Genomic DNA, 226,467 nt, shown 5'->3' on the forward strand with positions numbered 1-226,467 from the left:
CCTTGGACCGAGCCAATATCACAGCTGCCATTGATACCAGCCTGAAGCGCCTGCAGACGGACTATGTGGACCTCTACCAATTGCACTGGCCGGATCGCAGCACGGCCACTTTCGGCCGTCTGGGCTATCCGTGGATCGAAGACGAATCGACCGTGCCTATCGAAGAAACGCTCTCCGTCCTGGCCGATCTGGTCAAGGCGGGCAAGGTACGTCATATCGGTGTTTCCAATGAAACCCCGTGGGGCGTGGCGCAATTCCTGCGTGCCTCGGAAAAGCTGGGCCTGCCGCGCATCGTCAGCATCCAGAATCCCTACAGCCTGTTGAACCGCACGTTTGAAACGGGGCTGTCCGAGTTCTCACATTACGAGCAGATCGGCTTGCTGGCTTATTCGCCGCTGGCGTTCGGGGTGCTGACCGGCAAGTATCTGAATGGCGCGCGTCCGGCAGATGGCCGTATCAGCCTGTACGAGCGGTTTGCGCGCTACAGCAACGAGCAGGCCCAGGCTGCAACGCGTGATTATGTCCATGCCGCGCGCCGCCGTGGCTTGTCACCCGCGCAAGTTGCGCTGGCGTTCATCAACAGCCGTCCGTTCGTGACCAGCAATCTGGTGGGGGCGACCAAGCTGGAACAGCTCAAGGAAAATATTGCGTCGGTGGACCTGGAGCTGGATGACGAACTGCTGGCTGAAATCGAACATATCCATCAACGCCAGCCTAATCCCGCGCCTTGACCACGGGCCTAAGCGCAAGCCTCGGCCTTCAGGCCGAGGTCAAGCGAGGCATTATCCATACGGCGCCGCAGGTGCCCCCGTATGGTGGCGGAGAAGCTCCGGCCCTCGGGCCGGAGTTCTTCACCGAATATTGGCCGTAGTCGATACACTGTTAGGGTAGAAATTGCGGTAACGGCAGTGTTACGGACTGCAATAAGAAAAGCCAGGCAACGTTATGTTGCCTGGCTTTTCTTGCTTGTGGCGTTGATATCAGCGCACGCGCAGTACCCGCATGGCACGCTGCTTGCCCGCGCCGTCCAGCACGCGTACCGTCACCTGGCGGGCCTGGAAGCCGGCAGGCAGAGCGGCATTGCTGAGCAGGGTCTGGTAGCGCGTCATATCGACTGCCGGGCCTTCCACGCGCAATACGTCCGTGCGTCCATTGCCGTAGCGGCCTTCCACCAGCAGTTCGACCGTTCCCTTGAAGCTGGCGGCATTATTGCCGGGTTGCAGCAGCACGACCTGGTAATCCAGGCCTTCGTCTTTCTGCGTAAAACGGGCGCCGCTGATGCCTGGAGTGTAGCCGCGCGGGTCGGGCGGCAGCAGGTCGATCAGGGCGTCGATTTCCTGTTGCAGCGGGCCGGACAGCGCTTCGGCGCGGTTCGCGCGCGCCTGCCACTGTTCGGCGTCGGTGCGCACGCTGCTGTGCTCACTGTTTAGTGCATCCAGTTCGTCGCGCAAGCGCTGGGCTTCCAGACGCGCGGCATTGAGTTCCTGGGTCAGCTGCTGCGATTCGGTGACGGTCAGGCGCTTCGGCCCGTAGCTGTTCTGCAGGAAATACCAGCCAGCAGCGCCGATGATTGCACCAAACAGCATTTGCGCCAGCCAGCGCGGCATGCGGTGCCGGCGCTTGCCGGTTTCATAGGGGGAGGGTTTGAAAACGGGACGTTTGGAAGAACTGAACAGTGCCATGCGTTGAAATCCTAGCTGGTGTAAGCGGCCCGCATGTGAGGCCGGCAGTTGCAAGCGGGTTCGACGGGTCTGGTCGTCGAGATGCCGGGATCGCTGCGTCGCCGGCAGGCGACAGTGTATAACTCTTGGTCGCTGCGGGAGAATGCAAGACGTTTCCGGTAGTTAGGGGTTGGTACGGTTTTGTTTCAGATATTCGTCAAGTTCAGACAATCGCTGCGGGGTACCTACGTCTGTCCAGCGCCCTTCATGGTGTTCCCCGGTGATGCTGTGCCGTGCCATCGCCTGTCGCAGCAGCGGCGCCAGCGGCGAGGGCAGGCTGCCCGAGACAGCGTCGAACAGTGCCGGATGAAAAACGCCTATCCCCGCGTACGTCAGCGCGCCGGGGCGGTCTCCGCGTGGGCTGAGCAGGCCGTTTTCGGCCAGGAGAAAGTCGCCATTCGGGTGGTGTTCGGGATTGGACACCAGCAGCAGCCAGGCCTGCCGGGCCGTGCCATCGAGCCCGGCTGCAATGGCGCGGGCAGCTTCGGGCCGCCAGTCGCACCAGACATCGCCATTCATGACCAGGAAAGGCTCGTTGCCCAACAGTGGCAGGGCGCGCGCAATGCCGCCTGCCGTTTCCAGGCCGCGCTCGCCTTCGGCGGAATAATGGATGGTCAGGCCCCAGCGTGAGCCGTTGCCCAGCGCATCCACCAGGTGCTGTCCCAGCCAGGCATGGTTGATGACTACGTCTTTGAAGCCGGCCCGCGCCAGCGCCTGCAGGTGCCAGACGATCAAAGGCAGGCCGCCGGCGGCAAGCATGGGCTTGGGCAGGGTGTCGGTCAGCGGACGCATGCGTTCGCCGCGGCCAGCGGCCAGGATCATCGCACGCATCAGAAGGTGTAGCCCGCGGCCGGTGTGATCTGGTCGACGCGATCCAGGATGCGCAGCAAGGGGGTGAACTGGCGGTAGCGTCCGCAGACCTGGCGCACATAGCCATTGAGACGCGGCAGGTGGGCCAGGTACCAGGCCTTGCCGTCACGATGGTTCAGGCGTGCAAAGACGCCCAGGATGCGCAGGTTGCGCTGCAGCCCCATCCATTCGTAATCCTGGTGCAGCACCGCGAAATCATCGGGGACGGGCAGACCGGCGCGGCGCGCCTGTTCCCAGTAACGGATGGCCCAGTCCAGTTGCCGGGCTTCATCCCAGGTGGTCCGAGCGTCCAGCAGCAGCGAGGCCAGGTCATAGGAAATAGGCCCCAGGCGGGCATCCTGGAAGTCAATGACGCCAGGCTGGTTGCTGTTGCCGGTGGGCACCATCAGGTTGGGCGAGTGGTAGTCGCGGTGCACCAGCACTTGTGCCTGGTCAGCGTTATGCGCTGTCAAGGTTTCAAAAATTTGTGACAGGGAATTGCGTTCGGTGTCGGACAGTGTCACGCCGTGATGGCGGTTCAGGTACCACTCTTCGAAAACCGAAAGCTCGGCCAGCAGCGTGGCCTGATCGAACAGCGGCAGGCCGGCGGCCGGCGCCTGTTGCACGCGGATCAGGGATTCAATGGCACCCTGGTACAGGGTTTCGATTTCTGCTTCGGCGGGTTGTTGCTGCAGGCGCTCGAAGTAGGTCTGGGCGCCCAGATCGCTCAGCAGCAGCAAGCCTTGTTCCGGGTTTTCGGCCAGCAGGGCCGGGACGTGTACGCCACTGCTTTGCAGACGCTTGCAGATGTCGATGAAGGGGCGGCAGTCTTCCTGGGGCGGCGGCGCGTCCATGACGATGAGCGTGCCGTGCACGCCGCTGTCCAGGCGGAAGTAGCGCCGGAAGCTGGCATCGCTGGAAGCAGGGCGCAGGCTGTCGGGGGCCAGCGCCAGGCTGGCGGGCAGGGAGGCGAGCCAGTTGCGCAGCAAAGCGAGCCTGGCATCAGGGTGAATCGTGGCGTTCAAAGCGGGTTCCGAAAGGCGTTCAGCAGGGCGGGAGGGCATGGCAGGGGACAGCCGGAAGGAATTTGGAAAGGAAATCCACAAACATGCCCATAGAACAGATGTTCTATATCTCTATAATACCGGCACGATATTCTATGGCGGTTTCCTTTTCGTGCGTTTGTTCTTATCCGTCGCCCTGCTTGCCGCAGGCTGTCTGCCTGTCGTCCAGGCCCAGGAGGGCGTGGCCGGCGATGCGTCGCGCCCGCAGCAGGCATTGCGCGAATCTTCCCTGTTGATTGACCGCACCCGGCTCAACGAAGACGATATGCCCGTGTTCGCCAACAGTGTGCGGACCGAAGGCCAGCCCGATTCACGCGTCATCCTGGAGGGTGATGCGGTGCTGCGCCGCTACGATTCCGTACTCAAGGGCAACTACATCGACTACAACGGTGCCAGCGGGCAAGTCGAGGCACGTGGCGACGTGCGCCTGATGCGTGACGGCGGCCGTATCGAAGGCCCCGGCCTGCGCTACAACTTCGAGACCGATATCGGCGAGATCGAGCAGCCGTCGTTCCGCATCGGGCCTTCCGGTGGGGCGGGCAAGGCGGCGCACGCCGAAATCTACGGGCGCAACAACATGCGTCTGGAAGACGTTATCTACAGTGGTTGCCCGTGCCCGGACCCTGCATGGTTCATCGAGGCCGAGCGAGTGGATATCGACTACGAGGCCAATGACGGCGAAGCGCGCAATGCGGTGCTGTACTTCAAGGGCGTGCCCCTGCTGGCCTCGCCTTACCTGACTTTCCCGGTACGCAAGGAGCGCAAGAGCGGACTGCTGTTGCCGACCTACGGCACCACGACCAAGGGCGGCATCGACATTTCCGTGCCGTATTACCTGAATCTGGCGCCGAACTACGACCTGACCCTGACCCCGCGCCTGCTGACCAAGCGCGGCATGATGCTGGGTGGGGAGTTCCGCTACCTGGGCGAGTCCTTCGAGGGCGAAATGACCGGGGCCTATCTGCCCAATGACAGGGTGACGCATTCGGACCGCTGGCTGTACGGCTGGAAGCACTATCACGACCTCGGCAACGGCTTCAGCGCGGACTGGGATATCAATCGCGCCTCCGATGACAACTATTTCCGCGACATTTCCGCTGTCGGCCTGAGCGAGGCCAGCCGCACCTATCTGCCGCGCAATGGCCGGGTCGGTTGGGGCGATGGCTACTGGAGCGCTGGCGTGGCGGTGGAGTCCTACCAGACGTTGCAGGATCCGGATGCACCGCTGATCCCGCCCTACGACAAATTGCCGGAACTGACCTTCAAGGGCGTGCGCTACAACTGGCGCGGCCTGGATCTTGCCTGGGATAACACCGCGACCTGGTTCCAGCGCCCGATCTACGATGGCCAGCGCACCGGCCCGCAAGGCCAGCGCTTCGTGTCCTATGCCACGATGGCCTACCCGATCGAGCGCGCAGGCTGGTACATCACGCCCAAGGCAGGGATGCACGTCACGCGTTACGACACCCGCTGGGGCGACCAGAACTGGTACAGCCTGCCCGGCGGCATGTCTTCCTACCGCACCGTGGCCACTCGTGCGCTGCCCATCCTGTCGCTGGACAGCGGCATGGTGTTCGAGCGCAATACCACGCTGTTCGGCAAGCCTGCCCAGCAGACCCTGGAACCGCGCCTGTACTATCTCTACGTACCGTACCGCTACCAGGATGACCTGCCGACCTACGACACCGCGCTGGCCTCCTTCAACATGGCCCAGGCATTTGATGAAAACCTGTATACCGGCGGCTGGGACCGCATTGCCAATGCGAACCAGGTCACGCTGGGCCTGACGTCGCGCTGGATGGATGCCAGTAACGGTTTCGAGCGTGTCAGCCTGTCGGTGGCGCAGCGCCTGTATTTCGAAGACCAGCGCGTGGCCCTGCCGGGCGAGGCGCCGCGCCAGAATCGGCGCTCCGACTTGCTGATGGGCGCAACGACAGCCTGGACCGACACATTCAGCACACAGGCCGTGCTGCAGTATGATCCGCACCAGGAACGCTGGATGCGTTCCACCCTAAGTGCGCGCTGGCGTCCTCAACGCCTGGCTTCCATGACGCTGGCCTATCGCTACCAGCGTGACCCGGCAGTCGATGCCCAGTACCAGCTGCAAGGGCGCGAACAGGTCAGTTTTGCCGGCCAGTGGCCGCTGAGCAAGCGCTGGTATGGTGTTGGCCGTATCGACTACTCCATGCTGGATAGCCGGGTGACGCAATCCATTGCGGGCCTGGAATACAAGGGTGATTGCTGCTGGGCGGCGCGTGCGGTTTTCCAGCGCTATGCCGTGGCCGCCAACGACACCAATACGACTTTCTTCCTGCAACTCGAGCTGACCGGACTCGGCTCGCTGGGAACGGATCCCCTGGGATTGTTGTCCAGAAGCATACCGGGCTATGAGTCCGTGAATCCGAGTGTGCCGCAGGGCACGCGCTTTGATAGGTACGAATAAACACATGCTTAACGTGAGACTCAAGCAGTTGCCGTTGCTGGCCGCGCTGGCTTTGGCCAGCCTGGGCGCGGCACAGGCGCAATCCACCCAGGCCGTTGTCGAGCAGCCCAAGTCGAGCTCGGAGGCGGTGGTCGATGGCATTGCCGCCATCGTCAACAATGACGTGATCACGCTGCGCGAATTGAATCAGCGCACCCTGCAGGCGCAGGGTGAACTTAGCGCGCAGGGTGTGGCGTTGCCCGATGCCGCCGTGTTGCAGCGCCAGGTGCTCGAGCGCATGATCAGCGAGCGCCTGGAAGACCAGGAAGCTCAACGGCTCAACCTCAGCGTGAGCAATGCCGAACTGAATTCGGCGGTGGGGACCATCGCCCAGCGCAATGGCTTCACGGAAGAGCAGATGCGCCAGCAGGTAACGGCGTCCGGGTTGACCTGGCAGGGCTATCTGGAAGTCCTGCGGCGCGACATCCTGATGGATCGCCTGCGTCAGCGGGTCGTTGATTCAAGCATCATGATCCCGGATTCCGAAGTCGATGCCTTTATTCGCGATGAGCGTACCAAGAGCCAGAGCGGCAACGGTTTCGCGGCCGCGAACTCGGGCCCGGTAGCACTGGCGCAGATTCTGATCCGCGTGCCGGAGAACAGCTCCCGCGAAGAAGAGGCTGCGGCGCGTGCGCGTGCCGAAGCCGTGTTGGCGCGGGTACGCGGCGGCGAGGATTTCGCGGCCGTGGCGGCGGCCGAGTCCCAGGGGGCTGAAGCGCTGCAGGGCGGCCTGATGGGCGAACGTCCGATGTCCAGCTGGCCGGATCTGTTCGTGCGCGCTGTGGCATCCGTGCCGCAGGGCCAGGTTAGTGAGTTGGTGCGCAGTGGCCTGGGTTATCACATTCTCAAGGTTGTCTCGCGCAGCGACAGCGCTGCGGCTCAACAGCGTTCGGCTTCCGACCATGGCGTGGACTTCAATTCACAGGCGCCCATGCCGGTCACGCAGACCAAGGCGCGCCATATCCTGATCCGGACCAGCGCTGTCATGAGCGATGAGCGTGCCAAGCAGCAGCTGGACCAGCTGCGCCTGCGCATCCTGCAGGGCGGGGAGTCGTTCGAGGACCTGGCACGGCGCTATTCCAAGGATTCCAGCGCGCCCCAGGGCGGCGATCTTGGCTGGCTGTCGCCGGGCGAGACGGTGCCGCAATTCGAGCAGGCGATGGATGCCTTGTCCGAAGGCAGCGTGAGCCAGCCCATCAAGTCGCCGTTCGGCTGGCACCTGATCAAGGTTGATTCGCGCCGTACGCAGGACATGGCCGAGGCCTATCAGCGCATGCAGGCGCGCCAGATTCTGTTTGAACGCCGCGCCTTGCCTGCCTTCGAGGAGTGGCTGGAGCAGTTGCGTGAACGCGCCTATATCGACAATCGCCTGGAACGCCGTCAGCGGCTGGAACAGGAGTAAGCAGGAATGGCAGCACATCAGGCGCGCAAGCGCTTTGGCCAGCACTTCCTGAGCGACCTGGCAGTCGTCGATGAAATCGTGCGGTCGATCTCGCCCGAGCGCAGTGATCTGATGGTGGAAATCGGGCCGGGCCTGTCGGCCCTGACCCGGCCGCTGCTGGATCGGCTGGACCATCTCCACGCGGTGGAAATCGACCGGGACCTGGCCCAACGCTTGCGGCGCCAATACCCGGCAGAACGGCTGACTGTACACGAAGCCGACGCGCTGACGGTGGATTTTTCCACCTTCGGGACTGGCGTTCGTATCGTGGGCAATTTGCCGTACAACATTTCCAGCCCCTTGCTGTTCCATTTGATGGCGGTGGCCGATCAGGTGCGCGACCAGCATTTCATGCTGCAGCGTGAAGTCATAGACCGCATGGTGGCCAAGCCCGGCAGCGCAGATTATGGCCGCTTGTCGGTCATGCTGCAGTCGCGCTACCGCATGATCAACCTGTTCGACGTTCCGCCCGAAGCATTCGATCCGCCGCCGCGTGTGATGTCGGCGATTGTGCGCATGCGTCCCTTGCCGGCGGACCGCCTGCGCCCGCGCAGCGAAGCCGCGTTTTCCACGGTTGTGGCGCGCGCCTTTTCCCAGCGCCGCAAGATGCTGCGCCGCGTGCTGGCCGATTGGGCTGAAGATATTCCCTGGGAAGCCCTGGGCATTGAACCTACCGATCGCGCCGAGAGCGTGACGGTGGCGCAGTATATCGGCCTGTCCGATGCGCTGCTGGCAGCAGGTCGGGTAGCGGATACCGGCAGCGCCGCTGAAACGGGCAATGACCAGGGCAAGGCCAAGGGTAAAGGCGAACCGCAAGCGGATTGATGCCAGCGGAGCCAATGGCGGCTGTGCAGTTCGCGCGTCGCCGGGCAAGGTAGCCCGCGAGCGCCGGCAGTCTGCCTGATGCAAGCCAGGCCCCTGAACCGGGGCCTGGCTTTTCCTTTCAGCCGAAGAACCAATAGCAGACGGTGATGGCGGCGATCACGCCGGCCAGGTCGGCGACCAGCGCGCATCCCACGGCGTGGCGGGCGCGCTGGATGCCGACTGATCCGAAATAGACGGCCAGCACGTAGAACGTGGTTTCCGTGCTGCCCTGCACCGTGGCTGCCAGTAGCGCCTGGAAACTGTCCACGCCGAAGTGCTGCATGGTTTCCAGCATCATGGCGCGTGCGGCACTGCCTGAAAAAGGTTTGGTCAGTGCCGTCGGCAGCGCGTCCACGAAGCGGGTATCCATGCCGGCTGCGGCAACCAGGTAGCGTATGCCATCGAGCAGATAATCCAGGGCGCCGGAGGCGCGCAGCACGCCGATGGCACACAGCATGGCGACCAGATAGGGCAGGAGGTTGCGGGCGACCTCGAAGCCTTCCTTGGCGCCATCGACGAAGGCATCGTAGACCGGGACCTTGCGCCAGGCGCCTACAGCGACAAACATCACGATCACGCCGAATAGTGTCAGGTTGCCCGCCAGCGAGGACAGGGCCGCAAGCGCGGTTGCCGACAGGGTCAGCGAAAAGGCCATGATGCCGCCCAGAATGATGCCTATGGCGGCGAACCAGAGCAGCACGACCGGGTCATGCAGCTTCAGGCGCTGCATCCATGCCACCGATAGCAGCGCCGCCAGTGTCGAGGCGCTGGTCGCCAGCAAAATGGGCAGGAAAATCAGGGTAGGGTCGGGCGCGCCCTGCTGTGCACGGAACATGAACAGCGTGACGGGCAGCAGCGTCAGCGAGGAAGCATTCAACGTCAGGAACAGGATCTGCGCGTTGGTGGCGGTATCCGGACGCGGGTTGAGCGTCTGCAGCTCGCGCATGGCTTTCAGACCGATGGGAGTGGCGGCATTGTCCAGGCCCAGGCCATTGGCAGCGAAGTTCATCGTGATCAAGCCGATGGCGGGATGGCCGCGTGGCACATCCGGCATCAGCCGGGCGAACAGCGGGCCCAGCAGCACGGCCAGTTTTTCGATCAGCCCGGCGCGCTCGGCAATGCGCAGGAAGCCCATCCATAGCGTCAGCGTGCCGAACAGCACGATCATGATGCTGACCGAGGTTTCCGCCATCGTGAACAGGCTTTTGACCAGTGCGGAAAAAACTTCCGCATCCCCGTAGGCCAGCCAGCGTATCCCGGCGGCCAGGGCGGCGATGAGGAAGAAGGCTAACCAGAGGATGTTCAGCATGGCGGCAAGGGGCGGGGGCGGGCCCGGCTACAGAACCGGGATGTCGCCAGGATGATGGGAGCGCAGCGCGGCGCGGGCTTGCTCATAGTCGGGAATGATGCGGCCGACTTCGTTCCAGAAGTCAGGGCCGTGGTTCATCTCCCGCAAGTGTGCCAGTTCGTGTGCGATGACGTAGTCAATGATGGCAGGCGAAAAATGGATCAGGCGCCAGTTCAGCATGATGCGCCCGTCGCTGGTGCAGGAGCCCCAGCGCGTGCGCGCTGCGGAAAGGCGCAGGCTGCGCACCGTCAGGCCATGCTGCGTGGCCATGTGTTGCAGCCGCTGCTGGAACTGCAGCGCAGCCTGTCGTTGCAGCCAGGCTTCGGTGATTTCACGGATACGCGAGCTTTCGGCATCCATCGGCAGGCTGAGATGCAGGATATCGCCAGCCTCGGGGCAACAGGGGTCGCCCTGGTAGGATTGCTGGCCCTGGGCACCCACGCTGGGCGCGGCCCCCAGTGCCAGGCGTATGCCGACACCAAGAAACGGGAACTCGCCACCATGCTGCCAGCGGGTATGGGCCATGGAAAGCTGTGTGCGCCTGTTCTGCCATGCTTCCAGCTTGGTCACGATCCAGCGGGTCTTCTGACGCACGGCATCGTCTATCTGGGCTTGGCTGGCCCAGGCGGGCGCCGTCACGCGCAAGCCATCGTCGCTGATGAGAAAGCCGATGGTACGCCGGCGTGAACGCATCAGGGTATAGCCCAGGCGTTGCATGCCGGACAGCGTTTCACGCCATTGGGCGCCCGGTGGCAGTTGCGCGGGACGATCCATGACGAGGCGGCCGGGCTGCTGCTGCAGGAAGCCGCCGGTGGCAGCCGGCGGCAAGGCCTGCTGCCCGGCAGGCACGACGGGTGCGGCTGGGGTCGCGCCATGCGTCGGGATGGACTGGGTAGGCGCGAACAAATCGCCTTGGAGAGGTGACGAACGAGGCATGACCAGGAGTGTATTTCACGCGGCCTGGGATGAGCCAGGGTAACGCTGCGGACTGATGCGGCGCATTTCCGCTTCGATCCAGGCCTCGACACGGGCGTTGAGTTCGGCGCTGTCCAGGCCTGTGGATTCAATGACGGGCCCGATGGATACCGTCACCAGTCCGGGAGACTTGAGAAACGAATTGCGCGGCCAGCATTCGCCGGCATTGAGTGCGACCGGAATCACCGGGACGCCGGCTTCCACGGCCAGCCTGGCGCCGCCCATCTTGTAGCGGCGGCGCTGGCCCGGCGGCACGCGCGTACCTTCCGGGAACAGCAGCGGCCAGCGGCCTTCGGCCAGGCGTTCGCGGCCCACGCTCAGCACCTGGCTGAAGGCGTCCTGGCCTTGCTTGCGGTCGATGGGAATCATGCGCAGCAGTGCCAGGCCCCAGCCGAAGAAAGGAACGAAATGCAGTTCTTTCTTGTAGACGTAGCAAACCTGCCGCGGCATCTTGGACGGAAAGAACAGGGTTTCCCAGGCGGACTGATGCTTGGAAAGAATCACTGCCGGGCCGTCAGGCAGGTTTTCCTGGCCCTGGATTTGCCAGCGGATGCCGCAGATGGCACGCGCACCCCAGAGCGCCAGGCTCGCCCAACCGACCGTCAGGCGGTAGCGCAATCCACGCGGGAGCGGCGACCAGAGCAGGCAGGCAAAGGCATAGGGAATAACAGTGACAGTCAGGAAGACTGCATAGATCAAGGAGCGTAGCCAGATCATGGAGTGTCTTGTTCGGCAAGCAAGGTATCGACGATAGCAGCCAGATTATCGCCAATGCGGGTTCCCGGTGGCAGCAGGTTGCTGCCACCGGCGGTGGCAGCGCCGTTGCCGGTGCGTGCCAGCCAGGGCTGGGCGTCCACTGCCGCAGCGGCCTGCAGGTCGCGCAAGGAATCACCGACGACCGGCACGCCTGCCAGCGGGATGTCGAAGCGGCGGCCGATATCCTGCAGCAGGCCCGGTGCGGGCTTGCGGCAGCGGCAGCCGTCTTCGGGACCGTGGGGGCAGACGAAAATGGCATCCACCGAGCCGCCCAGCGCTGCCAGGGCACGCCGCATCTTGGCGTGCATGGCGTTGAGGGTTTCCATGTCGAACAGGCCGCGTGCCAGCCCGGACTGGTTGGTTGCGATGGCGATGCGCCAGCCTGATTGCGACAGGCGCGCCATGGCTTCGAGGCTGCCGGGCAGCGGCAGCCATTCGTCTGGCGATTTGACGAAGGCCTTGCTGTCCTGGTTGATGACGCCGTCGCGGTCGAGGATGATCAGTTTCACTGTGCCAGCCGGGAAAGGTCGGCCACCTGGTTCATGAGATTGTGCAGACGCGCCAGCAGCGCGAGCCGGTTGGCGCGCACGGCAGGATCATCGGCCATGACCATGATGTCGTTGAAGAAAGTATCGACGGCAGCACGGGCCTGGGCCAGCGTGCTCAGCGCAGCGGCGAAGTCACCCGCGGCGAACTGCTTGGCCACCGGATCCGAAAGGGCGTCGATGGTGCTGGCCAGCGCCTGTTCGGCAGGTTCGGTCAGCAGCGCCGGGTTCAGCGGCGTGTCGGCGCGTTCTGCCTTCTTCAGCAGGTTGCCGATGCGCTTGTTGGCGGCAGCCAGGCTGGCGGCTTCCGGCAGTTGCGTGAACTGGGCAACGGCGGCAACCCGGGCGCCGACCTGGTGCAGGGGCGGATGCGTCGCCAGGACGGCATCCACGACACTGCGGTCATGTTCCTGGGTGAGCTGGTTGCGCAGGCGCTCGTAGACGAAGGTTTCGATCTCGGGCAGCACGCTGGCCGGAATACGGTCGGCCGGGAAACTTTCCAGACTCTGGCGCAGCAGGGCGCCCAGGGTCAGCGCGCCGCTTTCGCGCACCGACAGCCAGCCACCGGCAGTCAGTTGTTCGAAGGCGCTGATCAGGCCTTGTGCGGCGCGGCGCAGACCGAAGGGGTCGCGTTCGCCGGTTGGTGCCAGGCCTATGCCCCAGATGCCGACCAGGGTTTCGACCCGATCCGCGATGAACAGGATGGCAGCGGCAACATTGTCTGCCGATACCGGCTGTTCCAGGCGGATGCGGTACTGTTCGCGCAGTGCACGCGCCACGGTGGCCGGTTCGCCGTCGCCTTCGGCATAGTAGGCGCCCATCACGCCTTGCAGTTCCGGGAATTCGCCCACCATGTTGGTGGTGAGGTCGGCCTTGGCGAGCAGGGCGGCGCGGTCGGCGTCTGCCACCGGTGCACCCAGGGTTTCGGCCAGCCAGCGGGACAGCGTCCGCACGCGCTCGACGCGTTCAAGCTGGGTGCCCAGCTTGTTGTGATAGACGATACTTTCCAGTTGCGGAACGCGCGCGGCCAGCGGCGTCTTGCGGTCGGTCTGGAAGAAGAACTCGGCGTCTGCCAGGCGCGGCCGCACTACGCGCTGGTTGCCTTCGACGATGTGGCGCGGGTCCTGCGTCAGCATGTTGCTGACAATCAGGAAGCGGTGCGTCAGCTTGCCGCTTTCGGGGTGGAAGAGCGGGAAGTATTTCTGGTTCAGGCGCATGGTGAGGATCAGGCATTCCTGCGGTACGGCCAGGAAGCGTTCCTCGAATTCACCGACATAAACCACCGGATACTCCACCAGCGCAGTGACTTCCTCTAGCAGCGCGGCCACTTCGGGGTCCTCGTCGCCCAGCGAGGCATTCAGGCGTGCCGCCTGATCCCGCAGCTGGCCGTCGATCAGGGCGCGGCGTTCATCGAAGGACACCAGCACCTTGCCGTTTTCCGCCATCAGCGCAACATAATCGCCCGCAGCAGGCAGATCGAAAGGTTCAGGTGCCAGGAAACGATGGCCGTGCAATTGGCGGCCAGCTTGCAGGCCCAGCGCCTGTACCGGCACGATGTCGCTGCCATGCAGGGCTACCAGGCCATGGGCCGGACGGACGAACTTGACGGAAGTGACTCCATCGGCCAACTGGTAACGCATGACCTTGGGAATCGGCAGGTGCGTCAGCGCGGCATCCAGCGCCTGCTGCAGGCCATGGGCGAGCGCGGCACCGGCTGCCTTGCCATTGGCAACCAGGTATTCCTGCTTGCCGTCGGATTCACGCGCCAGGGCGGCGACGTCCAGGTGTTCCAGGCCCTTGGCCGCCAGCTTTTTCAGCAGCGCCGGGGTCGCGGCGCCATTGGCGTCCAGGCCGATTTTCACCGGCATCAGTTTTTCGGAAAACTCGCGGTCGGGCGCTTGCGCCAGCACGGCGGGCAGGAACGCACCCAGGCGGCGGGGCGTGGCATAGGGCGTGGCGGCCGCGTCGCCGGCGACCAGGCCGGCTTGCCGGAGTTCGGCTTCGAGACGCTCGGCAAAGGCAATGCCCAGTCGGCGCAAGGCCTTGGGTGGTAGTTCCTCGGTGAAGAGTTCGACCAGCAGCGGTGCGGTATTGGCCTGGCTCATGCCTGCACCTCCTTGTTGGCCAGCATCGGGAAGCCGAGCTTTTCGCGGGATTCGTAGTAGGCCTGGGCCACGCTGCGCGACAGGTTGCGGATGCGGCCGATATAGGCGGCGCGTTCGGTCACGCTGATGGCGCCACGGGCGTCGAGCATGTTGAAAGTGTGCGCCGCCTTCAGCACGTTTTCGTAGGCGGGCAGCGCCAGGGGCACGGCGATCATGCGCTTGGCCTCGTTTTCGTAGTCGTTGAAATGCGCGAACAGCATGTCGGTGCTGGCGTGTTCGAAGTTGTAGGTGGATTGCTCCACTTCATTCTGGTGGAAGACGTCACGGTAGAGCACGCGGCCGCCGCCGGCGCCGCCTTCGGTCCAGACCAGGTCATAGACGCTTTCCACGCCTTGCAGGTACATGGCCAGGCGTTCCAGGCCGTAGGTGATTTCACCGGTGGCCGGCGTGCAGTCGATGCCGCCTACTTGCTGGAAGTAGGTGAACTGGGTGACTTCCATGCCGTTGAGCCAGACTTCCCAGCCCAGGCCCCAGGCGCCCAGCGTGGGGTTTTCCCAGTCGTCTTCGACGAAGCGGATGTCATGCACGGTTGGGTCGATGCCCAGCGTCTTGAGAGAACCGATATACAGGTCGAGGATATCGGGTGGCGCGGGCTTGAGCACGACTTGGTACTGGTAGTAATGCTGCAGGCGGTTGGGGTTTTCGCCATAGCGGCCATCCTTGGGCCGGCGCGAAGGCTGCACATAGGCAGCGCGCCAGGGCTCCGGGCCGATGGCGCGCAGGAAGGTCGCGGTGTGCGAGGTGCCTGCGCCGACTTCCATGTCGTACGGCTGCAGCAGCGCGCAGCCTTGTTTGTCCCAGTATTCCTGGAGCCTGAGGATGATTTGCTGGAAAGTGAGCATGTGTAATGAAGGTCGGACAGAGGCGCCGCCAGCCCCGTTGGCGCGGCGCGGTAATCGTTGATTTTAACTGTTGTGGCGGTTTGCTGCGGGCTGGCGCAGGCTCAGGGCTGATATCCCACGCATGCGTCCGCTCATGAGGCCGTATCCGGCTCGTTTGCCGGCGGTGCTGCATCCGTGGCAACACGCTCGATCCGCTGGTCGCCACAGGCATCCCGCCAGGCCTGCAGGGCCGCCAGGGAAACCGCGCCGGGAACGGCGGTAGAGGACGCATCCGCCAGGAACACGTCCAGCAAGGGCGTGAGCGCGAAAGCGCGCTGGTGCATGCGCGGGTGCGGCAGCGTCAGGCGTGGATGGGACAGCGGCTGGTTGTCATACAGCAATATGTCCAGGTCCAGCGTGCGGGGCGCATTGCGATAGGGCCGTTCGCGGCCGTGCTTATTTTCCAGCGCCTGCAGAACATCCAGCAATGCCAGCGGCGCCAGCCGGGTGTGCAGGCGGACGGCGGCATTGACGAAGTCCGGGCCGCCGGCATCGACTGGGGCAGTGCGGTAGAACGGCGAAACTTCCAGTGCGGCGATATCGGGATGGGCTGCCAGCTCCGCCAGCGTCAGGCGCAGGGTTGCCTGGGCATCCCCCAGGTTGGCGCCCAGGCCGACATAGGCACAATGCAAGGTATCCATGCGATCTCGGCCTAGGCGGCGTTATCGGGTGGATTGCTGGAAGGGCGGGCATTGCTGGGACGGCGGCGGCGCCGGCGCGGCTTGCGCGCGGCTGGAGCATCGCCGTCGGTATCGCGCGGCAGTTGCGCGAGGCCGTCTATCATTTCCGCACGCAGGCTGTCATCGGCGTTGGCCAGGTCCATCCACCATTGTGCGTCTACGCTGTCGATCTCGCCGGCCGCAGCGCGCAGTTGCAGGAAGTCGCAGGCAGCGCGGAAGCGGGGTTGTTCGACCAGGCGCCAGACGGCGCGGCCCGGACGGCGTACCAGGCGCGGCTGCATGAACCAGATGTCGCGCATGTCGGCCGTGAAGCGACGCTGGATGGCCAGCTTGCCGGTTTGCTCTTCCAGGACGGAATCCGCGGCCTGGACCAGCGCTGGAATGCGATGTTCGCCGCGCGTTTCCAGTTCATGCCAGCGCGAAGCCACCTGCTGCCACAGCAGGGCGGCAAAGAGGAAACTGGGGCTGACGGTCTTGCCGGTGCGTACCCGAGCGTCGGTGCGTTCCAGCGCCAGGGTCACGAAGCGCTTGCCGTCGGGCTGTTCCAGCACCACGTCCAGCAGCGGCAGCAAACCCTTGTGCAGGCCGGCGCTGCGCAGTTGCTGCAGGCAGTCCATGGCGTGGCCGCAGGTCAGCAGTTTGAGCATTTCGTCGAACAGTCGCGATGCCGGGACGTTCTCGATCAGTGCGGCCAGGCCGGAGATCGGCGCCTGGGTGGCGTCGTCTATCCTGCCGCTGATCTTGGCGGCGAAGCGCACTGCGCGCAGCATGCGCACGGGGTCTTCGCGGTAGCGCGTGGCCGGGTCGCCGATCATGCGGATGACGCGCTGCTTCAGGTCTTCGACACCATTGTGGTAGTCGATGACGGTCTGCGTCAGCGGGTCGTAGTACAGCGCGTTCATGGTGAAGTCGCGCCGCACGGCATCCTGTTCCTGGTTGCCGAACACGTTGTCGCGCAGGATGCGGCCGTGCTCGTCGGTTTCCTGTTCGCCGCTGGACGGCGCGCGGAAGGTCGAGGTTTCGATGATTTCGCGGCCGAAGACGACGTGGACCAGCTGGAACCGGCGGCCGATGATGCGGGCGCGGCGGAACAGCGGGCGGATCTGCTCGGGCGTGGCGTTGGTAGCCACATCGAAATCCTTGGGCTCCAGCCCGAGGATCAGGTCGCGGACGGCACCACCCACGATATAGGCGTCATAGCCTTGATGGCGCAGCGTTTCGCAGACCTTGACGGCGTTGCGCGAGACGTGGCGCGGGTCTATGCCGTGTCGTTCCACCGGGATGCGGGCTGGCCCGGTTGGGCGGCGCAGCCGGCTCACGAAGCGTTTGATGGTTTCTGTGATCATGCGTTTATCAGGATTTCTGGTCCGCCAATTGCGAGAACAGGTCGATGATGCGCCACTTGCGATCGGTGGCGATACGGCGCAGTTCGTCGCTGGGGTTGGCGGCGACAGGATGAGAAACAACTTCCAGCAGCGGCAGGTCGTTCATCGAGTCGCTGTAGAACCAGGTTTCCGGATAGTCTGCCAGGCTTTGGCCGAGCGTGGCCAGCCATTGCTGGACACGGGTGATCTTGCCTTCGCGGAAGCTCGGGGTGCCGAGGATGCGGCCGGTATAGCGTCCGCCGATGTATTCGGCTTCGGTCGCCACCAGGTGCTGCACGCCCAGGGCGCGGGCGATGGGGGCGGTCACGAAGCTGTTGGTGGCGGTGACGATAGCAACCAGGTCGCCGGCTTCCAGGTGGCCGCGCACCAGCGCCAGCGCATTGGGCTGGATCGCGGGCCAGATCATTTCGCGCATGAAGTCTTCATGCCAGCGGGCCAGGTCGGTGGGGTTGTGCGGGGACAGCAGTCCCAGCATGAATTCGGCCGATTGCTCGGCCGTCAGGTTGCCCTCGTTGTAGCGCACCATCAGGTCCTCGTTGCGCTGGCGGGCGATCTCGGGATCGCCGGCGCGCCCGGTGCGTGCCAGGAATTCGGCCCATTGGTAGTCGCTGTCGAGCGGCAGCAGGGTGTGGTCCAGGTCGAACAGGGCAAGGCGTGTCGGTGAGTTGGGCTTCATTGTCGGTTGGTGTTCGGGTCTGCGAGCATGGTCCGCAGCAATGGAATGGTGATGGGCCGGCGTGCAGACAGTGAGTAGCGATCAAGCTCGTCAATCAGGCGGGAGAGTTTCCGCATGTCGCGCTCGAGGTGCGTCAGTATCCAGTTGAGCACTTCCGGTGTCAGGTTGACGCCGCGGCTTTCCGCCTGCAATTGCAGGGCGGCAAGCTTGTCGGCGTCGGAAAGCGGTTCCAGGCGAAAGACCAGATCCCAGCCCAGGCGGGTACGCAAATCTTCGCGTAACGGCATGGACAGCGGCGCACGGTCACCCGCGAGTACCAGCGAGAATGCATGCGGGGACGCGGCGGATTCGCGCCAGCGATTGTACAGGGCGAATACGACAGCCTGCGCAGCCTCGTCGAGTTGCTGCACGTCGTCGATGGCGATCAGGTCTGCGTGCCTGCCGTCGCTGTCGGCAAGCTGGCGCAGGATATCGGTCGAACCGGCGGCAGGAAAATAATGGCGTAGTCCCGGCAGGGACGTCAGGCCGCGCAGCAGGTGGCTGCGCCCCGAACCGTCCGCGCCCCACAGGTACAGGGCACGGCCCGGGGCAAGGTCGTTGGCGGCCTGCAGCGCCTCGATATTTGGCCCGGGAATATAGTTTTCCAGGGACGGAGCAGGCGCCGGCAGCACGTCCAGCAGGAGCTGACGGCTCATGCCAGCGATCCTTTCTTGACGGAATTCAGGGTCATTGCGCGGCGCAAGTGGCGGTTCATCGTAAAATCAACTTCTTATTCAGCGAAACGCTGCGATTTTTACATATTCGACGGTTTTTTCCATGGCCCAGACAAACAAGTCCTCCCTGACCTATCGCGACGCAGGCGTCGATATCGACGCCGGAGATGCGCTGGTTGATCGCATCAAACCCTTGGCAGCGCGCACCATGCGCGCTGGCGTGTTGGGAGGCATAGGGGGCTTCGGCGCCCTGTTCCAGGTTCCCGGCAAGTATCGCGAGCCAGTGCTCGTTTCGGGAACCGATGGCGTAGGCACCAAGCTGCGCCTGGCTTTTGAATGGAACCGCCATGATACGGTAGGCATCGACCTCGTGGCCATGAGCGTCAACGATATCCTGGTGCAAGGCGCCGAACCGTTGTTCTTTCTTGACTATTTCGCCTGCGGCAAGTTGTCCGTGGACACGGCGGCTGCCGTGGTCGGCGGCATCGCCAAGGGCTGCGAGGAGTCCGGCTGCGCGCTGATCGGTGGCGAAACGGCGGAAATGCCGGGCATGTACCCCGACGGCGAATACGATCTGGCCGGCTTTGCCGTCGGCGCTGTCGAGAAATCCAAGATCATCGACGGCAAGTCCATCACCTCGGGCGATGTCGTGCTGGGCCTGGCGTCCAGCGGCGCGCATTCCAACGGCTATTCGCTGGTCCGCAAGATCATCGAACGCGCCGGTGCCCGCCCCGAAGACGATTTCCATGGCAAGCCCTTCGGCGATGCCGTGATGGCGCCGACGCGCCTCTACGTGAAGTCGGTGCTGGCGGCCCTCGAAGCGCATGGCGAGTCCATCAAGGGCCTGGCTCACATTACTGGCGGTGGCCTGCTTGAAAACGTGCCGCGTATCCTGCAGCCGCAATGGCAGGCCCGCCTGCATGCGGACGCCTGGCAGCGTCCGGCGCTGTTCGATTGGCTGCAACGCGAGGGCGGCGTGGATCACCAGGAAATGCACCGTGTTTTCAACTGCGGCATCGGCATGGTGATCGTGGTCGCCGCCGATCAGGCGGAAACGGTGACTGGCACGCTGGCTGCGAATGGCGAACAGGTCTTCCGCATCGGCGAGATCGTTCCGCGTGCCGAGGGTGCGCCGGGTACCGTCGTCCTCTGATCTTTCCTGCCTGGGCAGAAGTGCAGGGCGGCCCGCTGTTCGCGGACGGCCCTGCCTTCTGGTCCGGTTTGGGCTGACGCGCTGCTGGCGCGGGCGCTGCCGGCGGGCCGGATTCACATACAGCTGCTATGTTGCGAATTCGTCGATTCTGGCGCTACGTTACGGATAACATTGTTGCGCCGACCCAGCCAACGGCGGGCCAGCTCATGTCGCTGGCGTCTCCCCTGGGGCTGCCGCTGTCGATACGGAGGCATGCGGCCTCTGTGATTGCGGCGCGCATTCAGTTGCTCTCCGTCCTTTTTTTCGTGCTGGTGCCTTTGTGCGGCGTGATCGACCTGGTGGTCTTTCCCTGGCCGCAGGCGCTGGCGCTGCTGGTGTTGCGTCTGGCTGCCGGTGTCGTCTTCTTCCAGATGGCCAAGCCGCGCCCACTGACAGGCAGCCATCCATACAAGCGCGCCCTGGGCATGCTGGCCTGCATGTTGGTGGTGCCCTGCCTGTTCTACCTGGCGGCCCTGCGCCTGACCGGCGGCCTGGAGCTGACCGATGCGCAGTTTCTGATGATGCAGATCTATGCGTTGATGCCGACTGTGGTGTTGGGCGGCCTGGCGATATTTCCGTTGTCTGCGCTGGAAGTCCTGCTGTTTGCGCTGCCCGCGCTGGTCACGGCGCTCATGGGTATGACCATGGGCGATGCCCAGCAGCTTTCCTGGGCCCAGCATGGTGCGACACTCTGGTTCATGGCGCTGATGACAGGCATTGCCATGTTTTCCAGCATGAGTCAGTTGCATTACATGAAGAGCCTGGTTCACCGGGCCAATACCGATCCGCTGACGGATGCGCTGACGCGCCGCTCAGGGGTGGAAAGCCTGGAACGCCTGTTCATGCAATCGGCCAATTCCGAGACGCCGTTGGCACTGGCTTTCATAGATATCGACCACTTCAAGGCTATCAATGACCGTTTCGGGCACGATGCCGGCGACCGCGCCTTGTGCAGCCTGGTGCGCAGTCTGCGCGGCTATCTGCGCAGTAGCGATGTCTTGGTGCGCTGGGGTGGGGAAGAGTTCGTGATCATCCTGCCGAACATGTCGGTGTCGCAGCTGCCTTACTTCATCGAGCGCCTGCGCCAGGGTGGCCTGGGGCGAACCGAGGACGGTACCGCCATCATGGCCTCCGTCGGCGTGGCCGAGCGCATGCATGACGAAGTCCTGGATTGGCCCACACTGATCGAACTGGCCGATCAGCGCATGTACCGTGCCAAGAACGAAGGCCGGGCGCGTGTCATTTTGCCGGACGATACGACGGTGTCGCTGGCCCGGCCTGTCAGCACGCCAGTGGCCGTTGCGTCCAGCAGGGTCGATGGTGTGCCGGGCGGTGCGGGCGAACACGGCCAGTAGCCTGGCTGAATTCGCCGTTTGCGGCGGGTGCTGCCTGGCGGGGAAGGGCCGGCCTCAGGGGCGGTAAGCGCGGGCCAGGGCATCCAGCCACGGCGCCGCAGCGTCCACCGCCTGGGCCTGGGCATCTCTGGTCAGGCAGTCGACAGCCTGTCGTTCCGGCTGGGCCCGCAGCCAGGTGATTTGCCGCTTGGCCAGCTGGCGGGTGGCGGCAATGGCCTGCTCGCGCGCCAGCGGCAGGGCAATCTCGCCGTCCAGCCAGGACCACATCTGGCGATAGCCGACACAGCGTACCGACGGCAGGCCGGGGTGCAGATCGCCACGTTGGTGCAACTGGCGGACTTCTTCGGCAAAACCCTGTTCCAGCATCTGGTCGAAACGCAGGGCGATTCGCTGGTGCAGGGCCAGGCGGTCGGAAGGTTCCAGGCTGATGGTATGGAAGGTGTAGGGGCGCGCGGCCTGTCCCGCCGATCCGTTGCCATCGTCTTTGCGTCCCAGCAGCGCAGACATGGGCTGTCCGCTCAGCAGGCAGACTTCCAGTGCGCGCTGGATGCGCTGGCTGTCGTTCGGTGCCAGGCGAGCAGCCGTTACCGGGTCCAGGCGCGCCAGTTCGGCGTGCAGCGCAGGCCAGCCGCTGGCGGCTGCGCGTGCTTCCAGTTCCGCGCGCAGGCCGGGGTCGGCTTCGGGTAGATCATCCAGGCCTTCGCGCAAGGCCTTGTAATACATCATGGTGCCGCCGGCCAGCAGGGGCAGGCGGCCGCGCTGCAGAATGGCGTTGATCAGGGCCAGGGCATCATTGCGGAAGGCGGCGGCAGAGTAGCTGTCAGCAGGATCAAGGATATCCAGCATGTGCTGGGGCACTTGTTGGCGCTCTGCGACATTCGGCTTGGCCGTGCCGATATCCATGCCGCGATAGATGGTGGCGGAATCGACATTGATGATTTCCAGCGGCCAGCGCTGTGCCAGGGCCAGCGTGGCGGCGCTTTTCCCGGCGGCGGTGGGGCCGGCCAGGCAAAGAATGGGAAGGGAAGGTGCGTTCATGAAATTGCGTTATTGCCCGCGCAGGAACAGGCGGTCCAGTTCTGGCAGGTTCCACTGCACCCAGGTCGGGCGGCCATGGTTGCATTGGCCGGCGCGTTCCGTGGCTTCCATGTCCCGCAGCAGCGCATTCATTTCCTCGCGGGTCAGCTTGCGGTTGGCGCGCACGGAGCCGTGGCAGGCCATGGTGGAGAGCAGTTCGTTGCGTTTTTCCGTCAGGTGGCGCGACATGCCGACGCTGGCGAGGTCGGCAAGTACGGCACGGGCGAGGGATTCGATATCGCCATCGGCAAGCGGCGCGGGCACGCTGCGCACGGTGACGGCGCTGGGGCCGGCCGGCCGCATCTCGAAGCCGAATTCTGTCAGCAGGGCATCATATTCTTCCAGCAGCGCCACGTCTTTTTCCGGCGCACTGAAGACCACCGGTACCAGGAGATCCTGGCGCGGCAGGCCATTCTGGTCTATGGCATTTTTCAGGTGTTCATAGACGATGCGTTCATGCGCGGCGTGCATGTCCACCAGGATCAGCCCGTGGCGGTTCTCCGCCAGGATATAGATGCCATGCAGTTGCGCCAGTGCCATGCCCAGCGGCAGGTCGTCGCCGGTCGCAGGCAGTGGCTGAGAGGCCGGGTCGGCCTGTGCCGCAGTGGCGGGTGCGAAGGCGGGCAGGCTGGCAGGCGTGGCGCCAGCCATGGCCGGAGCGAAGGGCGTGTGGGCTGATGTTCCAACGCCCGTGGCGGGGGCTGCCGTGGTGTTGCTGGGCGCGTCGGCTTCCAGGGGGCGGTAATGTCGTTGCCAGTCGAATGAGCCGGCCTCATAGCGTCGCTGCGGTTCGGCCAGGTACAGCGGCGATTGCTGGGTATATTGGGCCGGCGCGGGGTGTTGCGTACTGTCGGGAGCTGCCGCGCCAGGGGGGATGTCAGCTTGCCCGGGCATGGCGGGCATCACGGACGGCTGGACGTTCGGCTCGACGCTGTGAGACGGCTCGGTGGCGGTGGTGTTGCCCAGTTGTCCGGCGCCGTGGGCCAGGGCCTGGCTGACCTGCTGCATGACGAAACGGTACACCGCACCGCTGTCGCGAAAACGGATTTCGCTCTTGGCCGGATGCACATTGACGTCCACGCTGGTGGGATCAACAGTCAGGAACAACACGTATGCAGGTTGCCGATCTCCATGCAGAACATCGGCGTACGCACTGCGTATGGCGTGGGAAACGGTGCGATCGCGCACGAAACGGCCGTTTACGTACAAATACTGGCGGTCTGCGCGAGCACGTGAGGCAGTGGGTTCCAGGACAATGCCCGACAGGGCGGCTGCCCCGATGTCCGCATGCAATGCGAGCCCCTGGCGGGCGAATTCCTCACCCAGCACGTCGCGGATGCGTTGCAGGGGATCGGTCTGGGGCCATTGGCGTACGGCGCGGTCATTGTGGAACAACTGGAAGGCAATATGCGGGTGCGCCAGGGCAATGCGTTCGAAGGCATCGACGCAATGGCCGAATTCGGTCTGTTCGCTGCGCAGGAATTTCCGCCTGGCGGGCACGTTGTCGAACAGCTGGCGCACGTCGACAGTCGTGCCGCCAGGGCCGGCTGCGGGTTCGGCCTGGCCTTGCAGGCCCTGGATCTGGTAGGCGTGGCTGGCCTGGGCGGTCCGGGAGGTCAACGTCAGGTAGGCCACGGACGCGATGGATGCGAGAGCTTCCCCGCGAAAGCCCATGGATGCCACGGATTCCAGGTCGGCCAGCGAGCCTATCTTGCTGGTGGCGTGACGCGTGAGGGCCAGCGGCAATTCTTCGGGAGGGATGCCACAGCCGTCGTCGGTCACGGCGATACGGCGTATGCCGCCGCCGTCCAGGCGCACTGTAATGGCGCTGGCGCCCGCATCTATGGCGTTTTCCAGCAGTTCCTTGAGGACGGAGGCGGGTCGTTCAATGACCTCGCCTGCCGCGATCTGGCTGATGAGCAGATCGGGCAGGGCATGGATGATTCTGCGTTCTTGCATGAACGCATTTTTAACTGATTTCGCGATCCAGCGCTGCAATGTGCGGGTTGGCGGCGTAGAAGCCCTGGATACCGGTATGAATGGCGGCCGCGATCTTCTGCTGGTGGGCAGCGGTACGCAGCAGGCGTTCTTCGCCCGGGTTGCTGATGAACGCGGTTTCCACGAGCACGGAAGGAATGTCCGGGGCCTTCAGCACGGCAAAGCCGGCTTGTTCCACGTTCTTCTTGTGCAGCGTGTTGATCTTTTCCAGTTCGCGCAGCAGCGTGCTGCCAAAGCGCAGCGAATCGTTGATCTGCGCGGTCGTGGAGAGTTCAAGCAGAACCTTGGCGACGTTGGCGTCCTGGCTGCCAAGGTTGACCCCGCCAATCAGGTCGGCGGCATTTTCCTTGTTGGCCAGCAGACGCGCCATGGTACTGCTGGCGCCGCGTTCCGACAGGGCAAATACGGACGTTCCGCGTGCGGTTGGCCGGGTCCAGGCATCAGCGTGTATGGAGATGAACAGATCGGCGCGGGCGCGGCGAGCCTTCTGTACGCGTACATGCAGCGGCACGAAGAAATCCGCATCGCGGGTCATGAAGGCGCGCATGCCGGGCGTGGAGTCGATCCGTCGCTTCAGCATGTGGGCAATACTGAGCACGACGTCCTTTTCCCGTGTGCCGCCAGGGCCGGTTGCGCCGGGGTCTTCACCGCCATGCCCAGGGTCGAGCGCGATCGTCAGCGGCCGGCGGCGGTTCGAGGTATGGACCGCCGGGGCGCGCCCGCCTGCCGGTGCGGCGGGTTCGGAGCGCGACGGGGCCGTGGCAATCTGGCCACCGGTCTGAGGAGCGGCAGGTTGCGGTTGCTGCGCCGGCGTGCCGCCAGGGCGGTTCGAGAGGTCTTCGAGAATCCGGGCCAGCGGGTCTTCCTCGGCGGGCAGGTTCTTGCTGTTCATCATGGCCAGCAAGGGGTCCTGCGCGACCTTCGGATACAGATCGAGTACCAGGCGATACTGGTATTCGGCGACCGGCTTGAGCGTGAAGACCTGAGGCGCGATGGCCTGCTTCAGGTCGAAGACGATACGCACGATTTCCGGGCGGTTCTGGGCCACTCGAGCGCTGGCGATGTAGGGATCGTCAGGCTTGATCTTGGAAACCAGTTCGTTGAGCGCCTGGTCTAGGGTCAGCCCTTCGATGTCGACGACGAGTCGGTGGGGATTTTCCAGCGTGAAGTGCTCGGCCTTCAGGGCGCTGTCGAGTTCCAGCGTGATGCGGGTGTAGTCATCCGCGGGCCACGTACGGACGGCCAGAATGCTGGCCGCGCGGGCGGTGCGCGGGATCACGGGAACGAGCAGCAGCGTCATGGCGCTGCCAAGCAAGCGGCGACGCGTCGCGTCTGCCGGTATCAGGGGCCGGGTGAGAGGATTGCGTTCAGCCATTTAAGCCCTCTTTCGGTATGGGCCGACAGATCCGCGCGGCGTCCATCGTCCAGGTATTCCAGCGAAATTTCTAGATCTGGCGGGCTCAGGAGATCGCCGGCACGTTCTGGCCATTCGATCAAAACAAGGGCATCTTCACGCAGGATTTCCCTGAATCCGGCGTCCAGCCATTCCCTGGATTCGCTAAATCTATAAAAATCAAGATGATACAAGTATAAGTTAAAAACTTTATAAGATTCAAGCAACGCGTAGCTTGGGCTCTTGATTCGGCCGCTTATGCCGCATGCGCGCAACAGTGCGCGGGCAAAGCTGGTTTTTCCGGCCCCCAGGTCGCCGCGCAGGTGGATCCGGCCGCCCGCGCCCGGGCCGGGCGCTGCGGATGCATCGGGACGGTCGCATACCAGCGGCGCCAGGCGGCGCGCCAGGGCTTCGGAGGCAGTTTCGTCAGGCAGATACAGCGTGTGCTGGGCAGGCGGGGGCATGTCGGCTCCGGAGGTGATGCGGGCAAGGCGGCCATTATAGGGACGAGAACGAGGCGCGCGCCCGGCTTGCGTGGCGGGAAGGGGCGGGAAAGAGGGGAAAGAGCGCGCAGGCAGGATGGACGGCGGCAGGCGTCGTGCCGGAATCGGTGGTTGGAATGGCGTTCCGGTGATATGGGCTGTCCGGTTCTGCTATCCTAGCGGGCGTTTAGTTCATCAGTCGTTCCATTCTCATTCTCAATGAAATCGGCCCGGAATTGATGCCTGGCCGTATCCAGTGGAGTCAAGCAATCAAATGAGCACCCGCATCGAAAAAGATACCTTCGGTCCCATCGAAGTGCCCGCCGAGCACCTGTGGGGCGCGCAGACCCAGCGTTCGCTGCATTTCTTCTCGATTTCCACCGAAAAGATGCCGGTTGCACTGGTTGAAGCGCTGGCCCGCGTCAAGCGCGCCGCCGCTCACGTCAATGCCGAACTGAAGCAGATCGACGCTGGCCAGGCCGATGCCATCATCAAGGCTGCCGATGAAGTCATCGCCGGCAAGTGGCCCAACGAATTCCCGCTGTCCGTGTGGCAGACCGGTTCGGGCACGCAAAGCAACATGAACATGAACGAAGTGCTGGCCAACCGCGCTTCGGAACTGCTGGGCGGCGAACGCGGCGAAGCCCGCAAGGTGCACCCCAATGACCACGTGAACCGTGGCCAGTCGTCCAACGACGTGTTCCCCACCGCCATGCACGTGGCTGCCGCCGTCGAGGTCGAGCGCCACCTGCTGCCGGCGCTGGCCAAGCTGAAGGCCGTCCTGCAAGCCAAGAGCGAGGCCTTCCGCGATATCGTCAAGATCGGCCGTACCCACCTGCAGGACGCCACGCCGCTGACGCTGGGCCAGGAAATTTCCGGCTGGGTTGCCCAGCTGGAAATCGCCGAAAGCCAGATTCGCGCCACGCTGCCCGTGTTGCACGAGCTGGCCATTGGCGGCACGGCAGTCGGTACCGGTCTGAACGCCCACCCGGAATTCAGCAAGCGCGTCGCCGACGAACTGGCACGCGATACCAAGGTGGCTTTCGTTTCCGCGCCCAACAAGTTCCAGGCGCTGGCGGGTCATGAAGGCATCCTGTTTGCCCACGGCGCGCTCAAGACCCTGGCTGCCGGCCTGATCAAGATTGCCAACGACGTGCGCTGGCTGTCCAGCGGCCCGCGTTCCGGCCTGGGTGAAATCAGCATTCCGGAAAACGAACCGGGTTCCTCGATCATGCCGGGCAAGGTCAACCCGACCCAGTGCGAAGCGCTGACCATGCTGGGCGCGCAGGTGCTGGGCAATGACGTCGCCATCAACATCGGTGGCGCCAGCGGCAACTTCGAGCTGAACGTCTTCAAGCCGCTGGTGATCCACAACTTCCTGCAATCGGTGCGTTTGCTGGCTGACGGCATGGCGAGCTTCGGTGAGCACTGCGCGGTCGGTATCGAACCCAACCGCGACCGCATCACCGAACTGGTCAACCGCTCGCTGATGCTGGTCACTGCCCTGAACCCGCACATCGGTTACGACAAGGCTGCCCAGATCGCCAAGAAGGCCCACAAGGAAAACCTGTCGCTGCGTGAATCGGCACTGGCATTGGGCTTCCTGACGGCCGAGCAGTTCGACGAGTGGGTGGTGCCGTCGCACATGACCAACCAGAAATAATCATCCGCCCCGTGCGGAGATTCATCGCGTTGGACGCCGTTCTCGGCAGAATGGCACGATGATGAAGGCATACGCAGCGTTATCGCTGGGTATGCCTTTTTTGTCGCCGGGCCGCCCCAAGACAAAAACGCCCCCTTGGGGGGGCAGCAAGCCGAAGGCGCAGTGTGGGGGCCCTTTTTGTCGCCGGGCCGCCCCAAGACAAAAACGCCCCCTTGGGGGGCAGCAAGCCGAAGGCGCAGCGTGGGGGCCCTTTTTGTCGCCGGGCCGCCCCAAGACAAAAACGCCCCCTCGGGGGGCAGCAAGCCGAAGGCGCGGCGTGGGGGCCCTTTTTGTCGCCGGGCCGCCCCAAGACAAAAACGCCCCCCTGGGGGGCAGCAAGCCGAAGGCGCAGCGTGGGGGCCCTTATTTATCGCCGGGCCGCCGGTAGGTAACAAGGGGTGCAAGTGCTTGGGAGCAAACATGGATGAAGCAATGCAGGACGATGGCCTGGACAGGGAGGCCTGCCGGCAGGCACAGGTCGAGGCCGGGGCGTTGGTGCGGCTGGGCGAAGCGATCCGCACCGACATCCGGGCAGGCCGGATGTATGGTGCTTCCGTGGCGGTGGCGCGTGGCGGCAGGCTGCTGTACCACGCTGCCATCGGCGAGGCGGCGCCTGGCCGTTCGGCCAGGACGGACGACATTTATTTATTGATGTCGCTGTCGAAGTCTTTTACCGCCGTGCTGGTTCTGCAAGCGATCGAGCGTGGCTGGTTCGGCCTGGACGACAGGGTGGCCGATTGGTGGCCAGCGTTCGGAGCCGCAGGCAAGCAGGACATCAGTGTGCGTCAATTGTTGACGCATTGCGCCGGCATGCCTACCGGGCTGATGCCGCCGGTGGATGTGCCGCCCGCGCAGATAGGTGACCTGGCGTTGTTTGCCGGTGCATTGGCAACCTTGCCGCCGCTGTATCCGCCGGGTTCGCAGGTGTTCTACAGCCCGACGGCGGCCTATGCGGTGCTGGGACAATTGCTGGTGCTGACCGATCCCCAGGGGCGCGCCTTTCGGGATATCGCCAGGCAGCAGTTGTTCGAACCACTGGGAATGAGGGATACCTCCTTCGGCATGCGGCCTGATGCCGCGCGCCGGGTGCCCATGTCCTATACCCCTGCCATGTCGACGCTGGAAGGTCAGGCTGTCGCCGGCTTGCTGAACCATGTGCTCGGTGAACGAGCCGAACTGCCGGCTGGTGGAGCGCTGAGCACGCTGGACGATGTGCTGCGTTTCGCTGAGGCCATGCGTCAGGAGGGCAGGCTGGGAGATGTCCGCGTGTTGTCTGCAGAGGTTCTGCGCGAGGCGTGCCGCAGTCATACCGGATCGGCACGCAATATGGGGTGGGAAGGTTACCGGCAGGAGTACGGCCTGGCGGAAACGCCTGCACACTATTCCTTGCTGGGTGGACAGGTGCGGGGAGAGGGCCAACATTTGAGCGCTGCGGGACGTTTCGCCAGTGCGGGGGCTTTTTATTCGGTAGGACGTGGCAGCACGCTGTGGATGGTGGACCCCGAGCGCGAACTGAGCTTTGTATTTCTCGGTGCCGGTGTCATTGAAGGCCTGGCACATACTGAACGCTTGTCACGGCTGAGTGACCTGGTGACGGCAGCTTGCCAGTAAAAAAAAACCGGAAACGAGAGGTTTCCGGTTTTCTCCTGGCCTGAGTGCTATCAGTAGCTGTAGCTCACCGAGAGCTGAACATTGCGGCCCGCTTCGGTATACATATCCAGGCCGGCGCTGGTGCTGCTGATGTCCTGGACGTTGATGCTGCGCCAGTACTTTTTATCGAAGAGGTTGAACACCCCGGCTTGCAGTCTCAGGCCCTTGGCTTCCGGCGGCGTGACCCAGCCGATCAGGTCCAGGGTGCCGTAGCCGGGAGCCTTGAACGTGGTGTCGTCCTTGACTTTGTCACGCTTGCGGGCCAGCGTGAGGATGCTTTCCGCACCCCAGTTTTCCTGGCTATAGCGCAGCCCCAGTACGGTTTTCAGTGGCGAAATGGAGTTCAGGTACGAGTTGTCTTCGCGATTGCGGCCTTGCGACCAGGCCAGCGAGCCCCAGACGTCCCAGTTGCGGGCGAACTGCCATTGCCCTTGCGCTTCGGCACCATAGATACGCACCCGGTTCACGTTCTGGAACTGGTAGTGGGTGAAGGCGGGATTGGCGTCGTCGGGCCAGCCTTCCATATTGATGAAGTTCTTGTAGCGGGTATCGAAGAAGGTCAGGCTGGCGCTGGCCTGGCTGCTGTTCCAGCGTGCCCCGAGTTCATACCCGGAGCTGGTTTCCGGCTTCAGGTCAGGGTTGGGGTGCAAGGTATAGCCGTAGTACGGGCTGCTCGTATTGCTGAACTGGCCATTGACCTCCACCAGGTTGGGGGCACGGAAGCCCTGGGCGTATTGCACGAACAGGGTGACGTTATCGGTTGCGTACCAGGTGGCCAGCAGCTTGGGCGAGAAGCGGGAATCCCGTTGTTTGACGGCAGTGCCGTTCTGCTGTTCCAGCGTCGTGTCCGACAGCGGATTCTGCTCGTAATGGTCGTAGCGGATTCCCGGCGTCAGTGACACCTGGTCGTGCAGGAAGCCGATTTCATCTTCCATGAACAGGCCGAACTGCGTGATCTTGGTCTTGGGAACGGTGCGCAGGTTGATTGTGCTGCTTTCAGGGTATCCTGCCGCGAACTCCTCGGTACGTGACTGCCACCACTCGCCGCCTGCGCTGATGCGATTGCTGACGGTGCCGGTCAGTTGCTTGGAGGCCAGGGCAGACAGGCCATACAAGGATTGCCGATACTGGCCGTTGCGTTCATACCTGGGAGCATTGCTGCGCACCTGGTGGTCAAATTGATCGCTATCCAGGCGCGAGTAATAGACGCGGGCGGAGGCCAGGTCGATGAGCTTGTCCTGATCCGGAGCCTTGTAGTCATACTCCATCGACAGGCGGTAGCGTTTTTCGCTGTCGTCCGTGTGGCTGGACAGGATTTGGGTCGCCGTGCCCATGACGGAGCCCAGCGCATTCAGGCGATCCGAGTGATAGTTGGTCTTGCGGTATTCGCCGGTCAGCCCCAGCTTGTGGCCGCCGACGAAGTCGTGCTGCAGTTTGCCCAGCACGTTGCTGCGGCTGTTTTTCTGCGGGTTGGGCTTAGTCCTCGATGCGCCAGTGGAGTCGTCCTTGCCCTGGTTCTCGTACTCGTGACCTTTCCGGCCGCCAGCCTGAATCAGCCAGGCCGTGTTGTCATTGTCGAACAGGCCGGCGAGCGCGACATTCAGGCCGCGGCTGCCATCGTCGCTGCGGTAGTCCATCACGCCACGGGCACCGAACGATTCGCCTGGGCGGATGACGTCGGAAGGGTCCAGGGTACGCAGGCCGACGATGCCGGCGAGGGCGGAAGAACCATATAGCGTCGACCCTGGGCCGCGCACGATATCCACCGATTTCAGTGAAGTGAAATCCACCATGTCCTGGCCGATGCTGTCCCGGCCCGTGAACTCGAAAACATCCGGCAGGCGAATGCCGTCCACAAGGGTCAGAACGCGGGCGCCCTGCAGGCCGCGAATATTGATTTGAGTGTTGCCGTTGCGCAGGCTACGGCCTGCTTCGATGCCCGGTTCGGCGCGCTGGCCGAGATCCTGGAAATTGTGGATGAAACGCTCGTCCAGGGTTTCGCGCGAGGTCGTCGTGGCCGAGGGCGGAATGCCTGCTGCGTCTTGCTCGAAGCGGGTCGCGGTGATGACGGTAGGCGTCAGCAGCCTGACGGGGCTTTCCTGAACGGTATTGACCTGGCTGGTGTTTACGTCGTCTGTGGCGGTGTTATCTGCAGCGATGGCGAGATTGGTGCCGGTCAGAGCCGTTGCGATCAAGCTACTCAGTAGCGTTGGACGAAGCGTGCGCATCAGTAAATCCACGGAGCTTGCAAGCGGAACCCGAGGCACGAGGCTGAAAGTGGCTGCATGTTGGGTAACGCTGTGCGGATGATTCGGAAATGGGTGGCGGATAGGCGGCAATGAGTGGTTTTGCCACCAGAGTGAGAGAACTTAAATGATTAGAATTCTTATGTCTATGTTAGAAAGTCTTTATTTTTATGGGTATATATCCCGAGAAATCTCTAAAACCTTAGTTTTCCTGGGCCTTTTCTATTCAAGTCCATAGAAAAATACGTGTTTCATCAGATTGGGTTGTTGTATTTTTCCGTCACGTTTGGCGGTTCGGGGGCAGGCGCGAGGGCGTTGGCATGCGGCCACTCGACAGCGTGGGGGTGCAGGCTCGCATGGCGGCAGATGATGTGGATCAGCCCAAGGCGCGGGCGCGCACGGACGGCAGGGGGTGCGGGATCTATCGCCGACGGAAAAACGATGGCTCGCAGGTGTCTGCCTTTCAGGGAAGGTTAGAGCCCTGGCACCGTCTTGAAGCCGCCGAAGAAAGCGCATTGGCCGGGAAAGCCCGGGCGGCCATCGCAGGCCTTCAGGCAGCCTGGCTTGTCTCCTGCAAAGTGCGCTGCCACTGACATTTCAAACCCGTAAGTGGGCGTGGTGACGTCGAAACGGCTTTCGCAGACGGTGTCGAGGCTATAGGAGAAGGTCATGGCCTCGTTGCGGCCATTGATGGAGAAGGCGACCTGGAAGCTGTCCAGGCTGCGCCATCCGGCGCGAGGCAACACCAGGAAACGGTAGCGTTTCTCGTCCAGGCGTTCGCCGAATACCTTCAGCTTGGCTGTGGAAGAATCCGTTTTTGGCGACGGATATGGCAGCGCCAGCAAGGCGCGTGGATCGCCCAGCACGCCCAGGTCGAAACCGATACCTTTCTGATAGAAAGGAATTTCGATATTGGGATAGCCAGAGATTGCCAGGTGTTTGTTGGGCGCCAGGCCTTGCCTGGACTGCGGCGCGTAGTCTGGCGCGCGGGCAAACGTCACTTCCAGTGTCAATACGGCTTCGGCGGGGTTGGCTTCTTCGCTGCGTATGTCGTCCAGGCGGTTGGGGCCGTGGCTGGCGCAGCCCGCCAGCAGCAGTGCCGGCAACGCCAGCGGTACCAGGCCTGCGCGGCGCGCAAAGCATCTCAAGCTCATGTCACTGCTCCTGCCGGACCGGGAGGACGTTCAGGCCTTGCCCGCGGAACTGCCATCCGTCTTTGGTTTCCTGCCAGCGGAAGTTTCGGTTGATCCACTCGGCTTTCATGTTCTCGTACAGGCGGCGTTGGTCGATCGGCTTGCCGGCTTCGCGCTGTTGCCTGGCGATCACGTAGGTTTCGTCCCATATTGGCTGGAAGGCTTTGTTTTGCAGCGCCTTGGTGAACGGTACACGGGCGTAGACCCCGTCGTTCGTTGCGCTGAGGCGGATTTCGTTGTCCAACAGCAAAGCGGCGCTGCGGTTGTCCGGCGCAACCGATACCAGGCGTGAGAACGGTGTTCCATTCTGCCCGGGAAGGCGGTCTTCGAACCACAGCACCTGCCCTGTGGAAGTGTCCAGCGCGCGCGAACCTGCGATGAACAGCAGTAGATCCTTGCGGCCCGGTTGCGCCAGGCCCAGGTCCGGGTCCCGCGTGTCGATGACCGGGCTGAGCACCCGAGCCAATGGCGTGTCGTTCTGTACTGAAATCAGGATCGTGCCCACTCCCATGAGGTCGTTCGATACTGCCAGCAATACCGGCTGGCCGCCGATCTCGGGCCCCAGGGCCTGGACATGAATGAATTCCACTGCGTTCAGGGGGCGATAAGTCTGGCCGTGATAGCTGATGGTGCGCAGGTAAGACCCGCTGCGCGAGTCCAGCCGGAAGGCGCCAAGCTCTTCGCTGACGCGGCTGTCGGCCCCCGGCTGTGCCGGGGTTGCCGTTTGCGCATTGGCGGCCATGGGCGCCAGCGTTACCGCCAGGGTCAGGCTGATCCTGGTCAGAATGGCAGGCCAAGAAATGAAATTGGTTCGAGAGAACTGCGCCACGGCTTCCCCAGTCATCCCTGCTTAAGTCGGAACTGATGGATTCTATCGTATGCGGTTCGTTGCCGATGCCGCCTGGTGGCTCATCCTGTCCGATCTTGTGCAACAAGGTCATTCAGCACATGCCAGCGATATCCTCCAGGATAGCAAGGGCGGCAAGGCTGTCGGCGCGTGCGCGCGTGCAGCAACCGAGTGCGCAATTCAACGGCGGCCACTGTCGTTCTTGACGGCTCACGGCCATTGATCCAGAATCAAGCGCTTCAATTTTTAGCAGGGCCGGAGGCCTTACGCGCGATGGCTCCAGGCAAGCAGGCAGCAGGCGACACGCCGCTGATAGACCCTTTCATTGACGCTTTGTGGCTGGAAGACGGGCTGGCGGCCAATACGCTGGCGGCTTACCGGCGCGATTTGCGCGGCTGGTCGGCGTGGTTGCAGGAAACCAGGGGCATGGCGCTGGCCGATGCCAGCGCGGCCGACGTGTCGGCGTGGTTTGCGGCCAGCCATGCCGATACCCGCCCGAGCACGGCGAACCGCCGCCTGGCAACCTTGCGGCGTTTCTATGCCTGGGCCTTGCGGCAGGGGCATGTCCGCGCCGACCCCTGCCTGAATATTCCCAGTGCGCGGCAGGCCGAGCGCTTTCCCAAGACCTTGTCCGAAGGACAGGTGGAAGCCCTGCTGGCGGCACCGGATTTGCGCCAGCCAGCGGGCTTGCGCGACCGTGCCATGCTGGAAACCCTTTATGCCACCGGCTTGCGGGTGTCGGAACTGGTGTCCTTGACGGTGCTGGATGTCAGCCTGAACGAAGGCGTGGTGCGGGTGCGCCATGGCAAGGGGGACAAGGCCAGGCTGGTGCCGCTGGGCGGGGTTGCGGCGGATTGGCTGCAGGATTACCTGGATCAGGCCCGCGGCGTGATCCTGGCGGGCAAGGTAACGGATGCCTTGTTCGTGACCCGCCTGGGAGCGGGTATGACGCGTCAGGCGTTCTGGCAGCTGGTGCGCAAGTACGCCATGTTGGCAGATATCCACGCGCCGCTGTCGCCGCACGTACTGCGTCACGCCTTCGCCACACACCTGCTCAACCACGGTGCGGACCTGCGCGTGGTGCAGATGCTGCTGGGGCATGCCGATATTTCCACCACGCAGATTTATACTCACGTTGCCCGCGAGCGCCTGAAAACGCTGCACGCACAACATCATCCCAGAGGTTAGCAAGTGAAGTCCCGCCACGTATCGGAAACGCCCGCGACACAGTTCCTCAAGCGCCATGGCGTTGCCTTCGAGGAGCGTGTCTATGATTATGTCGAGCATGGCGGTACGGCCGAGGCATCGCGGCAGCTGGGCATGGACCCGCATTCTGTCATCAAGACACTGGTCTTCGAGGACGAAAAGGCTCAGCCCCTGATTGTGCTGATGCATGGCGATTGCGAGGTGTCGGCGAAGAATCTGGCGCGTCAGACCGGCGCACGCAAAACGGCGCCATGCGCGCCAGAAGTGGCGCAGCGCCATTCGGGTTATTTTGTCGGAGGGACGTCGCCATTCGGTACCCGAAAACGCATGCCGATCTGGGTGCAGCAGAGCATCCTGGAACTGCCTCGTATCCTGATCAACGGCGGCCGGCGCGGTTATCTACTGGAAATCGACCCCCAGGCGCTGGTGACTGTGCTGGGCGCCAAGCCGGTCGATGCCGCCCTGAACCACGACGAAAGCTAGGGTGGCGCAGGTCGGTTCCGGCAGCCGGGACAGGTGTGCAAGCGCCCGCTTCCGCCACCCGGCGATCTGGCCGCCGGGAGCCCGGACAGTCTGGTAAAGTAGCGTCCTCGCCCTGCGGCTTGCCTGGCGGACCTGGTGCCCGGCTGCATAGACACAGGCTGTCTGGTGAACCAGGGGCAGGCACGGCAAGCAGCGGTCTGCGCCCCTCTCGGGGTACCTGGCGCATCCCCAGCGAATCATAAAGCCTTGCCGGCACAGGCTCCTTCAAAGAGCTTGCCGCCAGGCGTCAGCAACAGGCAAGACGGAAGAATTTATGGCAGTTTCCGGCGATGCCGCACCCAGCGGCCGCTATCAGCGGGTTTCCGGAGAAAAAGCCGGTGGCGCAACCTATACGCCGGGCGTTCTCTCGGATTTCGTCGCCGCACGCATGGTGGAAGTCCTGGCGCAATTGCCACAGGGCAGGCGCCTGCGCGTGCTCGACCCCGGCGTGGGCGAGGGTGAGCTGTTGCTTAGTCTCTTGTCGGAACTGCAGCGGCGCGGCGTCACCGATGTAGACGTTCATGCCTTCGAAACCGATGCGGCAGCCCTGGCCGTGACCCGGCAGCGCCTGGAAGCCGTATTTCCGCAGGCGACACTGCATATGATCCATGGCAGCTTCCTGGATTATGCGCTGGCGCAGCCGGATGATCAGGCCGGGCAGGGCAGCGCCTATTTTGATCTGGTGATCGCCAATCCGCCTTATATCCGTACCCAGGTGCTGGGCGCCGTGCAGGCGCGCTGGCTTGCCAGCCAGTTTGGGCTCAAGGGCCGGGTAGATATGTATCACGCCTTTGTGGCGGGTATTGCGCGAGTGTTGCACGTGGGGGGCATGGCTGGCCTGATTGTCTCCAATCGCTTCATGAGCACGCGCTCGGGCGCGGTGGTGCGGGCCATGTTGCGGCGCCATTTCCGTATTCGTCATGTCTGGGACTTGGGCGATACCCGCTTGTTCGATACTGCGGTGCTGCCCGCCGTACTGCTGCTTGAGCGCGGATCACCAGAGGCTGGCGCTGCGACTGCCGGTTTTGTGTCGGCCTATGAGGCAGTCGGGGAGCCGGGCGAAAAAAGCCGGCGCGTACCCGATGCGATCGCGGCGCTGACGCGACCGGGGCTGGCGGCGCTGCCTGATGGTCGCCAGTTGCGCGTGACCCATGGCAAGTTGGATGCCGGGATTCGTCCACAGGACAACTGGCGCATTGCGACCGGTGCCGGGGATGATTGGCTGCGTACGGTCGCTGCCCACACCTGGAAGCATTTTGGCAACCTGGGCAAGATCCGCGTGGGGGTCAAGACCTGTGCCGACAAGGTATTCATCCGCCAGGATTGGCAACAGGCGGTGCCGGGCGGCTTGCCCGAACTGTTGCGGCCCTTGACCACGCACCATATCGCACGGCGCTTTCGTGCCGAAGCACCGGCGCGGCAGATTCTTTATCCCCATGGTTCGCTGGAAGGACGGCGCATTGCGCTGGACCTGGAGCAATTCCCGCGCAGCGCCGCCTACCTGGAACAGCATCGGGCCACGCTGGCGGCACGCAGCTACGTGACGGAAGGCGGACGCCACTGGTATGAAATCTGGGTGCCGCAGGACCCGGCGCGCTGGGCCTTGCCCAAGCTGGTGTTCCGCGATATTGCCGAAGCGCCAACCTTCTGGGTTGACCTGGAAGGCAGCGTCGTCAATGGCGACTGCTATTGGCTGGCGGCGGAAACCCCCGAAGCGGAAGCCCTGTTGTGGCTGGCGGCCGCAGTGGCCAATTCTTCGTTCATCGAGCGTTTCTACGACGAGAACTTCCAGAACAAGCTGTATGCCGGGCGGCGCCGTTTCATTACTCAGTATGTCGAGCGTTTCCCCTTGCCGGACCCGGATTTGCCGCTGAGCCAGGAAATCGCGGCGGCGGCCCGGCGCATCCATGAACTGGCCGGTACTCCCGAGGCCGAAGTGATGGAACGTGAACTAGATCAGCAGGTCTGGCGCGTGTTCGGCGTCGGCTCGAAAAAAGCCGGCCGGTAAGGGAATCTGCAGTTTCTTGTTCAGGCCTTTGCCCTGGAATTGGGTAAAGCGGGTAAAAAAGTCTTCCCCCGTGCTGACGATAAGATGCGTCAGCGTCACCATGCGCCCGTCGGTACGGGCATAGAACACGGCATAGCGGACATCGCAATGGCGCGGCTGGTGGCCGTCGAGCTGCGGCACATCCAGCAGGTCCGGCCCGGAGGGCAAGGCCAGGCCCAGGTCTATCGTTGGGCTGGTCTGCAGCTTGACTTCCAGCAGTTGCTGCCGCACATCGGGAAACTGGCCGTCATCCAGGTAATGCTGGTAGCCCAACTGGCGGCAAACAAGTGCGTGCAGGCCGGCGCCACGATTGCGTTCCTGGTCTGCGCCCAGGTCGGGGAAGCTGCTGCCTACCAGTGGCGCCAGCCGCTGGTATATCTCGGCGACAGGCAGCAGGGCGCCAGCGGTTGGGTAGGATACCGGCGTGACCGTGGATAGCTGCAGGCCTGGCCGGGTCAGGGGCTGAATGGCAGTGGTGTCCTGCAGGGAGACCAGTTCGGCAGTTTCGTCGCCGACCAGGCAGCGCGCCTGGTATTTCTGGGTCAATGTGCCAGTGGTGTCCAGTTGTGCCAGCGTATCTCCCGTGACCACGCGCACCTGGCTGATGCAATCGGCGGCGTTGACGCGGATCAGCACGTAGCGGCGCGATGGGGAAAGTTCTTCGTTCCAGACCTGAAGATTATTGGCTTTTTGTACATAAGTATCGAATAGCTGACCGGGAAAACGCGGCTGCACCTTGCGAAACGATGGCGGCAGGGGATAGCCCAGGGCGGTGCAGACATATTGCTTGGCGACCTTGGAACGGGTGCGCAGCGGCAATCCGGCCAGCGATTGGCCGCGCAGCGCGTCATCCAGCAGCTTTTCCAGATCCGGGGTGGGAATCCAGAACGCGGGATCGCCGACGGCGATAGGATCGTAGATGCTCAGGCCGGCGGCACGGATGTTTTCGACGTAGGGAATGGCAGGGGGTGTAGCGGCGGTCACTGGCATGGGGGAAACATTCATGAAACAGCGGGGCGGGCAGGGCTGGCAAGCAGGCGCAGCCCGTTAATCCCCGGCATTGTAGGACAGCATCAAGCTGCATTGCCCGAGGCAGGCCAGACCGGTGCCGCTGCTCAGGCAAGCGGCTGCCGTTCAACCCGGGCGGCTGATTCATATGCTCATGCTTGTGTGGCCGGAACGGAAAGCGATAATCTAGGCGATTGGTTACGCGCAGCTGCCATTCAGGTCCGGCCTTGGTCCTGTGCCGTGCCTATTTATTTGATTCATCGGGATATCGACATGAGCAAGCAAAAAGTGGTTTTCATTACCGGGGCGACCTCGGGCTTCGGCCGTGCCACGGCACGCCGCTTCGCCGACGCAGGCTGGGCCCTGGTGCTGTCAGGACGGCGTTACGAGCGCCTGGAAGCGCTCAAGCAGGAATTGCAGGGCAAGGTGCCGGTGCATATCGCTGCCCTGGATGTCCGCGATGCCGAGGCGGTCAGCGCCATGGTTGCCGCCGTACCGGAGGCGTTCCGCCCGATCACCACGCTGGTCAACAACGCCGGCCTGGCGCTGGCGCCGGAACCCGCGCAGAAGGTGGCGCTGGAGGACTGGCACACCATGATTGATACCAACGTCAAGGGCCTGGTCAATGTGACGCACGCCCTGCTGCCGCAACTGCTGGAAACCGGTGCGGGGGCGAGCATCGTCAACCTGGGGTCCGTGGCAGGCCAATGGCCGTATCCCGGCAGCCATGTCTACGGGGCGTCCAAGGCCTTCGTCAAGCAATTTTCCTACAACCTGCGCTGTGACCTGATCTCCACCGGCGTGCGCGTGACCGACCTGGCGCCGGGCATGGCCGAAACGGAGTTCACGTTGGTGCGTACCCGGGGCGACCAGGGGGCGTCGGAAAAGCTTTACCGTGGGACGCATCCGCTGTCGGCCGAAGATATCGCCGAGCAGATCTTCTATATTGCGACGCTGCCGCCGCACATCAATATCAATCGCCTGGAGATCATGCCCAGCCGCCAGGCCTGGGCGCCGTTTGCGGTGGACCGCGACCCGGCTTGAGTCCGGGGGCAGGGTGATATCGCCAGTCTTATCGGGTGCGGGTGCGCCGGGGTTCTGCCGGCGCGCATGGCCGTTGCCTTCTACGCTGGCGCAAGTCGGTGCCGGTCGTTATGATGGCCTGCTGGCCGCCGCCAGGTGGCGGCATGTCCTTCCTGCCAACTGGAGATAGACGGCATGAAACTCTACTATATGCCCGGCGCCTGCGCGCTGGCGCCTCATATTGTTGCCAACGAACTGGGTATCAAGCTGGACCTGGTCCGCGTCAGCATGTCCACCAAGAAAACCGAGCACGGTGACGACTATCTGGCCATCAACCCGAATGGCTACGTTCCGGCGTTGGTGCTGGACGATGGCCAGGTGCTGCTGGAGGTTGCGGCGCTGGTGCAATACCTGGCGGACCAGAAACCCGGGAGCGGGCTGTTCCCGCCTGTCGGCGAAATGAGCCGCTATCGCGTGCTGGAAGCCCTGTCTTTTGCTGGCAGTGAACTGCACAAGGGGTTTGCGCCGTTCTTCAAGCCCGGTACGCCCGAAGAAACCAAGGAAGCCAGCCGCCAGCAGCTGCAAAAACGCATCGGCTACGTGGACAGCCTGCTGGCCCGGCAAGCCTATATTGCCGGTGATGCCTATACGATTGGCGATGTGTATCTCTGGGTGGTGTTGAGCTGGGCGCGTATCGTCAAGTTCGACCTGTCGCCCTACGCCAACGTGCAGCGCTGGCAGGCGGCGGTAGCGGCACGGCCGGCCGTCCAGCTCAGCCTCAAGGAAGAAGGACTGGCCTGAGCGGTGCCTGGGGCGCGGCTGGTGTCACCGGACTGCGCCCGATGGGAAAATCCAACTATGTCGGGAAATTCAGGCAAGGTTAGAATAATCAAAAATTTGTGATGATATGACCACTTGCCGATGTGCGATGCCGGCTGCGGGCCGAGTTCGGGCAAGGCAGTGTTCATATGGTGCCGGGAAGACTCCCGCAGGAAGGAAACCAAACCGGCGATCGCGGGTCTGATTTCCCTGAATGCGCGAGTTGACCAGTCCGACGCGTGCCATGCTTATCTTGCCTGCCTCATGCCAGATCCCGTCAGCATTTTTATCGTCACTATCGTTTCCGCCCTGATGAGCCTCGGGGTACTGGGTTCCATGTTGCGCACCCGGGTTTCCGGCGTGCGCGACTGGCTCGTGGGCTGTTCACTCTCCATTTTTTCCCTGCTGCTGATTTGCACGCAAAGCTATGGCTGGCCCAAGGCGATATCGGTGCTTTTGGCCAATCAGTTGCTGATGCTGGGCTTGCTGATCATTCTGCAGGGGTGCCGGAAATTCGCCGGAACCAAGCCAGTCAAGAGCGGTGAATACGTGGCCTGGCTGCTCATCTTGGCCGGGCTGGCGTACTGGACCTACCAGTACGATAACGTCAACGCCCGCATCGCCCTGGTGTCCGCCTTCCATGCCTATATCTACTTTTCGGTGGCGTGGATCAGCTACCGCATCCGCCCGGACGGCCATTTTTCCTATGCCTACCGTTTTGTCTGCGTTGCCGCTGCGATAGGCGGCCTGGCGCACGCGGCACGCGGCCTGGCCTATGGGCTGGGTTGGCTGCACCAGACCAGCGTGCTGGAATCCTCGGTCGCCACCACGCTGTTCCTGGGGCTGGCAATCGTGGCCCTGCCTTGCCTGGCGGCGGGTATGGTCATGTTGGTGCATGATCGGCTGGTGCGCCGGCTGGAGCATATGGCCAGTGTCGATGAACTGACTGGCGCGTTGATGCGGCGTACCTGCCTGCAACAAGCGGAACGGGCCCTGCGCACGGCCGTGCGCACCGGCCGGCCGCTGTCGCTGGCGATGATAGACCTGGATCGTTTCAAGGCCATCAACGATAGCCGCGGCCACGCCGTAGGCGATCGTGTGCTCAAGCATTTCGGCGGTCTGGTTGGCGGTAGCCTGCGGGCCAGCGATATTTTCGGGCGGATGGGGGGCGAAGAGTTCATCGTCATCAGTCCGGAAACCTCACAGGCCGAGGGCGTCAAGATGCTGGAGCGCATGCAGCGGCTGATCCAGACGGTGCCATGCATGGTGGATGGGGCAGAACTGCCCTATACCTTCAGCGCTGGGGTGGGGGTCTACAAGCCGGGCGAAACGCTGGCAGAACTGATGGCCAGGGTGGATGAAACCCTGTATGTCGCGAAATCCAGGGGGCGCGACTGCATCGTTGAAGCGCCACCCGAATGGCGCATCGAGAAACCCGTGGCGGTGGGAGTGCAAGCGCGCTCGCCGCTCGCCGGACAACAGGCGGAAGGCAAGGCCTGCCCCTGAGCCTGGTGCCCGCAGCAATTTCTCGCAAACGTTGCAGATGTGTTACGACACCACGGTGCCGCGTGCGTGGGCAGATCGTGCCAGGATGGCATACTGCCGTTGTCGTGGCGCTGGCCGTAGGCTCGCGCCGGTTTCGAATGTCTATCTTCAAGCAGCGTATGAGCCTGGCAAATCCCGTTTATCAGAGACGTTTTCAATTAGGTACGGCTGGCGTACTTATGGGCCTGTTGTGCTGGTGGCTGTTTACCTTGCTGAACCAGGCCGAGGACAAGGCCACTTGGGTAATTTTGCTGGTAGCGGCGGGAACCTTGGGTTTTGCTGCCCTGTCGTTGCTGCCCAGGTTGCCGCTGCTGCGAGCGCTGAGCGCAGCGGGGGGGCTGGCGTTGCTGAGTGGCGTATTGGTGTTGATCGGCATGGGAGGCTATGCCGAAGTGGAGCAGTTCCTCCAGGCGCCGCAAATGTGGGTGGGCATGGCACTGCTGCCCGTGATTGCCGTGCCCTTTCTTGCAGCAGGGTTGTCGCAGCCGGGCGGCTGGCGCGACTACCGGCTCTTGTTCGCCCATAGCTGGGATATTGTTTGCGCCTGGGCGGCTGCCTTCGTTTTTTCGGGCATCGCCTGGGTGGTGTTGATCGCCAGCAGCGAGCTGCTGGGTTTTGTCGGCATCGACATCGTGCGGGACGTACTGACCCATGCCCCGGTAACCGTCATGGTGACGGGCTGCCTGCTCGGTTTGGGCCTGGCGGTTTCGTCCGAGCTGGGCAGCTATGTCTCTCCGGTCCTGCTGCTGCGTTTGTTGCGCCTGCTGACCCCGGTGCTTTTCGTCGTCATGGTGGTCTTCATCGTGGCTTTGCCGTTCCGGGGCACGATAGGCCTGTCGCTGGCAGCATTGTGTGTTTGCGCGGTGTTCGGTGCCTCGACCCTGATTTCCGCGGTGATCGCCGAAGATGATGAAAATGCCAGCCCATCGCCACTGCTGCGCGCTGCCTCGCGAGGCCTGGGACTGCTCATGCCGCTGTTTGCCGGCGTGGCGGTATGGGCCGTCTGGCTGCGTATCGACCAGCACGGCTTGACGCCGCAGCGGGTATGCGCCCTGACCGCAGTCCTGGTGGCGGCGGGCTACGCAATCTGCTACTTCTGGGCAGTGTTGCGGCGCCAGGCCTGGATGGCAAGGGTGCGCCAGGCGAATATCGTCATGGCGCTGGCAATGGCGCTGCTGGCGGTATTGTGGCTGGCGCGCTTGTTGTCTCCGGAGGCGCTGTCGGTCTGGTCGCAGGTATCGCGTTTCGAGGCGGGCCTTCTGCCGCCGGAACAGGTGCCGCTGTCGGAAATGCAATCTTCCTGGGGTAAGCCAGGCCAGCGTGCGCTGGAACGGCTGACCGGGGCGGGCGGGCCGTTGGAAGGCCGTCTGGACCAAGCGTTAAATCAGGAAGAAGACGATCGCAGCGAAGAGAAAATGCGGCAGTTGCTGGTGACTCTCTTGCCCAGCCTGCCGGCAGACCACGCATTGCGCGAAGACCTGGCCGGCAATTATCCAGGCTGGGACGTGGAGCAAGTGCTGCGTTCTTGCCGTGTGCTGACGCCTGCGGGGCATCCGAGCTGCCTGGTGGTGTTTGCCCGCCTGGACCCAGCCTTGCCGGGCGAACTGGCCATCGTATTTGCCAATGAGTCCGTGGAAGGCATCAGCGTGTTTTCGCAAAGCGGCGAGGATGGCGCCTGGCGGCGTGAGCGGGACTGGGGGCAGGGGGTGAACCGGCTGGATGCTGCCGCCTTGATCGACCGCCTGTATGCAGATGGCCTGCAGATCGTTACCCCGCCGTTCCAGGTGCTGCAGCTGGGGGACGGATACATAGGCGTGTTGCCTGATCGGTGATCGAAATGCCGGCTTGCCGGCACCAGTTTGCAGCGGGCCGGGCAGGGGCGTTCAGGCCAGCAGCCCGCGTTCGCGCAGAATGCCGAACATGGTCAGCACGCCCGGTACCTGTACGGGTTGCTGCCGGTATTCGGCAAAAGAAAAATAGCGGGCATCACCGATTTCCTGGCTGGCAATGAAGCGGTCGTCCCGGGCGTCATAGAGAAAGCAGTCCTGTTCCATCACCACGTTGGGCGCCTCGCCATAGGCGGGGGCGGAAACATGGCAGAGAAACTGCAAGCGCCCGGTATCCAGCACCAGGTCCAGTTCTTCTTCGATTTCGCGCAGCAGCGCCTGCTGCGCATTTTCTCCCGCATCTATTTTGCCGCCGGGCAGGTACCAGGCTTGTTTGTTGTTGCTGAAGGCCAGCAACAGGGATTGCTCCTTGAGCACCACCAGCGCGGCGGTTGCAAGGGCAACGGTGGGGCCTGCGGGGGCGGTGGCAACCGGGCTATCGGCGGAAGACGGCTGGTTTTTTGCGGTCATGCGTGCGGGAAAGAAAACGAGTCGGGAATGCGGCCATGAATAGCGCCATGAATGCGGTCATTCTAGCCCGCCGCTTCAGGCCGGTCGGGACTGGGTATGTACGTATGAAGGCAAGTCCAGGCTCATCAGCCAGTTGACGAAGGTGCTGACGGCCTGCACGTTACTGCGTTCCTTGCGCACGCACAGGAAGTAACCCTGGCGCGCCAGTTCCGGTGTGGGAACGGGTTCGATCAGTTCCTGGCTGCGCAGGGGCTGCGTGACCAGGCAGCGCGGCACCAGGCCCACGCCCATGCCCAGCTTGGCCGCAGCGATGATCATGTCGTACTGGCCGAAATTGGGGCCAAGATGCGCTGTGGAAACCGGCAGTTTGCGTTCACGGAACCACTGTACCCAGGCATGCGGCACGTTGAAGTGCTGCAGCAGCGTGGCATCCGGGAAACGGGAGACATCCTGCAGCCCGCACGCCTGTGCATAGGCTGGCGAACACACCACGGCTTGTTTCTTGCCGACCAGATAGCTGGAAATCATCGCGGGCCAGGCGCCTTCGCCGAACTGTATGGCAACGTCGATATGTTCGTTGGCCAGGAAATTCTGCTGGTGATCGTGCGGGGTGAAGTTCAGCCGTATGGATGGATGCTCACGGTAGAAGTCCACCAGCAGTGGCATCAGCAGGTAGGTGGCCAGTGTGGGGGGCACGGAGATCGTGACGTATTGACGCTGCCCGCGCCCGGAGACGATGTGGTTGCTGGCGTCCACCAGAATGCGCAGTGCTTCCTGCGCCTGTTCCAGCAGGAATTCGCCAGCCTCGGTGAGTAGCAGGCGATTGTTCTGGCGCATGAACAGCGGGGTGCCCAGATAAGTTTCCAGGTTGGCGACCTGCCGGCTGATGGCTCCCTGGGTAACGAACAGTTCGCTGGCGGCCTTGGTGAAACTGGAATGCCGGGCGGCGGCTTCAAAAGCCTGCAGCTCGGTGATGGAGGGACATATTTTTTTCATTGGTCGAAAGTGCCATTCCCAAATGTCATGCGTGCATCAGATTTTTTGGTTTGCCGGGTCTCGGGGCTGTTCTTATCCTTGGCACATAAGGTAACAACAAAAACACAATACAGGACTGTCGAGGAGGTGGTTGGGTATGGAAACCGGAGACATCGGGGGTGTGTCCTTCAAGCATTGCACGATTCTGCACCCGGAAACGGGGCTGCTGGAATCGGGCCGCAGTATCGAGGTGCGTGATGGCCGCATTGCGGCCATCACGGAGGACGCAGCAGCGCCGGCCGATGCGATAGACGTCGGCGGGTTGACTGTCATGCCGGGCATGATCGACTGCCACGTGCATGCCATTGCGTCCGACATGAATCTGGGCCGCAATGCCATGGTGCCCAATATTCTCATCAGCTTCCGTGCCATTCCCATTCTGGAGGGGATGCTGCAACGTGGCTTCACGACAGTGCGCGATGCCGGGGGGGCGGATTTTTCGCTGGCCCAGGCAACCGCAACCGGGCTGGTGGCCGGACCGCGCATTTTCCCATCGGGCAGGGCCTTGTCGCAGACAGGGGGGCACGGTGATTTCCGCGCCCGCAACGATGTGATCGAGCCGTGCGCCTGTAGCCACCGGCTGGGTGCAATCGCTCGTGTCGTCGATGGTGTGGATAATGTCCGGCTGGCCGTTCGCGAGGAGATCCAGAAAGGCGCAACGCAGATCAAGGTCATGGCCTCTGGCGGTGTGGCTTCGCCCAACGACCCGATTCATTTCCTGGGCTATTCCGAAGCCGAATTGCGCGCCATCGTTGAAGAAGCCGCCAATGCCGGCACCTACGTGATGGCGCACGCGTACACGCCCCGGGCGATCGAGCGTGCAGTCCAGTGCGGTGTGCGCACCATTGAGCATGGCAACCTGCTTGATGATGCCAGCGCGGCGGTCATGGCGCGCCATGGCGCGTATCTGGTGCCGACCAATATCACCTACGACGCGCTGTTTCGCGACGGGCCGCGCTATGGCTTTCCGGATGAACTGCGGCCAAAAATCGACGATGTGCGCGAAGCCGGGTTGAGGGCGCTGGCAGTGGCCACCCGCGCAGGCGTGAAAATCGCGTTCGGTTCGGACCTGCTGGGCGCTACCCATGAGCAGCAGGCCAGGGAGCTGGCGCTGCATGCGGATGTTCTAGGCAATTTGTCCGCCATCCGTTCGGCGACGACGGTGGCCGCCGAGGTGCTGCAGCAGGAAGGACTGCTGGGCACCATCCGTCCGGGCGCACATGCCGACCTGTTGTTCGTGGATGGCAACCCGCTGGAAGATATCAATGTACTGCTGGACCAGGGCGCGCGCCTGCGCGGCATCATGAAGCAGGGGACGTGGATGAAAAATACCTTGCGCCGTTGATACGGCGCCGCGTGCCCGGACCGGGGGAGGAGGGCCGGGCGCGCATGGCGGTTTCACGCGGGTACCAGCGACGAGCGCGGACCTACAACAATAAAAGCATCAGGAGAAGACAAATGAAAAAGCAGACCTTCAAGCGCCGCGACATGATCAAGGCAACAGGGGCGCTGGCAGTGGCGTTGGCCCTGTCGGCGGGTGTGCAGGCGCAGTCCGGCGGTGAATTGTTGATCGGCGGGCTGGTGCCTGTCACCGGGGCCGGCGCGCCTTACGGCGGCAATATGCTCAAGGCCATGGAGATCGGCGTCAAGGAAGTGAATGACGCGGGCGGCATGGCGGGGCGTTCCCTGCGCCTGATCGCCGAAGACAGCCAGACCCAGCCGCAAGCTGCCGTGCTCGCCGCCAAGAAACTCATCGAAATCAACAAGGTGCAGGCCATCCTGGGTACCTGGGCGTCGGGCGTGACGCTGGCCGTGCTGCCGCTGACCGACGCCGCCAACATTATCCAGATGAATGTGTCTGGAGCGCCCGCAATTTCAGAAATCGACAAAAAAGACCTGGTCTGGCGTTTCCAGGCGACCAATGACCGCTTTGGCCGCGCCTTTGCAGAAATTGCAGCCAAGAATGGCTACAAGAAGCCAGCGACCATGGCTTTCAACAATGCCTCGGGGCGCGGCAATACTGATGGCTTCATCAAGGCCTGGGAGGCCAAGGGGGGAAAGGTACTGGCCAATGTGGTGTATGAGCCCAACCGGAGCAGCTACCGCTCGGAATTGCAGAAGGTGCTGGCAACCGATCCGGACGTGATCGTCATGGGTTCCTACCTGCCAGATACCACCATCATCCTGCGCGAGTGGTTCCATTCCGGCGCCGAGAATGCCTGGATCATTCCCGGCTGGGCCGCCAATACCGAACTGGTCCAGGCGCTGGGCCAGGAAGTGACCGATGGCATCATTTCCGTCGATACGGTTTCCAACTCCGATGCCGACAGCTACAAGGACCTGAACCAGCGCTATCGCCAGGCAACCGGCGCAGACCTGGCCGATAACGTCTATGCGGCCATGACCTACGACATGGTGATCAGCCTGGCGCTGGCTGCGCACAAGGCGGGCGCCGACGCCACGCCGCAGCAGATCAGCGACCAGATCCGAGCAGTCTCCAATCCGGACGGAGAAAAGGTCTATTCCTATGCGCAGGGCAAGGCACTGCTGGATGCAGGCAAGGACATCGACTACGAAGGGGCGTCCAGCCGCCTGAATTTCGACGAATACGGCGATTCCAACCCGGATTTCGGCGTCTATGCGATCAGGGACGGCAAGTTCGAGCGCGTCGACACGATTTCGCTGGACTGATTGCCCGGGCGACCGGTTCTGTTTCATTGCTGGAGCGTCGTCGGATATGTCCGGTACTTTCTTCATCAACCTGATCCTCAATGGTCTCATCGAGGGCATGGTCATCGCGCTGCCGGCGCTGGCCCTGACCCTGGTGCTGGACATTTCGAAGTTCCCCAACGTTGCGGTGGGTGACACCATGACAGTGGGGGCTTATGCCGCACTGGCATTCCAGTCGGTCGGACTGCCTTATTTCGCGCTTTCGGTCGGCGGCGCGATGGCCGTGTGCATGGTGCTCAGCCTGGCGACCTGGCATTTTGTCTTCCGGCGCCTGAGCAAGGCGTCCATGGTGGTCAATCTGCTGGCGGCCGTCGGGTTGGCCTTCATGATGCGCAGCGTGCTGCAACTGCTGGTCAGCAGCCAGCCCCAGGTGTACGACTTTCCCCTGGTGCGCGCCTGGAATTTCCACGGCGTTCGGCTGCTGCCCGCTGACCTCTGGGTGCTGTTGACCAGCGTCGCCACGTTGCTGGTGGTGTTCGGCATCTTCCGCTACACGGACCTGGGCCGCCGGCTGCGGGCCATTGCTGACAACCCGGAGCTGGCGCGCGCCAGTGCGATAAGGTCGCGCTGGCCGGTCTGGTTCCTCTGGGCCCTGTTCGGCGCATTGTCCGCGCTGGGCGGGGTGCTGATCGCATCCAAAAGCGTGTTGCTGCCGGAGTTCGGCTGGGAATTCGTGATTCCTGCGTTTTCTGCCGTCATCCTGGGTGGCATCGGCAATCCGGTCGGCGCGGTGCTGGGCGCTGTGTTGATGGGCGTGGCGCAGGAGCTGTCAGTCGCATTCGTCGGCCCCAGCTACAAGATCGTCGTCTCCTTCGCCGTGCTGATACTGGTTCTGATGCTGCGCCCCTCGGGCCTGCTCGGCACCGTTGAAAAGTCTCGTTGAACCAAGGGATAGCCATGGAAGCGTATCTGCTATCTATCTGCATCATCGGGGCCATCTATGCCCTGTTGGCCATCGGCCTGAACATCCAGTACGGCGAGACGGGCCTGATCAATTTCGGGCACGTGGCCTACTTTGCCATTGGCGCCTACGCGACGGCGATTCTGTCGCAGCGCGGCGTGCCCATTGTCTTGTCCATGGTGCTGGCCGGCCTGATCGCGGCGCTGGCGGCCATTCCCATCGGCATGGCCGCCCTGCGGCTCAAGGAGGACTACTTCGCCATCGTGACGCTGGGCTTTGCCGAAACTGTGCGCATCGTCGTCCAGCAGGAGGATTGGCTGACCAATGGGGTTCAGGGCATTGCCTCCATTCCGCCGCTTACGGCCTGGGCGGGCGCCAGCCAGAATCGCATGTTCGCGCTGATCATCATCGCGACGGTATTGCTGGCCATGCTGGCGGTCTATCTGTTGCAGCACAGCAGTTTCGGCCGCGTGCTGCGCGCCATCCGTGACAACGAAGTGGCAGTGGTAGCACTGGGAAAGAAAACCTCGGTCTTCAAGATCAAGGTCTTGATGTTCGGCTCGTTCCTGGGCGGATTGGCCGGGGCGTTCTATGCACATTTCATCAGCTATATCTCGCCCGAGCAGTTCATCTCGCTGGTGACTTTCTACGTGTGGATGTCCATCATCCTGGGGGGCGTCGGCACCATGCGCGGCGCCTTGCTGGGCAGCCTGGTGCTGGTGCTGATCCTGGAAGGGTCGCGTTTCCTGGGGGATTTCCTGCCGGGTATTTCCGACGTGCAATTGGCGCATATCCGCCTGGGTGTCATCGGCTGCGTGCTGGTGGCGTTCAGCCTGTTTCGGCCGCAAGGCATCTTCGGCAAAGCACAGTAAGGGGGCGGTATGCTGGTTGTTGAAAACGTAACCGTGACCTATGGTCCGTTCAAGGCGGTGGACCAGGCCAGCCTGCGTGTCGATGCGGGTGAAACCATCGGCCTGGCAGGAACCAACGGCGCAGGCAAGACCACGCTGTTTGCTGCCATCGCTGGCCAGTTGCCCGCCACCACGGGCAGCATCCTGTTCCAGGGTCGGCAGATCCTGGGGCAACCGACCTATCGGCGTGCGGGGCAGGGGCTGTGCCGCACTTTTCAGGTGCCGCGTGAGTTCGGGCGCCTGACCGTGCTGGAAAACCTGTTGGTGGCAGCGCAGGACGAGCGCCAGGAAAACATGCTGACTGCATGGCTGGGGCGGCGAGGCATGCGGGAAACCGTTGCCAGCCGTACCCGGCAGGCAGACGGCATACTGGATATGCTGGGCATCAGCCATGTGCGGGACTTGCTGGCGTCGCAATTGTCCGGCGGCCAGAAGAAGTTGCTGGAACTGGCGCGGGTACTGATGCAAAAGCCTTCCATCATCCTGCTCGACGAGCCTTTTGCCGGGGTCAATCCGGTACGCATCGGTGAAATGATGGAAATATTCACCCGCCTGAAGGCGCAGGGCATTGCACTCCTCATCGTGGAGCATCACCTGCAGGCGCTCAGGAGCCTGTCCTCGCGGCTGTATGTCATGGACCAGGGCAAGGTGATTGCCGAGGGCGATCCGGCCACTGTCCTCAATTCGAAAATCGTGCAGGATGCCTATATGGGGGGCGTGATATGAGCGCAGGACTATCTGTCGGAACACCCGCTGGCGTCGATGCACTGACCATCGAGCAACTGGCTGGCGGCTATACCGATGTCAATATCATTCACGGCATAGACCTGAGGGTAGGGCCGGAAGAAATCGTGACCATCGCCGGGACCAATGGCGCAGGCAAGTCTACCTTTTTGAAGGCCCTGCTGGGTCTGCTGCCGCGCACCTCGGGCAGCGTGCAACTGCTGGGCGAGGACATCAGCGGCCTGGCGACGGAAGCGCGTATCGAGCGCGGGCTGGCCTACGTGCCGCAGGTCACGAACGTTTTTCGCACGTTGACGGTACAGGAAAACCTGCTGGTGGCGGACAAGCGTGTCAGCCGCCGGCAGATCGACGACATGCTGGCCATCTTTCCGGCGCTCAAGCCCCGGCTGGGCCAGCGTGCCGGCACGCTGTCGGGGGGCGAACGCCAGCAACTGGCCTTTGCTCGCGCCCTGATACGCGCGCCCCAGGTCATCATCCTGGATGAACCGACGGCGGCGTTGGCCCCCGGCCTGGTGCAATCCATCTTCGACGTGATCCGCCGCCTGAAGGAATTGAAGGTTGCGGTGCTGATGGTGGAGCAGCGCGCCCGCCAGGCGCTGGAAATCAGCGATCGCGGCTATATCCTGGACCAGGGCAAGGTGGTGCTTTCCGGGGCGGCGGCAGGCTTGCTTGCCGACCCGGAAATGACGGAACTGTATCTGGGCACGGCCACGCACACCTGAGCACGCAAGCCTGTCGGCGGTGCCGTCAGCGAGACCCGGCTTCGTTGATTCCGACCCGGTAATAGGTGGGTGGGGGCGTGCCGTTGACGGCGAAGTCGCCTACCAGGCGCTCGCGGTAGACACGCGGGTTATGGGAGGAAATCGTGCGTGCGTTGCGCCAGTAGCGGTCCAGCCCGGCCTGGCGCAGCGTGGCCGAGGCGCCCAGGGCATCGAACAATTCCGTGCTGGCTTCCAGCACGACCCGGGTCAGCACGGAAACGGCCTGGTCCACTTCCACGTGAGCAATGGCGGCCGCCTGTTCGTGCGCATCGCTGTCTGCCGTGCGCTGCAGGTGCGCATCATGGCTGCGTTGCACGGCCTGGGCGGCGTGCAGCGTCAGCGCGCCCGCCGTGTAGGCGGCTGCATGGGTGCGCCCCACCACTTGCAGAAGCTGGGGGTCCTGAGCGGCGCTGGCGCTGTTGCCGTGGCTGTAGACCCGGTCGCGCTGGCGCAGCCGCTGGGCGACATCGCCCGCCAGGGCACGCCCGATACCGGCCAGCGAGGCCAGGTGCACCAGCTGATAGAAGGGCACGGCGTAAGGAAATCGTGTCGCGCCTGGTTTGATCCAGATATCGTCTATCGCTACGTTGGTGAAGATTGCCGTCCCGCTGGCGGTCAGCGCCTGCCCGAAACCATCCCAGTCGTCCACGACTTCCACGCCAGCCGCCCGGCGCGGCACTTGCAGGTAGTGCGTGTCACCGCTGTCGTCCTGGGCGGCAACGGAGATCCAGTCGGCGAACAGCGAACCGGTGGTGTAGAACTTGCGGCCATCCAGGCGCAGGCCGTCAGGGCCGGCCGCCAGGCGTGTGGCAAAGCTGCCTACCTTGGCCGGGCCGGCTTCGGAAAGCCCGGCGCCTATCAGGTCACCCTGGGCCAGGCGGTCCAGCCAGAAGTCGCGCCAGGCGGACGGGTCGGCGCTCAGGACTTCTTCGGTGAAGCCCAGGTGGGCGCGCAGGGCATTCACGACATTGGTATCGGCAGCGCCCAGTTCCACCAGCAATCCGAAGAGTTCAGGCAGCGTTGCGTCATGCCCGCCTTGTGCCGCCGGCAGGCGCAGGCGTGTGAATCCTGCTTCCCGCAGCCAGCCGATTTCCGCGTGTGGCAGGCGGTGTTGCAGGTCGCGTTCGACCGCGCTGGCGCGAATGCGGGCAAAGACCGGCCGCCAGGTTTGCGCGAGCGTTTCATAACGTTCGCTGGGGTTGGCACCCCAGGCGGCGTGAATGGCCTGGGATGTATCAGGCGCTGGCGCTTGTGTGGCGGAGGATGGGGGGGCGGTGTGTTCCAGAAGCTCGGACATGGCAGTCTCGCGAAGAAGGAAAGAAGGGCGGGCAGAGGCGGCAGGCCGCCAGGAGCGGCCGCCGTTGCGCTCAGGCGTAAGCCGGATAGGCAGCGGGATGGGCCGGGCGCTTGAGCCCCAGGTGTTCGCGCAGCGTGTTGCCTTCGTAGGCGGTGCGAAACAGTTTGCGGCGCTGTAATTCGGGTACGACATGGGCAATGAAATCGTTCAACCCGCCAGGCAGCCACGGCGCCATGATGTTGAAGCCATCGGCTGCGCCGTTTTCGAACCAGTGCTGCAGGAAGTCCGCTACCTGGCTGGGCGTGCCGACGACCTGCTGGTGGCCGCGTGCGCCGGCAATGCGCAGATAGAGTTGGCGGACATTCAGGCCGTCACGGCGCGCCAGGTCCAGCAGCAACTGCTGGCGGCTTTTCGGGCCATTGGTTTCCGGCAGCGTGGGGACCGGGTCGTCGGGCGCCAACCCGGACAGGTCGACGTTGCCTAGCGTGCTTGAGAGCAGGGCGATGCCGACAGCAGGGTCGACCAGTTCCTGCAATTGCTCGAATTTTTCCTCGGCTTCCGCCAGGCTGGCGCCAATGACCGGGAAAATGCCGGGCATGATCTTGACGTCATCGGGCTGCCGTTCCTGCGCAGGCAAGCGGTTCTTGATATCGGCATAGAACGCCTGGGCTTCTTCCAGTGTCTGGTGCGCGACAAAAATGACTTCTGCTGTACGGGCGGCCAGTGCACGGCCTGCTTCCGACGCGCCCGCCTGCACGATCACCGGGCGGCCCTGGGGCGAACGCGCGACATTGAGCGGCCCGCGAATGCGGAAATGCTTGCCGCGATGATCAGGCAGATGCAGCTTGGTCGTGTCCAAGTAGATGCCGCTGGCCTTGTCTCGCGGGAAGGCGTCGTCTTCCCAGCTGTCCCAGAGCCGCAGCACGGCGTCATGGAACTCGGTGGCGCGCTCGTAGCGCAGCGCGTGCTCATCGAGTTCGTCACGATTGAAGTTCTGGGCTTCGGTACGTCCGCTGGACGTGACCAGGTTCCAGCCGGCGCGCCCGCCGGAAATATGATCCAGGGACGCAAACTTGCGTGCGACGTTATAGGGCTCGTGAAACGAGGTTGAGACCGTGGCGATCAGCCCGATCTTCTGCGTGACGGCGGCCAGTGCCGACAGCAGGGTGACGGGTTCGAAGAAATCGCTGCGGGCGGTGCGTGCCAGCGATGCCTGGTCTGTGCCACGGATACCGGAAGAATCCGACAGGAAAATGGCATCGAAATGGGCTGCCTCGGCTTGCCGGGCCAGTGCAACATAGTGCTGGAAATTGCTGCCAGCATCGGCCTGCGCGCCCGGATGGCGCCAGCCGGCAATGTGGTGGCCGGTCTGCATCAGGAATGCACCCAGGCGGATTTGACGAGGTATGTGAGACATGGAATTCCTAGTACATGCGAAAAGGGATGGAATGGTCCTAGCGCCGCTGCGGGAGAGCGGCAGCAGGCATCAGGCGGCGCTGGCGGTATGGCTTGTCGTGACAGTCTGTGTCTGCGGAACGGGCAGCCCCAGGTGCTGGCGCAGGGTGCGGCCTGCGTAGTCCTGGCGGAACAGGCCGCGTTGCTGCAACAAGGGCACGACCTGCTCGACGAAATCCTGCAGGCCGCTGGGCAGCAGCCCCGGCATGAGGTTGAAACCGTCAGCGGCACCATGGCGGAACCAATGCTCGATGTCGTCGGCCACTTGTTCGGGCGTGCCGACGATCTCCCGATGGCCGCCGCCGGCAGCAAACTCCCCCAGAAATTCCCGCAATGTGAGGCCACTCTGCTGTGAGCGCGCCAGGATGGCGCGAAAAAAGGTATGGCCGCCATTGCCGTTGTTGGGCAGTGGCAAGTCTTGCGGTAGGGGTTCGTCCAGTTTGAGTTGCTCCGGTGCCACGCCCAGCCTGCCGGCCAGCCGGTTCAGGCTGTGTTCGACGGGCACGAGATTGATGAGCTCCTGGTGGCGCTGGCGGGCTTCGGCCTGGGTGCCGCCGAGGAATACGCCAAGGCCGGGCAGGACCTTGACGCCGTCGGGGCTGCGACCCAGCGCCCGGGCGTGGCGGCGCAGCCCCTGGGCATAGGCCAGCGCTTCCTCGAAGGATTGCGACGCGGAGAACACGGCTTCGGCATGGCGCGCAGCCAGGGCCTGGCCATCAGCCGATCCGCCTGCCTGGAAAATCACGGGATGCCCCTGTGGCGAACGTGGCTGGTTGAGCACGCCCTCGACCTGGAAAAACTCGCCCGCATGATGCACGGTGTTGAGCCTGGCGGTATCCACGAAGCGGCCGCTGGCGGCATCGCCCAGCAGCGCGTCATCCTCCCAGCTGTTCCACAGCGCCTTGACCACCGTGGCGAACTCATCGGCGCGGCGGTAGCGGTCGGTGTGGGCCAGCACGTCTTTCTGGCCGAACTTGCGCGCCGATGATGCATCAGCCGTGGTGACGACATTCCAGCCTGCGCGTCCGCCGCTGATGAGGTCCAGCGAGGCCAGACGCCGCGCCAGGTTGTACGGGTCGTTGTAGGTGGTGGAAGCCGTGGCGACCAGGCCCAGGTGCGTGGTCGCCATGGCAATGGCTGTCAGGACCAGGGTGGGTTCCAGTGCAGTAACCGGCCCTGTCGCGAGCCCGTCGGTCGTGACGGAATCTGCCAGGAAAATGGCGTCGAACTTACCTTTCTCGGCCCATTGGGCAATGCGTATATAGTGTTGTACGTCGATGAAGCCGAGCGGGTCGTTTTCCGGCACGCGCCAGGCGGAAGGGACAAATCCCTGAAGCCAAGCGTTGACGTTCAGATGCAATTGGCGCGGGGTAGCGGTGCTCATGCGGTAGCCTTTTCTGATCGGTAGGGCGGGGCGGCGGGGAGCGTGCGGTTCAGGGTTGCAGGCGCTGCTGGTCGGGCACCACGAAGCCTCGATAGTTGTCGTTGATGAAGGCTGCGACCTGCTCCCCCACCAAGTAGTCCACGAGCCGCTGGAGGCGCGGGTCGGACGTTAGTTCCGTGCGCGTGGTCAGTACGTTGGCATAGGGGTTGTTGTGCTTGTCCTCCAGGGCCAGGGCGCTTTGCGGGTCGATGTCGTGGGTCAGGGCGATGTCGCCATTGATGAACGAGGCCTCCACGTCCGGCAGCGATTTGGCGCGCAGCCGGGTTTCCGTTGGAATGAACTTGAAGTGCCGAGGGTTGGCGGTGATGTTTTTCTCGTCTATGGCCAGAGCTGCCGTAGATCCATCGGACTGCGGGTGGCTCAGTTCCAGCAGGCCTTGCTGCTGCAGGATGAACAATGCGCGCGGCAGATTGGTCTGTTCATTGGGAACCAGCAGGGACGCGCCATCCGGGATGTCCTTGATGGACGTATAGCGCGACGAATACAGGCCGAACACATTGACCAGCAGTGTGGCGACATTGACCAGTTTGCCCTGGGCCTCGGGGTGCGCAGCGACCCAGGAATCGAAGAAAGGCCGGTGCTGCAGCAAGGTGGCATCGACATCGCCCTTGTAGAGCAACTGGTTGGCGTCCAGGCCCTGGCTGCTTTCGATGATCTTGAGCTTGAGGCCACTGCCGTCGGCATCGGCCAGCTTCTGCACATAGCGCAAGATATCGCCTTGCGGCGTTGGGGTGACGTAAACCTTCAGCGGCTCGTTGGAAACCGTGGCAGCGGCGTGGGCCGGTGCGGTGACGCTGCCCAGCAGCCCGGTGAGTGTCACGGAAGCCAGGGCCAGGAGAGTACGCAGCGCGTTGCGTTTGGCAGGGCGAAAGGAAGGGCGGTGCATCGTGTGGTTCCTTGTGTGAAAGCGGAAGGGAATCGCAGCGCAGCGGGGGGCGTGGAGGCCGGTGCTAGCGTTTGTGCTTGCGCAGCCGGATCCAGGCGTCCCCGCTCAATTGGATGGTCTGCACGATGAGCACCATGGCAATCACCGCGATGAAAATCAGTTCGACGAACCAGCGTTGATAGCCGTAGGTCAGCGCGAAGTCGCCCACGCCGCCTGCGCCGATGGCGCCTGCGACAGCGGTGCCTTCCACCAGGCCGACCAGGATGATGGTGGCCGACGCGATGATGCCGGAGAGGGATTCGGGCAGCAGAATGCGGAAGATGAATTGCGGTGTGGTGACGCCGATGACGCGGGCGGCTTCGATCCGGCCCTGGTCCAGCTCGCGCAGATTGGCTTCTATCAATCTGGAAAAGAATGGCGTGAAGCCGAAAGTCAACGGCACCAGCGCCGCGACCGGGCCCAGCGGCGTGCCCACGATCCAGCGAGTCACCGGGATCAGGATCACGATCATGATGATGAAGGGAATGGATCTGCCGGTATTCACGATGGTATTGAGCGTGTGATAGACCAGCGGCCGAGGGCACCAGGAATTGGGGGCAGTGAGGTAGAGCGCCAGGCCGGCGGCCACCCCCAGCCCGATGACCAGCACCCCGGAAAAGAATGTCATATAGAGGGTCTGGCCCAGGGCTTCCCAGAAATCAGGCAGGTAAATCGTCCAGTCACGGGCATTCATGTTTCCGTTACCTTTCCCAGCACAATGCTTTTTTCACGCAGGATGGAAGAAAGCGAGTGCATCAGGCTTGAGGGCTTGTCGCGAAAATCGAAATCCACTTTGAAGCGGGCAGCATCGACACCGCCCAGGCGTTCCACACCGCCGGAGACCACGGCAGAGGCCAGATCCAGGCGTTGTGCGGCATCGGACAGGAACGACCCCTGGGCACGGATATCCGGCAGGATCAGGTCGTAGCGCACCCAGCCGGGGCGGGGGGCGTGCCCCAGGTCGGGGGCAGGCAGCAGTTGCCGGCCCAGGTAGGAATCCGCGTCATGCAGCAGATCGCGTACCTTGCCCGCTTCGACGATCCGGCCGGACTGGATCAGCGTGACGGAATCGGCCGCATAGCGCACGACATCCCAGGAGTGGGTGATCAGGACAATGGTCAGGTTGAGTTGCTGTTTGAGCTGCAGCAGCAAATCCAGAATGACGAGCGTCGTTTCGGAATCCAGCGCGCTGGTGGCTTCGTCGCATAGCAGGACTTCGGCATCTGCCACCAGCGCCCGGGCAATCCCCACGCGTTGCTTCTGGCCACCGGACAACTGCGAGGGATAGGCCTTTTCCTTGCCCTGCAGGCCGACCAGTTCCAGCAACTCCAGGGCTTTGCGACGGCGCGCCGTGCGCCCCACACCACGCACGGACAGGGGAAACTCGATGTTTTCCAGCACCGTCTGGCTGTGAAAAAGATTGAAGTGCTGGAAAATCGTGGCAACCCGGCTCAGGTATCGGCGCAATGCCGCGCCACGCAGATTGGCCAGGGGCTGATCCTGGAAATAAATATCGCCGCTATCCGGACGCTCCAGCAGATTCAATAACCGCAGTAAGGTGCTCTTACCGGCGCCGGAAGTGCCGACAATGCCGAAAAAGGAATTGCTGGGTATTTCCAGGGAAATATCGGAAAGCGCTGGCAATGTTTCCTTGCCACGGCTAAATGACTTGGAGACATGTTCCAGGCGAAATGCATGAGCCATCGTCGGAAACCATGAAAAGACAGGGCGGGAATGCCGCCGAAAAATGCATTATTGAATTGCAGGGGATAGGCACCAACGACCGAATTTCTATATTGATATTGGGCGGCCGGGGAATGTGCTTATGGATTCAATGTATGTATTGCGCCGGAACAGAATGGCCGGACGGATGTCGGCCCGTGCATGGCAGGCATGGCGTATGCCGGGAGGGCGGGTAAGCAGGACAGCCTGATGTCAGCAGTACGGTGGGATAATTGCCCGTTTGGCGATGTCGGCCCGGAGAGAAGGACAAAGTGTGCCCGGGAGACGTTTGTGGCAATGCAGCAGGAGTATTCTTGAGTCACGGCGGCGCGGCACTGTTTTCCGCTCGTCTGCCATTTGCCCAGGCGCCCCAGGCGGCGCGCCATCACTGGGGCTTTTCCTACAACTGGGCTATCACGTATTACGCCATGGACATTGACATCATCGCCATCCTGACGGCCGTCGCATTCTGTGCCGGATTTTTCGACGCCATTGCTGGTGGCGGCGGGTTGATTACCGTGCCTGCGCTTTTCCTGGCAGGCATGGATCCGGTGGCTGCGCTGGCTACCAATAAATTCCAGGCCTCGGCCGGTTCGGTCTCGGCGACCGTGGCATTTGCCCGCAAGGGCCTGGTGGAATGGAAAACCGGCCGCGTCCTGGCGGCTTTTTCCATGATGGGCGGCATCCTGGGCGCACTTTTTGTCAGCTATATGGACAAGAACTGGTTGGAAGCCAGCATACCCGTCCTGTTGTTGCTGGTGGCAGGTTACTTTGCCTTTGCGCCCAGGCTGGACGACGATAAACGTAAAAAGCGCATGACACTGCTGATGTTCGCCATCCTGGTGGCGCCCTTGATCGGCTTTTACGATGGCGTTTTCGGCCCGGGCACGGGTTCCTTTTTCATGGTCGGCCTGACACTGCTGTGTGGCCTGCCTGTCATGCGCGCCGTCAGCTTTACCAAACTGGCCAACGCTGCCTGCAATCTGGGGGCGCTGTTCATCTTCCTGTTGAAGGGGGCCATTTTCTGGCCGCTGGCCATTTCCATGGCATTCGGGGCATTTGCTGGTGCCCAGCTGGGGGCGCGTTGCGCCGTCAAGGTTGGCACGCGGCTGGTCAGACCCATGGTGGTGGTCGTCTGTTGCGCCCTGGCCATCAAGCTGCTGAGTTCCGCCGAGAACCCTTTGCGCATGGCCATCAGCACACTGTTCTGATACCTATGATTGAAAAGGACGGCAAGCAATGAATTCCGAATTGATCCCGCTGACTGGCGATGCGGCGCTGGCGGAAAAACTTGCCACTTACTTTCAGCAAGTATCCGGCTGGGAAGAAGGGTGCCAGGCGCTGGGCCTGTTCACCTCGCCGGACGCCATTGCGCAGACGGAACAATTCCGCAGTTTCCATCCCTTGGTTCAGGTGCTGCAAGGCATCATCGTTGACGACCCGGGCACCAGCAGCCACCACTTCGTCATTGGATGCGCAGCCTTGCGGGGTGCCGTGCTCTACTTGACGCACGATGGCGACAGCCGCATCGTCTATGCGGATATCGACGCTTTTCTGGCGGCAGCCAGGCAGGCCTGCGCTGCCGGGGGCATGCTGGAAGATGTCGCGCCCGGCGAGGCTTGGCAGGCAACCGACCAGGCGGCATTGCAACAGTTCTGCCAGCATTTTCTGGCGACGCAGGACGCAGAGGATGTGCTGCCGGCGCTCATTCCTTCAATGGATCTCTCCGATGTGCCGGCCTTGGCCTTGCTGGTGCGCGATGAAGACCTGTATGTGCCGGAAGCCATTTGCCGTCAGATCGCTGCGCGTCCGGCCCGGCAGTTGATGCCATTGGTGGAGCGCTGCGAAACTCATCCTCATGTCATGGTGCAACAGGCGGCAGCCAGGGCAAAAAAACGAATCGAAAGCCTGTAATGGGTCAATTCAAACCAGGAAAATTCCGTATTCCTGAGGCTGTTATAAATAGCAAATCCATTGGCCTCGCCTGGCTTGACGATTAAGGCCGGCTAGCAAAGGACTGACCATCGGTAATTGGCAGCAGGGAGCTGGAATGAATACACGTTTTTCATTGATGAAACCTTCCTGTCGATTGCCTCGCATCCAGAACGTCTGAGAATACGAGGCATTCTTTTCTTGCACTGTCGTTTTTTCTTTCTTTTTGATGGTTATGCCGATTGCCGGCACCAATGTCGTGAAAAGAATCGCGGCGACAGCTATATTGAAATGATTGGGCATGAATAATGCCGGTTCAGGTTTCATTTCAAAAAAGGATGTGGCTATGATTCGTCAGTTCTCGCGCTGTGTCACGGCGGTGCTGTTGTTGGCTGTACTGCCTGCCGTCCATGCGGAAAATGCGGCGCCGGCAGCAGTCGTCGCCGATCCCTTGCCTTCCTGGAACGAGGGCACGACCAAACGCAACATCCTGGAATTCGTCAAGGACACGACCACCGAGGGCTCCAAGGATTTTGTCATCCAGAAAGATCGCATTGCCACATTCGACCAGGATGGCACGCTGTGGGTGGAACACCCGCTGTATTCCCAGTATCTGTACATACTGAGCAAGACCAACGAGCTCGTCAGCAAGAACCCTTCATACGCCGACCAGGAACCGTTCAAAACGGTCCTGAGCGGTGACATGAAGAAAATCAGTGTGCTATCGACCGCAGAAATCTTCCGCATCGCCGTTCTTGCGCAGGACGGCCTCAGCGTCGAGGAATACCAGGCCGACGTCGAAAAATGGCTGGCCACCGCACGCGACCCGCGCTGGGGACGGCCCTATACCGACCTGATCTACCAGCCCATGCTGGAATTGATGGAATACCTGCGCGCCAATGGCTACAAGACCTATATCGTCACCGGTGGAGGCCAGGACTTCGTTCGTACCTACAGCGACTCGGTCTATGGCATCCCCGTCGAACAAATTGCCGGCACCTCGTTCGGCACCCAATTCAAGTACGACCAGGACGGCAAGGCATTCCTGGCGTTGCAACCGTCGCTGTTCTTCAATGACGACTTTGGTGGCAAGGCCAGGGGCATCGGCCTGTTCATCGGCAAGCGGCCGCATTTCTCCGCCGGCAACTCCACGGGTGACCGAGAAATGCTGGAATACACCACCAGCGGCCCCGGCCGCCGCATGGGCATGCTGGTGTTCCATGACGATGCCAAGCGCGAATACGCCTATGGCCCGGCCCAGGGCCTGCCCGACACGCAGGTCGGCACCTTCACTCAGAACCTGTATGACGAAGCCGTCAGCAAGAACTGGTCCATCATCAGCATGAAAAACGACTGGAAGAAAATCTTCAAGTTCGAATAACTTTCCAGGTACTTGAACCCCGGTGAGCGGTTTGCTGACTGGGGACGCTGACATCCGAAGGTCGGTACTGCGCATCTTTGCAGATGGGGCCTGGGCGGAAATAAGCAATCGGGCCTGAAAAGCAGAAAAGGCACCACATTCGAAAATGTGGTGCCTTTTTAACTGGGAATTTTGGTGGAGCGGAGGAGGATCGAACTCCCGACCTTCGCATTGCGAACGCGACGCTCTCCCAGCTGAGCTACCGCCCCAATGAAGAGATAAATTATATGCCTGCCATTTCAGCTTGGCAAGCATCGGCGCGGAGAATTTTGCGCCGATGTCTGGCTGTCTTCAGGTTCAGATTTTCAGTTCGGCCACGACAGGGGCGTGGTCCGAGGGTTGTTCGTTGGCGCGCGGTGCCTTGTCGATCAGGCTGGCGATGCAGCGGTCCTTCAGGGCATCGGAGATCAGGACGTGGTCGATGCGCAGGCCGGCATTGCGGCGGAAGGCGCCCTGGCGGTAGTCCCACCAGCTGAAGCTTTTTTCCGGTTGCTCAAAGAGGCGGAAGGAGTCGCTCAACCCAAGGTCCAGCAGCTGTGTCCAGGCGGCGCGCTCCGGCGGCGATACCAGTACCTGGCCTTCCCATTTGGCGGGATCGTGGACGTCGCGATCGTCCGGGGCGATGTTGTAGTCGCCAAGGATGGCCAGTTTGGGATAGCGGCTCAGTTCTTCGCGCAGCCATTCGTGCAGGGCGGCAAACCAGCTCAGTTTGTAGGGATATTTTTCGCTGTCCAGTGCCTGGCCGTTCGGGCAGTAGACGCTGACGACACGGATTTCCCCGCCAGCCGGGTCGGGCAGGGTGGCGGCGACCAGGCGGCGTTGGGGGTCTTCAAAGCCGGGGATGTTGCGTACGATATCGGCACCGGGCTGGCGCGAGATAAGGGCCACGCCATTGTAGGTTTTCTGGCCGGCCCAGGCGGCGTGGTAACCCAGTTCGGTGAAGGCGGCGAGCGGGAACTTGTCGTCCTCCAGCTTGAGCTCCTGCAGGCACAGGGCGTCGACCGGGTTTGTGTTGAGCCAGTCGATGACCTGCGGCAGTCGGACTTTCAGGGAATTCACGTTCCAGGCTGCAAGTTTCATGGGAGCGCTTGACCTCTTGATGATGATGGGTGTCGGGAGGGCCGGTCGGCCGGTTTGGGGGCGTCGACCGTGTAAGGGTGCCCGGCAATCCGTAATGGTAACAGCGCGGGCGTGGCGGCTCGGTCCTGGCCGGGCGTATTTGCAGCGCGCCGGGCCAGGCTCCCGTAAAATCCCTGCTTTCATTCAAGTTTTGCTGTCATGCCGTTTGTCACAATGTGCCAGAACGGATGCCGGCTGCGATCTATGCCCCAAATCCAAAGAAAAACCCACCGCGCCTGCGAGGCCTTGTCTACTGCTGCCGCTGCCTATCCCGAAGCCTGGAAGAAGGCCGAGCTGTTCCGCTCGATCAACGGCCAACCCGGCAAGCCGCATTGGCAGGATTGGTGCTATCTGCCCCTGGGCGGCTGGTATGCCATCGTGGCGCGTGCCAAACATGGGGGCAAGGAGATCCATAACCTGGCGTCCTTGCTGGACGTTTCCCGCCTGGCCGCATTGGGCGCCTGGCGCATGACGCAAGGAATCTACCGTTTCCAGCCCGGGCTGCTGGCATCTCTGCAGCAGGCGCCGGCCAGCCTGGAGGTTTCCTGCGAAGCCTTGTTCACCCTGCCGGAGTGGGGCGTCTATATTGAAACGCCGGAATTGGACCAGGGCCTGCATGGCGTGTGGGCGCATCTTGAACATGACATCAATAATGGCGCGTTGGAATTGCGCCTGCTGCTGGACGAGGATACCGGGCTGACGCCCCTGGTGGTTGACCTGGGTGTGCCGACGCTGGCTGCCGCCGTGCAGGGCGCCATTGAGGAGTCGGAACGGGAAAGTCAGGCCAATCAGGCAGGCATGGACGAGGCGGATGCGACACGCGGGGCGGAACAGACGGCCCGAGTGCTGCCGGTGGTCGCGGCGCTGCTGCTGCATCTGTGTTCGGCCGACGCCGTATTCCTGCGCAAGGGCGAGCCCGCGCGGCCTGCGAATCCTGTGCCGCGCAAGACCAAGCAGGGCGCACGCCTGTTCCCGGCCGCCGGGCCGACGGATTGGGAAGTCGGCGCCAGGGGCTGAGCCTTTACCAGCGTTGGATCAAGAAGCGCGCTGGCGTGCCGCTGCGCGCTGGCTGGCCAGATTGTCCTGCAGGCCCAGGAATTCGGCCACGGCATCGTCCACTGGTTGATTGCTGAGCTCCCTGGGGTTGCCCCATTGGCGTAGCGTACCGCCTATCATGATGCCCATGCGATCCGCCATGGCATAGGCTTCGGCCTGGTTGTGCGTGACCAGCAATGCCGTGGCGCCGCTGTCCTTGAGGATGTCCCGGACATCGAAGGCCAGCCGCTCGCGGGTCAGTGTGTCCAGGTTGGAAAAGGGTTCGTCCAGCAGCAGCAGGCTGGGTTCCGGGGCCAGGGCGCGTGCCAGCGCCACGCGTTGCTGCTGGCCACCCGATATTTCATGCGGAAAGGCTGGGCCCAGGCCGGTCAGTCCGACCAGTTCCAGCATTTGGGCGATGCGCCGTTGCTGCTGAACGCGTGGCAGCCGCCGCAGGCCGAAGCCGATGTTGTTTGCCAGAGACAGGTGCGGAAACAGGGCATAGTCCTGGAACATCATGCCAATCTGGCGCTCTTCGGGAGGGACGTTCCGGCCGTCGCCGGCAAGAAGGCGACCCTCCAGCGAGATGCGGCCGGCATGTACCGGCTCGAAGCCGGCGATGGCGCGCAACACTGTGCTTTTGCCGCAACCGGAGGCGCCCAGCAGGGCGCCCAGGTGTCCGCGTTCCAGATGCAGGCTGAAGTCCGCGAGGACGGGACGGCCGGGGTAGGCCAGGGTTATCTGTTCCAGCGAAAGATACGGCGTAGTGATCATGGCGCGATGACGGGACGGCTGCCGGCGCGGGCCAGCAGGATGACAGGCAGCAGGCCTGCCGCGACGATGGCCAGCGCAGCGACAGCACCTTCTTCATAGGTGCCGCGAGCGGCTTCTGCATACAGCCAGGTTGCCAGCGTTTCGAAGTTGAGGGGGCGCAGCAGCAGCGTGGCCGGGAGTTCCTTCATGGTGTCGACAAACACCAGTAGCGCAGCGCTGAACAATGCGGGCCGCAGCAATGGCAGATGGACGCGGCGCAGCACACCGGTTTCGTCCTCCCCCAGGCTGCGGGCGGCGCGGTCCAGGGCGGGCGGGATGCGGGCATAGCCGGCTTCAATGCCGCCAGCGGCAATGGCAAGAAAGCGGATGAGATAAGCCAGGACCAGTGCAGCGGTGCTGCCCATCAACCATAGCTGCGGCGTGTCGCCCCAGAAGGCAGTGATGCCATTGATGCCCTGGTCCACCCAGGCCATCGGGGCCAACAGGCCGATCGCCACGATCGTGCCGGGCACGGCATAGCCCAGGCTGCCGATGCGCAACGCCAACAGGCCCAGGCGCTCGTCATGGCGGCCAGGGGCCAGGCGCCGGGCGGCCGCCAGGAGCAGGCCGGCGGCCAGCGTCAGCAGGGTTGCGACTGCCGCCACGCTGATGGTGTTGATGGCGCTGGCCGCCAGTTGCTGCGAGAGCGCGCCATGGCGGTCGAAGTAGCGCAGCGTCTGTTGCAGCAGATAGGCAGCCGGCAAGACGAAACCCAGCAGGACGGGCAGGCTGGCGATGGCGCACAGCAGCCAGCCCCGCCAGCCTGCCACCCGGGTGGGCTGCATGGGGCGCGGCCGCTGGGTGGTGGCGTAGCGTTGGCGGCGGCGCGCGTGCCGTTCCAGCCAGATCAGCAGTACGACCAGCAGCAGCATGGACAACGCAATCTGCGCGGCACCGGCGAGATCCGAACGGCTGACCCAGGTGTTGTAGACGGCGACGGTCAGGGTCTGGACCCCCAGGAATTCCGAGGCGCCTATGTCATTGAGTGTTTCGAGCAGCGCCAGGCTGGCGCCGACGGCGACGGCCGGCCGGGCCAGTGGCAGGGCTACCCGGAAAAAGGCGTCCCGGCGTGTGGCGCCCAGGGTGCGTGCTGCCTCCAGCAGGCCGGCGGCCTGAGTCTGGAACATCATGCGCGCCGTCAGGTAAACATAGGGATACAGTACGAAGCCCAGCAGCAGAATGGCTCCGCCCAGGGAGCGGATGTCCGGCAGGCGGAATTGGCGGGGGGAATCGTAGCCCAGCAGGTTGCGCAGGGTTTCCTGGATCGGCCCGAGCGGGTGCAGCAGGTCCAGGTAGGCGTATGCCACGATATAGGTGGGCACGGCCAGGGGCAGCAGCAGCGCCCACGAAAGAATTGCCTGGCCAGGGAAGCGATAGGCGCTTACCAGCCAGGCGCAGCCTGCGCCCAGGACCGTCGTCAACAGCCCGACGCCCGCCAGCAACACGATGGTATTGCTGGCGGCGGCGGGCAGTACGTTGCGTCCCAGGTGTTGCCAGAGGCCGGCGCTGCCCTGGCTGGCTTCCCAGGCCAGCGAAGCCAGGGGTGCCAGGACGCAGGCGGCCAGCAGCGTGGCGAGCCCCAGCAACAACCAGATTGGGCGCCAGCGGCGCCGAAAATGGTGCACGTCGGTCAGGCCCGGCGATGGTTATTGGTCGAAGCCGACCTTGTCCACCAGTTCGCTGGCCTGCTTGCGGTGCTTGGCGATTTCCGGCAGCGAGAGCGTATCGACCTGCAGTTCGCCGAAGCTGGCGACGATTGGGTCCAGCGCGACACCTGCTTTCACGGGATACTCGAAGTTGGCCTGGGCGTATAGGCTCTGGGCATCGTCGGACACCAGGAATTCAAGCAGCTTGATGGCGTTGTCATGGTTGGGCGCGTGCTTGGCCACGGCGGCGCCACTGATATTGACGTGGGTGCCGCCGTTGCTGAAGGTGGGGCGTATGACCTTGATGGCGTCGCCCCATTTGCGGTCGTCCGAGCCTTCCTTGGCGGAGCGCATCTGGCCAACGTAGTAGGCATTGGCAATGCCGATATCGCAAATGCCCCCCAGGATGTCCCGCGCAACGTTGCGGTCACCGCCAGTGGCCTTGCGGGCCAGATTGGATTTGACACCCGAGAGCCATTGCTCCGCAGCTTCCGGGCCGTGGTGGGCAATATAGGCGGCGATCAATGCAACGTTGTAGGGGTGCTGGCCCGAACGGATGCACACCCGGTTTTTCCATTCCGGTTTGGCCAGGTCTTCATAGTTGAAGGATTCCAGCGCGAGGTCTTTGTCGGCGTAGAGGCCCCGATCGCGCAGCGATAGCGTGAACCACTGGCCTTCGGGGCTGCGCAGGTTGGCAGGAATGGCTTCTTCCAGCACGGCGGAGCGGGTTGCCTGTGTCACGCCGTTATCGACCAGATCCAGCAGGTTGCCGACATCCACGGTCATCAGCACGTCGGCGGGCGAGCGCTCGCCCTCGGCTTTCACGCGTTCCGCAAGCCCGTCCTTGACGAATACGGTGTTGACCTTGATGCCGCTTTGTTCGGTGAATTTATCCAGCAAGGGTTGGATTAGGCCGGGTTCGCGCGTGGTGTAAAGGTTGACGTCGCCAGCTGCGCTGGCAAGGACGCTATAGCCCAGCGAGCCCATCAGGACGGCGGCTTGGGTCAAGGCAAAGACGGAACGGCGTGACGGCATCGTTGATCTCCATAATAGAGGTGCGGCGGCACAGCCTGTGCCTGGCGCTGTGGTTCCGGCAAACCCGGAAATAAGGTCGTATCCAGGAGGGGCTTCAGACAGATACGGGCTGACGCTTGCTGTCTGCCGCGTTCCTGTATGGATCTGCGCCCTTCGTGACGCTATCCTGGGCTTATATCAAAAATGAGAATCAATATTAAACCAAAAGCTGAATGCTGGCTGAATTTTCAGTGGGTTTTCGCTTGACGGGGAGGAGGGGGGCTTTCGCCACTGGCAAAAGGCTGCCCATGGGACGCCTGCGCATGCGGCCCGTTTCCTGCCTGACGGGGCAAGCCGGCAAGAATAAGCTTCTAAGCTGCGTGCATATTCATGAGAGCTGCCCGGCGGTATGATTCCAGGTTGGCCGCTCAGGCCGGCAAAGAACCTTGATTTCATCCCATGCGAGCTTTTTCCAGAGGGCTGTTCGTCAGCCTTTCCATTGCGGCGGGCTACCTGCCGATCGCTTTTTCATTCGGCCTGGCTGCATTGCAGGCCGGCTTGTCGCCCCTGACGACGCTGATGCTGTCCGTGGTGGTCTATGCAGGCGCCAGCCAGTTCGTGCTGATCCCCTTGCTGGCTTCCGGCGCCGGCCTGTTGACGGCTTTGCCGACTGTGTTGCTGATGAACGCGCGCCATTTGTTCTACGGCCCTTCGCTGTGGGGGAAGTACCGCCGTCCTGCCGATGGCAATCTGCCCACTTCGGTGCTGGCATTCGGGTTGACCGATGAAGTGTTCGCGGCCTCGATGACCCGCATGGCCGACGTGCCAGAAGCGCAGCGTGAACGCTGGTACCTGGGGCTGCAGACCGGCGCCTATGCTTCCTGGGTGCTGGGCACGGTGCTGGGGGTGGCGCTGGGCGGTTATTTCGAGCATCCCCCGGTTGCCTTGCAGGCCGCGCTGTCATTTATCCTGCCGGGCCTGTTTTTTGCCTTGTTGCTGGAAATCGGCGTGCTGAAAAACTGGCGCGTCGTCGTGATCACGGCCTGCGCCTGCGTGTTGTTGTTGCAGTGGCTGCCCGGATACCATGCGCTGGCGCTCGGTATGTTGCTAGGCGCGGCCTCCGGCCTGGTCCCGACGCGGCGCAGCCAGGAGCCGGCATGAGCGAAAGCGATTGGATCGTTATTCTGTGCGGTTTGGGCACATTCCTGATCCGCTGGCTGCCCATGCGTGGCAAGGCAGCCGCGCGCAATACGGCAGCGGCGGACGGCTTGGCCCAGCGTCTGTTGCGCGGCATTGGTCCGGCTGCCATTGCCGCCTTGCTGGCGGTATCGTTCTGGCCCATGGTCGCGCAGCACCCGGATGTCTGGCGTACGCTGGCGGTGCTGTTGTCGCTGGGCGTAATCCTGGTACTTAAGCGCTGTTTCGGGGGCATTGCCGGGCCGACCCTGGCAGGCGCAGCCGTGTTCGGTCTGCTGCATCTCTGGCTGCCGCTGGCGGGGCAGGGCATCTAGGCCTGCTTGCTGATGCCATGATGGTGGCGCGGCCTGCCTGGCCTGGCGGTAGTTGCCGCTTGCGCCAGGCAAAAGTGGGTCTATAGCAAGGCGTCGCGTAGCAGGGGGGCGGCCTGGTCCCGGGCCGACAGCACGGGCGGCACGCTGAGTGGCCAGCTGATGGCCAGCGCCGGGTCATTCCAGCGTATGCTGCCTTCTGCCGGGGCATGCCAGTAACTGGTCGTGCGGTACAGGCAATCCGCGCTGCCCGACAGTACCAGGAAGCCATGCGCGTACCCGGGAGGAATCCAGAGCAGGCGGCGGTTGCGTGCAGAAAGAATGGCGCCGGTCCATTGGCCGAATGTTGCTGAATCCCGGCGGATGTCGACCGCGACATCGAAGATTTCTCCTGCCGTGACGCTGATGAGCTTGCCTTGCGCATGAGGGGCGCGCTGGAAATGCAGTCCGCGTAGGACGCCATGCCGGGATTGCGACAGGTTTTCCTGCACGAACGCCAGGTCCGGCAGGGCCAGCGCAGCGCGCAGCTGGCGCAGGTTTACGTTTTCCAGGAAGTAGCCGCGTTCATCGGCATGAAATTCGGGGCTTAGCAGTTTCACCCCTGGCAAGCTGGTGGTTTCGATTTTCATCAGAATATCCGCGCGTCAGGCAGTGCGGCAAGATAGCGGCCGTAGGGGCTGTTGGGCATGGCAGCCGCCAGCCGGTGCAACTGGGCGGCGTCTATGTAGCCCAGGCGGTAGGCGATTTCCTCGGGGCAGGCGACTTTCAGGCCCTGGCGCTTTTCCAGGGTGGCGATGAATTGGCTGGCGTCCAGCAAGGCGTCGTGTGTGCCGGTGTCCAGCCAGGCATAGCCGCGCCCCAGGGTTTCGACGTGCAGTTTACGTTGCGCCAGATAGGACAGGTTGAGGTCTGTGATCTCCAGTTCTCCGCGCGGGGAGGGGCGCAATTCCCTGGCCCTGTCGGGGGCGCTGGCATCATAGAAGTACAGGCCGGTGACGGCGTAGTCCGATTTGGGGTGGCTGGGCTTTTCTTCGATGGAAACCGCCGTGCCATGCGTATCGAATTCCACCACGCCATAGCGCTGGGCATCCTGTACCCGATACGCGAACACGGTGGATTGGTCCGTCTGGCTGCTGCAGCGGCGCAGCAAGGGAGCCAGGTCATGGCCATGGAAAATATTGTCACCCAACACCAGGGCGCAAGCACGTCCGCCCAGGAACGAGCGGGCAATGAGCAGGGATTCGGCAATGCCGCGCGGCTCGTCCTGGACGGCGTAGCGGATTGTCAGTCCCCATTGGCTGCCATCACCCAGCAGGCGCTGGAACAAGGGCGTATCGCCTGGCGTGCTGATCAGCAGGATTTCCCGGATGCCTGCCAGCATCAGTGTGGTCAGGGGGTAATAGACCATGGGCTTGTCGTAGACAGGCAGCAGCTGTTTGGAAATGGCCAAGGTCGCAGGATGCAGGCGTGTGCCGGCGCCGCCAGCCAGTAGGATGCCTTTGCGGGGATGGGTCTGGTCTGTCATGGTGGGGAAGTCAGCCAATCAGGTTCACGGGCAATCTGCTCCAGGGTCTGGCTCAGATCATTGCGCCAATCGGGAAGCAACAGGCCGAACGCTTGCTGGAAACGAGTGTTGTCCAGTTGTGATTGCGGCGGGCGGGGCGCGGGGGCCTTCCATGCGCTGGCGGCGATGGGGTGAATGCGGGCTGCACTCCCTGCGGGCAGCAGTCCCAGTGCGCTGGCTTGCCGGGCGGCGAAGCTGGCATAGTCATACCAACTGGTACGGCCGCTGGCACTCAGATGATAACGTCCGCCGGCAGCGGCCGGTGTTGGCTGCAGGCACAGCGCCAGGGCATCGAGAGCAGCCGAAGCAATGCGTCGGGCGCTGTTTGGCGTGCCATGGACATCGGCCACGACGTTCAGACTGTCTTCGGGATGCTGCCGCAGGCGCCGGAGGATGGTGCCCAGGAAGTTTCCGGGCCCTGCGCTGTAAAGCCAACTGGTACGAAAAACCAGGTGTCGGCAGCCACTGGCGATAACAGCCTGCTCCCCAGCCAGCTTGCTGCGTCCATAGACGGAAAGCGGGGCAGCCGTATCCGTTTCGCGGTAGGCGGCCGGCTGCGCGCCATCGAAGACATAATCCGTAGAGAAATGCACCATCCAGGCACCGCTGCTGGCGGCAGCCGCCGCCATTGCCGCGACGGCGTGGGCGTTGATGGCATGGGCCAGGTCGGGCTTGGCCTGCGCGAGGTCGACGGCGGTGAAGGCTGCGGCGTTGATGATGGCCCAGGGCTGGCGTTCGCGGATCAGGGCTCCAAGGCGGGTGGCAGAGCGCAAATCGCAGTGCGTCCGGTTGAACGTTTCGAGGGTAAATGCAGGCAGCCCGGAGGGTGGGTCTTGGGCCAGCCGTGTTGCCAGTGCGCGGCCCAGTTGACCCTGGGCGCCGAATAGCAGAATGGGCTTCATGGGCGGGCTGGCCCTGAATCAGCCGGGCTGTTGTTGTTCTGGTGCCAGGCAATGGCGCCCATCTCCGGCACGCGCTCCATCCATTGGCGATGTGCCAGATACCAATCGACGGTCGAAGCCAGGCCGTGCGCCAGGGGCGTGCGGGCCTGCCAGTCCAGCTGGGTACGGATTTTCTTTGTGTCCAGCGCATAGCGTGTGTCATGCCCGGGGCGGTCCGCTACGTGCTGGATCAGCCGGGCGTAAGGCTGGCTGTCAGGACGCGGCAGCCGCTGGTCCAGCAGTGCGCATAAGGTCTGGGCCATGTCCAGATTGCTGCTTTCCTGGCCGCTGCCGATGTTATAGCGCTGCCCGGGCTGGCCTTGTGCCAGCAAAAGGCGCAAGGCGGCGCAATGGTCGGCAACATGCAGCCAGTCCCGCTGCTGCAGGCCGTTGCCGTAAAGCGGCAGCGGCGCGCCAGCCAGTGCCAGGCGCAGGAACAGCGGGATCAGTTTCTCGGGAAACTGGCGCGGCCCGTAATTGTTCGAGCAATGCGAGATCAGTGTGGGCAAACCATATGTCCGGTGCCACGACATGACCAGATGGTCGCTTGCCGCCTTGCTGGCCGAATAGGGGCTGCTGGGCTGGTATGGGTGGTTTTCGGTCGCGGGCGCTGCCGAAGGCGGGAGCGAACCATAGACTTCGTCGGTGGATATGTGCAGGAAACGGAATGCATCGCACTGGGCTGCGGGCAGGCGGCGCCAGTATTGGCGGCAGGATTCCAGCAGTGTGAAGGTGCCATCGACATTGGCTTGCAAAAAGGCGCCGGGGTCGTCGATGGACCGGTCCACGTGGGTTTGGGCGGCAAAGTGCACGATGGCTCTGGGCTGGTAGTCAGCCAGGAGCCGGGCGACAGTGGCACGGTCGCGGATGTCGCCCTGCACGAAAATGTGACGCGGGTCATGGCGGACGGTGGCCAGGTTTTCCAGGTTGCCGGCATAGCCCAGGATATCCAGGTTGACGACCGGTTCTTCGTGCCGGGTCAGCCATTCAAGGATGAAGTTGCTGCCGATGAAGCCGGCGCCGCCAGTTACGAGCAGTGTCATGGGTGCTATTCCGAGAGTGCAGGGCCATAGCCGGGATGCTGTCGGGTTCCCGGTTGTTCCTGAGGCAGGAATTCACATGCTACGCCAGCAGGGGCTGGCATGGCGCCGGGCTGGCGGTGCTGGAGCGTCAGAAAACGCACGCAGTCGCCTACGGACGACAGGGATAAGCGCAACAAAGGATGCACAACAAAAAGGCCAGTCTTTTGCAAGACTGGCCTTTGAAATTTCTGGTGGCGCATCAGGGACTCGAACCCCGGACCTGCGGATTATGATTCCGTCGCTCTAACCAACTGAGCTAATGCGCCCGACTCGCTGTGTTCGCCATCATTGAGCGGGCGATCTTGCAGTCAAGAAATAAACTATAGCATAAAAATCATAGTGTGCAAGCGCCGAGGCGCTGCTCGCTACATTGCTCCGCTTAAGGGGGCATGAAAAACGGCAGCACCGTGGACGGTGCTGCCGTGGCGGGGATGGTCGTGTTCAGCCAGACCATGCGAAGCAGACGAAGGATCAGTCCTTGGTGGCTTCGGTGGCGGCGCTGATGCCGTCCTGGGTGCTGCCGACCTTGTCGGTTTCCGCCTTGTGTTGCTCAGTGGCGCTGCTGATGTTGTTTTGCAGGGCCTCTGCTTTTTCCTTGGCGCTCTGGGTCAGTTGCTGGGCGCCTTCCTTGGTCTGCTCGGTGGTCGAGCTGATAGCGTCCTGGGTCTTTTGCGCAGCTTCGCCAGTTGCTTCCTTGGCCTTTTCAATGCCGTTGCTGACACTGTCCTGCACGCTGCTGCCGGACGCTGCACCCGGTGCCTGGCTGGTTTCAGGCGCCGGGGCCGGGGTGACTTCAGGGGCGGGGGTCACAGGGGCGGGGGCGGGTGCCGGGGCGCTGCTGCTGGGCACGGGCGCGGGGGTAGGCGCCGGCGAGGAATTGGATTTTTGCTCGCAGGCAGCCAGGGCCAGCAGGGAAGCGGCGATAGCACCGATTGCAATGCGATTCATTTTCGTACTCATTGAGTTTACTCCTGATGGATGGCGGAATGGGCCACAAATACGGCCAAAGGCACGGGCCAAAAGCACTATCAAGGCGGGCCGGGCCGGAAACGCGAGGTCGTTACGCAAAATGCCTGGGGCGACATCCCGCACAGCCCGGCACGGGATTACGGGGAAATGATTTCCATCCGTCACTATATAGGCTAATCCTTTTTTATATGGGCCGTCATTGGGATAGTCATAAAATTCGTGTCAAATATCAACCTGGCATGAAAGAAGTGTCAAATTTTGTCTTCACGGCGTCATGCTTTTCATCTATGGCGACGCCGTGATTTTTCCCGAATGGCGGGGCCGGGAAACAGAAAATGGCGGAAGGTGCCCGGCGTGTTATTTGTTGCATTATTGTGGCGGCCTTGCGGCAGTGCTGCCCGGCGCGGTGGCGGAAGGCCTCGAAGGGGTGATTTGGCGGGCTCGCGGCAGAGTACTGGCAAGATGCGGTATGGCTGCTTTTTGCGTGATTTTCCGCTGTTTTTTTCGTTATTTCGCAGCGGTTCACAAGACCGGAAATGGCTAAAAAACGCTTGCCATGTTGGGGGTTTTCCCGCACACTTACGCCCCATGATGACCAAGGTACTTTTCATCTGCATGGGCAACATTTGCAGATCGCCCAGTGCGGAGGGTGTTTTCCGGCATTTGATTAATGATGCCGGTCTTTCCCGGCTGATTGGCGTCGATTCCGCCGGCACCCACGACTACCACGTCGGCGAGGCGCCCGATGCGCGCGCTCAAGCCGCGGCGCGCAAGCGTGGCTACGATATTTCCCATCAGCGTGCGCGTCAGGTGACGTCGCAGGATTTCCAGGATTACGACCTGGTGCTGGCCATGGATTGGGAAAACCTCACTGCGCTCAAGCAGGTCTGTCCTCGCGCCTATCAGCACAAGCTGCGTCTGCTGATGAGCTTCGCCAATGAGCATGAAGAAGCAACGGTGCCCGACCCTTACTATGGGGGCCCGGAAGGCTTTGGCAAAACGCTGGACTACATTGAAGATGCCTGTCAGGGCATGCTGGATTTCCTGCGCAAGCGGGTGACGCAGTACCAGGCAGCCTGAGTCGTTTCCGGCTGATCTGGCTCCTGTATTGAGAGGCCGCGTCGAACGCGGCTTTTTCTGGCCTGTTAATCCTAGCAAGACACTCGGGAATTCGGTATACTTGAGTTAATCACTCGGGAATAGCGCCGGGCCAGTGCATGCAAACGCGGGTTCGGCTGATCACAGGAGTTTGTCATGCGCTTGACCACCAAGGGTCGTTTTGCCGTGACCGCCATGATAGATCTGGCCTTGCGCCAGCATAGCGGTCCCGTAACGCTGGCCGCCATCAGTCAGCGGCAGAACATCTCGCTTTCCTATCTGGAGCAATTGTTCGGCAAGCTGCGCCGCCATGAATTGGTGGAGAGCATGCGCGGCCCGGGCGGCGGTTACTCGCTGGCTCGCGTGGCGCGCAAGGTCACGGTTGCCGACATCATCTTCGCTGTTGACGAGCCGTTGGATGCCACCAGCTGTGGCGGCAAGCGCGACTGCAGCAGCGGCAAGGATGGCCGCTCCGGCAAGTGCATGACGCACGAGCTGTGGTCCACGCTGAACCGGAAAATGGTGGATTACCTTGATTCCGTTTCGCTACAGGATCTGGTTGACCAGCATCGCATGCGCATGCTGCAGGAAGCCAGCCAGGAAGCGGAGCACGGGGTAGCCACTGCGGTCCGGGTCGAGAAATCATCCTGCCGCCCCGCGGCAAACAAGGCTGCCGCAACGCACGCCGTGGCCTGATGTCCAGAATTTCCGGAGCTTTTCATGACTACCAACCGCCTCATCTATCTTGATAACGCTGCAACCACGCCAGTCGATCCGCGTGTGATCGAAAAAATGGTGCCTTACCTGGGCGTGCATTATGGCAATCCCGCTTCCCGTTCCCACGCCTATGGCTGGGAAGCCGAGGAAGCCGTCGAGAATGCCCGTGCAGAAGTTGCCAAGCTGATCAATGCGGACCCGCGTGAAATCATCTGGACGTCCGGCGCAACGGAATCCGACAACCTCGCCATCAAGGGCGCGGCGCATTTCTACGCCGACAAGGGCAAGCACATCATCACGGTCAAGACCGAGCACAAGGCCGTGCTGGATACCTGCCGGGAAATGGAACGCCTGGGTTTCGAAGTGACCTACCTGGACGTCAAGGACGACGGTCTGGTTGATCTGGACGTTTTCAAGGCGGCGCTGCGCCCGGATACCTCGCTGGTTTCCATCATGTATGTGAACAGCGAAATCGGCGTGATCCAGGACATCGAAACCATCGGCGAAATTTGCCGCGAGCGTGGCATCATTTTCCACGTGGATGCCGCCCAGGCAACGGGCAAGGTCAACATCGACATGCAAAAGCTGAAGGTCGACCTGATGTCCTTCTGCGCCCACAAGACTTATGGTCCCAAGGGTATCGGTGCGCTGTACGTGCGCCGCAAGCCGCGTGTGCGCATCCTGGCGCAGATGCATGGCGGTGGCCACGAGCGCGGTTTCCGTTCCGGCACGCTGGCCACGCACCAGATCGTCGGCATGGGCGAATCGTTCCGCCTGGCCCGTGAGGAAATGGCTAGCGACAACGCTCGTATCGGCGCGCTGCGCGACCGCTTGCTCAATGGCCTGCGCGATATTGAAGAAACCTACGTCAATGGCAGCATGGAGCATCGCGTCTGCGCCAACCTCAACATCAGCTTCAACTATGTTGAGGGCGAATCGCTGATCATGGCGCTCAAGGAACTGGCTGTTTCCAGCGGCTCGGCCTGCACGTCAGCCAGCCTGGAGCCTTCCTATGTGCTGCGTGCGCTGGGCCGTAACGATGAGCTGGCGCATAGCTCCATTCGCTTCACGCTGGGCCGCTTCACCACCCAGGAAGAGATCGACACCGCCATTGCCCTGGTCAAGGGCCGCGTGGGCAAGCTGCGCGACATGTCACCGTTGTGGGAAATGGCCAAGGAAGGCATAGATTTGAATTCCGTCCAGTGGGCGGCGCACTGATGGCCTGAAAGGGCCGTCCAAGGAGATCATCATGGCATATAGCGACAAAGTACTGGATCACTACGAAAACCCCCGTAACGTCGGTTCCTTTGACAAGGACGACGACAAGGTGGGTACCGGCATGGTCGGCGCGCCTGCCTGTGGCGACGTCATGAAGTTGCAGATTCGCGTCAACGAAGAAGGCGTGATCGAAGATGCGCGCTTCAAGACCTATGGTTGCGGTTCCGCCATTGCCTCCAGCTCCCTGATCACGGAATGGGTCAAGGGCAAGACGCTGGCCGAGGCAGCAGCCATTCGCAACACCGAGATCGCCCAGGAACTGGCATTGCCGCCGGTTAAAATCCACTGCTCCATTCTTGCAGAGGACGCCATCAAGGCGGCGATCAAGGATTACCAGGACAAACACGCGAGCTGAGCCATGGCTGTTACCCTTACCTCGAAAGCGGCGGAACACATCGACAAGTTCTTGCGGAAACGCGGCAAGGGTGTCGGCTTGCGCCTGGGGGTCCGTACCACCGGCTGCTCCGGCATGGCCTACAAGCTGGAGTATGTCGATGCACCGGAACCGACGGACAATGTGTTCGAGAGTTTCGGCGTGAAGGTGTTCGTCGACCCCAAAAGCTTGTCCTACCTGGATGGCACGGAGTTGGATTACGGCCGTGAAGGTCTGAATGAAGGCTTCAAGTTCAATAACCCCAATGAAAAGGCGACCTGCGGCTGCGGCGAGTCGTTCACGGTGTGACCTTGACTGCGGATAACGATCACTTTGGCCTGTTCGGCTTGCCGCGCCGCTACGAGATTGATCTGGCGGCGCTGGAAAAGGCCTGGCTGGCGGTTTCCTCGCAAGTGCACCCGGACCGTTACGCCACGGCAACGCCGGCGGCCAAACGCGTGGCCATGCAATGGGCGGCGCGTGCCAACGAGGCTTACCGCGTGTTGCGCAATCCGCTGGCGCGGGCTCGTTATCTGTGCGAATCACAAGGGGTCGACCTGCAGGTCGAAACCAACACGGCGATGAGTCCTGCCTTCCTGATGCAGCAGCTTGAGTGGCGTGAGCAGCTCGATGATGCTCGCCAGGGCAAGGATGCCGCGGCGCTGGAGGCGTTGGCGCAGGAGCTGGCGCAGGCACGCGATGCGGCCCAGGTGCGCCTGACGGTATTGCTGGACCAGCAGAATGATGTCGCGGCTGCAGCCAAGGCCGTGCGCGAGTGGATGTTCCTGGAAAAGCTGGAGCAGGAAGTCGAGAGCGTGCGCCACGACAGCGCCTAGAGACGGTATGACGCGGCCCGCTCCATCAGGGCGGGCTGGCTTCGGCGCGTCTGCGCAAATGCGAAGGGTGACGGGGCAGATAGGATAGATATGGCACTTTTGCAGATTTCAGAACCGGGCGAAGCGCCCGCACCACACCAGCGCCGGCTGGCCGTCGGCATAGATCTCGGTACCACCAATTCCATCGTGGCGGCCGTGCGCAGCGGCGTTTGCGATGCACTGCCCGATCACGACGGCAAGCTGCTGCTACCCTCGGCCGTACGCTATCTGCCCGATGGCAACGTGCTGGTTGGGCGCGAGGCGCTGGCCGCACAAGCGCAGGACCCATTCAATACCCTTGTGTCGTTCAAGCGTTTCATGGGGCGTTCGTTCCAGGAAGCGCGCAGCGGCCGGGCGCCCTACAATTTCGTGGATGCCCCTGGGATGGTGCGCATTCGTACGGTGCAAGGGGACATCTCGCCAGTTGAAGCTTCGGCCAAGGTGCTGTCCGCCTTGCATGAGCGGGCGCGCGAAACCCTGGGCGACGACCTGGTTGGCGCCGTCATCACCGTTCCGGCCTATTTCGACGATGCACAGCGCCAGGCGACGCGCGACGCCGCCCGCCTTGCTGGCCTCAATGTGTTGCGCCTGCTCAACGAACCGACGGCGGCGGCGCTGGCCTATGGCCTGGATAACGGTGCCGAAGGTATTTATGCTGTCTACGACCTGGGTGGCGGTACTTTCGATATTTCCATTCTCAAGCTCAGTCGTGGCGTGTTCGAGGTGGTGGCCACGGCCGGGGATACGGCATTGGGCGGTGACGATTTCGATGCATTGATCGTCGATGACTGGCTGGCTGGCATTGCGGACGCCGCAACGCTGGATAAACAGGATTACCGTAAATTGCTGGTGGCGGCACGCCAGGCGCGCGAAGCCTTGTCGGAAGCACCGGTGGCTGTGCTCGACGCTCACCTGGAAACGCTGGGCCGCCTGTCGCGCGAGTTGAGCGCCGAGCGCTTTGCAGCGCTGGCCCAGCCGCTGGTGCAACGCACCCTGGTGTGCGTACAGCGTACCTTGCGCGATGCTGGACTGGACGCTACCGGCTTGCAAGGGGTGGTGCTGGTCGGTGGTGCCACACGCATGCCGGTGATTCGCGCCGCCGTGCGCGATGCATTCGGGCTGGAACCGCGTGTTGAACTGGACCCGGACCTGGTGGTCGCGATGGGTGCGGCGCAGCAGGCGGATCTGCTGGCGGGCAACAAGCGTGCGGGAGATGATTGGCTGTTGCTGGACGTGCTGCCGCTTTCGTTGGGCCTGGAAACCATGGGCGGCCTGGTCGAGCGCATCGTGCCGCGCAACAGTGCCATTCCGGTGGCGCGCGCGCAGGAGTTTACGACGTTCAAGGACGGCCAGAGCGCGATGAGTTTCCATGTCGTGCAAGGCGAACGTGAACTGGTTTCCGATTGCCGGTCGCTGGCGCATTTCGAATTGCGCGGCATTCCGCCCATGGTGGCCGGTGCCGCACGCATCCGGGTGACTTTCCAGGTGGACGCGGATGGCTTGCTGAGCGTGACCGCACGTGAAATGAGCCAGGGGGTGGAGGCTTCAGTCGTGGTCAAGCCGTCCTATGGGCTCAGCGACGACGAAGTGGCGCGCATGCTTGCCGATAGCGTTGCGCTGGCTGACGCGGATGCCCAGGCTCGCATGTTGCGCGAGGCACTGGTGGAAGCCCGGCGACTGTACGAGTCGGTGCAGGCAGCCTTGCAGGAAGATGCCGATCTGTTGTCCGCCGAAGAGCGTGCCGCCGTGGATGCCGCCATGGCCGCAGTGGGTGCGCTGGACGACAGCAGGGATGTGGAAGTGGTACGCAAATTGACCCAGGCGCTTTCCGATGCCACCGATGAATTCGCGGCGCGGCGCATGGACCGCAGTATCAGGGCTGCGCTCAAAGGCCGCACCCTGAATGACATAGCTTGAGATGACATGCCGAAGATTACTGTTTTACCCCATCCCGAGGTTTGCCCCGAAGGCGCAGTCATAGAGAACGCGCCTCAGGGAGAGTCCATTTGCCGCATCCTGCTGGACAATCACATCGAGATCGAGCACGCTTGCGAACTGTCGTGCGCGTGCACGACCTGTCATGTGATCGTGCGCGAAGGCTTTGATTCGCTGCCCGAAGCCACGGATACCGAAGAGGATTACCTGGACCGCGCCTGGGGGCTGACGCCTGTGTCGCGCCTGTCCTGCCAGGCCAGGGTCAGTGATGAAGACCTGGTCGTGGAGCTTCCGAAGTATTCGATCAATCATGCCAAGGAAAATCACTGATGAAATGGACCGATAGCCTGGCCATTGCAGAAGCCTTGTACGATGCGCATCCGGATGTGGACCCTCTGACGGTGCGTTTCACCGATATGCACGCCTGGATTCTGGCCCTGCCTGAATTCGAAGATGATCCTGAAGCGTCGAACGAGCGCATTCTGGAAGCAATTCTGGAAGCCTGGATCGACGAAGCACGCTGATTCCTGCGCTAGCCAATACGCCCTGCAAGGGCGTTTTTTTGTCTTGGGCCGCCCCTGAAAAAATGCTTCCTCGGAGGGCAACAAGCCGAAGGCGCAGCGTGGGGGCTTTCTTCAGGCAGGACTTCTTGGGCACAGCTACATTTTTGCAGGCCGGCTTGCCCAGGCCGCGTGGCCGGTGCCTGTCAATGTCTTACGGACGGCTGGGGGGCCAGCTGTCGAAGGCGGCCGGGTTGCTACGCACAGGCACCATGGAGCGCTTCAGGACGAAGGTGATGGGTATCGTCAAGGCAGACTCGACAGCTTTGCCGCTCTTGGTTCTGGCCGGGGTGAATTGCCATTGACGGACAGCGGCAATGGCTGCGTCGTCCAGACGTGCATGGCCACTGGTGGCCGCAATGGCAATCCCGTCAGGTTTCCCTTTGTCATCAAGGCGGACCAATATTTCCACGATACCTTCCTGGCCCATGCGTCTCGCGATGGCAGGATAGTCGGGCGTGACCTGGTTGCTGATGGCCGGCTTGCTGACGATAGGGTCTGCAGGGTTGGGGTCATTCCAGTCTTCAGGGTCTGCCAGTGTGGCAAGTACACCGAGCATGGCCTGCTGCTGTGTGCCTATATTTCTTTGGGCATGGCGGCTGTGCGCCTGCATGCAGCGTTGGCGGAGCGGGTTGGGGCCTGGCCGTTGGTGCAGGGCCGGATACAACACCGGCGCCTTGAGGGGCGCCGGTGCAGGGAACTGTTGCAGTGAGGGATTAATCTTCCCGCCGCAAATGCGGGAACAGGATCACGTCGCGGATGCTGGGGCTGTCGGTCAGTAGCATCACCAGGCGGTCGATGCCGATACCGCAGCCGCCGGTGGGGGGCATGCCGTATTCCAGGGCGCGGATATAGTCTGCGTCGAAGTACATGGCTTCTTCGTCACCAGCATCTTTGGCTTCGACTTGCGCCCGGAAGCGTTCTGCCTGGTCTTCCGGGTCGTTCAGCTCCGAGAAGCCGTTGGCGATTTCGCGGCCGGTGATGAACAGCTCGAAGCGTTCCGTGATGCCGGGCTGGGTATCGGAGGCACGCGCCAGCGGCGAAACCTCTACCGGGTAGTCGATGATGAACGTGGGGTGCCACAGCTGGGCTTCCGCCGTTTCCTCGAACAGGGCCAGTTGCAGGGCGCCCAGGCCTGCGCGTGCCAGCGCCGGGCCCTTGACATCGGCACCCAGGCGGGCCAGTTCCTTGCGCAGATAATCGGCGTCCTGCAGGTCGCTTTCCTGGTAGCTGGGCGCGTATTTCAGAATGGCGCCCACGATGGTCAGGCGGTCGAAGGGCAGGCCCAGGTCAAGGTCGCGGCCCTGGTATTGCAGCTTGGCGCTGCCGGTGGCCGCAATGGCCGCCTGGCGGATCAGGCCTTCAGTGAATTCCATCAGCCAGCGGTAATCCGCATAGGCTGCGTAGAATTCCATCATGGTGAATTCAGGGTTGTGGCGCGGGCTGACACCTTCGTTGCGGAAGTTGCGGTTGACTTCGAAGACCCGCTCGAAGCCGCCCACGATCAGGCGCTTGAGATATAGCTCGGGTGCGATGCGCAGGAACATTTCCATGTCCAGCGCATTATGGTGCGTGACGAAAGGCTTGGCGCTGGCGCCGCCAGGGATGGGGTGTAGCATGGGCGTTTCGACTTCCAGGAAGCCGGCCTCGACCATGGCCTGGCGGATGCCCGCGATGGCCTTGCTGCGCGCCAGGAACGTCCGGCGCGTGTCTTCCGTCATGATCAGGTCGACGTAACGCTGGCGGTAGCGCAGCTCCTGGTCGGAAACGCCGTGGAACTTGTCGGGCAGTGGGCGCAGCGATTTGGCCAGCAGGCGGGCCTCGCTGGCATGGATGGAGAGTTCGCCCTTGCGGGTCTTGAACACGCGGCCCGTGACGGCGACGATGTCACCGATGTCCCATTGCTTGAAGGCGCTGTAGACGTCCTCGCCCAGCACGCCCTTGTCCAGGTAGATCTGGATGCGGCCGCTGCCATCCTGCACGGTGGCGAAACTGGCTTTGCCCATGACCCGTTTGAGCATCATGCGGCCAGCAAGGCGGACGACGACGGGAGCCGCTTGCTCCAGGGCTTCGGCCTCCATGTCGTCGTAGCGCTGGTGCAGGTCGGCCGCATGCGCGTCCGGTTGGAAATCATTGGGGAAAGCTACGCCTTCGGAGCGTAGCCGGGCCAGTTTGCCGCGCCGCTCCGCGATCAGGCGGTTTTCGTCAGTAACGGGAGTGGCAGGCGTGGAAGAGTCAGTCATGTCGGATGAATTGCAGTGGCGTTCTGGGTACGTGGCGGGCTTGGGGGTTCAAAGACCTTGTTTCAGGCTGGCCTGGATGAAGGGATCGAGGTCGCCGTCCAGCACTTTCTGGGTGTTGGAAATTTCCACGTTGGTACGCAGGTCCTTGATGCGGCTGTTGTCCAGCACATAGGAACGGATCTGGTGGCCCCAGCCCACATCGGTCTTGGAGTCTTCCAGCTTCTGCTGTTCGGCCATGCGGTTGCGCATTTCCAGCTCGTAGAGCTTGGATTTCAGCATTTGCATGGCTTCGGCGCGGTTGCGGTGCTGCGAACGGTCATTCTGGCATTGCACCACGATACCGGTGGGCGTGTGGGTGATACGCACGGCCGAATCGGTCTTGTTGATGTGCTGGCCGCCCGCGCCGCTGGCACGATAGGTGTCGACACGCAAGTCTGCCGGGTTGACTTCGACTTCGAAGGAGTCATCGACCTCAGGGTAGACGAAGATACTGGCAAAGGAAGTATGGCGGCCGCCCGAGGAATCGAACGGGCTCTTGCGGACCAGGCGGTGCACGCCGGTTTCAGTGCGCAGGTGGCCGAAGGCATAGTCGCCTTCCACCTTGATGGTGGCAGACTTGATGCCAGCCACTTCACCTTCCGATTCTTCCAGGATTTCTGTCTTGAAATCCTTGCGTTCGCAGTATTTCAGGTACTGGCGCAGCAGCATGGAAGCCCAGTCCTGGGCTTCGGTGCCGCCGGCGCCAGCCTGGATGTCGATGAAGCAGTTCAGCGGATCGGCCGGGTTGGAGAACATGCGGCGGAATTCCAGCGCTTCCAGTTCTTCCTGGTAGCCGCGCGCGTCGTCTTCAATGGACAGCAGCGTGGCTTCATCGTCATCGGCGCTGGCGAGCTCGAACAGTTCGAGCGAATCGCGCACGCCGTTGTGCAGGTGCTCCAGAGTGAGCACGACGGTTTCCAGGCTTTTCTTCTCGCGGCCAAGATCCTGCGCATGCTGGGGGTCGTTCCAGATGGCGGGGTCTTCCAGTTCGGCGTTTACGACTTGCAGGCGTTCAGCTTTGCTATCGTAGTCAAAGATACCTCCGAAGCTGGCCGACACGGTCGGCGTAGTCTTCGAGGCGGGCGGAGATCTGGTTCTGGCGTTCTGCTTCCATCTTTGTTCCTGGTATGCGCTTGCGCCGCGTAGCCGCTGGTGGGAGCGTGCCGGGCAGGGCCAGGCCGTCGCTGGTGCGGGGCAAGTCTGGTGCAAGTCTGTTGCGGTAGATTAATCCGCTATTTTAACGCGCTGGAAGCTGTGGCGTGAAAATCGTGTTCAGACCGATTCGGGCGGATGCGGTTCGATGCGGTTGCGGCCATTGCGCTTGGCTGCGTAGAGCGCCATATCGGCAGTCTTGGTTACGCTTTGCAGGGTGGCGCCGTCGTCCGGATACAGCGCAATGCCGATGGAAACGGTGATCCGTATGTTCTGGGGAAATGCGGTGCGTTCCACCCGCAAGCGCAGGCGCTCCGCCACCCGGTAGGCTACGGCCGCGCTGGTGCCAGGCAGAAACAACGCGAATTCCTCGCCGCCGGTGCGGCAGGGCAGGTCCGGGCCGCGCGAGTTGTCGCGTATCACCGCAGCGATCTTTTGCAGCACCTGGTCGCCGATGTCATGGCCATGGCTGTCGTTGATCTGCTTGAAATAGTCCACGTCCAGCAACAGCAGCGCGAACGGTTCGCGGTCACCTATCCAGCGCGTCACCTGTTCTTCCAGGCCGCGCCGGTTGGCCAGGCCGGTCAGCAGGTCGGTGGACGACTCATGCCGTAGCTGGCGCAACTTGTTGTGGATCAGCGCAAGGCTGTGCAGCAGTGATTGCTTGAGCTGCGCCGCTTCGAAATACCAGGTGCGGATTGCCAGCAACTGGTTGCGCGTGCCTTCCACGTTGTTCATGTGGCGGCTGCGGCGCGCCAGTTGCGACAACGGCAGCGTGATGTGGCGCGAGATCAGCCAGATGATGACGATCAGTGCCAGCATGACCGGCAGCGTATAGGACAGGGTCTGGAGCAGCAGCATGCCTTCGTTGATGAGCACCCCGCGTATCGGCCTTTGCGCGACGATGCCCCAATTGACGCGCTGCACCACCGCATAGCCGGCCAGTTGTTCCTCGTCATCCTGGGTATGCTGCAGGTTGCCGTCCAGGCCGCGACGCATGGCCTGGGCGATGGGCGTGTCGGCAATATTCACGCCAATGCGGTTGCCGTCGGGATGGTAGATGATAGTGCCCTTGCCATCGAGGACGTACAGAGTGGAGTCGTTGTTGTAGAACTGTTGTCCCAGCAGGCTATGCAGGATGTTGTCTTCCTGGGTGTAGATCGTGCCGCCGATATAACCCTGGTATTGCCCGGCGGTATCGAACAGCGGCCAGGACATCAGCAGTACCAGGCGATTGGATGTGGAACGGTAAATGCCGCTGATATAAGGGGATTGCAGCGCCAGCGAACCACGCACGCCTTCGCTGTCGAGCGTGCGTTTCAGGGCTTCGTGGGGCGCCGTGGCTGCCGATCTTGCCAGCAGCCGCGCCTGCGCGGACACAATGTGCACCGAGTTGAACAGATTGCCCTGGCGGCGCAGCCGGTGGGTTTCCCTTTGCATGGCGGCTTCGTCGCCGAACAGCGGCGGCTGCGGCATGCCATCGCTGGAATCAGGCTCGGTGCCCATCAGCAGGCGCGCGCTGTACTCCAACTGCGACATGGCGTCCTTGAGAAAGGTGTCTGTCGCCTGGGCCAGCTTCTTTGCATAGACGTGATTGGCTTCCAGCGTGGTCTGCAACAGCATGTCGCGTTGGACACGATTACTGGAATACAAGACGTTGACCAAGGTGACGAGGACGGCAACCAGAGTCAGCGAAAGAATGAGTTGGCGAAGGTTGATCCTGCTCATTGATGCAGCCCCGGTGCTGCCCCATCGAGATCGGGCGATGGGCGGATTCTAGCACCGGTGCGTGGTGGCGATGCGGTTGGCGCGGCCACTGTAGACAATCGCGGCCCTGGCCGCGCCGGAAATGCCGCCGGTGGCGACCGCCCGCTGGCGCAGGCAGTCGCCTCGGCCTGCTGGCCTGGCATTACGCCGGCTGGGCGTGCTCCAGCAACAGTTGTATGTTGATGTTGCCATTCCACTCGTTGGTTTCCAGGCGATAGGCGGCAGCGATGAATTCCGGCATGGGTTCGGCATGATTGAACCAGATGGCGTCATAGATCTGGCCATTGCGTTCCAGCCGCAACTTGAGGTGGCGTTCTTTCAGCAGCCGTTGCTGCACTACGCGGAATTCATCCAGGAACAGCGGGGGCGGGAAGCCTGCCCCCCAAACCTGCTGTCCGAGCAGATTGGCCACGGTGGTATTGGCGTAGCCGTCTTCCAGCGAACCGTCCGTTTCTATCAGCGGCTCGAATTCGCTGCGGCCAGTCAGTTCGCGTACGGCTTCTTCGAAGGCCGGGGCAAAACGCGGGAAGTCCGCCTTGGCGATGGTCAGCCCGGCCGCCATGGCGTGGCCGCCGAACTTGCGGATCAGTCCCGGGTAGCGCTTGGACACGATATCCAGCGCGTCGCGCAGGTGCACGTCGGGAATCGAACGGCCAGAACCACGGATTTCCTCATCATCGGCAGGAGCAAAGGCCAGCGTCGGCCGCCAGTACTTTTCCTTCAGGCGCGAAGCCACCAGCCCGACCACGCCCTGGTGCCAGCTGTCATCGAAGACGCAGACTGTGGCGCCTGGGCTGGCGCTGGCAGCTTCCATGCTGGAGAGCGCCTGTTCGCGCATGACGGTTTCGATGTTGCGGCGTTCGCGGTTCATGCCGTCAAGTTCACGCGCCAGTTCCAGGGCCAGCGCCTCATCGTCGGTCGTCAGGCAGGTAATGCCCAGGCTCATGTCTGCCAGACGGCCGGCCGCATTCAGGCGCGGCCCCAGCGCGAAACCGAGGTCGAAACTGCTGGCATTGCGCGGCTCGCGGCCTGCAACGGCAAACAGGGCGCGCACGCCGGGTTGCATCAGTCCGGCGCGCATGCGTTGCAATCCTTGCGACACCAGCAGGCGGTTGTTGGCGTCCAGTTTGACGACGTCGGCAACCGTGCCCAGCGCCACCAGATCCGCCAGCTCGTGCAGGCGAGGGCCACCATCGGGCGGGTAGACGCCGCGCTTGCGCAGTTCGGCGCGCAAGGCCAGCAAGACGTAGAAGATCACGCCCACGCCCGCCAGGTTCTTGGACGGAAAGCCGCAGCCGGGCTGGTTGGGGTTGACGATGGCCAGCGCATCGGGCAGCGTGTCGCCCGGCAAGTGGTGGTCGGTGACCAGCACGTCTATACCCATCTCGGCGGCAGCCTGCACGCCTTCGACACTGGCAATGCCATTGTCGACAGTCACGATCAGGTCCGGGTGGCCGGAGGGGTGCCGGCAGGCCAGCTCGACCACGGCGGGCGAAAGGCCATAGCCGGTTTCGAAACGGTTGGGTACGAGGAAATCGACATCCGCGCCCATGGCTCGCAGGCCGCGCAAGGCGACAGCACAGGCTGTGGCGCCATCGCAATCGTAATCGGCGACGACCAGCAGTTTGCAGCCAGCGTCAATGGCGTCGGCCAGGATCTCGGCGGCTTCTTCGGCACGCGTGAGGCCGCGCGGGGGAATCAGCGCAGGCCATTTCAATACGGTTTGTGCCGGGTCTTCGACGCCGCGTGCGGCCCACAGGCGCGCCAGAAGAGGGTGGGCGCCAGCATTTTCCAGCAGGCGGGCATGAGCGGGAGAAGCGGGACGTTGCGTCAGGCGGGGAGTTGCCACCAGTTTTTCCATTTATGTTGCGGGACGGGCAGCCAGCGCTGCCACCAGGGGCGGGGCGCCAGGCGCAGTTCGACCAGGCGGTCGCGGCCCGTTAATACCAGGGGTTCGGCAGAGCGCGGCTGGTCCAGCCAGGGAGCCAATCGGGCCTCTACCTGCTTGATGTTTTGCAGCCAGCGGCCCCAGTCTTCGGACAGGGCGGCTTCCTGCAGCTCGGGCCAGAGTACCGGACGGCTGCCGGGCGGACGGGTCCAGGGGCGTGCGCCGCCATAGAGCCAGAGACCGTTGACCGGTGCCAGGCCACGCTCGGCGCGCGCGTCGTTGACGGGGTGATCGTGCCAGGCCATCTGGATTTCGTTGAGGATGCGACGCCAGGGCCGCAGCTCGGGGTCGTGATTCCACCAGCCCAGCAGGCCGTCGCGGGCCACCGTGGCCGGACTGGCGCTGCGGGCCTGGCCCAGCAGCCCCTGTGCATCGCGCAGGGCCCAGCGGCCGGGTATCAGCGGATGCACGGCCAGGCCATGGTGCGCCAGGATGTCGCTGGCGGCCAGGGACAGCTCTGCATCATCACGGTCGCTGACCTGCAGCTCGGTCAACGGCAGCAGATTGACCTGGTCGGTACCCATGGCGATATGGGCAAACTCGGCCAGCCAGACTGGCTGGTCTTCGGCTGCCTCGGGGTACAGCAGTGGCCCCATGCCGCTGGCCCAGGCATGGACGGATGCAGGCTGGAAGCCTTCGGCGCGCAGCCGCCAGACTTCCTCGGGTGTACAGCCGGTCAGGGTTGGCGGCAGCGATTCCAGCGTGGCTTGTGCGCGCCGGAACAACTCCACCAGGCGGGGCGCGCTCTTTTCAAGTTCGGCCGCCAGTGCCGGCGCAATCGCGCTATCGGGCAGGGCACCAGGGATCAGGATAGACATGGAAACGGATTGTAGTGCGAGACCAGCTCCAGGTGGACGCGGCGCTCGGGCGGAAACCGCATAAAATGGCGCGGATGTCGAAACCGCACAAACCCCTCCCGTATGAGATCTGGATAGGCCTGCGCTATGCAGACCTGTCGCGGATCGTGTTCCAGACCTTGCGCCGCACCGGCGTGCTATGGCTATTGGGCCTGTTGTGGCGCCTGTTGCCGGGGCGCCGCAGCGACCCGTTCGCGGCCTGGCGCCAGCAGGCAGGAATAGGCGCCCAGCGAGACGGCTTCGTTTCGTTCGTGGCGGTCAGCGCCATGGCGGGTATTGCCCTGGGGGTGGCGGCATTGATCGTGGTGCTGTCGGTCATGAACGGCTTCCAGTCACAGGTGCGGGATCGCATGCTGTCGGTGTTGCCACATATCGAACTGTATGTGCCGCGTGCGGCCTCGGATAGTCCCCTGGATGGCTGGGACTACTGGGCGCGTGAGGCCAGTCAGAATCCCGCCGTCCGTGGCGCGGCGCCTTTCGTTTCCTCGCAGGCCATGCTGGTGCGGGGCAAGACGCTGCGGGGCGTCAAGATCAGCGGCGTGGACCCGGCGGAAGAAGGCAAGGTCTCGGATTTACCGAAACAGATGGTCAGCGGTTCCCTGGATGATCTGAAACCCGGCAGCTATGGCCTGGTGCTGGGGGCTGCGCTGGCCGATAGCCTGGGCCTGCAATTGGGGCAGCCCGTCATCCTGATGGCGCCCGAGGGCAGCGTCAGTCCGGCTGGTTTCTCTCCCCGGATGCGGCAATTCCGGCTGGTGGGAGTTTTCGAGTCCGGCCATTATGAATACGACTCCAGCCTGGCTTTTGTGAACGCGGAGGATGCGGCCAAGGTATTCCGCGATAACGCCGTTTCCGGGGTGCGCCTGCGCATCGCCAATATGGAACAGGCGCCGGAAGTCGCAGCGCAGCTGCAGAACCAATTGCGCGGGCATGTCATTGCCAGCGACTGGTCGCAGAACAACCGGGTTTGGTTCGCCGCCGTCAAGACGGAAAAACGCATGATGTTCCTCATCCTGATGCTGATCATCGCCGTGGCGGCCTTCAATCTGCTGTCGTCCCTGGTCATGGCGGTCAAGGACAAGCGCTCGGAGATTGCCATTCTGCGCACCTATGGCGCGACGCCGCGTGAAATCGCCCGCATCTTCCTGGTGCAAGGGGCTTTGATCGGCACGGCCGGTACGCTGCTGGGCGTGGGGCTGGGCGCCTTGCTGGCCTATAACCTGGAAACCATTGTGCCGGCGATCGAGAATCTGCTGGGTGTGCACTTCATTCCGCAGCAGGTGTATTTCATCAGCTCGCTGCCGTCCCAGCCCAGGGTCGGCGATATCGTGCTGATCGGCGCCTGCTCGCTGGTGCTGTCCCTGTTGGCAACCCTGTACCCCAGCTGGCGCGCGTCGCGCCTGCAACCCGCGGAGGTTCTGCGCAATGAGCATTGATATCCAGGCGCATGCCGCCGCGCAGGCAGTCCAGGGCGCACGTGAGCCGGTGCTGTCGGCGCGTCAGCTCGGCAAGGTCTATACCGATGGCCGCCTGACGGTGCCGGTATTGGAAAACGTCGATTTCGATGTCTATCCAGGGGAAATGGTCGCCATCATCGGCGCATCGGGTTCCGGCAAAAGTACCTTGCTGCATCTGTTGGGTATGCTGGACCTGCCTTCCTCGGGCCAGGTCCGGGTGGGCGGCGTGGATACTGCCGGCCTGAGCGAAGGCGAACGCAGCGCATTGCGCAACCGCAAGCTGGGTTTTGTCTACCAGTTTCATCATCTGCTCTCCGGCTTCACCGCGCTGGACAATGTTGCCATGCCGCTGATTGTCAGGCGCGAGTCACGCAAGCTGGCGCGGGAAAAGGCGGCGCTGGCGCTGGCCCAGGTGGGGCTGGCTGCGCGTGCCGAACATTCGCCCGGGCAGCTGTCGGGCGGTGAGCGGCAGCGCGTGGCCTTGGCGCGTGCGTTGGTTGGTGCGCCGGCCTGCGTGCTGGCTGACGAGCCCACGGGCAATCTGGATCGCCAGACTGCCGATGAAGTCTTCGACGTCCTGGTGCGGGCCTACCGCGAATCCGGTACGGCCTTCGTCATCGTCACGCACGATGCAGAATTGGCTGGGCGTGCCGATCGCCGCCTGATGATGAAAGGCGGCCGCCTGGAGGCGTTGTGACCGCCTTGCCGGTTACGGGGTAGCGGCCATGCTCATTGACACCCATTGTCACCTGGATGCACCCGAACTTCGGCCTGACCGCCGTGAAGTGATTGCCGCAGCCGGCGCGGCGGGGGTGGCTGGCATCGTGATACCTGCCGTGGCGCGCAGCAACTTCAATGCGGTGCGCCGGCTGGCGCACGCAATGCCTGGTGGCGCTTATGCGCTGGGCATACACCCGCTGTATGTCGGCCAGGCCGGCAAAGACGATCTGCTGCGTTTGCGCCAGGAACTGCTGGCCCGCAAGGATGACCCCCGCCTGGTGGCGATTGGCGAAATCGGGCTGGATTTTTTCGTGCCGGGGCTGGCGGAGGGCGAAGCTCGGGAACGGCAGGAATACTTCTATCAGGTACAACTCGACCTGGCGCTGGAAACCGGTTTGCCGGTGTTGCTGCATGTACGGCGGTCACAGGACGTGTTGCTCAAGCATTTGCGCCGCCGGGCTGCCATCGGCGGGATTGCCCACGCCTTCAATGGCAGCGCGCAACAGGCGGAGATGTTTATCCGGCAGGGCTTCGCCCTGGGTATCGGTGGTGCCATGACCTATGCTCGCGCCCTGCAGATCCGCCGGCTGGCGGCCGCCGTTCCGCTTGCTCACCTGGTGTTGGAAACCGATGCCCCGGATATCCCGCCTGCCTGGCTGGTCGCGCCCGAGCGGCGCAACACGCCGGCGCAGGTGGCTCGCATCGCCGCCGAGCTGGCGCAGCTGAGGGGACTGACGGTAGAAGATGTTATTGATGCCACTGGGGCAACTGCCTGCCGGGTGCTGCCGCGCCTGGGACGGCTGCTGTCCGCACCCGGCCAGGCGCTTGCCGGCGTGGACGGCTAACCGCAGGAATATCTAACAGCAAGAGCAGACCCCGAACAGCCGCCGATTGGCGAATCGCTGCGCTGTGCGCCGTCTCGTGCCGACCTGTCTATGTGCTGTTTTCAGCACGCTCTGGCTCGCCTCTGGCGGTGTTGCGCCGGATACTGCAGGGCATGAACGTGGCGGGGAGGGGGCAAGATGCGGGCGTGGATGCTGGCATTCGTGGCAGGCTGCTGCATCGTGCAATGGCTGCCGGCCTTGCCCAGTGCGGCCGAGCGTTGGAAGGCGCTCATAGGCGCGGTGCTGGTGCTTGTGCCGATGGGGCTGCCGTGGTTAATGCAGCGGCGTTTTGCCCTGGCAGGCAGGGGAAGTGCCATTGTGTGCGGGCGCCTGTTTTTGTTGCTGTGCCTGCTGGGGTCAGGCTGCCTGTTGGGCACGGCCTGGGCGGCATGGCAGGGGCAGTGGCGCCTGGACGATGCTCTGGCGAACCACAACGTGGACGAAGTCAGCCGCGTGCTCATGCGCGTGGCTGGGTTGCCGCAGCGCATCGCGCGTGGCTGGCGCTTTGAAGCGGACGTGCTGTCGTCCATCCCGTCGGGTGTGCCGGAACGTATCCTGGTGTCCTGGCTGGTGCAGGGCGGTTCGCCAGGAGCTGCGGAATTGTCGGGAGAACAACTGGCCGACATGCTGCCGGAACCCGTGCCGGGCGAGGTCTGGCGTGCCGCGCTGGTGTTGCGGCCGCCTGCCGGAACGCGAAATCCGCATCTGTTCGATTATGAAGGCCTGATGTTTTCGCGCGGCATCCGGGCGCTGGGGACCGTGCGCGGCACGCCGGTACGGGTGGAGGGGCAGGCAGCCGGGTTTTCGGTTGGCGTGGCCGTCGAACGCTTGCGCCATCATCTGCGCCAGCGCATGCAGCACGACTTGACCCAGGCCCGCTACGGTGCGGTGATGATTGCATTGGCGCTGGGCGATCAGGCCGGCGTCAGCCCTGAAGACTGGCGCGTTTTCAATGGTTCGGGCATCACGCATCTGGTATCCATCAGCGGCTCACATGTCACCTTGCTGGCAGGCATGGCCGCCTGGCTGGCCATGCGGGCGTGGCGCCGGGGGCGCTGGCGCGGACGCGGTTGGGCCGAACGCTGGCCGGCGCAGCAGGCTGGGGCGCTGGTGGCACTGTTGCTGGCTGGGGCCTATTGCTTGCTGGCCGGTTGGGGCGTTCCCGCCAGAAGGACTTTTTTCATGCTGGCAGTGACATTGGGGGCCTTGATGCTGCGCCTGCCCTTGTCGGGCAGCCATGTGCTGGCCTTGGCGGCCGCGGCGGTGGTGGCGCTGGACCCCTGGGCGGTGTTGTCGGCGGGCTTCTGGCTGTCTTTTGCGGCGGTGACGGTGCTGATGGCTTTAGTCGTGGTGCCGGCGGGGCGCAGCGATGGCCAGTCATGGTGTTTGCGCGCCTGGCACCGGCTGCGGCCAGCTGCCGCATTGCAATGGGCCATCACCCTGGCGCTGCTGCCCGCGCTGGCCCTGATGTTCCAGCAATTGCCGTTGTTATCGCCCTTGGCCAATGCATTGGCAATTCCGGTGGTGGGCGCCCTGGTCACTCCGCTGGTCGTGATGTCTGCCGTGCTCTATCCGTTGCCGGGGCTTGGGTGGCTGGCAACGCTGGGGGTGACGGCGGCGCATGCGCTGTTTGAGGCGATGATGTGGCCGATACAGATCATGGGGCGCCAACCCTGGGCCTTGCTGGATGTCGCCGCGCCGCCGAACGGCTGGTTGTTTTTGGCCGGTGTGGGCGTCTGGTGGGCCCTGCGGCCGCCGGGCTGGCCGCTGCGTGCAGCAGGCTGGCTGCTCATGCTGCCGGCGCTGGGCTGGTCGCCGCCGCGGCCGGCGCAAGGCGAATGGCGCATTAGCGCCATGGATGTCGGGCAGGGCACGGCCATCCTGGTGGAGACGGCCAGTGGCGCCACGCTGTTCGATACCGGCGTGCGCTATGGGCCGCAATCCGATGCCGGCGAACGTATCGTCTGGCCTTATCTGCGCGCGCAGGGCTGGCGCCGGCTGGAAGAACTGGTGGTATCTCATGCGGATATCGACCATGCCGGCGGTGTGCGCAGCGTACTCTCGGCATTGCCGGTCGCGCATGCCTATGCGTCCTTTGATCTGCATGCCTTCCTGCGCCGGGAGGCACGCCTGGGGCTGGGCGAACTGGCCCCGAGGCATTATCCAGGCGAACTTTCCCTGTGCCGGGATGGGCAGGGATGGCAGCGGGACGGGGTGCGCTTCCGTTTCGTCCATCCCCAGGCGCCAGTGGGCAAGCCCTGGTGGCGTGGCGTCAATGCCGACAGTTGTGTCCTGAAAGTGGAAGGGGCATACCACGGCGCTTTGCTGACGGGTGATATCGGCGCGGCCCAGGAGCGCCAACTGCTCGCTCGGGGAGAGGCTGGCGCCGACTGGATCGCCGCGGCGCATCACGGTTCGGGATCGTCGTCGGACGCCGGGTTTGTGCTGGCCAGTGGCGCTCAGCATGTGGTGGCGCAGATGGGGGCCTGGAACCGCTACCGGCATCCGCATCCGGCCGTTGCCTTGCGCTGGCAGCAGGCCGGGGCTGTATTTTGGCGCTCCGACAGGCATGGTGCTGTCATTGCCCATTCGCGGGCTTCAGGCCTGCAGGTTCATGCCGAGCGGCAGGTCTCACGACGCTATTGGCAATACGACCCGCTGGCTGGCATGCAGTGATCATGGGCCGGCGTGTCACCCTGGGGCTTTTGCGCTATTGTTGGAGTGCGCAGGGATGTAGGGTGGCCGTGGCCATTGTTCAGCAGGCAGCATCCATTAGGCAGCACTCGTTAGCCAGCACTCGTTAGCCAGCATTCGTTAGTTAGTATGTTTTAGTTAGTATTCTTTCCGACAGCAGCAGGCCATCATGGTTGACGGCCAGTCCGTATTTCCGTGCAAGCCACCAACAGGAGCCTTTCATGTCCAATCCTCGTCTGGAAAGTGTTGTCTGTGCCAGTCCGGCCGGTATGCACCGCATGGCCTATTGGGAATGGGGCGATCCCGCCAATACGGATGTCGTGCTGTGTGTGCATGGCCTGACCCGGACGGGCCGGGACTTCGATGCGCTGGCGCGGGCCTTGTCCAACGATTTTCGGGTGGTCTGCCCGGATATTGCTGGCCGTGGGGAATCTGACTGGCTGGCCAATCCGGTGTTCTATTCCGTACCGCAATACGTCGCCGATCTCACAACTCTGTTCGCACGTATCCGGCCCAGGCGGTTGGCCTGGGTGGGTACTTCTATGGGCGGGTTGATCGGCATGGCTTTTGCGGGCGCTCTGGCGGCAGCCCGACGTACGCCGGGCAAGGGTCCGGGGGCGGCGGCCAAGGCAGCGGCGCTGCCGGCGCTCTCGGGCATGGTTCTCAATGATGTCGGGCCGCATGTGGGGGTTGCAGGGCTGATGCGCATTGCTTCCTACGTGGGCAGACGTAATGTCTTTGCCAGTTTCGAAGATGCCGTGGCGGAAATGAAGGCGGTGGCTGCGCCGTATGGTCCGCATACCGATGCGCAATGGCGCGAACTCGCCCGCCATGCCTATATGCAGCACGAGGGAGCCTGGGTGCCGAACTATGATCCGGGCATTGCCATGGGGCTGGCGCCGCCGGACGGAATGAGTCAGGCGGCAGCCGAACAGATGCTGTGGCAATGCTACGAGACGCTGGACGGCCCGGTCCTGATCCTGCGGGGAGCGCAGTCCGATATCCTGGTGCCGGCAACGGTCGAGGGTATGCTGGCGGCGCGCCAGGATGCGCGCCTGGTCGAATTCGAAGGCGTTGGCCATGCGCCGTCCCTGTTGCAGGAGGATCAGATCGCAGCGGTGGCTGCGTTCCTGCGGCAGGCCGTTTTAAAATGGCCATCATGAATACTGACCGTACTGCCGGGATCACGCCTGAGGGCTACCAGTTGCCCGCGGGGCAAACGATCTGCTTCGATCTGCATTGCCACTCGCTGGCTTCAGATGGCGCGCTGGCGCCCGCTGCCGTCGCGCGGCGCGCGGCGGCCAATGGCGTGAAGGTCTGGTCGCTGACCGACCATGATGAACTGCGTGGCCTGGACGAGGCAGAAACCGAGGCAGTGGCCCTGGGCCTGTGCTTCGTCAACGGCGTGGAAATTTCCGTGACCTGGGCGGGGCATACCGTGCACATCGTGGGCCTGGCCTTCGACCGTCGCCATCCTGTGCTGGTGCAGGGGCTGGCAGACATCCGGCGCGACCGCAGCGAGCGCGCGGAGCGTATTGGCCGGCGGTTTGCCGAATTGGGCATAGAAGGCACCTACGAGGGAGCGCTGGCGCTGGCCGGCAATGAAAACCTCCTGAGCCGCACCCACTTCGCGCGTTATCTGCTGCAGGCAGGCCATGTGGAAAACGTGCAGCAGGCCTTCGACCTCTACCTCCAGGATGGCGGGCCGGCGCAAGTGCCCATGAAGTGGGCCACGCTTGAAGATGCAGTTTCCTGGATTCGCGCCGCTGGCGGGGTGGCGGTCATCGCTCACCCCGGACGCTATCGCTACACACCCGTGCAGTTCGATGGCCTGTTTTCGACCTTCCGTGATCTGGGCGGAACGGCCATCGAGGTCGTGACTGGCAGCCATCGCCCGGAACAATATGCCGAGTACGAATCCGTAGCGCGTTATTACGGGTTCAGGGCGTCCTGCGGTTCGGACTTCCATAGCACCACCGAAAGCCGGGCGGATCTGGGCAGCCTGCCGCCGCTGCCTGCCAGCCTCACGCCTGTGTGGCGGGACTGGTTCTGAGCCGGCAGCTTTCCATGAGGATGAGCGAGCCGCACCATCGGCCCGCCGGGTCCAGGGTGGGGCGTCGCAGCAACATAAAAGGTAGGGGAAATGAACAAGGCATTCGTCAAGGAAACCGACAGGGACGATGATGATGAGTTGCCCGAGGCCCAGGCGCTGCCTTCGGGCTCACGCAACTACATGACACCGCAGGGCTTTCAGGCCATGCGAGACGAACTGGCGCACCTGATGACGGTGGAGCGCCCGGAAGTCGTTTCGATTGTTTCCTGGGCGGCATCCAATGGCGACCGTTCCGAGAACGGCGACTACCTGTACGGCAAGAAGCGCCTGCGTGAAATCGACAGGCGCATGCGTTTCCTGACCAAGCGCCTGGAAATTGCAGAGGTTGTCGACCCTGCCTTGCAGCCCAATCGCGACCAGGTTTTCTTTGGGGCTACCGTCACCTATGAAAACCAGGACGGCGAGAGCCATACCGTCACGATCGTCGGCGTGGACGAGGCGGAACCGCTGGCGGGCAAGATCAGCTGGATTTCACCCGTGGCGCGTGCGCTGATCAAGGCGCGCGAAGGCGATACGGTGGTGCTGCGCACACCTGGCGGCATCCAGGAACTCGATATCGTCGAAGTGTCTTATCCGGACTGAGTCCAGGCCCTTGCGCAAGCCTGGGCCTGCAGGTGAAGGCTTGCGGACATTTTTCATGCTGCGCCGCAGGCGCTCCTCGCGGGCGTTCCTTGTTCCTGTATGGTGCTGCAGAACGTCAGTTCCCCAGCCCGATCCCCACAGTCCGTCTTTTCGGCCAGTCCGGCGTGCGGGCAGTGGAGGGCGGCCGGCGTGGTGTTTCTGCCCAGGTTCGGGCAACGGGTGATATCCGGGCAGGACACTGGGTTAAAATCGGGATCTTGATTCATCCTGCCCTGCGGCGCTGATGGGCGCCAAGCCCGAAGCTGGTGCAGGGCAGGCATCCTTGGCCTGCCTGATCCGGCCATTCCCTCCTTCTTTTGCCCGAGCGCGTATTTCCCCGTGTCCTCATCGCTTCTTATCATTCCCGGTTCCTCCGCCCTGTCCGCATTCCGCCGCGAGCGCCTGCTTGCCCAACTGCACAAGGCGGGATTGCCCGTGGCCGATGTCGCCGCGTATTACGAACACTTTGCCTGGGCGGAGACGCCCCTGGACGACGCCGGGCGCGAGCGCCTGGCGCTGGCGCTCAATGGCGGCAAGCCGGTGGGCGGTACCGAAGCCGGCAAGGATGCTCTGGTGCTGCGGGTGATTCCCCGCCTGGGCACGATTTCCCCGTGGGCCAGCAAAACGACCGATATCCTGCAGAATTGCAGCCTGGAGAACGTACGCCGGGTGGAGCGCGGTGTGCGTTATGTGCTGACGCTGCAACGCGGCTTGCTGGGCACGCGCAAACTCGACGCGCAGCAATTGGCGCAGGCCGCCGCCTGCCTGCACGACCGCATGACGGAAACCGTGGTGGATGCCGATTTCGATGGCAGCGCGTTGTTTGCCGAGCTGCAGGGCAAGCCGCTGGCGACCGTGCCCGTGCTGGAGCAGGGCAGGGTGGCGCTTGAACGCGCCAATACGGAACTGGGTCTGGCGCTGTCCGATGACGAGATCGACTATCTGCTGAAGTCCTTCGGCGATCTGGGCCGCAACCCCACCGATGTTGAGCTGATGATGTTCGCGCAGGCCAACAGTGAACATTGCCGCCACAAGATTTTCAATGCCAGCTGGGTCATTGACGGACAGCCGCAGGAACAGACACTGTTCGGCATGATTCGTGCCACCCATGCAGCGCAGCCGCTGGGCACCATCGTTGCCTATTCGGATAATGCCGCCATCATGGAAGGCGGCACGGCGCAGCGTTTCTATCCTGGCGCACAGGCAGAGCTGGGCGAGCGTACCTACGGCCGTCGCGAAGCCACGGTGCATACGCTCATGAAGGTGGAAACCCACAATCACCCGACGGCCATCGCGCCGTTCCCCGGCGCATCTACCGGTGCTGGCGGCGAAATCCGCGACGAAGGCGCGACCGGGCGCGGGTCCAAGCCCAAGGCCGGCCTGACGGGCTTTACGGTGTCGCACCTGCGTTTCGATGATGCGGTCCAGCCCTGGGAAAACGATCATCATGGCCTGCCCGACCGGATCGCATCGCCGCTGGATATCATGATCGAGGGCCCGCTTGGCGGCGCAGCCTTCAATAACGAATTCGGCCGGCCCAACTTGCTGGGCTATTTCCGCACTTACGAGCAGACCACTGAAGACGGTCGCTGGGGGTATCACAAGCCCATCATGATTGCGGGCGGCCTGGGCAGCATCGACGGCGATCAGACCCACAAGCTGGGCATTCCGCCGGGTTCGCTGCTGATCCAGCTGGGCGGTCCCGGCCTGCGCATCGGCATGGGCGGCGGGGCAGCGTCCAGCATGGGTGTCGGTGCCAACAGCGCCGAACTTGATTTCGACTCCGTGCAGCGCGGCAATCCGGAAATCGAACGCCGTGCGCAGGAAGTCATTGATGCCTGCTGGCGTCAGGGTACGGAAAATCCCATCCTGGCCATCCACGACGTGGGCGCAGGCGGTCTGTCCAATGCCTTCCCCGAACTGGTTAATGATGCCGGCCGTGGCGCCATTTTCGATTTGCGCCGGGTGCCGGTGGAAGAATCGGGCATGTCGCCGGCGGAAATCTGGAGCAATGAATCGCAGGAGCGCTACGTGCTGGCCATCCTGCCTGAGGACCTGGCGCGTTTCGATGCCCTGGCCCGGCGCGAGCGCTGCCCCTATGCCGTGGTCGGCATCACTACGGAGGAGCGCCGCCTGAAGGTGGTGGACGGCGCGCGTGGCACTGATGCCGAATTGTTTGCCGGGCTGCCGTCCCTGCCAGCGGATGTCATGGCTGCTCCGTCGGCCGAGCCGCATCCGGTCGATGTGCCCATGGATGTCATCCTGGGCAAGCCGCCGCGCATGCTGCGCGACGTCCAGCATCGTGCGCCCAAGGGCAGCCCGCTGGACCTGACGCTGATCTCGCTCGACGATGCGGCAGAACGCGTGCTGCGTCATCCTACCGTGGCGAACAAGAGTTTCCTCATCACCATTGGTGACCGTACTGTGGGCGGGCTGTCCAGCCGTGACCAGATGGTCGGTCCGTGGCAAGTGCCGGTGGCGGATTGTGCCGTGACGTTGGCCGATCATGACGGGTTCCGTGGCGAGGCGATGGCGATGGGCGAGCGTACCCCGCTGGCTGTGCTGGACGCCCCGGCCTCGGGCCGCATGGCAGTGGCTGAGGCGCTGACCAATCTGGTGGCAGCTGACGTCGGCCGTCTGGAAGATATCAAGCTATCCGCCAACTGGATGGCGGCCTGCGGTTCTGCCGGACAGGACGCTGCGCTGTTCGACACCGTCTCGGCCGTGAGTGAATTGTGTCAGCAGGTGGGTCTGTCGATCCCGGTGGGCAAGGATTCCCTGTCCATGAAGACCGGCTGGGAAGAAGCGGGCGAGCGGCGTGAAGTGGTGTCTCCGGTGTCGCTGATCGTCACGGCCTTTGCGCCGGTGGCAGACGTGCGCAACAGCCTGACGCCGCAACTGCGCACCGATCTGGGCAATACCGTATTGATCCTGGTGGACCTGGGGCAGGGCAAGCACCGCCTGGGGGCGTCTATCCTGGCGCAGGCCTTCAACCAATTGGGCGAAGCCGTGCCGGATATCGACGATGCGGAATCCCTGCGCGCATTCTTTGCCGCCATTCGTGCGCTGGCCGAAGCGGGCAGCATCCTGGCCTACCATGATCGCTCCGACGGCGGCCTGTACGCTACGGTTTGCGAAATGGCGTTTGCCGGCCATACCGGTGTGTCGGTCAACCTCGACATGCTGACCTTCGATGCCAACGTGGCCGACTGGGGCGACTACAAAATCCGGCCGGAACAGGTTTCCGTGCAGCGCGCTGAAGCGACGCTCAAGGCCTTGTTCGCCGAAGAGGCTGGCGCGGTGATCCAGGTGCGTGCCGAGGATCGCGACGCCGTGCTGCAGGTGTTCCGTGGCGCTGGCCTGTCCGCGCATACGCACGTCATCGGCGCGCCCAACCAGACAGATGAAATCGAGTTCTATCGCGACGGTCACCGCATCTGGAACCGTCCCCGTGCCGAGCTTGGCCGCATCTGGAGCGAAGTGTCCTGGCGCATTGCTTCGCGCCGCGATAATCCGGCATCGGCGCAGGCCGAATACGATACCTGGCTCGACCTTGCCGACCCTGGCATGACGCCGCGTGTGGCGTTCGATCCCCAGGAAGACGTGGCTGCGCCGTACATTGCAACGGGCGTGCGTCCGCGTGTGGCCATTCTGCGTGAGCAGGGTTGCAATAGTCATATCGAAATGGCCTGGGCTTTCGACAAGTCCGGTTTCGAGGCGGTCGACGTGCACATGACCGATCTGCTGTCCGGCCAGGCGTCGCTGGCGTCCATGCAGGGCCTGGTGGCCGTGGGCGGCTTCAGCTACGGCGACGTGCTGGGCGCGGGCGAAGGCTGGGCGCGCACGATCCAGCTCAATGACAAGCTGGCACAGCAGTTCGCGGCGTACTTTGCCCGTCCCGATACCTTCGGCCTGGGGGTGTGCAATGGTTGCCAGATGATGGCGGCGCTTGCTTCCATGATTCCCGGTGCGGAAAACTGGCCGCGTTTCACCCGCAACCAGTCCGAGAAATACGAAGCGCGTGTTTCCATGGTCGAAGTGCAGTCCTCTCCATCGTTGTTCTTCAGCGGCATGGAAGGGGCGCGCATACCGGTGGCCGTGGCGCATGGCGAGGGCTATGCCGATTTCTCGTTGCAGGGCAATCGCGACAAGGTATTGGCGGCAGCGCGCTTTGTCGATAACCGCGGCGAGGCTACCGAAGCCTATCCGTTCAATCCCAACGGCAGCCCGGATGGGCTGACGGCCGTGACCACCGCAGACGGCCGCTTTACGGTCATGATGCCGCACCCGGAGCGGGTGACCCGCAACGCCATGATGTCGTGGGCGCCGGCGCGCTGGGGTGCTGCCGACCAGGGTGGCGATTACTCCCCTTGGCTGCGCTTCTTCCGCAATGCGCGGGTGTGGCTGAAGTAAGGAAATCGGCTGGCCGGCTGCCGCGATGTGTCCGAGTGGCTGTTGCTGCGGCTGGCAGACTGATTGCCGCTCGGCAGAGGGGCGGTGCAGGGGTGGGTTGCAGGCTGTACCATACGCCGCGCAACGCCCAAGCCGGCTTTTTCCGGGGCGCCGGTTGCGATGCGGAAAAGATGGGCCGGGAGGCAGGTTGTCGGATGATTTGCCTGCTTCCGGGTCTTTCGTTTTTGCTTTATACTAAAGAGCTTTTCATAAACTTTTTCAAGGAACTGCCCTCATGGTGGTGATTCGTCTGGCCCGTGGTGGCTCCAAAAAACGTCCTTTCTACAACGTGGTTGCTGCTGATTCGCGCAACCGTCGTGACGGCCGCTTCGTTGAGCGCGTAGGCTTCTACAACCCCGTTGCCCGTGAAAACGAAGAAGGCCTGCGCCTGTCGCTGGAGCGCGTGCAATACTGGGTCAGCAACGGCGCCCAGCTGTCGCCCGTCGTCGCTCGCCTGGTCAAGGAATACTCGGCCAAGGTTTCGGCCGCAGCCTGATAGATGTCTGAAGCGCCGCGCAGCCAGGCTGGTGCCAGCGCGCCAGCCAATCTGATTGAGCTGGGCCGCATCGTTTCTGCCTATGGCCTGAGGGGCTGGATCAAGATCCAGCCCCATTCTGCACGTTCGGAAGCCTTGCTGTCGGCCAAGCGCTGGTGGCTGGTGCCGTCGTCGCGGGCGACCGGGCCCGTCCTGGCGGAAGCCAGGGCCTGGAAGGTCAAGCTGTCTCGTACCCAGGGCTCCACCATTGTGGGCGCGCTGGATGGCATCTCCGACCGCAATGATGCCGAGCCGCTCAAGGGCATGCTCGTCATGGTTGACCGCAGTGATTTCCCGGAAACTGATGATGGGGAATACTACTGGGTCGATCTGATGGATTGCCAGGTGTGGGGGTTGGACGACAGTGGTGCTCATGTCGTCATGGGCGTGGTGGCCGATGTCTCCGACAATGGTGCGCATGCCGTGTTGTCGGTGCGCCGTCAGCGTGAGCAGGATGGTGCCTGGGTGGATGTGCTGGATGAAAAAGATCGTCCCGTCACTGCACTTGTGCCCTTCGTCGACGCGCACCTGCAGGAAGTCGATCTCCCGGGCCGGCGCATCGTCACGAACTGGCCGTTGGATTTCTAGATGCTCGAAACGCCGGGTTGCCGCCAGGTGGCACGGAAGGTTTCTTCAGGTTGATATCTGCCGCAGTGAACACTCTGTGGTAATTTCCGAAAAGCTGGCTCAGGCCGGCTTTTTGCATTTATGCCGCTGCCTGCATGGGGTTCTGACCCTGCCGGTTTTTGCTGTTCATGCGGGTGTTGTGCGGTCTTGCCGTCTTTGTGTTTCGTCTCTCTTGAAGAAGGCTTGCGCCTGCCATGCGTTTTGACGCTATTACCCTGTTTCCCGAAATTTTTGCCGGCATCACCGCACATGGCGTGACCAGTCGTGCGCTGTCGCAGGGCTTGTGGTCATTCAAGGCCTGGAATCCCCGTGATTACACGCAGGACGTGCACCGTACCGTGGATGACCGTCCCTACGGAGGTGGCCCGGGCATGGTCATGCTGGCGGCTCCGCTCGAGGCGGCATTGCGCGACGCGCAGGCGGATCGCGAGCGCCTGGGGCAGCCCAGGGGGCAGGTGGTTCTGTTATCGCCAACAGGGCGGCGCTTCGACCAGGCAGCGGCCGCGCAATGGGTGGCCGGGCCTGGCAAGATACTGGTGTGCGGTCGCTACGAAGGCGTGGACCAGCGCTTTGTCGACCGTTGCGTGGATGAAGAGTGGTCCTTGGGCGATTTCGTCCTGTCTGGCGGGGAGCTGGCTGCCGTCCCCATGATGGACGCCTGCGTACGGTTGTTGCCCGGGGTGTTGAATGACGATCAGTCCGCTTTGCAGGATTCCTTTCATGTGAACCTGGACGGTCTGCTGGACAGCCCGCATTACACCCGACCTGAGGTCTATGACGGCGAGCCTGTTCCGGAGGCGCTGCTGTCCGGACATCACGCACGCATTGCGCGCTGGCGGCGTGATCAGTCTTTGCGCTTGACCTTGGCGCGGCGGCCGGAGCTGATCGAGGCGGCCCGGCGAGAGGGGCGGCTGGACAAGGCAGACGAGAAATTCCTGCTGGGCTTGCAGTCCTGAAAAACAGAAAGCCCGACATGGCCGCGATTTCGGCCATGTCGGGCTTTTGGCGGCCGTGCGCAGAAGGAAGCGCGAAGGCTGCTCGGGTGGTGCCTTTGTCTGTTGTCTGGTCTGTCTCAGGCGGCCGGTGCAGGGGCTGGGGTCGGCACAAAGGACTTCAAGGCAACACCGGCATCCGCCACGGCTTCAGGCGCAGGACTGATGCCCCATTCCAGCAACTTGCGGCTGGTGACGTGATCCAGCGGCGCATTGACCGATTCCACGCAAACCAGTTTGTCATCAACGTAGTGGAATAGCGAAAACGATTCCGGCTTGGCGCCCTGGCGGCGCACGATCAGTTGCCCGGCCGTGCCGGCGGCGGGCGGCAGGCCTGCCATCTGCAGACGCATGCTGCCTTGCTCCGACCAGAACCACGGTAGCGCCCGGTGTGGCGCGGGCGTGCCGGTCAGCGTGGCGCAGGCGGTCTTGGCCTGGTCGTTGGCGTTCTGGACCGACTCCAGGCGCAACTGGCGGCCGGTGTAGGCTTCGTCGAAGCGTGTGCAGTCGCCGATTGCAAGAATGTCGGCGTCGCTGGTGCGCATGTAGGCGTCAACGATGACACCGTCTTCGCAGGCCAGCCCCGCGGCTTCTGCCAGCGTGGTTTCCGGTACCGCGCCTATGCCCAGGACCAGCAGGTCCAGCGGCAGGCGTTCGCCGCCGGCAATGAGGGCGGTGACCTTGCCGTCCTGAGTCTCGAAGCCGCTGGCCGAAAGGCCGGTGCGCACATCCAGGCCGTTGTTGCGGTGGCTGTGCAGCACGTGTTCGGAAAGCTCGGGCGAAGCCGCGCGTCCCATCAGGCGCGGGGCGGCTTCGAGGACAATGACCTGCTTACCCTGGGCGTGCGCGGTAGCGGCAATTTCCAGGCCGATGAAGCCGCCGCCCAGAATCACCACCTGCTGTGCATCCGCCAGCAGGGCGCGCAGGCGTTCCGCGTCTGCGGCATGGCGCAGGCTGGTAACGTTGCTCAGCGTTGTGTCCAGCTCGGGCAGGGTGCGGGCGCGGGTGCCGGTTGCCAGCACCAGGCGGCTCCAGGGCAGTTCCCGTCCGCTCTGCAGGCGCACGTGCTTTTGTGTGCGGTCAATGGCGGCAACGCCATCGCCTGTGAGTACCTGGATGCCGGCCTGTTCATACCAGTCTGCCGGGCGGTGCGGCATGGGTTGCTCTTCGGCAGCCTTGAGAAAGGCCTTGGAAAGCGGCGGCCGATGGTAGGGCAGCAGGGGTTCTTCGCAGATCAGGGTGGTCTGGCTGGCGAGGCCGGCCTGGGACAGGCTGGCGCACAGTTGGGCGGCGGCATGGCCGCCGCCGACGATGATGATGGTTTCGTTTGCTGGGGTATTCATGCCGTTCGCGTCCTTCAGCTGCGCAGGCGGGCGTATTGGCCGCGCACTTTTTCGAGGGTTTCGCGGAATTGGGCGACACGCAGCTTTTCCTGGTCGACGACGGCAGCCGGCGCGCGAGCCACGAAATTCTCGTTGGACAGCTTGCTTTCGGCCTTCGTGATTTCGCCTTCCAGGCGCGCGATTTCCTTTTCCAGGCGCGCTTTTTCAGCGGCCACGTCGATTTCCACGTGCAGCATCAGGCGGGCGTCGCCCACCACCTGGACCGGGGCACCAAGGTCGGGCAGGGCAGAGACGATCTCCACGCCGCTCAGCTTGGCGAGCGAAGCCAGGTAGGGGCGCTGGATTTCCAGTGTGGCAGCATCGCCTTCCGCCAGCAGCGGCACACGCTGCGCGGGCGACAGGTTCATTTCGCCTCGCAGGGCGCGTACGGCTTCGATACGGGCCTTGAGCGCTTCGATGGCGGCTTCGGCCTCGGCGTCCTGCAGGCTGGCGTCGGCTAGCGGGTGAGCCTGGATGCTGATGCTGGTTTCCTGGCCTTCGGCGCGCACGCCGGCGGCGACGGAAACGCGTTGCCACAGCTCTTCGGTGATGAAGGGCATGATGGGGTGGGTGATGCGCAGCAGGCTGTCGAGCACATGCAGGAGGGTGTCGCGGGTGGCCTGGGCCTGCTCCGGCGTGCCTTGCTGGATCTGGACTTTCGAGAGCTCCAGATACCAGTCGCAGTACTCATTCCAGGCGAACTGGTAGATGGCGTTGGCAATATTGTCGAAGCGATAGCCGGCATAGCCTTTTTCGACTTCGGCGGCCAGGGTTTGCAGGCGGCTCAGGATCCAGCGGTCGGCAATGCTGAGTGCGGCGCGATTCGCGGGCGCCCCGGCCTGCGCGACCCGATGGCCTTCGGTCTGCATCAGTACGAAGCGCGTGGCGTTCCACAGCTTGTTGCAGAAGTTGCGGTAGCCTTCGCAGCGTTTCAGATCGAAGTTGATATTGCGGCCCAGCGTGGCATAGGCGGCCATGGTGAAGCGCAGCGCATCGGCACCGTAGGCGGGAATGCCGTCAGGGAACTGCTTGCGCGTTTTCTTTTCGATGTCGCCGGCCTGCTTGGGGTTCATCAGGCCGAAGGTGCGTTTCTTGACCAGGCCTTCAAGGTCGATGCCGTCGATCAGGTCGACCGGGTCCAGGGTGTTGCCTTTGGACTTGCTCATCTTCTGGCCGTCCGCGTCGCGGATCAGGCCGTGGACATAGACATCATTGAAAGGCACCTTGCCGGTCAGGTGGGTGCTCATGATGACCATGCGCGCCACCCAGAAGAAAATGATGTCGAAGCCGGTGACCAGCACGCTGGAGGGCAGGTAGCGCTGGATGTCTGGCGTGTCTTCGGGCCAGCCGAAGGCAGTGAAGGGCACCAGGGCGGAAGAGAACCAGGTGTCCAGAACGTCCTGGTCGCGCTTCAGCTCACCTTGCACGCCGGCGGCGCGAGCCTGGGCGTAGGCTTCCTCTTCGCTGTGCGCCACGAACAACTGGCCATCTTCGGCGTACCAGGCGGGAATCTGGTGGCCCCACCACAGTTGCCGGGAAATGCACCAGTCCTGGATGTTTTCCAGCCACTGGTAATAGGTGTTGGTCCAGTTGTCCTGGAAGAATTTGATATCGCCGTTGCGCACCACATCCAGTGCGACTTCGGTAATGCTCTTGCCTTCGTGGCTGGAGCCTGCGCCGGCAGGCTTGCTCATGGCGACAAACCACTGGTCGGTCAGCATGGGTTCCAGGACCACACCGGTACGGTCGCCCTTGGGCTGCATCATCTTGTGGCTGTCGATACGAACCAGCAGACCCTCGGTCTCCAGCGCCTTGACGATGGCATCGCGGGCGTCGTAGCGATCCATGCCGCGGAAAGCCGCAGGTGCGTTGTCGTTGATGCGGGCGTCGGGGGTGAGGATGGAAATCAGCGGCAGGCCGTGGCGTTGGGCGCAGGCGTAGTCGTTGAAGTCATGCGCGCCGGTGATCTTCACGCAGCCGGTGCCGAACTCGCGATCGACGAAATCGTCCGCGATGATGGGAATCTGGCGCCCGGTCAGCGGCAGGTTCAGCATTTTGCCGACCAGATGGCGGTAGCGCTCGTCTTCCGGGTGGACGGCCACCGCGTTGTCGCCCAGCATGGTTTCCGGGCGCGTCGTGGCGACGGTCAGGCCGGTCAGCGTCACGCTGTTGCCCTCTTTGTCGGTGATGGTTTGCGGGCCATCGGCAAAGGGGTAGAGGATGTGCCACAGGTGGCCATCGGTTTCCTCGGAAACCACTTCCAGGTCGGAGACTGCAGTCAGCAGCTTGGGATCCCAGTTCACCAGGCGTTTGCCGCGGTAGATCAGGCCTTCGCGATACAGGCGTACAAAGGTTTCCAGCACGCCCTTGGACATCTGCTCGTCCATGGTGAAATACTCGCGCTCCCAATCGGCCGAGGCACCCAGGCGGCGCACCTGATTGGTAATGGTCGTGCCGGACTGGTGCTTCCATTCCCACACTTTTTCCAGGAATTTTTCGCGGCCCAGGTCATGACGTGACACTTTCTGGGCGTCGAGCTGGCGTTCCACGACGATCTGCGTCGCAATGCCGGCGTGATCGGTGCCGGGGATGAAAGCGGTGTCATAGCCGCGCATGCGATGGTAGCGCACCAGGCCATCCATGATGGTCTGGTTGAAGGCGTGCCCCATGTGCAGCGTGCCCGTTACGTTGGGCGGCGGGAAGTGGATCACGTAAGGTTTGCCGGTCGCTTGCGGTCCGTGGACGTGCTGGCCGGAACGGAAGAGATCCAGGCGGCTCCAGGTGTCATACCAGCGGGCTTCGATGTCAGCGGGTTCGAAGCTCTTGGGCAGTTCGTTTTGGGAAGCAGTGTCGGGAGTGGAAGAATCGGTCATACCAGTTTCAGCGTTGCGCCTTGTCGTGCGGCGCGATAAGGAAGGTGTCTGTGCCGGCGCCGGATCGTTGCGGGCCGGCGTCGGCCAGAAAACAGTGTGTTCGTGCGGTGGCTCGGCATTCCGGGCGGCCCTGGACGATATCGTGTTAGATGATATCGGTTGGGGCGGCTGCCCGTCTTGGGGGCGGTGTCCGCCGACACCGTCAGGCCCAGGGGAACCCATTTATGCCCTTGCAATCTAACATTTTAAGGTGTATCCCGCCATGGCTGCATGTTAGAATGCCGGGTTGCTGTAAAAAGCCCGGAATATCTATGCCTGCCGTGTTGCTGCCTGGATGGCCGAGGTCTTCGGCGCCAGTTCTGGCGTTTGCAGCAGCAGACGGCCGCCCTGGCCAGGAGTCCGGGGTTCGGGCGCGCTGTTGATTCCCTTTCCGATTTTTCAATACGCCTTCCCCCTGGAGTATCCTGATGGCTATCGAACGCACCCTGTCGATTATCAAGCCCGACGCAGTGGCCAAGAATGTGATCGGCCAGATCATTGCCCGCTTTGAACAAGCTGGTCTGAAGATCGTGGCTGGCCGCCTGGCCCAACTGTCGCGCGCCGACGCCGAGCGTTTCTACGCAGTGCACAAAGAGCGTCCTTTCTTCAAGGATCTGGTTGATTTCATGATCTCCGGTCCCGTGTTCGTGCAAGTTCTGGAAGGCGAAGGCGCCATCCTGAAGAACCGTGAACTGATGGGCGCAACCGATCCCAAGAAGGCAGAAGCCGGCACCATCCGCGCCGATTTCGCCGAAAGCATCGACGCCAACGCCGTGCACGGTTCCGACGCACCGGAAACCGCTGCCGTCGAAGTGGCTTTCTTCTTCCCCGAAATCAACATCCACAGCCGTTGATTTCAATGGCTCGCTGGCGCCGGTGCAGTACCCGACGCCTGCGGGCGCAGACCGGCACGAGGCGAACATGATTACCAGCCCAGGCACTAGCCGCATTCCATCCGAAACGCAGGAAGTTTCCGGCGCGCAACGTCCGCAGGCCAGCGGCCAGGCGGAGCGCGTTGCGCAGTCCGCGGCTGGCGCTCAGGCAGTGGACGCCGGGCGGGTCAATTTGCTGGGCTTGCAGCCCCGGGACCTGACTGCTCAGGTCGAGCAGTGGGGGGGTAAGCCGTTTCGTGCCAAGCAACTGCTGCGCTGGGTACACCAGCGCGGCGTTGGCGAATTTTCCGCCATGAGCGATCTGGCGAAGGATTTCCGCCAACAGCTCGACGCCCGTTGCGATATCGCAGCGCCTGGCGTCGTGACAGAACAACGTTCCTCCGACGGCACCCGCAAGTGGTTGTTCGATGTGGGCAACAATAATGCCGTCGAGACAGTCTTCATCCCCGAAGATGACCGGGGCACCCTGTGCATTTCGAGCCAGGCCGGCTGTACGGTGGCCTGTCCGTTCTGTTCCACGGGGTATCAGGGTTTCAATCGCAATCTTTCCACTGCGGAAATCATCGGCCAGCTCTGGCATGTGCGCCGCGTGCTGGATGCCGATCGCGGCACGGCCCGCCTGGGCGAGGGTGCAGCAGAAATAGATCCCACCCGCGTGGTCAGCAATGTCGTCATGATGGGCATGGGCGAACCCTTGCTCAACTACGATCAGGTGGTCGGCGCCTTGCGGCTCATGCTTGATGACAATGCCTATGGCCTGTCGCGGCGCCGCGTGACGGTCTCGACCTCCGGCGTGGTGCCGATGATGGACCGGCTGTCGCAGGATTGCCCGGTGGCGCTGGCGGTCTCCCTGCATGCGCCCAACGATGCGCTGCGCGATCGCTTGGTGCCCCTGAACAAGAAATATCCGCTGGCGGAATTGCTGGACGCGTGCAATCGCTATCTGGAGTTTGCGCCGCGCGATTTCGTGACCTTCGAGTATGTCATGCTCGATGGCGTCAACGATACCGACGATAATGCGCGTGAGCTGATACGGGTGGCACGCCAGGTGAAGTGCAAGCTGAATCTGATTCCTTTCAATCCTTTCCCGCAATCGGGCCTGAAGCGTTCTTCGGCTGCGCGGGTGAAGGCGTTCGCCCAGCGCCTGATGGACGCTGGCGTCATTGTGACCGTGCGCAAGACGCGCGGCGACGATATCGACGCCGCCTGCGGTCAGCTGGCAGGGGATGTGAAAGACCGTACCCGCCTGAAAGAGCGCCGTGTGCGCCAGGGCGACATCGCCATTCCCATCGTGGAGATGCGTGCATGAGTGCCGCAGTCCTGGACGAACTCGCCGGTATGCCGGGCGCTGTGTTGCGGCGTGCGCGCGAGGCGCAGGGGCTGTCTCTGGAAGAAGTGTCGGCGCATATCCGTTTTTCCGTTGCGCAGTTGCGGGCGCTGGAGTCCGGGCAGTGGAATGCGCTGCCCAAGGGGCTGCCGCTGCGTGGTATGGTCAAGGCTTATGCGCGCCAGGTAGGCTTGCGTGAGCACGACCTGCTCAATGGCCTGGCGCCTGGCGAGCGGCCGGGCGTAGGGCTGGCAAGAGCGTTTTCGGCGGCCGATCCCCTGGTGGCCGATCCTGCCCGCCGTGGCGGTTCGACGCTGCTTTGGCTGCTGGCGCTGGTTGTCGTGGCGCTGGCGGCAGCATTGCTGGCCTACTGGCAGGGCTGGCTGGTTTTTGAATGAGTTGGCGCTGGATGCAGCGAGAAACAATGCAAACAGACGAAACGTCCCTGATGTCCGAGCAGCCCTATCCCATGGGGCCGGGCGTGCGCCGTGCGACACGTCAGGTCAGGGTGTCCTGGCTCGGCCATGAAGTCCTGGTTGGTGGCGGCGCGCCGGTCGTGGTGCAATCCATGACCAATACCGACACCGCCAATCCCATAGAAACGGCCATCCAGGTCAAGGCGCTGGCGCAGGCCGGTTCCGAAATGGTGCGGATTACCGTCAATACGCCGGATGCCGCCAAGGAAGTACCCGCGATCCGCGAACAGCTCGACCGCATGGGCGTCAATGTGCCGCTGGTGGGCGACTTCCATTACAACGGTCACAAGTTGCTGACCCAGTATCCTGAGTGCGCCCAGGCGTTGTCCAAGTACCGCATCAATCCCGGAAACATGGGTGGCGGTAAAAAGCGCGATGACAACTTCGTGCAGATGATCGAGGTCGCCTGCAAGTACGACAAGCCCGTACGCATCGGTGTGAACTGGGGTAGCCTGGACCATGAACTCATGGCCCGCATGATGGACGAGAACAACCGCCGCGCCACGCCCTGGGAAGCCCAGGCGGTCATGCGTGATGCGCTGGTGATCTCCGCCATCAGCAATGCCAGGCGCGCAGAAGAAATCGGCCTGCCGGGCAACCGCATCATTCTTTCCTGCAAGGTCAGTCATGTGCAGGACCTGATCGCCGTATACCGCGACCTGTCGGCGCGTTGCGACTATCCGCTGCACCTGGGGCTGACCGAAGCCGGCATGGGCAGCAAGGGGATCGTCGCTTCAACGGCGGCGCTGTCCGTGCTGTTGCAGGAAGGCATAGGCGATACCATCCGGATTTCGCTTACGCCTGAACCGGGTGGCGATCGGGCCCGTGAAGTCATCGTGGCCCAGGAAATATTGCAGAGCATGGGCCTGCGTGCCTTCACGCCCATGGTTGTGGCTTGCCCGGGTTGCGGCCGCACCAGCAGTACCTTCTTCCAGGAACTGGCTGACAGCATCCAGAGTTATCTGCGCAACCAGATGCCCATCTGGCGCGCCCGCTATCCCGGCGTGGAAACCATGAACGTCGCGGTCATGGGCTGTGTGGTGAATGGCCCGGGCGAAAGCCGCCATGCGGATATCGGCATCAGCTTGCCAGGCACCGGCGAAGTGCCGTCGGCCCCGGTATTCGTGGACGGCGAACGTACGGTGACGCTCAAGGGCGATACGATTGCCGAGGAATTCCAGGCGATCGTCGAGGATTATGTCGAGCGCCGCTACGGCCTGGCCGCCACGTCTTCCGAAAACAAGTAAACTGGCCGCCGTATTCCGGTATTCCAGCCTGCGGGCTGGGCGGAATGCGTGAAACCTCTAGAAAAACGATATGACCCAGGCATTTCAGAAAGTCTCCGCAATACGCGGCATGAATGATTTGCTTCCGGACGCAAGCGGGCGCTGGGAAGCTTTGGAAGAGATAGTCAGGCATTGGTTGCATGCCTATGGTTACCGCAATATGCGCACGCCGATCTTGGAGCAGACGCGCTTGTTCACGCGCGGCATCGGTGAAGTGACCGATATCGTCGAGAAGGAAATGTATACCTTCACCGACGGCCTGAATGGCGACTCCCTGACACTGCGCCCCGAAATGACGGCTGGCGTCGTGCGGGCGGCGATCGAGCACAACCTGCTGTATGACCGTCCGCAGCGAGTCTATTCGCTGGGGCCGGTATTTCGCCATGAGCGGCCGCAGCGCGGCCGCTATCGCCAGTTCCATCAGATCGACGTCGAGGCCCTGGGCTTTGCCGGTCCGGATGTCGATGCCGAACTGATCGTCATGCTGGCACGGCTGTGGAAAATCCTGGGCCTGCAGGGCATGCGCCTGGAACTGAATTCGTTGGGAGCGCCGGCGGAGCGCGCTGCGCACCGTGATGCGCTGATCAAGCACCTGGAGCAGCACAAGGACATTCTCGACGAAGATGGCTTGCGTCGCATGTACACCAACCCGTTGCGGGTGCTCGATACCAAGAATCCGGCCATGCAGGAAATGGCCAATGCTGCGCCCAAACTGTTTGATTTCCTGGGTGAGGAATCCCGCGCCCATTTCGACGGTGTGGTGGCCCGCCTGGAAGACGCAGGCATTGCCTATACCTTGAACCCGCGCATGGTGCGGGGCCTGGATTATTACAACGGTACGGTATTCGAATGGATTACCGACCAGCTTGGCGCCCAGGGCACGGTGTGCGGCGGTGGCCGTTATGATGGCCTGATCAGCCTGTTGGGCGGCAAGCCCACGCCAGCCATCGGCTTTGCCATCGGCATGGAACGCCTGCTCGATCTGTGGGGGCAGGGCGGGCTGGCGCCCCAGCCCGAGTGCGACATCTATGTCGTGCACCAGGGAGACGAGGCGCAACGGTCTGCAGCGCGCATCGCGGAAACTTTACGTGATGCCGGGCTGTCTGTGATTGTGCATGCTGGTGCTGCGGGCTTTAAAGCGCAGTTCAAACGTGCGGATGCCAGCGGCGCTCGCGCTGCCGTTATCCTGGGTGAAGAAGAGGTTTCGGGCCGCGTCGCCAGCGTCAAATGGTTGCGTGCCGACGAACAGGGCAATACGGCGCCGCAGCAGCAGGTGGCTTGGGAACAATTGTCGCAATATCTGGTAAGCAAGGCTTAAAGGCATCATGGCATACGATCTGGACGAACAGGAACAAATTGACTCGCTCAAGGCTTGGTGGTCGCGCTATGGCGTGATGGTGCTGGCGGTGGTCTTCATCGCTGCCGCCGCCTTTGCCGGTTTCCGTGGCTGGCAGTGGTATCAGCACAGCAAGGTCACCCAGGCCATGGGCTATTTCGAAGCCCTGGAGCTGGCTGTCCAGAACCCCGGCCCGGATTCGGCGGCGCGCATTGCCGCCGCCAGCGAAAGCCTGCGTACCGAATTCGCCGGCACGGGCTATGCTGCACGCGGCAGTCTGGTTGCTGCCGATGGCCTGGTTGCGCTGCAGGACCAGGATGGTGCGCGCCGCGAGCTGGAGTGGGTCATCAACAGCAGCGGTGACAAGGCGCTGGCGCCGGTCGCCCGCCTGCGTCTGGCCGGCTTGCTGCTGGACCAGGCCAAGTATGACGAGGCGCTGGCTCAGCTGGCCAATCCGCCCGAGGCCTTTGTCGCCATGTTCGAGGATCGCCGCGGCGATATCCTGTTCGCGCAAGGCAAGGTTGAAGAAGCGGGCAAGGCCTGGAATCAGGCTCGTGCAGGTCTGAAGGAAGATGATCCGCTGATCGGTTATCTGAAACTGAAAATTGACGCCTTGTCCGGAGGGCAATCCTGATGCTGCCGCGTAAATTCCGTCGTCTGCCCTTCGCTGCCGCGCTGGCTGCCAGCCTGCTGCTTGGCGCCTGCGCTTCTTCCGATGACCGCTATGAACCTGCCAAGCTGACGTCCTACACGCCCGGCGCCACGATCTCCACTGTCTGGAGCGTGGATATCGGCAGCGGCGGCGGCAGCGGCTTCGTGCCTGCCGTCAGCGGTGATGCCGTCTATGCGGCTACGCCCGGCGGCACTGTTTCCAAGGTGGATCTGTCTTCCGGCCGTGTGATCTGGAGCAACCGGGTGGCGCGCAAGCTGTCTGCCGGGGTGGGCACCGACGGCAATCTCGTGGTGGTCGTGACGCCTGCGGGCGAGATCATCGCGCTGGATGGCGATGGTCAGGAAAAGTGGCGTGCCAAGGCCACCAGCGAAGTTCTGATTCCACCTGTCGTTGATGACGGCTATGTCGTGGTGCGCAGTGGCGACTACCGTATCCAGGCTTTCAATGCAGACACCGGTGCGCGCCTGTGGAGCGTGCAGCGTCCGGGCCCTGCGCTGGCGTTGCGGGCCCCCACCCAGATGATTCTGGTGGACGGGTTGCTGATCACCGGCATGCCGGGCGGCAAGATGCTGGTCATCAATGTGGCGACCGGCAACGTCCAGTGGGAAGGGACCGTGGCGACGCCCAAGGGCGCGACCGACCTGGAACGCGTGACCGACGTTGTCGGCCAGCCGCAGGTGGTTGGCGCCTTGCTCTGCGCGGCCGCCTACCAGGGCCGCGTGCTGTGCTTCGATGTGTCGCAGGGCGGCCGCATCGTCTGGAGCAAGGATTTCTCCAGTTCCTCGGGTATTTCCGTGGATGACCGCCTGCTGTTCGCCAGCAGCCAGAACAGCGAAGTGTTCGGCTTCATGCTCGAAGACGGCACGACCCTGTGGCACCAGGATGCCCTGCGCAACCGCAGCCTGACTGCGCCGCAGGTGAAGGGTGGTGTCGTGGCGGTAGGCGACTACGATGGCTATGTGCATTTCCTCGACCGTGCCGATGGTCACCTGCTGGGCCGTGTCAGCCTGGGTGGCGGCGCGATTGTTTCTCCTTTGCAGGCCAGCTACGCCGGCGTGCTGGTGCAAACCGGCAATGGCAAGCTGTCTCTGCTTTCAGTGAATTGATATAACGTGTCGTTCAAACCTGTCGTAGCCCTGGTCGGGCGCCCCAATGTAGGCAAATCGACCCTTTTCAACCGTCTGACGCGCTCGCGCGCCGCGTTGGTGGCCGATTTTTCCGGGCTGACCCGTGATCGCCACTACGGCGAAGGCCGCGTCGGGGACATTCCGTTCCTGGTGGTGGATACTGGCGGTTTCGAGCCCGTTGCCAAGGATGGGATCCTGCGCGAAATGGCGCAGCAGACCCGCCAGGCGATCGCCGAGGCCGACGTGGTCGTGTTCCTGGTGGATGCGCGGGCAGGTTTGAATGCCCATGATCAGGATATCGCTCGCCTGCTGCGTACCTGCACCCAGCATATCGTGCTGGCAGTGAACAAGGCCGAAGGCATGTCGGAAAATGCTGCCATCGCCGAGTTTCATGAACTCGGTCTGGGGCAGCCGCACGCGATTTCCTCGGCTCATGGCGATGGGGTGGTCGATCTCATCACCCAGGCGCTCGAGCCCTTCCGCGACACTGCCGAAGAAGAAGCCCAGCAGGAAGCCGAGGCCCAGGCGGCGGAGGACGGCGAGGCGCTGGCACACCGCATCAAGCTGGCTATCGTCGGCCGCCCCAACGTGGGCAAGTCCACGCTGATCAATACGCTGCTGGGCGAAGACCGCGTCATCGCCTTCGACATGCCGGGCACTACCCGTGATGCCATCGAAATCGAATTTTCGCAGGGCGGCAAGGACTACACGCTGATAGACACTGCCGGACTGCGCAAGCGCGGCAAGGTCTTCGAAGCCATCGAAAAATTCTCCGTCATCAAGACCCTGCAGGCAATCGAAGCCAGCAATGTCGTGGTGCTGATGATAGATGGCCAGCAGGAAGTCTCGGAGCAGGATGCACACATCGCCGGTTTCGTCCTGGAAACAGGGCGGGCGCTGGTGGTGGCCATCAACAAGTGGGATGGCATGGACGAAGACCAGCGCGAGCGCATCCAGCGCGAGTTCGAACGCAAGCTGCGCTTCCTGGCCTTTGCCCGTATGCACACGATTTCGGCCTTGAAGGGGCAGGGCGTCAAAGCGTTGTTGAAGTCCGTCAATGCTGCACACGCGGCTGCCTTCGCCAAGCTGTCCACGCCCAAGCTGACGCGCGAATTGCACGCAGCAGTCGAGCAGCAGCAGCCGCCGCGCAAGGGTATTTTCCGGCCCAAGATGCGCTACGCCCACCAAGGCGGCCAGAATCCGCCGCTGATCGTGGTGCACGGCAGCGCACTGGACGCGATTCCGGATTCCTACCGGCGCTACCTGGAGGCCCGTTTCCGTACGGCCTTCGATCTGGCCGGCACGCCGTTGCGCATTGAGTTCAAGTCTTCCCACAATCCTTATGTCGAAGGCAAGCAATGAGTCGTTTCTGGAGCAGCAAGACGCGTGAACTGAAGCCCTATGTGCCGGGTGAACAGCCGCGTGAGCAGCGCCTCATCAAGCTCAATACCAATGAGTTGCCATACGGGCCGTCGCCCCGGGCGCTCGCCGCCATGCGCGACGCGTGTGACGACAGCCTGCGCCTGTATCCTGACCCCACCGGCCTGGCGTTGCGGCAATCCATTGCCCGGACCTATGGTCTGGATGTCAGCCAGGTGTTTGTTGGCAACGGATCGGACGAAGTGTTGGCCCATGCCTTTCAGGCGCTGCTGCAACAGTCGGCGCCGCTGCGCTTCCCCGATATCACCTACAGCTTCTATCCGGTCTATTGCGGCCTGTACGGCATTGAAAGCGTGCGGGTGCCGCTGACGCAGGACCTGCGCTTGCAGCCGGAGGACTACCAGGACAATGCCGGCCCCATCATTTTTGCCAATCCCAATGCGCCGACCGGCACGGCATTGCCGCTCTCCGAGGTAGAGGCGATCGTGGCAGCCAATCCGGACCACGTGGTCGTCATAGACGAAGCCTACGTGGATTTCGGCGGCGAATCCGCTGTTCCGCTAATTGCTCGCTACGACAACCTGTTGGTCGTCCATACGCTTTCCAAGTCGCGCGGCCTGGCCGGTCTGCGTGTCGGCTATGCGCTGGGGCATGCCGACCTGATCGGAGGCCTGGTGCGTGTAAAGGATAGTTTCAATTCTTATCCGCTGGATCGTCTCGCTTTGGCGGGCGCCCAGGCGGCCGTTGAAGATACGGCTTACTTGGCCGAGTGCTGCGCCCGAGTGGCGCTGACGCGTGCGAACACGGTTGCCGCATTGCGCCAACTGGGCTTTGACGTCCTGCCTTCCGCGGCGAATTTCATCTTCGCGCGCCATCCTGGCCGTCATGCGGCGGAGTTGGCGGGGGCCTTGCGGCAGCGCCACATCATCGTGCGTCATTTCCAGCAAGCTCGTATCGAACAATACCTGCGTATCTCGATCGGCACGGATGCTGAAATGGCTGCACTGTGTGACGCGCTCTCAGGCATACTGGCAGATCAAGGCGGTTGCTGATTGAAGGTGCTGGAAACATTCGGGAAAACCCTGTAGAGTGCTATGTTTAATCCACGCGTCTTCCTGCGCCGGCGCCTGCCGTCTCTGGAAGCACTGAGGCAGGCATCGCGGGCGCTTGTCTCACCCCTGGCCCATGGTGCCAACTGCCTGGGTCAATGCCACTAAAACCAATAACATCAAGGAGCCTGGCCAATGAGCAACAAAGGGCAAACACTGCAAGATCCGTTTCTGAACGCACTGCGCAAAGAGCACGTGCCGGTATCCATCTATCTCGTCAACGGCATCAAGCTGCAAGGCCAGATCGAATCCTTCGACCAGTATGTCGTGCTGTTGCGCAATACGGTTACGCAGATGGTCTACAAGCATGCCATCTCCACGGTCGTTCCGGCGCGTGCGGTCTCTTTCCAGGTCGCTGAACAGGGTGCTGCCTGATTCCGGCCGGATATTCAATTTCATACAGGCCGGCAGCTGCTGCGCACATGTGCGGCGGCCGCACGGCTGACCGGCGGGCCAGCCGGAAAGGAGGCCGATGCGCGCATTGATCATCAGCGTGGACCTCGGGTCACCGGATCACATCGCTCACGCGGAAGAATTCAAAATGCTGGCCGAAGGGGCCGGCGCCGAGATCGTGGATGTCATCACGGTCAAGCGTCAGCGCCCGGATGCGGCCTATTTCATCGGTACCGGCAAATTGGAAGAGGCGGTCGCACTGTCCAAGGCGCACGAGGCTGAAGTCATCCTGTTCGATCAGCCGCTGTCGCCGGCACAGCAACGCAACCTGGAACGCCAGATCGGTCTGCGAGTGGTGGATCGGGTGGCACTCATCCTCGATATCTTCGCGCTCAGGGCCCAGAGCCACGAAGGCAAGCTGCAGGTAGAGCTGGCCCAGTTGCAGCACTTGTCCACGCGCCTGACGCGGCTTTGGACTCACCTTGAGCGCCAGCGTGGCGGGATAGGCATGCGCGGCCCGGGCGAATCGCAGCTGGAAATGGATCGTCGCATGATAGGCGACAAGGTCAAGGGCCTGCGAGAGCGCCTGGCCAAGGTAGAGCGGCAGCGCCGGACACAACGTCGTTCACGCAATCGTGGCGTACACATGTCGGTCTCGCTGGTCGGCTATACCAACGCCGGCAAGTCTACCTTGTTCAATGCCCTGACGCGGGCCGGCGCTTATGCCGCCGACCAGTTGTTCGCAACCCTGGATACGACGACACGCCGCATCTGGATAGAAGGCGCCGGACAGGTAACGATTTCCGACACAGTGGGTTTCATCCGCGATCTTCCGCCTACACTAATTGCGGCTTTCCGCGCTACGCTCGAAGAAACCGTGCACGCGGATCTGTTGCTGCACGTCGTGGATGCGTCCAGTCCGCAGCGCGACGAGCAAATACTGGAAGTCGAAAAGGTATTGCAGGATATTGGCGCAGGAGACATACCCCGTATCCAGGTCTATAACAAAATCGACCTCGCAGGCCTGGCCCCGCGTGTCGATTATGATGTGCATGGTACGATTGCGCGAGTATTTGTCAGCGCCGCAGAGCGCATCGGTCTGGACGCGTTGCGCGGGGCAATAGCGCAGGCCGCCATTAATGCAGGGAACAATGTCAGCACTTTCCAAACTGTTCAATCTGAATGATCCCGGCTGGGGCCGGAACAACAAGCCAGGCGACAAACGGCCGGGGCGCAATCAGGATGGTCCGCCAGATCTCGACGAGGTCTGGAAGGATTTCAACCAGCGTCTGGGCGGCATGTTTGGCCGCAAGCGTTCCGGTGGTGGCCAGGGGGGCGGCAACGGCTCGGCCGGTGGCCCGTCTTCGCGCGGCTTCCGGGTCGGCGCAGGTGTTGTCGCACTGGTGGCGGCCGGCCTGTGGGCGGCCAGCGGCTTCTATATCGTGCAGGAAGGCCAGGTGGCTGTCGTGACGCAGTTCGGCAAGTACAAGTCGACCTCGCCTCCCGGCTTCCAGTGGCGCCTGCCGTATCCGTTCCAGAACCATGAACTGGTCAATGTTTCCCAGTTGCGTACCTTTGAGGTGGGCTTCCGGGGCAATGCGCGCAACAAGGTGCTGCAGGAATCCCTGATCCTGACGGACGACGAAAATATCGTCGACGTCCAGTTCGTGGTGCAGTACCGCCTGCGTGGCAACGGCGCGCCGGATTATCTCTTCAAGATGCGTGATCCGGACGAAGCCGTGCGCCAGGCGTCTGAAGCCGCCATGCGCGAGATCGTTGGCCGCAAGCCCATGGACTTCGTGCTCTACGAGGGTCGTACCGAAGTTGCCGGTGAAGTGCAGACGCTGATGCAGCAGATCCTGGATCGCTACCATACCGGTATCCAGGTCAGCACCGTCGCTATCCAGAACGTGCAGCCGCCGGAGCAGGTCCAGGCCGCGTTCGACGATGCCGTCAAGGCGGGCCAGGACCGCGAGCGTCAGATCAACGAAGGCCAGGCCTATGCCAACAAGGTCGTGCCGCTGGCCCGTGGTACGGCGTCGCGCATGATCGAACAGGCCGAGGGCTATCGGGCCAAGGTGACGGGCGATGCCGAGGGTGATGCCTCGCGCTTCCTCAGTATCCTGGACGAGTACCGCAAGGCACCGGATGTCATGCGTGATCGCATGTACCTGGAAACGATGCAATCTATCTATGGCAATTCCAGCAAGGTGCTGGTTGATACCAAGGATGGCAGCAACATGATCTACCTGCCGCTCGACAAGCTGGTTTCGTCGGGTGCCGCCAACAAGGCGGACAACAACGCAGCCCAGGCGGGCGGCGCAGCGGTCCAGGCTCAGCAGGGCAGGGATGTTCCGGCAACCGGCTCGGCGCCCAGCGTGGGCAGTGCCTCTGGCTCAGGCCAGGGCGCACAGCCCTATTCGCTGACCCGCGACCGTCCCGTCCGCTAAGGAGCACCCAGTATCATGAAACGTTTCGCCGTTCCCTTTCTCATCGTCATCATGGCAGTCATCGCGCTGCTGTCGTCCTGCCTGTTCATCGTGCGCGAGCGCGATTACGCCATGGTATTCGCGCTGGGTGAAATCAAGCGCGTCATCAGCGAACCGGGCCTGTATTTCAAGCTGCCGCCGCCGTTCCAGAACGTGGTAACGCTGGACAAGCGCATTCTGACGATCGAAACCTCGGATTCCGAGCGTATCCAGACTTCCGAAAAGAAGAACCTGCTGCTGAGTTCCTACGTCAAGTGGAAGATTGCGGATCCTTTCCAGTACTACGTGACCTTCGGTGGTAACGAGCGTGCTGCCCAGGAACGTCTGCAGGCTCAGATTCGTGATGCCCTCAACGCTTCCGTGAACATCCGCACCGTCAAGGATGTGGTGTCCAAGGAACGTGACAAGATCATGGACGAAGTGCGTACCAACGTGGCGCGCCGCGCCGAGCCGCTGGGCGTGGAAATCATTGATGTGCGCCTGAAGCGCCTGGAGTTCGCTCCGGAAATTTCCGAATCGGTCTATCGCCGTATGGAAGCCGAGCGTACCCGTGCCGCCAATGAACTGCGCTCCATCGGTGCTGCCGAAAGCGAGAAGATCCGTGCGGAGGCCGACCGCACGCACGAGGAAATCGTGGCCAAGGCCTATGCGCAGGCTCAGGGCATCAAGGGTGAGGGCGATGCTGCTGCCGCCAACATCTATGCTTCCGCTTATACCAAGGACCCGGATTTCTACCGATTCTACAAGAGCCTGGATGGTTACCGCTCCGCCTTCTCCGGCCCGAACGATGTCATGGTGGTCGATCCTTCCTCGGATTTCTTCCGCTTCATGAAGGATTCCAAGGGCAAGTAAACCAGGGAGAGCGCCGGGGCCTCTTTGGAACCCGCTCCCTGTCCAGCAGAAAACGCGTGCTCAGGCACGCGTTTTTTTTGTCGCCGGGCCGCAAGGTGTTCATGCTCCAGTGCCGCACCAACGCTGGCGAGCGCCGCAAGCCCGCCCTGGGGCAGTACGGGGAACTGACGGTCGATCAGGCACGCACGATGGCGCAGGAGTGGCTGGCCGAGGTGCGTAAAGGCGGTGACTCCAGCGCGGCCAAGAACGCCGCCCGCAAGGCACCAACTATGAAGGAGTTTTGATGGAAGGGCTTGGGTCGTCCAGCGCTTTTTGCCTCAGGAGGCCTGACCTGAACTGGGCACTTTGAGTTCGCGCAGTTCCTTGCTGAGCTCGGGGCTGGCCAAGTTCTCCAGCCGACGCAGCGCGCCCTGCACATACTCGGTCTCCAGCGCGGTTGCCCCGTACTTCTCGAACTTCTCCAGATATGCCCGCGACGCAGTCCACACCTGGTGGATGGCTTGCACCGCGTTTGTTCGTGAGGAATGAAACGCTGACCAGCGAGACAGGGCATTGTCCAAGCTGGCTTCGCGCCCCATCTCTCCCACCCCCAGGTGCAGATGCCGGGTGAACGCAGCGGTGTTCATGGGCAGCACGTCGTACAGAGGGCTTAGACGCCAACCCTTGGCTGCAACGTCGTACACAAAGGCGTGATTTCGCAGGTGGTCGTCGTTGTTGTTCACGATGATGTTGAACACCATCCGCGCGAACATCTCTTGGACGTCTGACTTGATGAAGCCCGGTGCCCCGTATTGACGAATCGCCTTGGCAATGTCCTCGTAGGAGCTGCGCTGGGCGTCGTATTCGTCAACACCCATCAAGGTCATGGCGGAGCACACCGCGATGCGCCCCTCTGTGCGCTTGATTCCGTTATGGGTGATGCCCGGGTCTGAGAGCCAGCTCTCTTGGCCTGCTGCCAGCAGTTCACCGGGCTCTGCCCAGAAACGGTCAAAGCGCCGGATGAACAGCACCTTTTGGTCGCCGATGGTCTTTACATCGACAGGTGGCACACGAAGCCCTGCTTCCCGGGCGAGGTCAAGGGCGCCCGCTTCAAGAACAGCGTTGCAGGCCTTGTCATCCTTAGAAGGGAACTTGGCCAGGTAGAGCACTCCGGTATCGTCGCGCACCGTCGCCTTTGGGCGTGCGCCGCCAGCCGAGCTCAAGCCGTTAAAATAGGGCAGCAGATGCTGCGGTACCGTCTCTTGGTTTTCGATAAGGGTTGCGATATCCAGCAGCCTTCCCAGCTCAATCACGCTGTGGGCATGGGTTGTGCCTTTAGAGTCAATGTCAACTCGCACATCGAGCGCGCCCACCCGGTCGCTTCCCGCTTCGAGCAGGTAGGCGACCTCAGGAAGCGTGCCGGTGCGCACACCCAGCATGTTTTCGATGACCCGCCGTCCCCAGGCGTCCGGCGCAGAGTCACGGATTCCTCCAAACTCTGTCAGGCCAGGCAACACAAAGCGCGTGGTGCCACCCCGCTCACCCGCTAAGGGGAGTGCTCGGGGGTCTACCTCTATCGCGTTTGGACGGCCCACGTACTTAGTGCCGTAGGTGAACGTTGGGCTAAGGTTTTCTCCAATGTTCTCAAGCCGCCCCGCGGGTACAAAGCCATTATGGGCGGGGTCAGGGGCACCCACCAGATGAGCGAAGACCGCAACCCGCGTTGGGGGCTTGAAGTATTTGTTGTGTTCAGAAGTCATAGTCACTCAATTTCTTCTCTTTGGCCACAGTTTTTGCGAGGCGCAGGCGTTCTGCTTCGGCCTCCTCACGAGTACGATTTTTAAGTGCATCGAACCTGCCTGGGACCTCGCCTCGCTTGAGGCTGACGTGGCTGGTGTGAATATGAGTGGGGCCTGTGTTCCTCACCCGCGCAGGAATTACATGTTCGCGGAAATTCTTGACGGCGGGGATATCGTCAGTCAGCAATGCCAAAAGGCTGTATCCCGGCGCCAGCACCTCCAGGTACCTCAGAATCTGCGCCAGCGTGCGGCTCGCGTCCCCCGATTCGATGAGCACAGCGGTAGACCGAGACACACCCGCGCGCTCAGCCGCATGGGCCTGCGTCACGCCCAAGGCTTTGCGAAGCAGCGCCAGCTTGAGGCCGAGTTGGCGGGCCTCCTGAAGCCGTGCTTCCGTCATGCGGGTTGTTTCGTCATATTTCATCGGGGTACTCCTCCATGGCCGCAATTACAGTCATACGGACCCAATATGACTGATATTACAGACATTGTATGGGTTGGCGTAATAACTGCACCGTCTAGGCTCATATTACCGAAATTATGTCCGTAATAGCAGTCCTATCTATTCTTGGGGAATGATATTACGGACATTTAACTTTGCTAAGAGCTGCCGTTCAGAGCGAAACGGCATCTTTTGCGCGAATATCGTTCAGCGTAGCGCCACTGACTTGCTACTTGCGGCGGCCGACAGGGGTGTACTTCGCGGCACGCTCAAATTCAGCTTTGCCATGTCTCTTGGCTTGCAAGAGGTCGGAGGCCTTCGCGACGACCACGCCGAGCGACAGCTCAATAGCTGCGACGTCATTCAGCGGGCGTTTTTCCTTGCCCAAGGCGCAGACCCAGATTTGATGGAAAAAAAACGGGTCTAGCCCCGCTTCATTGGGCCGCGAGCCACGGAAATCTTGCAACCGCGAAGGCCCTAATTGCAGGAGGTGCCACGCCCAATGTCGCAAACTCGTATGGTCAAACCGCCGCAGTACTGGCACGAGCTCATCGAAAATGGGAAATTGCGCAATTTTTGAATGCTCTTTAACGGCTATCTTCTTTCACCGCCACAGTGCGACGTGGCTTGCTTTCTCAAGGCTCTCATGTGGCTCCTAGCCCACGACGCTGCATCCTCTGCAAGCGGCATGAAACAGAGCTAACCTATTGCCCCATATATGGTTTCAAGCCCCTCGTGCTTTCCACGAAAGGCTTGATATAGGCCCTTTTTTGTCGCCGGGCCGCCCCAAGACAAACCCCCCCCCTGAGGGGCCGCAAGCCAAAGGCGTAGTGCGGGGGTCCTTATTTGCCTGGCGGATCGTGTTTCCTGCTGAACAGGGAAGAGTGGCGGTGTTAATGCAGGAGATGCCGAGTTTGGCGAGGATGGGCTGATTTGAGAGCAGTCTGCGTCGGATGTGTGCAGGATGCTGACATTTCGAGAAGATTTCTCAAAAAATGTTTTTTGCGTTGCAGCATTCGCTTGGCAGGCTGGGTGATTGCCTCAGGTCGCGTCTTGCCGGGAGATTCCAAGGGGCAGAACGGAAGCCAGGCCGACTGCACTTTCCTTATCGGGTTATGGATGTTGCAGGTGCACATTTTTTTGTGTAACAAGCGTGTGACTGATGGGGGTAGAATGCTTTTTCAATTGTTGTCCATACGTTTTTTCCCGGCGCCGCGGGGGCCACACCAGGAGAAGAAAACTGTCCAAACAGCATGATGCAAGGTCCGTCGCGGTGCGGGCCTGTCGAGGTGGATACACTGAATTCCGTGTCCGGCAAGTGTTGCCGAAGGCGCCAGGGGGGCTGGCGTCATGAGGTTGTTGCTGCTGCTGATCCTGCCGTTCGTGGCGAGCCTGGTGGTTGCCAGGCTGCCGCGCGACGGCCGTAGCCGCGAGTCCTGGGCCGCAGGCCTGGTGGCCGCGGCCGGACTGTTGTTGACGCTGTCGCTGTATCCCAGTGTCACCGACGGCGGCGTGGTGCATTTCACGCTGGCGTGGGCGCCTACCCTGGGCCTGGACTTCTCGCTGCGCATGGATGGCCTGGCGTGGATGTTCGCGCTGATGGTCACCGGCATCGGTGTGCTGGTGACGATGTACGCGCGCTACTACATGTCGCCCCAGGACCCGGTACCACGCTTTTTTGCGTTCCTGCTGGTCTTCATGGGTGCCATGCTCGGGGTGGTGCTGTCAGGCAACCTGATCCAGCTCGCGCTGTTCTGGGAATTGACCAGCCTGGCGTCTTTCTTCCTGATTTCCTACTGGTACCACCGCAGTGATGCACGCCAGGGCGCGCGCATGGCGCTGACGGTGACTGCCACGGGTGGCCTGTGCCTGCTGGCCGGTGTGCTGTTGCTCGGTCATATTGTCGGCAGCTACGACCTGGATACGGTGCTGGCTTCCGGTGCACTCATCCGCCAGAGTCCGCTCTATCTGCCGGCGCTGATCCTCGTGGCATTGGGCGCCCTGACCAAAAGCGCGCAGTTCCCGTTCCACTTCTGGCTGCCCCATGCCATGTCGGCGCCGACCCCTGTGTCGGCCTATCTCCACTCGGCCACCATGGTGAAGGCCGGGGTATTCCTGCTGCTGCGCCTGTCTCCGGCGCTGGCCGGCACTGACGCATGGTTCTGGTTGATCGGCGGCGCGGGGATGGTCACGCTGGTGCTGGGCGCCTATGCGGCCATTTTCCAGACCGACATGAAGGGCGTGCTGGCCTATTCCACCATCAGCCACTTGGGCTTGATCACCCTGATGCTGGGGATGGACAGCCCGCTGGCGACGGTCGCGGCGATTTTCCACATTTTGAACCATGCGACCTTCAAGGCGTCGCTGTTCATGGCGGTGGGGATCGTCGATCACGAAACCGGCACGCGCGACATCCGGCGCCTGAACGGCTTGCGGCATTGCATGCCGATTACCGCCACGCTCGCAACCGTGGCGGCCGCAGCCATGGCAGGGGTGCCGCTGCTCAACGGCTTCCTGTCCAAGGAAATGTTCTTCTCGGAGACCCTGTTCCTGGAGCGTGCCGGACTGTTTCATGTGGCCCTGCCGGTGGCTGCCACCGTTGCAGCGATGGGCAGCGTGATCTATTCGCTGCGTATGATTCACCAGGTTTTCTTCGGCCCGCTGGCCACGGACTTGCCGCGCACGCCGCACGAGGCGCCGCGCTGGATGCGCTTCCCGATCGAGATGCTGGTGCTGGCCTGCCTGATCGTAGGCATCGTGCCGGCCTGGGCGGTCGGCCCCATGCTGCAATCGGCCGCCATCTCGGTGCTGGGCGACCATCTGCCGGCATATAGCCTGGCGATCTGGCACGGGTTCAACATGCCGCTGATCATGAGCATCCTGGCGCTCGCAGGCGGCGTGGCCGTGTACGTTGTCATGAACCGCCACCTCAAGGTGGGCGAAATCGACGGTACGCCGCTGATCTACGGTTTCGATGGCAAGCGCACCTATGAACACCTCAAGGCGCGCTTCACCGACGGCGCGGCCTGGCTGCTGCGCTATGTCAGCACGGACCGCCTGCAGCAGCAGATTCTCTGCATCCTGCTGGTGGCCTTGCTTGCCGGCGTGACCCCCTTCATGAAGGGGGAGCGCGTCGGTGCCTTGCCGGGTTGGCATGAATTCGATCCGCTGTTCGCGCTGATGTGGCTATTCGGCGCGGCCTGCGCCGTGGGCGTGGCCTTCCAGGCCAAGTACCACCGCCTGGCAGCCCTGATCATGCTGAGCGGGACCGGCCTGGTGACGGTCATGACCTTCGCCTGGCTGTCTGCCCCCGACCTGGCCCTGACGCAGTTGGGCGTAGAGATCGTCACTACGGTATTGATCCTGCTGGGCCTGCGCTGGCTGCCCATGCGCGTCGAGCAGGCGGGGGAGACCCAGCCTAACCAGGTCAAGGAACTGTTGACCAGCCTGCGGCGCCTGCGTGATCTGGCGATCGCTGTCCTGGTGGGCCTGGGCATGGCCGGCCTGGCGTATATCGTCATGACGCACAACCAGGGCTACAACCTGTCGAATTTCTTCCTGCAGGCTGCCCGTCCGCTGGGCCACGGCAATAACGTCGTGAATGTGATCCTGGTCGACTTCCGCGGCTTCGATACGCTGGGTGAGATCACTGTGCTGTGCGCCGTGGCGCTGACGGTCTATGCCTTGCTGCGCCGCTTCCGCCCGGCGATGGAAAGCCTGGGGCGCACGCGCCAGCAGGTCGATCCCTACGCCTACGGCAATCTGGACGCTCGTGACGGTGATCTGCCGCTGGACTACCTGATGGTGCCGGCGGTGGTCGTGCGCCTGCTGCTGCCCATGGCCGGCATGGTGTCCATTTATCTGCTGCTGCGTGGTCACAACCTGCCGGGTGGCGGCTTTGTCGGCGGCCTGGTCATGGCGATGGCCATCCTGTTGCAGTACATGGTGGGGGGGACGGCCTGGGTCGAGTCGCGCATGCGCCTGCGGCCCCAGCACTGGATTGGCGGCGGCCTGCTGCTGGCCGCGCTGACCGGTGCGCTTTCGTGGCTGGCCGGCAGTCCCTACATGGATTCCATGTTGCTGGAATTTTCCTTGCCCTTGTTCGGCAAGATCGCGCTGGGCACGGTATTGCTGTTCGACATCGGCGTCTACATGCTGGTGGTCGGCTCGACCGTGTTGATGCTGGTGGCGCTGGCGCACCAATCGGCACGCAGCCAGCGGGCCCGCGCCGCCATGGCGGAGAATGCAGCCGAGGAGGGCGCTTGATATGGAATTGATAGTCGCGTTGGCAATCGGCGTACTGACAGGCGCCGGTGTCTGGCTGCTGCTGCGGCCCCGTACCTTCCAGACCATCATGGGGCTGTCGCTGCTGTCCTATGCGGTGAACCTGTTCATCTTCGGCACTGGCAGCCTCAGCGTGGGCAAGCCGCCTGTGCTGGATGGCGAAAAGGTCGCCGATATTTCCAATTATGCAGACCCGCTGCCGCAGGCGCTGGTCTTGACGGCGATCGTCATCGGCTTTGCGATGACGGCACTGTTCCTGGTCGTCCTGTTGGCGGCCCGGGGGCTGAGTGGCACCGATCACGTGGATGGCAAGGAGAGTGATTCGTGAGCGGTCTGGTGTCTCATCTGGTCATCCTGCCCATCGTGCTGCCCATGGTGGCCGGTGCGGCAATGCTGTTGCTGAATGATACGCGCAAGGAAGAGCGGCGCCGTATCAGCCTGATATCTACGGCCCTGGTGCTGCTGGTCGCTGTCGTCATGCTGGGACTGGCGGCCTTCCAGGACCAGAGCTGGGTGCTGACTTACCGTCCGGCGAACTGGGCGCCGCCTTTCGGCATCGTGTTGGTCGCAGACCGCCTGTCGGTGCTCATGCTGGTGGTGACGGCAGCGTTGGCGCTGGCTTCCATGCTGGCTGCGCTGCAACGCTGGGACAAGGCAGGGGTGCACTTCCACCCCTTGTTCCAGTTCCAGCTGATGGGTCTGAACGGCGCCTTCCTGACGGGCGATATCTTCAATCTGTTCGTGTTCTTCGAAATCCTGCTGGCGGCGTCCTACGGTTTGCTGCTGCACGGTTCGGGGCAGGCGCGGGTCAAGGCGGGGCTGCACTATATCGCCATCAATCTGGTGGGGTCATCGTTGTTCCTGATCGGTGCGACGCTGATCTATGGCAGCGTCGGGACGCTGAACATGGCGGAACTGGCAACACTTGCCGGCAAGCTGGACGACAAGGCGCTGGCCATGTTCCAGTCCGGCGCAGCCATCCTGGGTTGTGCATTCCTGATCAAGGCAGCCGCCTGGCCGATGAATTTCTGGCTGGTGCCGGCTTATATCGCCGCAGTGCCGCCGGTAGGCGCCCTGTTTGCCATCATGACCAAAGTGGGCGCCTATGCGGTGCTGCGTCTGACATCATTGCTGGCTTCACAGGAAAACCAGCAGGATTTCACATCCTTCGCCAGCACCGAGGTCTTTGCCGTCGGCATCCTGACCATTGTTGTGGCCGGGGCGGGCCTGCTGGTCTCGCAGGATATGCGGCGCCAGGCGGCCTATAGCGTCATCGTATCGGCAGGAACCTTGCTGGCCTGCATTGGCTTTGGGAACATGCAGATCATTGCGCCGGCTTTGTATTATCTGATCAGTTCGACCTTCGCCGTCGGTGCAATGTTCCTGCTGGTCGACCTGATCGAACGCAACCGGCCGTTCGGCGCGGATGTGCTGGCGCTGAGCCTGGAGGCCTTCGGCGTGCCGGATTCGTCCCAGGGGGATACCGAGCAGGCCGATACGGTCGTCGGCATCACCGTGCCGGCAGCCCTGGCCGTTCTGGGCGGCTGTTTCGTGTTCTGCGCGCTGATCGTCGCCGGATTGCCGCCCTTGTCGGGCTTCATTGCCAAGTTCGGCATGTTCGCCGCGGCACTGGGAGATTCCGGTACCAATGAGCCGGTGACGGGCCGTGCCTGGGTCTTCCTCACTGTCGTCTTGCTGTCAGGGCTGGCGGCCATCGTGTCGCTGTCGCGTGTCGGCATCCGTACGTTCTGGGTGGTGGAACGCCAGCGGGTCCGCCTTAGCCTGGCGGATATCGCACCGGTGCTGTGGCTGCTGGGGCTGTGCGTGCTGATGGTGGTGTTTGCCGGGCCGCTGCTGTCCTATCTGGAGCAGACCGTGCAATACCTCTCGGTGCCCACGGGCTATACCGATGCCGTGCTGGGTGTGGCGGCTGGAGGTGCGCAATGAAAAAATGGTTCCCTTCCTGGCCGGTCACGGTGGTGTTGTTCCTGATCTGGATTCTTCTCAACCAGAGCCTGGACCCTTCGACCCTGCTGATCGCTGCAATACTGAGCTGGTTTGGCCCGTACATCACGCAGCGCCTGCGGCCGTTGCAGGCCAAGGCGAAGCTGGTGCCGGTGATCGTGCCCTTGGCGCTGCACATCCTCTGGGATATCGTCATTTCGAATCTGGCGGTCGCCGTCGTGATTCTCGGCGGACAGGCGCGCCGCGAGCGATCCGGCTTCATTCATATTCCACTGGACCTGCAGGACCCTCATGGCCAGGCGGTGCTGGCCGGGATCGTGACGGCCATTCCCGGCACCGTGTGCGCGGGCTTCAGCGAGAACCGCCGCATGATGACGTTGCACGTCCTGGATTTGCGTGATGAAGGCGCATGGATACGCACCATCAAGGCACGCTACGAGCGTCCTCTCATGGAGATCTACGAATCATGAACCCGATACTGCATTGGGCATCTGCATTTGCCTTACTCTGTTTCGCCGCCGGCATGGGGCTGTGCATGATCCGCATGATGCGTGGCCCCACCGCCCAGGACCGGGTCCTGGCGCTGGATGCCGCGTACATCAACGGCATGCTTATCCTGCTGGTACAGGGGCTGCGTGCGGGCAGCAGCACCTATTTCGAGATCGCCTTGCTGATTGCGTTGTTTGGGTTTGTCAGCTCTGTGGCGATCGCCAAGTTCCTGTTGCGCGGCGAGGTGATAGAACCATGACGGAATCAGCCATTGGTACTGCCGCATCCCTGCTGATCGCCTTCCTGCTGGTCGCTGGCGGCCTGCTGGCCCTGATCGGGTCCATCGGTCTGTTGCGGCTGCGCAATTTCTACCAGCGTCTGCACGCTCCGACCCTGGGCAATACCCTGGGCTGCGGTTGCATCCTGGTGGCCAGCATTCTGTATTTCAGCCTGGCGGAAGGGCGGATCGCCTTTCATGAGGTGCTGATCACGCTGTTCATCGTCATGACGGCTCCCCTGAGCGCCATGCTGCTGAGCAAGGTGGCGCTGTATCGTGACGGCCGCGAAGCGCGCCTGCGCCAGCCTGAGCAAAGCGAACCGACCCGCGAAGCCGATTGAGCCGGCGGCCAGCACGTCTCAGCACAGCCCGCGAGCTGCCAGCGAGCAACTGCCATTGCCGGCGATGATCAAATGATCCACCAGGCGGATATCGACCAGCGCCAGGGCATCCTTGAGCCTGCGTGTCAGTGTGATATCGGCCTGGCTGGGCTCGCGATTGCCGGAAGGGTGGTTGTGGGCGAAGATCATCGCACTGGCATGCTGCGCCAGCGCGGCACGCACGATTTCACCGATGAACACGGATGCCTGGTTGGTCGTGCCCTGGGCCAGGGTATGGCAGGACAACAGCCGCAAGCGGTTATCGAGATACAGGGCGATGCAGTGCTCGACCCGAAGATGCGCCAGACGGGCGGCGCAGTATTGCAGGACGGCATCGGGCTGGTTCATGACGTTGCCCTCCTGCAACGCTTCGGCATAGGCCCGGCGCGCCAGTTCCATGGTGGCGATGAGCTGGCATGACTTGGCTGGCCCCAGGCCAGGAATGGCAGCGAGCGCAGCGCGGTCGGCCGCCAGCAGTTGCCTAAGGCCGCCAAAGCCTTGCAGCAGCTGCCTGGACAGGCCCAGCACTGGCGTGCCGGATGTTCCGGTGCGCAGCATGATGGCGAGCAGTTCCGCGTCTTCCAGCGCACTGGCGCCGTGGCGCATAAGACGTTCGCGAGGCTGCAGCGGGGCATGGGTTTGGGTTTCTGGCATAAGTCACTCTAAAATGAGGGATTGATATCCAACTCGCTACGGTGGCAGACTTTGAGCGCGACAGCTGAACCAGTGAATGCTTTGATCCATGAGCATTCCTACCTCACCCTGAATTACCGTATCGTGCTGGCCTCCGGGCCGGCACAGGGCTCGGTGTTCGCGGATACGTTCGATGGTCGTCCTGCGACGCTGCAAATGGGCATGGGCCAATGGGCGCCGGGCCTGGAACAAGCCTTGCTGGGGCACCGTGAAGGCGATGAATTCAGTTTCACGGTGGCGCCGGCACAGGCCTATGGCGACCGTAATCCGGAGCTCGTGCAGGCCGTGACGCGGGTGATGCTCGACGAACATGCGGGCCCCGATGCCAGCTTCACGCCGGGCGACATGGTGGAATTCACCGCGCCCAATGGCTTGCGCTATTCCGGCGTCCTGAAGTCCGTGAACGACGACCACGCCGTCTTCGATTTCAACCACCCGCTGGCAGGGATTGCATTGACGGTGGACGTGGCGATTCTTGGAGTGCTTTGATGACGAGCGTAGAAACCCCGATCAGCGCGGGCGAGATCGTCCTGGCACAGCCCAGGGGATTCTGTGCCGGCGTCGATCGTGCCATCGACATTGTGGAACGGGCGCTGGAGCTGCACGGCGCGCCGATTTATGTACGTCATGAAATCGTGCATAACCGTTATGTCGTATCGACGCTGCGCGACAAAGGCGCAGTTTTCATCGACGACCTGGACCAGGCGCCCAAGGGGGCCATCGTGGTCTTTTCGGCCCACGGCGTTTCCCAGGCTGTCCGCAAGGAAGCCGAGGACCGGGGCCTGAATGTCTTTGACGCCACCTGCCCGCTGGTGACCAAGGTGCATATCGAGGTCAAGCGCATGCGTGCAGCCGGGCGCGAGGTCATCATGATTGGCCATCGCGGCCACCCGGAGGTCGAGGGCACGCTGGGGCAGGCGGATGATGGTATCTACCTGGTGGAAACCGCCGAGGATGTGGCGGCGCTGCACGTTTCCGATCCGGGCAACCTGGCCTACGTGACGCAGACCACATTGTCGGTTGATGATGCGGCCGTGGTGGCGCAGGCCTTGCGTGGCCGGTTCCCGGATATCGTCGAGCCGAAAAAGAGCGATATCTGCTACGCGACGCAGAACCGCCAGGACGCGGTCAAGTTCATGGCGCCCGATTGCGACCTGGTGCTGGTCGTTGGCAGTGTTAACAGCTCGAATTCCAATCGCTTGCGGGAAGTCGCAGAGCGGCTGGGCACAGATGCCCACTTGATCGACCGCGCCGATGCCATCGACCCGGCATGGCTGGAAGGGCGCCAGCGTATTGGTATCACCGCAGGTGCCTCTGCGCCAGAAGTGTTGGTGCGGGAAGTGATTGACCGCCTGAAGGAACTGGGTGCGCTGTCGGTCCGTACGCTGCCAGGCGAAGAAGAAAACGTGGCGTTCCCGCTGCCCAAGGCCTTGTCGCGCAAACTGGTGCCTGAGGTCGGGCCGGAGTCCTCGGCCAACAACGCAGGCTGAGTCAACCGCTGGACGCTGCCGTCGTGAAGCGGCTGGTGCAAAAAAGGGCGTGTCCTTCTACTGGACACGCCCTTTTTTTATCTTGGGCCGCGCCACGGTAAACCGAGGGGGGGCGCCGCTCAGCCGCAGCGAGGGGGGGGCACCGGGCAATGTCGGATGGATGGAGAGCCCGCCGATTATGCCTGTTCTGCATGGAATTTGGTTTCAACAGAGATGAAAGTGATTCCAATTGGTATCTGGACGCTTGCGTGATTATTTCATTCTATTTCAATGGGTAATCTGCGATTTATTTATTCCATATTTCCATATATGGAAAAATCATTTGCGGATATGCGCTTTTTCATATTAGGGATTCTACGCATACTGTCGTCACTGTCATCGCTTTGACATGTTCCCGCGAATGAACCAGAACGCGGGAATCAGATAGACGAAACCGTAGGAGTTGCAGAAATGAAAGCACTGAAAAATACCCTGTCGTTCGCCCTGGTTGCCGTGTCTGTGGCGGGTGCCGCCACGGTGCATGCTGCGACTGATAACCCCAATGCGTTGCCGCCGCTGAACGTCGGTACGCCCTTGAGCTCGCAGCAGGTTCAGGCTGAACTGGCCGAAGCCCGCGCTGCCGGCTTGACCGATGTACGCCCGAATGACCTGCCGCGCCTGCAAGTGGGTGCACCGCTGAGCAGTGCACAGGTACAGCAGGAGTTGCTGCGCGCTCGCGCCGCGGGTGAAATCGAGCAGGTCATCAACTAAGCATCATGCATGCTTGAGCCCCGGTTGCGGCAGTGTGTCCGCAGCACAGGGTAAATGAAAAGTGCCTGGATACCTTGCTGGTATCCAGGCACTTTTGCATGGGTTGCCGCCGTTGCCCGCAGCTATGTGGGCAGAGGGCGGCAGCGCCCCTGGCCGGGCTGGCATGCCCGGCAGCGGTTTACAGGTCGATGGCCTGGATCTTGGAGCCTTGCAACGACACGCCGGCAGCCAGGCCGGCATTGTTCAGCACGAAGCCGACCACAGGCTGATTGACGGTGTTGCTGTCGATCGAGCCATTGGCGCCCAGCGTGGCGAGCGCGACATTGGCGTCCGCGCCGACGGACCAGCCGTTGCTGTTGATGAAGGAATCCAGGGCTTGTTGCGTCGTAAAGACCAGGACGATGGCGCGTGATTGTGCGCCGGCCTGGAAGCCGATGGAGCCGCCGCCCAGGCTGTAATAGCCCTTGGTGACGCCGTTGACGCGCAGTGCGCCCTTGCCGTATTCGCCGCCAACGATGAAGCTGGCGCCCATGACGGAGGGGAATACCAGCACGCCCTTGGCTTGCTGGATCAGTGTCTGCGAACCGGGGGCCGAACTGTAAAGGCGGCTCAATGTAGAGTTGACGCCAGCGTTGATCTGGCTGCGTTGTTCAGCAGCGGTGGCCTTGTCGTCGGGGGTTGTGGTGGTGCAGGCGGCGAACGTCAGGCTGGCGAAGGCCATGGCGCATGCTGCCAGAGTACGGCGAGAGGAAAAATAGCCTTGCTTGCGCATCATCTGTCTCCATTGTGCTGAAAAAGCCTGGCGCACGGCGCCGTGGCGGAATAGGACATATCAGCGTGCAACCGCTGGGGCTGGCGCGCACCGACGTGTACCAGTGAGCTTACTGTGTTCGGATAGTTGCGTAAACGCTGGAATGCGACAAACCGTAAGTGTTGGCTGAGCTGCATCAAGTTTCCAACGAAAAACGCCGGCACGGGGCCGGCGTTCAGCAGTATTGCGGCCGTTTTCACCACGGCCAGTTCAGGCACTGGCTTGCGCGCCGGTCCCTGTGGGGGATTATTCCTTGATGCCCGCAGCCTGTTTGCGGCGGCGCACGAAAATATATGAAATCCCCAGGAAGACGAACCACAGCGGCGTGTAGACCAGCGCGATGGCCGTATCGGGTTTCTGCGCCAGCGCCCACAGGACGAAGGCAAAGAAGGCATAGACCAGGATGGCTGCCGGGATGCCGCCGGGCATCTTGAAGCTGGACGCGGCATGCAGGGCGGCGCGCTTGCGACGGTACTGGATGTACGAGGCCAGAATGATGGACCAGACGAAGATGAACAGCAGCGCCGAAATGGTCGTCATCAGCGTGAAGGCTTCCATGACGCTCTGGCCTGCGTACAGCAGCACGACGCCGGACAGCAGGAAAATGCAGGAGAAGAACAGTGCATTCACCGGCACGCGGCGACGGTTCAGGCGGCTCAGGCTGGTAGGCGCATCACCGCTGGAAGCCAGGCCGAAAATCATGCGCGAAGTGGAGTAGATGCCCGAGTTGGCGCTGGATGCCGCCGAAGTGAGCACCACAAAATTCACGACGTGCGCCGCGATGGCCAGGCCGGCCAGCGAGAACATGGCCACGAAGGGGCTGTTGTCCGGGCTGATCTTGTCCCAGGGTGTGACCGTCATGATGACGAACAGGGCGCCCAGATAGAACAGGACGATGCGGATGGGGATGGAATTGATGGCCTTGGGCAGGTTGCGGCGCGGATTTTCGGTTTCTGCGGCGGCCGTGCCTACCAGTTCGATGCCCACGAAAGCAAAGACGGCAATCTGGAAGCCGGCCACGAAGCCGCCAAAGCCATTCGGGAAGAACCCTCCGTGCTCCCAGAGATTGGAGACTCTCGCTGGCGTGCCATCGGGCAGCTGGAAGTGGTTCAGCAGCATGATCATGCCGGTGATGATGAGCGCGCTGATGGCGATGATCTTGATCAGCGCAAACCAGAATTCGATTTCCCCGAAGTTGCGCACCGAGGGCAGGTTCAGCACCAGCAGCACGACGATCAGGCCCAGCGCAGGGATCCAGATGGGAAGCTCGGGAAACCAGAAGGCCACGTAGCCTGCGACGGCCACCACGTCGGCCACGCCGGTGACGATCCAGCAGAGCCAGTAGGTCCAGCCGGTGAAGTACTTGGCCCAGGGCCCCAGCAGATCGCCCGCGAAATCGGCGAACGAACGGTACTCGAGGTTGGACAGCAACACTTCGCCCAGCGCGCGCATCACGAAGAAAAGCATGATGCCGATAATGGCGTACACCAGCAGGATGGACGGGCCGGCCAGAGAAATGGTCTTGCCGGACCCCATGAACAGGCCAGTGCCTATGGCGCCGCCGATGGCGATCAGTTGCAGGTGGCGGTTGGATAGATTGCGTGCCAGGTGGCCGCCTTCTGTTTCGGAAACAGCACCGGATTGCCCGGGTTCCGTGGAGCTGGACATTGCTGGTATCTCCTGGTTCGTGCCGCCGGGGGATGGCTTCGCCTGTCGGGCAGGCCGCCATTCAGCTTGCGGCTGTGTTTATCTTGATGCACTGCGGCATCCGCAGCGACAAGCTACGCAGTTTACGGCAATCGGGGCGGAGTTGTGGCAGCAGTAGTGATAGCCCTTATATGGATATGGCGGGCGCGGGTACGGCTGGCGGCAAACGGCCCCAGGGCCTGGTAATGCCCTGGGGCCGGGGTGACGCGTTGCCGGCTGTTGCGATGCAAAATGCCGGCCGGGCGGCCGGGATGCGGGGGGGGGCTCAGTAGCCGACGGTGAAGCGCTGGCGCGAGTGGGCCGGGTGTTCCAGTTCATCGACCAGTGCGATGGCGAAATCCTCGAATGAGATGCGGCTGCCCTGGTCGTTGCTCAGCAGCGTATCCTTGCCCAGGCGGAACTTGCCAGTGCGTTCGCCCGGGACAAACTCCGCCGACGGCGACAGGAAGGTCCAGTCAAGCACGGTTTCCTGGCGCAGCAGGTCCAGGAATTCCGCGCCCTTGGTGGCTTCGGCCAGGTAGGCGGCAGGAAAGTCGGGCAGGTCCAGCACGCGCTTGCCGGGCGCCACTTCCAGGCTGCCGGCGCCACCCACGACCAGATAGCGCGGTACGCCGGATTCCTTGACGGCAGCCAGCAGCAAGGCGGTGTCGCTGGCCGTGAAGTGGACGGCGCTGATGACGGCGTCGTGGCCGCGCAGCGCGTCGACCAGCGCGGCCTTGTCATAGACATCCGCCTGGCGCGTGGTGACGCCGGTGAGGGCGGCGATCTTTTCCGGGCGGCGGGCGATGGCGGTGACCTGATGGCCGCGTTCGGACAATTCCTTGAGAATACGCGAGCCGGCTTGTCCGGATGCACCAATGAGGGCGATATGTGCCATGTGTGGCTCCTTGCTTGTGTCTGTGAGAGCGTAAGGGGGACTGAATGTGTGGTCTAATTATTAGACCAATGGATGCATCCTAGGAGCTTTCCAGGCGTTGCGCAAGAAGTCATGCCGTGCTGATCTGGTCACTGCGCGCTGACTTTTGGCCTGCGATATGGGTGCCAGCCGGATTGGGCAGCGCCGCTTCCAGCAGTGCCAGAACGAGCAGGCATGCGCCTTGCACGCCTTGCAATCTTGTGAAAGGCACCGCGCTGGCGAATGCGCCACCGGATATTCAGGCAATAAACAAATAACGGGAAAGAAGATGGTTGTCGAGCATGTGAATGGCTGGGAAGACGCGGCCGCGGGACGTTCGTCCGGGCGCAGACCCGGCGGCCTGGCGCTGCCGCCCTGGCAGCCCTGTCCGATCCGCGATGTACTGGACCGGATCGGGGATCAATGGAGCCTGTTGATCCTGGAAGCGCTGGGCCGGGAGTCCGTCATGCGTTTCAATGAGCTGAGCCGGGAAGTGGAAGGTATCTCACGGCAGATGCTGTCGCGCACGCTCAAACGCCTGGAGCAGGACGGTTTCGTGGGTCGCACGGTTTATGCGGAAGTGCCGCCCAGGGTGGAATACGCGCTGACGGAGCTGGGGCATTCATTCCTGGGGCCGATGCGGGCGCTGGTGGCCTGGGCGGACGGTCATCATGACCAGATTCGCGATGCCCGCACCGCCTACGTGGCGCGTGAAGGCAGTTAGCCGGGACGGGGATATCCCAGGGGATGCCGGCGTAGTGCAGCCTTATGGCTGACCACCGAAGGTATCGCAGTCCCGCAGGCGGCCGTTGTCGTAGCCGCGCTGGAACCATTCCATGCGTTGTGCCGATGTGCCGTGGGTAAAGGAGTCAGGCACGACATTGCCGCCCTGGCGGCGTTGCAGCGTGTCGTCGCCGACAGCACTGGCGGCCCCCAGCCCGCTTTCAATGTCGCCGGATTCCAGAATATTGCGTTCGGCCTGGGCATGATGGGCCCAGACCCCGGCATAGCAGTCGGCCTGGAGCTCCAGTCGCACCGACAGGCGGTTGGCTTCGGCACGGGAGACGCGCTGCTGCATTTCCTGCACGCGGCGCAGCGTGCCCAGCTGGTTCTGGACATGATGGCCGATTTCATGGGCCATGACATACGCGCGTGCAAATTCGCCAGGAGCGCCCAGTTTGTGTTCCATCTCGTCGAAAAAGGCCAGGTCCAGGTACACGCGTGTATCCAGCGGGCAGTAGAACGGCCCCATGGCTGCCTGCCCGGTACCGCAGGCGGTCGGTGTGGCACCGCGGTACAGGACCAGGACGGCATCCTGGTAGCTTCCATTGGTCTGTGAGTTGAAGATGCCGCGCCAGGTGTCTTCCGTCTCCCCGAGCACCCGGGCGACGAATTGTCCCTGGGCGTCTTCCGGGGTGCCGGTACTGGCCTGTTGGTTCGATTGGGCCGGGCCGCCATCGCCGGCAAGTTGCAGCACCACGGCGGGGTCCACACCGAAATACATGGCTACCAGCGCCAGGACGATCGTGCCGACACCGATACTGCCGCGGCCGACACGCGGTCCGCTGCTGCGGCGATCTTCGACGTTCTGGCTGGCTCGGGAGCGTCCCAGGCGCATGATGGTATTCCTGTTTCTTGGGGGGATGAGGGCAATGGCTTGCGGCATGGGCCGCAGGGGAAAAGCTTACCCCGGTTTCAGGCCGGGATGAAGGTGATGCCGCTTGCAGTGACGATTTTTGACCGCGCCGATGGCCGGCCAGTCCGTGACACACGTCTGTGCGGCCGGGCACCGAATCCGGACTCGGCACCAGGAGGGATCAGGCAGGCTGGGGAGAAGGCTTCCACAGGCGAATCCAGTAGATGGATTCAGCGGGCGAGCTTTTCCCCGTGTACTCAGCGGCGGGAGACGGCAGCGGGCGGTACGGGCAGGGTTGCCGTCGCGTTCAGCTTCCAGCTGTCGTCGGCCGGGTCGCGGCGCCACAGGTCGTAGGTCTGGGTGGCGCCGGTACGCCGCGCGGCCAGGTGCAGGGCGCCGTTGTGGCGCTGCAGCGCGGGGGCGGAACCGGCAGCTGACATCAGGCGTACGGGCGCTTCATCTTCGTCCAGCACCCAGACCGGGCCGCCGGCGCGTTCCAGTGCGGCGACGACAACGTCGCCGTCTTCATCCAGGCCGACTGCCGGCTGGCCGATGTAGTGCAGGGCCAGCGATTCCGCAGGCTGCCAGGGCGCGTCCGCCCCGGGACGGACGATGTGGTACAGCTCGCCATTTTTTCCGCGCAGGAAGACTTCCAGCGCTTCATCATGTGCCAGCGCTGCCAGCCCGCCGTTGCTGGCCGGCGCGGCCAGGGGCTGCCAGGCCTGCCATGCCGGACTGCCGGGCTGCTCCTGGCTGCTGCGATACAGCTGGCCGGCAAGATCCAGGGCAAAGGCTTGCAAGCGGCCCTGCCTGTCCTGCAGCAAGGCAGCATGAATACTGGCGCCCGGCAATGGCGGCAGAGCTTGCCATTCCTGCCATTGCCAGTCCGCAGGCAGGCCCGCTGCTGCCGGGCGTGCCTGGCTCCAGTACAGTTGGCCGTCGTTGCCCAGGGCAAGAGCGCCATTGCCTTGCGCTGCGAGTGCCGGGGCATGGCGGAAGCGCATGCCGTGCAGCGCCTGCCAGCGTTGCCAGTGGCCGCTGGCCGGGTCCTGCCGGCTGCTCCACAGGGTGCCCAGCGCATCGCGCAGCAACAGCCCGGCAGCCCCGTCCGGCCAGGTGAAGGCTTGCGGCGCTTCAGCGCTGGGCTTGCCCAGGGGCTGCCAGCGTTCCTGCTGTGCCGTCCAGGTTGTCGGCTGGTTGCTCCATTCGCTGGTCGTGGCCAGCACCAGGCTGCCCTGGCTGCCTTCGGCCAGGGCGGGCGGCGTGTCGTGGCGGCTCAGGTAGTAGCTGCGCTCGACCCAGGCGGCAGTCGGGCCATAGGGCTGACGGCATTGCTGTCCCTGGGCGCAGTAGCGCCGGTCCAGCCAGGCGTAGCGCAGGAAGGATTCCGTCTTGAGCCGGATGTCTTCAGGTGCCAGGTTCGCTTCCCGTTCCTGGCTGGGGTAATCCACGTAACCGACGGCGGGATAGACATCGGGCAGCTGCCGCATGGCTTCGCGCACCAGCCTGGCGCTGGCGATATGGTCGGGGTGGCCGTGGCCGGCGCAACGCCAGCACAGCGAGGTATAGGGAATGGTGCTGGTGTCGTCGAGATGCCGGATGGTTGTCGGCTGATAGGCCTGTATGACGGCGGCAAGCGTCCTGACGAGCTCTTCACGGTCATAGCGTTCCTGGAAGTCGCCCAGGGTTTCCACGGCATGCCCGCCCACGGATTCAAGTTGACTCAAGGGCGTCAGGCTGCCCCAGCCTGGCCCCAGCCAGGGGTCGCGCAGGCGCATGTGCAAGAGTTGCAAGCCAGGTTGGCCTTGCAGGCGCTGGCGGGCAAACACATGGCCAGACACGAGCACGCGGTCTTCCGTCCACAGGTCGTCCTGACCTGCCATATAAGCATGGGCAGCGCGGACGGCACGTTCGCGTGACAGCATGTAGGCGACGCCTTCGTCGCGCTCGCTGGCCGTCAGGTAGACCACGGTGAGGCAGGCGCCAGCGCGGCTCACCGCCTGCAGGTCCGGATTCATGAACAGCAGATCATCGTCCATGTGGGCAACAAAGGCCAGATCACGGATGCCGTGGCAATTCGTGTCCCCGGCACCTGTCCAGGCTGCCGGCAAGCTGGCGGGCGGGGTCGGTGCTGTGACGGCCGGATCAGGCAGGGCAGCCTGTGTGCAACTGATAATGCCCAGGGCCAGGAGCAGGGCGGCGGCAGGCCGGTGCGTCAGGCGGGGGAGAAAGCGGCAGAGAGAGGGCGGCATGGTGGGCGCAGCAAAGGAGAGTGATGCTGTCCTGTCTGCCTGGCGGCGGATGCGGGGGCAACAGTTGCCGCGGCAACCACTGCCGGCCGGGGCCGGTACCTGTGCGAGATCCGGCGCAGCAGGCAGGACCGGCGGAAATTATGCGCCTGAAATATGTCAATACGCCAGCACTTGTTGAGTGCTGGCGCAGCGGGCCGCCATCACGATTTTTTAGTGGCCGGGGTTTTCCCGGCAAGCCGTTTGCGTCGATAATCCCGGTGCTGCCATGATGGCGCGGCAAATTGCCGGATGGATGGACGGATGGGGATGACGGATTTGGGCAATTGCAGATATCGGCTGGCCAGGAGCGTCGCATGAGCCTGCGGCCAGGGCAGCCCGACACCCAGCCAGTGAAGCAGCAGGTCGTCAGTTTTGGCGCGGGGCCGTTCGTCACATTGCGCCGTTTTGTCCAGCATGGACGCCTGATCGTCTGGAATTCGCGCCAGAACCGCAAGGGCTTGATGCGTGCAGCCCGGAATCAGGAGCATGCCGCGCTGCCTGCATGGCAGACAGCTGGCTATAACCGCATTGTTGGCGCCTTGTTTGCTATCGGCTCCCTGCTGTTTATGCTGGGCGCGTCGCTGTCGCTGTTGCCGGGCAGCCTGGGTTTGTCCAGCCCGCAGGTCGGCCTGGTGTATTTCCTGGGTTCCATCCCGTTTACGATGGCAGCCTATATGCAGCATTTCCAGTCTGCCAATGCGCCTGCTTTTTCGGTGCAGCAACAGCCAGCTGCGCCACCGGCGCGCATTCGTCTCATCGGCTGGCAGCCGCGCAGCGCCGGCTGGATCAGCACCCTGGCACAGTTCATCGGTACCGTCGCCTTTAACGTCAATACCTATGACGGGATTGGTACGCCTGCCAACTGGTATCTGCAGGATACGCTGGTGTGGGCGCCGGACATGATCGGGTCCGTGCTGTTCCTGATTTCGGGATATCTGGCGATGCTGGAGACCAGCCATGCTTACTGGAGCTGGCGTCCGCGCGAACTGGCGTGGCAGATCGCCTTCATCAATCTGTGGGGCTGCATTTTTTTCATGACAGCCGCCGTGCTGGCCTATGTGCCGCAGCGCCAGGAAGCCGCCTGGATTGGCGTGCTTGCCAATGCGCACCTGTGGCTGGGCGCGTTCTGCTTCATGGTGGGCGGCCTGTTGCTGATGAAGGAAAGCCGGCAGGCTGACCAGCGTCCCTAGAGAGGCCTATAAGGTTAATAAGGCCAATAGCCCCTGGGTTCCTGGTCGTGGCCTGCGCTGATGGGCCGCCGCAGGTTGGGGCGTTAGGGCTTGCGTGCCGTGTCTATGGCCTGGCGCGCGACGGTCCAGCTGGTGGCATTCGGGCGCATGTCATCCAGCGGCGGCGGGGCGTCGTATTGCGGATAGTGGTCCTGAATGGCCTGGCGCAGTATGTCAGGAAGGGCGTCGATACCATTCACCGCCTGGCCCATGGCATTGAAAACCATCAGACCAGGACGGCTGCCCATGCGCATGAAGGGCAGCCAGGGGGCAATGCGGACCCAGGCCAGTGCGGCGTTGGCGGTATCGGTATCGCGGCTGAGCAAGGCATGGCGATCGGCGACGAAATCGAAGATTTCCATCGCATGATAGTGATTGCCGACGTAATCCTGATACTCCCCGCCCAGGGGGTTGGGATAGAACAGCGGGATCTCTGCCGGCGCAAAGATCCTTTCGCCCTGCACACGGAATGGAATCCTCAGGGGGCGTCCCTGGGGATCGCGTTCGAAGAAGGGACGCTGGTTCACCGGGTCGTTGGCGACGTGCATGATATCCACGTCCTGGTCCGTCCAGGGGTTGCGCCAGGTGCGCAGAGGTTCGCCGCTGGTAGGGTCCAGGTACAGCATGAGTTCGCGCGACACCAGGCGGAAGCCCTGGCCGCGCTCTGGATCCTGCAAGGTGCCAGCCTGGCGGATGTTCATGCCTTCAACGCGGAACAACAGGCGATCAGGTTCGCCTTCCCTGCGTGCCCAGGCATGGCCGGACCAGTGGAAGACGACGGGCTTGCCGTCAGTGGCCGAGGCGTGCAATTTGCGCAGCGCCTGGAGTGTGTCCTGCGGGTTGGCAAGATCCAGCATGGGGCTGGATGATCGTGTGGCGTGGCCTGCCGTGGCCGGTGGGGTATTCATGATGTGCGCTTCCGGGTGGGACGGCATCATCTGCTGCCTGTGGGGTGGATCACGGCGCCGGGCCAGCGATGATTAACAAAGCGGCAGCATAACGGTATTTCGGTTGGCCCCCAAGCGCCGGGGCACGGCGGTGTGTGATCGGGCTGCCGGACAGGCAGCCGGCGCTTTACGCAGCAGCCATGCGTACCGTATTCCGCGAGGGCTCCACATGGTGGACGTCTTGGGGGCGGAAGCGAAAGCGTGTGCGGCCGGCGGTGGCGCGGCTGGTGTAGGTCGGGCTGCCGAAGAGGTCGACGATCATTTCGACAGTGCTGGTGACCGGGCGTTGGCTGCCAGCCAGCACCAGTATGACCTGGTCGCCGATCTTGATGTCGCGGGCATTGCCGATGGTGGATTTGTCGTTGGGGATCAGTTGATCCGGATAAATATTCTGCAACATAGTGGTTTTCCTTGTTGTTGTTATGGACAGGCACGCGTCACCCTGGCCCGAATGTCGGGCTGGGCGGATGCCTGAAAATGGATAAGGCGGGCTCTCCGGAATCTGGCCAGACAAAAATCCGGGGCAGGGGAGTCGGAAAGCGATAATCGGGAATCCACGTGACCAGGCGGCATGGGCCGGCAACAGATCCGAATGGACCTGTTTTGAGGACTGCGTGGATTCGATGGAGGCCAGCCTTGTTGGGTCAAGGTGGCTGCATGCCGGCGAACGATGTCTATAATCGGGCCGGAAAATGAAAACGGCCTGTATTTTTACAGGCCGTTCGAAATCTGGTGGGTTGTGTAGGGTTCGAACCTACGACCTACGGATTAAGAGTCCGCTGCTCTACCAACTGAGCTAACAACCCATGTTCTTGTTCGACTTGCTTCGAATAATTTCGTTGTGTGTCGAGCGAAGAATTGAATTATACGACGTTTTTTCTGTCTGTCAAAGTTTTTTTCGGTGTTTGGCGAAAAATTTTTTGTCGACAGCTTCCCGGTCAATGCGCTGCTGCCAGCGAGGCAGACCCGTAATCAGGGAAGTCGAGCATTATGCCTGCACTGAAAAATTTTTGCAAGTCAGGCGCGACGTATGAAAATGCGGCAGGCGGCGGCGTCAGAAAGAGTCGTCGTCGGTACGGAACCAGCCGGTCAGCGACCACCGCGTGCGTGCGCAGGGCAGGACGGCATGGGGGATGGTATCGGAACGAAATAGCGCCAGCCGGCCCATTAGCGGGGGAATGCGGGCAATTTCCCGCTCCGGCGTAGCGGGGTCGTAAATGCAAAGCTCGCCGCCGTCCCCGGTCTGCCAGTTTTCATTCAGGTACAGCACCATGGAAATCTTTCGGTCGCTGGTGTCCCGATGCTGGTCTATGTGCCTTGCGTATCCGGCGCCAGAATCGTAGCGGGCGTAATGGCATTCCAAGCGCTTCAGCCCAAGGTAGAAATAGCGGTTCAACGTGCTTTGCAGTGCCGTGAACCAAAGTCTGAAGTCGATGCTGGCGGGGTGCGGGTCGGTGTCGTCGAGCCAGCAGATCGTGTCGCCACGTATGCCGGCGATGCGTTGCTGGGAAAGGGAGCGTCCGATCTGGGCGGCGTGGAAAAAACCTTCTTCCCAGCGATGGTGCCCTTCAGCAAGCAGACGATGTGCCAATTCTGCTGGAATGATGTCGTCTGACACTGTCCAGCCTTGATGTTCCAGGTCGTGCAGCAGCCTATCGGGGATGGTGTGCACGATGCGCGGCTACCGCAGGGAACGCGTGAACTGGGACAAGGAATGCGATCGCAGTCTCCCGGACGAGGGGGTAAAAAGGCGGAGGCAAATTTTATCGGAAAGAAGCGGGAAAGAGAATCGTTCTTTCACTTTTCTTCTGCTGGGGCAGCGCCTGGTTGCGGACGCCATGGCTGAATCAGTCCGTCTTATCCCCGGGGCGTTGCAATGGATGGCACGGCGGCAGCGATGGCAGGTATTGCGGGTGCGGTGCCGTGATGGAGGCCTGCCGCTTGTCTTCAGGTGGGGGTGTTGCTCTGGGAGATGGCCTGTTGCGCTACCTTGTGCAACAGTTCGCGTAGCATGGCGCGTTCCGCATCGCTGAGATGACGCAACAAATGGCGTTCCATTTTCAGCGAAATGTCGCGGCTTTGCTGCGCCAGCTCCTGCCCGGATTCCGTCAGGACGATGTGCACCGAACGGCGGTCGGTGGCATTCGGTTCCCGGGTCAGGAGCCCGCGCTGGGTCATGCGGTCCAACATGGTTGTGACATTCGGGGCGGGCATGGCCAGTGCCTGGCTCAGCTGTTTTTGCGTGACATTGAGATTGTGTGCAATCAGCAGCAGCATCGAGAACTCGGCCGGCCGCAAATCCAGCGGTTTGCCAATGTGCTTGAAAAACGTCTTGCGAGTCGGCACATCCGCCAGTGCAAGCTGGTGGCCGAGAACGTGTTGCAGGCAGCCGAGGTCCAGGCAGGTTTCCTGATCCTCGGCGGCGGTTTGGGCTAGGGTATCCATGGCCGTCATGATAATGGAGCCGGACGGCGTTTCCGTCAGCAAACCGGCAGCCATGGCAGTGCGGCCTGGCTGGCGCCGACCAGGCGCAGACGCAGGTCGAGTTCCGGCATCAGCCATTCCAGACCATAGCGGCAAGTATCGAGCTTCGCTGCATACCAGGGGTCTGCCTGTTCGGTTGCGGGCAGGCCAAGCACCGTGCGCATGCTGCGCAGCCAGGCCCAGCCCATCAACAACAGGCCAGCGGCATGCAGGTAATCGTCGGCAACGCGCAGCGGCCATTCCGGGTCTTGCGCGGCACCCCTGGCCAGTGCCTGCGTGGCGTCTTCGAAGGCTTGGACATGATCTTCCAATTGCGCGCCCAGGGCCGCCAGCGCAGGCAGGGTTGCCGCCTGGGCGGCTTCGTTGCGGATTTCGGCCAGCAGCGCCAGCAGCGCCGGGGCGGGTGCGCCGTCCGGGCCCAGCGCCTTGCGTTGCAGCAGGTCGATAGCCTGGATCTCATTGGTGCCTTCGTAGATCATGGCAATGCGGCTGTCGCGCACGCTCTGTTCTATACCGTATTCATGCACATAGCCATGTCCGCCCCAGACCTGCAGTGCGGCGTTGGCGCCATGGTGACCATGATGGGTCAGGTAGGCCTTGACGATGGGGGTGAGCAGGGCGACGCGGGCGCCCGCGGCGCGGCGGTGATCGGCGTCGGGATGCTGTTCCGATTCGTCCAGCAGCACGCCGGTCCAGTAGGACAATACTCGCAGCCCTTCGGCCATGGCCTTGAGCGCAAGTAGCGTACGGCGTACCGCCGGTTGCAGCGCAATGGCGTCGGCTGGGCCGGCAGGCGCGTCCGCGGGCCGGATGCGGGCGCGCGATTGCAAGCGTTCCCGCGCATAACGCAGCGCGTTCTGGCTGGACAGCTCCAGGTGGCCCAGGCCCTGCATGCCGACTTGCAGGCGGGCCGCATTCATCATCACGAACATGGCGTTCAGGCCGCGATTGGGCTCGCCGATCAACCAGCCTGTCGCACCCTCGAAGGAAAGCACGCAGGTCGCGCTGCCCTTGATGCCCATTTTCTTTTCTATGCCATCGCAGCGGACGGCATTGCGGCTGCCGTCCGGCATCCGGTGCGGCACCAGAAACAGGCTCAGGCCTTTGCTGCCGGCCGGGGCGTCCGGCAGCCGTGCCAGGACGAGATGCACGATGTTGTCCGTGAGATCCTGCTCGCCGCCGGAAATGAATATCTTGTTGCCCGTGATGCGGACTTCCGCGCCTGGGCCGGTGTCGCCGACCGGTTGGGCGCGGGTGCGCAGCAGGCCCAGGTCGCTGCCGGCATGGGATTCCGTCAGCCCCATCGTGGCGAGGTACTCGCCGCTGACGATCTTGCGCAGGTAGGCATCCTGCAGGGCCGGCGTGGCATGCGCCTTCAGGCATTCGTAGGCGCCGTGGGCCAGGCCGGGGTACATGGCCCAGGCATGGTTGCAGCCAGCCAGCATTTCGTAGAACGCGGCATTGAGCAGTTGCGGCAGGCCTTGCCCGTCCCAGGCGGGGTCGCAGGCAAGGGCCGGCCAGCCACCTGCGCAAAAGGCGGCATAGGCTTCACGGTAGCCGTCGGGTGTGCTGACTGTGCCATCCTGCCAGCGGCAGCCTTGCAGATCCGCAGGGCTGTTGATGGGCAGCAGGATTTCCTTGGCAAAACGCCCGGCTTCCTGGAGGACCTGGGACGCTGTGTCGGCGTCCAGGTCGGCAAAGGCCGGGATCGTTGCCCAGGAGGCAGGCGCCTGGAGGACCTGGTCGATGACGAAACGCATGTCGCGCAAGGGCGGATCATATTCCCACATGAAATTCTTCCTAACAGGGCGGCCGGCACTGGCCGGCGCAACAAGATTGAATGTCCGGCGGCCAGCGGGTCAGTGATGGGCGGTGCCCAGATAGGTTTCCGCCACGCGCGGGTCGTCGGCCAGTTCGGCGGCCGGACCGTGCAGGGCGACGTCGCCGGTTTCCAGTACATAGCCGTAATCGGCGATTTCCAGTGCAGCGCGGGCGTTCTGTTCGACCAGCAGGATGCTGACGCCGGTGGCCCGGAGTTGCTCGATGATGCGGAAAATTTCCTTGACGATCAGCGGCGCGAGCCCCAGGCTGGGTTCATCGAGCATCAGCAGGCGCGGTTCGCCCATCAATGCGCGGCCGATCGCGAGCATCTGGCGCTCGCCGCCGGACAGGGTGCCGGACAACTGGTGCTGGCGTTCCCGCAGGCGCGGGAACAGATCGAAGACTTGTTCCAGGCCCTGGGTGGCTGGGCGAGGGCGCAGCATGGAGCCGCGCAGCCGGTAGCCGCCCAGCACCAGGTTGTCGCGCACGCTCATGGTGCTGAATAGAGCACGGGTTTCCGGCACCAGGGCCAGCCCGCGCTGCACCCGGGCTTCCAACCGGCTGTGGATGATTTCCCGGTCCAGGTAGCGGATGCTGCCTTGCGCCGGCAGCACGCCCATCAGCGCATTGAGCAGGGTGGACTTCCCGGCGCCATTGGGCCCGATGATGGTGACAACGCTGCCGGCAGGGACGTGGAAATCCAGCTGGTGCAGCACTTCCGCGCGGCCATAGCCGGCCGTGAGGCCACGGACTTCCAGAAGAGGCGTTTGACTCATATCAGTGCTCCGTACCCAGATAGGCAGCGCGTACCGCCGGGCTGGCCTGGACTTCGGCCGGTGTGCCTTCGATCAGGCGGGTGCCGAATTCCATGACCACAATGCGGTCGGTCAGGTTCATGACGAAATCCATATCGTGTTCCACCAGCAGCAGGCTCATGCCTTCGGCCTTGAGTTGGCGCAGGACGCCGGCCAGGGCCTGTTTTTCCTTGTGGCGCAGGCCGGCTGCCGGTTCGTCGAGCAGAAGCAGGGCCGGGTCGGTGCACAGCGCACGGGCAATTTCCATCAGCCGTTGCGGGCCCAGCGCGAGATTGCCGGCCAGCTCATGCATCTGTCCGGCCATGCCGATGCGTTGCAACTGGCGTTCGGCCTCCGCGAACAGCTGGCGTTCTTCCTCGCGGTTGAGTTTCAGCATGGCGCTCAGCGCGCCGGAACGGCTGCGCAGGTAGCCGCCCAGTGCGACGTTTTCCAGCACCGTCATGTCGGGCATCATCTTGACGTGCTGGAAGGTGCGCGACATGCCGCGCCGGGCAATCTCACGTGAACCCAGGCGGGAAATATCCTCGCCCCGGAAACGCACCGTGCCGGAAGTCTTACGTAGCACGCCGGAGACCAGGTTGAAGGTGGTGGATTTGCCTGCCCCGTTGGGGCCGATCAGGCCGATGATTTCCCCAGCACGGATGCTGAAGCTCACATCGTTGACGGCGACCAGGCCGCCGAATTGCTTGCGGATGGCATCGACCTCCAGCAGCATCGAACCGGGCTCGGGTTGCGGGCGGCGCGGCAGGGCGGCAGCATTGCCCCAGTCGCGCGTGCGCTGACGGCGCGGCAGCCGGCCGACGAATGTGGGAAACAACCCCTGCGGCATGTACTTGAGGATCAGGACCAGCATGATGCCGAACACCACGATCTCGAAGCTGCCAGTCGCGCCGATGATCTTGGGCAGCAGGACCTGCAACTGATCTTCTACCAGCTTGACCACTGCCGCACCGGTAAAGGCGCCCCATATGCTGCCCACGCCACCGGCGACGGCCATGAAAAGATATTCGATGCCGAATTTGATGCCGAACGGGGAAGGATTGACCGAGCGCTGGAAGTGCGCGAACAGCCAGCCGGAAGCGGCGGCGAACAGTGCGGCGATCAGGAAGATCTGAACTTTGTAGCGGAAGGTGGAAATGCCCATGGCTTCAGCCATGGTGACGCCGCCCTTGAGGGAACGGATGGCGCGGCCGGTGCGGGAGTCAAGCAGGTTGACCAGGGCGGCAGCGCCAAGCAGGGCGAAGCCCCAGATCAGATAGTAGATATTGCGGTCCAGCGTCATGTCCAGGCCGAACAGCGGAATGGCAGGCACGCCTGCGATACCGTCGAACTTGCCCAGCCACTCCATGTTGGCCATGACATAGTTCAGGGCCAGGCACCAGGCGATGGTGGCCAGCGGCAGGTAGTGGCCGCTCATGCGCAGGGTGATCCAGCCCAGGATCAGGGCGCAGGCAGCGGTCAGTAGCAGGCCCACGAACAAATTGAGCCAGGGTGACAGCCCCATCTGGGTGGAAAGATAGGCCGTGGTATAGGCGCCGATGCCCACAAAGGCGGCCTGCCCAAAGGACGTGAAGCCGCCGATGCCAGTCAGCAGCACCAGGCCCATGGCGGGCAATGCGTACAGGCCGATATAGTTCAACTGGGTGATCCAGAAGGCCGGCAGCGGTAGCTGGGGCAGGAGGGCAACCAGCAGGACGAACGCCACCAATGCCCGGTTGCGCTTGGGCGCGTTGCGGGGAATCAGGGTGTGGAGTGAGGTTTCTGTGCTCATGATCAGTCTTCCTCGGTATGCGGATCGCGCAAAGAGCGCCACAGCAGCACGGGCAGGATGAATGTGAAGACGATGGCTTCCTTGAATGCGCTGGCCCAGAAGGAGCTGAAGGCTTCGATGATGCCGACCAGCATGGCGCCCAGCAGGGCCATCGGGTAGCTGGACAGGCCGGCGAAGACGGCGCTGATGAATCCCTTCAGGCCGATCAGGAAACCGCTGTCGTAGAAGATCGTCGTGGTCGGCCCGATCAACAGGCCGGACAGCGCGCCGATGAAGGCCGCGACGGTGAAGGACTGCTTGCCGGCCGATTCGGTGGAAATGCCCATCAGTCTGGCGCCCAGCTGGTTGACGGCGGTGGCGCGCAGCGCCTTGCCGCGCAGCGTGTGCTCGAAGAACAGCCACAGCAGGACGATCAGTGCAACGGTGATAAGGAAAATGATGATGGTCTGGCCCGAAAGCAGCAGACTACCCAGGCTCATCTGCTCATCCCAGAGGGCAGGGGTGCGGAAGCCTTCCGCGCCGAAGAAGTACAGCCCCAGGCCCGTCAGCGCAAAATGCACACCTACGGAGACGATCAACAGCACCAGGACGCTGGCGTTGGCCAGGCTCTGGTAGGCCAGGCGGTAGATCAGTGGGCCGAAGGGGGTGACCAGCGCCAGCGTCAGCAGCATCTGGGTCAGCAGCGAGGGCTGGCGCGGCGCAATCCAGATGGTCAGCGCAGAGATCGCCACGGGGAAGGCCAGGGTGCGCAACAGACGGCCGGCAACCTGCGCAGCTGGCTGGCGCTGGCGCAGGTCGGCGACTAGGTCCAGCAACGCGGCACAGCCTGCCATCAGCAGCAGGAACCAGACTGTGCCCGGTACCTGGCCAAGCTGGAGCATGCCCAGGGTAAGCGCGCCAAAGGCGACATATTCACCCTGGGGAAGATAAATGACTCGGGTGACGGCGAAAACCAGGACGGTCGTCATGCCCAGCAGGGCATAGATCGCGCCATTGGTCAGGCCGTCGACGAGCAGGATGCTGGCGATGGAGAAGTCCATGAGCTATATCGGCGGTAGGAATGGGCAGGCCCGCCGGCGAGGCGCCAGCGGGGCCGTGACAGGAAGGATGGACGGGGTCAGTCGGTTTCCAGCACCCAGTCGCCATCCACGATTTTCATGACGACCGGGCTTTCGGGGGTGAAGCCCCAGTGGTCGCTGCCGGTGAAGTCGATCACTCCCTGGGAAACGGGAATGGCGGGCAGGTTTTCCAGCGCGTCGCGCAGCGCCGCACGGAAGGCCGGTGTGCCGGGCTCGGCCTGTTTCAAGGCTTCGGGCACGGCTTGTTGCAGCAGCAACAGGATGTCGTAGACGTGGGCGCTGAACTGGTTGCGGGTGCCTGCGCCGAATGTTTGCTCGTAGTTCTGCACGAAGTCGCTGGCTGCAGCCTTGGATGGGTGGCTGGCTGGCAGTTGCTCGGCAATGACGGCCGGGCCGGACAGGACGTAGGCGCCTTCGACGGCTTTGCCGCCGACGCGGATCAGGTCGCGGGAAGCGGCGGCGTGCGTCTGGTAAATCTTGCCCTTGTAGCCGCGTTCGACCAGCGCGCGGTGCGGCATGGCGGCGCCCGAGCCGGATGCCACGATCAGAATGGCGTCCGGCTTGGCGGTCAGTAGCTTGAGCGTTTGGCCGGTCACGCTGGTATCGGTGCGCTGGAAGCGTTCCGTGGCGACCAGCTTGATGCCGTAAGCATCCGCCAGTTCCTGCATGTCCTTGAGCCAGGTTTCGCCGTAGGCATCGGTATAGCCCAGGAAGCCCAGGGTTTTGATGCCTTGTTTGGCCATGTGTGCGAGCGCGGCATTGGCCATCACCGTGGATGAGTGCGCCAGGCGGAATGTCCAGGTGTCGCGGCCTGCAGGAACCGGTACCGGAGACAGGGCCAGTTGCGGGGTTCGGGTTTCCAGGGCGACGTCGACGATGGCCAGTGCCGAGGGGGTTGCGACCGATCCCACCAGCATGTCCACCTTCTCCTCGGTCACCAGGCGGCGTGCATTGCGTGTGGCGGTGGTCGGGTCGGTAGCGTCGTCCAGGATGATGACGTTGACTTTTTCCCCGGCGATCTCCGCAGGCCAGAGCTTGAAGCCGTTGTTGCTGGGGATGCCGAGTGCGGAAGTGGCGCCGGTCAGGGGCAGGACGGCGCCGATATTGATGTCGGCCTGGGCCGGAAAGGCGGCGGCGATGGCAAGTGCGGCGGTGAATTTCAGGATGGTGCGGGGGCGGTTCATGTTGTCTCCTGTTTTGTTCTGCATTTAGTTATGAATAATAATTAAAAATGCAGTGCTTAAGCATAGGGGAAACCCCATATATTGATGTTTTTATAGGGGTTTTCTTTTTTGTATATATGTACTTTTATTAATTGTTTTTGTTGTTTTTGGCAGCGAGTGATGCACGCAGCCCGCCCCATTCGGCCTGGAACAGACCGGCGTCCATGAGGCGCGGCCCGCGGATGATGGGTCGGAAGGACATATGGGCCAGGATGTCACGCTCGAGATCCACGCCGGGGGCAATCTCGATCAACGCCAGTCCGTCCAGCCCGAGCTGGAAGACGGCACGTTCCGTCACGAAAAGCACGTCTTGCTGCCGTTGCGCCGCATCGTGGCCGTTGAAGGTGATCTGCTCGACGTGATCGACGAACTTGCTGCTGCGGCCTTCCTGTTCGATGTGCAGGGCGCCGTCGGCAATGGCGACTTTCAGGCCGCCGGCGGTAAAGGTGCCGCAGAACACCAGTTTGCGGGTTGAGCGGGTGATGTTGATGAAGCCGCCGCAGCCGACGGGCCGACCATTGAATTTGCTGACGTTGACGTTGCCGTGGCGATCCACCTGGGCCAGCCCGAGGAAGCTGGCGTCCAGGCCGCCGCCGTCGTAAAAATCGAACTGGGAGGTCTGCTCGATGATGGCCTGGGCGTTGTAGGCCAGTGCGAAATCGCCGCCTTGGGCCGGGATGCCACCGGTCACACCGCTTTCCACACTTAGTGTCAGCAGGTCGGCCACGCCTTCCTCGGCCGCAACGGAAGGGATGCCGGCCGGGATGCCTATACCGAGGTTGGTGATGGCGCCGGAGCTAAGTTCCAGCGCTGCCCGGCGCGCAATGACCTTGCGCTCGTCCAGCGGCATGGGCGGCAGGCTGCCCAGCGGGATGCGCACATCGCCGCACAGCGCGGGGTCGAATTGCGTGGTAATGGTCTGCATATGGTTTTCCGGCCGGGCGACCACGACATAGTCGACCATGATGCCGGGAATCTTGACCTGCTTGGGATGCAGGCTGCCGGTCTGGACGATGCGTTCCACCTGAGCGATAACAATGCCGCCGCAGGCGCGCGCCGCCTGGGCGATGGCCAGTTGTTCCAGCAGGACGCCTTCCTTGTCCAGCGTCAGGTTGCCGGTTTCGTCTGCCAGCGTTGCACGGATGATGGCGACATCAATCTTCGGACTGGGGTAATAAAGCCATTCCTCGCCCTGAAACTCAACCAATTGCACGAGGTCTGCGCTGCAGGTGCGGTTGAGTTTGCCGCCTTCCTGGCGCGGGTCTACGAACGTGCCCAGGCCTACCTTGGTCAGCAGGCCTGGCGAGCGGCTGGCGATGTGGCGCGTGAGTTGCGACAGCGAGCCTTGCGGGAAGTTGTAGGCTTCGACCTTGCCGTCGTAGACCATCTTCATCATTTCCGCACCGGTCTGGCCGAAGTGGCCGGCGATGGTACGGCGAATCATGCCCTCATGGGCGAAGTGCTTCATGCCGCCGTTGCCGCTGTTGCCCACGGCGCCGCAGGCCCAGGTGGTCAACTGGCGCGGATGGCCGGTTTCCAGGTAATGCTGTTCTATTCCCTGCAGGATTTCCTCGGGCAGGCTGGACATCGCGAGGCCGCCCAGGAACAGGGTGGCGTCGTCGCGGATCAGGGCGCCGGCTTGCGTGGCGGTGATGAGTTTCATGCTGATGACCTTTCTAGAGTGATGGCGTCAGGCGCGGCATCGGTCCGGTAGGCGCCGGGCCTTGCCATGCTGGGGAAGGGGAGGTTCAGCGGCGGCTGTCGCTCACGCGGATGACAGTGGCCAGACCGGTATCGCCTGCGGCGCAGCCGGTGAACAGCCCGGTGCCGCCGCCGCGCAGGACCAGTTCTTCGATCAGTTCGATGATGGCGCGCAAGGCGGTAGGCGCCTGCGGGTGTCCCCAGATGATCGGGCTGCCGTAGTTGTTCATCTTTTCCCAGGGGAAGCCGGTGTCGCGTGCCAAGGCGATGTCATTGACCGCGAATGGGTTGTGGGTCTTGATGGCGTGGATATCGGCCATGCTGGTACCGCTGGCCTGGAGGGCGCGAAAGGTGGCCGGTGACGGGGCCATGGGCATGTGCGCCGGTTCCACTCGGGCCATGCCGAACCCGAGGATCTCGATGTCGATTTCCGGGCGCGTGGACAAGGCGCGGGCCCGGTCGCGGGTCGTGACGATGGTGCCGGCATTGCCGTCGGCGGGATGGGTCTGGCCGCCGAAAGTGATGCTGCCGCCCGCTCGTACCGGCTTCAGCTTGGCCAGGCCTTCCACCGTCGTGGGGAAGATGCCTTCGTCAGCCTGCAAGACGCCCAGTTGCTTGCGTCCGCCGGGAGGCGTCAGCGGCGCATCCACCATGTAGCGTTTCTGGAAGGCGCGTTCATTGGCCAGCGCTTCCAGGTATTGCTGATAGCGATGCAGCTTGAGCGCATGCTGTTCGGCGGTGTCTATGCCGTAGCGGCGTGCCACGTTTTCCCCGGTTTCCAGCATGGGTTGGCCGGCATAGGGGTCGCGCGCCATGTTGTCCGGTACCCAGCGCTCGGGAATGCCATAGCCGCCCGGGCCGCCTGGGTCGGGGTAGTAGACCAGCGGCCCGTTGGACTGTCTGTCGGCCATCAGCAGCAGGGCGCAGCTGGCGGTTCCCATGGCGACTTCCTGGCTGGCCATCAGCAACGCGCGCACGCTGGTGGCGCAGGCCTGCTGCACGGATGGCCCGGCCACGCGGTCCATCCCCATGAGTCCGGTGACATAGGGCAGGCCGTAGAAGCTGCCAGGATAGGGGTTGGTGGTGCCGAGGATGGCAAGGTCGATCTGCGACAGATCGACATTCCGTTCAGTCAGCGTGTCTTTCGCCACCTGGGCTACCAGGGGCAGAGGGTTGAGCGCGGACAGGCTGCCCTGCCATTTGGCGAAGGGCGTGGACCAGTAAATGCCGTAAGGAATGTGGGCGCGCATGCGAGAGTCTCCAATCTAGGCTTTTTGTTCTAATAAAGAACTATTTTTTATTCTCTTTGATGTGTAAAAAACCAGTTATTAAGGGTTTTTACTATCTGGAATGCTTGTTTGCTGATGAAATTATTTATAAACTATAATCAAATAAACAGCAAGAAGGCCTACCTCAATGAAGAATTTCGAGCAGTATTCCAATCTGACGGTGGAGCGTGACGGCGCTATCGTGCTGATCGGTTTGAACCGCGTGGAAAAGCGCAATGCGCTCAATGACGGGCTGATGCTGGCCTTGCGCAATGTCTTCGAGTCCTTGCCGGCCGATATCAAGGCGGCGGTTCTTTATGGTCAGGGAGAGCACTTCTGCGCCGGCCTGGATCTCAGCGAGCTGCGTGAGCGGGATGCGGAGCAGGGAATGCACCATTCGCGCATGTGGCACCGGGCGCTGGAGTCGATCCAGTTTGGCCGTATTCCGGTGGTATCGGCGCTGCAGGGGGCAGTGGTCGGCGGTGGCCTGGAGCTGGCTTGTGCCACGCACATCCGCGTGGCTGACAGTTCCGCGTTCTACGCGCTGCCGGAAGGCGCACGCGGCATTTTTGTCGGTGGCGGCGGTTCGGTGCGCGTGCCACGTCTGATTGGCGAAGCGCGCATGGCAGACATGATGCTGACCGGCCGGGTTTACGGCGCCGAGGAAGGCGAGCGTGTGGGCTTCGCGCAGTATCTCGTGCCGGCTGGACAGGCGCTGGCCAAGGCGCGTGAGCTGGCCACGCGGATCGCGGGTAATGCGCCCATGACCAACTATGCCCTGATGCACGTGCTGCCGCGCATTGCCGAAGCGCCCGCCGACAACGGCCTGTTGATGGAGTCGCTGGTTTCTGCCATCGCGCAGTCTGCGCCCGAAGCCAAGACGCGTGTGGCGGAGTTTCTGGAGGGGCGCGCTGCCAAACTGCGTGCCGGTTCCTAAGGGCTGGCGACCGGACGTGAATAGAGCCTGTGCAAGGCCGTCATGTCCGCCTGATTGATTTTCAGAGGGATCGAGGAGACATAAGGTGACTTCTGAAGTGAAAACTGCGGCCGCTGCTGCGCCGCGCTATCGTGCCATGCGCTATGGCGTAGACGGCGTGTCGGTTGAGCGCCGGGACAATGGCATCTGTTATCTGCGGGCGGATGCCGCGTTGCAACCGTTTGCCCCCAGCATGGGCAGTCGCCTGGCTTATTGGGCCGGGCAGCGGCCGGCGCATACGCTGTTTGCGCGGCGCGAGCGCCTTGCTGACGGCAGTCTGGGCGACTGGGTGCACCTGAGCTATGCGCAGGCGCTGGAACAGGCGCGCAAGGTCGGCCAGGCCCTGCTTGACCGAGGGCTGGATACCGAGCGGCCCGTCGTCATCCTGGGGGAAAACAGCCTGGAACATGCGGTGCTGGCGCTGGCTTGCCTGTATGTTGGCATTCCGTACTGCACGGTGTCGGCGGCATACTCTACGCTGGCCACCGATTATGCGAAGCTGCGTCGGGTGCTTGAAACCCTGACGCCTGGCCTGGTGTTGGCCGTGGACGGTGCCCAGTATGGCCGAGCGATTGATGCGGAAGTGGCCGAGGATTGCGAAGTCTGGCTGGAGCGTGATGATGGCTGGCGCAGGCGTGCCGGTCGCCAGGCCTTGTGGCACGACATCCTGGCCACCGAAGCCGGCCCGGCAGTGGAGGCTGCGGCGGCTGCCGTCACGCCCGAGCGCATTGCCAAGTTCCTGTTCACGTCGGGTTCGACCAAGCTGCCGGCCGCGGTAATCAACACGCATGGCATGTGGTGTTCCAACCAGCAGCAACTGGCGCAGTCCATTCCGCTGGTGCAGGATGAAGACCTCACCATGGTCGATTGGTTGCCGTGGAGCCATACGTTTGGCGGCAATCACAACTTCGGCATTGCGCTCTATAACGGCGGCTCGCTGTATATCAATGATGGTCGGCCCACGCCGGGTCTGATCCATGAAACTCTGCGCAATCTGCGCGAGATCGCACCGACGGTGTATTTCGATGTGCCAACGGGCTTCGAGGCCATTGCCGCCGCCATGCGTACCGATGAGCAATTGCGCCGCAATCTGCTGTCGCGCGTGAAGCTGTTCTATTACGCTGCCGCCGGCCTGGCGCAACCGATCTGGGATGCGCTACACGCATGCCAGGAACAGGAGCTGGGCGAGCGCATCGTTATGGGAACCGGCCTGGGCATGACGGAATCCAGTCCTTTCGCCCTGTTCGTGAATCACCCTGACGTGCGCGCCGGTGACCTGGGTGTACCTGCGCCCGGCCTGAGCATCAAGTTGGTGCCCAATGGCGACAAGCTGGAGGTGCGCTACAAAGGGCCGAATATTACGCCGGGCTACTGGCGCGACCCTGACGCCACGCGTGCTGCTTTCGATGAAGAAGGCTTTCTTTGCACGGGCGATGCCGTGGCCTGGATAGATGCGGCACGGCCGGAACGCGGCCTGCGCTTCGATGGCCGTATTTCCGAGGATTTCAAGCTTTCCACCGGCACCTTTGTCAGCGTCGGCCCCTTGCGTACCCGTGTCGTTACCCAGGGCAGTCCGTATGTCGGTGATGTGGTGCTGACCGGGCTGAACCAGAAAGACGTCGGAGCCATGGTGTTCGTTTCCCCAGCGGCACGTGCGCTGGCTGGTGCTGGCCCTGAGGTGCCGCAGGCCGAAGTCAATGCGCATCCCGCTGTACGCGCAGCATTCCAGGGCATTCTGGATGCCCTGGCCGCGAGCGCCACGGGGAGTGCCAACCGCATCGCACGCATGGTGCTACTGGAGCAGCCGCCGCAGTCGTCGGTGGGTGAAATCACCGATAAGGGTTCCATCAACCAGCGCGCCGTGCTGCGCCACCGGGCTGCCCTGGTGGAGGCATTGCACGAGGGAACGGCGCCCGGCATTCTTTACCCCTCAGCCAAGAAAAAGGACTGACAGATCATGGATATTCAAGGTGTAGCAGCACTGGTGACCGGCGGCGCTTCCGGTCTGGGCGAGGCCACTGCGCGGGAGTTGGCGCGGCGAGGGGCCAGGGTGGCCATCCTGGACCGTAATGGCGAGGCTGCGGCGCGGGTTGCCGGCGAAATCGGCGGATTGGGACTGGCTTGCGATATTACCGATACCGGCAGCGTGGAGCAGGCGCTGGCCGACGCGGCGCTGGCGCACGGGCCGGCTCGCATCCTGATGAATGTAGCCGGCATAGGCACGGCCAAGCGTATCGTGCAGCGTGATGGCAGCGCCGCGCCGCTGGAAGACTTCACCCGCGTGGTGCAGATCAACCTGATCGGCGCCTACAATGTCAGTCGTCTGTTCGCGGCTGCCTGCGCGGCCCTGCCTGCGCTGGAGGATGGTGCGCGTGGTGTGTTGTTGTTTACGGCCTCGGTGGCGGCATTTGATGGCCAGATCGGGCAGCAGGCGTACAGCGCTTCCAAGGGTGGGCTGGTCAGCATGACCTTGCCGATGGCGCGTGATCTGGCGCGTCACGGCATCCGGGTGGCGACAATCGCGCCGGGGCTATTCAAAACCCCCCTGATGAATGAATTGCCGGAAGACGTGCAGCAAACGCTGGCTGCGTCGATTCCGTTTCCGCAGCGCCTGGGCAAGCCTGAAGAGTTTGCCGCGCTGGCTTGCCATTTCGTCGAGAACGACCACCTCAACGGCGAGGTGATCCGCCTGGACGGCGCTTTGCGCATGGCGCCGCGCTGACGGCTTGCAAGATCATTCCGGCCTGCGCCGGAAAAAGAACGGTTGGGGAGTATAAGTGGTGCAACGCGAATCCATGGAATATGACGTGGTGATCGTCGGCGGGGGGCCGGCGGGCCTGTCGGCGGCGATCCGGCTCAAGCAGCTGGCGGCGGCGTCCGGCAGCGAGCTGGGCGTGTGCGTGCTGGAGAAGGGCGCGGAACTGGGCGCGCACACGTTGTCGGGCGCGATCATGGACCCGCGTGCGTTAGATGAGCTGCTGCCGGACTGGCGCGAACGCGGCGCGCCGCTGGACGTGCCGGTCACGCAGGACCGCTTCCTGTTTCTCACGCAGGAGAAGGCGCTGCGCACGCCGGACTGGCTGCTGCCGTCCTGTTTCCACAATGAAGGCAACTACATCGTGCGCCTGGGGCACGTGGTGCGCTGGCTGGGCGAGCAGGCCGAGGCGCTGGGCGTGGACATCTTTCCCGGCTTTGCCGCCGTGGAGGTGCTGTACGACGCGCAGGGCGCGGTGCGCGGCGTGGCGACCGGCGACATGGGCATGGCGCGCGACGGCAGCCACACGGCGAACTACCAGCCCGGCATGGAGCTGCTGGCGCGCTATACGGTGTTTGCCGAGGGCGCGCGCGGCCAGCTCGGGCGCGAACTGATCGCGCGCTTCGGGCTGGACGCGGGGCGCGACCCGCAGAGCTATGGCATAGGCATCAAGGAACTCTGGGAGATAGACCCGGCGCAATCGCAGCCTGGCCTGGCGATCCACACCAGCGGCTGGCCGCTGGACAGCAAGACCTACGGCGGCACCTTCCTGTATCACCTCAATGACAATCAGGTGGCGCTGGGCATGGTAGTGGGGCTGGACTATGCCAACCCCTGGCTGTCGCCCTTCGAGGAATTCCAGCGCTTCAAGACGCACCCGGCCATCCGCCCCATGCTCGAAGGCGGCAAGCGCCTGGCTTATGGCGCGCGCGCCATCACGGCCGGCGGCCTGTTGTCGCTGCCCAGGCTGGATTTCCCGGGCGGTGTGCTGGTGGGCTGCGAAGCCGGCTTCATGAATGCCTCGCGCATCAAGGGCAGCCATGCCGCCATCAAGTCCGGCATGCTGGCGGCGCAAGCCATTCATGCGGCGCTGACCCAGGGGCGTGGCCAGGATGCGCTGGACGGCTACGGCCAGGCCTTCCAGGCCTCCTGGCTGCACGAGGAACTGAACCGGGCGCGCAACTTCAAGCAGTGGTTCAAGAAGGGGCTGCCGGTGGCAAGCTTCATGACGTTCGTGGAGCAGGGCCTGCTCAAGGGACGGATGCCCTGGACACTGCACCGCAAGCAGCCCGACCACGCCTGTCTGCGGCCGGCGGCGGAGTACGAGCGCATCGACTACCCAAAGCCGGATGGCAAGATCACTTTCGACCGCCTGAGTTCGGTCTTCATCTCGAACACCAACCACGATGAAGACGAGCCGGTGCACCTGACACTCAAGGACCCGGCGGTGCCGGTGCAGGTGAACCTGGCCATCTATGCGGGGCCGGAGGCGCGCTATTGCCCGGCCGGGGTGTACGAGTTCGTCAAGGACGAAGCCGGCGCCGACGCGCTGCGCATCAATGCGCAGAACTGCGTGCATTGCAAGACCTGTGACATCAAGGACCCGACGCAGAATATCGTCTGGGTCGCGCCCCAGGGCGGCGAAGGGCCGGTCTATAACGGCCTGTGATGCCGGCCGGAGCGTTGCTCCGGCTGCCGGTTCGTGCCGCCAGAGGGAGCTTGGCGGGTCGGCTCAGGGGCTGCCGGCCGGTTGCCACGCCAGTTGCCATTTGCCTTCCCAGGCATTTTGCAACCAGAGCGCGCAAGCCAGCGTTTTGGCATCAGTCACCAGGCCGGTGCGGCAGGCATCAAGGAAATCCGGAATGGCGCAGCGCGCCACGTCCAGGAATTCGCCTTCATCCAGCTGGCGTTCGCCGCCCTGCAGGCCGCGTGCGAAGAAAATATGGATGACTTCATCGGAGTAACCGATCGCCAGATGCAATTTTCCGGCATAGGCCCATTCGCTGGCCCGGTAGCCGGTTTCTTCCAGCAGTTCCCGCTGGCCGCAGACCAATGGAGCTTCGCCTGCATCAAGCTTGCCCGCGGGAAACTCGACAATTACCTGGTCTACCGGATAGCGGAACTGCCGTTCCAGCAGCACGTGGTCGTCATCGAACAGCGGGATCACCACTGTTGCGCCCGGGTGCACCACATATTCCCGACGTGTCAGCTTGCCATCGGGCAGGCGCACGGTATCCTCGCGCAGTCGCAGCAGCCTGCCCTGGTAGATTTCCTTGCGTTCATGAAGGGTTTCACGCAGATGTGCGTCGCTCAGGGCCTGGGCATCGAGTTTCAGCAAGGGGGGCAGCGCGCCGCCGGCAGTGGTGTGGTTCATGAAGTGGTTGGGGTAAGGGAAGAAGAGAGGGGCTCTGCGCCTGTTGTTTGTTGCCGCTGCGCCTGGGCCCAGAACAGCTGGCGCAGCAGGAAGAGGCGCTCACGCCGCAGGGCATCGGCGATGGGTTCGGGAGTGCCGCCCAGATCGCTGGCATCCTGCGCCATGCCTTCCAGCGCCGCCAGCAAAGCACTGGGGGCGGCATGCCAGAAACGCGCCAGCAGCGTATCCGGAGACACCGCCTGCAAGCCCAGGCGGCGCAGCTCGGAACGGTTGAAATCGCGCAGATTCCAGGTGGCAATGGCAATGCTGGCTTCGGGGGAGCGGGCCTGGGCATCGCGGGCGGCGGCAATCACGTGCCAGTCCTTGGGGTCGCTATAGCGCAACCCGGCTTTCCATTCCTGCAGATTGCCGGCGCAGGCTGCGGGGAATGCGGTCTGCATGTCTTGCCATTCCTGTTGCAGGCGTTCGGCTGGAATGGACCAGATGCGGGCGGCATTGCGTCGCCATTCATCGCCGATATATTCGCTCCATATCGGTTCGTACAGCCCCATGCCAGCCAGGCGCAGCCAGAGGCGGCGCAGGATGCCGGGCATCAGTACACAGGCATCCAGCACCACATGGCTGGGCGGCGGCAACGTGGCAGTGGTATTCATGCGTTTCAGCCAGCGCTGTCAGTTCAAGTGAGAGGGCAGGGCGACGCCGGGCAGGCGCAGGCTGTAGAGCACGGATTGCTGCACGGCAGGCGATGCGCAGAAAATGACGGCCACATCACCATCATTCATATTGTCGAGCACGTCGGAGAGCTGCTCTGGCGCCTGCTCGGGCATATCCAGGCCGCAGACATGCACCTCGCCACTTTCCTCGAATACTTCGGCGGGCAGGATTTCCGTGACGGCATCCAGATCGGCTTCGCCGATGACGACATAGATACGGAAGCGGAGGCCGTCCTGGGTGGTTTCCAGGATGACGCCGCGCAGACAGGTGCCGGTTTGTTTACTCAGGACAGACATGAAAATCCCGCAATTCGCTCAACTGCCAGTTTAACGCCGAACCAGGCTGTTATCCGCAGGCACCCATTTCAGGGGGCGGGGCGCCCGAGTCCTTGCCGGGGACGCGTCGAAGTCTGCTAGAATCCCGTCTCTTGAAATGTTGCAGTGCTGCCAGGGCCCGTTCCGGCAGTCGCTGCAGCAGAGCGGGAAGCGTGGCAGAGTGGTCGATTGCACCGGTCTTGAAAACCGGCAACGGGCAACCGTTCGTGAGTTCGAATCTCACCGCTTCCGCCAGAATAATACCCAGCCCGCTGATTCCATTGCCCGGATCAGCGGGTTTTTGATTTTCGGTCCGGCAGTTCCCGGTTTGCCGCGCTCGCGCCTGCGGTCATGCAAGCACCGGGTCATTGCCCTACATCTATATTGGAGAACATCATGGCAGATCAGGACGCGCTTGAATCCAGGCTCCTGGAATTGGAAGAACGGGTCAGGGGTATGCAAATCGGATTGCAGAATCTGGTTGTGGCCATTTGCGCGAACGGTTCCATTGATGTCTCCAAGGTGGCGACGTCCTACAACCGGCTCAATGACACCATCCGTGAGCGCGTCGCCAGCGAAGACGGGCCGTGCCGGAATGCCATGGATCATATCGGCAAAGTGCTGGAAGCCGCCGGCTCTGTGATTGAGCAAGGCCTGCAGGAAGCCCGTGAAGCCGGAAACAAGGCGCATTGACCTGGGAGGTGTTTCTGGGCATGTTGCGCTCCCGCGTGAAGTGCCAGACCCTGGCGTAAACCCAGCCCAAATGCTGAATCTCCTTTCGACTGACGGAATCGGTGAGCTTTCTGTCATGGATTTGCTTGCCTGCTATGCAAGGATCTGTGACCAGCTGCGCCAACGGGGTGTGTTGCGCAGTGGAAATAATCCGACCGGTGATTTGGCTGAGTATTTATTCTGCCGGGCATTTGGCTGGCAGCAGGCAAAGAATTCCGTGCGCGGATATGACGCGACGGATGCAGATGGGGTGCGTTATCAGATCAAGGCGCGCCGCATAATGGGCAGGGGATCGTCGCGCGAGCTGTCTGCTATTCGGGACATTAAGGATGGGCACTTTGATGTCTTGGCGGGGCTATTGTTCGATAGCGAATTCAAGGTGCAACGGGCAGCTTTGATCCCAATCTCCTGTGTGATCGAGCGATCAAGCTTCAGTGCTCATACCAAGAGCAGCAAATTTATGCTGAGAGACGAGGTCTGGCGTCTGCCGGAGGTCCGAGACGTGACGATGGAACTCAGATCCGTGCGGGTTTGATCGGTGCGCGCCTGTCGGTGTGGCTGCGTGTTTTGGTTGAAGGGCTATAACAGCTTGAATCCGGCCCAGCCGGGCAGCAGCAAGGTGCAGGTCCATAAAAACGCGGACAGCCAGTTGGCAACGTGAAAGCGCTGTTGTGGCATTTTGAAGATGCCAGCGACCAGCGGCACCGTCGCCCGCAGCGGCCCGAAGAAGCGGCAGAGCACAATGCTGGCCCAGTCCCAGCGGTCGAAGAAGCGTTTGGTCCTGACGTAGAGCGCCTGTCGGCACTGAATCCAGCGGGAGTTCAGGATCACAGGGCCGTAGCGCTGCCCCAATGAGTACGAGATCCAGTCGCCCAGCCCGGCGCCCAGTGATATGGCCAGCCAGATCGGAATAAATGGAATGTCGCCTGCGCCCAGCAGTGCGCCGATCGAGAGCAGCAAGGCCGTGCCTGGAATGACCAGGGCGACAAAAGGCAGGGATTTGAGCAGCGCCAGCACAAAGCTGATGCAGGCCAGCCAATTGCTGTGCTTGGCGCCAAGCGCCAGGATGCTGCTGGACATATCCTGCAAGAGGGGCAATAGGGAAGCGAACATGGCCGTACTGCAGTCCTGGATGGGGCTCGAGCCGCTGACGGGGCGGCGCCGCCTGTATCGCGCCGCCGGGATCATGGTGCCAGGGCCGGCTATTCCGCCGGCGCCATGGCCATGCCATAAGCATACGTGAGATTTGCACCGGAAGTTTCCGATGCCGGTGTCATTGTGTCGCCCGGCACAGGGGCTGTTGCTGGCTGAATGGGGTGTCGAGCCTGGGGGGGCGTGAGGGTTGCGCTATCGGCAGGCTGTCATGGCAAGTGGCAGGTTTTGCGGTAGCATTCCTGGCAGCCGGCCTTGCAGGCCAGCGAGCGACCTGGCGTGTGGTCAGGGCAATCTAGGCAAGGAGAGATGGATGGCAGAGCAGGTATCCCCGCATCATCAGGAAGCGGCGAAGGCACTCGTGAAGGCAGTGCAGGATCTGGGGCATGACATGGACCAAGTGGTGGACCGTGCTCGCGCCAATCTGATGGGCAACCCTGACACGGGCGAGGTGCGCCATCCGTACATGACGCAGATCATCACCCTGATCGAAGAGTTGGTGGCTGATACCAAGTAGGATGCGGCTTGTTTGAATCATTGGCCGGAAGCGGGGCGGTGCCGTGTTTCCGGGCCAGCCTGGCTGAGGTGTTGGATGAGGAGGCGCGCGTGGGCCTGCTTGCCTGGACTGGATAAGGGAAGGCCGGGGTAGATAAAGCCATGCTGGCAGGCTTCGGACGCAAAAAAGCCACCAATGAACGGCGGCTTGCTTGGCAGGAATTCTGGTAGGCGGTATTGGATTCGAACCAACGACCTCCACGATGTCAACGTGGCGCTCTAACCAACTGAGCTAACCGCCTGTAAAGAAAAATGATTCTACAACCATTTTTTTACTGCTGTCAACAAGAATTTCGTTTCGGGAGAAATTTTTCGTCCCTGGCGATTTGCCTGTTGCCTTCTGCCGCACCGCGTTTGTGGGGGTGAACCGAAGAAGCGGAATTATATACATATTTTTGGGTTTGTGTAAATTTCAGCTGATTTTTTTAGCTGATTTTTTTAGGCGGCCATGGGGCTTTGAGGGATTGCGCGAATGGCGTGTCAACGGGATATCAGGCCTAGCAGTTTGAACCAGCCGTAGTCGAGCGGTACCAATATCAGGAAGGTGACTGCCGCAAGCGCCAGGCAGAGTCGTATGCCATCCCAGGTCTTCACATGGGCCATGCCCATGGCGACAACGATGGGGGATGCCTGGTAAGGCAACAACGGTGTGGCATAGCCTATGACCTGTACCATCAGAATGGTCAGTAGAGGCAGGCCGGAGGCCTCGGCCATGGACTGTGCGAGCGGGGTGAACAGCGCTGGCACGCCATTGGCCGTAACAGTGAAGTTCAATGCGCTGGTCAGGGCTATCAATGCCCCGAAACTGCGTGCCGGGCTGGCTGGATCGAGCGGCAGCAGGTGCAGCAGCCAGTTGCCCATGGCTGTCCCCAGCCCGGAATGGTTCACCAGCGCGGTCAGCCCCAGGATGCCGGCAACGTAAATACAGGTGCGGATATTGACGCCGGTGGCGAATTCATCACCGGTCAGGAAGCCAATACGAGGCAGCAGGCAAATACAGGCTGCGCTCAGGCCGATCCAGGCGGGCGAGATGCCGTGCACGGCATCCGTCATCCATAGCGCCAGCGTTGCGAGCAGCAATGCGCCCAAGCGCTTTTCGGCTGGGCTCAAGGGCTCGCCAGGTTCTATTCGCAAGACGGTACAGGGTTTCGCCGGGAACAGCAGACACAGGCATGCTGTCAGCGCCAGCCCCTTGAGCAGTCCGAGAACGGGGGCGTGCAGTACCAGGTAGGGCAAATATGAAAGATGGATGCCATAGGCGCTTTCGGCGGCGCCTGACATGACCAGGTTGGGCACGTTGGCAGGCAGGATGCTGGCGGAAAGCTGGAAGGTTCCGAGTCCGACCGCCAGGGCCAGGGCTGTACGGCCACGGCTGCCCTCGGCCAGCCCGGCGCGATCGGCCAGCGCCAGAACAATAGGCATCAGCAAGGCGATACGCCCCATGTTGGACGGCATGACGAAAGCCAGTGCATAGGTCAGCAGCACCACGCCCCCAACCATGCGGGGCCAAGAGCCAGTCAACCGGCCTGCCAGGCTACGGGCGATGCGATCCGCCAGGCCGACCTTGCGGATCGCAACGCCGAGGATAAAGCCGCTGAGTACCAGCCAGAATGCCGCCGAGGCAAAACCTGAAAACAGAACGTCGGGCGGGGCGAGGTTCAAGACGGCTGCGGCGGCAAAAAACAATAAGGCAACGAGGTACTCCGGCAGTCTCGCTGTTGCCCAAAGTCCGATTGTTGCGACGATAATGCCCGCGCTCGTCCATGCCTCTGCCGTCATTGGGTATCCTGATTGTTATATATTTGCGAAGGATATCTGAACGTTAATGACATATGAATCCGCAAATTTTCATGGATTCCTTTCAATAAAACGAAGGATTGCGATGGCCAAACTCGATCTTGCCGATCTCAGCCTGTTTCGCCACGTTGCTGAGGCAGGCAGTATCACGGGCGGGGCGGTGCGTGCGCATACCGCGTTGGCCGCGGCCAGCACGCGCGTGCGCGGTATGGAAACCATCCTTGGCACCTGTCTGCTGGAACGCAGCAGGCAGGGTGTCACGCTAACGCCGGCCGGTCATGCCTTGCTGGCTCATGCACGCAATCTGCTGGCACAGGCCGATCTGATGCACGAGGAACTGGGCGCGTTCTCGGGCGGTGCCAGTTCGCAAATTCGGTTGCTGTCCAATACGAATGCATTGACTGAATTTCTGCCGGAGGTGCTGGGGCGTTTCCTGGCGGATTATCCGGGTATCGCGGTTGACTTGCAGGAGCGCCTCAGTGACGAAATTGTCGTGCGGGTCGCGGAAGGCGCGGCCGATCTCGGCATTGTCGCGGGTACGGTTGATACCGGTGCCTTGTTGACCCTGCCTTTCAGGTCCGATCGGTTCGTGATTGTCGCCCCGGTGAGCGATCCCATCGCCGGTGCGGAGAGCGCCAGTTTTGCAGAGGTATTGGATCGCGACTTCATCGGCCTGGATCGTGAAAGCGCCTTGCAGCGATTTCTGGCCGATCGGGCCTTGCGCGAAGGCCGTCGGCTGCATTTGCGCGTACAACTGCGCAGTTTCGATGCCATCTGCCTGATGGTGCAGGCAGGTGTGGGCATCGGCATCGTGCCAGAAACGACGGCTAGACGCGCGCAGCACAGCATGAGCATTTCAGCCATACCGCTGCGCAATGATTGGGCGCAGCGCGACTTGCGCGTGTGTCTGCGGCGGCGTGAGGCGAGCAATGCCGCGCTCTGGCGCCTTGTGGGCTATCTGTGTCCTGGTTCTGACCTGGCGGGGCGTGGAGGGCTGTAGAGCGCGGTATTTGTGTGAGGCAGGACCTGTATCAGGTGTGCTGTGAACCTTGTGCTTGCGCGCCTGTTGGGTTTTTGTCGAAGGCGCAGCGCGTAGAGGGGGGCAGGAGGGGAAGCTTTTTCGGGGCTGGCCGTATCGGTCTGCGGTTTGAGGGTCTGGGCGCGGCTGGAACGGCGGATGGCAGGGCGGCTATGATGCAAGGGAGCAAGGACGGCAGAATATGAGCGATAAGGTCAGACTGGATAAATGGTTGTGGGCCGCGCGTTTCTACAAGACGCGCAGCCTGGCGGTGGAAGAGATCGGCAAGGGCAGGGTCGAGGTCAATGGCCAGGCAGCGAAGCCTGCCCGGGAGATCGGCCCGGGGGACCGCTTGCGCATACGCAAGGAAGATCCGCCCATCGAGGTCGTGGTTCGGGTGCCAGGGGCGGTGCGCGGCCCGGCGACGGTCGCCCGTACCTTGTATGAGGAAACAGCCGAAAGCGTGGCGGCGCGCGAGCGCGCGGCCGAGATGCGGCGCCTGGCGCCGGAACCGTCGCTGGAGATTGCTGCGGGCCGGCCGACCAAGCGCGACCGTCGTCTGATCGGGAAACTGCGCGGCAAGTAACGGCGTTTGCTCGCGAGTGTGCGGCAGGCAGTTGGGGATGTTTGCTAATATGGTTCTGGTGTTTGCAAGCCTTCTATTGTCGTTGGTTCGATTTTCCCTTGAGAGGTGCTGCCATGCGTATTCCGAATTGCCGTCTTTCCTCTTTCGTCCTTTCTGCCGTGATCGGCGCCGCTGCATTGACCATGATGGCCGCGCCTGCCGCCGCGCAGTACGTCGGGCCGGGCGTCGCGGCGACGCCGAATGTGCGCGGCATCCTGGCACAGCCCCAGGATGATCAGTGGGTCAGCCTGAAGGGCCACCTGCTGCGCAAGACGGGTAAGGAGCGCTACGTGTTCTCGGATGGCACCGGTGAAATCCAGGTGGAAATCGACGACAAGGATTTTCCGCGTGAGCCTGTAGACGAGAAAACGCTGGTGGAAATATCGGGCGAGGTTGATACTGGCCTGACGCGTCCGCCCGAGATCGACGTCGACGTGGTGCGCATCATTCGGGAGTGACGCCGGGTTTGCCTGACTGGCGGACCTGTGTGACACAGGCGCAGGTTTGTGGCGCCGGCGGGGCTGCCGGGCTGCCTGTCGGCCCGCCGTAATGCTACAATCGGCATAAGTGATAGGGGTGGCATGTCCATCCGTCCGCCGGCATCCCCCGGTCCGTGTTCGCACGGGCCAGGACATGAAAGCGTATTCCCAATCCTGCGATGCAGGTTATCAGCGTGTACTGACATGGCGTTCTCGACGACACGAACTACTACCTATTCTCCGCGTGCAGCCGTGTGCACGCCGGGAGAGTCGTGGTCGCGCTGAAAAGCCGGGATCTACAGGCAATCCACGAACAAGACGCGGCCCACTGGCCGCGTTTTTTATTGCTCAATCAGGAAGATGAAATGGTGCAGATAGTTTTGCCAGACGGCTCACAGCGTGACTTCCCCGCTCCGGTGACGGTCGCGGAAGTTGCGCAATCCATCGGCTCGGGCCTGGCGCGTGCCGCGCTGGCCGGGCGTGTTTCCTATGATGGCAAGCCTTCCACTCTGGTCGATACTTCGCATTTGATCGAGCGTGATGCCCATCTCGCCATCGTGACCGGCAAGGACCCCGATGGCCTGGAGATCCTGCGCCACTCTACTGCCCACTTGATGGCTTATGCCCTCCAGGACCTGTTCCCCGAAGCGCAGGTCACGATCGGCCCGGTCATCGAAAACGGTTTCTACTACGACTTTGCGTACGAGCGCCCGTTCACGCCGGAAGATCTCGAAGCCATCGAGAAGCGCATGATGGAACTCGCTCGCAAGGACGAGGTCGTCACGCGTGAAGTCTGGAGCCGTAACGAGGCCCGTGATTTCTTCCTGAGCGTCGGTGAAAAGTACAAGGCCGAGATCATTGATTCGATCCCGGAAAACGAAACGCTGACCATGTATCGCGAAGGCAGCTTCATCGACCTTTGCCGTGGCCCCCACGTGCCGTCGACGGGCAAGCTCAAGGTGTTCAAGCTGATGAAAGTGGCCGGCGCTTACTGGCGCGGCGACAGCAAGAACGAAATGCTGCAGCGCATTTACGGTACGGCCTGGAATTCCAAGGAAGAGCAGGACGCCTACCTGAAAATGCTCGAAGAGGCCGAGAAGCGCGACCACCGACGCATCGGTCGCGAGCTGGATCTCTTCCACTTCCAGGAAGAAGGTCCGGGTCTGGTGTTCTGGCACCCCAAGGGCTGGACACTGTGGCAGCAGGTTGAGCAGTACATGCGCCAGGTGTTTCGTGACAACGGCTACCAGGAAGTGAAGGCGCCGCAGATTCTCGACCTGTCGCTCTGGAAGAAAACGGGGCACTGGGACAACTACCGCGAGAACATGTTCACGACGGAGTCCGAGAACCGCGTCTATGGCCTGAAGCCGATGAACTGCCCGGGCCACGTGCAGATCTTCAATTCCAGCCTGCATTCCTACCGCGATCTGCCGCTGCGCTACGGTGAGTTCGGCCAGTGCCATCGTAATGAGCCTTCCGGTTCGCTGCACGGCATGATGCGTGTGCGCGGCTTCACGCAGGATGACGGCCATATTTTCTGTACCGAAGACCAGCTGCAGGATGAATGCGCTGCCTTCACGGCTTTGCTGAAAAAGGTCTATGCCGATTTCGGTTTCGACAATGTGCTCTACAAGGTGGCCATGCGCCCGGAAAAGCGCATCGGCGACGACGAAGTCTGGGACAAGGCCGAGCACGCGCTGATGGAAAGCCTGCGCCGCACCGGTTGCGAGTTCGAAATCTCGCCGGGGGAAGGGGCGTTCTATGGTCCGAAAATCGAATACACGCTCAAGGATGCCATCGGCCGCCACTGGCAGTGCGGCACCATCCAGGTGGACTTCTCCATGCCGGTACGCCTGGGGGCCGAGTATGTCGACGCCAATGACCAGCGCCGCACACCGGTCATGCTGCACCGTGCCATCCTGGGCTCGTTGGAGCGTTTCATCGGCATGCTGATCGAAAACCACGCCGGTGCATTGCCTGCCTGGCTGGCGCCGGTTCAGGCGGTTGTGTGTTGTATTTCTGCATCTTCGTCCCCATATGCAGATGAAATCACTCAATCCTTGAAAAAACAAGGATTTAGGGTTGAGTCGGATTTGCGTGGGGAAAAGATCACTTATAAAATCCGCGAACACAGTTTGCAGAAGGTACCGTACATCCTGGTTGTGGGCGATAAAGAAAGCCAGGCCGGGACAGTCGCGGTCCGTGCGCGCGGGGGCAAAGACCTTGGCGTCATGCCGTTGGCAGAGTTTTCTGCCCGGTTGGCCGAAGAGGTTGCCACCCGCCGCGATGACATTCGTACCCAGCAGGAAACTGCTTAATTTTTCTAGGAGTCTTCAACATCGCCACCGAAAAGCCCAATCGCATCAATGGTGAAATTCGTGTTCCCGAGGTGCGTCTGATAGGTCTCGACGGAGAGCAGCTCGGCATTGTTCGCATTGCCGAAGCATTCCGCCTGTCCGAAGAGCAAGATGTGGATCTGGTCGAGATCGCGCCCAATGCGTCTCCGCCTGTTTGCCGCCTGATGGATTATGGCAAGTTCCGTTATCAGGAACAGAAACGCCAGGCCGAGGCGCGCGCCAAGCAGAAGGTCATCCAGGTCAAGGAAGTGAAATTCCGTCCTGGTACCGATGAAGGCGATTACCAGGTGAAGCTGCGCAATCTGCGCCGTTTCATCGAGGATGGCGACAAGGCCAAGGTGACCTTGCGCTTCCGTGGCCGCGAAATGGCGCACCAGGAATTGGGCATGCGGGTGCTGGAACGCATTCGCGAAGACATGGGGGAACTCTGCCAGGTCGAAGCCATGCCCAAGCTCGAAGGGCGCCAGATGGTGATGGTGCTGGCCCCCCGCAAGAAAGCCGCCAAGCCCGGCGAGTGATGCGGGATGGCGGGCGCGCCCCTGGTGGGTGTGCCTCGCCGCCAGTGTTTCAAGATGCTGCGCGCCCCTGACCGGTAGCGTGGTTGTATCCTGCGGCTGCCATCAGGCATGGGGCGTGAGCCAGCGCGAATGGACGTGCCGGCCGTGGGTGGCTTTCCAGGAATGTCCATGCGCATTTTGTTCATCGTCGATCCCTTGCCCGGCCTGAAGGCCTACAAGGATAGTTCCGTGGCCATGATGCGTGCGCTCAGCGCACGCGGCCATGAGATCAGCGTTGCCCTGCAGGGTGATCTGTTCATCGAAGGTGGCGCCGTTCTGGCGCGCACCGAGCCTGTTCAGCTCTTGGCCGATGCCGATCTGCACGGGCAGGACTGGTGGCGCGCCTCGGGTGCGCCAGCCGTCATCGCCCTGAGCGATTTCGGTGCTGTCGTCATGCGCAAGGATCCGCCCTTCGATATGGAGTATGTCTACTCCACCCATTTGCTCGACTTTGCCCAGGCCGCCGGCGCCAGGGTCTTCAATCAGGGGGCGGCGATCCGCAACCATCCTGAGAAGTTGTCGATTACCGAATTTTCCAACTTTACCGCGCCCACGCTGGTGACGCGCGACATGGCGCGGCTGCGCGCCTTTCATGCGGAACATGGCGACGTGGTCGTCAAGCCGCTGGACGGCATGGGCGGCATGGGGATCTTCCGCGTGGCGCGGCAAGACCCCAATCTTGGCGCCATCCTTGAAACCCTCACGGATAACGGTACGCGCAGCATCATGGCGCAGCGCTATATCCCTGAGATCGTCAAGGGCGACAAACGCATCCTCATCATTGATGGAGAGCCCGTGCCGTATGCCCTGGCTCGCATTCCGCTGGCGGGCGAGTCGCGCGGTAACCTGGCGGCCGGTGGGCGTGGCGTGGCGCAGCCGCTGTCGCCCCGAGACCTTGAAATTGCCCAGGCCATCGGCCCGGTTCTGGCCAGTCGTGGCCTGCTGCTGGTCGGGCTGGATGTGATCGGCGACTACGTGACTGAGATCAATGTCACCAGCCCGACCTGCTTTGTCGAGATCACGGAACAGACCGGCTTCGATGTTGCGGCGCGTTTTGCGCAGGCGCTCGAGGCCGCCGTGCAACGCCAGCATGGAGCTGCCTGAGTGGTGGGCGTCGTGCTTGTGGCGCATGCGCCGCTGGCAACGGCCCTGGCTGCCTGTGCCCGGCATGTGCTGGGAGACGTGGCGCTGGCGTGCGTGGATGTCGAGGCTGACGCTTCCCCGGAGGCCCTGTTCGAAGACATCCTGGGCTGCATTGCGGCCGAAGACCGCGGCGACGGGGTGCTGGTGCTGGCCGACCTCGTCGGCGCGACTCCTTTCAACGTGGCGCTGCGCGCTGCCCAGGCCGCTGTCGAAGCCGGGCGGCGCTGCGAGATCCTGGCAGGCGCCAACGTCCCGATGCTTTTGCGAGTTCTGAACTATCGTACCAGGCCGTTGTCCGATCTGGCGGAGTGCGGCGCAGCCGGTGCGACACACGGCGTCGCCGTCTTCAAGCCCTGAGTGGCCCAGGCCTGGCGTTTTTCTGATTACCTTTCACAGTCATTCGAGTTCATGCCTTCCGTAGATATCGTTATCAGCAACCGACTGGGCCTGCATGCGCGGGCGGCAGCCAAGCTCACGCAGTTAGCAGGTAGTTTCAAGAGTGAAATATATATCGCGCGCGAGCAGCGACGCGTCAACGCCAAGAGTATTATGGGCGTCATGATGCTGGCGGCTGGCAAAGGGATAACCGTGACGATAGATGCCGAAGGCGAAGATGCCGACAAGGCGCTGGCAGATATCAAGGCATTGTTCGATGACAAGTTCGGTGAAGAGCAGTAGGCCGGAGGGCCTGCACGGAGACAGTGTTTTCACCTTGCATGGCCTGGCTGCTGCACGCGGCTACGCCATCGGCAGGGCTGTTGTCATGGGCGCCGCCACGCTTGAGGTGGCGCACTACCGGATTGCACCGGAAGACGTGGACGGCGAGTGCCGCCGCCTGGAACAGGCCTTGCATGCCGTCCGGGAAGAGCTGGAAGGCCTGATCCGCAGCCTGCCCGACGACGCCCCCAAGGAACTGGCGGCGTTGCTGAATGTGCACGTGTTGCTGGTCAGCGACCGTATGTTGTCCGAGCATACCTGCGCCCTGATTGCCGAGCGCCACTACAACGCCGAGTGGGCGTTGACGGTGCAGGGGCAGATTTTCAATGATCAGTTTGCCGCCATGCAGGATGAATACCTGCGTGAGCGCGGTGCGGACATCCGCCAGGTCATCGAGCGCGTCATTCGCGTGCTGTCCGGCTGGCCAGCATTGTTCCCGCTGGATGAGGGCAGGGCCGACGCCGAGCCGCTGGTTGTCTTCGCCAACGATATTTCCCCGGCGGACATGATCCGCCTGCGTGGCGGGCGTTTCGCTGCATTCGTGACGGATCTCGGCGGCGCCACCTCGCATACTGCCATCGTCGCGCGTAGCCTGGGCGTGCCTGCGGTCGTGGCGGCCAGCCGCGCCAGCGAACTGGTGCGCGATGGCGATTCCGTGATTGTCGATGGCGCCGACGGCGTCATCATCGTCAATCCGACTGACGCCATCGAGGACGAATACCGGGCGCTGCAGCAACGCCATGCTGAGCAGCGTGCCGCGCTCAGTCTGTTGCTGGACGAATCCGCCGTGACGCTGGACGGTGTTTCCGTTGTGCTCAACGCCAATCTGGAATTGCCCGACGAAGCGCAGCAGGCCCTGGCCGCCGGCGCGGACGGCATAGGCCTGTTCCGCAGCGAGTTCCTTTTCATGGGCCGTTCCGAACTGCCCAACGAAGAAGAACAGTACGAGGCCTATGCATCCGTCGCGCGCATGATGGACGGGCGGCCTGTCACCATTCGCACCCTGGACCTGGGGGCGGATAAGGAGTTGGATGGCGAGCATAGCGTGGCGCTGAATCCGGCGCTGGGGCGGCGTGCCATCCGCTATTGCCTGGCGCGCCCGGATATGTTCGCGACACAATTGCGCGCCATCCTGCGGGCTTCGGCGCATGGCAATGTGCGCATCATGATTCCCATGGTGTCCAACCTGGCCGAAGTGCGGGCGGTCAAGCTTGCCCTCAATGACGTGCGGGCCGAATTGCGCGAGCGCGGCCAGGCCTTCAGCGACGATATCCCGTTGGGCGCCATGGTTGAAGTGCCTGCCATGGCCCTGGCGCTGGAGCCATTCGCGGACGAACTGGATTTCTTCTCCATCGGCACCAATGACCTGATCCAGTACACGCTGGCGATAGATCGCGGTGATAACGACGTCGCCAATTTGTATGACCCGCTGCACCCGGCTGTCCTGCGTCTGATCGCGCAGGTCATCAATGCGGCCGACCGCTTTGGCAAGCCGGTAGCGGTGTGCGGTGAAATGGCCGGAGATCCCGCATTGACGCGCCTGCTGCTGGGGCTGGGGCTGCGTGAATTCTCGATGGACCCGCAACGTCTGCTGGAGGTCAAGCGTGAAATCCGCAATGCCCATACGCAGGCCTTGCGCGTGCAGGTAGCGGCGGTGCTGAACCGGGCCGCCACTATCGACCTGGAAGCCTTGCGTCAGAACCACGTTTCGGTCACTGCGCGCACCCGAAAATAATCGGTGTCAGGATCAAGGCAGGGGCGCGTCGTCCGCAGGCGAGCCCCTTGCATGCTACTGCGTGGCACGCGCAAATCTCAGGTACCCGCGTTCGCCACCTTCACTCCGTACCGCTTTTACTCTTTCCGGATAGGCCGGGCTCGCCGGGGCCTGGCGGTCTGAGCCTATGCCGCTGTCTCGTGTTGCCGCTCAGTCCGCCGGAGGCGGCGTGGATGACTGCGAGTGGCCGGGCGTGGCGCTGGCAGCGCCTTCCTTCAGAAAATCCGAGGGCGCTTGCCCCAGTTTGCGGCGGAACATCGTGGAAAAGGCGCTGGGGCTGTCATAGCCGAGGTCCAGTGCAATGCGGGTGACCGACGCCCCAGCGACAGATAGCCGCGCCAGGGCGGCCATCAGGCAGGCCTGCTGACGCCATTGGCTGAAGGATATGCCGGTTTGCTGGCGGAACAGACGGGTAAAGGTGCGCGGGCTTTTATTGAGGCTGGCGGCCCAGTCTTCCGGCGGGCTGCGCAGGCTGGGGCGGCGCAGAAAGGCCTTGCACAGCCTGGCCAGCGCCGGATCTTTGGGCATGGGGGCGAAAAGCGGCATGGTTGGCGCCGCGCGGACTTCATGCAGGATCAGTTGCACCAGGGCGCCGTCCCGGCCCTGTTCGTCATACTGCGCGGGCAGGTCGGCGGAGGCCAGCAGCAATTGATGCAGCAGGGGTGTGATGACCAGCACCTCGCAGTGCTGGGCGTGGCGCGGCGCTGCTTCAGGGGCAATGTACAGGCTGCGGGTGCTGACGCCCTGCATGAGCACCTGGTGTGCCTGGCCCGCCGGTATCCAGACGCCGCTGTAGGGCGGGATGACCCAGTTGCCGTCTGCCGTTTCCACTTCCATCAGGCCGGTCATGCCATAGAGCAACTGCGCGCGGCGGTGCGCATGCGTGGGCAGCAGGGTGCCTGGCGGATAGTCTGTGCCTATGGCCAGCACGATGCGCGGCGTGGCATCGACAGTACTCAGGGGAATGTTGCGCATGGGGAACGCGTACGGGTGGCGGGGCCGGACAAAGGGTGGCTGAAATACAAGCATAGTTGTCTTTTGCTCGAAAGTCAGCCAATAGATGTCAGCCTATCCTGATGTTTTTCAGGAATGGTTCCAGCCATGGTCTATCTGCTTTTGTTGGGTTTCGGGGTGCTGGCCGGCTGCACGACGGTGCTGTTCGGCTTTGGCGGCGGCTTTGTGGCGGTGCCTGTTTTGTATTCGGTGTTGTTGGCCGCGCATGGGCCGGACAGCGCGATCGGGCAGGCAGCGATGCATATTGCGGTGGCCAGCTCCACCTGCGCCATGATTTTCGGCGCTTCCCTGGCGACCTTGCGGCACCGCAAGGCTGGCACCCTGCGATGGGAGCATGTACGGCCGTTGATGGCCTATATCGCCATTGGTGCGGCGGTTGGCGCGGCGGCGGCCATCCAGCTGGGCGGGGCGTGGTTGCGCTGGGCCTTCATTGCCTACCTGGGGCTGACCATACTGGATTGCCTGCTGCGCGACGGCTTCCGCCTGGCGGGATGCGCCAGCATGCAGCCGATGGGGCCAGGGCAGACCGCGGGCGCCGGGCTGGTGATCGGGGCGATTGCGGCCTTCCTGGGGGTGGGCGGCAGTGTTATGACTGTGCCTCTGATGCGCCGGCGCGGCGCCAGCATGACGGAAGCCACGGCCATGGCCAATCCGTTGTCGCTGCCGATGGCTGTGGCCGGCACGCTGACCTACATCGCACTGGCCTGGCATGGCGCAGCAGGGATGGGCGCCGGGTATGCCGGTTTTGTCGATTTGCGAGCCTGCGCGGCGCTGGTTGCGGGCTCATGGGTGGGCATACGCCTGTCTTCGCCCTGGATCGGCCGGATATCCGATCGCGCCCATGCCAACGCCTTTATCGCGCTGCTGTGCCTGGTGCTTGGGGTGATGCTGCTGAGCTGAAGGCAGTTGCCGCCATGGGCTGCCGATGCGTGGACAAATTCAGGCTTCCATGGCCTTGATGATCTGGTAAAGCGTCTGGTTGACGGGGGTAGCCACGCCATAGCGCTGACCGAGTTCAATGATGGTACCGGCAAAAAGATCGACTTCGGTTGGTCGGCCGGCTTCGATGTCCTGCAGCATGGAGGTCTTGGCGGTGGGCGTCAGGGAGTCCATGATGCGAACGAAGTTCTGGATGTCTTCCGGCCCCAGGCCGATGCCTGCGTGGCGGGACAGCGTGACGACTTCTTCGGCGGCGGCGATCATCAGGGCCCGGGCATGTGGATTGACCTGGAAGGTGCCGTAGGGAGCGCGCAGCACGGCCGACGCCTGGTTGATGCCGGCATTGAGCATGAATTTGGCCCAGTGGGCCCGCATCATGTCAGCGGGAACCACGCAGGGAATGCCGGCGCGCTGGAACAGCGCCTCGATGGCATCGACCCTTGCGCAGCGGATGCTGTTGTCCTTCTCGCCAAAGACGATGCGGCCGATGTCATGGTAGGTGACAGCATTGCCGCTGCGCACGGCGTCCATGTAGACGTTGGCATACAGCACATGCTCCGGGCCGATGGCGGCGCCTATCTGTTCTTCGCTGCTGATGCCATTCATGAGCGAGACCACGCAGGTATCGGGGCCGACGAAGCCGCGCAGGTCGTCAATCGCCTGCGGCAATTGCCCGGCCTTGACGGCAACGAAAATCAGGTCGGCAGGTGGCGCCGCCTGGCCAGGTTCGACGAACTTGAAGTCGTAGCGTTTGCCGTTGACGGTGGGCGGGGTGGCGCGCAAGGCAGCGATGCGTGCGGCAGACGCAATCACCGCGACCAGGCTGGGGTCCAGGTCGTGCAGGCGGGCCGCGTACTTCAGGCCGATGGCGCCCAGGCCGATGAAATAGACACGTTGGATACGGTATGGCGTGGCGGAATGAGTCATCAGGAATGGAATGGGGCGGCGCTCGCTCGGCTGGGTAGCGAGAAATGAGTGGAAAGAGTGGAAAAAGGATCGCATCGCGTGCCGCAGCGCCAGGCAGGGCAATCAATGGCATCGGTCCTGCTGGCGCCGCGGTATGCCTGATTGGCACGGTGTGCGTATGCGGCGTATGCGTGATGATATCGCGCTGGCGGGCACGTTGGCGCTGATCTGGAAAGGCGGCCAGGGAGTAAAAAAGAACCCCGCCGGCCAGAGACCGCGCGGGGCAAAGGGATGGACTTACTGGAGGGTTTACTTGCGGTAGGCCGATTCCCCGTGGGCGGAGATATCCAGGCCGGCGCGTTCATCTTCCTCGGAGACGCGGAAGCTGCCGCACAGGACCTTGGCCACGTAATAGGCGACGATGGCGACCACGCCGGACCAGACAATGGTCAGCAGCACGCCTTCCACCTGGGTCCAGATTTGCGCCGGGATTTCCGCACTGGTGATGCCAGGGCCGCCCAGGGATTGGGCATTGAAGATGCCGGTCAGGATGGCGCCGATGATGCCGCCGATGCCGTGGATGCAGAACACGTCCAGCGCGTCGTCGATGCGCAGCCAATGCTTCACGTAGGTCACCGACCAGGCGCAGGCCACACCGGCGATGAGCCCGATGATCAGCGCACCCACCGGGCCGACCAGGCCAGCTGCCGGGGTGATGCCGACCAGGCCGGCGATGGCACCCGAGGCCGCGCCCAGCAGCGAGGAACGGCCCTTGAGCAGTTTTTCCGTGGCCGACCAGGCCAGGACGGCAATGGCGGTGGCGATCAGCGTGTTCATGAAGGCCAGCACGGCGGTGTTGTTGGCGGCCAGCGCCGAACCCGCGTTGAAGCCGAACCAGCCCACCCACAGCACGGCGGCGCCGATATAGGTCATGGGCAGGTTGTGCGGTTGCAGCGCTTCCTTGCCATAACCCAGGCGTTTGCCGACCAGTGCAGCGGCCGTCAGCGCGGCAATACCGGAGTTGATGTGCACCACAGTGCCGCCGGCGAAGTCCAGCGCACCCGCTGCAAACAACAGGCCGGGAACATCGCCGCCGTACCAGACCATGTGGGCGATCGGTACGTAGGCCAGCGTGAACCAGACCACGGTGAAGACCAGCACGGCCGAGAAGCGGGCGCGTTCGGCAAAGCCGCCGATGATCAGCGCGCAGGTGATGCCGGCGAATGTCGCCTGGAAGGCGGCAAATAGCAGTTCGGGCACGCTGCCTGATTCCGCGAAGCCGTCAGGGGCGTTGAACAGGCCGGACAGGAACAGTTTTGAGAAGCCGCCGAAGAATGCGTTGCCATCGGTGAAGGCCAGGGAATAGCCGTAGACGAACCACAGGACGACTGCCAGGCAGAACACCGAAGTGGTCTGCATCAGTACGGAGAGCACGTTCTTGGAGCGGACCATGCCGCCGTAGAACAGCGCCAGGCCGGGAACTACCATCATGAGAACGAGCAGGGTCGAGACGCTCAACCAGGCGATGTCTGCGTTTTCCATTTTCAGTTTCCTTTATGCGGGATGGAAAGAGGCTCAGAGAGCGGACTCGTCGGATTCACCAGTACGTATGCGCACGGCGCGTTCCACGGGAACGACGAACAGCTTGCCGTCGCCGATCTTGCCGGTGTAGGCCGCGCTTTCGATGGCTTCCAGGGTGGTGTCAAGCTGGGCATCCGGCACCACGACCTCAATGCGCAGCTTGGGCAGGAAGTCCACGGCATATTCGGCGCCGCGATACAGTTCGGTATGGCCTTTCTGGCGGCCGAAGCCGTTGACTTCGCTGACGGTCATGCCTTGCACGCCAGCGGTCGAAAGTGCCACGCGCACCTCGTCCAGCTTGAACGGCTTGATGATGGCGATGATGAGTTTCATATGGGCTCCTTGCGGGTTTGGGCTGTCCTGAACCGAGCAAAGCAAGATGCGTGCCAATCTGCGCCGGCAGGCGGGAAGCGGCATGCGCAATCGCTGCCTGCCTGCGGTGCGTGCGGGCAAATGCGCCAGCCCGGCAGGGTGCGGACGGCAGCGTGTGTGGCGGTTTGCACGCAGATGGTGCGCGGATTGGGTCAGCTGCACGGCGCAACGCACTGAAATGGTGCGGCAGCTGGCCGCCAGTGCGGCAAGGGACGCTGGAAAGCGGCAAGTAGCTTAAACTTCCGTCATTGGATCCTTTCTCTGGAACGAGCATGAACCGCAACGATTTCCTCGCAGACCTGCAGCAAAAATTCTCCGATCTGATCGCCCGCACGCCGGCAGCCGATATCGAGCGCAATGCCAAGGCTTTTCTCAGCCAGGCCTTCAGCCGCGTTGATCTGATCACGCGTGAAGAGTTCGATATCCAGGCGGACCTGCTGGCTGCCACGCGTTCGCGGGTGCGTGAACTGGAAGCCCGGCTGGAAGCGCTGGAGGGCCGCATTGCCGCGCTGGAGCAGCCCCAGGCGTCGGGCACGCAGCAGAACTGAGTCCTTGTCCTGATGGGCGCTGCGTCGGGGCAATAGGAGCGCAGCGTGACATTTCCAGCACGCCTGGCCTGTTCCCGACGGTAGTCGCAGGCCATACTCCGGACATACTTGTACCGGAGGAAATTCATGTCGTTAGCCGTACTGGGAAGCCGGGCGTTGGTGGGCCTGGATGCGCCTGCGGTATGGGTGGAGGTGCACCTGGCTCCAGGCTTGCCGGCGTTCCAGATCGTCGGGCTGCCCGACGCTGAAGTGCGTGAAAGCAGGGAGCGGGTGCGTGCTGCGCTGCAAAGCAGCGGCTATGAATTTCCTGCGGGTCGCCTGACGGCCAATCTGTCGCCGGCAGACTTGCCCAAGGAGTCTGGCCGCTTCGATCTTCCCATTGCGCTGGGCGTGCTGCTGGCATCGGGCCAATTGCAGTTGCAGGGCGGCGCGGCAGCCCAGGAAGCGCTGGTGCGCGATATCTTCGCCGGCGAACTTTCGTTGAGCGGCATGCTGGTGCCGGTAGCCGGCGCCCTGGGCCTGGCTCTGGCAGCCGCCGATGCCGGCGCCAGGCTTTATATGCCTCTGCAAAGCGCGCGTATCGCTGCCAACGTACCTGGCCTGGATGTGCTTGGCGCCACTAGCCTGCGGGCGCTGGCCTTGCACCTGGGCGGCCAGGAAAGCCTGGCGCCAGTGAAGGCCGCGCCGCTGGAGGCGGCAGAACCTGTGCCGTGTCTGTCGGATGTGCGCGGCCAGGCGGCGGCGCGTCGGGCGCTGGAAGTCGCGGCAGCAGGCGAGCACGGCCTGCTGATGATAGGGCCGCCAGGTGCAGGGAAAAGCATGTTGGCGCAGCGCTTGCCTGGCATTCTTCCGGCGTTGGCGCCGCGCCAGGCGCTGGAGGCAGCAGCCCTGGCGGGTTTGCTGCGCACCCGTCCAGCCTTGAGCGGGCAGCCGCCATTCCGCGCGCCTCACCATTCGGTATCTACGGCTGCCCTGGTAGGGGGCGGCAGCCGTCCCCGTCCAGGGGAAATCACGCTGGCGCATCATGGCGTGCTGTTTCTCGATGAATTGCCGGAGTTCAGCCGGGTGGCGCTGGAGGCCTTGCGCGAGCCGCTGGAAACAGGCGCGGTCGCCATCGCCCGGGCGGCGGGCAGGGTGGTGTATCCCGCCAGGTTTCAGCTTGTGGCCGCCATGAATCCCTGCCCGTGCGGCTGGCTTGGGCATCCGGTGCGCAGTTGTCGCTGCAGCCCGGAGGCACGCGAGCGCTACCGAATGAAGCTGTCCGGTCCTTTGCTGGACCGCATTGACCTGCAACTGGAGTTGCCCGCCACCGAGGCGGGATGGCTGGACATGCCGCCGGGTGAGACGAGCGAGGCCGTGCGCCAGCGTGTGGCCGCTGCCAGGCAGCGCCAGTTGGCGCGCCAGGGGTGCAGCAATGCCCGTCTGGCGCCGGCCATGCTGCGCGAGGCCTGCCGTTTGGCGGACGAGGCGCAGCGCATGCTGGACGCAGCCATGACGCGGTTGGGTTGGTCGGCCAGGGCAGCGCACCGCGTGCTGAGTGTCGCGCGCACCGTTGCCGATCTCGACGCGGCTGATGCTGTGCTGGCGGTGCATCTGGCACAGGCCGTGCAATACCGGCGTCCGCTGGGGTAGCATGGCGTTTTTTTCGACAGATCACACGCTAAAAAAGGGGCGCCACGTGCTGTATATCGTTCGTTTCTATGACAATCCAGCCATGGCGCATGTACGCCAGGCGCAAATGGAGCCGCATCTGGAATGGCTCAAGGCCAACAGCGAACTGGTGCGCATCGGCGGTGCGCTGCGCGAACAGGAAGACGGTCCCCCCGTGGGGGCGTTGTGGATTCTCGAATCGCCGGACCGCGCCACGGCGGAACGCCTGTTGCGCGAAGATCCGTTCTGGGTCCATGGCCTGCGCGAGCGCTATGAGCTCTACTCCTGGCACAAGGGCATTCCGGACCAGGTGCTGATCTGAGCTTTCGACCTGTGGGGACAAGGGGGTGCCCGGCGCGGCAGGAACGCTACAGGCCCAGCGTTAAAGCAAAAAACGCGATATAATCAAAGGCTTTCCTGAGTCTATTGCGGTTGTTAGCCGCAAGGGAGCAGGGAATCAGGGCGGTTTGCAGTCGCCTTGGCCGGGGTCTAGCGTCCGTGCCAGGGGTTCAGGAACAGCCCATCCAGTGATGTCGGGTTTCAAGTCTGCCTGTCCGGTTTCCGGTCGTGTGGCACCCGCCGTCTTATTGTTCAAACAGCAGGAATTCAGCAGGAATTTTCATGCCTAAGATGAAAACCAAGAAAAGCGCTGCAAAGCGCTTTGTGGTTCGCGGCAGCGGATCCATCAAGCGGGGCCAGGCCTTCAAGCGCCACATCCTCACCAAGAAGACGACCAAGAACAAGCGCCAGCTGCGCGGCTCCACCGCCGTTCACAGCGCTGACGTGGCATCGGTGAAAGCCATGCTGCCTTTCGCCTGATAGGAGAGACATAAAATGCCTCGCGTAAAACGTGGTGTAACGGCACGTGCCCGTCACAAAAAAGTCCTGAAGGCTGCCAAGGGTTACCGCGGTCGCCGCGGTAATGTATTCCGGATCGCCAAACAGGCGGTCATGAAGGCCGGGCAATATGCCTACCGTGACCGTCGTGCCAAGAAGCGCACTTTCCGCGCCCTGTGGATCACCCGTATCAACGCCGCTGTGCGTGAACATGGCGTGACCTACAGCGCCTTCATCGCTGGCCTGAAGAAGGCTTCGATCGACCTGGACCGCAAGGTTCTGGCTGATCTGGCCGTGCGTGACAAGGCTGGCTTTGCTGCTGTGGTACAACAAGCCAAGGCGGCACTGGCTGCCTGATAGTGCGGTGCAGCTGATGTAGTGGCAAACGGGGCCGTAGCGGTCCCGTTTGCGTTTTGAAGGCCGTCGTCCCGCCAGGGAGACGGCCCTTGCTGCAAATCGGGGAGCTTTCCGGCTCCTGTTGAATATCGCCTTGCCAGACCTTGCGCAGAGACGCGCAGATTGTGCTCAGGCACGTGTTCAAAGGTTTATTTCCATGACGACGATGGTCGAAGACCTGATTGCCCAGGCGCGTGAATTGTTCGCGCAGGCCGCCGATGCGGCAGCGCTGGAAAACGCCAAGGCCCGCTTTCTCGGCAAACAGGGCGCCTTGACGGCGCAGATGAAGGCTCTGGCGCAATTGACGCCGGAACAGAAGCGCGAAGCGGGTGCCCGCATCAACCAGGCCAAGCAGACCATTGAGCAACTGCTCAATGAGCGCCGCGATGCATTGGCCGAAGCCGAGCTGGCCCAGCGACTGGCATCGCAGACCATCGACGTGACATTGCCCGGCCGTGGCCGGGGCGTGGGTGGCATTCATCCGGTGATCCGCACCTGGCGCCGGGTGGAAGAGATTTTCCGTTCCATCGGTTTTGACGTGGCCGACGGCCCCGAAATCGAGAACGACTGGACCAATTTCACGGCGTTGAACAATCCAGAGAACCATCCCGCGCGTTCCATGCAGGATACGTTCTACGTCGACATGCAGGATTCGGGCGGATTGCCGCTGGTGCTGCGCACGCACACCAGCCCCATGCAGGTGCGCTACGCTCGTATGAACAAGCCGCCCATCAAGGTGATTGCGCCGGGACGCACCTACCGCGTCGACAGCGATGCGACCCACTCGCCCATGTTCCACCAGGTGGAAGGCCTATGGATCGCCGAAGACATCTCCTTTGCCGACCTCAAGGGTGTCTATACCGATTTCCTGCGCCGTTTCTTCGAAACCGATGACCTGGTGCTGCGTTTCCGCCCGTCGTTCTTCCCATTCACGGAACCATCGGCCGAAATCGACATGATGTTCACCTCAGGCCCCAATCGTGGCCGCTGGCTGGAAATTTCTGGCTCGGGACAGGTGCATCCGCAGGTGGTACGCAATTTCGGGCTGGATCCGGAGCGCTATATCGGCTTTGCCTTCGGCTCCGGCCTGGAGCGCCTGACCATGCTGCGCTATGGCGTCAACGACCTGCGTCAGTTCTTCGAAGGCGACCTGCGTTTCCTGCGCCAGTTCAACGATTGAGGACGGTATTTCACCATGCAAATTTCAGAATCCTGGCTGCGCACGCTGGTCGATCCCGATCTCTCCAGTGAAGCGCTGGCGCACAAATTGACCATGGCGGGTCTGGAAGTCGAAGAAACCGAGACAGCCGCCCCTGCTTTTTCTGGCGTGGTGGCCGCAAGAATCACGGCCATTGCCCCCCATCCCGATGCCGACCGCCTGCGCGTCTGCCAGGTCGATGACGGCTCGGGCGAATTGCTGCAGATCGTTTGCGGCGCACCCAATGCCGCTGCCGGCCTGCTGGTGCCGCTGGCCCGTGTTGGCGCGGTGCTGCCTGGCGGCATGAAGATCAAGACGGCGAAGATGCGCGGCGTCGCGTCGGCCGGCATGCTGTGCTCGGCGCGTGAGCTGGGCCTGTCGCAGGAACACGATGGCCTGATGCTGCTGCCCGAAGGACTGCAAGCCGGGCAGGACTTGCGCGCCGCGCTGGACCTCGACGATACGCTGATCACCCTGAAACTGACGCCCAACCGCGCCGACTGCCTCTCTATCCTCGGGGTTGCGCGCGAAGTGGCGGCGCTGACTGGCGCCGCGCTGAAGGTGCCGGGCGCCGATCCAGTGCCGGTGAGCATTGCCGATCGCCTGCCGGTCAGCATTGAGGCGCCGGACCTCTGCGGCCGTTTTGCCGGCCGTGTCGTGCGTGGCGTGAATGCAGCGGCGCAGACGCCCGACTGGATGAAAACGCGCCTTGAGCGCGCCGGCCAGCGCAGCGTGTCGGTGCTGGTCGACATCTCCAACTACGTGATGCTCGAGCTTGGGCGTCCGTCGCACATTTTCGATCTGGACAAGGTGCCCGGCAACGATACCGGACTGGTCGTGCGCTGGGCCCGCGAAGGTGAAACCCTGGAACTGCTCAACGGCCAGACCGTGACGCTGCAGGCCGATATCGGCGTGGTTGCCGCAGCCGGCCAGCCGGAAAGCATGGCGGGCATCATGGGGGGCGAGGCGACGTCGGTCAGCACCGCCACCACGAATATCTATATCGAGTCGGCCTTCTGGTGGCCGGACGCGATTGCCGGCAAGGCACGCCGCTACCGCTTTTCCTCGGAAGCCAGTCATCGCTACGAGCGCGGCGTGGATTTTCAGGGCATTCCGGAAGGCCTGGAATACATCACCCGCCTGGTACTGGATATCTGCGGCGGGCAGGCTGGCCCGGTGGATGACAATATTGCTGCCTTGCCGGAGCGCCAGCCTGTGCGCCTGCGTGCGGCTCGTTGCCGCAAGGTGCTGGGCCTGGATATCGCCAGTGAGCAGATCGGCGCGATTTTCCGCCAGCTGGGCCTGCCGTTCGAGCAGGACGGTGACGATTTCATCGTGACGCCGCCTTCCTTCCGCTTCGATATCGAGATTGAAGAGGACCTGATTGAAGAGGTTGCTCGCATCTACGGTTTTGAAAATATTCCCGACCTGCCGCCGGTCGCGCGTGCTGCAATGCGCGCCCAGCCGGAAGGGCAGCACAGCCCGCATGCTGTGCGCGAGCTGTTGGCCAGCCGTGATTACCAGGAAGTCGTGAATTTCAGCTTCGTGGAAAACGACTGGGAGCGTGACTATGCTGGCAACACGGACCCTATCCGACTGCTCAATCCGATCGCCAGTCATCTGTCGGTCATGCGTTCCAGCCTGATTGCGGGCCTGGTTGCCAATATCCGCTACAACGCCAATCGCCAGCAAAGCCGTGTGCGTGTCTTTGAGCTGGGCCGCGTGTTCCGGCGCGACGCAGCAGTTGCCGATGGCGGCCTGGATGTGGCTGGCATTGCCCAGCCCTTGCACCTGGCTGCCGCAGCCTGGGGCCCGGCAGATGCCGAGCAGTGGGGCCTGCCTGTGCGCCAGGTTGACTTCTATGACGTGAAACGCGACCTGGAAGTGCTGTTCGGCCAGCGTGCCGCGAGCCTGCGTTTTGTCGCGGCGTCCTATCCGGCGCTGCATCCTGGCCGCAGCGCACGCATTGAACTCGATGGCGTGGCGGTGGGCTGGGTGGGCGAGGTCCATCCGCGCCTGGTGCAACAGGCGGATCTGCGCCAGGCGCCAGTGGTGTTCGAAGTGACGCTGGATTCGGTATTGCCGGCATCGGTGCCCGAGGCCGTGGAAGCCTCCCGCCAGCCTATGGTGATCCGTGACCTGGCCCTGCTGGCGCCTGCCGCACTGAGCGCGCAGGACCTGCAGGATATCGTTGCGGCCCAGCGCCAGTCCGATGCCAGCCTGGCCATCCTCAAGGATGTTCGCCTGTTCGACGTCTGGCGTGACCCAGCAGCGCCGGCGGATGCGGAGAAGAGCCTGGCGTTCCGTTTCTGGTTGCAGGACAATACCGAAACCCTGTCCGACGAACGTGTCGATGCCTGCATGAACAGCCTGATTGGCGCCTTGCAGGCACGTGGCGTCCGTCTGCGCGCCTGAATCCCGCTAGGAGTGATCGGATATGACGACAGAAACCCGTACGCTGACCAAGGCTGAATTGGCTGACATGCTGTTCGAACGTGTCGGCCTGAACAAGCGCGAAGCCAAGGATCTCGTCGATACATTTTTTGACGAAATTCGTGAGGCGCTGGCCAAGGGCGATATGGTCAAGCTTTCGGGCTTTGGCAACTTCCAGGTCCGGCAGAAGCCGCCGCGTCCCGGGCGCAATCCCAAGACTGGCGAGGCGATCCCCATCGCTGCGCGCCGCGTCGTGACTTTCCATGCCAGCCAGAAGCTCAAGAGCGCGGTCGAGTCCACCGGTTTGACCCCGGAAGACCAGTCCGTTTAAGCTAGGGGATGACCGGCGGGGCAGGGCGCTGCAGTAATGGGCGCGGCGCCGCCGGCTATCTTCCCGATTAGCGGCCGAGCCGCGCCAGCCTCGGGCCGGCGCCAGACCGCAGCCGGCGTTGCCGGCCTTACATGATGCAGCCTGAACGTTCAGACATGACACGCACTGAAGAACAAAGCAGCACGGCGGCCTTGCCGCCTATTCCGGCCAAGCGTTATTTCACCATCGGTGAAGTCAGCGATCTGTGTGGCGTCAAACCCCATGTGCTGCGCTACTGGGAACAGGAATTCACGCAGCTCAAGCCGGTCAAGCGGCGTGGCAACCGGCGTTATTACCAGCATCATGAAGTGCTGCTGATCCGTCGTATCCGCTCCCTGTTGTACGAAGAGGGCTTCACCATCAGCGGCGCCCGCAATCGCCTGGGTGATGCCAGGGATGCTGCCGCCCACGATCCGGAAGCAGCAGTGCGCCTGAGCGGCGCCGAATTGCAGGCGCTGCGTACGGAATTGCAGGATATTTCGGCCTTGCTGGCATCGGTGCCCCGTTAGGTTCAGCTGGCCGTGCGGGGTGGTGCCCCTGTCTGGTTCGGGTGTCATCCAAATTATTTCGGGATTTTTTCTCGAAACACTTGCAAAGATCAAAATCACTGCTATAATTTAATTCTTGTTTCGGAGCGTAGCGCAGCCTGGTAGCGCACTTGCATGGGGTGCAAGGGGTCGCGAGTTCGAATCCCGCCGCTCCGACCATTATTACCAAAAGCCCACAGTGGAAACACTGTGGGCTTTTGTCTTGTGTACCGGCAGCGACCGGGCCGGCCACCTCCATGATGCTTTCCAGACTGCCGCTGCTGCCCAAGCGCATGGCTTCCCGGTTGTAGGCGATCCCGCGCGGGCTATCGCTGACCGCGCCGCTCCAGGCATAGAGCGCGAAATTGCGCGCGGCATGGCTCTGGCGGCGCTTGCCGGGCCTGGCAGGATCAGGTATTGGCCGTCGCTGCCCTGGGCCATGGCGCGTATGCCGCGTCCGCCGAGATTGAGTTCGATAGGATTGCCGCCATCGTCATGCTTGTTGCTGTCACCACAGGCGGCCAGGACAGCGCAGACGCCGCTCCGGCTGACGGCGGCTAGTGCTGCGGCTACACTGTCACGGCAAGTGTTGGCCGCTGGCAGGCCCATTGCTGTCTGGATGATCTGACGGGAGCAACCATGAAGTCCTTGCGAGTATTCCATATCCGCCCGGGAAAGTCGGTCGAGGAATTGGCCATGCCGCCGGACGAACCGCCAAGGGAAGGGTATCTCTGGCTGGCATGCTCGCATGATGATTTCGTGGCCGAAACGGAAGCCGTGCAGACGTTCTGCCTGCGCCTGGGCGGGATACGGATTCTGGACCTGCATGTGTCCGATCTGTCCAACCTGCAACTGCCGTCGCACCTGGATTACACCTCGGATTACGACGTGTTGGTGTTCCGCAGGCTGGCCTTGCACGATAGCCTGCAGAACGAGGCCGCCAGTACGCGTGAGCAGGGAGCGCCGCGCCGGCTCAAGGAAGTGGCCGTGGCCCTGGGAGTGGAAACCGTGCCGGTGGGCTTCGTGCTGTTCGACCGGCTGCTGCTTAGCGTACATCCTGAGCCCTGCGTGGTCCACGAAGCCTATATTCGCCGCTTGCTGTCCCTGGCGCGCGGGGAGCCGCGCCAGCCCGGCAGCCTGGCGCGCCTGCCGGCTTCTCCGGCGGAATTGATGTTGCGTGTCACCAGCCTGATGGTTGACGGCTTTCTGGACCTGCGCAAGCATCTGACGCGCCAGCTCGAACACTGGCAGCAACGCCTGATGCGGCCGCGCAAGAACTTCGACCGCTGGGATGCCCTGCTGCGATCCAGGCAGGTGCTGCACTACCTGGACGAATGCTGCGAGGATCAGAGCAATGCGCTGGCCAGCTGGATGGACACCCTGGATGACTGGCCGGTGCCCGGCACCAAGGAAAGCCGCCATGAGCGTGAGCAATTGCTGGTGCGGGGCCGTGATGTGCTCGAGCACATCGAACGGGTGGCCCACCATGTGCGGCGGCTGGAACAGAGCGCCGAAACGGCGGTGCAGATACATTTCAGCATCCAGAGCAATCGTACCAATGACGTCATGCGCGCACTCACGGCAGTGACGGCGGTCTTTCTGCCGCTGAACCTGATTGCAGGGATCTTCGGCATGAATTTCGATTCCGTGCCATGGCTGCATGGCGCGCACAGCTTCTGGATCACCATGGGCATCATGCTGCTGATTGCATTCGGGCTGCTGGGGTATTTCGTCCGCAAGAATTATCTGTCTTCGACCGAGGATGACTGAGCTGCGGCGCTGTTGTCAGGGTCGGCCAGCAGGGTGATGACGCGCTGGCGCAGCCAGACGGTGCCGGGGTCGGTATCGAAGCGTGGATGCCAGTGGACGGTGACTTGCAGCGGGGGCAGGGCGACCGGTACGGGCAGGATGTCGAAGGCCTCATTGCGATTCAGCCAGAGGGCGGCACGATAGGGCAGCGTCAGGATCAGGTCCGTGCGCCGGGCAATTTCCGCGGCGGCGGAAAAATGCGGCAGGGTCAGCGCAGGCCGGCGCGGGACGCCCGCTTCGGCCAGGATGCCGTCGAGCGCGCGGTGCGAACTGCCACGCGAATCGACCAGAATGTGATCCAGCTTGCGGTATTGCGCACGGGTCAGTTTACCGCTGGCCAGCAGCGGGTGCCCGCGCCGCCCCATACAGCAATAGTGTTCATGGAACAGATGGGCATGGCAGGTCTGTTGCCTGAGACCGGCCAGATTGCCGATGGCCAGGTCTATCTCGCCGTCCCGCAGCGCCTGGGGCAAATCCTCCAGCGGTACATCACGGATTTCCAGTTGCAGCCGGGGGGCTTCGGTGTGCAATTGCTCCATCAATTCAGGCAGGAACACCATGACGCCGATGTCCGACATGGCCATGCGGAAACGCCGGCTGCTGCGTTGCGGGTCAAAGGCCTGGCGCAGGCTGATGGCTTCGGCAAAGCTGTTGAGCCCGCGTTCTATGGGTTCGGCCAGCGCCAGCGCCACAGGTGTGGGCTGCATGCCATTGGGGGTGCGCAGGAACAAGGGGTCGTCGAATTGCTCGCGCAAGCGATTCAGCGCATAGCTGACAGCGGGCTGCGTCAGGCCCAGGCGCTGGGCGGCGCGAGTCACGCTGCCTTCGTCCATCACCATCAGGAAAACCCGCATGAGATTCAGGTCAAATTCCATGTTTGCCCTTGATATAAATTTAGCTTATTCAATACATAATAGCCATAAATTTGACGGATATATAGTCGACTCCTAGACTAATTTCCATGCGATCCAGGCAGCCACAGGCCGGAGCGAGATCGCGGAATAACAGGAGGAGTCTTATGCGTGTTTCATCCACGCAGCAGGGGGCAGCAGTACTTGAGCGCGAGCACCCGGTTTGCGCTGTCCAGGCGGGCACTGAAGGGCAGCAATGCCAGGGGAACGTGACCGTGCCGCAATTGCTGTGCCGGCAGGCGCGGCAATACGGCGAGCGGCCATGGCTGCAGGCGCCGGGCGGCCAGCTTAGTTTCGGGGAGGCTCCGGCCTTTGCTGCACGGTGGGCTGCGCTGCTGGCGCATCAGGGCGTGGCGCGTGGCGACCGGGTCGTGCTGATGATGGGCAACCGGATGGAGTTCCTGGGCGCGGTGCTGGGATGCGCCTGGCTGGGTGCTGTCGCCGTCCCGGTAAATACGGCATCGCGCGGCATGCAGCTGCAGCATATCCTGTCCAATAGTGCGGCCAGGCTGGCGCTGGCCGATGCGGCGGCGTGCGGCGTGCTGTCTGCCGTGCAAGACACGCCGCTGGCATGCATTCTGCTGGTTGGTGGCGGGCTCGACGCCGACGCGCCGGCGCAGGTGCAGCCTTTGCCGGACTTGCCGCAGGCGGGTCTGGAAGCGGCGGATCTGCAAGCCGGCGATACCCTGGCAATCCTTTATACCTCGGGGACTTCGGGGCTTTCCAAAGGTGTTTGCTGCCCGCACGCGCAGTTCTACTGGTGGGGCGTGCTGACGGCGCGCAACCTGGAAATAGGCACCGAGGATGTGCTCTATACCTGCCTGCCGCTATTTCATACCAACGCGCTCAATGCCTGCTTCCAGGCGCTGGTGACGGGCGCGGCGATCGTCTGCGACGAGCGCTTCTCCGTCAGCCGCTATTTCGAGCGCCTGTGCGCCACCGGAGCGACCGTTACCTATCTGCTGGGCGCCATGGTGCCCATGCTGCTGTCGCGCGAGGTCACGGCGGACGAGCGCGGGCACCGCGCCCGTATCGCTCTGGCGCCGGGCGTGCCCGCGCGCTTCCATCAGGTTTTCCAGGCGCGCACCGGTATTGCCTTGCTGGAGGGCTATGGGTCGACCGAAACCAATTTTGCCATCGGCGGCACGCTGGCGCAGCAACGTGCGGACAGCATGGGGCGCGTGATGCCGGAGTTCGAGGCCTGCGTGGCGGACGACAATGACCAGCCCTTGCCGGATGGCGAGCCTGGCGAATTGCTGCTGCGTCCGCGCCTGCCGTTCCTGGTGGCGACCGGCTACTTCGGCATGCCTGACAAAACCGTGGAGGCCTGGCGCAATCTGTGGTTCCACACCGGCGACCGCGTGGTACGCGATGCCGACGGCCATTTCCGTTTTCTAGACCGCATGAAGGATGCGATTCGGCGCCGTGGCGAGAATATTTCTTCATTCGAGGTTGAACAGGTGCTGCAGGCCCATCCGGCCGTGGAGGCTGCTGCGGTCTATGCGGTGCGCTCCGAGCTGGCTGAAGACGAAGTCATGGCGGCGCTGGTGTTCAAGCCCGGCCAGCAGGCCAGCCCCGAGGCGCTGCTGGACCATTGCCAGCCGCGCATGCCGTATTTCTCGGTGCCGCGTTATCTGCGCATCATGACGGCCCTGCCACGTACCGAGAACGGCAAGATCCGCAAGTTCGGCCTGCGCGACGAGGGTGTAACCGCAGATACCTGGGACAGGGAAAGCGTGGGCTATCAGGTGCTGCGCTGAGCAGCATCTGGCAGGGAGTACCGGGTTGTTCCCGGCAACAGAACAGACAAAAAAATCCATCAAGGAAGAAGGAGAGGAGACATGAACAAGACAGTACGGGCCGGCAAGACCGGACAGGGCGCAGGGAGACGGCTATGAGCGGCGTGGCGACACAGGGCAGGCAGGCCGCCGGCGCAGCGGCGGCGCTGGAAGACGACGCAGCACGCAAGAAGCGCACGCGCCGCGTGGTCATGGCATCGGTCGCGGGCAACGCGATGGAATGGTATGACTTCTTCATCTACGGCACGGCGGCCGCGCTGGTGTTCGGTAGCCTGTTCTTTCCAAAGGGAACAGACCCGCTGTTGGGGACCATGGGTGCGTTTGCCGGGTTTGCCGTGGGTTTCCTGGCGCGGCCGCTGGGCGGCGTGATCTTCGGCCATATCGGCGACCGCTATGGGCGCAAGCTGGCGCTGGAATGGACGCTGGGTATCATGGGGGCAGCCACCTTCCTGATCGGGTTGCTGCCGACTTACGAGCAGGCCGGTATCTGGGCCCCGATTGCCATGGTGGCGCTGCGCATTCTGCAAGGGATGGCGGCTGGCGGCGAGTGGGGCGGCGGTGTCCTGCTCATCAGCGAAGCCGTGGGCGGCAAGCGGCGTGGGTACTTTTCCTCGTTCAGCCAATTGGGGGTGGCGGGCGGCTTCGTGCTGTCCTCGGGGGTTTTCATGCTGGCGCAGCAATTGCCGGATGAGGCATTCATGAGCTGGGGCTGGCGCCTGCCGTTCCTGCTGAGCATCATCATCTTTGGCGTCGGGCTGTATATCCGCAAGCGCATCCCCGAGAGCGAAGAGTTTGTGCAGGCCAAGAAAACCGCCAAGCGCGGCATGCCGGCGGTCGAAGTCTTCCGCCGCTATCCGCGTCAGGTGTTCACGGCCATGGGCTTGCGCATGGCGGAGAATGGCGGTTCGTACATGTTCCTGGCGTTTGCGCTGGCCTATGGGAAATTCCTGGAAATTCCCAATGACATCATGCTGGGGGGCGTGCTGCTGTCCATGTTCATCGAGCTGGGCACACTGGTCTGGTTTGGCCACCTGTCAGACCGCATCGGGCGGCGGACGGTATATCTGATTGGCTCGGTCGGCCTGATGCTGGTTGCATTCCCGTTCTTCTGGCTGGTGCAGACCAAGGAGCCGCTGTGGATCTTCCTGGCCTTCTTCCTGGGCAATACCATTTGCCACGCGGCCATGATAGGAACGCAACCCGCGTATTTTGCCGAGCTGTTTCCGGCGGAAGTCCGATATACCGGGCTGGCGCTGGGGCATGAACTGGCATCGGTGCTGGCGGGTGGGCTGTCGCCGCTGATCGCCATGGCCTTGCTGCGCAGTTATGAATCGGCTACCCCGGTAGCGATCTATCTGTTGTGCCTGGCGGGCATCACCGTAGTGACGCTATTGTTGACCAAAGAGCCGGAAAGACAGGAGTGACCATGGATCCAATGTATGCGCCGGGCATCGTCGGCACGGGGGAAACGGCCTTTATGCGCCATCCCGATCCGGCTTGCAGCACAGCCGGCCTGCTGGCCGAGGCGGCGGAGCTGGCCCTGGCCGATGCGGGCCTGGCGCTGGCGGATGTGGATGGCCTGGGCGTGGCGTCTTTCACGCTGCGCCCGGACCGCGCCATCGACCTGGCCTGGCAGATGGGGCTGGGACTGCGCTGGTGCATGCAGGATGAGATGGGGGGCGCCAGCGCTGTCAACCTGTTGCGCCAGGCCTGGCTGGCGTTGCAGGCGGGTCAGGCGCGCACTATCGTGCTGGTAGCCGGCGACCATTTCGCCGGGGCGGATTTCGTGTCGCTGGTGCAGGCCTATAACGTCAGCGCCAGGGATTATCTCAGCCCGCTGGGCTGTCTGGGACCCAACCCCTTGTTCGCCATGCTGACCCAGCGGCAGATGGCTGCGCACGGACTGGACCGCGAGGATTATGGCGCCCTGTGCATGGCGCTGCGCCGCCATGCCGCGGCCAACCCGCGTGCGGCCTACCGGCAGCCGATGACACTGCAGGACTACCTGGATGCGCCCCTGGTGGCGCCGCCGCTGGGCCGGCTGGACTGCGTGCCGGTGGTGAGCGGTGCGACAGCGCTGGTGCTGCAGGCGCAACCGCAGGGCGTGCATGTTCGCCTGCTGGCGGGGGGAGCGTCCTACAACCAGGACAGGCACGAAGGCGATGGATTGGCGACGGGCATAGCCGGCTTCGCATCGGATCTCTGGGCCGAAGCCGGCTGCCAGCCGGCGCAGATGGACGTGGTCGGAGTCTATGACGACTATCCGGTGATGTTGCTGGCCCAGATGCTGGACCTGGGGCTGGCGTCTGCCGACGGGCTGAAGAATTTCATCCATCAGCGGCTGGCCAGCGGGGCGTTGCCTTTCAATACCGCAGGCGGACAGTTGTCTGCCGGGCAAACGGGGGCGGGGGGTGGCATGCACATCCTGGCGGAAGTGGCGCGGCAGTTGCTGGGCCGCGCCGGCCAGGGCCAGGTGCCTCAGGCCCGGCTGGGGGTGGCCAGCGGCTATGGCATGGTGCAGCAGCGCTACTGCATGTGCGCTAACGCGGTGGTGTTGCGCAGGGAGGAGATTTGATGGAAACCCGGGCTTTGCAGGTTTTTGAATGCAGCGCTTGCGGCCACCGGGTTTATCCGGCACGGCTGCGCTGCCCGGCTTGCGGTGCGGCCGGCTGGCGCCATGTGGCTGTGGCTGAAGGGCAGATCCTTGCCTGGACCCAGCTGGCGCAGCCGGACGGCGACCTGGCCACGATCGCGACCGTGCGAATTTTGCCTGCCGGGCCGGATCTGGTCGCGCGCCTCGTGCAGCCGCCCCGGCAGGCGGGGCAGAGGGTAGCGCTGGCGGCGCGGACCACCGGCGGCCGCCTGCTGCCCTGGGGCGCCTGGGACGATTGTGCCGCCGAACCGGAGGCCTAACCGGACAGTGCGGCCTCGCGCATTTGCGTGGGCGTGAGTGCGTGGCGTGCGCGGAAGGTGCGGGCGAAATGCGCCGGGCTGGAGAAGCCGCAGCGCCAGGAAATTTCCGCGATGCTGTAGCGTTGCATGTCGCGGCGTCGCAGCAGGCTGGCGGCGCGGTCCAGGCGCCGTTCCAGGATCAATTGCGATACGGTGCGTCCTTCCGGTTCCAGCAGCCGGTTCAGGTGGCGCAGCGTGATGCCGGCCGCCCCCGCCACCCGTTCCGCATCCAGGGTGTGATCGTCCAACTGGCTGTCGATATGGCTGCGCGCCGCCTGCAGATAGGTGGCGCGCAGCGCGCTGCTGTTGCCGGTGTCGCCAGCCAGCAGGCTGCGCAGCAGTTCTCCGGCCTGCTGGTGCATCTGGTCTGCACTGGTGCTGGCAGGCTCGGCGAAGGTGCCGGCGGCCAGGCGGCGCAGCGCCGCATTGAGCACGCGTCCGGGCCCGCTGCCGCCCGGGACGTGCAGCGGCCGCGTGAGGCTGGAGTGGCTACAGGACTGATAGAACCAGTCTGCGGGCGTATCCAGCAGGAACTGGCGCATGCTGCCGGTGAAGCCGAACAGGTAGGCATGGCGTGTGTCGTACAGGATCAGGTCGCCCGGTTCCAGTTGCGTGCAGCTGCTGCCCTGGTAGAAAAAGGCGTTGCTCTCCAGGATCAGCGAAGCGAAGACCGAATCCTTGGGATGGCGGCGCACCATCTGCGGCGTGCGCTCGATCACGTGTTCATTGGCCTGGATTTCCGCCAGACGGATGTCGCCCATCATCAGGTTGCGCTGGGTGGCCAGCAGGCCATCATCCGAAAAGGCCGAACATTTCAGGCCGACCAGCATGGAGGCGTTATAGGACTCCCAATAGTCCAGCCTCTGGCTGGGCGGCAGGGTATTGGTTGATATCTGGCTGACGGGGTGGGCGGCAGTTGGCTGCATGAATGTCTCCGTGCGGCTGGCAGTGGTGTCCGGCACCTGGTGGGCAGGCGCGGCGCAAGTCTGGCCTTTTCTTCTGGTTGTCGTGGGCCGGCCGGTGGCCGCAACGGCTAGTGTACGCAGCCGCAGCGCGCAGAGAGATCCTGATCTTCCCTTATCTTCCGGCTGTGTCCGCCCGGGGCAACCGACGTGTCCGTTCTGGACAAATGGCGGCGGGAGGCGCTTGCTACATTGGCCTGTCGTTTCAACAAGAACAGGAGACTTCCATGCCCGAGCTGCCTTCCAATGAATTCTGGCGCGGCCTCAAGCCCATTCCCAACTGTTTTCAGCCGGATGCCAAGCCCGAGGTCTATATCTCGAACGCCCCCACCGAAGACGAGCGCATGTACGTGCCGTTCACGGATACCGTCTCCTCCCGCCCGCTGTGGATTTCCCCGTCGGAAAATCGCTGGTGCGACATCCTGATGGCCAAGGAAGCTGGCCTGGTGAACCGTCACTATCATCCGCACGAGGTGTTCGCCTACACGATCTCGGGCAAGTGGGGCTATCTGGAGCATGACTGGACGGCGCATGCCGGCGATTTTGTCTACGAAACGCCGGGCGAGGGCCATACGCTGGTCGCCTATGAGCATGAAGACCCCATGCGCGCCTTTTTCATCGTTAAGGGGCCGCTGATCTGGCTGGACGAGAACGGCGAGCCGGAAGGCTATTTCGATGTACACAGCTACATCGACATGTGCCGCAAGCATTACGACAAGGTCGGCATAGGCGCCGATTACGTCGATACCCTGTTCCGCTAGGCAGGGTGCTGCGCCGGCCTGCCAGACCATGCTGGGCCGGCGTGCTTTTTCTCCAAACAAGAATAAGGTGAGCGCCCGCAGGATTGCGCAGGCCCGCCAGCTGGAGCGAGACATGAGACTATTCAAAGAGGCATCCTACGAAAACAGGTTGTTGGCGGTGCTGTTCCTGGCCTTCGGCTTCGTTTTCTTCGACAGGCTGGCCCTGTCCTATCTTTTTCCCTTTGTGTCGGCCGAACTGGGCCTGAGCAATACCGAGCTGGGCATGTTGTCGTCGGTGCTGGCACTGGCCTGGGCGGTGTCGGGGGCGTTCATGGGGGCCTATACGGACAGGCGCGGTCGGCGCAAGACCATCCTGATCGTATCGGTCGTGCTGTTCTCTGTTTTTTCCGCGCTGTCCGGCCTGGTGACGGGCTTTGTCAGCCTGCTGTTGTTCCGCGCCTGCATGGGGCTGACCGAAGGCCCGGTGCTGCCCCTGTCGCAGACCATGATGGCGCAGGCGTCCTCGCCCCATCGGCGCGGCCTGAATATGGGCTTGCTGCAAGGCTCATCCGCCGGCCTGATGGGCGCGGTGATCGCTCCGCCGGTCATGGTGGCGCTGGCGGAAAACTTCGGCTGGCGCACGGCGTTCTACCTGACCTGCATTCCCGGCCTGATCGTGGCCTGGCTCATCTGGCGCTATGTGCAGGAGCCGGCCCCGGCCCGGCCAGACGAGGCGGGCGCCACGACAGATGCGGCGCAAGACCGAGCGGCGCTGCCGGCAGGGCCGCAATGGGGAGTGCTGCGTGAACGCAATGTCATTCTCTGCATCCTGATCAGCTGCTTTTTCCTGACCTGGTTCATCAACATCATTTCCTTCGCGCCCACTTTCCTGGTGAACGTGCGGCAGTTCAGCCCCGGCACCATGAGTGCATTGATGAGCTGCCTGGGCCTGGCCTGGGTGATCTGGGGGTTCGCCGTGCCGGGTATCTCCGACCGTATCGGCCGGCGTCCGACGCTGTTCATCTTCTCGCTGGTGGCCGCCTGCTGCCCGCTGGCATTCCTGTATGCGCCGACGGCAGTGGCGCTGGGCGCGCTGCTGTTGCTGACCTATACCGGCCTGGGTTGCTTCACGCTGTTCATGGCCACGATTCCGGCAGAGACAGTGCCGCGCGGGGCCATGGCGACGGCGCTGGGCCTGATCATGGGCATAGGGGAACTGATAGGCGGGTTCCTGGCCCCGGTGGCGGCTGGCCGGGCGGCCGACCTGTACGGCCTGCCGGTGGTGATGTGGATTTCGATGGCAGGCGCGCTGATCGCGGGGTTGCTGGCGCTGGGCCTGCGTGAAACGGCACCGGCGGTGCTGGCGCGCCAGGTTTCGGGAAACATGACCCAAGGGAGGCAGGCATGAAGGCATGGTTCTGGCATGGGGCGCGTGACCTGCGCCTGCAGGAAACGGCGCTGCGGCCATTGCAGCGCGGGGAAGTGCGCATCGAAGTCGCCTATTGCGGTATTTGCGGCAGCGACCTGCACGAGTACGCCGACGGCCCGCATTCCATTCCGGTGGTGCAGCCTCATCCCTTGTCCGGTCGCCAGGCGCCGCTCATTATCGGCCACGAGTTCTGCGGCACGGTATTGGAAACCGCGGCCGACGTGACCACGCTGCGCCCCGGCGCACGGGTGACGATAGAGCCGGAGTACCGTTGCGGGCATTGCACGCATTGCCTGGCGGGCGACTACAACCTGTGCGTGTCCATGGGGTTTGCAGGATTGATGGGCGATGGCGGCATGGCCCAGCAGGCGGTCGTGCCAGCCTATATGGCGCATGAGTTGCCGAACGAGGTACCGTTCGAGCAGGCCGCAGTGGCGGAACCCGCTGCCGTGGCGCTGCATGCCGTCAGGCGCAGCCGTCTGCGGCCTGGGGATACCTGCGTGATCTTCGGGCTGGGTGCCATCGGCCAGTTGCTGGTGATGATGGCGCGCCTGCAGGGGGCCGGGCAAATTATTGCCGTCGATGTCGTGCCCGCTCGCCTGGCGTTGGCAAGGCAGTTGGGCGCCGACCTGACCCTGGATGCCCGCCATGACGATGTGCGCGCTGTGGTGCTGGCGCACACCGATGGCGCCGGGGCACCGGTCAGTTTCGAGGCGGCAGGCAGCCAGGCGACCTTCGACGGTGCGTTGCAGGTGCTGTGCAAGGGCGGAGAAATGGTGCTGGTGGGGCTGGTGCCCCAGGTGAGGCTGGACAGTTTTGATCTGGTCAACCGGGAGTTGAGCATTACCAGCAGCGTTGGCTATCGCGGGGTCTATCCGGACCTATTGGCCTGGATTGCAGAAGGCCGCCTGGATCTTTCTCAGGTCGTGACTCGTATTGTGGCATTGGAAGATGCCGTGACAGATGGCTTTGAAGCGCAGTTGCAAAGCCGCGACGAGATCAAGATTCTGGTGCGGCCTTGTGGTTGAAGCTGTGTCGTGCGGCCTGGTGCTTTCCGGGCCGCACGGCGCGTGGTGTGGCGGCTAGCGGGGCGTTCGGTCAAGCACCCGTGCGGCAATAGCCTGGCCGACTTCGGCGGTATTGGCCCGGCCGCCCAGGTCACGCGTGCGGGGGCCGTCACGCAGGCAGTCTTCGATGGCGGCCAGGATGTCGTCATGTGCTGCCTGGTGGCCCAGGAATTGCAGCATGAGCGCTCCCGACCAGATCATGGCAATGGGGTTGGCAATGCCCAGGCCGTAGATGTCCGGGGCAGATCCGTGCACCGGTTCGAACAGCGAGGGAAAAGCACGCTCCGGATTCAGGTTGGCGGACGGCGCCAGGCCGATCGTGCCGGTGCAGGCCGGACCCAGGTCGGAGAGGATGTCGCCGAACAGGTTTGATGCCACCACGACATCGAAGCGCTGCGGCTGCAGGACGAAGCGGGCGCAAAGGATGTCGATGTGTTGCTTGTCCACGGCGATATCCGGATATTCCGTGCCGATGGCTTCGGCGCGGCTGTCCCACCAAGGCATGCTGATGGCGATACCATTGCTTTTGGTGGCAACGGTCAGGCTGCGCCGGGCGCGCGAACGTGCCAGCTCGAAGGCGTAGCGCAGGACGCGGTCGGTGCCCTTGCGGGTGAAGACCGACTCCTGGATAACCAGTTCGCGGTCTGTCCCTTCGAACAGGCGGCCGCCCAGATTGGTGTATTCGCCTTCCGTGTTTTCGCGCACGACGAAGAAGTCGATGTCTCCGGCCTGGCGGCCTGCCAGCGGGCACGGCACGCCTTCGAACAGGCGTACCGGCCGCAGGTTGATGTACTGGTCGAATTCACGCCGGAACTTCAGCAGCGAGCCCCAGAGGGAAATGTGATCGGGCACGCTTTCAGGCCAGCCGACGGCGCCGAAGTAAATCGCGTCATGGCCCTGCAGCTGGCTTTTCCAGTCGTCGGGCATCATGGCGCCGGTGCGTTCGTAGTAGTCGCAGCTGGCCCATTCGAAATGATCGAACTGCAGGGTCAGGCCATGGCGGCGGGCGGCAGCTTCCAGGACGCGCAGGCCTTCGGGCATGACTTCCTTGCCAATGCCGTCGCCAGCCAGCACGGCGATTTTATGAGTGGGTTCCATGGGGTGTCTCCTTCCTGTTTTGCGAGGGATGCCAGGTATGCTACAAGCGCTTTGGCTTCGGATAATCCCACCGAAAGAGAAAACCTTGTGCATGAATCATGAACAATGATCCCAGCCCCGAAGATTTGCGGGTGTTTTGCGCCATTGTGCGCAAGGCGAGCTTCACCAGCGCAGCGCAAGAGCTGGGCGTGTCGCGTTCCTATGTGACCAAGCGGGTGCAGGTGCTGGAAGCGCGGTTGGGCACACGCCTGTTCCATCGCACGACCCGGCGTATTGTGGTGACGGGTGAGGGCGAGCGGGTCTACCACTGGGCGCTGCGCATCCTCAATGATATGGACCATCTGGTCGAGGAAATCGGCGTGACGCGGCAGACGCCGCGAGGTTCATTGCGCATCTGCAGCAGTTTCGGTTTCGGCCGGCGGGTGGTCGCGCCGGCCCTGTCCGCCTTGCTGGCGCGCTATCCGGCCTTGCAGGTGCGCTTCGAGGTGTTCGACCGGCTGGTGGATATTGCCTCGGAAGGGTTCGACCTGGATATCCGCGTGGGCGACGAGATTGCACCGCATCTGATCGCACGGCACCTGGCAGACAATCATCGGGTGCTGTGTGCTGCGCCGGCGTATCTGGCACGCCGGGGCGTGCCGCGGACGCTGGCGGATCTGGCGGCGCATGATTGCCTGGTGATCAAGGAGCGAGATCATCCGTTCGGGGTGTGGCGCCTGGATAACGGGCGCGAGACGCAGTCGATCAAGGTGCGCGGGCCGCTATCGTCCAACAATGGCGAGATCGTGATGCAGTGGGCGCTGGATGGCTGTGGCATCGCGTTGCGGTCGGCTTGGGACGCAGGGCCTTTGCTGCAGGCGGGGCAGCTGGTTCAGGTGTTGCCGGAGTATCGCCAGCAGGCCGCTGTGTGGGCGGTGTATCCGTCGCGGCTGGAAACGTCAGCACGCCTGCGGGTTTGCGTGGAGTTCCTGCAAGCGTATTTGCGGGGCCGGGACGTACAGGCCATGAACAGGCCAGAAGACAGGCCCGCTGGTTAAATCATCTATGATCTGTTATCGAATGATTTAATTTCCGGAGGCGGGCATGGGCCTGGTCAAGATTTCCGATTCCCTGCATGAGCAGCTGCGTACCGCCAGCAGCGCATTCAGCCGCTCCATCAATCAGCAGGCCGAATACTGGATGCGGGTGGGGATGCTGGCGGAGCTGTATCCGCATTTGAATTATGCGGAACTGTCGCGCCTGCTGCTGGAGGCCGAGCGGGTGTCCGGCGACCTGCACGAGATGGTGGCAGCGCTGGATGAACAACAGGCCGGACGGGAGCCTGATAAGCGCCAGGTCGCCTGAGCGGCAGCGGGTTCAGACAACAGGCGCCAGGCAGGCGGATTGCCTGGGCGTGTTGCCAGGATGGCTATCGGTTGAGGGGCAGCCGATAGCCATTTGTCATTGTGGCCGCGTTGTTTTACAGCGCCTTGCCGGCGTCCGGGCCGGAGCGCAGCGTGTAGATGGCGTCGAGATGGACCAGGACGGCGAATTTGGGCGTCTTCATGCCGTTCTGGCTGGCGAATGCCACGGCGTCGTCGAAAGGCTGGCCTTCGCTGAAGACTTCCGGCGTGCCAACGAAGCGGTAGCCGTCCAGGGCTTCGCGGTCGATGACGGCAATGGCCATTTTCGAGCCGTCGAGGATATTGCGCAGCGTCTGGCCGCCGGTATTTTCGTTGTAGATCAAGGTCTGGTCGTCATAGGCACGCAGTGAACGCTTGGGGCCGATATCCGGCAGGCCATCCTTGCTGACGGTGGACTGGATCGGAAGCTGTTTGGCCAGCATGGCTTTCATGGCGTCATTGAGGACTTGCATGGATGGGACTCCTGTTTGAAACGTAGGGGAAAACGGGGACGCGGGCAGCTCAGGTGGTGCTGCCGATAGAGAATATATAATTTGTTATTGAATTATATATAGATTGTATATTTTCTGCTGTCCCGGGTATGGCATGCGCGGCGGGGCGGCTCGGGGATGGCGCAAGCGCTTCCACGCTGCGCCTTCGGCTTGCTGTACCCTCGGAGGGCATTTTTGTCTTGGGGCGGCCCCAAGACAAAAATGCCAGGGGTTTGATATGGATCTGCCATCCCCCTTGTGTGTCATGAGGCTTCGTGCTGGAATGAAAACTCAGTTCCTCACCACGTTTCCTCACTACAGGATGGGCATCATGAGTCAATTCCGCATTGCTGTTGTCGTGGGTAGTCTGCGCAAGGATTCGTTCAACCGGCAACTGGCCAACGCGCTGGCGCGCCTGGCACCGCCGGACCTGGTTTTCGAACAGGTGGAAATCGGCAATCTGCCGCTCTACAACCAGGATGACGACGCCAATACGCCGGAAGTGGTCCTGAAATTCAAGGAAAAGATACAGTCGGCCCAGGGCGTTCTGTTCGTCACGCCGGAATACAACCGTTCCATTCCGGGCGTGCTGAAGAATGCGCTGGACCAGGGGTCGCGTCCTTATGGCAAGAATGCCTGGGGCGGCAAGCCTGCTGGCGTGATTGGCATTTCCATCGGTGCCATTGGCACCGCTCTGGCGCAGCAGCACCTGCGCAATGTGCTGGTATTCCTGGATATGCCTACCTTGCAGCAGCCTGAGGCCTTCCTGCACGCGAAGGAAGGCTTCTTCGATGCGGATGGCGGCATTGGTGCTGGCAGCAAGGATTTCCTGCAGAACTGGGTCAACCACTTCGCAGCCTGGGTCAGGAAGAACCAGTAAAACCGAATGCTGCGGCAGGCCATCGAAGCATCATCCCTGTGGTGCCGCAGGCGTTCCCGTATGGTGGCGGAGAAGCTCCGGCCCTTGGGCCGGAGTGCTTCACGGGCTGTTGGGGATGATGCAGTAGCCGTCGCCGGCAGCGGGAGGCAGCTGGAGATTGCCTTCAGGTCGGGGACAGGGTGCCGATCACGCCGATCAGGATGACGATGCCGGCGGCAAAAATGACTTCAAAACGCGTATTCTTCGCCATGGCCTGCAAGGCCTGCGGCTGGTTGCGCATGCGCGGCACGAGGACATAGCGGTTGAACAGCGCCAGCGCCACCATGGCAGCCACGGCCAGGAACTTGGTTTCCATCAGACGCATATAGAGTGTCGCCCAATTCCAGGGCCATGGCCCCAGGATGAGGAAGAGATTGCCCAGGCCGCTCAGGATGGCAATGGCCACGGCCCAGTGCCCCAGGCGGGAGTAGCGCACCAGGGTCTGGATGATGGCGCCATCGGGATGATGTGCCAGGCGGCGCAACTGCACCAGAACCCATGGCAGGCCGCCGGCCCAGTAGGCAATGGCCCAGAGATGCAGCGTCTGGTTGCCGCGATGCAGCCAGCCCAGGGCACCGTCCATGGCAGCGGCATGGCCGGTGGCGGCCAGTGCTGCCAGCATGGCGCCGCTGGCCAGGGCCATGGCGCGATGATGCTGCCGGTCTTGCCTGCGATACAGCCAGGCCAGCAACAGGACGGGCAGCAGGAAAAACTGCCATTGCCAGGCCTCTCCGTAGCGCGTGGCCAGCAGGACGGCTTGCCAGGTATCTGGCGACAGAATGTCTGCCATGCTGCCGGCCATGCGTCCGGCCTGCAGGGGAATCATGAGCAGGGTCCCGGCACAGGCCAGGAGCGTACAGGCCGCATAGACGCGGCGCGCCGGGCGTGACAGTTCAAGCGCCAGCGAGGGCGCTGTCAGGAAGCCGAGATAGATACCTGTGCCGCAGCACAGCAGCAGGCCTGCGACATGCAGCTGGCGCAGCAGGATGGGTAACAGTTCCAGCACGACGAGGCGCGCTCAGGGCTGCAGCGTGAAGTCGTATTGTCCCGAAACCTTGTGCGAATCGGCAGACGTGACGTTCCATTCGACCTGATAGCGGCCGGGGGCCAGTGTCGTGGGCAGGGGGAGAGTCAGGCTTTTGCGGTCATCGGAGGCATAGGACAGCTTCCCGGTTTCCAGGGACTGGCCGTCCGGGCCGGTGACGGTGATGGTGCTGAAAGGCAGTTCGACACGGCCGTCGAAGACGATGGCAACGGCGGCAGGCGTATTGCTGACGGTACTGCCGGGGGCGGGGGTCTGTTCGATGGCGTGCGAGTGGGCCTGGGCGAGGCCATGAACACCGGCCAGCAGGCTGGTGGCCAGCATGGCTGCGGCCAGGCGGCTGCGGGATTTGGACATGATGAGGGCGGATCTTTGTATTGCGGAAAACCCGATAGTAATACATCTCAGTCTCGCACATGGATTGCGGCCTTGGCATGCCGATCTGAACGGAACGACTGACGCAGGATAAAATACTGTTTATTTATACAGTAAAATAGAGCGTCAGCCATTCAGATATTCCTGCCATCCATCATGTCATCGCCGTGCCCTGATTCCGTTTCGGTGCACCCCCTTGTTTCCGGTGCCGGACAAGAACCCCTGCCGCCTGCCATGCTGCCGCATCCTGATGTGTGGCGTGGTGGACAGGGGTTGGCGCGCGAGCCAGCCTGCGTGGCAACCGGCTGGCCGGAACTCTCGGCGCAGTTGCCGGGAGGCGGCTGGCCGCGTGGCGCCCTGGTGGAAATCCTGTTGCCGCACACGGGATGCGGGGAATGGCAATTGCTGCAGCCCGCCTTGCTGCCGGGAGAACGGCCGGTGGCGCTGGTGCGCCCGCCGCATATACCCCAGGCCGCCGCCTGGGAGCAGGGCGGTGGAGACATCGCGCGCCTGATGTGGGTCAAGGCCAGCCAGGACGGCGATGCCCTGTGGGCGGCGGAACAGATCCTGCGCAGCAGTGCGCTGGATGCGCTGCTGTTGTGGCAAGGGGCCGCCGAATACCGCCAACTGCATCGCCTGCACCTGGCGGCGCAAGGCTGCCATTCGCTGTTTTTCATGCTGCGGCCGCAGTCCATGGCCTGCCAGCCGTCGCCGGCTGCCTTGCGCCTGGCCTTGATGCCCCTGCAGGGCGGCAGCTTTCAGGTCAGCATACTCAAGCGGCGCGGCGGGTGGGCCTCACAGGCGGTCAGGCTGCCAATGGCAGGCCAGGCGGGCATGCCATTGGCATCATTGTTGGAGAAAGAATCCCATGCAGGTCTGGTTAGGCGTGCATCTGGTCCGTCCCGGGCTGGATGCCTATCGCCACAGCGCGCCTGATCCGCAGCTGATAGTGCTGCATCAGGGCAAGGTGTGGGCCTGTGGCGGGCAGGCCTGGCAGGCTGGCGTGCGCCCGGGCATGCGCCAGGCGGGCGCGCGAGCGCTGGCCCCCGAGGCCTGTTTCATGAATCGCGACCTGGCCAGCGAAAAGCAGTTGCGCGAGGAACTGGAACTGGCCTTGCTGCCGTACACGCCCATGCTGGCCTGGAAGCGCGACGATGCGCTGGTGCTGGATATTTCGGCCAGCCTGGCCTTGTTCGGCGGATTGCGGCGCCTGTACGCCCAGGTGCGTGACAGTCTGCGGCAATTGGGCGTTGCCGTGCGCCTGGCACTTGCGCCCAGTGCCAGCGGCGCCTGGCTGCTGGCGCGGGCCGGGCAGGCAGCCAGGCGCCGTATCCTGCGGCCATCCCGCTTGGCCATGGGCCTGGATGGCTTGCCGCTGGCCTTGCTCGATGGCGCCGGCCCCCATCTGTCCTGGCTGGAAAGCCTGGGTTGCCGGACGCTAGGGGCGGTGCGCCGCCTGCCGCGCGATGGCCTGCGCCAGCGTCAGGCCGATACCTTGCTGGCGCAGCTGGACCAGGCCTATGGCGTGCAGGGGGAATGGCATGAGTGGGTCCGGCCGCCGGAACATTTCCGCAGCCAGGTCCTCAGCCTGTTCGCGGTGGAGCGGCATGATGCCTTGTGCTGGCTGGCCCGGCGGTTGCTGGTGCAATTGCAGGCCTGGCTGGATGTGCGCCAGCAGGCAGTAACGGAATTGCGCTGGAGCCTGCATCATGAAAGACGCCAGCAGGCCGGCCCGCGCACGCATTTCGACCTGAAACTGGCGCAGCCGGCCTGGGAGCCCGAACACCTGCTGCGTCTGCTGGCCGAGCGCCTGGCACGCAGCCAGCTGGCTGCGCCGGTCAATGCGGTGACGCTGGAGGTGCTGGCCTGTCAGGCGCGTCCGGGCGGGACCGGCAATCTGCTGGCGGAGCCAGGCGCGGCAGGAGATGCGGCGGCGCTACAGGACGTGCTGGCGGCCCGTCTGGGGGCCGGAAATATCCTGCGGGCCAGCCCGGTGGCGGATCACCGTCCGGAGCGGGCCTGCCGCTGGCTGCCCTGCCAGGGGCAGGTGGGCGGGCCGCCAGCGGGTTCAGGGGCGGATGGCGGGCTGGCGGCCGGGGCGGCAATGTTGCCGGACCGTGCGCAGCGGCCTTTCTGGCTGCTGGAAACCGCACAATTGCTACCTATGGCGGGCGAGCAGCCCGTTCATGCCGGCGCCGTGCTGCGCCTGCTGGCGGGGCCGGAACGTATCGAGGACGGCTGGTGGGATGGCGGTGTGGCTCGGGATTATTTCATTGCCGAGCATGAAGCCAGCGGCGTGCGCTACTGGGTATACCGGCAACGGCAGGCGGGCCTGCCCGGCATGGACATGGCCTGGTTCCTGCACGGCGTCTACGCATGAGCGACGCCGCTGGCTTGTCCGCCTTGCCTGCCTACGCGGAATTGTGCTGCCTGAGCAATTACAGCTTCCTGCGCGGCGCCTCGCACCCGGAGGAACTGGTGGCGCGGGCGGCGGAACTGGGGTACGCCGGGCTGGCGCTGACGGATGAGTGCTCCGTGGCGGGTATCGTGAAGGCACATGTCGAAGCCGGGCGGCAGGGCCTGCCGCTGCTGGTGGGGGCGTCCTTTGTGCTGAGCCGGGCCGATGGCACGCGCCGGCTGGCGTTCGTTGCCCTGGCTGAGTCCCTGGCAGGCTATGGCAACCTGTGCGAACTGATTACCCTGACGCGGCAGCGTGGCGCCAAGGGCAGCTACAGGCTCTATGATTCGGACCTGGACCCGGATGAACCAGCAGTGCTGGCTGTAGCGGCCGCACAGGATGCCGGGGCGGAGGGCGCGTTGCCGGATGCCGCAGCCGCGCATCCGCTGCCATGGCGGCACCTGCTGGGCCTGCCAGGGTGCCTTACCCTGCTGCTGCCTGAATACGCGGCGCCGTTGCCGGAAGTGCAGGCGCAGGCCGCCTGGATGGCACGGGTATTTGCCGGGCGCGCCTGGGCCGGCATAGCCTTGCACAGGCGTGGTCGGGATGCCGCGCACGCGCAATGTGTTGCCGCTGCGGCGGCGGCAGCCGGCCTGCCCGTGGTGGCCATCGGCCAGGCGGAAATGCATGTGCGCTCCCGCAAGCCGCTGCACGATACCTTGCTGGCGATCCGCACCGGGCAGACGGTGGAGGCGTGCGGCCTGGCGCGGCTGTCCAATGCCGAGCGCCATCTGCGCAGCCGCCTGCAGCTGGCAGCCCTGTATCGGCCGGAATGGCTGGCTGAAACCGGGCGCCTGGCGGCACGTTGCCGTTTCCGCATGGATGAAGTGCGCTACGCCTACCCGGAGGAAATCTGCCCGCCCGGCCATACGCCAGGCACGTATCTGCGGCAGGAGGCCATGGCAGGCGCCCGGCGGCGCTTTCCAGACGGCGTGCCGGAAAAAGTGCTGGCCCTGGTGGAAAAAGAGCTGGGCCTGATCGTGGAGATGGGTTACGAGGCCTATTTCCTGACGGTCTATGACATTGTCCGCTATGCGCGCCGGCAGGGCATTCTTTGCCAGGGGCGCGGTTCTGCCGCCAACAGCGCCGTGTGCTTCTGCCTGGGCATCACCGAAGTTGATCCGGTGAACGGCAATTTGCTGTTTGCCCGCTTCATCAGCAAGGAGCGCGGCGAACCGCCAGACATCGACGTGGACTTCGAACATCAGCGGCGCGAGGAAGTCATCCAGTACATCTACGAACGCTATGGACGGGACCGCGCTGCGCTGGCGGCTGTGGTCATCACCTACCGCATGCGCAGCGCGCTGCGCGATACTGGCCGGGCGCTGGGCGTGGACCCTGGCATCATCGACCAGGTGTGCGCGGTCTATCGCCATTGGGACGGGCGCGCCCGCCTGGCTGAACGCATGCAGGATGCCGGCTTGCAGGCGGATGCGCCGGTCGCGCGCCAGTGGCGCGTGCTGGTCGAAACCCTGCTGGGGTTTCCCCGGCATCTTTCGCAGCACCCAGGCGGCTTCGTGATTGCGCGCGACCGTCTGGTGCGCCTGGTGCCGGTGGAAAATGCAGCCATGGAAGGCCGCAGCGTGGTGCAGTGGGACAAGGACGATCTGGACGCGCTGGGGCTGCTCAAGGTGGATGTCCTGGCGCTGGGGATGCTGAGCGTCCTGCGCCGCGCGCTGGAGTGGGTGGGGTGGCGTCGTGGCCGGCACTGGAGCATGCAGGATATCCTGCCGGAAGACGCGGCCACCTATGACATGATCTGCGCGGCCGATACCGTGGGTGTGTTCCAGATCGAATCGCGGGCGCAGATGAGCATGCTGCCGCGCTTGCGGCCCAGGACCTACTACGATCTGGTGATACAGGTTGCGATTGTCCGGCCCGGGCCGATCCAGGGCGGCATGGTTCATCCTTATCTGCGGCGCCGCCAGAAGCTGGAGGACAGCAGCAGCCCCGGCCCGGAGGTCGAACAGGCCTTGCTGCGCACACTGGGCGTGCCTATCTTCCAGGAACAGGTGATGCAGATTGCCATGCTGGCGGCCGGTTTCACCGATGGCGAGGCCGACAATCTGCGGCGTTCCATGGCGGCCTGGCGTCGGCGTGGCGGCCTGGGCGGTTTTCATGAAAAGATACTGACCGGCATGACGGCGCGTGGCTATAGCGCTGAATTCGCGGAGCAGATTTTCCGGCAGATGCAGGGCTTCGGCGAATATGGTTTTCCGGAAAGCCACGCCGCCAGCTTTGCGTTGCTGGCCTATGCCAGCGCCTGGCTCAAGTGCCATGAGCCCGAGGCTTTTCTGGCAGCCTTGTTGAACAGCCAGCCCATGGGGTTCTACTCCCCGTCCATCCTGGTGCAGGATGCGCGCCGGCATGGCGTGCAGGTATGGCCGGTATCGGTGTGCGATAGCGCCTGGGAAACGGTGCTGACGCCAGCCGGCGAGCGTCCGGCCGTGCGCCTGGGGCTGTCGCGGGTCAAGGGGCTATCACAGGAGGCGGCGCAGCGGCTGCTGGCAGCGCGAGCGCAGCGGCCATTCACGGATATCCAGGATGTCGCGCAGCGGGCGCTGCTGGGGCGGGCGGAATTGCAGGCGCTGGCCGCATGCGGCGCTCTGGCGGCATGGCACGGCAACCGCCGCACTGCGCTTTGGGAAGCCGGTGGCGCCAGGGTGGAAACCGGCCTGCTGGCCGGTGTGCCACGGCAGGCTGAGCAATTGCCCTTGTTTGCGCCCATGAGTGCGGGGGCGGAGGTGCTGGCGGATTATCGCCACCTGGGCCTGAGCCTGGGGCCGCATCCCCTGCGCCTGTTGCGAGCCGAATTGCAGGCCAGGCGACTGATGACGGCTGCCCAGTTGCGCGGGTTGGAACATGGCCGCCTGGTGCGGGCTTGCGGCATCGTGGTGGGCCGGCAGCGTCCAGGGACGGCCAAGGGCGTGATGTTCGTGACGCTGGAAGATGAAACCGGCAGCGTCAATGTCATCGTGCGGCCGGAATGGCTGGAACGCCAGCGGGCCATCCTGCTCGGCGCGCAATTATTGGCCGTGCATGGCGTCTGGCAGTCGCACGAAGGGGTCTGCCATCTGGTCCTGGGACGTGCGGAGGACCTGAGCCCCTTGCTGGGCGGGCTGGAAACCCGTAGCCGTGACTTCCAGTAAGGGCCTGGCCCTGCGGTAGCCGGCTCAGGGGCCTTCGGTCGCCTTGAGGCTGTCCGGGCGGCAATTGGTTTGCGAACCGTCCGCGGCGATATCGCAGGTGACGCCGGGCAGATCTTCCAGCTCTTTGACGAGTTGCTTTTCCTGGGTCGTACAGGCGGCCAGCATGGCAGTGCCCAGGGCGAGGAACAGGGGGAGTCGGTTCAGATTCATGGATGGGAAAGGGCTGGCCCGCCACAGCCATCCTGGCAGGGCGGGAAATTGGGCGCCGGACGGCAGGGCTATTATCGGCGATTTCCCTGGCCTGCCAAGGCTCAGGCGTGCATGAAGTCTGTCATGGTTTGATAAATGCGCTCGCAGGCCTCGGGCACCAGTTCATGCAGATTGAGGCAGGCATGGATCATGTCTGGCAAATGCAGGTGCTGGCATGGGATGCCGTGTTGCCGCAGCTGCTGCAGGTAGGCCAGGCCTTCGTCGCGCAGCGGGCACAGGCCTGCGGTGATGACCAGCGTGGGCGGCAGGCCATCCATGCCCATGTAGAGCGGCGAAGCCTGGCGGCGGTCTTCGCCTTGCTGGAAATAGTGATCGAAGTACCAGCGTATCTTGCTGGTTTCCAGCAAATAGCCGGTGCCGTTTTCCTGTAGTGAAGGGTAGGCCGGCAGGGTGTAATCCAGGCTCGGATAAACCAGCAGCAGGCGGTCCAGCCGCAGGCTCTGATGCCTGCGCAGCAGTGACGCCAGGGTGGCGGCCAGCGCGCCGCCGCCGGAGTCGCCCGCCAGGGACAGATGGCCGTTTGTGAGGCAGCCCGCCGCGTCCAGCGCCTCCTGCAGGTGTACGAGCACGCCCAGGCAGTCGGTCAGTCCGTCCGGGTAGGGATATTCGGGCGCCAGCCGGTAGTCCACCGCAGCCACCAGGCAATTGCCGGCGGCGGCAAGGCGGCGACAGATCGGGTCGTAGACCGCCACGCTGCCCGCCATATGGCCGCCGCCATGCAGGTAGACGCAGACCGGCTTGGGGAGGTCGGGAACCGGGTCGTAGAGTCGCACCGGCGTGTTTTCCGGGCCTGCTGTGATGTCGCGTTCCCAGGCCATGGCCGGGCCCGTGCCGCAAAAACGGCGGGTCATGGAAGCCAGGCCGTCACGGGCCGCCTGAGGGCTGTCGGGCAGGCCGCGTTCGCGCGCCTGTGTCGCTGCGCGATTGGCTTGTGCCAGCCAGGTGGCCAGTGCGGGGGGCGGCGTGCTCTTCAAGACAGTATCAGGACGGATGAGGTCGGCGATGGCTGGGGGCAGATGGGTCATTGGCGAAACAGGACGAGCGCTTCGCCGTGACATAGCAGGCGTCCGTCGGCGCCGGTGCAGCGGGTGCGCAGATTGACGAGCGCCTTGTCGGCGCGCAGGCGGTTGATCTCTACACTGGCCGTCAGCAGTTCGCTGGCCCGGGCTGGCGCCAGGAACTGCAGCGATTGTTTCAGGTAGTTGGTGCCATGGCCGGGCAGTTCTTCGCCCAGCAGGCAGGAAAACAGTGCGGGGATCAATGGTTCGGGCAGCGTGGCAGGCAGGCCGGGGTAGTCCGCGAGTGCGGTCCAGTTGGCAATGTCTGTCTGGGTGTAGCAGCGTTCCAGGCTGGCTTTGTCGCCCGGGCGCAAGTCCAGGTAGCGTGACAGGCCTGCGGCAGGCGCCGCGCTGGAAGGGAGGGGCGGCGGGGCCTGCAAAGGCGTGCTGCTGTCTGCCGGCAAGGCTGGCGCGGCGTTTGCGTCAGCCGCTGCGCGCAGGGTACAGGTGCCGCTCAGCCCCAGACGGCCGTCTGCCTTGCGGACCTCCGCCTGCAGTGCAATGTCCGCGCCGTCGGGCCCAGGGGCCGGCGTCAGGGCCAGGGTCAGGGGTTCGTCGGCATAGCAGGGTGCAGCAAACATCAGGGTCTGGTTCGCCAAAGCCTGGCCGGGATAGTGCCGGGCCAGCAGCCCGCGCAGGCGGCTGAACAGCAGCATGCCATGCGAGACCGTGCCGCCGAAGGGCGTGCGGGCAGAGAACGCGGGGTCTACGTGGATGGGATTATGGTCGCCGCTCAGGTCGGCGAAGCGGTTGAAATCCTGCTGCGTCAGGACAAAGGGATGGACGATGGTGGCAAGGTCAGTGACGGGCGGCATCGCGCAGCTCCTGTTTGATAACTTTGCCCATTGCGTTGCGGGGCAGTGCTTCGCGGACCTGGAAGACTTTCGGCACTTTGTAGCCGGCCAGGCGTTCGCGGCAAAACCGCCGTAGCGCTTCGGCGTCCGGCGTGTCGGCGCCGTCGGCGATAACGACGCTGGCATGGCCGACCTCGCCCCAGCGTTCGTCGGCCATGCCGACAACGGCCACTTCGGCGACGGCAGGATGCTGCAGCAGCACGGCTTCGACTTCGGCGGGGTACACGTTCTCACCGCCGGAAATGAACATGTCTTTCCAGCGGTCGACAATGGTGTAGTCGCCGTCTTCGTCGCAGCGCGCCACGTCGCCCGTACGCAGCCAGCCGCCTTCCAGCATGGTTTCCGCCGTGGCATCGGGCCGTTGCCAGTAACCGGGCGTGACGCCGGGGCCGCGCACCAGCAGTTCGCCGGCCTCGCCCGGCTCGACATCGCGGCCGTTACGGTCGACGATGCGCACTTCGGTGACCAGTTGCGGTCTGCCCGCTGCGCCGGGTTTGCGCAGGACCTGATCTTCATCCAGCAGGAAGACGGTCGGTCCTGCTTCGGTCATGCCCATGCCGGTACGCACCAGAATGCCCGCGTCGGCATAGCGTTGCGAGACGGCAGCCGGCATGGCCGCGCCGCCGCAGCTCCAGGAGCGCACACGTTGCAGGCGCGTGGCGTCGAAGCCGGGATGGGCCAGCAGGGCCTGGTAAATGGCGGGGACCCCGAAGAACAGGGTGGCGTGCTGGCTCAGTATCTCCAGTGCCTGTCCGGCATCGAAGCTGCGCTGCACCAGGACCGTGCCGCCCAGCATCAGCACACCGGAGGAATACAGATTGATGCCGGCCGTGTGGAATACCGGCAGCACGTTAAGCAGGACGTCATCCGCGCTCAGACGGACGGCCAGCCCGATGTTCAGGTAGTTGGCCATCATCATGCGGAAGGTCTGGATCACGCCCTTGGGACGGCTGGTGGTGCCCGAGGTATAGAGCAGGTACCAGGGGCTGTCGGGATCGCGGTCGGCATGGGGGTGCGGGCCCGGGGTGACGGCGGCCAGGTCGGCGGCGTAGTCGCGGGCATTGGCGGCAGCATCGGTGGCGGCGCCAGCAGCGCCATCCAGGCTGACCAGGGTCAGCGGCGCCGGGTGGCGCGCTGCCAGCTGGATGGCGACGGCAGTGAATTCACCGCCATGGATCAGCACCTCCGGCTGGCAATCCTGCAGCAGGACTTCCAGTTCCGGCACCGCCAGGCGCCAGTTGAGCGGCACCAGTATCAGCCCAGCCTTGGCGCAGCCGAACAGCATGGCAAAAAATTCGGCGCGGTTATGGCCCAGCCAGGCCACGCGCGCGCCTGGCGACAGGCGCCAGTGTTCCACGGCGGCAGCCGCAAAACGGGCAGCACGTTCATTGAGTTCGCGATAGGTGTAGCGCGTGCCGTCGGCCAGATCTTCCAGCGCCAGCCGGTCCGGGCCCAGGCGGGCGCGCCGGGCAGTCAAGTCGAACATGTTCATGCGTATTCCGGGGAATGGATGAAAGGGCCGGGCGGCCTGCATGGCAGGAGCCGCCCCGTGTTCAAGGCTGCAGTTCGTTCCAGTCGAAGCGCGTGATGCGGTTGCTGATCAGGGAGAACACATAGACGGCGTCGCCGCCCGAGGTGATCAGTTCGGTATCGAACATGCCGCCGGCGCGGGTGCCCAGCGCGGGGTTGAGCCAGTGGCCCAGGTAGGCGGGCGAGATCAGGCCGTTGCCGTCGGGCGAGACGCCATCCGGGTTGTGCCAGGCGCGTGCCACCATGTTGAAGCCGTCCGCCACGAGCAAGGCGTCGCGGGTGGCATCGTGGGCCAGTCCGGCAGGCAGGAAGAAGCGTTGCGGGTCCAGGCTGGAGGGATGGTCATAGGTGCCGCCACCGATGCCGACCTGCCCGATGAGAGCGCCGGTGGCGGGGGCCAGCGCCTGTATGCGCTGGTTGCGGCGGTCGGTCACATAGACGCGGTCACCAAGAGCCAGCACGCTGCCAATCTGGTCGAAGCTGCCAGGCTGGCCCTGCTCGTAGAACGCCGGGCCCAGGTTCCAGCTCGCGCCCAGGTCGTTGCCCTTGGCGCTGTCGGCGCCGCCGCTGTGCCAGATGCGCGTCAGGCTGCCGCTGGAAGCGTTGTAATCGAAACGCCAGACCAGATTGGAAAAGCTGCTGATGTAAATGGCGTGCTGGCGGCCGGTGGCAGTCTGGGGCCGGACGGAGACCGAGACCGGGTAGTTGCCGTTGCTCAGGCCGATGGCCGGGACGCCCAGGCCGGTCGTGCGGGTATTGAGGTTGAATATATGGCGCAGGGAGCCGCCGGCGTCGTAGATGCGCAGGCTGCTGTTGCCGCTGTAGGGCCAGGGCAGGGTGAGGTCGGCGCCGACCAGCACCGCCACGGCATCGCCAAAGACCGGGTCGCGGAAGCTGCCGATGCCGGTAACGCCCAGGCTGATATCGGTGCCAGTGAAACGGCCCTGGTAGACCCCGGCGGCGTTATAGATGTTGATGCGTGAGTTCGGCGTATCGCTGACCAGCAGGCGCTGGCTGGACGGCAGCCAGGCCATGCCGCTGGCGGAATGAAGCTGGCCGGGCAGGGTGCGCGGATAGCCCCAGAATTCGTTATCCGCCACTGTGCCCACGCCACGCGAGACCGAGCAGCGCAGCAGGCTGGTGCCGGCATCATTGGTCCAGCATTTCTTGATCCGGTTATTGCCGCTGTCGCTGACCAGGTGCACGCGTGCATTGGTGTACAGCATGCCCCAGGACCAGATGTTTTCGCGCTGGATGCTGCCATCGGGACGGACCAGCGGCACGAGATCATTGGGCAGCTGGAAAGCCGCGTCTTCGTTGGCGGCGGCGCTTGGGCTGCGCATTTCCACCTGGTGAATGCCAAGGTGGCCGTATACCCAGGTGGCGCGGGCATCGTCGGCGCCGCTGGCACGGTAGCGCACGGCATGGGCCTCGCCGGGCTGGGCCAGGTTCGGCAGCCGCAGGATGCGGCCATTGTAGGTATCGGCGATATACAGGTTGCCTTGGGCATCCGTACGCACGCCGCGGGGCCGTTTCAGGTGGTCGACCGCATTGCCGGCGTCGCGCAGCCGGCCGATCATGTCCAGCAGGGTCAGCTGGCCGCTGGCGGCATCCAAATGGTAAATCTTGACGCGGTTGTTGCCGTTGTCCGCCACGTAGATATAGGTGGCGCCGGACGGCGCACGGTAGTAAGTCAGCCCTTGCGGAATGCGGAAGCCGTCGCGCTTTTCCGGCGCGGCGGCGTAGTCGTCGTAATTGGACGACGGCGTGCCGTAGTCGCGGTCCGTGCCCCGGATGATGGGGCCGGCACCCGCAGGGTGGCCGCTGGCGTCCTGCCAGCCCAGTGTCTGCAGCAGGGTGGCCTGGTAACCCTGGTCCGGGTCGAGGCGGAAGACCTTGATACGATGATTGAACTCGTCGGAAACCACCATATAGCCTTGCGGCGTGATCACCACGTTGCGCGGCATCTGCAGGGCATCGCCAGCGCCGCTGCCCGGCGTGCCGAACGCGGTGACATACTGGAAGGTGTCGGCGTTATCGGCCACCGTACGGAAAAAGAGGATCTGGTGGCGGCCTACGTCATTGACATACAGGCCAGCCAGGCGTTCGTCCTCGGCTTCGCTGCGCGAAAGAAAGGCGATGCCCAGTGGCGCCTGTATGCCGGGCACGCTGCTGGCGGGGCTGTCGCTGGCGAGCAGGGTATCGGCGTCGTCCAGCGTGCCGATGCTGCGACCGCTCAGGTCCAGCACCTGGATACGGTGGTTACCCATGTCAGCCACATAGATGCGTGCCTCGGCCGGGTTGCTGCCCAGCGTGTCGGGGTCGTAGGTGACGGTCGTCGGGGTGTTGAACTGGTAGCGCTGATGCGCGCTCTCGCCGAGCAGATCGGCGCTGCGGTCTTCATCGGCGAAAGTCTGGAAGGCGTGAGCCGGCAGGCCGGGCAGCAGCAGGGCGCCGAATATCAGGACGCGCCAGCGGTACAGTCGCACACGTTTTTTCCACAGCATGGGGTGTCTCCTCGTTTTGCAGGACGGGCCGTATGCCTTGCCTGGCGGCTCAGCGGCGTTTCAGGCCCAGGAATTCCTGCATGCCGCGTGCGGCTTCATCGGTATCAATCTGTTCCAGGAAATGTTGCAGCTCGCGCGCCAGGCCAGCGGCGACGGTTTGCGGGTCCGGGCGCACCTGTTCGAGCGTGTGGCGCACGCTGCCGGGGCGGCCGGCAGCCATGCGCGTGGCAATCTGGTGCGCCAGAGGCAGGACGCTTTCGGTATCCGGCGCCATCTGGTGCAGCAGGCCCAGCCTGGCGGCTTCCGGCGCTTCCAGGCGCTCATTGAGCAACTGTACGGAGAGGGCGCGGGCACGGCCGATGCGCTCGGGCATCAAGGTGGTCCAGCCGCCATCCGGGCTGAAACCCACGGCCGTGTACCAGGGGGCGAAAGAGGTGTCGGGCCCGCCCACCGCGAGGTCGCAAGCCAGCACCAGGCCGGCGGAACCACCGGTGACCAGGCCTTGTACCGCCGCGATGGTGGGGCAGGGCAGTTGCAACAGCGTCAGGATGACCTCATTGAGCGCACCCACGACATGCCGCGCATAGGCGCGGCGCTCCGGTCGAGGCACGCTGCTGAAGCCGGCCACATCGCCCCCGCTGGAAAACGAACGGCCCTGGGCCGCCAGCACGACGGCGCGCGGTTCGTCGGCGCGCACATCGTCCAGGGCCTTCAGTAAGGCATCCAGCAGCGCGGGCACCAGTGCATTGTGCCGGTTGGGACGATTCAGCCGGATCTCAGCGATGCCGGCATGGATTCTGGTCAGTACCAGTTCCTGGCTCATGGTTTCTCCTTGCGGTCCAGCGCGAGTCCGTGGCGGAACATGCCGCTCATGGTTTCTACAATGGCTTCAAATGGCATGTCCTGCTTCCAGATGGAATATCGCAAGCCGAGGAAATGGGCCATGCCCATCAGCGCCCAGACTCGTATCTCGTCGTTGCCGGGGCGGATTTCTCCCTTGCGTGTGGCATCGGACAGTAGCCGGACATAGCCGCGGCCGAAGGATTCGTAATATTCGCGATAGATGGATTCGTCGACGGATTGCGCCTCCTGCAGCACCCGGTATAGCGAAGGGTGTTCCATCAGGTATTTCAGGAAGGCATGCAGGCCTTTTTCCTCGGCTTCCAGGCGATCCCTGGCATGCAGTGTCTCGGCGGCAAGATGGGCGCGAACTTCACGGCCCATATCGCGCACCAGTTCCCGCAGGATTTCTTCCTTGCCGGAGAAATAGCAGTACAGCGTTCCTTGCGCCACGCCGGCGGCACGGGTGATATCGCTGATGCCGGCGCGGTGATAGCCCAGCGTACCTATGGTCGATTCCGCTGCGCGCAGGATCTGCGCGCGAGTGCGGGCACCTCGCGCCGTTTTCGGGGTGCCTGGGGATTCCCGCACCGTGGAAGCTGCCTGGGTATCTTCAGGCTGAGGGGATGAGTCGGCCATGTATCGGTCTTTAAATATGAAACATGAATCGGTAGTCATAAAAGCTAAAGCTTGTTCAATCAGGAGTCAAGCTGCGTTCATATGGCAAAACATTGGCGTTTTCCCTTGTAGATTAAGTCGCTCTTCGCATGATGGAATGCAAAAAAGATAAGTCATTCAAAATAAACATGACTACTTATTCATGTTTTTCTTGTTTGCCGCAGGCTGGGCAGAATTGTCAGCCGGCACCGGATAGTCCACCGAGGAGATTCGCCATGAAACGCCTGTCCTGTCGTGCCGCGCTACTGCTGGGGGCTTTCGTTCTGAACGGCAGTGCCTGGGCCGCCGATCCCTTTCGCGTGGTCCATGTTACCGACTTTACCGGCCCATTATCGGCTTATGCCCAACAACTCAGCACCGGCATGAAGATGGGCTTCGAGTATGCCACGCAGGGCAGCATGGAAACGGCTGGCCGGCAGATTGTCCTCAGCAGCAAGGATAGCCAGGGCGACCCGGCGCGTGCCCGTACGCTGGTGGAGGAGGCCTATGCCGAGGATGACGCCCATATTGTCGTCGGCCCCGTGGCCTCCGGTGTGGCACTGGCGACCCTTCCCATCGCTGAAGAATATGAACGGGTGATCATGCCCGAAGGGGTCGCCGATGCCATTACCGGGGCGGCCTGGAACCGTTATGTGGTCCGTGTCGGGCGCAATTCTTCGCAGGATGCTGTCTCCAACGCCGTGGCGTTGGGCAAGCCTGGCGTTTGTGTGGCTACCATCGCCCAGGATTATGCGTTTGGCAGGGATGGCGTGGCTGCGTACCGCGAAGCCCTGGAACCTACCGGCGGCAAATTGGTGCATGAGGAATACCTGCCGACTGACGCGACCGATTTTACTGCTGCGGCGCAACGTTTGTTCGGGGCCCTGCGTGATCGCACGGATTGCAGCGCAGGAAAATTCATCTTCGCCATCTGGGCCGGCGCGACCAGCCCGCTGGCCCGCATCCAGGATCTGCAACCGGAGCGCCATGGCATCCGGCTGGCGGCCGGCGGCAACATCCTGCCGGCATTGGTGTCGTATGCCGACCTGGAAGGCATGGAAGGCGCGGGTTTCTATTACTTTGAATCTCCCGACAACCCGATCAACGATTGGTTTGTCGCCGAGCACTTCAAGCGCTACCAGGCCGCACCGGACTTCTTTACGACGCAGGGTTTCGCTCAGGCCATGGCGATTGTTGCCGCCTTGCAGAAAAGTGGGGGTTCCAGTGATACCGAGGATCTCTTGAAGGCCTTTTCGGGACTGCGCTTCGATACGCCCAAAGGCGAGATGCTGATCCGTCCGGAAGACCATCAGGCGCTGCAATCCATGTATCACTTCCGCATCCAGCGCGAAGAACGCAAGGACTGGTTTGCCGACCGTGCGGTAACGGCCGGGGTGCCGGTGCTGATACGTGAGATTCCGCTGGAGGAAATGAAGATTCCGGTGCGCAACGCTCGCTGATTTGGTATTCAGGGGAGCTTCAACATGACCCGCAGTCACGGCGCAAGCCCAGCAGTTCCCGTTCTGGAAACCCGTGGCCTGACCATCCGCTTCGGTGGCCATACGGCCGTGGACCACGTGTCCTGTGCATTTCATGGGGGCACTCTGACAGCCATTGTCGGTCCGAATGGCGCAGGCAAAACGACCTGGTTCAACCTGATTTCCGGCCAGTTGCGCGCCACCAGCGGCAGCGTGCTAGTACAGGGCGAAGATGTGACCGCGCTGGGCGCACCGGCGCGCGCCGACCGGGGGCTGGGCCGGGCGTTCCAGCTGACCAATCTCTTTCCCAGCCTGTCGGCGCAGGAAAACGTGCGCCTGGCCGTGGCGTCGCGTTACCGCATCGGCCATGTGTTCTGGCAGATGACGGCACGGCGGCGCGATATCAGCGAGCGTGCCGCGGCGTATCTGGCACAGGTCAATCTGGCCCATCGCGCGGATACGCCGGTCGCCGGCCTGTCGCATGGCGACCAGCGCAAGCTGGAAGTGGCGCTGATGCTGGCGCTGGAACCGGAGGTTTTCATGTTCGACGAGCCGACCGCCGGCATGAGCGTGGACGAGGTGCCGGTGATCCTTGATTTGATTGCCGAGATCAAGCGGAGTCAGAACAAGGTGATCCTGCTGGTGGAGCACAAGATGGACGTAGTGCGCGCGCTGGCGGACCGGATTGTCGTGCTGCACAACGGCCAATTGGTCGCCGACGGCGAGCCGGGCGCCGTGATCGCCTCGCCGCTGGTGCAGGAAGCCTATCTGGGCGCCAGCGTGGAGGCGGCATGAACACGATGCCGATCGACCGCAAGCAGTCAGCTACGCCCTCGGTACAAGGCGACGCCGGGGCGCCCATCCTGAGCCTGGCCGGGGTGCATGCCGATATTGGCCAATACCACATACTGCATGGCGTAGACCTGCTCGTGCCCAAGGGCGAGTTGACGGTGCTGCTGGGGCGCAATGGCGCGGGTAAAAGCACGACGCTGCGCACCATCATGGGCCTCACGACGGTCACGCAAGGCGAGCTGAATTTCCGGGGGCAAAGCCTCAAAGGGGTCGCGACACCGGCCATTGCACGGCGGGGTATTGCCTTCGTCCCGGAGAACATGGGCATTTTTGGCATGCTGACCGTGCGTGAAAACCTGGTGCTGGCGGCTATCGGCGGCGCCATGGATGCGGACCGCCTGGACTGGATACTGGGCGTGTTTCCGCCACTGAAAAAGTTTTGGGACCGGCCCGCAGGCAATCTGTCGGGCGGGCAGAAACAGATGCTGGCGATTGCGCGGGCCGTGATCGAACCGCGCGAACTGCTGCTGGTGGATGAACCGACCAAAGGCCTGGCGCCGGCCATTATCAATGATCTGGCCGAGGCCTTCGAGCAGCTCAAGGCACAGCAGGTTTCCATCCTGCTGGTTGAACAGAATTTCAATTTCTCGCGCCGTCTGGGGCAGTCCGTTGCCGTCATGAATGACGGCCGCATCGTGCATACCGGCAGCATGGCAACGCTGGCCAGCGACGAGGCCCTGCAGCATGAATTGCTGGGCCTTGGGCTGGGGGCGCATCAATAGCGATAGGGGGCAAAGCATGCCTGTACCCGATACCCGTGGCGCAATCCCAGCGGCCCAGGCCGGGCCGGATGGCCCGGACCGCGCGTCCTGGCGCCAGCTGCTGCAGTTGCCGGCAGCCCATCCTCCGGTTTTCCTGTTGGGCCTGATGCTGCTGGTTCCCCTGGCCTTGATGCCTTGGCATACCTGGGTAGTGCTGACCATCAGCGGCCTGGCGATGGGGGCCATGGTCTTCCTGATGGCCTCGGGCATGAGCCTTACGTTCGGCCTGATGAATGTACTCAACCTGGCCCATGGCGCCTTTATTTCCGTCGGGGCGTTCGCGGGAATGACGGTGCTGGGCATGTGGCTGGCCGATGCGGCGCGCAGCACCTCGGCGGCGGCCAATCTGCTGGCCGTGCTGGCTGCGCTGGGGTTTGCCGCATTGCTGTCCGGGCTGCTGGGCCTGGTATTCGAACGGCTGGTTATCCGGCCGGTCTATGGCGACCACCTGAAGCAGATTCTGATGACCGTGGGTGGCGCCATCATCGTTTTTGAATTGATAGAAGTGATCTGGGGCCATAGGGAAATTCCGGTGCCGCGCCCGGAAGTGCTGCGTGGCGCCGTGGTGATCGGCGGGATGGCATTGGAAAAATACCGGTTGGCAGCCGTGGTGGTTGGTCTGGCGGTATACGCCGGGCTGCGCTGGGTCATAGAGCGCACGCGGCTGGGCATCCTGATCAGGGCCGGGGTGGAAAGCCGTGAAATGGTGGAAATCCATGGCTATCGCATCCGCTTGCTGTTCCTGGGCGTGTTCATCGCCGGTTCGGCGCTGGCCGGCCTGGGCGGCGCCATGTGGGCCATGTATCGCGAAATCATCTTTCCGCAAATGGGTGATGAACTGATGATTTCCGTGATCGTGGTCATCATCCTGGGCGGGTTGGGTTCGATACGGGGCTGCTTTTACGGCGCAATCATGGTGGGGCTGATCAATCTTTATGTCGGCTACCTCGAACCCCGGCTGGCGGCGGTGGCAACGGTCGGGCTCATGGTGGCCGTGCTGATGTGGCGGCCGCAGGGGCTGATTCCGGTCATCAAGGTTTAGCCAGGCCTGGCGCGCACCGGTCTGTGGTTATGGGGGGTATATGCTGCAAAACCTGTTGTCTGCCGATTTTCCGCGTAGCCGCGCACTGGCCGCGCTGCTGCTTCTGATCCTGTGCTGCCTGGCATTCGGCCCCTTGCTGTTTGATGGCACGCGGGCCTTCACCATGATGGGGATGATCTGCATCTTCATCATCGTGGTGGCGTCCTACGACTTGATGCTGGGCTATACCCATATCGTTTCATTCGCCCATACCATGTTCTTCGGCATAGGCGCCTATGGCGTGGCCATGGCCCTGGGGGCCCATGGCAGCAACTTCGGCGCTGTGTTCACCGGCCTGGCACTGGCTTTATTGCTGACGCTGGTGCTGTCGCTGCTGCTTGGTTTGCTGTCCTTGCGCGTGAAGGCCATCTTCTTCGCCCTGGTCACGTTGGCCGTGGCATTTGCCTTCCTGAGCTTGGTCAACCAGCTTTATGCTGTCACTGGCGGCGAAGATGGCCTGCGCGTGCAGGTGCCTCGCGAACTGGGGCCGGCCTGGCGCGTCAGTGACGCAGTGCTGTATGGCTGGAGCCCCGGACGCTTCCTGGGCGCCTGGCTGGCAGGCGATGCAGGCTGGGTCGATGCCGTGCGCAATGCCGTGTTCCAGGTGCGGCTGACGGGCAGGGTCATGATGTATTACATCGTCTTCGGCGCCAGTGTCATCGTGTTCCTGGGCTTGCTGCGCATGGTCAATTCCCCGTTTGGCAGCGTACTGCAGGCTATCCGGGAGAATGAATTCCGGGCTCAGGCGCTGGGTTACCGCACGGTACTCTACCGCACGGCGACAGTCTGTTTCGCCTCCTTGCTGGCCTGTCTGGCGGGGGCCTTGTTCGCCTTGTTCAACCGCTACGTCAACCCCGAAAATACGCTGAATTTCGAGTTGATGGTTTTTATCCTGCTGATGTGTGTCATCGGCGGCATGGGCACCCTGTATGGCTCGGTCGTTGGCGTCGTGGCATTCCTGCTGGCGCAGAATTATTTGCAGGACGTGCTCAGGGCGATCGCCGTGGCCTTGCCCGCAGACTCTTTTGTGGCGGCCCTGGCTGCGCCGGAACGCTGGCTGCTCTGGTTCGGCGTACTGTTCGTGCTGAGCGTGTATTTCTTTCCCGCCGGTATTGCCGGGCAGTTGCGCTTGCGGGCGGCCCGCCGCCGCAGCCGGCGCACGGACAGCGATAGCGGCAGCCAGCGGTAAGGCGCCAGGGCATGGCAGGCATGGCCTTTGCCGCCCTGGCGTGACACAGAAAAATCATGAATGTTTGCTTGCCGTAATGGCAGGCGCTGTGGCGTGCGACAACCCGAAAGCATGGGGCCATACTCCGCCATCAGCGAACCGTTGGCATTGACCCGTTAGCCCTGTGGCGCGGGCAGGTTCTGCGGCTGAGCAGCGGCGGTGGCCTGAGTAGTGACTTGTGTTGTGGCCTGCCGGGCCGCAGCCGTGGCCTGTTGGTAGGCAGCCTGTTTTTCGGCCAGTTGTCTTTTCTTTTGCCTGTCGTTCAGGTTGTGGATGACGGAGGTGATGTAGGCGGTGAAGATGGGGAAGGTCGTCATGCCCACCACGGCCAGCGTGGCGGTACAGATTTTGCCTATGGTGGTGGCCGGGATAATGTTGGAGCCGACGGTGGTGACGGTCATCGAGGCCCACCAGAGTGCATCGGGGTAGGATTTCACCAAGGGATTGATACCGGCTTCGAAGACGTAGAAGATCAGCGTTTCGAAATAGGTAATGGAAAAGAAAATTGCCAGATAGGTAATGAAAAGCCCCGATACCCGATTGCTGACCACCATCTGCACCAGGATGATGAGTGCCGCACCGCCGCGGATGATGGGCAGGAAGCGCAACAGGTAGAGCACCTCGCTGGAGAAATCCAGCGAGAATCGCGTGATGAGATAAGAATAGGGGACGGAAAGAATAATCAGGACAAAATTCTTGAAAAAGAATTTCAGCCGGTCCCGGGCGATGATAAATAGCAGGAGAAAATCCAGCAGGAAATAAAGGCAAACACCCAATTGAATCTTGGTGTAAATGGTGTCGCCGGTAAATGCGGAATTGGAAAATGCTTCGAAGGAAATACTGACGATCAGGACGAGAGAGGCCAGCACACCGAGCAAATTCAGTGTGCGGGCCATCAGATACTTCCAGCGGGATTCAGTGTTATTCATTCTGCCAACAATGGTTCTAGCGGCCGGCGGGAGGGAAAGCCGCCCCAGGCGAGGCTGGTAATGCGCAAAAGTAACGGATATTCGCTGCCATCGCCAGTCTGTTGCGCCGTTGGCGGGTTCTTGCCTCAAGCCGGATGCGCGAGGGGATGGCAGCCGCTTGTACGGCATGAGAGTAGCCAGAATGGCCGGGGACGGGGAAAATGGCGGATTGACTCGGGAAGATGCTGGATTGATGCGAATGAAAGTTAAATACACTTTGCTGGTTCTGGGCATGGTGGCAGGGTTGGGCGGATGTGCGGCCATGTCTGAGGAGGAGTGTCTGACAGCCGATTGGCATGAACAGGGAATGCGCGAGGCCGTCAATGGCAAGCCACGCTCCAACTTCATCAAGGATCGCGAAGCCTGCGAGAAAATCGGTGTCGAAGCCGATGAAAAACAATACATGGCTGGTTACGATGCCGGCATCCTGCTGTTCTGCACGCCGGAAAATGGCAAGCGTTGGGGGCGTGAAGGCCGTTATTACGCCCAGACCTGCCCGGTGAAGCAATCCATGGCATTCGAGACCAACTACCGGGCGGGGTACTCGGTGTACCAGGCGGAGGAAGCCATCGTTTCCCTGCATACAGAGCAAGACAGGCTGGAAAGCAAGCTGGACAAGGCGGATGACGACAAAGAGCGTCAGCGCCTGCGGCGTGAACTGCGCCGCCTGGATGAGCGCCTGCGTGATGCCCGCAACGATCTGGCCAGGCTGGAGCAGCGTTTGCGGGATTGAGGCGGCGCCTGCCAGACGCCGTATCCATAGATAGGCCGGCAGTGGCCGGCTGAAGCGCCGGACGCGCTTGCCGGCGCATGCTTACTGAATGTTTGGACCAAGATATGCCTGGTAGCGATGGGGAACGTTATCGCTGCATGGGCATCCATGAATCATGACTGAATATGCATCCTGGGCTGCAGCCCATCCCTATTATTGGCTTTTTTTCATGCCGGCCGGTGTGGCCGTGCTGGCAGCGCTATCCTGGCGTTGCCTGGCGGGTTTGCAGCCAGGGTGGCGCCGTACGGCGCTATATGGCGGTTTCGCGCTGGCCATGACAGCGCTGTTCCTGCTGCTGGCGGCTGCCGTCGCCCAGCCCGGGGGAATGGTGGCCTTCGATAACGCGCTGGCGCAGGCCCTGGGCGAGCAGATGCCAGGCAGCCTGCTGGCCGGCCTGTCATGGTTTACCTTTCTGGGCGACCGCTATTTCCTGCTGCTGTTGTCTGTGCTCATGCTGGCTTTGCTGGCATGGCGCCAGCGGTGGTTGTTGTTGGGAACGGCGGTGCTGGCAACGGCTGGTGGCGGGGCGCTGAACTGGGTGCTCAAGCATATTTTCCAGCGGGTCCGTCCGGAGCACAGCCATGGCTACATCGAAGCCACGGGTTTCAGTTTCCCCAGCGGCCATGCGTCCGCATCCTTGATCGTTTATGGCTTCGGCTGCTATCTGTTGCTGCGCTTGTTGCCCGAGCGCTGGCACATGGCCTGCGTCGCCGTGTCGGCCGGCCTGGTGGCAGCCATCGGTGCCAGCCGCATTCTGTTGCATGTCCACTTTTTCAGCGATGTGGTGGCAGGTTTCGCGGTGAGCGCGCTCTGGCTGGCCTTATGCGTATTCCTGGCAGAACGCTGCTTTGCGCGCCAGTGGGCGAGCCCAACCATCGGCCGAGGGATCGGCCAGTCCAGCGGCCAATCAGGTAACTAGTCCTGTTTTTCCGGGTGGGCTGCCGCGTTTTTTTCCGGCATTGCCTGGCCCGCCAGGCGCAGGGTTCTGGCCAGCAGGACTTCATAGATAGGCTTGCCACCCAGGCCGGCTGCGACCAGATGCGCTGTGATGGCGGTCAGGAGCGAAGGGATGGCAAGGGCGTAGGTGCCTGTCAGTTCCAGCACGAGCACGATGCCGACCAGCGGGGAGCGTACCGTGCTGGAGAATAATCCGGCCATGCCGGCTGCCGCAAAGGCAACCATGGCGCCTGGCGGCAGTGTGACGACATGGCCCAGCAAGGTTCCGAAAAGAATGCTGCTGGTTGT

Annotated in this window: 211 protein-coding genes, 6 tRNA genes and 3 pseudogenes (2 of these 220 cut by a window edge); 124 read left to right on the top strand and 96 right to left on the bottom strand. The window is 63.0% G+C overall.

Translation table 11 applies throughout. The features are described 5' to 3' along the window. On the top strand, positions 1–731 hold the 3' portion of the coding sequence (locus tag EV679_RS07340; RefSeq protein WP_068368707.1) for an NADP(H)-dependent aldo-keto reductase. It extends 319 nt beyond the left edge of the window; 731 of the gene's 1,050 nt are visible here — the last part of the coding sequence; its start codon lies beyond the left edge, outside the window; its stop codon occupies positions 729–731. A gap of 249 nt (positions 732–980) precedes the next feature. Here EV679_RS07340 and EV679_RS07345 read toward each other — a convergent pair whose 3' ends face one another. The 3 genes from EV679_RS07345 to EV679_RS07355 form a co-directional block, all read right to left on the bottom strand. Next, positions 981–1,682 (bottom strand): AAA family ATPase, encoded by a 702-nt coding sequence (locus tag EV679_RS07345; protein ID WP_068368696.1) that lies wholly within the window; start codon positions 1,680–1,682, stop codon positions 981–983. Positions 1,683–1,844: 162 nt separating this feature from the next. Next, positions 1,845–2,552 carry an N-acetylmuramate alpha-1-phosphate uridylyltransferase MurU gene (murU, locus tag EV679_RS07350; protein WP_130486877.1) on the bottom strand — a complete coding sequence of 236 codons (708 nt, stop codon included), beginning with the start codon at positions 2,550–2,552 and terminating at the stop codon, positions 1,845–1,847. Beyond that, positions 2,552–3,634 (bottom strand): aminoglycoside phosphotransferase family protein, encoded by a 1,083-nt coding sequence (locus EV679_RS07355; RefSeq protein ID WP_130486878.1) that lies wholly within the window; start codon positions 3,632–3,634, stop codon positions 2,552–2,554. Before EV679_RS07355 ends, murU begins: the two co-directional genes overlap by 1 nt. 112 nt (positions 3,635–3,746) lie before the next feature. Between EV679_RS07355 and EV679_RS07360 the strand changes: the two genes are divergently transcribed. From EV679_RS07360 to rsmA, 3 genes and pseudogenes are all read left to right on the top strand, one after another. After that, complete coding sequence (locus EV679_RS07360) at positions 3,747–6,077, top strand: LPS-assembly protein LptD (RefSeq protein ID WP_253100649.1); 2,331 nt, start codon at positions 3,747–3,749, stop codon at positions 6,075–6,077. Positions 6,078–6,081: 4 nt separating this feature from the next. Then, the gene (locus tag EV679_RS07365) at positions 6,082–7,518 is read left to right on the top strand and encodes a peptidylprolyl isomerase (protein ID WP_130486879.1); all 1,437 of its coding nucleotides are present in this window, start codon (positions 6,082–6,084) and stop codon (positions 7,516–7,518) included. Positions 7,519–7,524: 6 nt separating this feature from the next. Further along, a pseudogene (gene rsmA, locus EV679_RS07370) lies at positions 7,525–8,298 on the top strand (16S rRNA (adenine(1518)-N(6)/adenine(1519)-N(6))-dimethyltransferase RsmA); the annotation flags it as partial. 202 nt (positions 8,299–8,500) lie between these two features. Here the strand turns inward: rsmA and EV679_RS07375 are convergent. The 10 genes from EV679_RS07375 to hda form a co-directional block, all read right to left on the bottom strand. After that, a complete protein-coding gene (locus tag EV679_RS07375) occupies positions 8,501–9,730 on the bottom strand; it encodes a nucleoside recognition domain-containing protein (protein ID WP_068368684.1) in 1,230 nt (409 codons plus the stop codon). 27 nt (positions 9,731–9,757) lie between these two features. Further along, positions 9,758–10,705 carry a M48 family metallopeptidase gene (locus EV679_RS07380; protein ID WP_130486880.1) on the bottom strand — a complete coding sequence of 316 codons (948 nt, stop codon included), beginning with the start codon at positions 10,703–10,705 and terminating at the stop codon, positions 9,758–9,760. Positions 10,706–10,720: 15 nt separating this feature from the next. Further along, positions 10,721–11,461, bottom strand: coding sequence for a lysophospholipid acyltransferase family protein (locus EV679_RS07385; RefSeq protein ID WP_068368681.1), 741 nt, complete (start codon positions 11,459–11,461; stop codon positions 10,721–10,723). Beyond that, positions 11,458–12,009, bottom strand: a complete 552-nt coding sequence (gene gmhB / locus EV679_RS07390) for a D-glycero-beta-D-manno-heptose 1,7-bisphosphate 7-phosphatase (RefSeq protein WP_130486881.1) — start codon at positions 12,007–12,009, stop codon at positions 11,458–11,460. Before gmhB ends, EV679_RS07385 begins: the two co-directional genes overlap by 4 nt. Beyond that, positions 12,006–14,150 carry a glycine--tRNA ligase subunit beta gene (glyS, locus tag EV679_RS07395; protein WP_068368675.1) on the bottom strand — a complete coding sequence of 715 codons (2,145 nt, stop codon included), beginning with the start codon at positions 14,148–14,150 and terminating at the stop codon, positions 12,006–12,008. Before glyS ends, gmhB begins: the two co-directional genes overlap by 4 nt. Further along, entirely contained in the window at positions 14,147–15,052 is a 906-nt protein-coding gene (glyQ, locus tag EV679_RS07400; protein WP_068368672.1) for a glycine--tRNA ligase subunit alpha, read from the bottom strand. The genes glyS and glyQ overlap by 4 nt, the downstream gene beginning before the upstream one ends. A 131-nt stretch (positions 15,053–15,183) precedes the next feature. Then, positions 15,184–15,732: a 2-amino-4-hydroxy-6-hydroxymethyldihydropteridine diphosphokinase gene (gene folK / locus EV679_RS07405; protein ID WP_068368669.1), complete on the bottom strand. Its 549-nt coding sequence runs from the start codon at positions 15,730–15,732 to the stop codon at positions 15,184–15,186. 11 nt (positions 15,733–15,743) lie between these two features. Beyond that, a complete protein-coding gene (gene pcnB, locus EV679_RS07410) occupies positions 15,744–17,117 on the bottom strand; it encodes a polynucleotide adenylyltransferase PcnB (RefSeq protein ID WP_068368666.1) in 1,374 nt (457 codons plus the stop codon). Between the two features lie 7 nt (positions 17,118–17,124). Beyond that, positions 17,125–17,832 carry an HAD family hydrolase gene (locus EV679_RS07415; protein ID WP_068368663.1) on the bottom strand — a complete coding sequence of 236 codons (708 nt, stop codon included), beginning with the start codon at positions 17,830–17,832 and terminating at the stop codon, positions 17,125–17,127. Further along, positions 17,829–18,527, bottom strand: a complete 699-nt coding sequence (hda, locus tag EV679_RS07420; protein ID WP_068368660.1) for a DnaA regulatory inactivator Hda — start codon at positions 18,525–18,527, stop codon at positions 17,829–17,831. Before hda ends, EV679_RS07415 begins: the two co-directional genes overlap by 4 nt. A gap of 121 nt (positions 18,528–18,648) precedes the next feature. Between hda and purM the strand changes: the two genes are divergently transcribed. Together purM and EV679_RS07430 are read left to right on the top strand one after the other, a co-directional pair. Further along, entirely contained in the window at positions 18,649–19,698 is a 1,050-nt protein-coding gene (purM, locus tag EV679_RS07425) for a phosphoribosylformylglycinamidine cyclo-ligase (protein WP_130486882.1), read from the top strand. 128 nt (positions 19,699–19,826) lie between these two features. Continuing rightward, the gene (locus tag EV679_RS07430; RefSeq protein ID WP_130486883.1) at positions 19,827–21,092 is read left to right on the top strand and encodes a GGDEF domain-containing protein; all 1,266 of its coding nucleotides are present in this window, start codon (positions 19,827–19,829) and stop codon (positions 21,090–21,092) included. A 54-nt stretch (positions 21,093–21,146) separates the two neighbouring features. Here the strand turns inward: EV679_RS07430 and miaA are convergent, their stop codons facing one another. The 4 genes from miaA to tsaE are packed head-to-tail and all read right to left on the bottom strand — an operon-like array spanning position 21,147 to position 26,024. Continuing rightward, entirely contained in the window at positions 21,147–22,130 is a 984-nt protein-coding gene (gene miaA, locus EV679_RS07435; protein WP_130486884.1) for a tRNA (adenosine(37)-N6)-dimethylallyltransferase MiaA, read from the bottom strand. Between the two features lie 9 nt (positions 22,131–22,139). Next, positions 22,140–24,128: a DNA mismatch repair endonuclease MutL gene (mutL, locus tag EV679_RS07440; protein WP_068368647.1), complete on the bottom strand. Its 1,989-nt coding sequence runs from the start codon at positions 24,126–24,128 to the stop codon at positions 22,140–22,142. 10 nt (positions 24,129–24,138) lie between these two features. After that, the gene (locus EV679_RS07445; RefSeq protein ID WP_130486885.1) at positions 24,139–25,542 is read right to left on the bottom strand and encodes an N-acetylmuramoyl-L-alanine amidase; all 1,404 of its coding nucleotides are present in this window, start codon (positions 25,540–25,542) and stop codon (positions 24,139–24,141) included. Continuing rightward, positions 25,509–26,024, bottom strand: coding sequence for a tRNA (adenosine(37)-N6)-threonylcarbamoyltransferase complex ATPase subunit type 1 TsaE (tsaE, locus tag EV679_RS07450; RefSeq protein WP_130486886.1), 516 nt, complete (start codon positions 26,022–26,024; stop codon positions 25,509–25,511). The genes EV679_RS07445 and tsaE overlap by 34 nt, the downstream gene beginning before the upstream one ends. A gap of 292 nt (positions 26,025–26,316) precedes the next feature. On the opposite strand from tsaE, the gene fumC reads away from it, so the two are divergent. Together fumC and EV679_RS07460 are read left to right on the top strand one after the other, a co-directional pair. Next, on the top strand, positions 26,317–27,705 hold the full coding sequence (fumC, locus tag EV679_RS07455) for a class II fumarate hydratase (protein ID WP_068368639.1): 1,389 nt from the start codon (positions 26,317–26,319) through the stop codon (positions 27,703–27,705). Positions 27,706–28,164: 459 nt separating this feature from the next. Further along, positions 28,165–29,355 carry a serine hydrolase domain-containing protein gene (locus EV679_RS07460; RefSeq protein WP_083969456.1) on the top strand — a complete coding sequence of 397 codons (1,191 nt, stop codon included), beginning with the start codon at positions 28,165–28,167 and terminating at the stop codon, positions 29,353–29,355. A gap of 50 nt (positions 29,356–29,405) precedes the next feature. On the opposite strand, the gene EV679_RS07465 is transcribed toward EV679_RS07460, so the two are convergent. The 3 genes from EV679_RS07465 to EV679_RS07475 all read right to left on the bottom strand — a co-directional run bounded on the left by EV679_RS07465 (position 29,406) and on the right by EV679_RS07475 (position 33,677). Beyond that, positions 29,406–31,622 (bottom strand): TonB-dependent hemoglobin/transferrin/lactoferrin family receptor, encoded by a 2,217-nt coding sequence (locus EV679_RS07465; protein WP_130486887.1) that lies wholly within the window; start codon positions 31,620–31,622, stop codon positions 29,406–29,408. Between the two features lie 491 nt (positions 31,623–32,113). Continuing rightward, a complete protein-coding gene (locus EV679_RS07470) occupies positions 32,114–32,794 on the bottom strand; it encodes a hypothetical protein (protein WP_130486888.1) in 681 nt (226 codons plus the stop codon). 1 nt (position 32,795) lies between these two features. Next, a complete protein-coding gene (locus EV679_RS07475) occupies positions 32,796–33,677 on the bottom strand; it encodes a hypothetical protein (protein ID WP_242611444.1) in 882 nt (293 codons plus the stop codon). Between the two features lie 276 nt (positions 33,678–33,953). Here EV679_RS07475 and xerD point away from each other — a divergent pair, with 276 nt between their 5' ends. The 3 genes from xerD (at position 33,954) to EV679_RS07490 (ending at position 37,416) form a co-directional block, all read left to right on the top strand. Next, positions 33,954–34,868, top strand: a complete 915-nt coding sequence (xerD, locus tag EV679_RS07480) for a site-specific tyrosine recombinase XerD (protein ID WP_068368632.1) — start codon at positions 33,954–33,956, stop codon at positions 34,866–34,868. Positions 34,869–34,871: 3 nt separating this feature from the next. Further along, positions 34,872–35,369 carry an aminoacyl-tRNA deacylase gene (locus EV679_RS07485; RefSeq protein ID WP_130486889.1) on the top strand — a complete coding sequence of 166 codons (498 nt, stop codon included), beginning with the start codon at positions 34,872–34,874 and terminating at the stop codon, positions 35,367–35,369. Positions 35,370–35,682: 313 nt separating this feature from the next. Next, entirely contained in the window at positions 35,683–37,416 is a 1,734-nt protein-coding gene (locus EV679_RS07490) for an Eco57I restriction-modification methylase domain-containing protein (protein WP_130486890.1), read from the top strand. Here the strand turns inward: EV679_RS07490 and EV679_RS07495 are convergent. Further along, positions 37,360–38,445 carry a restriction endonuclease gene (locus EV679_RS07495; RefSeq protein WP_068368626.1) on the bottom strand — a complete coding sequence of 362 codons (1,086 nt, stop codon included), beginning with the start codon at positions 38,443–38,445 and terminating at the stop codon, positions 37,360–37,362. The two genes, EV679_RS07490 and EV679_RS07495, sit on opposite strands and share 57 nt — an antisense overlap. Before the next feature lie 291 nt (positions 38,446–38,736). On the opposite strand from EV679_RS07495, the gene EV679_RS07500 reads away from it, so the two are divergent. From EV679_RS07500 to EV679_RS07515, 4 genes are all read left to right on the top strand, one after another. Then, positions 38,737–39,507, top strand: coding sequence for an SDR family NAD(P)-dependent oxidoreductase (locus EV679_RS07500; RefSeq protein ID WP_068368624.1), 771 nt, complete (start codon positions 38,737–38,739; stop codon positions 39,505–39,507). 174 nt (positions 39,508–39,681) lie between these two features. Then, positions 39,682–40,287: a glutathione transferase GstA gene (gstA, locus tag EV679_RS07505; protein WP_068368621.1), complete on the top strand. Its 606-nt coding sequence runs from the start codon at positions 39,682–39,684 to the stop codon at positions 40,285–40,287. Between the two features lie 282 nt (positions 40,288–40,569). Continuing rightward, positions 40,570–41,811, top strand: a complete 1,242-nt coding sequence (locus EV679_RS07510) for a GGDEF domain-containing protein (RefSeq protein ID WP_165389988.1) — start codon at positions 40,570–40,572, stop codon at positions 41,809–41,811. A 218-nt stretch (positions 41,812–42,029) separates the two neighbouring features. Next, positions 42,030–43,682 carry a DUF4153 domain-containing protein gene (locus EV679_RS07515; protein ID WP_165389989.1) on the top strand — a complete coding sequence of 551 codons (1,653 nt, stop codon included), beginning with the start codon at positions 42,030–42,032 and terminating at the stop codon, positions 43,680–43,682. Positions 43,683–43,733: 51 nt separating this feature from the next. On the opposite strand, the gene EV679_RS07520 is transcribed toward EV679_RS07515, so the two are convergent. Together EV679_RS07520 and EV679_RS07525 are read right to left on the bottom strand one after the other, a co-directional pair. Then, the gene (locus tag EV679_RS07520) at positions 43,734–44,207 is read right to left on the bottom strand and encodes an NUDIX hydrolase (RefSeq protein ID WP_083969452.1); all 474 of its coding nucleotides are present in this window, start codon (positions 44,205–44,207) and stop codon (positions 43,734–43,736) included. 75 nt (positions 44,208–44,282) lie between these two features. After that, complete coding sequence (locus tag EV679_RS07525) at positions 44,283–45,203, bottom strand: LysR substrate-binding domain-containing protein (RefSeq protein WP_068368611.1); 921 nt, start codon at positions 45,201–45,203, stop codon at positions 44,283–44,285. A gap of 136 nt (positions 45,204–45,339) precedes the next feature. Between EV679_RS07525 and EV679_RS07530 the strand changes: the two genes are divergently transcribed. The 6 genes from EV679_RS07530 to EV679_RS07555 all read left to right on the top strand — a co-directional run bounded on the left by EV679_RS07530 (position 45,340) and on the right by EV679_RS07555 (position 51,250). Next, positions 45,340–46,587 carry a metal-dependent hydrolase family protein gene (locus EV679_RS07530; protein WP_130486893.1) on the top strand — a complete coding sequence of 416 codons (1,248 nt, stop codon included), beginning with the start codon at positions 45,340–45,342 and terminating at the stop codon, positions 46,585–46,587. Between the two features lie 113 nt (positions 46,588–46,700). Beyond that, positions 46,701–47,933, top strand: a complete 1,233-nt coding sequence (locus EV679_RS07535) for an ABC transporter substrate-binding protein (protein WP_207224906.1) — start codon at positions 46,701–46,703, stop codon at positions 47,931–47,933. A gap of 46 nt (positions 47,934–47,979) precedes the next feature. Further along, positions 47,980–48,855, top strand: coding sequence for a branched-chain amino acid ABC transporter permease (locus tag EV679_RS07540; RefSeq protein WP_068368605.1), 876 nt, complete (start codon positions 47,980–47,982; stop codon positions 48,853–48,855). Between the two features lie 14 nt (positions 48,856–48,869). Beyond that, positions 48,870–49,745 carry a branched-chain amino acid ABC transporter permease gene (locus EV679_RS07545; RefSeq protein WP_068368603.1) on the top strand — a complete coding sequence of 292 codons (876 nt, stop codon included), beginning with the start codon at positions 48,870–48,872 and terminating at the stop codon, positions 49,743–49,745. A gap of 9 nt (positions 49,746–49,754) precedes the next feature. Continuing rightward, positions 49,755–50,510 carry an ABC transporter ATP-binding protein gene (locus EV679_RS07550; RefSeq protein WP_130486894.1) on the top strand — a complete coding sequence of 252 codons (756 nt, stop codon included), beginning with the start codon at positions 49,755–49,757 and terminating at the stop codon, positions 50,508–50,510. After that, on the top strand, positions 50,507–51,250 hold the full coding sequence (locus EV679_RS07555; RefSeq protein WP_130486895.1) for an ABC transporter ATP-binding protein: 744 nt from the start codon (positions 50,507–50,509) through the stop codon (positions 51,248–51,250). The genes EV679_RS07550 and EV679_RS07555 overlap by 4 nt, the downstream gene beginning before the upstream one ends. Positions 51,251–51,275: 25 nt before the next feature. Here EV679_RS07555 and EV679_RS07560 read toward each other — a convergent pair whose 3' ends face one another. The 6 genes from EV679_RS07560 to EV679_RS07585 form a co-directional block, all read right to left on the bottom strand. Beyond that, positions 51,276–52,586, bottom strand: a complete 1,311-nt coding sequence (locus EV679_RS07560; RefSeq protein WP_130486896.1) for an acyl-CoA dehydrogenase family protein — start codon at positions 52,584–52,586, stop codon at positions 51,276–51,278. Positions 52,587–52,656: 70 nt separating this feature from the next. Next, positions 52,657–54,003 (bottom strand): LLM class flavin-dependent oxidoreductase, encoded by a 1,347-nt coding sequence (locus tag EV679_RS07565; RefSeq protein ID WP_130486897.1) that lies wholly within the window; start codon positions 54,001–54,003, stop codon positions 52,657–52,659. 69 nt (positions 54,004–54,072) lie between these two features. Continuing rightward, positions 54,073–55,425: an LLM class flavin-dependent oxidoreductase gene (locus tag EV679_RS07570; RefSeq protein ID WP_130486898.1), complete on the bottom strand. Its 1,353-nt coding sequence runs from the start codon at positions 55,423–55,425 to the stop codon at positions 54,073–54,075. Positions 55,426–55,474: 49 nt separating this feature from the next. Further along, the gene (locus EV679_RS07575) at positions 55,475–56,371 is read right to left on the bottom strand and encodes a MetQ/NlpA family ABC transporter substrate-binding protein (RefSeq protein ID WP_130486899.1); all 897 of its coding nucleotides are present in this window, start codon (positions 56,369–56,371) and stop codon (positions 55,475–55,477) included. Positions 56,372–56,435: 64 nt separating this feature from the next. Then, a complete protein-coding gene (locus tag EV679_RS07580; RefSeq protein ID WP_130486900.1) occupies positions 56,436–57,104 on the bottom strand; it encodes a methionine ABC transporter permease in 669 nt (222 codons plus the stop codon). Beyond that, positions 57,101–58,114, bottom strand: a complete 1,014-nt coding sequence (locus EV679_RS07585) for a methionine ABC transporter ATP-binding protein (protein WP_068368585.1) — start codon at positions 58,112–58,114, stop codon at positions 57,101–57,103. The genes EV679_RS07580 and EV679_RS07585 overlap by 4 nt, the downstream gene beginning before the upstream one ends. Before the next feature lie 332 nt (positions 58,115–58,446). Between EV679_RS07585 and EV679_RS07590 the strand changes: the two genes are divergently transcribed. Both EV679_RS07590 and EV679_RS07595 read left to right on the top strand, forming a co-directional pair. Continuing rightward, positions 58,447–59,343, top strand: coding sequence for a TSUP family transporter (locus tag EV679_RS07590; protein WP_238591317.1), 897 nt, complete (start codon positions 58,447–58,449; stop codon positions 59,341–59,343). Between the two features lie 28 nt (positions 59,344–59,371). After that, positions 59,372–60,046, top strand: coding sequence for a hypothetical protein (locus tag EV679_RS07595; RefSeq protein WP_068368582.1), 675 nt, complete (start codon positions 59,372–59,374; stop codon positions 60,044–60,046). A 42-nt stretch (positions 60,047–60,088) separates the two neighbouring features. On the opposite strand, the gene EV679_RS07600 is transcribed toward EV679_RS07595, so the two are convergent. Next, positions 60,089–60,367, bottom strand: coding sequence for a hypothetical protein (locus EV679_RS07600; RefSeq protein ID WP_130486901.1), 279 nt, complete (start codon positions 60,365–60,367; stop codon positions 60,089–60,091). Between the two features lie 43 nt (positions 60,368–60,410). Between EV679_RS07600 and EV679_RS07605 the strand changes: the two genes are divergently transcribed. Then, on the top strand, positions 60,411–61,445 hold the full coding sequence (locus EV679_RS07605) for an HAD family hydrolase (protein WP_130486902.1): 1,035 nt from the start codon (positions 60,411–60,413) through the stop codon (positions 61,443–61,445). Between the two features lie 172 nt (positions 61,446–61,617). Here the strand turns inward: EV679_RS07605 and EV679_RS07610 are convergent. Both EV679_RS07610 and xth read right to left on the bottom strand, forming a co-directional pair. Beyond that, positions 61,618–61,693: transfer RNA gene (locus tag EV679_RS07610), tRNA-Ala, on the bottom strand. 88 nt (positions 61,694–61,781) lie between these two features. Then, positions 61,782–62,564: an exodeoxyribonuclease III gene (gene xth, locus EV679_RS07615; RefSeq protein ID WP_068368567.1), complete on the bottom strand. Its 783-nt coding sequence runs from the start codon at positions 62,562–62,564 to the stop codon at positions 61,782–61,784. A 243-nt stretch (positions 62,565–62,807) separates the two neighbouring features. Between xth and EV679_RS07620 the strand changes: the two genes are divergently transcribed. Further along, positions 62,808–63,620 carry an AcrVA2 family anti-CRISPR protein gene (locus EV679_RS07620; protein ID WP_068368564.1) on the top strand — a complete coding sequence of 271 codons (813 nt, stop codon included), beginning with the start codon at positions 62,808–62,810 and terminating at the stop codon, positions 63,618–63,620. An 18-nt stretch (positions 63,621–63,638) separates the two neighbouring features. On the opposite strand, the gene EV679_RS07625 is transcribed toward EV679_RS07620, so the two are convergent. The 3 genes from EV679_RS07625 to EV679_RS07635 are packed head-to-tail and all read right to left on the bottom strand — an operon-like array spanning position 63,639 to position 67,084. Next, positions 63,639–64,412 carry an ABC transporter ATP-binding protein gene (locus EV679_RS07625; RefSeq protein ID WP_068368562.1) on the bottom strand — a complete coding sequence of 258 codons (774 nt, stop codon included), beginning with the start codon at positions 64,410–64,412 and terminating at the stop codon, positions 63,639–63,641. Next, positions 64,409–66,076, bottom strand: a complete 1,668-nt coding sequence (locus tag EV679_RS07630) for an ABC transporter permease (protein ID WP_372726468.1) — start codon at positions 66,074–66,076, stop codon at positions 64,409–64,411. The genes EV679_RS07625 and EV679_RS07630 overlap by 4 nt, the downstream gene beginning before the upstream one ends. Before the next feature lie 21 nt (positions 66,077–66,097). After that, positions 66,098–67,084: a Fe(3+) ABC transporter substrate-binding protein gene (locus EV679_RS07635; protein WP_415777762.1), complete on the bottom strand. Its 987-nt coding sequence runs from the start codon at positions 67,082–67,084 to the stop codon at positions 66,098–66,100. Between the two features lie 486 nt (positions 67,085–67,570). Between EV679_RS07635 and EV679_RS07640 the strand changes: the two genes are divergently transcribed. Both EV679_RS07640 and EV679_RS07645 read left to right on the top strand, forming a co-directional pair. After that, entirely contained in the window at positions 67,571–68,272 is a 702-nt protein-coding gene (locus EV679_RS07640) for an AzlC family ABC transporter permease (protein WP_068368552.1), read from the top strand. After that, complete coding sequence (locus EV679_RS07645; RefSeq protein WP_130486905.1) at positions 68,269–68,622, top strand: AzlD domain-containing protein; 354 nt, start codon at positions 68,269–68,271, stop codon at positions 68,620–68,622. Before EV679_RS07640 ends, EV679_RS07645 begins: the two co-directional genes overlap by 4 nt. An 80-nt stretch (positions 68,623–68,702) precedes the next feature. Here the strand turns inward: EV679_RS07645 and rfbC are convergent, their stop codons facing one another. From rfbC to EV679_RS17605, 6 genes are all read right to left on the bottom strand, one after another. After that, entirely contained in the window at positions 68,703–69,254 is a 552-nt protein-coding gene (gene rfbC, locus EV679_RS07650; protein WP_207224911.1) for a dTDP-4-dehydrorhamnose 3,5-epimerase, read from the bottom strand. Further along, positions 69,248–70,144: a glucose-1-phosphate thymidylyltransferase RfbA gene (rfbA, locus tag EV679_RS07655; protein WP_068368543.1), complete on the bottom strand. Its 897-nt coding sequence runs from the start codon at positions 70,142–70,144 to the stop codon at positions 69,248–69,250. The genes rfbC and rfbA overlap by 7 nt, the downstream gene beginning before the upstream one ends. Further along, on the bottom strand, positions 70,141–71,085 hold the full coding sequence (gene rfbD, locus EV679_RS07660) for a dTDP-4-dehydrorhamnose reductase (RefSeq protein WP_130486907.1): 945 nt from the start codon (positions 71,083–71,085) through the stop codon (positions 70,141–70,143). Before rfbD ends, rfbA begins: the two co-directional genes overlap by 4 nt. Then, the gene (gene rfbB, locus EV679_RS07665; protein ID WP_130486908.1) at positions 71,082–72,167 is read right to left on the bottom strand and encodes a dTDP-glucose 4,6-dehydratase; all 1,086 of its coding nucleotides are present in this window, start codon (positions 72,165–72,167) and stop codon (positions 71,082–71,084) included. The genes rfbD and rfbB overlap by 4 nt, the downstream gene beginning before the upstream one ends. 228 nt (positions 72,168–72,395) lie before the next feature. Next, positions 72,396–72,472: transfer RNA gene (locus tag EV679_RS07670), tRNA-Met, on the bottom strand. Between the two features lie 205 nt (positions 72,473–72,677). Continuing rightward, entirely contained in the window at positions 72,678–73,166 is a 489-nt protein-coding gene (locus tag EV679_RS17605; RefSeq protein ID WP_165389990.1) for a hypothetical protein, read from the bottom strand. Positions 73,167–73,449: 283 nt separating this feature from the next. Between EV679_RS17605 and EV679_RS07685 the strand changes: the two genes are divergently transcribed. From EV679_RS07685 to iscX, 10 genes are all read left to right on the top strand, one after another. Continuing rightward, complete coding sequence (locus EV679_RS07685; protein WP_130486911.1) at positions 73,450–73,719, top strand: hypothetical protein; 270 nt, start codon at positions 73,450–73,452, stop codon at positions 73,717–73,719. A 44-nt stretch (positions 73,720–73,763) separates the two neighbouring features. Continuing rightward, positions 73,764–74,255 (top strand): low molecular weight protein-tyrosine-phosphatase, encoded by a 492-nt coding sequence (locus tag EV679_RS07690; protein WP_068368528.1) that lies wholly within the window; start codon positions 73,764–73,766, stop codon positions 74,253–74,255. Positions 74,256–74,429: 174 nt separating this feature from the next. Further along, positions 74,430–74,969 (top strand): Fe-S cluster assembly transcriptional regulator IscR, encoded by a 540-nt coding sequence (iscR, locus tag EV679_RS07695; RefSeq protein ID WP_068368524.1) that lies wholly within the window; start codon positions 74,430–74,432, stop codon positions 74,967–74,969. Between the two features lie 24 nt (positions 74,970–74,993). Next, positions 74,994–76,208, top strand: a complete 1,215-nt coding sequence (locus tag EV679_RS07700) for an IscS subfamily cysteine desulfurase (protein WP_068368521.1) — start codon at positions 74,994–74,996, stop codon at positions 76,206–76,208. Positions 76,209–76,239: 31 nt separating this feature from the next. Then, positions 76,240–76,623: a Fe-S cluster assembly scaffold IscU gene (gene iscU, locus EV679_RS07705; RefSeq protein WP_068368519.1), complete on the top strand. Its 384-nt coding sequence runs from the start codon at positions 76,240–76,242 to the stop codon at positions 76,621–76,623. Positions 76,624–76,626: 3 nt separating this feature from the next. After that, positions 76,627–76,950 (top strand): iron-sulfur cluster assembly protein IscA, encoded by a 324-nt coding sequence (gene iscA / locus EV679_RS07710; protein WP_068368516.1) that lies wholly within the window; start codon positions 76,627–76,629, stop codon positions 76,948–76,950. Positions 76,951–76,952: 2 nt separating this feature from the next. Then, entirely contained in the window at positions 76,953–77,477 is a 525-nt protein-coding gene (hscB, locus tag EV679_RS07715; protein WP_068369332.1) for a Fe-S protein assembly co-chaperone HscB, read from the top strand. 90 nt (positions 77,478–77,567) lie between these two features. Next, complete coding sequence (hscA, locus tag EV679_RS07720; RefSeq protein WP_068368513.1) at positions 77,568–79,433, top strand: Fe-S protein assembly chaperone HscA; 1,866 nt, start codon at positions 77,568–77,570, stop codon at positions 79,431–79,433. 6 nt (positions 79,434–79,439) lie between these two features. Then, entirely contained in the window at positions 79,440–79,781 is a 342-nt protein-coding gene (fdx, locus tag EV679_RS07725) for an ISC system 2Fe-2S type ferredoxin (RefSeq protein WP_068368510.1), read from the top strand. Continuing rightward, positions 79,781–79,975 carry a Fe-S cluster assembly protein IscX gene (gene iscX, locus EV679_RS07730; RefSeq protein WP_068368507.1) on the top strand — a complete coding sequence of 65 codons (195 nt, stop codon included), beginning with the start codon at positions 79,781–79,783 and terminating at the stop codon, positions 79,973–79,975. Before fdx ends, iscX begins: the two co-directional genes overlap by 1 nt. Before the next feature lie 190 nt (positions 79,976–80,165). Here iscX and EV679_RS07735 read toward each other — a convergent pair whose 3' ends face one another. The 6 genes from EV679_RS07735 to EV679_RS07760 form a co-directional block, all read right to left on the bottom strand. Further along, positions 80,166–80,570 (bottom strand): energy transducer TonB, encoded by a 405-nt coding sequence (locus EV679_RS07735; protein WP_165389991.1) that lies wholly within the window; start codon positions 80,568–80,570, stop codon positions 80,166–80,168. A 157-nt stretch (positions 80,571–80,727) separates the two neighbouring features. Then, positions 80,728–82,254: a lysine--tRNA ligase gene (lysS, locus tag EV679_RS07740; protein ID WP_068368499.1), complete on the bottom strand. Its 1,527-nt coding sequence runs from the start codon at positions 82,252–82,254 to the stop codon at positions 80,728–80,730. Positions 82,255–82,302: 48 nt separating this feature from the next. Next, positions 82,303–83,407 (bottom strand): peptide chain release factor 2 gene (gene prfB, locus EV679_RS07745; protein ID WP_127773675.1). Its coding sequence is split into 2 segments (ribosomal slippage): positions 82,303–83,325 and positions 83,327–83,407, totalling 1,104 coding nucleotides; the frame shifts between segments, so codons are not numbered across the junction. 158 nt (positions 83,408–83,565) lie between these two features. Further along, a complete protein-coding gene (locus EV679_RS07750) occupies positions 83,566–85,173 on the bottom strand; it encodes a sensor domain-containing diguanylate cyclase (protein ID WP_130486913.1) in 1,608 nt (535 codons plus the stop codon). Between the two features lie 181 nt (positions 85,174–85,354). Further along, complete coding sequence (gene recJ / locus EV679_RS07755) at positions 85,355–87,061, bottom strand: single-stranded-DNA-specific exonuclease RecJ (RefSeq protein ID WP_068369321.1); 1,707 nt, start codon at positions 87,059–87,061, stop codon at positions 85,355–85,357. Then, complete coding sequence (locus EV679_RS07760) at positions 87,043–87,978, bottom strand: hypothetical protein (protein WP_068368492.1); 936 nt, start codon at positions 87,976–87,978, stop codon at positions 87,043–87,045. The genes recJ and EV679_RS07760 overlap by 19 nt, the downstream gene beginning before the upstream one ends. A gap of 74 nt (positions 87,979–88,052) precedes the next feature. On the opposite strand from EV679_RS07760, the gene EV679_RS07765 reads away from it, so the two are divergent. From EV679_RS07765 to trmD, 11 genes are all read left to right on the top strand, one after another. Continuing rightward, on the top strand, positions 88,053–89,453 hold the full coding sequence (locus EV679_RS07765) for a lipoprotein-releasing ABC transporter permease subunit (RefSeq protein ID WP_083969449.1): 1,401 nt from the start codon (positions 88,053–88,055) through the stop codon (positions 89,451–89,453). Further along, the gene (locus tag EV679_RS07770; protein WP_068368489.1) at positions 89,443–90,171 is read left to right on the top strand and encodes an ABC transporter ATP-binding protein; all 729 of its coding nucleotides are present in this window, start codon (positions 89,443–89,445) and stop codon (positions 90,169–90,171) included. The genes EV679_RS07765 and EV679_RS07770 overlap by 11 nt, the downstream gene beginning before the upstream one ends. Before the next feature lie 28 nt (positions 90,172–90,199). Continuing rightward, positions 90,200–91,039, top strand: a complete 840-nt coding sequence (locus tag EV679_RS07775; RefSeq protein ID WP_130486914.1) for a TatD family hydrolase — start codon at positions 90,200–90,202, stop codon at positions 91,037–91,039. 189 nt (positions 91,040–91,228) lie between these two features. After that, positions 91,229–93,754 (top strand): DNA internalization-related competence protein ComEC/Rec2, encoded by a 2,526-nt coding sequence (locus EV679_RS07780; protein WP_242611445.1) that lies wholly within the window; start codon positions 91,229–91,231, stop codon positions 93,752–93,754. Positions 93,755–93,993: 239 nt separating this feature from the next. Further along, complete coding sequence (locus EV679_RS07785) at positions 93,994–94,935, top strand: alpha/beta fold hydrolase (protein WP_130486916.1); 942 nt, start codon at positions 93,994–93,996, stop codon at positions 94,933–94,935. Further along, positions 94,932–95,825 carry a PHP domain-containing protein gene (locus EV679_RS07790; RefSeq protein ID WP_238591315.1) on the top strand — a complete coding sequence of 298 codons (894 nt, stop codon included), beginning with the start codon at positions 94,932–94,934 and terminating at the stop codon, positions 95,823–95,825. Before EV679_RS07785 ends, EV679_RS07790 begins: the two co-directional genes overlap by 4 nt. A gap of 90 nt (positions 95,826–95,915) precedes the next feature. Further along, on the top strand, positions 95,916–96,467 hold the full coding sequence (greB, locus tag EV679_RS07795) for a transcription elongation factor GreB (RefSeq protein ID WP_068368478.1): 552 nt from the start codon (positions 95,916–95,918) through the stop codon (positions 96,465–96,467). A gap of 378 nt (positions 96,468–96,845) precedes the next feature. Then, the gene (purL, locus tag EV679_RS07800; RefSeq protein ID WP_207224907.1) at positions 96,846–100,919 is read left to right on the top strand and encodes a phosphoribosylformylglycinamidine synthase; all 4,074 of its coding nucleotides are present in this window, start codon (positions 96,846–96,848) and stop codon (positions 100,917–100,919) included. Between the two features lie 274 nt (positions 100,920–101,193). Then, entirely contained in the window at positions 101,194–101,454 is a 261-nt protein-coding gene (gene rpsP / locus EV679_RS07805) for a 30S ribosomal protein S16 (protein ID WP_068368473.1), read from the top strand. 3 nt (positions 101,455–101,457) lie between these two features. Further along, a complete protein-coding gene (gene rimM / locus EV679_RS07810; protein ID WP_068368470.1) occupies positions 101,458–102,081 on the top strand; it encodes a ribosome maturation factor RimM in 624 nt (207 codons plus the stop codon). 233 nt (positions 102,082–102,314) lie between these two features. Next, positions 102,315–103,076 carry a tRNA (guanosine(37)-N1)-methyltransferase TrmD gene (gene trmD / locus EV679_RS07815; protein WP_127773689.1) on the top strand — a complete coding sequence of 254 codons (762 nt, stop codon included), beginning with the start codon at positions 102,315–102,317 and terminating at the stop codon, positions 103,074–103,076. 116 nt (positions 103,077–103,192) lie between these two features. Here the strand turns inward: trmD and EV679_RS07820 are convergent, their stop codons facing one another. Together EV679_RS07820 and EV679_RS07825 are read right to left on the bottom strand one after the other, a co-directional pair. Next, complete coding sequence (locus EV679_RS07820; protein WP_130486917.1) at positions 103,193–104,455, bottom strand: NAD(P)/FAD-dependent oxidoreductase; 1,263 nt, start codon at positions 104,453–104,455, stop codon at positions 103,193–103,195. Between the two features lie 14 nt (positions 104,456–104,469). Next, the gene (locus EV679_RS07825; protein WP_130486918.1) at positions 104,470–107,367 is read right to left on the bottom strand and encodes a valine--tRNA ligase; all 2,898 of its coding nucleotides are present in this window, start codon (positions 107,365–107,367) and stop codon (positions 104,470–104,472) included. 467 nt (positions 107,368–107,834) lie between these two features. Here EV679_RS07825 and ndk point away from each other — a divergent pair, with 467 nt between their 5' ends. The 14 genes and pseudogenes from ndk to EV679_RS07895 all read left to right on the top strand — a co-directional run. Continuing rightward, on the top strand, positions 107,835–108,260 hold the full coding sequence (gene ndk / locus EV679_RS07830; RefSeq protein ID WP_068368458.1) for a nucleoside-diphosphate kinase: 426 nt from the start codon (positions 107,835–107,837) through the stop codon (positions 108,258–108,260). A gap of 67 nt (positions 108,261–108,327) precedes the next feature. After that, positions 108,328–109,608: a dual-specificity RNA methyltransferase RlmN gene (rlmN, locus tag EV679_RS07835; RefSeq protein ID WP_130486919.1), complete on the top strand. Its 1,281-nt coding sequence runs from the start codon at positions 108,328–108,330 to the stop codon at positions 109,606–109,608. After that, the gene (locus tag EV679_RS07840) at positions 109,605–110,024 is read left to right on the top strand and encodes a helix-turn-helix domain-containing protein (protein ID WP_083969447.1); all 420 of its coding nucleotides are present in this window, start codon (positions 109,605–109,607) and stop codon (positions 110,022–110,024) included. Before rlmN ends, EV679_RS07840 begins: the two co-directional genes overlap by 4 nt. Before the next feature lie 26 nt (positions 110,025–110,050). Further along, positions 110,051–111,349 carry a flavodoxin-dependent (E)-4-hydroxy-3-methylbut-2-enyl-diphosphate synthase gene (gene ispG / locus EV679_RS07845; protein WP_068368455.1) on the top strand — a complete coding sequence of 433 codons (1,299 nt, stop codon included), beginning with the start codon at positions 110,051–110,053 and terminating at the stop codon, positions 111,347–111,349. A 70-nt stretch (positions 111,350–111,419) separates the two neighbouring features. Beyond that, positions 111,420–112,706, top strand: a complete 1,287-nt coding sequence (hisS, locus tag EV679_RS07850) for a histidine--tRNA ligase (protein ID WP_130486920.1) — start codon at positions 111,420–111,422, stop codon at positions 112,704–112,706. A 7-nt stretch (positions 112,707–112,713) separates the two neighbouring features. After that, positions 112,714–113,358: a YfgM family protein gene (locus EV679_RS07855; RefSeq protein WP_127773699.1), complete on the top strand. Its 645-nt coding sequence runs from the start codon at positions 112,714–112,716 to the stop codon at positions 113,356–113,358. After that, on the top strand, positions 113,358–114,503 hold the full coding sequence (gene bamB / locus EV679_RS07860; protein ID WP_068368445.1) for an outer membrane protein assembly factor BamB: 1,146 nt from the start codon (positions 113,358–113,360) through the stop codon (positions 114,501–114,503). Before EV679_RS07855 ends, bamB begins: the two co-directional genes overlap by 1 nt. A 6-nt stretch (positions 114,504–114,509) precedes the next feature. Beyond that, complete coding sequence (der, locus tag EV679_RS07865; RefSeq protein ID WP_127773703.1) at positions 114,510–115,886, top strand: ribosome biogenesis GTPase Der; 1,377 nt, start codon at positions 114,510–114,512, stop codon at positions 115,884–115,886. Then, positions 115,883–116,956: a histidinol-phosphate transaminase gene (gene hisC, locus EV679_RS07870; RefSeq protein WP_130486921.1), complete on the top strand. Its 1,074-nt coding sequence runs from the start codon at positions 115,883–115,885 to the stop codon at positions 116,954–116,956. Before der ends, hisC begins: the two co-directional genes overlap by 4 nt. Before the next feature lie 192 nt (positions 116,957–117,148). After that, the gene (hfq, locus tag EV679_RS07875; RefSeq protein ID WP_068368437.1) at positions 117,149–117,388 is read left to right on the top strand and encodes an RNA chaperone Hfq; all 240 of its coding nucleotides are present in this window, start codon (positions 117,149–117,151) and stop codon (positions 117,386–117,388) included. A 97-nt stretch (positions 117,389–117,485) separates the two neighbouring features. Continuing rightward, the gene (gene hflX / locus EV679_RS07880; protein WP_068368434.1) at positions 117,486–118,592 is read left to right on the top strand and encodes a GTPase HflX; all 1,107 of its coding nucleotides are present in this window, start codon (positions 117,486–117,488) and stop codon (positions 118,590–118,592) included. Then, positions 118,558–119,856 carry an FtsH protease activity modulator HflK gene (hflK, locus tag EV679_RS07885; RefSeq protein WP_068368431.1) on the top strand — a complete coding sequence of 433 codons (1,299 nt, stop codon included), beginning with the start codon at positions 118,558–118,560 and terminating at the stop codon, positions 119,854–119,856. Before hflX ends, hflK begins: the two co-directional genes overlap by 35 nt. 15 nt (positions 119,857–119,871) lie before the next feature. After that, positions 119,872–120,747: a protease modulator HflC gene (gene hflC, locus EV679_RS07890; RefSeq protein ID WP_068368428.1), complete on the top strand. Its 876-nt coding sequence runs from the start codon at positions 119,872–119,874 to the stop codon at positions 120,745–120,747. An 86-nt stretch (positions 120,748–120,833) separates the two neighbouring features. Further along, positions 120,834–121,025: pseudogene (locus tag EV679_RS07895) on the top strand (Arm DNA-binding domain-containing protein); the annotation flags it as partial. A 39-nt stretch (positions 121,026–121,064) separates the two neighbouring features. Here the strand turns inward: EV679_RS07895 and EV679_RS07900 are convergent. The 3 genes from EV679_RS07900 to EV679_RS07910 all read right to left on the bottom strand — a co-directional run bounded on the left by EV679_RS07900 (position 121,065) and on the right by EV679_RS07910 (position 123,433). Continuing rightward, the gene (locus EV679_RS07900) at positions 121,065–122,486 is read right to left on the bottom strand and encodes a type II toxin-antitoxin system HipA family toxin (RefSeq protein WP_130486922.1); all 1,422 of its coding nucleotides are present in this window, start codon (positions 122,484–122,486) and stop codon (positions 121,065–121,067) included. Next, positions 122,476–122,949, bottom strand: coding sequence for a helix-turn-helix domain-containing protein (locus EV679_RS07905; protein WP_068368420.1), 474 nt, complete (start codon positions 122,947–122,949; stop codon positions 122,476–122,478). Before EV679_RS07905 ends, EV679_RS07900 begins: the two co-directional genes overlap by 11 nt. Before the next feature lie 247 nt (positions 122,950–123,196). Next, positions 123,197–123,433: a hypothetical protein gene (locus EV679_RS07910; RefSeq protein ID WP_068368417.1), complete on the bottom strand. Its 237-nt coding sequence runs from the start codon at positions 123,431–123,433 to the stop codon at positions 123,197–123,199. Between EV679_RS07910 and EV679_RS18035 the strand changes: the two genes are divergently transcribed. From EV679_RS18035 to EV679_RS07945, 7 genes are all read left to right on the top strand, one after another. After that, the gene (locus EV679_RS18035) at positions 123,319–123,558 is read left to right on the top strand and encodes an ankyrin repeat domain-containing protein (RefSeq protein WP_083969505.1); all 240 of its coding nucleotides are present in this window, start codon (positions 123,319–123,321) and stop codon (positions 123,556–123,558) included. The two genes, EV679_RS07910 and EV679_RS18035, sit on opposite strands and share 115 nt — an antisense overlap. 759 nt (positions 123,559–124,317) lie before the next feature. Then, on the top strand, positions 124,318–127,233 hold the full coding sequence (locus EV679_RS07920; protein WP_068368414.1) for a monovalent cation/H+ antiporter subunit A: 2,916 nt from the start codon (positions 124,318–124,320) through the stop codon (positions 127,231–127,233). Between the two features lies 1 nt (position 127,234). Beyond that, the gene (locus EV679_RS07925) at positions 127,235–127,579 is read left to right on the top strand and encodes a Na+/H+ antiporter subunit C (protein ID WP_068368411.1); all 345 of its coding nucleotides are present in this window, start codon (positions 127,235–127,237) and stop codon (positions 127,577–127,579) included. A gap of 44 nt (positions 127,580–127,623) precedes the next feature. Continuing rightward, positions 127,624–129,198 carry a monovalent cation/H+ antiporter subunit D gene (locus EV679_RS07930; RefSeq protein WP_420177915.1) on the top strand — a complete coding sequence of 525 codons (1,575 nt, stop codon included), beginning with the start codon at positions 127,624–127,626 and terminating at the stop codon, positions 129,196–129,198. Further along, positions 129,195–129,686, top strand: a complete 492-nt coding sequence (locus EV679_RS07935; RefSeq protein ID WP_068368405.1) for a Na+/H+ antiporter subunit E — start codon at positions 129,195–129,197, stop codon at positions 129,684–129,686. Before EV679_RS07930 ends, EV679_RS07935 begins: the two co-directional genes overlap by 4 nt. Beyond that, complete coding sequence (locus EV679_RS07940; protein WP_130486923.1) at positions 129,683–129,964, top strand: K+/H+ antiporter subunit F; 282 nt, start codon at positions 129,683–129,685, stop codon at positions 129,962–129,964. Before EV679_RS07935 ends, EV679_RS07940 begins: the two co-directional genes overlap by 4 nt. After that, positions 129,961–130,323, top strand: a complete 363-nt coding sequence (locus EV679_RS07945; protein ID WP_068368400.1) for a Na+/H+ antiporter subunit G — start codon at positions 129,961–129,963, stop codon at positions 130,321–130,323. Before EV679_RS07940 ends, EV679_RS07945 begins: the two co-directional genes overlap by 4 nt. A gap of 18 nt (positions 130,324–130,341) precedes the next feature. Here EV679_RS07945 and radC read toward each other — a convergent pair whose 3' ends face one another. Further along, complete coding sequence (gene radC / locus EV679_RS07950) at positions 130,342–131,016, bottom strand: RadC family protein (RefSeq protein WP_068368397.1); 675 nt, start codon at positions 131,014–131,016, stop codon at positions 130,342–130,344. 51 nt (positions 131,017–131,067) lie between these two features. On the opposite strand from radC, the gene EV679_RS07955 reads away from it, so the two are divergent. The 3 genes from EV679_RS07955 to EV679_RS07965 all read left to right on the top strand — a co-directional run bounded on the left by EV679_RS07955 (position 131,068) and on the right by EV679_RS07965 (position 133,295). Then, positions 131,068–131,544, top strand: a complete 477-nt coding sequence (locus EV679_RS07955; protein WP_130486924.1) for an FKBP-type peptidyl-prolyl cis-trans isomerase — start codon at positions 131,068–131,070, stop codon at positions 131,542–131,544. Beyond that, positions 131,544–132,545: a 4-hydroxy-3-methylbut-2-enyl diphosphate reductase gene (gene ispH, locus EV679_RS07960; protein ID WP_068368391.1), complete on the top strand. Its 1,002-nt coding sequence runs from the start codon at positions 131,544–131,546 to the stop codon at positions 132,543–132,545. Before EV679_RS07955 ends, ispH begins: the two co-directional genes overlap by 1 nt. A gap of 450 nt (positions 132,546–132,995) precedes the next feature. Beyond that, positions 132,996–133,295 carry a DUF4148 domain-containing protein gene (locus EV679_RS07965; RefSeq protein ID WP_238591314.1) on the top strand — a complete coding sequence of 100 codons (300 nt, stop codon included), beginning with the start codon at positions 132,996–132,998 and terminating at the stop codon, positions 133,293–133,295. 178 nt (positions 133,296–133,473) lie between these two features. On the opposite strand, the gene EV679_RS07970 is transcribed toward EV679_RS07965, so the two are convergent. From EV679_RS07970 to EV679_RS07980, 3 genes are all read right to left on the bottom strand, one after another. After that, a complete protein-coding gene (locus EV679_RS07970; protein WP_068368388.1) occupies positions 133,474–134,070 on the bottom strand; it encodes a BPSL1445 family SYLF domain-containing lipoprotein in 597 nt (198 codons plus the stop codon). A gap of 282 nt (positions 134,071–134,352) precedes the next feature. After that, complete coding sequence (locus EV679_RS07975; RefSeq protein WP_068368382.1) at positions 134,353–135,774, bottom strand: amino acid permease; 1,422 nt, start codon at positions 135,772–135,774, stop codon at positions 134,353–134,355. Between the two features lie 304 nt (positions 135,775–136,078). Then, entirely contained in the window at positions 136,079–136,690 is a 612-nt protein-coding gene (locus tag EV679_RS07980; protein ID WP_068368379.1) for an NAD(P)-dependent oxidoreductase, read from the bottom strand. 307 nt (positions 136,691–136,997) lie between these two features. On the opposite strand from EV679_RS07980, the gene EV679_RS07985 reads away from it, so the two are divergent. After that, positions 136,998–137,432 (top strand): winged helix-turn-helix transcriptional regulator, encoded by a 435-nt coding sequence (locus EV679_RS07985; protein ID WP_083969444.1) that lies wholly within the window; start codon positions 136,998–137,000, stop codon positions 137,430–137,432. Positions 137,433–137,474: 42 nt separating this feature from the next. On the opposite strand, the gene ypfJ is transcribed toward EV679_RS07985, so the two are convergent. Continuing rightward, on the bottom strand, positions 137,475–138,326 hold the full coding sequence (ypfJ, locus tag EV679_RS07990) for a KPN_02809 family neutral zinc metallopeptidase (RefSeq protein ID WP_068368377.1): 852 nt from the start codon (positions 138,324–138,326) through the stop codon (positions 137,475–137,477). A 275-nt stretch (positions 138,327–138,601) separates the two neighbouring features. Continuing rightward, entirely contained in the window at positions 138,602–140,596 is a 1,995-nt protein-coding gene (locus EV679_RS07995) for a DUF8189 domain-containing protein (protein ID WP_130486925.1), read from the bottom strand. Positions 140,597–140,949: 353 nt separating this feature from the next. Here EV679_RS07995 and EV679_RS08000 point away from each other — a divergent pair, with 353 nt between their 5' ends. Next, a complete protein-coding gene (locus EV679_RS08000) occupies positions 140,950–141,825 on the top strand; it encodes a hypothetical protein (protein WP_202969524.1) in 876 nt (291 codons plus the stop codon). 83 nt (positions 141,826–141,908) lie between these two features. On the opposite strand, the gene EV679_RS08005 is transcribed toward EV679_RS08000, so the two are convergent. The 13 genes and pseudogenes from EV679_RS08005 to EV679_RS18045 all read right to left on the bottom strand — a co-directional run. Then, on the bottom strand, positions 141,909–142,772 hold the full coding sequence (locus tag EV679_RS08005; protein ID WP_165389992.1) for a DUF1838 family protein: 864 nt from the start codon (positions 142,770–142,772) through the stop codon (positions 141,909–141,911). A 166-nt stretch (positions 142,773–142,938) separates the two neighbouring features. Next, a complete protein-coding gene (locus EV679_RS08010) occupies positions 142,939–143,211 on the bottom strand; it encodes a hypothetical protein (RefSeq protein ID WP_130486927.1) in 273 nt (90 codons plus the stop codon). A 330-nt stretch (positions 143,212–143,541) separates the two neighbouring features. Then, positions 143,542–143,617: transfer RNA gene (locus EV679_RS08015), tRNA-Lys, on the bottom strand. Positions 143,618–143,865: 248 nt separating this feature from the next. Next, entirely contained in the window at positions 143,866–144,483 is a 618-nt protein-coding gene (locus EV679_RS08020) for a 2OG-Fe(II) oxygenase (RefSeq protein ID WP_238591313.1), read from the bottom strand. A gap of 275 nt (positions 144,484–144,758) precedes the next feature. After that, a complete protein-coding gene (locus EV679_RS08025) occupies positions 144,759–145,310 on the bottom strand; it encodes a MarR family winged helix-turn-helix transcriptional regulator (protein ID WP_165389993.1) in 552 nt (183 codons plus the stop codon). Continuing rightward, positions 145,292–147,085, bottom strand: coding sequence for an acyl-CoA dehydrogenase C-terminal domain-containing protein (locus EV679_RS08030; protein WP_068368364.1), 1,794 nt, complete (start codon positions 147,083–147,085; stop codon positions 145,292–145,294). Before EV679_RS08030 ends, EV679_RS08025 begins: the two co-directional genes overlap by 19 nt. A 69-nt stretch (positions 147,086–147,154) precedes the next feature. Continuing rightward, positions 147,155–147,892 (bottom strand): ABC transporter ATP-binding protein, encoded by a 738-nt coding sequence (locus EV679_RS08035; protein WP_068368362.1) that lies wholly within the window; start codon positions 147,890–147,892, stop codon positions 147,155–147,157. A 1-nt stretch (position 147,893) separates the two neighbouring features. Continuing rightward, complete coding sequence (locus EV679_RS08040; protein WP_130486928.1) at positions 147,894–149,702, bottom strand: branched-chain amino acid ABC transporter ATP-binding protein/permease; 1,809 nt, start codon at positions 149,700–149,702, stop codon at positions 147,894–147,896. Positions 149,703–149,704: 2 nt separating this feature from the next. Continuing rightward, positions 149,705–150,742: a branched-chain amino acid ABC transporter permease gene (locus EV679_RS08045; protein WP_068368357.1), complete on the bottom strand. Its 1,038-nt coding sequence runs from the start codon at positions 150,740–150,742 to the stop codon at positions 149,705–149,707. A gap of 77 nt (positions 150,743–150,819) precedes the next feature. Next, positions 150,820–151,965 (bottom strand): ABC transporter substrate-binding protein, encoded by a 1,146-nt coding sequence (locus EV679_RS08050; protein WP_130486929.1) that lies wholly within the window; start codon positions 151,963–151,965, stop codon positions 150,820–150,822. A 127-nt stretch (positions 151,966–152,092) separates the two neighbouring features. Beyond that, entirely contained in the window at positions 152,093–153,667 is a 1,575-nt protein-coding gene (locus EV679_RS08055; RefSeq protein ID WP_130486930.1) for an acyl CoA:acetate/3-ketoacid CoA transferase, read from the bottom strand. A gap of 85 nt (positions 153,668–153,752) precedes the next feature. Continuing rightward, the gene (locus tag EV679_RS18040; RefSeq protein WP_372726471.1) at positions 153,753–154,151 is read right to left on the bottom strand and encodes a hypothetical protein; all 399 of its coding nucleotides are present in this window, start codon (positions 154,149–154,151) and stop codon (positions 153,753–153,755) included. Positions 154,152–154,226: 75 nt separating this feature from the next. Continuing rightward, positions 154,227–154,955 (bottom strand): annotated as a pseudogene (locus EV679_RS18045) (thiolase family protein); the annotation flags it as partial. 166 nt (positions 154,956–155,121) lie between these two features. Here EV679_RS18045 and EV679_RS08065 point away from each other — a divergent pair. The 4 genes from EV679_RS08065 (at position 155,122) to EV679_RS08080 (ending at position 160,373) form a co-directional block, all read left to right on the top strand. Then, on the top strand, positions 155,122–155,910 hold the full coding sequence (locus tag EV679_RS08065; protein ID WP_068368342.1) for a crotonase/enoyl-CoA hydratase family protein: 789 nt from the start codon (positions 155,122–155,124) through the stop codon (positions 155,908–155,910). A gap of 136 nt (positions 155,911–156,046) precedes the next feature. Then, the gene (locus tag EV679_RS08070) at positions 156,047–157,900 is read left to right on the top strand and encodes a feruloyl-CoA synthase (RefSeq protein ID WP_130487095.1); all 1,854 of its coding nucleotides are present in this window, start codon (positions 156,047–156,049) and stop codon (positions 157,898–157,900) included. A 6-nt stretch (positions 157,901–157,906) separates the two neighbouring features. After that, a complete protein-coding gene (locus EV679_RS08075; RefSeq protein ID WP_127773731.1) occupies positions 157,907–158,671 on the top strand; it encodes an SDR family NAD(P)-dependent oxidoreductase in 765 nt (254 codons plus the stop codon). A 73-nt stretch (positions 158,672–158,744) separates the two neighbouring features. After that, positions 158,745–160,373: an electron transfer flavoprotein-ubiquinone oxidoreductase gene (locus EV679_RS08080; protein WP_130487096.1), complete on the top strand. Its 1,629-nt coding sequence runs from the start codon at positions 158,745–158,747 to the stop codon at positions 160,371–160,373. A 63-nt stretch (positions 160,374–160,436) separates the two neighbouring features. Here the strand turns inward: EV679_RS08080 and EV679_RS08085 are convergent, their stop codons facing one another. The 3 genes from EV679_RS08085 to EV679_RS08095 are packed head-to-tail and all read right to left on the bottom strand — an operon-like array spanning position 160,437 to position 162,088. Then, positions 160,437–161,078, bottom strand: coding sequence for an NUDIX domain-containing protein (locus tag EV679_RS08085; RefSeq protein ID WP_130486932.1), 642 nt, complete (start codon positions 161,076–161,078; stop codon positions 160,437–160,439). Next, positions 161,075–161,731: a PIN domain-containing protein gene (locus EV679_RS08090; RefSeq protein WP_130486933.1), complete on the bottom strand. Its 657-nt coding sequence runs from the start codon at positions 161,729–161,731 to the stop codon at positions 161,075–161,077. Before EV679_RS08090 ends, EV679_RS08085 begins: the two co-directional genes overlap by 4 nt. 18 nt (positions 161,732–161,749) lie before the next feature. After that, positions 161,750–162,088: a hypothetical protein gene (locus tag EV679_RS08095; protein WP_130486934.1), complete on the bottom strand. Its 339-nt coding sequence runs from the start codon at positions 162,086–162,088 to the stop codon at positions 161,750–161,752. A gap of 185 nt (positions 162,089–162,273) precedes the next feature. Between EV679_RS08095 and EV679_RS08100 the strand changes: the two genes are divergently transcribed. From EV679_RS08100 to EV679_RS08110, 3 genes are all read left to right on the top strand, one after another. Then, positions 162,274–162,361, top strand: a tRNA-Ser gene (locus EV679_RS08100). 141 nt (positions 162,362–162,502) lie between these two features. Beyond that, positions 162,503–162,799, top strand: coding sequence for a hypothetical protein (locus tag EV679_RS08105; protein WP_130486935.1), 297 nt, complete (start codon positions 162,503–162,505; stop codon positions 162,797–162,799). 70 nt (positions 162,800–162,869) lie between these two features. Beyond that, complete coding sequence (locus tag EV679_RS08110) at positions 162,870–163,373, top strand: hypothetical protein (protein WP_130486936.1); 504 nt, start codon at positions 162,870–162,872, stop codon at positions 163,371–163,373. Between the two features lie 44 nt (positions 163,374–163,417). Here EV679_RS08110 and EV679_RS08115 read toward each other — a convergent pair whose 3' ends face one another. Continuing rightward, positions 163,418–163,951 (bottom strand): DedA family protein, encoded by a 534-nt coding sequence (locus EV679_RS08115; RefSeq protein WP_130486937.1) that lies wholly within the window; start codon positions 163,949–163,951, stop codon positions 163,418–163,420. Positions 163,952–164,303: 352 nt separating this feature from the next. Here EV679_RS08115 and EV679_RS08120 point away from each other — a divergent pair, with 352 nt between their 5' ends. Beyond that, positions 164,304–164,507, top strand: a complete 204-nt coding sequence (locus EV679_RS08120; protein ID WP_068368318.1) for a hypothetical protein — start codon at positions 164,304–164,306, stop codon at positions 164,505–164,507. Between the two features lie 203 nt (positions 164,508–164,710). Here EV679_RS08120 and EV679_RS08125 read toward each other — a convergent pair. Continuing rightward, positions 164,711–164,787 (bottom strand) — tRNA-Val (locus tag EV679_RS08125). 238 nt (positions 164,788–165,025) lie between these two features. Beyond that, complete coding sequence (locus EV679_RS08130) at positions 165,026–166,324, bottom strand: SLC13 family permease (RefSeq protein WP_130486938.1); 1,299 nt, start codon at positions 166,322–166,324, stop codon at positions 165,026–165,028. A gap of 103 nt (positions 166,325–166,427) precedes the next feature. On the opposite strand from EV679_RS08130, the gene EV679_RS08135 reads away from it, so the two are divergent. From EV679_RS08135 to ptsP, 9 genes are all read left to right on the top strand, one after another. Further along, positions 166,428–167,342, top strand: coding sequence for a LysR substrate-binding domain-containing protein (locus EV679_RS08135; protein WP_068368306.1), 915 nt, complete (start codon positions 166,428–166,430; stop codon positions 167,340–167,342). A gap of 220 nt (positions 167,343–167,562) precedes the next feature. Further along, a complete protein-coding gene (locus tag EV679_RS08140; RefSeq protein WP_068368303.1) occupies positions 167,563–167,946 on the top strand; it encodes an RNA-binding S4 domain-containing protein in 384 nt (127 codons plus the stop codon). Positions 167,947–168,059: 113 nt separating this feature from the next. Continuing rightward, positions 168,060–168,443, top strand: coding sequence for a YgiW/YdeI family stress tolerance OB fold protein (locus EV679_RS08145; RefSeq protein ID WP_068368300.1), 384 nt, complete (start codon positions 168,060–168,062; stop codon positions 168,441–168,443). 386 nt (positions 168,444–168,829) lie between these two features. Next, a complete protein-coding gene (gene thrS, locus EV679_RS08150; protein ID WP_130486939.1) occupies positions 168,830–170,782 on the top strand; it encodes a threonine--tRNA ligase in 1,953 nt (650 codons plus the stop codon). Next, a complete protein-coding gene (infC, locus tag EV679_RS08155) occupies positions 170,782–171,339 on the top strand; it encodes a translation initiation factor IF-3 (protein ID WP_238591333.1) in 558 nt (185 codons plus the stop codon). The genes thrS and infC overlap by 1 nt, the downstream gene beginning before the upstream one ends. A gap of 168 nt (positions 171,340–171,507) precedes the next feature. After that, positions 171,508–172,482: a glutathione synthase gene (gene gshB / locus EV679_RS08160; RefSeq protein ID WP_130486940.1), complete on the top strand. Its 975-nt coding sequence runs from the start codon at positions 171,508–171,510 to the stop codon at positions 172,480–172,482. Beyond that, complete coding sequence (locus EV679_RS08165; protein WP_068368283.1) at positions 172,483–172,878, top strand: PTS sugar transporter subunit IIA; 396 nt, start codon at positions 172,483–172,485, stop codon at positions 172,876–172,878. Positions 172,879–172,929: 51 nt separating this feature from the next. Then, positions 172,930–173,199 (top strand): HPr family phosphocarrier protein, encoded by a 270-nt coding sequence (locus EV679_RS08170; protein WP_068369288.1) that lies wholly within the window; start codon positions 172,930–172,932, stop codon positions 173,197–173,199. Next, a complete protein-coding gene (gene ptsP / locus EV679_RS08175; RefSeq protein WP_130486941.1) occupies positions 173,174–174,973 on the top strand; it encodes a phosphoenolpyruvate--protein phosphotransferase in 1,800 nt (599 codons plus the stop codon). The genes EV679_RS08170 and ptsP overlap by 26 nt, the downstream gene beginning before the upstream one ends. Positions 174,974–175,162: 189 nt before the next feature. On the opposite strand, the gene EV679_RS08180 is transcribed toward ptsP, so the two are convergent. Further along, entirely contained in the window at positions 175,163–175,987 is an 825-nt protein-coding gene (locus EV679_RS08180) for an AraC family transcriptional regulator (protein ID WP_130486942.1), read from the bottom strand. A gap of 126 nt (positions 175,988–176,113) precedes the next feature. Here EV679_RS08180 and EV679_RS08185 point away from each other — a divergent pair, with 126 nt between their 5' ends. Further along, positions 176,114–176,926: a sulfite exporter TauE/SafE family protein gene (locus EV679_RS08185; protein ID WP_130486943.1), complete on the top strand. Its 813-nt coding sequence runs from the start codon at positions 176,114–176,116 to the stop codon at positions 176,924–176,926. A 39-nt stretch (positions 176,927–176,965) separates the two neighbouring features. Here EV679_RS08185 and EV679_RS08190 read toward each other — a convergent pair whose 3' ends face one another. The 3 genes from EV679_RS08190 to EV679_RS08200 all read right to left on the bottom strand — a co-directional run bounded on the left by EV679_RS08190 (position 176,966) and on the right by EV679_RS08200 (position 179,785). Beyond that, on the bottom strand, positions 176,966–177,892 hold the full coding sequence (locus EV679_RS08190) for a ketopantoate reductase family protein (RefSeq protein ID WP_068368269.1): 927 nt from the start codon (positions 177,890–177,892) through the stop codon (positions 176,966–176,968). Positions 177,893–178,180: 288 nt separating this feature from the next. Continuing rightward, positions 178,181–179,413, bottom strand: a complete 1,233-nt coding sequence (locus EV679_RS08195; protein ID WP_068368266.1) for an ammonium transporter — start codon at positions 179,411–179,413, stop codon at positions 178,181–178,183. A 33-nt stretch (positions 179,414–179,446) separates the two neighbouring features. Next, complete coding sequence (locus tag EV679_RS08200; RefSeq protein WP_068368264.1) at positions 179,447–179,785, bottom strand: P-II family nitrogen regulator; 339 nt, start codon at positions 179,783–179,785, stop codon at positions 179,447–179,449. 311 nt (positions 179,786–180,096) lie between these two features. Between EV679_RS08200 and EV679_RS08205 the strand changes: the two genes are divergently transcribed. The 12 genes from EV679_RS08205 to EV679_RS08255 all read left to right on the top strand — a co-directional run bounded on the left by EV679_RS08205 (position 180,097) and on the right by EV679_RS08255 (position 189,553). Then, positions 180,097–180,372 carry an accessory factor UbiK family protein gene (locus EV679_RS08205; protein ID WP_068368260.1) on the top strand — a complete coding sequence of 92 codons (276 nt, stop codon included), beginning with the start codon at positions 180,097–180,099 and terminating at the stop codon, positions 180,370–180,372. 126 nt (positions 180,373–180,498) lie between these two features. Next, positions 180,499–182,004 carry a YifB family Mg chelatase-like AAA ATPase gene (locus EV679_RS08210; RefSeq protein WP_127773758.1) on the top strand — a complete coding sequence of 502 codons (1,506 nt, stop codon included), beginning with the start codon at positions 180,499–180,501 and terminating at the stop codon, positions 182,002–182,004. Between the two features lie 46 nt (positions 182,005–182,050). Continuing rightward, positions 182,051–182,344, top strand: a complete 294-nt coding sequence (locus EV679_RS08215; RefSeq protein WP_165389996.1) for a YciI family protein — start codon at positions 182,051–182,053, stop codon at positions 182,342–182,344. Between the two features lie 299 nt (positions 182,345–182,643). Then, positions 182,644–182,841 (top strand): 50S ribosomal protein L35, encoded by a 198-nt coding sequence (rpmI, locus tag EV679_RS08220; protein ID WP_068368252.1) that lies wholly within the window; start codon positions 182,644–182,646, stop codon positions 182,839–182,841. A 15-nt stretch (positions 182,842–182,856) separates the two neighbouring features. Beyond that, positions 182,857–183,216 carry a 50S ribosomal protein L20 gene (gene rplT, locus EV679_RS08225; protein WP_068368248.1) on the top strand — a complete coding sequence of 120 codons (360 nt, stop codon included), beginning with the start codon at positions 182,857–182,859 and terminating at the stop codon, positions 183,214–183,216. A gap of 196 nt (positions 183,217–183,412) precedes the next feature. Beyond that, on the top strand, positions 183,413–184,435 hold the full coding sequence (gene pheS / locus EV679_RS08230) for a phenylalanine--tRNA ligase subunit alpha (RefSeq protein WP_068368245.1): 1,023 nt from the start codon (positions 183,413–183,415) through the stop codon (positions 184,433–184,435). 15 nt (positions 184,436–184,450) lie between these two features. Next, positions 184,451–186,868: a phenylalanine--tRNA ligase subunit beta gene (gene pheT, locus EV679_RS08235; protein ID WP_068368244.1), complete on the top strand. Its 2,418-nt coding sequence runs from the start codon at positions 184,451–184,453 to the stop codon at positions 186,866–186,868. Between the two features lie 22 nt (positions 186,869–186,890). Next, on the top strand, positions 186,891–187,217 hold the full coding sequence (locus EV679_RS08240; protein WP_068368243.1) for an integration host factor subunit alpha: 327 nt from the start codon (positions 186,891–186,893) through the stop codon (positions 187,215–187,217). Positions 187,218–187,372: 155 nt separating this feature from the next. Next, positions 187,373–187,765 carry a MerR family transcriptional regulator gene (locus EV679_RS08245; RefSeq protein ID WP_068369285.1) on the top strand — a complete coding sequence of 131 codons (393 nt, stop codon included), beginning with the start codon at positions 187,373–187,375 and terminating at the stop codon, positions 187,763–187,765. A 121-nt stretch (positions 187,766–187,886) separates the two neighbouring features. Continuing rightward, positions 187,887–187,963 (top strand) — tRNA-Pro (locus EV679_RS08250). A gap of 237 nt (positions 187,964–188,200) precedes the next feature. Then, positions 188,201–188,344 carry a hypothetical protein gene (locus EV679_RS17610; RefSeq protein WP_165389997.1) on the top strand — a complete coding sequence of 48 codons (144 nt, stop codon included), beginning with the start codon at positions 188,201–188,203 and terminating at the stop codon, positions 188,342–188,344. 78 nt (positions 188,345–188,422) lie between these two features. Next, positions 188,423–189,553 carry a magnesium transporter CorA family protein gene (locus EV679_RS08255; protein ID WP_130486946.1) on the top strand — a complete coding sequence of 377 codons (1,131 nt, stop codon included), beginning with the start codon at positions 188,423–188,425 and terminating at the stop codon, positions 189,551–189,553. On the opposite strand, the gene EV679_RS08260 is transcribed toward EV679_RS08255, so the two are convergent. Continuing rightward, positions 189,526–190,467 carry a LysR family transcriptional regulator gene (locus EV679_RS08260; RefSeq protein ID WP_068368236.1) on the bottom strand — a complete coding sequence of 314 codons (942 nt, stop codon included), beginning with the start codon at positions 190,465–190,467 and terminating at the stop codon, positions 189,526–189,528. The two genes, EV679_RS08255 and EV679_RS08260, sit on opposite strands and share 28 nt — an antisense overlap. A gap of 143 nt (positions 190,468–190,610) precedes the next feature. On the opposite strand from EV679_RS08260, the gene EV679_RS08265 reads away from it, so the two are divergent. The 4 genes from EV679_RS08265 (at position 190,611) to EV679_RS08280 (ending at position 195,215) form a co-directional block, all read left to right on the top strand. After that, positions 190,611–192,263: an ATP-dependent acyl-CoA ligase gene (locus EV679_RS08265; protein WP_127773766.1), complete on the top strand. Its 1,653-nt coding sequence runs from the start codon at positions 190,611–190,613 to the stop codon at positions 192,261–192,263. 134 nt (positions 192,264–192,397) lie between these two features. Beyond that, positions 192,398–193,726 carry an MFS transporter gene (locus EV679_RS08270; protein WP_068368232.1) on the top strand — a complete coding sequence of 443 codons (1,329 nt, stop codon included), beginning with the start codon at positions 192,398–192,400 and terminating at the stop codon, positions 193,724–193,726. A 2-nt stretch (positions 193,727–193,728) separates the two neighbouring features. Further along, the gene (locus EV679_RS08275) at positions 193,729–194,877 is read left to right on the top strand and encodes a thiolase family protein (protein ID WP_420883594.1); all 1,149 of its coding nucleotides are present in this window, start codon (positions 193,729–193,731) and stop codon (positions 194,875–194,877) included. Then, positions 194,877–195,215 (top strand): zinc ribbon domain-containing protein, encoded by a 339-nt coding sequence (locus EV679_RS08280; protein WP_068368225.1) that lies wholly within the window; start codon positions 194,877–194,879, stop codon positions 195,213–195,215. The genes EV679_RS08275 and EV679_RS08280 overlap by 1 nt, the downstream gene beginning before the upstream one ends. Here the strand turns inward: EV679_RS08280 and EV679_RS08285 are convergent. Then, positions 195,212–196,180 carry a helix-turn-helix domain-containing protein gene (locus tag EV679_RS08285; protein WP_068368222.1) on the bottom strand — a complete coding sequence of 323 codons (969 nt, stop codon included), beginning with the start codon at positions 196,178–196,180 and terminating at the stop codon, positions 195,212–195,214. The two genes, EV679_RS08280 and EV679_RS08285, sit on opposite strands and share 4 nt — an antisense overlap. Before the next feature lie 263 nt (positions 196,181–196,443). Between EV679_RS08285 and EV679_RS08290 the strand changes: the two genes are divergently transcribed. From EV679_RS08290 to EV679_RS08300, 3 genes are all read left to right on the top strand, one after another. Continuing rightward, positions 196,444–196,977, top strand: coding sequence for a 2,4'-dihydroxyacetophenone dioxygenase family protein (locus tag EV679_RS08290; protein ID WP_068368219.1), 534 nt, complete (start codon positions 196,444–196,446; stop codon positions 196,975–196,977). Between the two features lie 112 nt (positions 196,978–197,089). Further along, on the top strand, positions 197,090–198,364 hold the full coding sequence (locus EV679_RS08295; RefSeq protein WP_068368217.1) for an MFS transporter: 1,275 nt from the start codon (positions 197,090–197,092) through the stop codon (positions 198,362–198,364). Then, complete coding sequence (locus EV679_RS08300; RefSeq protein ID WP_130486947.1) at positions 198,361–199,413, top strand: 2,3-butanediol dehydrogenase; 1,053 nt, start codon at positions 198,361–198,363, stop codon at positions 199,411–199,413. Before EV679_RS08295 ends, EV679_RS08300 begins: the two co-directional genes overlap by 4 nt. A 54-nt stretch (positions 199,414–199,467) precedes the next feature. On the opposite strand, the gene EV679_RS08305 is transcribed toward EV679_RS08300, so the two are convergent. Further along, positions 199,468–200,550, bottom strand: coding sequence for a tartrate dehydrogenase (locus EV679_RS08305; RefSeq protein WP_130486948.1), 1,083 nt, complete (start codon positions 200,548–200,550; stop codon positions 199,468–199,470). A 98-nt stretch (positions 200,551–200,648) separates the two neighbouring features. Here EV679_RS08305 and EV679_RS08310 point away from each other — a divergent pair, with 98 nt between their 5' ends. Together EV679_RS08310 and EV679_RS08315 are read left to right on the top strand one after the other, a co-directional pair. Then, positions 200,649–201,587 (top strand): LysR substrate-binding domain-containing protein, encoded by a 939-nt coding sequence (locus EV679_RS08310; protein ID WP_068368206.1) that lies wholly within the window; start codon positions 200,649–200,651, stop codon positions 201,585–201,587. Positions 201,588–201,633: 46 nt separating this feature from the next. After that, the gene (locus EV679_RS08315) at positions 201,634–201,894 is read left to right on the top strand and encodes a ParD-like family protein (RefSeq protein ID WP_068368204.1); all 261 of its coding nucleotides are present in this window, start codon (positions 201,634–201,636) and stop codon (positions 201,892–201,894) included. A gap of 115 nt (positions 201,895–202,009) precedes the next feature. Here the strand turns inward: EV679_RS08315 and EV679_RS08320 are convergent, their stop codons facing one another. Beyond that, the gene (locus tag EV679_RS08320) at positions 202,010–202,405 is read right to left on the bottom strand and encodes a pyridoxamine 5'-phosphate oxidase family protein (protein WP_068368201.1); all 396 of its coding nucleotides are present in this window, start codon (positions 202,403–202,405) and stop codon (positions 202,010–202,012) included. Between the two features lie 349 nt (positions 202,406–202,754). On the opposite strand from EV679_RS08320, the gene EV679_RS08325 reads away from it, so the two are divergent. Next, positions 202,755–203,303: an NADPH-dependent FMN reductase gene (locus tag EV679_RS08325; protein ID WP_130486949.1), complete on the top strand. Its 549-nt coding sequence runs from the start codon at positions 202,755–202,757 to the stop codon at positions 203,301–203,303. Positions 203,304–203,466: 163 nt separating this feature from the next. On the opposite strand, the gene copD is transcribed toward EV679_RS08325, so the two are convergent. Both copD and EV679_RS08335 read right to left on the bottom strand, forming a co-directional pair. Continuing rightward, positions 203,467–204,348, bottom strand: coding sequence for a copper homeostasis membrane protein CopD (gene copD, locus EV679_RS08330; RefSeq protein WP_130486950.1), 882 nt, complete (start codon positions 204,346–204,348; stop codon positions 203,467–203,469). Between the two features lie 12 nt (positions 204,349–204,360). Continuing rightward, positions 204,361–204,741 carry a copper resistance CopC family protein gene (locus tag EV679_RS08335; protein WP_068368196.1) on the bottom strand — a complete coding sequence of 127 codons (381 nt, stop codon included), beginning with the start codon at positions 204,739–204,741 and terminating at the stop codon, positions 204,361–204,363. A gap of 252 nt (positions 204,742–204,993) precedes the next feature. Here EV679_RS08335 and imuA point away from each other — a divergent pair, with 252 nt between their 5' ends. Genes imuA through EV679_RS08350 form a run of 3 tightly spaced genes read left to right on the top strand, consistent with a single transcriptional unit; the run spans position 204,994 to position 210,366 of the window. Beyond that, positions 204,994–205,695: a translesion DNA synthesis-associated protein ImuA gene (imuA, locus tag EV679_RS08340; protein ID WP_165389998.1), complete on the top strand. Its 702-nt coding sequence runs from the start codon at positions 204,994–204,996 to the stop codon at positions 205,693–205,695. Next, positions 205,628–207,139, top strand: a complete 1,512-nt coding sequence (locus tag EV679_RS08345) for a Y-family DNA polymerase (RefSeq protein ID WP_130486952.1) — start codon at positions 205,628–205,630, stop codon at positions 207,137–207,139. The genes imuA and EV679_RS08345 overlap by 68 nt, the downstream gene beginning before the upstream one ends. After that, positions 207,136–210,366 (top strand): error-prone DNA polymerase, encoded by a 3,231-nt coding sequence (locus EV679_RS08350; protein WP_165389999.1) that lies wholly within the window; start codon positions 207,136–207,138, stop codon positions 210,364–210,366. The genes EV679_RS08345 and EV679_RS08350 overlap by 4 nt, the downstream gene beginning before the upstream one ends. Before the next feature lie 24 nt (positions 210,367–210,390). On the opposite strand, the gene EV679_RS08355 is transcribed toward EV679_RS08350, so the two are convergent. The 7 genes from EV679_RS08355 to EV679_RS08390 all read right to left on the bottom strand — a co-directional run bounded on the left by EV679_RS08355 (position 210,391) and on the right by EV679_RS08390 (position 218,064). Further along, positions 210,391–210,576: a hypothetical protein gene (locus EV679_RS08355; protein ID WP_068368187.1), complete on the bottom strand. Its 186-nt coding sequence runs from the start codon at positions 210,574–210,576 to the stop codon at positions 210,391–210,393. 101 nt (positions 210,577–210,677) lie between these two features. Next, positions 210,678–211,661: an alpha/beta hydrolase gene (locus EV679_RS08360; protein ID WP_165390000.1), complete on the bottom strand. Its 984-nt coding sequence runs from the start codon at positions 211,659–211,661 to the stop codon at positions 210,678–210,680. Next, the gene (locus tag EV679_RS17830) at positions 211,658–212,509 is read right to left on the bottom strand and encodes a MaoC/PaaZ C-terminal domain-containing protein (RefSeq protein ID WP_242611446.1); all 852 of its coding nucleotides are present in this window, start codon (positions 212,507–212,509) and stop codon (positions 211,658–211,660) included. Before EV679_RS17830 ends, EV679_RS08360 begins: the two co-directional genes overlap by 4 nt. After that, complete coding sequence (locus EV679_RS08375) at positions 212,493–214,040, bottom strand: acyl-CoA synthetase (RefSeq protein WP_130486954.1); 1,548 nt, start codon at positions 214,038–214,040, stop codon at positions 212,493–212,495. The genes EV679_RS17830 and EV679_RS08375 overlap by 17 nt, the downstream gene beginning before the upstream one ends. Positions 214,041–214,101: 61 nt before the next feature. Then, positions 214,102–216,585 (bottom strand): NHL repeat-containing protein, encoded by a 2,484-nt coding sequence (locus EV679_RS08380; protein ID WP_130486955.1) that lies wholly within the window; start codon positions 216,583–216,585, stop codon positions 214,102–214,104. Between the two features lie 49 nt (positions 216,586–216,634). Continuing rightward, positions 216,635–217,408 (bottom strand): enoyl-CoA hydratase/isomerase family protein, encoded by a 774-nt coding sequence (locus tag EV679_RS08385; RefSeq protein ID WP_068368178.1) that lies wholly within the window; start codon positions 217,406–217,408, stop codon positions 216,635–216,637. Continuing rightward, complete coding sequence (locus tag EV679_RS08390) at positions 217,405–218,064, bottom strand: TetR/AcrR family transcriptional regulator (RefSeq protein WP_068368177.1); 660 nt, start codon at positions 218,062–218,064, stop codon at positions 217,405–217,407. Before EV679_RS08390 ends, EV679_RS08385 begins: the two co-directional genes overlap by 4 nt. Before the next feature lie 254 nt (positions 218,065–218,318). Here EV679_RS08390 and EV679_RS08395 point away from each other — a divergent pair, with 254 nt between their 5' ends. The 5 genes from EV679_RS08395 to EV679_RS08415 all read left to right on the top strand — a co-directional run bounded on the left by EV679_RS08395 (position 218,319) and on the right by EV679_RS08415 (position 223,443). Beyond that, entirely contained in the window at positions 218,319–219,542 is a 1,224-nt protein-coding gene (locus EV679_RS08395; protein ID WP_127773777.1) for a substrate-binding domain-containing protein, read from the top strand. A gap of 24 nt (positions 219,543–219,566) precedes the next feature. Continuing rightward, a complete protein-coding gene (locus tag EV679_RS08400; protein WP_130486956.1) occupies positions 219,567–220,355 on the top strand; it encodes an ABC transporter ATP-binding protein in 789 nt (262 codons plus the stop codon). A gap of 5 nt (positions 220,356–220,360) precedes the next feature. Continuing rightward, positions 220,361–221,134: an ABC transporter ATP-binding protein gene (locus EV679_RS08405; protein WP_130487100.1), complete on the top strand. Its 774-nt coding sequence runs from the start codon at positions 220,361–220,363 to the stop codon at positions 221,132–221,134. Positions 221,135–221,279: 145 nt separating this feature from the next. After that, positions 221,280–222,215, top strand: a complete 936-nt coding sequence (locus EV679_RS08410) for a branched-chain amino acid ABC transporter permease (RefSeq protein ID WP_372726477.1) — start codon at positions 221,280–221,282, stop codon at positions 222,213–222,215. Between the two features lie 40 nt (positions 222,216–222,255). Beyond that, positions 222,256–223,443, top strand: a complete 1,188-nt coding sequence (locus EV679_RS08415; RefSeq protein ID WP_130486958.1) for a branched-chain amino acid ABC transporter permease — start codon at positions 222,256–222,258, stop codon at positions 223,441–223,443. 155 nt (positions 223,444–223,598) lie between these two features. Here the strand turns inward: EV679_RS08415 and EV679_RS08420 are convergent, their stop codons facing one another. Next, complete coding sequence (locus EV679_RS08420) at positions 223,599–224,579, bottom strand: potassium channel family protein (protein WP_242611447.1); 981 nt, start codon at positions 224,577–224,579, stop codon at positions 223,599–223,601. Positions 224,580–224,649: 70 nt separating this feature from the next. On the opposite strand from EV679_RS08420, the gene EV679_RS08425 reads away from it, so the two are divergent. Both EV679_RS08425 and EV679_RS08430 read left to right on the top strand, forming a co-directional pair. Continuing rightward, positions 224,650–225,183 (top strand): DUF2799 domain-containing protein, encoded by a 534-nt coding sequence (locus tag EV679_RS08425; RefSeq protein WP_165390001.1) that lies wholly within the window; start codon positions 224,650–224,652, stop codon positions 225,181–225,183. Between the two features lie 154 nt (positions 225,184–225,337). After that, positions 225,338–226,141: a phosphatase PAP2 family protein gene (locus EV679_RS08430; RefSeq protein ID WP_068368128.1), complete on the top strand. Its 804-nt coding sequence runs from the start codon at positions 225,338–225,340 to the stop codon at positions 226,139–226,141. Here EV679_RS08430 and clcA read toward each other — a convergent pair. Next, positions 226,138–226,467, bottom strand: the 3' portion of a protein-coding gene (gene clcA, locus EV679_RS08435; protein ID WP_264623002.1) for a H(+)/Cl(-) exchange transporter ClcA. The gene runs 1,020 nt beyond the window's last position; only the last 330 of its 1,350 coding nucleotides appear in the window; its start codon lies beyond the right edge, outside the window; its stop codon occupies positions 226,138–226,140. The two genes, EV679_RS08430 and clcA, sit on opposite strands and share 4 nt — an antisense overlap.

The sequence above is a fragment of the Kerstersia gyiorum genome, assembly GCF_004216755.1.
GTDB classification, from domain to species: domain Bacteria; phylum Pseudomonadota; class Gammaproteobacteria; order Burkholderiales; family Burkholderiaceae_B; genus Kerstersia; species Kerstersia gyiorum.

Coding starts and splice junctions, on each gene's coding strand:
- EV679_RS07345 (WP_068368696.1), bottom strand. CDS start 1,682: ATGGCACTGTTCAGTTCTTCCAAACGTCCCGTTTTCAAACCCTCCCCC.
- murU (WP_130486877.1), bottom strand. CDS start 2,552: ATGCGTGCGATGATCCTGGCCGCTGGCCGCGGCGAACGCATGCGTCCG.
- EV679_RS07355 (WP_130486878.1), bottom strand. CDS start 3,634: ATGCCCTCCCGCCCTGCTGAACGCCTTTCGGAACCCGCTTTGAACGCC.
- EV679_RS07365 (WP_130486879.1), top strand. CDS start 6,082: ATGCTTAACGTGAGACTCAAGCAGTTGCCGTTGCTGGCCGCGCTGGCT.
- EV679_RS07375 (WP_068368684.1), bottom strand. CDS start 9,730: ATGCTGAACATCCTCTGGTTAGCCTTCTTCCTCATCGCCGCCCTGGCC.
- EV679_RS07380 (WP_130486880.1), bottom strand. CDS start 10,705: ATGCCTCGTTCGTCACCTCTCCAAGGCGATTTGTTCGCGCCTACCCAG.
- EV679_RS07385 (WP_068368681.1), bottom strand. CDS start 11,461: ATGATCTGGCTACGCTCCTTGATCTATGCAGTCTTCCTGACTGTCACT.
- glyS (WP_068368675.1), bottom strand. CDS start 14,150: ATGAGCCAGGCCAATACCGCACCGCTGCTGGTCGAACTCTTCACCGAG.
- glyQ (WP_068368672.1), bottom strand. CDS start 15,052: ATGCTCACTTTCCAGCAAATCATCCTCAGGCTCCAGGAATACTGGGAC.
- folK (WP_068368669.1), bottom strand. CDS start 15,732: ATGGATACCTTGCATTGTGCCTATGTCGGCCTGGGCGCCAACCTGGGG.
- pcnB (WP_068368666.1), bottom strand. CDS start 17,117: ATGATCACAGAAACCATCAAACGCTTCGTGAGCCGGCTGCGCCGCCCA.
- EV679_RS07415 (WP_068368663.1), bottom strand. CDS start 17,832: ATGAAGCCCAACTCACCGACACGCCTTGCCCTGTTCGACCTGGACCAC.
- hda (WP_068368660.1), bottom strand. CDS start 18,527: ATGAGCCGTCAGCTCCTGCTGGACGTGCTGCCGGCGCCTGCTCCGTCC.
- purM (WP_130486882.1), top strand. CDS start 18,649: ATGGCCCAGACAAACAAGTCCTCCCTGACCTATCGCGACGCAGGCGTC.
- EV679_RS07430 (WP_130486883.1), top strand. CDS start 19,827: ATGTTGCGAATTCGTCGATTCTGGCGCTACGTTACGGATAACATTGTT.
- miaA (WP_130486884.1), bottom strand. CDS start 22,130: ATGAACGCACCTTCCCTTCCCATTCTTTGCCTGGCCGGCCCCACCGCC.
- mutL (WP_068368647.1), bottom strand. CDS start 24,128: ATGCAAGAACGCAGAATCATCCATGCCCTGCCCGATCTGCTCATCAGC.
- EV679_RS07445 (WP_130486885.1), bottom strand. CDS start 25,542: ATGGCTGAACGCAATCCTCTCACCCGGCCCCTGATACCGGCAGACGCG.
- tsaE (WP_130486886.1), bottom strand. CDS start 26,024: ATGCCCCCGCCTGCCCAGCACACGCTGTATCTGCCTGACGAAACTGCC.
- fumC (WP_068368639.1), top strand. CDS start 26,317: ATGAGCACCCGCATCGAAAAAGATACCTTCGGTCCCATCGAAGTGCCC.
- EV679_RS07460 (WP_083969456.1), top strand. CDS start 28,165: ATGGATGAAGCAATGCAGGACGATGGCCTGGACAGGGAGGCCTGCCGG.
- EV679_RS07465 (WP_130486887.1), bottom strand. CDS start 31,622: ATGCGCACGCTTCGTCCAACGCTACTGAGTAGCTTGATCGCAACGGCT.
- EV679_RS07470 (WP_130486888.1), bottom strand. CDS start 32,794: ATGAGCTTGAGATGCTTTGCGCGCCGCGCAGGCCTGGTACCGCTGGCG.
- EV679_RS07475 (WP_242611444.1), bottom strand. CDS start 33,677: ATGACTGGGGAAGCCGTGGCGCAGTTCTCTCGAACCAATTTCATTTCT.
- xerD (WP_068368632.1), top strand. CDS start 33,954: ATGGCTCCAGGCAAGCAGGCAGCAGGCGACACGCCGCTGATAGACCCT.
- EV679_RS07490 (WP_130486890.1), top strand. CDS start 35,683: ATGGCAGTTTCCGGCGATGCCGCACCCAGCGGCCGCTATCAGCGGGTT.
- EV679_RS07495 (WP_068368626.1), bottom strand. CDS start 38,445: ATGCCAGTGACCGCCGCTACACCCCCTGCCATTCCCTACGTCGAAAAC.
- EV679_RS07500 (WP_068368624.1), top strand. CDS start 38,737: ATGAGCAAGCAAAAAGTGGTTTTCATTACCGGGGCGACCTCGGGCTTC.
- gstA (WP_068368621.1), top strand. CDS start 39,682: ATGAAACTCTACTATATGCCCGGCGCCTGCGCGCTGGCGCCTCATATT.
- EV679_RS07510 (WP_165389988.1), top strand. CDS start 40,570: ATGCCAGATCCCGTCAGCATTTTTATCGTCACTATCGTTTCCGCCCTG.
- EV679_RS07515 (WP_165389989.1), top strand. CDS start 42,030: ATGGGCCTGTTGTGCTGGTGGCTGTTTACCTTGCTGAACCAGGCCGAG.
- EV679_RS07520 (WP_083969452.1), bottom strand. CDS start 44,207: ATGACCGCAAAAAACCAGCCGTCTTCCGCCGATAGCCCGGTTGCCACC.
- EV679_RS07525 (WP_068368611.1), bottom strand. CDS start 45,203: ATGAAAAAAATATGTCCCTCCATCACCGAGCTGCAGGCTTTTGAAGCC.
- EV679_RS07530 (WP_130486893.1), top strand. CDS start 45,340: ATGGAAACCGGAGACATCGGGGGTGTGTCCTTCAAGCATTGCACGATT.
- EV679_RS07535 (WP_207224906.1), top strand. CDS start 46,701: ATGAAAAAGCAGACCTTCAAGCGCCGCGACATGATCAAGGCAACAGGG.
- EV679_RS07540 (WP_068368605.1), top strand. CDS start 47,980: ATGTCCGGTACTTTCTTCATCAACCTGATCCTCAATGGTCTCATCGAG.
- EV679_RS07545 (WP_068368603.1), top strand. CDS start 48,870: ATGGAAGCGTATCTGCTATCTATCTGCATCATCGGGGCCATCTATGCC.
- EV679_RS07550 (WP_130486894.1), top strand. CDS start 49,755: ATGCTGGTTGTTGAAAACGTAACCGTGACCTATGGTCCGTTCAAGGCG.
- EV679_RS07555 (WP_130486895.1), top strand. CDS start 50,507: ATGAGCGCAGGACTATCTGTCGGAACACCCGCTGGCGTCGATGCACTG.
- EV679_RS07560 (WP_130486896.1), bottom strand. CDS start 52,586: ATGTCCGAGCTTCTGGAACACACCGCCCCCCCATCCTCCGCCACACAA.
- EV679_RS07565 (WP_130486897.1), bottom strand. CDS start 54,003: ATGTCTCACATACCTCGTCAAATCCGCCTGGGTGCATTCCTGATGCAG.
- EV679_RS07570 (WP_130486898.1), bottom strand. CDS start 55,425: ATGAGCACCGCTACCCCGCGCCAATTGCATCTGAACGTCAACGCTTGG.
- EV679_RS07575 (WP_130486899.1), bottom strand. CDS start 56,371: ATGCACCGCCCTTCCTTTCGCCCTGCCAAACGCAACGCGCTGCGTACT.
- EV679_RS07580 (WP_130486900.1), bottom strand. CDS start 57,104: ATGAATGCCCGTGACTGGACGATTTACCTGCCTGATTTCTGGGAAGCC.
- EV679_RS07585 (WP_068368585.1), bottom strand. CDS start 58,114: ATGGCTCATGCATTTCGCCTGGAACATGTCTCCAAGTCATTTAGCCGT.
- EV679_RS07595 (WP_068368582.1), top strand. CDS start 59,372: ATGAATTCCGAATTGATCCCGCTGACTGGCGATGCGGCGCTGGCGGAA.
- EV679_RS07600 (WP_130486901.1), bottom strand. CDS start 60,367: ATGCCCAATCATTTCAATATAGCTGTCGCCGCGATTCTTTTCACGACA.
- EV679_RS07605 (WP_130486902.1), top strand. CDS start 60,411: ATGATTCGTCAGTTCTCGCGCTGTGTCACGGCGGTGCTGTTGTTGGCT.
- xth (WP_068368567.1), bottom strand. CDS start 62,564: ATGAAACTTGCAGCCTGGAACGTGAATTCCCTGAAAGTCCGACTGCCG.
- EV679_RS07620 (WP_068368564.1), top strand. CDS start 62,808: ATGCCCCAAATCCAAAGAAAAACCCACCGCGCCTGCGAGGCCTTGTCT.
- EV679_RS07625 (WP_068368562.1), bottom strand. CDS start 64,412: ATGATCACTACGCCGTATCTTTCGCTGGAACAGATAACCCTGGCCTAC.
- EV679_RS07635 (WP_415777762.1), bottom strand. CDS start 67,084: ATGGGCTCGCTGGGCTATAGCGTCCTTGCCAGCGCAGCTGGCGACGTC.
- EV679_RS07640 (WP_068368552.1), top strand. CDS start 67,571: ATGCGAGCTTTTTCCAGAGGGCTGTTCGTCAGCCTTTCCATTGCGGCG.
- EV679_RS07645 (WP_130486905.1), top strand. CDS start 68,269: ATGAGCGAAAGCGATTGGATCGTTATTCTGTGCGGTTTGGGCACATTC.
- rfbA (WP_068368543.1), bottom strand. CDS start 70,144: ATGACAGACCAGACCCATCCCCGCAAAGGCATCCTACTGGCTGGCGGC.
- rfbD (WP_130486907.1), bottom strand. CDS start 71,085: ATGAAGCCCATTCTGCTATTCGGCGCCCAGGGTCAACTGGGCCGCGCA.
- rfbB (WP_130486908.1), bottom strand. CDS start 72,167: ATGACACTGCTCGTAACTGGCGGCGCCGGCTTCATCGGCAGCAACTTC.
- EV679_RS17605 (WP_165389990.1), bottom strand. CDS start 73,166: ATGAGTACGAAAATGAATCGCATTGCAATCGGTGCTATCGCCGCTTCC.
- EV679_RS07685 (WP_130486911.1), top strand. CDS start 73,450: ATGCTTTTCATCTATGGCGACGCCGTGATTTTTCCCGAATGGCGGGGC.
- EV679_RS07690 (WP_068368528.1), top strand. CDS start 73,764: ATGATGACCAAGGTACTTTTCATCTGCATGGGCAACATTTGCAGATCG.
- iscR (WP_068368524.1), top strand. CDS start 74,430: ATGCGCTTGACCACCAAGGGTCGTTTTGCCGTGACCGCCATGATAGAT.
- EV679_RS07700 (WP_068368521.1), top strand. CDS start 74,994: ATGACTACCAACCGCCTCATCTATCTTGATAACGCTGCAACCACGCCA.
- iscU (WP_068368519.1), top strand. CDS start 76,240: ATGGCATATAGCGACAAAGTACTGGATCACTACGAAAACCCCCGTAAC.
- iscA (WP_068368516.1), top strand. CDS start 76,627: ATGGCTGTTACCCTTACCTCGAAAGCGGCGGAACACATCGACAAGTTC.
- hscA (WP_068368513.1), top strand. CDS start 77,568: ATGGCACTTTTGCAGATTTCAGAACCGGGCGAAGCGCCCGCACCACAC.
- fdx (WP_068368510.1), top strand. CDS start 79,440: ATGCCGAAGATTACTGTTTTACCCCATCCCGAGGTTTGCCCCGAAGGC.
- iscX (WP_068368507.1), top strand. CDS start 79,781: ATGAAATGGACCGATAGCCTGGCCATTGCAGAAGCCTTGTACGATGCG.
- EV679_RS07735 (WP_165389991.1), bottom strand. CDS start 80,570: ATGCTCGGTGTACTTGCCACACTGGCAGACCCTGAAGACTGGAATGAC.
- lysS (WP_068368499.1), bottom strand. CDS start 82,254: ATGACTGACTCTTCCACGCCTGCCACTCCCGTTACTGACGAAAACCGC.
- EV679_RS07750 (WP_130486913.1), bottom strand. CDS start 85,173: ATGAGCAGGATCAACCTTCGCCAACTCATTCTTTCGCTGACTCTGGTT.
- EV679_RS07760 (WP_068368492.1), bottom strand. CDS start 87,978: ATGTCTATCCTGATCCCTGGTGCCCTGCCCGATAGCGCGATTGCGCCG.
- EV679_RS07765 (WP_083969449.1), top strand. CDS start 88,053: ATGTCGAAACCGCACAAACCCCTCCCGTATGAGATCTGGATAGGCCTG.
- EV679_RS07770 (WP_068368489.1), top strand. CDS start 89,443: ATGAGCATTGATATCCAGGCGCATGCCGCCGCGCAGGCAGTCCAGGGC.
- EV679_RS07775 (WP_130486914.1), top strand. CDS start 90,200: ATGCTCATTGACACCCATTGTCACCTGGATGCACCCGAACTTCGGCCT.
- EV679_RS07780 (WP_242611445.1), top strand. CDS start 91,229: ATGCTGGCATTCGTGGCAGGCTGCTGCATCGTGCAATGGCTGCCGGCC.
- EV679_RS07785 (WP_130486916.1), top strand. CDS start 93,994: ATGTCCAATCCTCGTCTGGAAAGTGTTGTCTGTGCCAGTCCGGCCGGT.
- EV679_RS07790 (WP_238591315.1), top strand. CDS start 94,932: ATGAATACTGACCGTACTGCCGGGATCACGCCTGAGGGCTACCAGTTG.
- greB (WP_068368478.1), top strand. CDS start 95,916: ATGAACAAGGCATTCGTCAAGGAAACCGACAGGGACGATGATGATGAG.
- rpsP (WP_068368473.1), top strand. CDS start 101,194: ATGGTGGTGATTCGTCTGGCCCGTGGTGGCTCCAAAAAACGTCCTTTC.
- rimM (WP_068368470.1), top strand. CDS start 101,458: ATGTCTGAAGCGCCGCGCAGCCAGGCTGGTGCCAGCGCGCCAGCCAAT.
- trmD (WP_127773689.1), top strand. CDS start 102,315: ATGCGTTTTGACGCTATTACCCTGTTTCCCGAAATTTTTGCCGGCATC.
- EV679_RS07820 (WP_130486917.1), bottom strand. CDS start 104,455: ATGAATACCCCAGCAAACGAAACCATCATCATCGTCGGCGGCGGCCAT.
- EV679_RS07825 (WP_130486918.1), bottom strand. CDS start 107,367: ATGACCGATTCTTCCACTCCCGACACTGCTTCCCAAAACGAACTGCCC.
- ndk (WP_068368458.1), top strand. CDS start 107,835: ATGGCTATCGAACGCACCCTGTCGATTATCAAGCCCGACGCAGTGGCC.
- rlmN (WP_130486919.1), top strand. CDS start 108,328: ATGATTACCAGCCCAGGCACTAGCCGCATTCCATCCGAAACGCAGGAA.
- EV679_RS07840 (WP_083969447.1), top strand. CDS start 109,605: ATGAGTGCCGCAGTCCTGGACGAACTCGCCGGTATGCCGGGCGCTGTG.
- ispG (WP_068368455.1), top strand. CDS start 110,051: ATGCAAACAGACGAAACGTCCCTGATGTCCGAGCAGCCCTATCCCATG.
- hisS (WP_130486920.1), top strand. CDS start 111,420: ATGACCCAGGCATTTCAGAAAGTCTCCGCAATACGCGGCATGAATGAT.
- EV679_RS07855 (WP_127773699.1), top strand. CDS start 112,714: ATGGCATACGATCTGGACGAACAGGAACAAATTGACTCGCTCAAGGCT.
- bamB (WP_068368445.1), top strand. CDS start 113,358: ATGCTGCCGCGTAAATTCCGTCGTCTGCCCTTCGCTGCCGCGCTGGCT.
- hisC (WP_130486921.1), top strand. CDS start 115,883: ATGAGTCGTTTCTGGAGCAGCAAGACGCGTGAACTGAAGCCCTATGTG.
- hfq (WP_068368437.1), top strand. CDS start 117,149: ATGAGCAACAAAGGGCAAACACTGCAAGATCCGTTTCTGAACGCACTG.
- hflX (WP_068368434.1), top strand. CDS start 117,486: ATGCGCGCATTGATCATCAGCGTGGACCTCGGGTCACCGGATCACATC.
- hflK (WP_068368431.1), top strand. CDS start 118,558: ATGTCAGCACTTTCCAAACTGTTCAATCTGAATGATCCCGGCTGGGGC.
- hflC (WP_068368428.1), top strand. CDS start 119,872: ATGAAACGTTTCGCCGTTCCCTTTCTCATCGTCATCATGGCAGTCATC.
- EV679_RS07900 (WP_130486922.1), bottom strand. CDS start 122,486: ATGACTTCTGAACACAACAAATACTTCAAGCCCCCAACGCGGGTTGCG.
- EV679_RS07905 (WP_068368420.1), bottom strand. CDS start 122,949: ATGAAATATGACGAAACAACCCGCATGACGGAAGCACGGCTTCAGGAG.
- EV679_RS07920 (WP_068368414.1), top strand. CDS start 124,318: ATGAGGTTGTTGCTGCTGCTGATCCTGCCGTTCGTGGCGAGCCTGGTG.
- EV679_RS07925 (WP_068368411.1), top strand. CDS start 127,235: ATGGAATTGATAGTCGCGTTGGCAATCGGCGTACTGACAGGCGCCGGT.
- EV679_RS07930 (WP_420177915.1), top strand. CDS start 127,624: ATGGTGGCCGGTGCGGCAATGCTGTTGCTGAATGATACGCGCAAGGAA.
- EV679_RS07935 (WP_068368405.1), top strand. CDS start 129,195: ATGAAAAAATGGTTCCCTTCCTGGCCGGTCACGGTGGTGTTGTTCCTG.
- EV679_RS07940 (WP_130486923.1), top strand. CDS start 129,683: ATGAACCCGATACTGCATTGGGCATCTGCATTTGCCTTACTCTGTTTC.
- EV679_RS07945 (WP_068368400.1), top strand. CDS start 129,961: ATGACGGAATCAGCCATTGGTACTGCCGCATCCCTGCTGATCGCCTTC.
- radC (WP_068368397.1), bottom strand. CDS start 131,016: ATGCCAGAAACCCAAACCCATGCCCCGCTGCAGCCTCGCGAACGTCTT.
- ispH (WP_068368391.1), top strand. CDS start 131,544: ATGACGAGCGTAGAAACCCCGATCAGCGCGGGCGAGATCGTCCTGGCA.
- EV679_RS07965 (WP_238591314.1), top strand. CDS start 132,996: ATGAAAGCACTGAAAAATACCCTGTCGTTCGCCCTGGTTGCCGTGTCT.
- EV679_RS07970 (WP_068368388.1), bottom strand. CDS start 134,070: ATGATGCGCAAGCAAGGCTATTTTTCCTCTCGCCGTACTCTGGCAGCA.
- EV679_RS07975 (WP_068368382.1), bottom strand. CDS start 135,774: ATGTCCAGCTCCACGGAACCCGGGCAATCCGGTGCTGTTTCCGAAACA.
- EV679_RS07980 (WP_068368379.1), bottom strand. CDS start 136,690: ATGGCACATATCGCCCTCATTGGTGCATCCGGACAAGCCGGCTCGCGT.
- EV679_RS07985 (WP_083969444.1), top strand. CDS start 136,998: ATGGTTGTCGAGCATGTGAATGGCTGGGAAGACGCGGCCGCGGGACGT.
- ypfJ (WP_068368377.1), bottom strand. CDS start 138,326: ATGCGCCTGGGACGCTCCCGAGCCAGCCAGAACGTCGAAGATCGCCGC.
- EV679_RS07995 (WP_130486925.1), bottom strand. CDS start 140,596: ATGCCGCCCTCTCTCTGCCGCTTTCTCCCCCGCCTGACGCACCGGCCT.
- EV679_RS08000 (WP_202969524.1), top strand. CDS start 140,950: ATGAGCCTGCGGCCAGGGCAGCCCGACACCCAGCCAGTGAAGCAGCAG.
- EV679_RS08005 (WP_165389992.1), bottom strand. CDS start 142,772: ATGAATACCCCACCGGCCACGGCAGGCCACGCCACACGATCATCCAGC.
- EV679_RS08010 (WP_130486927.1), bottom strand. CDS start 143,211: ATGTTGCAGAATATTTATCCGGATCAACTGATCCCCAACGACAAATCC.
- EV679_RS08025 (WP_165389993.1), bottom strand. CDS start 145,310: ATGGCTGCCGGTTTGCTGACGGAAACGCCGTCCGGCTCCATTATCATG.
- EV679_RS08030 (WP_068368364.1), bottom strand. CDS start 147,085: ATGTGGGAATATGATCCGCCCTTGCGCGACATGCGTTTCGTCATCGAC.
- EV679_RS08035 (WP_068368362.1), bottom strand. CDS start 147,892: ATGAGTCAAACGCCTCTTCTGGAAGTCCGTGGCCTCACGGCCGGCTAT.
- EV679_RS08040 (WP_130486928.1), bottom strand. CDS start 149,702: ATGAGCACAGAAACCTCACTCCACACCCTGATTCCCCGCAACGCGCCC.
- EV679_RS08045 (WP_068368357.1), bottom strand. CDS start 150,742: ATGGACTTCTCCATCGCCAGCATCCTGCTCGTCGACGGCCTGACCAAT.
- EV679_RS08050 (WP_130486929.1), bottom strand. CDS start 151,965: ATGAACCGCCCCCGCACCATCCTGAAATTCACCGCCGCACTTGCCATC.
- EV679_RS08055 (WP_130486930.1), bottom strand. CDS start 153,667: ATGAAACTCATCACCGCCACGCAAGCCGGCGCCCTGATCCGCGACGAC.
- EV679_RS08065 (WP_068368342.1), top strand. CDS start 155,122: ATGAAGAATTTCGAGCAGTATTCCAATCTGACGGTGGAGCGTGACGGC.
- EV679_RS08070 (WP_130487095.1), top strand. CDS start 156,047: ATGCGCTATGGCGTAGACGGCGTGTCGGTTGAGCGCCGGGACAATGGC.
- EV679_RS08075 (WP_127773731.1), top strand. CDS start 157,907: ATGGATATTCAAGGTGTAGCAGCACTGGTGACCGGCGGCGCTTCCGGT.
- EV679_RS08080 (WP_130487096.1), top strand. CDS start 158,745: ATGGAATATGACGTGGTGATCGTCGGCGGGGGGCCGGCGGGCCTGTCG.
- EV679_RS08085 (WP_130486932.1), bottom strand. CDS start 161,078: ATGAACCACACCACTGCCGGCGGCGCGCTGCCCCCCTTGCTGAAACTC.
- EV679_RS08090 (WP_130486933.1), bottom strand. CDS start 161,731: ATGAATACCACTGCCACGTTGCCGCCGCCCAGCCATGTGGTGCTGGAT.
- EV679_RS08095 (WP_130486934.1), bottom strand. CDS start 162,088: ATGTCTGTCCTGAGTAAACAAACCGGCACCTGTCTGCGCGGCGTCATC.
- EV679_RS08105 (WP_130486935.1), top strand. CDS start 162,503: ATGGCAGATCAGGACGCGCTTGAATCCAGGCTCCTGGAATTGGAAGAA.
- EV679_RS08110 (WP_130486936.1), top strand. CDS start 162,870: ATGCTGAATCTCCTTTCGACTGACGGAATCGGTGAGCTTTCTGTCATG.
- EV679_RS08115 (WP_130486937.1), bottom strand. CDS start 163,951: ATGTTCGCTTCCCTATTGCCCCTCTTGCAGGATATGTCCAGCAGCATC.
- EV679_RS08120 (WP_068368318.1), top strand. CDS start 164,304: ATGGCAGAGCAGGTATCCCCGCATCATCAGGAAGCGGCGAAGGCACTC.
- EV679_RS08130 (WP_130486938.1), bottom strand. CDS start 166,324: ATGACGGCAGAGGCATGGACGAGCGCGGGCATTATCGTCGCAACAATC.
- EV679_RS08135 (WP_068368306.1), top strand. CDS start 166,428: ATGGCCAAACTCGATCTTGCCGATCTCAGCCTGTTTCGCCACGTTGCT.
- EV679_RS08140 (WP_068368303.1), top strand. CDS start 167,563: ATGAGCGATAAGGTCAGACTGGATAAATGGTTGTGGGCCGCGCGTTTC.
- EV679_RS08145 (WP_068368300.1), top strand. CDS start 168,060: ATGCGTATTCCGAATTGCCGTCTTTCCTCTTTCGTCCTTTCTGCCGTG.
- thrS (WP_130486939.1), top strand. CDS start 168,830: ATGGTGCAGATAGTTTTGCCAGACGGCTCACAGCGTGACTTCCCCGCT.
- gshB (WP_130486940.1), top strand. CDS start 171,508: ATGCGCATTTTGTTCATCGTCGATCCCTTGCCCGGCCTGAAGGCCTAC.
- EV679_RS08170 (WP_068369288.1), top strand. CDS start 172,930: ATGCCTTCCGTAGATATCGTTATCAGCAACCGACTGGGCCTGCATGCG.
- ptsP (WP_130486941.1), top strand. CDS start 173,174: ATGACAAGTTCGGTGAAGAGCAGTAGGCCGGAGGGCCTGCACGGAGAC.
- EV679_RS08180 (WP_130486942.1), bottom strand. CDS start 175,987: ATGCGCAACATTCCCCTGAGTACTGTCGATGCCACGCCGCGCATCGTG.
- EV679_RS08185 (WP_130486943.1), top strand. CDS start 176,114: ATGGTCTATCTGCTTTTGTTGGGTTTCGGGGTGCTGGCCGGCTGCACG.
- EV679_RS08190 (WP_068368269.1), bottom strand. CDS start 177,892: ATGACTCATTCCGCCACGCCATACCGTATCCAACGTGTCTATTTCATC.
- EV679_RS08195 (WP_068368266.1), bottom strand. CDS start 179,413: ATGGAAAACGCAGACATCGCCTGGTTGAGCGTCTCGACCCTGCTCGTT.
- EV679_RS08200 (WP_068368264.1), bottom strand. CDS start 179,785: ATGAAACTCATCATCGCCATCATCAAGCCGTTCAAGCTGGACGAGGTG.
- EV679_RS08205 (WP_068368260.1), top strand. CDS start 180,097: ATGAACCGCAACGATTTCCTCGCAGACCTGCAGCAAAAATTCTCCGAT.
- EV679_RS08210 (WP_127773758.1), top strand. CDS start 180,499: ATGTCGTTAGCCGTACTGGGAAGCCGGGCGTTGGTGGGCCTGGATGCG.
- rpmI (WP_068368252.1), top strand. CDS start 182,644: ATGCCTAAGATGAAAACCAAGAAAAGCGCTGCAAAGCGCTTTGTGGTT.
- rplT (WP_068368248.1), top strand. CDS start 182,857: ATGCCTCGCGTAAAACGTGGTGTAACGGCACGTGCCCGTCACAAAAAA.
- pheS (WP_068368245.1), top strand. CDS start 183,413: ATGACGACGATGGTCGAAGACCTGATTGCCCAGGCGCGTGAATTGTTC.
- pheT (WP_068368244.1), top strand. CDS start 184,451: ATGCAAATTTCAGAATCCTGGCTGCGCACGCTGGTCGATCCCGATCTC.
- EV679_RS08240 (WP_068368243.1), top strand. CDS start 186,891: ATGACGACAGAAACCCGTACGCTGACCAAGGCTGAATTGGCTGACATG.
- EV679_RS08245 (WP_068369285.1), top strand. CDS start 187,373: ATGACACGCACTGAAGAACAAAGCAGCACGGCGGCCTTGCCGCCTATT.
- EV679_RS08255 (WP_130486946.1), top strand. CDS start 188,423: ATGAAGTCCTTGCGAGTATTCCATATCCGCCCGGGAAAGTCGGTCGAG.
- EV679_RS08260 (WP_068368236.1), bottom strand. CDS start 190,467: ATGGAATTTGACCTGAATCTCATGCGGGTTTTCCTGATGGTGATGGAC.
- EV679_RS08265 (WP_127773766.1), top strand. CDS start 190,611: ATGCGTGTTTCATCCACGCAGCAGGGGGCAGCAGTACTTGAGCGCGAG.
- EV679_RS08270 (WP_068368232.1), top strand. CDS start 192,398: ATGAGCGGCGTGGCGACACAGGGCAGGCAGGCCGCCGGCGCAGCGGCG.
- EV679_RS08275 (WP_420883594.1), top strand. CDS start 193,729: ATGGATCCAATGTATGCGCCGGGCATCGTCGGCACGGGGGAAACGGCC.
- EV679_RS08280 (WP_068368225.1), top strand. CDS start 194,877: ATGGAAACCCGGGCTTTGCAGGTTTTTGAATGCAGCGCTTGCGGCCAC.
- EV679_RS08285 (WP_068368222.1), bottom strand. CDS start 196,180: ATGCAGCCAACTGCCGCCCACCCCGTCAGCCAGATATCAACCAATACC.
- EV679_RS08290 (WP_068368219.1), top strand. CDS start 196,444: ATGCCCGAGCTGCCTTCCAATGAATTCTGGCGCGGCCTCAAGCCCATT.
- EV679_RS08295 (WP_068368217.1), top strand. CDS start 197,090: ATGAGACTATTCAAAGAGGCATCCTACGAAAACAGGTTGTTGGCGGTG.
- EV679_RS08300 (WP_130486947.1), top strand. CDS start 198,361: ATGAAGGCATGGTTCTGGCATGGGGCGCGTGACCTGCGCCTGCAGGAA.
- EV679_RS08305 (WP_130486948.1), bottom strand. CDS start 200,550: ATGGAACCCACTCATAAAATCGCCGTGCTGGCTGGCGACGGCATTGGC.
- EV679_RS08310 (WP_068368206.1), top strand. CDS start 200,649: ATGAACAATGATCCCAGCCCCGAAGATTTGCGGGTGTTTTGCGCCATT.
- EV679_RS08315 (WP_068368204.1), top strand. CDS start 201,634: ATGGGCCTGGTCAAGATTTCCGATTCCCTGCATGAGCAGCTGCGTACC.
- EV679_RS08320 (WP_068368201.1), bottom strand. CDS start 202,405: ATGCAAGTCCTCAATGACGCCATGAAAGCCATGCTGGCCAAACAGCTT.
- EV679_RS08325 (WP_130486949.1), top strand. CDS start 202,755: ATGAGTCAATTCCGCATTGCTGTTGTCGTGGGTAGTCTGCGCAAGGAT.
- EV679_RS08335 (WP_068368196.1), bottom strand. CDS start 204,741: ATGTCCAAATCCCGCAGCCGCCTGGCCGCAGCCATGCTGGCCACCAGC.
- imuA (WP_165389998.1), top strand. CDS start 204,994: ATGCTGCCGCATCCTGATGTGTGGCGTGGTGGACAGGGGTTGGCGCGC.
- EV679_RS08345 (WP_130486952.1), top strand. CDS start 205,628: ATGCAGGTCTGGTTAGGCGTGCATCTGGTCCGTCCCGGGCTGGATGCC.
- EV679_RS08350 (WP_165389999.1), top strand. CDS start 207,136: ATGAGCGACGCCGCTGGCTTGTCCGCCTTGCCTGCCTACGCGGAATTG.
- EV679_RS08355 (WP_068368187.1), bottom strand. CDS start 210,576: ATGAATCTGAACCGACTCCCCCTGTTCCTCGCCCTGGGCACTGCCATG.
- EV679_RS08360 (WP_165390000.1), bottom strand. CDS start 211,661: ATGACCCATCTGCCCCCAGCCATCGCCGACCTCATCCGTCCTGATACT.
- EV679_RS17830 (WP_242611446.1), bottom strand. CDS start 212,509: ATGCCGCCCGTCACTGACCTTGCCACCATCGTCCATCCCTTTGTCCTG.
- EV679_RS08375 (WP_130486954.1), bottom strand. CDS start 214,040: ATGAACATGTTCGACTTGACTGCCCGGCGCGCCCGCCTGGGCCCGGAC.
- EV679_RS08380 (WP_130486955.1), bottom strand. CDS start 216,585: ATGCTGTGGAAAAAACGTGTGCGACTGTACCGCTGGCGCGTCCTGATA.
- EV679_RS08385 (WP_068368178.1), bottom strand. CDS start 217,408: ATGAGCCAGGAACTGGTACTGACCAGAATCCATGCCGGCATCGCTGAG.
- EV679_RS08390 (WP_068368177.1), bottom strand. CDS start 218,064: ATGGCCGACTCATCCCCTCAGCCTGAAGATACCCAGGCAGCTTCCACG.
- EV679_RS08395 (WP_127773777.1), top strand. CDS start 218,319: ATGAAACGCCTGTCCTGTCGTGCCGCGCTACTGCTGGGGGCTTTCGTT.
- EV679_RS08400 (WP_130486956.1), top strand. CDS start 219,567: ATGACCCGCAGTCACGGCGCAAGCCCAGCAGTTCCCGTTCTGGAAACC.
- EV679_RS08405 (WP_130487100.1), top strand. CDS start 220,361: ATGCCGATCGACCGCAAGCAGTCAGCTACGCCCTCGGTACAAGGCGAC.
- EV679_RS08410 (WP_372726477.1), top strand. CDS start 221,280: ATGCTGCTGGTTCCCCTGGCCTTGATGCCTTGGCATACCTGGGTAGTG.
- EV679_RS08415 (WP_130486958.1), top strand. CDS start 222,256: ATGCTGCAAAACCTGTTGTCTGCCGATTTTCCGCGTAGCCGCGCACTG.
- EV679_RS08420 (WP_242611447.1), bottom strand. CDS start 224,579: ATGCCGTACAAGCGGCTGCCATCCCCTCGCGCATCCGGCTTGAGGCAA.
- EV679_RS08425 (WP_165390001.1), top strand. CDS start 224,650: ATGAAAGTTAAATACACTTTGCTGGTTCTGGGCATGGTGGCAGGGTTG.
- EV679_RS08430 (WP_068368128.1), top strand. CDS start 225,338: ATGACTGAATATGCATCCTGGGCTGCAGCCCATCCCTATTATTGGCTT.